This is a genomic window from Streptomyces sp. NPDC098789, assembly GCF_044759975.1.
Taxonomy (GTDB): domain Bacteria; phylum Actinomycetota; class Actinomycetes; order Streptomycetales; family Streptomycetaceae; genus Streptomyces.
In genome coordinates, this window is sequence record NZ_JBIWAJ010000002.1 from 439859 (window position 1) to 660351 (window position 220493).

The 220493-nt window shown below is 72.0% G+C and carries 211 protein-coding genes, 4 tRNA genes, 3 pseudogenes and 1 riboswitch (2 of these 219 running past the window's edge); of the genes and pseudogenes, 100 read left to right on the forward strand and 118 right to left on the reverse strand.

Translation table 11 applies throughout. The annotated features are described in order from the left end of the window. Window positions 1-529: pseudogene (locus tag ACIQWR_RS06225) on the forward strand (ComEC/Rec2 family competence protein); its annotated part reaches 1856 nt to the left of the window's first position; the annotation flags it as partial. Window positions 530-677: 148 nt separating this feature from the next. Beyond that, window positions 678-1562 carry a YceI family protein gene (locus tag ACIQWR_RS06230; protein ID WP_404005459.1) on the forward strand — a complete coding sequence of 295 codons (885 nt, stop codon included), beginning with the start codon at window positions 678-680 and terminating at the stop codon, window positions 1560-1562. 53 nt (window positions 1563-1615) lie between these two features. Here ACIQWR_RS06230 and ACIQWR_RS06235 read toward each other — a convergent pair whose 3' ends face one another. Continuing rightward, window positions 1616-1876 (reverse strand): hypothetical protein, encoded by a 261-nt coding sequence (locus tag ACIQWR_RS06235; RefSeq protein ID WP_354380212.1) that lies wholly within the window; start codon window positions 1874-1876, stop codon window positions 1616-1618. Between the two features lie 43 nt (window positions 1877-1919). On the opposite strand from ACIQWR_RS06235, the gene holA reads away from it, so the two are divergent. Continuing rightward, on the forward strand, window positions 1920-2918 hold the full coding sequence (holA, locus tag ACIQWR_RS06240) for a DNA polymerase III subunit delta (protein ID WP_404005461.1): 999 nt from the start codon (window positions 1920-1922) through the stop codon (window positions 2916-2918). A 27-nt stretch (window positions 2919-2945) separates the two neighbouring features. Here the strand turns inward: holA and ACIQWR_RS06245 are convergent, their stop codons facing one another. The 5 genes from ACIQWR_RS06245 to rpsT form a co-directional block, all read right to left on the reverse strand. Then, entirely contained in the window at window positions 2946-3248 is a 303-nt protein-coding gene (locus ACIQWR_RS06245; RefSeq protein ID WP_404005463.1) for a hypothetical protein, read from the reverse strand. Further along, window positions 3245-3649, reverse strand: a complete 405-nt coding sequence (locus tag ACIQWR_RS06250; protein ID WP_404005464.1) for a hypothetical protein — start codon at window positions 3647-3649, stop codon at window positions 3245-3247. The genes ACIQWR_RS06245 and ACIQWR_RS06250 overlap by 4 nt, the downstream gene beginning before the upstream one ends. Window positions 3650-3735: 86 nt before the next feature. Continuing rightward, window positions 3736-4578 carry a helix-turn-helix domain-containing protein gene (locus tag ACIQWR_RS06255; RefSeq protein WP_404005465.1) on the reverse strand — a complete coding sequence of 281 codons (843 nt, stop codon included), beginning with the start codon at window positions 4576-4578 and terminating at the stop codon, window positions 3736-3738. After that, window positions 4575-5102 carry a DUF6879 family protein gene (locus ACIQWR_RS06260; protein WP_404005466.1) on the reverse strand — a complete coding sequence of 176 codons (528 nt, stop codon included), beginning with the start codon at window positions 5100-5102 and terminating at the stop codon, window positions 4575-4577. Before ACIQWR_RS06260 ends, ACIQWR_RS06255 begins: the two co-directional genes overlap by 4 nt. A 263-nt stretch (window positions 5103-5365) precedes the next feature. Further along, window positions 5366-5632, reverse strand: coding sequence for a 30S ribosomal protein S20 (gene rpsT / locus ACIQWR_RS06265; RefSeq protein WP_399267134.1), 267 nt, complete (start codon window positions 5630-5632; stop codon window positions 5366-5368). 243 nt (window positions 5633-5875) lie between these two features. On the opposite strand from rpsT, the gene lepA reads away from it, so the two are divergent. The 3 genes from lepA (at window position 5876) to hemW (ending at window position 11187) form a co-directional block, all read left to right on the forward strand. After that, window positions 5876-7741: a translation elongation factor 4 gene (lepA, locus tag ACIQWR_RS06270; protein ID WP_404005467.1), complete on the forward strand. Its 1866-nt coding sequence runs from the start codon at window positions 5876-5878 to the stop codon at window positions 7739-7741. Between the two features lie 233 nt (window positions 7742-7974). Continuing rightward, window positions 7975-9864, forward strand: a complete 1890-nt coding sequence (locus ACIQWR_RS06275; protein WP_404005468.1) for an AMP-dependent synthetase/ligase — start codon at window positions 7975-7977, stop codon at window positions 9862-9864. Window positions 9865-9954: 90 nt separating this feature from the next. Then, the gene (gene hemW / locus ACIQWR_RS06280) at window positions 9955-11187 is read left to right on the forward strand and encodes a radical SAM family heme chaperone HemW (protein WP_404005469.1); all 1233 of its coding nucleotides are present in this window, start codon (window positions 9955-9957) and stop codon (window positions 11185-11187) included. A 379-nt stretch (window positions 11188-11566) separates the two neighbouring features. On the opposite strand, the gene ACIQWR_RS06285 is transcribed toward hemW, so the two are convergent. Both ACIQWR_RS06285 and ACIQWR_RS06290 read right to left on the reverse strand, forming a co-directional pair. Then, window positions 11567-12367 (reverse strand): DUF3097 domain-containing protein, encoded by an 801-nt coding sequence (locus ACIQWR_RS06285; protein ID WP_404005470.1) that lies wholly within the window; start codon window positions 12365-12367, stop codon window positions 11567-11569. A gap of 28 nt (window positions 12368-12395) precedes the next feature. Continuing rightward, window positions 12396-13121 (reverse strand): MBL fold metallo-hydrolase, encoded by a 726-nt coding sequence (locus tag ACIQWR_RS06290; RefSeq protein ID WP_404005471.1) that lies wholly within the window; start codon window positions 13119-13121, stop codon window positions 12396-12398. A gap of 193 nt (window positions 13122-13314) precedes the next feature. Here ACIQWR_RS06290 and hrcA point away from each other — a divergent pair, with 193 nt between their 5' ends. From hrcA to ACIQWR_RS06320, 6 genes are all read left to right on the forward strand, one after another. After that, a complete protein-coding gene (hrcA, locus tag ACIQWR_RS06295) occupies window positions 13315-14331 on the forward strand; it encodes a heat-inducible transcriptional repressor HrcA (RefSeq protein ID WP_404005473.1) in 1017 nt (338 codons plus the stop codon). Next, on the forward strand, window positions 14332-15468 hold the full coding sequence (gene dnaJ / locus ACIQWR_RS06300) for a molecular chaperone DnaJ (RefSeq protein WP_399267141.1): 1137 nt from the start codon (window positions 14332-14334) through the stop codon (window positions 15466-15468). It begins immediately after the preceding gene. Between the two features lie 112 nt (window positions 15469-15580). Continuing rightward, window positions 15581-16672 carry a nitronate monooxygenase gene (locus tag ACIQWR_RS06305; protein ID WP_404005474.1) on the forward strand — a complete coding sequence of 364 codons (1092 nt, stop codon included), beginning with the start codon at window positions 15581-15583 and terminating at the stop codon, window positions 16670-16672. Beyond that, window positions 16669-17412 (forward strand): 16S rRNA (uracil(1498)-N(3))-methyltransferase, encoded by a 744-nt coding sequence (locus tag ACIQWR_RS06310; protein ID WP_404005476.1) that lies wholly within the window; start codon window positions 16669-16671, stop codon window positions 17410-17412. The genes ACIQWR_RS06305 and ACIQWR_RS06310 overlap by 4 nt, the downstream gene beginning before the upstream one ends. 108 nt (window positions 17413-17520) lie before the next feature. Then, a complete protein-coding gene (locus tag ACIQWR_RS06315) occupies window positions 17521-17880 on the forward strand; it encodes a histidine triad nucleotide-binding protein (protein WP_404005477.1) in 360 nt (119 codons plus the stop codon). 2 nt (window positions 17881-17882) lie between these two features. Next, window positions 17883-18788, forward strand: a complete 906-nt coding sequence (locus ACIQWR_RS06320) for a ribonuclease Z (RefSeq protein WP_404005479.1) — start codon at window positions 17883-17885, stop codon at window positions 18786-18788. Here ACIQWR_RS06320 and ACIQWR_RS06325 read toward each other — a convergent pair. Further along, on the reverse strand, window positions 18680-20134 hold the full coding sequence (locus ACIQWR_RS06325; RefSeq protein WP_404005480.1) for an MFS transporter: 1455 nt from the start codon (window positions 20132-20134) through the stop codon (window positions 18680-18682). The two genes, ACIQWR_RS06320 and ACIQWR_RS06325, sit on opposite strands and share 109 nt — an antisense overlap. A gap of 197 nt (window positions 20135-20331) precedes the next feature. Here ACIQWR_RS06325 and ACIQWR_RS06330 point away from each other — a divergent pair, with 197 nt between their 5' ends. The 7 genes from ACIQWR_RS06330 (at window position 20332) to ACIQWR_RS06360 (ending at window position 27256) form a co-directional block, all read left to right on the forward strand. Then, window positions 20332-21480 (forward strand): PfkB family carbohydrate kinase, encoded by a 1149-nt coding sequence (locus ACIQWR_RS06330; RefSeq protein WP_404005482.1) that lies wholly within the window; start codon window positions 20332-20334, stop codon window positions 21478-21480. Window positions 21481-21622: 142 nt separating this feature from the next. Continuing rightward, entirely contained in the window at window positions 21623-23722 is a 2100-nt protein-coding gene (locus tag ACIQWR_RS06335) for a PhoH family protein (RefSeq protein ID WP_404005483.1), read from the forward strand. A gap of 12 nt (window positions 23723-23734) precedes the next feature. Continuing rightward, entirely contained in the window at window positions 23735-24232 is a 498-nt protein-coding gene (gene ybeY / locus ACIQWR_RS06340) for an rRNA maturation RNase YbeY (protein ID WP_354380195.1), read from the forward strand. Beyond that, a complete protein-coding gene (locus tag ACIQWR_RS06345) occupies window positions 24229-25533 on the forward strand; it encodes a hemolysin family protein (RefSeq protein WP_404005485.1) in 1305 nt (434 codons plus the stop codon). Before ybeY ends, ACIQWR_RS06345 begins: the two co-directional genes overlap by 4 nt. Next, window positions 25530-25883: an MmcQ/YjbR family DNA-binding protein gene (locus ACIQWR_RS06350; RefSeq protein ID WP_404005487.1), complete on the forward strand. Its 354-nt coding sequence runs from the start codon at window positions 25530-25532 to the stop codon at window positions 25881-25883. Before ACIQWR_RS06345 ends, ACIQWR_RS06350 begins: the two co-directional genes overlap by 4 nt. A 157-nt stretch (window positions 25884-26040) precedes the next feature. Beyond that, window positions 26041-26775 (forward strand): hypothetical protein, encoded by a 735-nt coding sequence (locus ACIQWR_RS06355; protein ID WP_404005488.1) that lies wholly within the window; start codon window positions 26041-26043, stop codon window positions 26773-26775. 109 nt (window positions 26776-26884) lie between these two features. Beyond that, window positions 26885-27256: a cytidine deaminase gene (locus ACIQWR_RS06360; RefSeq protein WP_404005489.1), complete on the forward strand. Its 372-nt coding sequence runs from the start codon at window positions 26885-26887 to the stop codon at window positions 27254-27256. A gap of 18 nt (window positions 27257-27274) precedes the next feature. Here ACIQWR_RS06360 and ACIQWR_RS06365 read toward each other — a convergent pair whose 3' ends face one another. Beyond that, the gene (locus ACIQWR_RS06365) at window positions 27275-28534 is read right to left on the reverse strand and encodes an MFS transporter (protein WP_404005775.1); all 1260 of its coding nucleotides are present in this window, start codon (window positions 28532-28534) and stop codon (window positions 27275-27277) included. Window positions 28535-28679: 145 nt separating this feature from the next. Here ACIQWR_RS06365 and ACIQWR_RS06370 point away from each other — a divergent pair, with 145 nt between their 5' ends. The 4 genes and pseudogenes from ACIQWR_RS06370 (at window position 28680) to era (ending at window position 33078) form a co-directional block, all read left to right on the forward strand. Next, entirely contained in the window at window positions 28680-29690 is a 1011-nt protein-coding gene (locus tag ACIQWR_RS06370) for a GlxA family transcriptional regulator (protein ID WP_404005490.1), read from the forward strand. A gap of 173 nt (window positions 29691-29863) precedes the next feature. Continuing rightward, a complete protein-coding gene (locus ACIQWR_RS06375) occupies window positions 29864-31177 on the forward strand; it encodes a beta-xylosidase (protein ID WP_404005777.1) in 1314 nt (437 codons plus the stop codon). Further along, window positions 31174-31614 (forward strand): annotated as a pseudogene (locus tag ACIQWR_RS06380) (WxL protein peptidoglycan domain-containing protein); the annotation flags it as partial. The gene ACIQWR_RS06375 and the pseudogene ACIQWR_RS06380, both read left to right, overlap by 4 nt. Before the next feature lie 513 nt (window positions 31615-32127). Next, window positions 32128-33078: a GTPase Era gene (era, locus tag ACIQWR_RS06385; protein ID WP_404005778.1), complete on the forward strand. Its 951-nt coding sequence runs from the start codon at window positions 32128-32130 to the stop codon at window positions 33076-33078. Window positions 33079-33106: 28 nt separating this feature from the next. Here era and ACIQWR_RS06390 read toward each other — a convergent pair whose 3' ends face one another. The 4 genes from ACIQWR_RS06390 to ACIQWR_RS06405 form a co-directional block, all read right to left on the reverse strand. Next, window positions 33107-33817 carry an SAM-dependent methyltransferase gene (locus ACIQWR_RS06390; protein WP_404005491.1) on the reverse strand — a complete coding sequence of 237 codons (711 nt, stop codon included), beginning with the start codon at window positions 33815-33817 and terminating at the stop codon, window positions 33107-33109. 134 nt (window positions 33818-33951) lie between these two features. Then, on the reverse strand, window positions 33952-34794 hold the full coding sequence (locus tag ACIQWR_RS06395) for a GNAT family N-acetyltransferase (protein ID WP_404005492.1): 843 nt from the start codon (window positions 34792-34794) through the stop codon (window positions 33952-33954). A 27-nt stretch (window positions 34795-34821) separates the two neighbouring features. After that, window positions 34822-35091: a protealysin inhibitor emfourin gene (locus ACIQWR_RS06400; protein ID WP_404005493.1), complete on the reverse strand. Its 270-nt coding sequence runs from the start codon at window positions 35089-35091 to the stop codon at window positions 34822-34824. Between the two features lie 18 nt (window positions 35092-35109). Next, entirely contained in the window at window positions 35110-36174 is a 1065-nt protein-coding gene (locus tag ACIQWR_RS06405; protein ID WP_404005495.1) for a M4 family metallopeptidase, read from the reverse strand. Between the two features lie 364 nt (window positions 36175-36538). On the opposite strand from ACIQWR_RS06405, the gene leuA reads away from it, so the two are divergent. The 6 genes from leuA to ACIQWR_RS06435 all read left to right on the forward strand — a co-directional run bounded on the left by leuA (window position 36539) and on the right by ACIQWR_RS06435 (window position 44677). After that, complete coding sequence (leuA, locus tag ACIQWR_RS06410) at window positions 36539-38311, forward strand: 2-isopropylmalate synthase (RefSeq protein WP_404005496.1); 1773 nt, start codon at window positions 36539-36541, stop codon at window positions 38309-38311. 253 nt (window positions 38312-38564) lie between these two features. Beyond that, entirely contained in the window at window positions 38565-39269 is a 705-nt protein-coding gene (locus ACIQWR_RS06415) for a TerB family tellurite resistance protein (protein ID WP_404005498.1), read from the forward strand. Window positions 39270-40953: 1684 nt separating this feature from the next. After that, on the forward strand, window positions 40954-42399 hold the full coding sequence (locus ACIQWR_RS06420) for a nucleobase:cation symporter-2 family protein (protein WP_404005499.1): 1446 nt from the start codon (window positions 40954-40956) through the stop codon (window positions 42397-42399). 95 nt (window positions 42400-42494) lie between these two features. Then, window positions 42495-43241: a DNA repair protein RecO gene (gene recO / locus ACIQWR_RS06425; RefSeq protein ID WP_399265894.1), complete on the forward strand. Its 747-nt coding sequence runs from the start codon at window positions 42495-42497 to the stop codon at window positions 43239-43241. An 11-nt stretch (window positions 43242-43252) separates the two neighbouring features. Further along, window positions 43253-44080, forward strand: coding sequence for an isoprenyl transferase (locus ACIQWR_RS06430; protein ID WP_399265896.1), 828 nt, complete (start codon window positions 43253-43255; stop codon window positions 44078-44080). Window positions 44081-44101: 21 nt separating this feature from the next. Further along, a complete protein-coding gene (locus tag ACIQWR_RS06435) occupies window positions 44102-44677 on the forward strand; it encodes a YcxB family protein (protein ID WP_404005500.1) in 576 nt (191 codons plus the stop codon). Between the two features lie 19 nt (window positions 44678-44696). Here ACIQWR_RS06435 and ACIQWR_RS06440 read toward each other — a convergent pair whose 3' ends face one another. The 4 genes from ACIQWR_RS06440 to ACIQWR_RS06455 all read right to left on the reverse strand — a co-directional run bounded on the left by ACIQWR_RS06440 (window position 44697) and on the right by ACIQWR_RS06455 (window position 47849). Next, window positions 44697-45125: a transcriptional repressor gene (locus ACIQWR_RS06440; RefSeq protein WP_354380179.1), complete on the reverse strand. Its 429-nt coding sequence runs from the start codon at window positions 45123-45125 to the stop codon at window positions 44697-44699. A gap of 71 nt (window positions 45126-45196) precedes the next feature. Next, window positions 45197-46066, reverse strand: coding sequence for a metal ABC transporter permease (locus tag ACIQWR_RS06445; protein WP_404005501.1), 870 nt, complete (start codon window positions 46064-46066; stop codon window positions 45197-45199). Beyond that, the gene (locus tag ACIQWR_RS06450) at window positions 46066-46860 is read right to left on the reverse strand and encodes a metal ABC transporter ATP-binding protein (RefSeq protein WP_399265905.1); all 795 of its coding nucleotides are present in this window, start codon (window positions 46858-46860) and stop codon (window positions 46066-46068) included. Before ACIQWR_RS06450 ends, ACIQWR_RS06445 begins: the two co-directional genes overlap by 1 nt. A gap of 32 nt (window positions 46861-46892) precedes the next feature. Then, window positions 46893-47849 carry a metal ABC transporter substrate-binding protein gene (locus ACIQWR_RS06455; RefSeq protein WP_404005502.1) on the reverse strand — a complete coding sequence of 319 codons (957 nt, stop codon included), beginning with the start codon at window positions 47847-47849 and terminating at the stop codon, window positions 46893-46895. Window positions 47850-48002: 153 nt separating this feature from the next. Here ACIQWR_RS06455 and ACIQWR_RS06460 point away from each other — a divergent pair, with 153 nt between their 5' ends. After that, window positions 48003-49385, forward strand: a complete 1383-nt coding sequence (locus ACIQWR_RS06460; RefSeq protein ID WP_404005504.1) for a glycine--tRNA ligase — start codon at window positions 48003-48005, stop codon at window positions 49383-49385. A gap of 70 nt (window positions 49386-49455) precedes the next feature. On the opposite strand, the gene ACIQWR_RS06465 is transcribed toward ACIQWR_RS06460, so the two are convergent. From ACIQWR_RS06465 to ACIQWR_RS06480, 4 genes are all read right to left on the reverse strand, one after another. Next, window positions 49456-50175: a VC0807 family protein gene (locus ACIQWR_RS06465; protein ID WP_404005505.1), complete on the reverse strand. Its 720-nt coding sequence runs from the start codon at window positions 50173-50175 to the stop codon at window positions 49456-49458. Between the two features lie 172 nt (window positions 50176-50347). After that, on the reverse strand, window positions 50348-50941 hold the full coding sequence (locus tag ACIQWR_RS06470; RefSeq protein WP_399265913.1) for a TetR family transcriptional regulator: 594 nt from the start codon (window positions 50939-50941) through the stop codon (window positions 50348-50350). A 21-nt stretch (window positions 50942-50962) separates the two neighbouring features. Continuing rightward, complete coding sequence (locus tag ACIQWR_RS06475) at window positions 50963-52018, reverse strand: aldo/keto reductase (RefSeq protein WP_404005506.1); 1056 nt, start codon at window positions 52016-52018, stop codon at window positions 50963-50965. An 87-nt stretch (window positions 52019-52105) separates the two neighbouring features. Continuing rightward, complete coding sequence (locus ACIQWR_RS06480; protein ID WP_404005507.1) at window positions 52106-52453, reverse strand: DoxX family protein; 348 nt, start codon at window positions 52451-52453, stop codon at window positions 52106-52108. Window positions 52454-52543: 90 nt separating this feature from the next. On the opposite strand from ACIQWR_RS06480, the gene ACIQWR_RS06485 reads away from it, so the two are divergent. Then, window positions 52544-53050 (forward strand): MarR family winged helix-turn-helix transcriptional regulator, encoded by a 507-nt coding sequence (locus tag ACIQWR_RS06485; protein WP_404005508.1) that lies wholly within the window; start codon window positions 52544-52546, stop codon window positions 53048-53050. Between the two features lie 87 nt (window positions 53051-53137). Here the strand turns inward: ACIQWR_RS06485 and ACIQWR_RS06490 are convergent, their stop codons facing one another. Next, window positions 53138-54571, reverse strand: a complete 1434-nt coding sequence (locus ACIQWR_RS06490; protein ID WP_404005510.1) for an MFS transporter — start codon at window positions 54569-54571, stop codon at window positions 53138-53140. 64 nt (window positions 54572-54635) lie between these two features. Between ACIQWR_RS06490 and dusB the strand changes: the two genes are divergently transcribed. The 5 genes from dusB (at window position 54636) to ACIQWR_RS06515 (ending at window position 61541) form a co-directional block, all read left to right on the forward strand. Further along, the gene (dusB, locus tag ACIQWR_RS06495; protein WP_404005511.1) at window positions 54636-55778 is read left to right on the forward strand and encodes a tRNA dihydrouridine synthase DusB; all 1143 of its coding nucleotides are present in this window, start codon (window positions 54636-54638) and stop codon (window positions 55776-55778) included. Window positions 55779-56155: 377 nt separating this feature from the next. Beyond that, window positions 56156-58867 (forward strand): pyruvate, phosphate dikinase, encoded by a 2712-nt coding sequence (gene ppdK, locus ACIQWR_RS06500; RefSeq protein WP_404005512.1) that lies wholly within the window; start codon window positions 56156-56158, stop codon window positions 58865-58867. Window positions 58868-59331: 464 nt separating this feature from the next. Next, the gene (locus tag ACIQWR_RS06505) at window positions 59332-60330 is read left to right on the forward strand and encodes a helix-turn-helix domain-containing protein (RefSeq protein WP_404005513.1); all 999 of its coding nucleotides are present in this window, start codon (window positions 59332-59334) and stop codon (window positions 60328-60330) included. 118 nt (window positions 60331-60448) lie between these two features. Then, window positions 60449-60961 (forward strand): group III truncated hemoglobin, encoded by a 513-nt coding sequence (locus tag ACIQWR_RS06510; protein WP_404005514.1) that lies wholly within the window; start codon window positions 60449-60451, stop codon window positions 60959-60961. Window positions 60962-61112: 151 nt separating this feature from the next. Further along, window positions 61113-61541, forward strand: coding sequence for a VOC family protein (locus ACIQWR_RS06515; RefSeq protein WP_404005515.1), 429 nt, complete (start codon window positions 61113-61115; stop codon window positions 61539-61541). 29 nt (window positions 61542-61570) lie between these two features. Here ACIQWR_RS06515 and nirD read toward each other — a convergent pair whose 3' ends face one another. From nirD to ACIQWR_RS06530, 3 genes are read right to left on the reverse strand one after another with little or no spacing between them, the layout of a single operon-like run. Beyond that, a complete protein-coding gene (gene nirD / locus ACIQWR_RS06520) occupies window positions 61571-61915 on the reverse strand; it encodes a nitrite reductase small subunit NirD (RefSeq protein WP_404005516.1) in 345 nt (114 codons plus the stop codon). Then, a complete protein-coding gene (nirB, locus tag ACIQWR_RS06525) occupies window positions 61912-64452 on the reverse strand; it encodes a nitrite reductase large subunit NirB (RefSeq protein WP_404005518.1) in 2541 nt (846 codons plus the stop codon). Before nirB ends, nirD begins: the two co-directional genes overlap by 4 nt. A gap of 2 nt (window positions 64453-64454) precedes the next feature. Next, window positions 64455-65708, reverse strand: a complete 1254-nt coding sequence (locus ACIQWR_RS06530) for an NAD(P)/FAD-dependent oxidoreductase (RefSeq protein WP_404005519.1) — start codon at window positions 65706-65708, stop codon at window positions 64455-64457. A gap of 157 nt (window positions 65709-65865) precedes the next feature. On the opposite strand from ACIQWR_RS06530, the gene ACIQWR_RS06535 reads away from it, so the two are divergent. The 3 genes from ACIQWR_RS06535 to ACIQWR_RS06545 are packed head-to-tail and all read left to right on the forward strand — an operon-like array spanning window position 65866 to window position 68414. Next, on the forward strand, window positions 65866-67266 hold the full coding sequence (locus tag ACIQWR_RS06535) for a ferric reductase-like transmembrane domain-containing protein (RefSeq protein ID WP_404005520.1): 1401 nt from the start codon (window positions 65866-65868) through the stop codon (window positions 67264-67266). Between the two features lie 23 nt (window positions 67267-67289). Beyond that, window positions 67290-67598, forward strand: a complete 309-nt coding sequence (locus ACIQWR_RS06540; RefSeq protein WP_404005521.1) for a hypothetical protein — start codon at window positions 67290-67292, stop codon at window positions 67596-67598. A 36-nt stretch (window positions 67599-67634) separates the two neighbouring features. Then, on the forward strand, window positions 67635-68414 hold the full coding sequence (locus ACIQWR_RS06545) for a sulfite exporter TauE/SafE family protein (RefSeq protein ID WP_404005522.1): 780 nt from the start codon (window positions 67635-67637) through the stop codon (window positions 68412-68414). Between the two features lie 160 nt (window positions 68415-68574). Here ACIQWR_RS06545 and ACIQWR_RS06550 read toward each other — a convergent pair whose 3' ends face one another. The 4 genes from ACIQWR_RS06550 to ACIQWR_RS06565 all read right to left on the reverse strand — a co-directional run bounded on the left by ACIQWR_RS06550 (window position 68575) and on the right by ACIQWR_RS06565 (window position 72410). Next, complete coding sequence (locus tag ACIQWR_RS06550) at window positions 68575-69375, reverse strand: class F sortase (RefSeq protein WP_404005523.1); 801 nt, start codon at window positions 69373-69375, stop codon at window positions 68575-68577. A 192-nt stretch (window positions 69376-69567) separates the two neighbouring features. Continuing rightward, a complete protein-coding gene (locus ACIQWR_RS06555; protein ID WP_404005525.1) occupies window positions 69568-70110 on the reverse strand; it encodes a hypothetical protein in 543 nt (180 codons plus the stop codon). Window positions 70111-70296: 186 nt separating this feature from the next. After that, window positions 70297-71709, reverse strand: coding sequence for an ATP-binding protein (locus ACIQWR_RS06560; protein WP_404005527.1), 1413 nt, complete (start codon window positions 71707-71709; stop codon window positions 70297-70299). Continuing rightward, window positions 71706-72410, reverse strand: coding sequence for a hypothetical protein (locus ACIQWR_RS06565; protein WP_404005529.1), 705 nt, complete (start codon window positions 72408-72410; stop codon window positions 71706-71708). Before ACIQWR_RS06565 ends, ACIQWR_RS06560 begins: the two co-directional genes overlap by 4 nt. Window positions 72411-72580: 170 nt before the next feature. Here ACIQWR_RS06565 and ACIQWR_RS06570 point away from each other — a divergent pair, with 170 nt between their 5' ends. Then, on the forward strand, window positions 72581-73063 hold the full coding sequence (locus tag ACIQWR_RS06570) for a gamma-glutamylcyclotransferase family protein (RefSeq protein WP_404005530.1): 483 nt from the start codon (window positions 72581-72583) through the stop codon (window positions 73061-73063). A gap of 16 nt (window positions 73064-73079) precedes the next feature. Here the strand turns inward: ACIQWR_RS06570 and dnaG are convergent, their stop codons facing one another. The 4 genes from dnaG to ACIQWR_RS06590 form a co-directional block, all read right to left on the reverse strand. Next, the gene (gene dnaG, locus ACIQWR_RS06575; RefSeq protein WP_404005531.1) at window positions 73080-75023 is read right to left on the reverse strand and encodes a DNA primase; all 1944 of its coding nucleotides are present in this window, start codon (window positions 75021-75023) and stop codon (window positions 73080-73082) included. A 93-nt stretch (window positions 75024-75116) separates the two neighbouring features. Continuing rightward, window positions 75117-76397, reverse strand: a complete 1281-nt coding sequence (locus ACIQWR_RS06580; RefSeq protein WP_404005532.1) for an NAD(P)/FAD-dependent oxidoreductase — start codon at window positions 76395-76397, stop codon at window positions 75117-75119. A 93-nt stretch (window positions 76398-76490) separates the two neighbouring features. Then, window positions 76491-77816, reverse strand: coding sequence for a deoxyguanosinetriphosphate triphosphohydrolase (locus ACIQWR_RS06585; protein WP_404005533.1), 1326 nt, complete (start codon window positions 77814-77816; stop codon window positions 76491-76493). A gap of 77 nt (window positions 77817-77893) precedes the next feature. Then, window positions 77894-78667 carry a sirohydrochlorin chelatase gene (locus ACIQWR_RS06590; protein ID WP_404005534.1) on the reverse strand — a complete coding sequence of 258 codons (774 nt, stop codon included), beginning with the start codon at window positions 78665-78667 and terminating at the stop codon, window positions 77894-77896. 553 nt (window positions 78668-79220) lie between these two features. Here ACIQWR_RS06590 and ACIQWR_RS06595 point away from each other — a divergent pair. The 3 genes and pseudogenes from ACIQWR_RS06595 to ACIQWR_RS06605 all read left to right on the forward strand — a co-directional run bounded on the left by ACIQWR_RS06595 (window position 79221) and on the right by ACIQWR_RS06605 (window position 82986). After that, window positions 79221-79834: pseudogene (locus tag ACIQWR_RS06595) on the forward strand (vancomycin high temperature exclusion protein). A 16-nt stretch (window positions 79835-79850) separates the two neighbouring features. Continuing rightward, window positions 79851-80663 (forward strand): glucose 1-dehydrogenase, encoded by an 813-nt coding sequence (locus ACIQWR_RS06600; protein WP_404005535.1) that lies wholly within the window; start codon window positions 79851-79853, stop codon window positions 80661-80663. 214 nt (window positions 80664-80877) lie between these two features. Next, entirely contained in the window at window positions 80878-82986 is a 2109-nt protein-coding gene (locus ACIQWR_RS06605; protein WP_404005779.1) for a molybdopterin oxidoreductase family protein, read from the forward strand. 16 nt (window positions 82987-83002) lie between these two features. Here the strand turns inward: ACIQWR_RS06605 and ACIQWR_RS06610 are convergent, their stop codons facing one another. Beyond that, window positions 83003-84037: a nucleotidyl transferase AbiEii/AbiGii toxin family protein gene (locus tag ACIQWR_RS06610; RefSeq protein WP_404005536.1), complete on the reverse strand. Its 1035-nt coding sequence runs from the start codon at window positions 84035-84037 to the stop codon at window positions 83003-83005. Then, entirely contained in the window at window positions 84034-84684 is a 651-nt protein-coding gene (locus tag ACIQWR_RS06615) for a hypothetical protein (RefSeq protein WP_404005538.1), read from the reverse strand. Before ACIQWR_RS06615 ends, ACIQWR_RS06610 begins: the two co-directional genes overlap by 4 nt. Window positions 84685-84822: 138 nt before the next feature. Between ACIQWR_RS06615 and ACIQWR_RS06620 the strand changes: the two genes are divergently transcribed. Beyond that, a complete protein-coding gene (locus ACIQWR_RS06620) occupies window positions 84823-85920 on the forward strand; it encodes an RNA polymerase sigma factor (RefSeq protein WP_404005780.1) in 1098 nt (365 codons plus the stop codon). Window positions 85921-86051: 131 nt separating this feature from the next. On the opposite strand, the gene ACIQWR_RS06625 is transcribed toward ACIQWR_RS06620, so the two are convergent. From ACIQWR_RS06625 to ACIQWR_RS06640, 4 genes are all read right to left on the reverse strand, one after another. After that, window positions 86052-87983, reverse strand: a complete 1932-nt coding sequence (locus ACIQWR_RS06625) for an ABC transporter ATP-binding protein (protein WP_404005539.1) — start codon at window positions 87981-87983, stop codon at window positions 86052-86054. Continuing rightward, on the reverse strand, window positions 87980-89713 hold the full coding sequence (locus ACIQWR_RS06630; RefSeq protein ID WP_404005540.1) for an ABC transporter ATP-binding protein: 1734 nt from the start codon (window positions 89711-89713) through the stop codon (window positions 87980-87982). Before ACIQWR_RS06630 ends, ACIQWR_RS06625 begins: the two co-directional genes overlap by 4 nt. Window positions 89714-90055: 342 nt before the next feature. Beyond that, window positions 90056-91528, reverse strand: a complete 1473-nt coding sequence (locus ACIQWR_RS06635; protein ID WP_404005541.1) for an FGGY family carbohydrate kinase — start codon at window positions 91526-91528, stop codon at window positions 90056-90058. Window positions 91529-91645: 117 nt separating this feature from the next. Continuing rightward, the gene (locus ACIQWR_RS06640) at window positions 91646-91945 is read right to left on the reverse strand and encodes a YtxH domain-containing protein (protein ID WP_404005542.1); all 300 of its coding nucleotides are present in this window, start codon (window positions 91943-91945) and stop codon (window positions 91646-91648) included. Window positions 91946-92098: 153 nt separating this feature from the next. Here ACIQWR_RS06640 and ACIQWR_RS06645 point away from each other — a divergent pair. The 3 genes from ACIQWR_RS06645 (at window position 92099) to ACIQWR_RS06655 (ending at window position 92505) form a co-directional block, all read left to right on the forward strand. Further along, a tRNA-Asn gene (locus tag ACIQWR_RS06645) sits at window positions 92099-92171 on the forward strand. A gap of 5 nt (window positions 92172-92176) precedes the next feature. Then, window positions 92177-92249: transfer RNA gene (locus ACIQWR_RS06650), tRNA-Asn, on the forward strand. Between the two features lie 182 nt (window positions 92250-92431). After that, a tRNA-Ile gene (locus tag ACIQWR_RS06655) sits at window positions 92432-92505 on the forward strand. Between the two features lie 85 nt (window positions 92506-92590). Here ACIQWR_RS06655 and ACIQWR_RS06660 read toward each other — a convergent pair. Both ACIQWR_RS06660 and ACIQWR_RS06665 read right to left on the reverse strand, forming a co-directional pair. After that, entirely contained in the window at window positions 92591-93037 is a 447-nt protein-coding gene (locus ACIQWR_RS06660; protein WP_404005544.1) for a CBS domain-containing protein, read from the reverse strand. Between the two features lie 100 nt (window positions 93038-93137). After that, window positions 93138-94304: a glutamate--cysteine ligase gene (locus ACIQWR_RS06665; RefSeq protein ID WP_404005545.1), complete on the reverse strand. Its 1167-nt coding sequence runs from the start codon at window positions 94302-94304 to the stop codon at window positions 93138-93140. A 257-nt stretch (window positions 94305-94561) separates the two neighbouring features. Here ACIQWR_RS06665 and ACIQWR_RS06670 point away from each other — a divergent pair, with 257 nt between their 5' ends. Then, complete coding sequence (locus tag ACIQWR_RS06670; RefSeq protein WP_404005547.1) at window positions 94562-95872, forward strand: MFS transporter; 1311 nt, start codon at window positions 94562-94564, stop codon at window positions 95870-95872. A 13-nt stretch (window positions 95873-95885) separates the two neighbouring features. On the opposite strand, the gene ACIQWR_RS06675 is transcribed toward ACIQWR_RS06670, so the two are convergent. Then, complete coding sequence (locus ACIQWR_RS06675) at window positions 95886-96332, reverse strand: cupin domain-containing protein (protein WP_404005548.1); 447 nt, start codon at window positions 96330-96332, stop codon at window positions 95886-95888. Between ACIQWR_RS06675 and ACIQWR_RS06680 the strand changes: the two genes are divergently transcribed. Next, window positions 96331-97218 carry a helix-turn-helix domain-containing protein gene (locus tag ACIQWR_RS06680; protein ID WP_404005550.1) on the forward strand — a complete coding sequence of 296 codons (888 nt, stop codon included), beginning with the start codon at window positions 96331-96333 and terminating at the stop codon, window positions 97216-97218. The genes ACIQWR_RS06675 and ACIQWR_RS06680 overlap by 2 nt on opposite strands. Before the next feature lie 19 nt (window positions 97219-97237). Here the strand turns inward: ACIQWR_RS06680 and ACIQWR_RS06685 are convergent, their stop codons facing one another. The 3 genes from ACIQWR_RS06685 to ACIQWR_RS06695 form a co-directional block, all read right to left on the reverse strand. Next, a complete protein-coding gene (locus ACIQWR_RS06685) occupies window positions 97238-97594 on the reverse strand; it encodes a hypothetical protein (RefSeq protein ID WP_404005551.1) in 357 nt (118 codons plus the stop codon). 78 nt (window positions 97595-97672) lie between these two features. Continuing rightward, window positions 97673-99013, reverse strand: a complete 1341-nt coding sequence (locus ACIQWR_RS06690) for a carboxyl transferase domain-containing protein (RefSeq protein ID WP_404005553.1) — start codon at window positions 99011-99013, stop codon at window positions 97673-97675. A gap of 38 nt (window positions 99014-99051) precedes the next feature. After that, window positions 99052-99726 carry a LysE family transporter gene (locus ACIQWR_RS06695; RefSeq protein WP_404005555.1) on the reverse strand — a complete coding sequence of 225 codons (675 nt, stop codon included), beginning with the start codon at window positions 99724-99726 and terminating at the stop codon, window positions 99052-99054. 69 nt (window positions 99727-99795) lie between these two features. Between ACIQWR_RS06695 and ACIQWR_RS06700 the strand changes: the two genes are divergently transcribed. Next, a complete protein-coding gene (locus tag ACIQWR_RS06700) occupies window positions 99796-100233 on the forward strand; it encodes an Lrp/AsnC family transcriptional regulator (RefSeq protein WP_404005556.1) in 438 nt (145 codons plus the stop codon). A gap of 44 nt (window positions 100234-100277) precedes the next feature. On the opposite strand, the gene ACIQWR_RS06705 is transcribed toward ACIQWR_RS06700, so the two are convergent. Next, window positions 100278-101948, reverse strand: a complete 1671-nt coding sequence (locus ACIQWR_RS06705; protein WP_404005558.1) for a GAF domain-containing protein — start codon at window positions 101946-101948, stop codon at window positions 100278-100280. 5 nt (window positions 101949-101953) lie between these two features. Next, window positions 101954-102991 (reverse strand): rod shape-determining protein, encoded by a 1038-nt coding sequence (locus ACIQWR_RS06710; protein WP_354381889.1) that lies wholly within the window; start codon window positions 102989-102991, stop codon window positions 101954-101956. Window positions 102992-103221: 230 nt separating this feature from the next. Here ACIQWR_RS06710 and ACIQWR_RS06715 point away from each other — a divergent pair, with 230 nt between their 5' ends. Beyond that, on the forward strand, window positions 103222-103944 hold the full coding sequence (locus ACIQWR_RS06715) for an esterase/lipase family protein (protein WP_404005560.1): 723 nt from the start codon (window positions 103222-103224) through the stop codon (window positions 103942-103944). Window positions 103945-104016: 72 nt separating this feature from the next. Here the strand turns inward: ACIQWR_RS06715 and ACIQWR_RS06720 are convergent, their stop codons facing one another. After that, complete coding sequence (locus ACIQWR_RS06720; protein ID WP_404005561.1) at window positions 104017-104634, reverse strand: hypothetical protein; 618 nt, start codon at window positions 104632-104634, stop codon at window positions 104017-104019. Window positions 104635-104712: 78 nt separating this feature from the next. Here ACIQWR_RS06720 and ACIQWR_RS06725 point away from each other — a divergent pair, with 78 nt between their 5' ends. Continuing rightward, window positions 104713-105477 carry a hypothetical protein gene (locus ACIQWR_RS06725; protein WP_404005562.1) on the forward strand — a complete coding sequence of 255 codons (765 nt, stop codon included), beginning with the start codon at window positions 104713-104715 and terminating at the stop codon, window positions 105475-105477. A 191-nt stretch (window positions 105478-105668) separates the two neighbouring features. Here ACIQWR_RS06725 and ACIQWR_RS06730 read toward each other — a convergent pair whose 3' ends face one another. Next, on the reverse strand, window positions 105669-106091 hold the full coding sequence (locus ACIQWR_RS06730) for a MarR family winged helix-turn-helix transcriptional regulator (protein ID WP_404005564.1): 423 nt from the start codon (window positions 106089-106091) through the stop codon (window positions 105669-105671). Window positions 106092-106182: 91 nt separating this feature from the next. Between ACIQWR_RS06730 and ACIQWR_RS06735 the strand changes: the two genes are divergently transcribed. The 3 genes from ACIQWR_RS06735 (at window position 106183) to ACIQWR_RS06745 (ending at window position 108736) form a co-directional block, all read left to right on the forward strand. Further along, on the forward strand, window positions 106183-107205 hold the full coding sequence (locus ACIQWR_RS06735; protein ID WP_404005565.1) for an NADP-dependent oxidoreductase: 1023 nt from the start codon (window positions 106183-106185) through the stop codon (window positions 107203-107205). Window positions 107206-107270: 65 nt separating this feature from the next. Further along, a complete protein-coding gene (locus ACIQWR_RS06740; protein WP_351044105.1) occupies window positions 107271-107693 on the forward strand; it encodes an organic hydroperoxide resistance protein in 423 nt (140 codons plus the stop codon). A gap of 125 nt (window positions 107694-107818) precedes the next feature. Then, on the forward strand, window positions 107819-108736 hold the full coding sequence (locus ACIQWR_RS06745; protein WP_404005567.1) for an EI24 domain-containing protein: 918 nt from the start codon (window positions 107819-107821) through the stop codon (window positions 108734-108736). On the opposite strand, the gene ACIQWR_RS06750 is transcribed toward ACIQWR_RS06745, so the two are convergent. Then, window positions 108726-109622, reverse strand: a complete 897-nt coding sequence (locus ACIQWR_RS06750; RefSeq protein WP_404005568.1) for an NAD(P)-dependent oxidoreductase — start codon at window positions 109620-109622, stop codon at window positions 108726-108728. The genes ACIQWR_RS06745 and ACIQWR_RS06750 overlap by 11 nt on opposite strands. 117 nt (window positions 109623-109739) lie before the next feature. On the opposite strand from ACIQWR_RS06750, the gene ACIQWR_RS06755 reads away from it, so the two are divergent. Continuing rightward, the gene (locus ACIQWR_RS06755) at window positions 109740-110144 is read left to right on the forward strand and encodes a winged helix-turn-helix transcriptional regulator (protein ID WP_404005569.1); all 405 of its coding nucleotides are present in this window, start codon (window positions 109740-109742) and stop codon (window positions 110142-110144) included. Here ACIQWR_RS06755 and ACIQWR_RS06760 read toward each other — a convergent pair. Next, on the reverse strand, window positions 110141-110728 hold the full coding sequence (locus ACIQWR_RS06760) for a TetR/AcrR family transcriptional regulator (RefSeq protein ID WP_404005571.1): 588 nt from the start codon (window positions 110726-110728) through the stop codon (window positions 110141-110143). The genes ACIQWR_RS06755 and ACIQWR_RS06760 overlap by 4 nt on opposite strands. Before the next feature lie 151 nt (window positions 110729-110879). On the opposite strand from ACIQWR_RS06760, the gene ACIQWR_RS06765 reads away from it, so the two are divergent. Beyond that, window positions 110880-113357 carry a beta-glucosidase gene (locus ACIQWR_RS06765; protein WP_404005572.1) on the forward strand — a complete coding sequence of 826 codons (2478 nt, stop codon included), beginning with the start codon at window positions 110880-110882 and terminating at the stop codon, window positions 113355-113357. 117 nt (window positions 113358-113474) lie between these two features. Here the strand turns inward: ACIQWR_RS06765 and ACIQWR_RS06770 are convergent, their stop codons facing one another. Further along, entirely contained in the window at window positions 113475-114374 is a 900-nt protein-coding gene (locus tag ACIQWR_RS06770) for an SGNH/GDSL hydrolase family protein (protein ID WP_404005574.1), read from the reverse strand. Between the two features lie 250 nt (window positions 114375-114624). Here ACIQWR_RS06770 and ACIQWR_RS06775 point away from each other — a divergent pair, with 250 nt between their 5' ends. Then, window positions 114625-115119, forward strand: coding sequence for a DUF3145 domain-containing protein (locus tag ACIQWR_RS06775; protein WP_385776115.1), 495 nt, complete (start codon window positions 114625-114627; stop codon window positions 115117-115119). Between the two features lie 152 nt (window positions 115120-115271). Here ACIQWR_RS06775 and ACIQWR_RS06780 read toward each other — a convergent pair whose 3' ends face one another. The 5 genes from ACIQWR_RS06780 to ACIQWR_RS06800 all read right to left on the reverse strand — a co-directional run bounded on the left by ACIQWR_RS06780 (window position 115272) and on the right by ACIQWR_RS06800 (window position 120186). Continuing rightward, window positions 115272-116537, reverse strand: coding sequence for a beta-ketoacyl-[acyl-carrier-protein] synthase family protein (locus ACIQWR_RS06780; protein WP_404005575.1), 1266 nt, complete (start codon window positions 116535-116537; stop codon window positions 115272-115274). A 79-nt stretch (window positions 116538-116616) separates the two neighbouring features. Then, window positions 116617-116868 (reverse strand): acyl carrier protein, encoded by a 252-nt coding sequence (locus ACIQWR_RS06785; RefSeq protein ID WP_404005577.1) that lies wholly within the window; start codon window positions 116866-116868, stop codon window positions 116617-116619. Between the two features lie 60 nt (window positions 116869-116928). Next, complete coding sequence (locus ACIQWR_RS06790) at window positions 116929-117933, reverse strand: ketoacyl-ACP synthase III (protein WP_399266018.1); 1005 nt, start codon at window positions 117931-117933, stop codon at window positions 116929-116931. Window positions 117934-117952: 19 nt separating this feature from the next. Then, the gene (locus ACIQWR_RS06795) at window positions 117953-118870 is read right to left on the reverse strand and encodes an ACP S-malonyltransferase (RefSeq protein WP_404005579.1); all 918 of its coding nucleotides are present in this window, start codon (window positions 118868-118870) and stop codon (window positions 117953-117955) included. 89 nt (window positions 118871-118959) lie between these two features. Continuing rightward, window positions 118960-120186, reverse strand: a complete 1227-nt coding sequence (locus tag ACIQWR_RS06800; RefSeq protein WP_404005580.1) for a PucR family transcriptional regulator — start codon at window positions 120184-120186, stop codon at window positions 118960-118962. Between the two features lie 95 nt (window positions 120187-120281). Here ACIQWR_RS06800 and ACIQWR_RS06805 point away from each other — a divergent pair, with 95 nt between their 5' ends. After that, complete coding sequence (locus ACIQWR_RS06805; protein WP_404005582.1) at window positions 120282-121001, forward strand: pirin family protein; 720 nt, start codon at window positions 120282-120284, stop codon at window positions 120999-121001. Between the two features lie 10 nt (window positions 121002-121011). On the opposite strand, the gene ACIQWR_RS06810 is transcribed toward ACIQWR_RS06805, so the two are convergent. Both ACIQWR_RS06810 and ACIQWR_RS06815 read right to left on the reverse strand, forming a co-directional pair. Beyond that, the gene (locus tag ACIQWR_RS06810) at window positions 121012-122172 is read right to left on the reverse strand and encodes a peptidoglycan recognition protein (RefSeq protein WP_404005583.1); all 1161 of its coding nucleotides are present in this window, start codon (window positions 122170-122172) and stop codon (window positions 121012-121014) included. A gap of 149 nt (window positions 122173-122321) precedes the next feature. Beyond that, entirely contained in the window at window positions 122322-123143 is an 822-nt protein-coding gene (locus tag ACIQWR_RS06815; RefSeq protein ID WP_399266319.1) for a serine hydrolase domain-containing protein, read from the reverse strand. A 70-nt stretch (window positions 123144-123213) separates the two neighbouring features. On the opposite strand from ACIQWR_RS06815, the gene ACIQWR_RS06820 reads away from it, so the two are divergent. Together ACIQWR_RS06820 and ACIQWR_RS06825 are read left to right on the forward strand one after the other, a co-directional pair. After that, a complete protein-coding gene (locus tag ACIQWR_RS06820; RefSeq protein WP_404005584.1) occupies window positions 123214-123654 on the forward strand; it encodes a MerR family transcriptional regulator in 441 nt (146 codons plus the stop codon). Continuing rightward, on the forward strand, window positions 123651-124715 hold the full coding sequence (locus ACIQWR_RS06825) for an aldo/keto reductase (RefSeq protein WP_404005586.1): 1065 nt from the start codon (window positions 123651-123653) through the stop codon (window positions 124713-124715). Before ACIQWR_RS06820 ends, ACIQWR_RS06825 begins: the two co-directional genes overlap by 4 nt. Before the next feature lie 38 nt (window positions 124716-124753). On the opposite strand, the gene ACIQWR_RS06830 is transcribed toward ACIQWR_RS06825, so the two are convergent. The 3 genes from ACIQWR_RS06830 to ACIQWR_RS06840 form a co-directional block, all read right to left on the reverse strand. Then, complete coding sequence (locus ACIQWR_RS06830; protein ID WP_404005587.1) at window positions 124754-125614, reverse strand: DUF4429 domain-containing protein; 861 nt, start codon at window positions 125612-125614, stop codon at window positions 124754-124756. Between the two features lie 74 nt (window positions 125615-125688). After that, entirely contained in the window at window positions 125689-126828 is a 1140-nt protein-coding gene (locus ACIQWR_RS06835) for an alpha/beta hydrolase (protein WP_404005782.1), read from the reverse strand. A gap of 199 nt (window positions 126829-127027) precedes the next feature. Beyond that, window positions 127028-127726, reverse strand: a complete 699-nt coding sequence (locus ACIQWR_RS06840; RefSeq protein WP_404005589.1) for a TetR/AcrR family transcriptional regulator — start codon at window positions 127724-127726, stop codon at window positions 127028-127030. Window positions 127727-127867: 141 nt separating this feature from the next. Here ACIQWR_RS06840 and ACIQWR_RS06845 point away from each other — a divergent pair, with 141 nt between their 5' ends. Together ACIQWR_RS06845 and ACIQWR_RS06850 are read left to right on the forward strand one after the other, a co-directional pair. Further along, a complete protein-coding gene (locus ACIQWR_RS06845) occupies window positions 127868-129472 on the forward strand; it encodes an MFS transporter (RefSeq protein WP_404005590.1) in 1605 nt (534 codons plus the stop codon). 209 nt (window positions 129473-129681) lie between these two features. Then, on the forward strand, window positions 129682-130062 hold the full coding sequence (locus ACIQWR_RS06850; RefSeq protein ID WP_404005592.1) for a peptidase inhibitor family I36 protein: 381 nt from the start codon (window positions 129682-129684) through the stop codon (window positions 130060-130062). Here ACIQWR_RS06850 and ACIQWR_RS06855 read toward each other — a convergent pair. Next, window positions 130043-130837, reverse strand: a complete 795-nt coding sequence (locus tag ACIQWR_RS06855; RefSeq protein ID WP_404005594.1) for a potassium channel family protein — start codon at window positions 130835-130837, stop codon at window positions 130043-130045. The genes ACIQWR_RS06850 and ACIQWR_RS06855 overlap by 20 nt on opposite strands. A 90-nt stretch (window positions 130838-130927) precedes the next feature. Further along, complete coding sequence (gene aceE / locus ACIQWR_RS06860; protein WP_404005595.1) at window positions 130928-133660, reverse strand: pyruvate dehydrogenase (acetyl-transferring), homodimeric type; 2733 nt, start codon at window positions 133658-133660, stop codon at window positions 130928-130930. A gap of 435 nt (window positions 133661-134095) precedes the next feature. Here aceE and ACIQWR_RS06865 point away from each other — a divergent pair, with 435 nt between their 5' ends. The 6 genes from ACIQWR_RS06865 (at window position 134096) to ACIQWR_RS06890 (ending at window position 138615) form a co-directional block, all read left to right on the forward strand. After that, window positions 134096-134527: a DUF3052 domain-containing protein gene (locus tag ACIQWR_RS06865; protein ID WP_351044148.1), complete on the forward strand. Its 432-nt coding sequence runs from the start codon at window positions 134096-134098 to the stop codon at window positions 134525-134527. 207 nt (window positions 134528-134734) lie between these two features. Then, window positions 134735-135193, forward strand: coding sequence for a peroxiredoxin (locus ACIQWR_RS06870; protein ID WP_404005597.1), 459 nt, complete (start codon window positions 134735-134737; stop codon window positions 135191-135193). Between the two features lie 125 nt (window positions 135194-135318). Further along, complete coding sequence (locus ACIQWR_RS06875) at window positions 135319-135894, forward strand: TerD family protein (protein ID WP_330330217.1); 576 nt, start codon at window positions 135319-135321, stop codon at window positions 135892-135894. Between the two features lie 154 nt (window positions 135895-136048). After that, on the forward strand, window positions 136049-136624 hold the full coding sequence (locus ACIQWR_RS06880) for a TerD family protein (protein ID WP_404005598.1): 576 nt from the start codon (window positions 136049-136051) through the stop codon (window positions 136622-136624). A gap of 25 nt (window positions 136625-136649) precedes the next feature. After that, window positions 136650-137765, forward strand: coding sequence for a DUF475 domain-containing protein (locus tag ACIQWR_RS06885; RefSeq protein ID WP_404005599.1), 1116 nt, complete (start codon window positions 136650-136652; stop codon window positions 137763-137765). A 100-nt stretch (window positions 137766-137865) separates the two neighbouring features. Next, window positions 137866-138615: a Tellurium resistance gene (locus ACIQWR_RS06890; RefSeq protein ID WP_404005600.1), complete on the forward strand. Its 750-nt coding sequence runs from the start codon at window positions 137866-137868 to the stop codon at window positions 138613-138615. Window positions 138616-138750: 135 nt separating this feature from the next. Here ACIQWR_RS06890 and ACIQWR_RS06895 read toward each other — a convergent pair whose 3' ends face one another. Next, complete coding sequence (locus tag ACIQWR_RS06895) at window positions 138751-139518, reverse strand: TerD family protein (protein ID WP_404005783.1); 768 nt, start codon at window positions 139516-139518, stop codon at window positions 138751-138753. Window positions 139519-139724: 206 nt separating this feature from the next. On the opposite strand from ACIQWR_RS06895, the gene ACIQWR_RS06900 reads away from it, so the two are divergent. From ACIQWR_RS06900 to ACIQWR_RS06915, 4 genes are all read left to right on the forward strand, one after another. Then, window positions 139725-140888: an HpcH/HpaI aldolase/citrate lyase family protein gene (locus ACIQWR_RS06900; RefSeq protein ID WP_399266052.1), complete on the forward strand. Its 1164-nt coding sequence runs from the start codon at window positions 139725-139727 to the stop codon at window positions 140886-140888. A 69-nt stretch (window positions 140889-140957) separates the two neighbouring features. Continuing rightward, a complete protein-coding gene (locus ACIQWR_RS06905; protein ID WP_404005784.1) occupies window positions 140958-143537 on the forward strand; it encodes a phosphoribosyltransferase in 2580 nt (859 codons plus the stop codon). Further along, complete coding sequence (locus tag ACIQWR_RS06910) at window positions 143534-144355, forward strand: HAD family hydrolase (protein ID WP_399266054.1); 822 nt, start codon at window positions 143534-143536, stop codon at window positions 144353-144355. Before ACIQWR_RS06905 ends, ACIQWR_RS06910 begins: the two co-directional genes overlap by 4 nt. Next, window positions 144352-145014 (forward strand): O-methyltransferase, encoded by a 663-nt coding sequence (locus tag ACIQWR_RS06915; protein ID WP_404005601.1) that lies wholly within the window; start codon window positions 144352-144354, stop codon window positions 145012-145014. Before ACIQWR_RS06910 ends, ACIQWR_RS06915 begins: the two co-directional genes overlap by 4 nt. A 78-nt stretch (window positions 145015-145092) precedes the next feature. Here ACIQWR_RS06915 and ACIQWR_RS06920 read toward each other — a convergent pair whose 3' ends face one another. The 3 genes from ACIQWR_RS06920 to ACIQWR_RS06930 form a co-directional block, all read right to left on the reverse strand. After that, a complete protein-coding gene (locus tag ACIQWR_RS06920; RefSeq protein ID WP_354381856.1) occupies window positions 145093-145314 on the reverse strand; it encodes a zinc ribbon domain-containing protein in 222 nt (73 codons plus the stop codon). A gap of 9 nt (window positions 145315-145323) precedes the next feature. Then, complete coding sequence (locus ACIQWR_RS06925; RefSeq protein ID WP_404005785.1) at window positions 145324-145881, reverse strand: DUF4383 domain-containing protein; 558 nt, start codon at window positions 145879-145881, stop codon at window positions 145324-145326. 320 nt (window positions 145882-146201) lie between these two features. Continuing rightward, on the reverse strand, window positions 146202-147446 hold the full coding sequence (locus ACIQWR_RS06930; protein WP_404005602.1) for a hypothetical protein: 1245 nt from the start codon (window positions 147444-147446) through the stop codon (window positions 146202-146204). A gap of 105 nt (window positions 147447-147551) precedes the next feature. On the opposite strand from ACIQWR_RS06930, the gene ACIQWR_RS06935 reads away from it, so the two are divergent. Continuing rightward, a tRNA-Val gene (locus ACIQWR_RS06935) sits at window positions 147552-147626 on the forward strand. Window positions 147627-147685: 59 nt separating this feature from the next. On the opposite strand, the gene ACIQWR_RS06940 is transcribed toward ACIQWR_RS06935, so the two are convergent. The 15 genes from ACIQWR_RS06940 to ACIQWR_RS07010 all read right to left on the reverse strand — a co-directional run bounded on the left by ACIQWR_RS06940 (window position 147686) and on the right by ACIQWR_RS07010 (window position 158385). Continuing rightward, window positions 147686-148831, reverse strand: coding sequence for a tyrosine-type recombinase/integrase (locus ACIQWR_RS06940; RefSeq protein WP_404005603.1), 1146 nt, complete (start codon window positions 148829-148831; stop codon window positions 147686-147688). Then, window positions 148831-149028, reverse strand: a complete 198-nt coding sequence (locus ACIQWR_RS06945) for a helix-turn-helix domain-containing protein (protein ID WP_362123495.1) — start codon at window positions 149026-149028, stop codon at window positions 148831-148833. The genes ACIQWR_RS06940 and ACIQWR_RS06945 overlap by 1 nt, the downstream gene beginning before the upstream one ends. A 172-nt stretch (window positions 149029-149200) precedes the next feature. Next, on the reverse strand, window positions 149201-150454 hold the full coding sequence (locus tag ACIQWR_RS06950; protein ID WP_404005604.1) for a DUF3631 domain-containing protein: 1254 nt from the start codon (window positions 150452-150454) through the stop codon (window positions 149201-149203). Further along, window positions 150454-150807 carry a hypothetical protein gene (locus ACIQWR_RS06955; RefSeq protein WP_404005605.1) on the reverse strand — a complete coding sequence of 118 codons (354 nt, stop codon included), beginning with the start codon at window positions 150805-150807 and terminating at the stop codon, window positions 150454-150456. Before ACIQWR_RS06955 ends, ACIQWR_RS06950 begins: the two co-directional genes overlap by 1 nt. Further along, a complete protein-coding gene (locus ACIQWR_RS06960) occupies window positions 150804-151706 on the reverse strand; it encodes a bifunctional DNA primase/polymerase (protein WP_404005606.1) in 903 nt (300 codons plus the stop codon). Before ACIQWR_RS06960 ends, ACIQWR_RS06955 begins: the two co-directional genes overlap by 4 nt. Before the next feature lie 93 nt (window positions 151707-151799). Then, window positions 151800-152210: a DUF6292 family protein gene (locus ACIQWR_RS06965; RefSeq protein ID WP_404005607.1), complete on the reverse strand. Its 411-nt coding sequence runs from the start codon at window positions 152208-152210 to the stop codon at window positions 151800-151802. A gap of 12 nt (window positions 152211-152222) precedes the next feature. Continuing rightward, window positions 152223-152405 carry a hypothetical protein gene (locus ACIQWR_RS06970; RefSeq protein ID WP_404005608.1) on the reverse strand — a complete coding sequence of 61 codons (183 nt, stop codon included), beginning with the start codon at window positions 152403-152405 and terminating at the stop codon, window positions 152223-152225. A gap of 11 nt (window positions 152406-152416) precedes the next feature. Further along, window positions 152417-152872, reverse strand: coding sequence for a hypothetical protein (locus ACIQWR_RS06975; RefSeq protein ID WP_404005787.1), 456 nt, complete (start codon window positions 152870-152872; stop codon window positions 152417-152419). A 210-nt stretch (window positions 152873-153082) separates the two neighbouring features. Beyond that, window positions 153083-155167, reverse strand: coding sequence for a plasmid transfer protein TraB (traB, locus tag ACIQWR_RS06980; protein ID WP_404005610.1), 2085 nt, complete (start codon window positions 155165-155167; stop codon window positions 153083-153085). A gap of 31 nt (window positions 155168-155198) precedes the next feature. Then, window positions 155199-155858 (reverse strand): plasmid transfer protein TraA, encoded by a 660-nt coding sequence (gene traA, locus ACIQWR_RS06985; RefSeq protein ID WP_404005611.1) that lies wholly within the window; start codon window positions 155856-155858, stop codon window positions 155199-155201. Next, window positions 155858-156394 carry a hypothetical protein gene (locus ACIQWR_RS06990; protein ID WP_404005612.1) on the reverse strand — a complete coding sequence of 179 codons (537 nt, stop codon included), beginning with the start codon at window positions 156392-156394 and terminating at the stop codon, window positions 155858-155860. Before ACIQWR_RS06990 ends, traA begins: the two co-directional genes overlap by 1 nt. 29 nt (window positions 156395-156423) lie before the next feature. Beyond that, the gene (locus tag ACIQWR_RS06995) at window positions 156424-156756 is read right to left on the reverse strand and encodes an RRQRL motif-containing zinc-binding protein (RefSeq protein WP_404005614.1); all 333 of its coding nucleotides are present in this window, start codon (window positions 156754-156756) and stop codon (window positions 156424-156426) included. Next, window positions 156753-157850 carry a hypothetical protein gene (locus tag ACIQWR_RS07000; RefSeq protein ID WP_404005615.1) on the reverse strand — a complete coding sequence of 366 codons (1098 nt, stop codon included), beginning with the start codon at window positions 157848-157850 and terminating at the stop codon, window positions 156753-156755. The genes ACIQWR_RS06995 and ACIQWR_RS07000 overlap by 4 nt, the downstream gene beginning before the upstream one ends. Continuing rightward, on the reverse strand, window positions 157847-158119 hold the full coding sequence (locus ACIQWR_RS07005) for a hypothetical protein (RefSeq protein WP_404005616.1): 273 nt from the start codon (window positions 158117-158119) through the stop codon (window positions 157847-157849). The genes ACIQWR_RS07000 and ACIQWR_RS07005 overlap by 4 nt, the downstream gene beginning before the upstream one ends. Then, the gene (locus tag ACIQWR_RS07010; protein ID WP_404005617.1) at window positions 158116-158385 is read right to left on the reverse strand and encodes a DUF6284 family protein; all 270 of its coding nucleotides are present in this window, start codon (window positions 158383-158385) and stop codon (window positions 158116-158118) included. Before ACIQWR_RS07010 ends, ACIQWR_RS07005 begins: the two co-directional genes overlap by 4 nt. A gap of 454 nt (window positions 158386-158839) precedes the next feature. On the opposite strand from ACIQWR_RS07010, the gene ACIQWR_RS07015 reads away from it, so the two are divergent. Further along, window positions 158840-159631: a GntR family transcriptional regulator gene (locus tag ACIQWR_RS07015; protein WP_404005618.1), complete on the forward strand. Its 792-nt coding sequence runs from the start codon at window positions 158840-158842 to the stop codon at window positions 159629-159631. After that, window positions 159631-160290, forward strand: coding sequence for a YdcF family protein (locus tag ACIQWR_RS07020; protein ID WP_404005620.1), 660 nt, complete (start codon window positions 159631-159633; stop codon window positions 160288-160290). Before ACIQWR_RS07015 ends, ACIQWR_RS07020 begins: the two co-directional genes overlap by 1 nt. 24 nt (window positions 160291-160314) lie before the next feature. Here the strand turns inward: ACIQWR_RS07020 and ACIQWR_RS07025 are convergent, their stop codons facing one another. The 4 genes from ACIQWR_RS07025 to ACIQWR_RS07040 form a co-directional block, all read right to left on the reverse strand. After that, window positions 160315-161355 carry an LPO_1073/Vpar_1526 family protein gene (locus ACIQWR_RS07025; RefSeq protein ID WP_404005621.1) on the reverse strand — a complete coding sequence of 347 codons (1041 nt, stop codon included), beginning with the start codon at window positions 161353-161355 and terminating at the stop codon, window positions 160315-160317. Beyond that, the gene (locus ACIQWR_RS07030) at window positions 161352-161639 is read right to left on the reverse strand and encodes a hypothetical protein (protein WP_404005623.1); all 288 of its coding nucleotides are present in this window, start codon (window positions 161637-161639) and stop codon (window positions 161352-161354) included. Before ACIQWR_RS07030 ends, ACIQWR_RS07025 begins: the two co-directional genes overlap by 4 nt. Window positions 161640-162456: 817 nt before the next feature. Continuing rightward, window positions 162457-162807: a hypothetical protein gene (locus ACIQWR_RS07035; protein WP_404005624.1), complete on the reverse strand. Its 351-nt coding sequence runs from the start codon at window positions 162805-162807 to the stop codon at window positions 162457-162459. Between the two features lie 235 nt (window positions 162808-163042). Further along, a complete protein-coding gene (locus ACIQWR_RS07040) occupies window positions 163043-163765 on the reverse strand; it encodes a hypothetical protein (protein ID WP_404005625.1) in 723 nt (240 codons plus the stop codon). Window positions 163766-163923: 158 nt separating this feature from the next. On the opposite strand from ACIQWR_RS07040, the gene ACIQWR_RS07045 reads away from it, so the two are divergent. From ACIQWR_RS07045 to ACIQWR_RS07070, 6 genes are all read left to right on the forward strand, one after another. Further along, entirely contained in the window at window positions 163924-164082 is a 159-nt protein-coding gene (locus tag ACIQWR_RS07045) for a hypothetical protein (protein WP_404005626.1), read from the forward strand. Window positions 164083-164723: 641 nt separating this feature from the next. After that, entirely contained in the window at window positions 164724-165722 is a 999-nt protein-coding gene (locus ACIQWR_RS07050; protein ID WP_404005627.1) for a hypothetical protein, read from the forward strand. A gap of 159 nt (window positions 165723-165881) precedes the next feature. Further along, entirely contained in the window at window positions 165882-166241 is a 360-nt protein-coding gene (locus tag ACIQWR_RS07055; RefSeq protein ID WP_404005628.1) for a VOC family protein, read from the forward strand. 5 nt (window positions 166242-166246) lie between these two features. Then, window positions 166247-166897: a nucleotidyltransferase domain-containing protein gene (locus ACIQWR_RS07060; protein ID WP_404005630.1), complete on the forward strand. Its 651-nt coding sequence runs from the start codon at window positions 166247-166249 to the stop codon at window positions 166895-166897. Between the two features lie 61 nt (window positions 166898-166958). Beyond that, window positions 166959-167672, forward strand: coding sequence for a hypothetical protein (locus ACIQWR_RS07065; protein WP_404005632.1), 714 nt, complete (start codon window positions 166959-166961; stop codon window positions 167670-167672). 56 nt (window positions 167673-167728) lie between these two features. Then, the gene (locus ACIQWR_RS07070) at window positions 167729-167980 is read left to right on the forward strand and encodes a DUF2277 domain-containing protein (RefSeq protein WP_399266270.1); all 252 of its coding nucleotides are present in this window, start codon (window positions 167729-167731) and stop codon (window positions 167978-167980) included. Here the strand turns inward: ACIQWR_RS07070 and ACIQWR_RS07075 are convergent. The 5 genes from ACIQWR_RS07075 to ACIQWR_RS07095 all read right to left on the reverse strand — a co-directional run bounded on the left by ACIQWR_RS07075 (window position 167970) and on the right by ACIQWR_RS07095 (window position 173277). Beyond that, window positions 167970-168872 carry a universal stress protein gene (locus ACIQWR_RS07075; protein WP_404005634.1) on the reverse strand — a complete coding sequence of 301 codons (903 nt, stop codon included), beginning with the start codon at window positions 168870-168872 and terminating at the stop codon, window positions 167970-167972. The genes ACIQWR_RS07070 and ACIQWR_RS07075 overlap by 11 nt on opposite strands. Window positions 168873-169064: 192 nt before the next feature. Further along, window positions 169065-169583, reverse strand: coding sequence for a hypothetical protein (locus ACIQWR_RS07080; RefSeq protein WP_404005635.1), 519 nt, complete (start codon window positions 169581-169583; stop codon window positions 169065-169067). Window positions 169584-169809: 226 nt separating this feature from the next. After that, complete coding sequence (locus ACIQWR_RS07085) at window positions 169810-170436, reverse strand: DedA family protein (protein WP_404005637.1); 627 nt, start codon at window positions 170434-170436, stop codon at window positions 169810-169812. A gap of 258 nt (window positions 170437-170694) precedes the next feature. After that, window positions 170695-172377: an alkaline phosphatase D family protein gene (locus ACIQWR_RS07090; RefSeq protein WP_404005638.1), complete on the reverse strand. Its 1683-nt coding sequence runs from the start codon at window positions 172375-172377 to the stop codon at window positions 170695-170697. Window positions 172378-172632: 255 nt separating this feature from the next. Then, window positions 172633-173277, reverse strand: coding sequence for an HNH endonuclease family protein (locus ACIQWR_RS07095; RefSeq protein WP_404005640.1), 645 nt, complete (start codon window positions 173275-173277; stop codon window positions 172633-172635). A gap of 501 nt (window positions 173278-173778) precedes the next feature. On the opposite strand from ACIQWR_RS07095, the gene ACIQWR_RS07100 reads away from it, so the two are divergent. Beyond that, window positions 173779-174360 (forward strand): TMEM165/GDT1 family protein, encoded by a 582-nt coding sequence (locus tag ACIQWR_RS07100; protein WP_399266282.1) that lies wholly within the window; start codon window positions 173779-173781, stop codon window positions 174358-174360. A gap of 869 nt (window positions 174361-175229) precedes the next feature. Next, complete coding sequence (locus ACIQWR_RS07105) at window positions 175230-176060, forward strand: alpha/beta fold hydrolase (RefSeq protein ID WP_404005642.1); 831 nt, start codon at window positions 175230-175232, stop codon at window positions 176058-176060. A 72-nt stretch (window positions 176061-176132) separates the two neighbouring features. Here the strand turns inward: ACIQWR_RS07105 and ACIQWR_RS07110 are convergent, their stop codons facing one another. After that, a complete protein-coding gene (locus ACIQWR_RS07110) occupies window positions 176133-176837 on the reverse strand; it encodes an HAD-IA family hydrolase (RefSeq protein WP_404005644.1) in 705 nt (234 codons plus the stop codon). Between the two features lie 218 nt (window positions 176838-177055). Between ACIQWR_RS07110 and ACIQWR_RS07115 the strand changes: the two genes are divergently transcribed. Further along, window positions 177056-179107: a DHA2 family efflux MFS transporter permease subunit gene (locus ACIQWR_RS07115; RefSeq protein ID WP_404005788.1), complete on the forward strand. Its 2052-nt coding sequence runs from the start codon at window positions 177056-177058 to the stop codon at window positions 179105-179107. 31 nt (window positions 179108-179138) lie between these two features. Here the strand turns inward: ACIQWR_RS07115 and ACIQWR_RS07120 are convergent, their stop codons facing one another. After that, window positions 179139-179663, reverse strand: coding sequence for a GNAT family N-acetyltransferase (locus ACIQWR_RS07120; RefSeq protein ID WP_404005645.1), 525 nt, complete (start codon window positions 179661-179663; stop codon window positions 179139-179141). 114 nt (window positions 179664-179777) lie between these two features. On the opposite strand from ACIQWR_RS07120, the gene ACIQWR_RS07125 reads away from it, so the two are divergent. Next, window positions 179778-180173, forward strand: coding sequence for a nuclear transport factor 2 family protein (locus ACIQWR_RS07125; RefSeq protein ID WP_404005647.1), 396 nt, complete (start codon window positions 179778-179780; stop codon window positions 180171-180173). 97 nt (window positions 180174-180270) lie between these two features. Here ACIQWR_RS07125 and ACIQWR_RS07130 read toward each other — a convergent pair whose 3' ends face one another. Next, window positions 180271-180618, reverse strand: coding sequence for an antibiotic biosynthesis monooxygenase family protein (locus ACIQWR_RS07130; RefSeq protein WP_404005648.1), 348 nt, complete (start codon window positions 180616-180618; stop codon window positions 180271-180273). Window positions 180619-180727: 109 nt separating this feature from the next. Between ACIQWR_RS07130 and ACIQWR_RS07135 the strand changes: the two genes are divergently transcribed. Next, entirely contained in the window at window positions 180728-182788 is a 2061-nt protein-coding gene (locus ACIQWR_RS07135) for a bifunctional glycosyltransferase 87/phosphatase PAP2 family protein (protein ID WP_404005649.1), read from the forward strand. A 340-nt stretch (window positions 182789-183128) separates the two neighbouring features. Here ACIQWR_RS07135 and ACIQWR_RS07140 read toward each other — a convergent pair whose 3' ends face one another. Next, window positions 183129-184382 (reverse strand): cytochrome P450, encoded by a 1254-nt coding sequence (locus ACIQWR_RS07140; protein WP_404005650.1) that lies wholly within the window; start codon window positions 184380-184382, stop codon window positions 183129-183131. 230 nt (window positions 184383-184612) lie between these two features. Between ACIQWR_RS07140 and ACIQWR_RS07145 the strand changes: the two genes are divergently transcribed. Next, the gene (locus ACIQWR_RS07145) at window positions 184613-185782 is read left to right on the forward strand and encodes a steroid 3-ketoacyl-CoA thiolase (RefSeq protein WP_351044217.1); all 1170 of its coding nucleotides are present in this window, start codon (window positions 184613-184615) and stop codon (window positions 185780-185782) included. A 128-nt stretch (window positions 185783-185910) separates the two neighbouring features. Here the strand turns inward: ACIQWR_RS07145 and ACIQWR_RS07150 are convergent, their stop codons facing one another. The 7 genes from ACIQWR_RS07150 to ACIQWR_RS07180 form a co-directional block, all read right to left on the reverse strand. Further along, window positions 185911-186315 carry a transglycosylase SLT domain-containing protein gene (locus ACIQWR_RS07150; protein WP_404005651.1) on the reverse strand — a complete coding sequence of 135 codons (405 nt, stop codon included), beginning with the start codon at window positions 186313-186315 and terminating at the stop codon, window positions 185911-185913. A gap of 335 nt (window positions 186316-186650) precedes the next feature. Next, window positions 186651-187505, reverse strand: coding sequence for an ECF transporter S component (locus tag ACIQWR_RS07155; RefSeq protein WP_404005653.1), 855 nt, complete (start codon window positions 187503-187505; stop codon window positions 186651-186653). Continuing rightward, window positions 187502-189406: an ABC transporter ATP-binding protein gene (locus tag ACIQWR_RS07160; RefSeq protein ID WP_404005655.1), complete on the reverse strand. Its 1905-nt coding sequence runs from the start codon at window positions 189404-189406 to the stop codon at window positions 187502-187504. Before ACIQWR_RS07160 ends, ACIQWR_RS07155 begins: the two co-directional genes overlap by 4 nt. A 4-nt stretch (window positions 189407-189410) precedes the next feature. Further along, window positions 189411-190655, reverse strand: coding sequence for an energy-coupling factor transporter transmembrane component T (locus ACIQWR_RS07165; RefSeq protein ID WP_404005656.1), 1245 nt, complete (start codon window positions 190653-190655; stop codon window positions 189411-189413). Beyond that, window positions 190625-191398, reverse strand: coding sequence for an SCO2322 family protein (locus ACIQWR_RS07170; protein ID WP_404005657.1), 774 nt, complete (start codon window positions 191396-191398; stop codon window positions 190625-190627). Before ACIQWR_RS07170 ends, ACIQWR_RS07165 begins: the two co-directional genes overlap by 31 nt. Further along, the gene (locus ACIQWR_RS07175; RefSeq protein ID WP_404005658.1) at window positions 191395-192645 is read right to left on the reverse strand and encodes a prenyltransferase/squalene oxidase repeat-containing protein; all 1251 of its coding nucleotides are present in this window, start codon (window positions 192643-192645) and stop codon (window positions 191395-191397) included. The genes ACIQWR_RS07170 and ACIQWR_RS07175 overlap by 4 nt, the downstream gene beginning before the upstream one ends. A 130-nt stretch (window positions 192646-192775) precedes the next feature. Continuing rightward, window positions 192776-192855, reverse strand: a riboswitch (cobalamin riboswitch). Between the two features lie 181 nt (window positions 192856-193036). Further along, a complete protein-coding gene (locus tag ACIQWR_RS07180) occupies window positions 193037-194131 on the reverse strand; it encodes an MBL fold metallo-hydrolase (protein ID WP_404005660.1) in 1095 nt (364 codons plus the stop codon). Window positions 194132-194378: 247 nt separating this feature from the next. Here ACIQWR_RS07180 and ACIQWR_RS07185 point away from each other — a divergent pair, with 247 nt between their 5' ends. Both ACIQWR_RS07185 and ACIQWR_RS07190 read left to right on the forward strand, forming a co-directional pair. Then, window positions 194379-195896 (forward strand): aldehyde dehydrogenase, encoded by a 1518-nt coding sequence (locus ACIQWR_RS07185; protein ID WP_404005662.1) that lies wholly within the window; start codon window positions 194379-194381, stop codon window positions 195894-195896. Next, window positions 195896-196129, forward strand: a complete 234-nt coding sequence (locus ACIQWR_RS07190; RefSeq protein WP_404005663.1) for a ferredoxin — start codon at window positions 195896-195898, stop codon at window positions 196127-196129. The genes ACIQWR_RS07185 and ACIQWR_RS07190 overlap by 1 nt, the downstream gene beginning before the upstream one ends. Window positions 196130-197351: 1222 nt before the next feature. On the opposite strand, the gene ACIQWR_RS07195 is transcribed toward ACIQWR_RS07190, so the two are convergent. Next, a complete protein-coding gene (locus ACIQWR_RS07195; protein ID WP_404005665.1) occupies window positions 197352-197972 on the reverse strand; it encodes a TetR family transcriptional regulator in 621 nt (206 codons plus the stop codon). Window positions 197973-198200: 228 nt separating this feature from the next. On the opposite strand from ACIQWR_RS07195, the gene ACIQWR_RS07200 reads away from it, so the two are divergent. The 3 genes from ACIQWR_RS07200 to ACIQWR_RS07210 all read left to right on the forward strand — a co-directional run bounded on the left by ACIQWR_RS07200 (window position 198201) and on the right by ACIQWR_RS07210 (window position 201440). Then, window positions 198201-199523, forward strand: coding sequence for a glycosyltransferase family 4 protein (locus ACIQWR_RS07200; RefSeq protein ID WP_404005667.1), 1323 nt, complete (start codon window positions 198201-198203; stop codon window positions 199521-199523). 106 nt (window positions 199524-199629) lie between these two features. After that, window positions 199630-200364 carry a class I SAM-dependent methyltransferase gene (locus ACIQWR_RS07205; RefSeq protein WP_330330181.1) on the forward strand — a complete coding sequence of 245 codons (735 nt, stop codon included), beginning with the start codon at window positions 199630-199632 and terminating at the stop codon, window positions 200362-200364. Next, window positions 200361-201440, forward strand: coding sequence for a prenyltransferase (locus ACIQWR_RS07210; RefSeq protein ID WP_404005668.1), 1080 nt, complete (start codon window positions 200361-200363; stop codon window positions 201438-201440). The genes ACIQWR_RS07205 and ACIQWR_RS07210 overlap by 4 nt, the downstream gene beginning before the upstream one ends. Before the next feature lie 65 nt (window positions 201441-201505). Here the strand turns inward: ACIQWR_RS07210 and ACIQWR_RS07215 are convergent, their stop codons facing one another. After that, window positions 201506-201796, reverse strand: a complete 291-nt coding sequence (locus ACIQWR_RS07215) for a hypothetical protein (RefSeq protein ID WP_385776017.1) — start codon at window positions 201794-201796, stop codon at window positions 201506-201508. 142 nt (window positions 201797-201938) lie between these two features. On the opposite strand from ACIQWR_RS07215, the gene ACIQWR_RS07220 reads away from it, so the two are divergent. Next, entirely contained in the window at window positions 201939-202571 is a 633-nt protein-coding gene (locus ACIQWR_RS07220) for a hypothetical protein (protein WP_404005790.1), read from the forward strand. 80 nt (window positions 202572-202651) lie between these two features. Here ACIQWR_RS07220 and ACIQWR_RS07225 read toward each other — a convergent pair whose 3' ends face one another. From ACIQWR_RS07225 to ACIQWR_RS07245, 5 genes are all read right to left on the reverse strand, one after another. Next, window positions 202652-203428: an ABC transporter permease gene (locus ACIQWR_RS07225; RefSeq protein WP_404005670.1), complete on the reverse strand. Its 777-nt coding sequence runs from the start codon at window positions 203426-203428 to the stop codon at window positions 202652-202654. Then, window positions 203425-204402, reverse strand: coding sequence for an ATP-binding cassette domain-containing protein (locus ACIQWR_RS07230; RefSeq protein ID WP_404005672.1), 978 nt, complete (start codon window positions 204400-204402; stop codon window positions 203425-203427). Before ACIQWR_RS07230 ends, ACIQWR_RS07225 begins: the two co-directional genes overlap by 4 nt. Window positions 204403-204534: 132 nt before the next feature. Then, window positions 204535-205398 carry a DUF4097 family beta strand repeat-containing protein gene (locus ACIQWR_RS07235; RefSeq protein ID WP_404005673.1) on the reverse strand — a complete coding sequence of 288 codons (864 nt, stop codon included), beginning with the start codon at window positions 205396-205398 and terminating at the stop codon, window positions 204535-204537. A gap of 81 nt (window positions 205399-205479) precedes the next feature. Continuing rightward, complete coding sequence (locus ACIQWR_RS07240) at window positions 205480-206031, reverse strand: hypothetical protein (RefSeq protein ID WP_404005675.1); 552 nt, start codon at window positions 206029-206031, stop codon at window positions 205480-205482. 214 nt (window positions 206032-206245) lie between these two features. After that, a complete protein-coding gene (locus ACIQWR_RS07245; protein ID WP_404005676.1) occupies window positions 206246-207190 on the reverse strand; it encodes a LysR family transcriptional regulator in 945 nt (314 codons plus the stop codon). 111 nt (window positions 207191-207301) lie between these two features. On the opposite strand from ACIQWR_RS07245, the gene ACIQWR_RS07250 reads away from it, so the two are divergent. After that, window positions 207302-208531, forward strand: a complete 1230-nt coding sequence (locus ACIQWR_RS07250; protein WP_404005678.1) for an MFS transporter — start codon at window positions 207302-207304, stop codon at window positions 208529-208531. A 232-nt stretch (window positions 208532-208763) separates the two neighbouring features. Here the strand turns inward: ACIQWR_RS07250 and ACIQWR_RS07255 are convergent, their stop codons facing one another. The 5 genes from ACIQWR_RS07255 to ACIQWR_RS07275 form a co-directional block, all read right to left on the reverse strand. Beyond that, window positions 208764-209774, reverse strand: coding sequence for an LLM class F420-dependent oxidoreductase (locus tag ACIQWR_RS07255; protein WP_404005679.1), 1011 nt, complete (start codon window positions 209772-209774; stop codon window positions 208764-208766). 113 nt (window positions 209775-209887) lie between these two features. After that, complete coding sequence (locus ACIQWR_RS07260) at window positions 209888-210736, reverse strand: hypothetical protein (RefSeq protein WP_404005680.1); 849 nt, start codon at window positions 210734-210736, stop codon at window positions 209888-209890. 149 nt (window positions 210737-210885) lie between these two features. Further along, the gene (locus ACIQWR_RS07265) at window positions 210886-211893 is read right to left on the reverse strand and encodes an N-acetylmuramoyl-L-alanine amidase (protein ID WP_404005681.1); all 1008 of its coding nucleotides are present in this window, start codon (window positions 211891-211893) and stop codon (window positions 210886-210888) included. Between the two features lie 144 nt (window positions 211894-212037). Beyond that, window positions 212038-212679, reverse strand: a complete 642-nt coding sequence (locus tag ACIQWR_RS07270) for a class I SAM-dependent methyltransferase (protein ID WP_404005683.1) — start codon at window positions 212677-212679, stop codon at window positions 212038-212040. Between the two features lie 83 nt (window positions 212680-212762). Then, complete coding sequence (locus tag ACIQWR_RS07275; RefSeq protein ID WP_404005792.1) at window positions 212763-213158, reverse strand: ATP-binding protein; 396 nt, start codon at window positions 213156-213158, stop codon at window positions 212763-212765. A 134-nt stretch (window positions 213159-213292) separates the two neighbouring features. Here ACIQWR_RS07275 and ACIQWR_RS07280 point away from each other — a divergent pair, with 134 nt between their 5' ends. Both ACIQWR_RS07280 and ACIQWR_RS07285 read left to right on the forward strand, forming a co-directional pair. Then, a complete protein-coding gene (locus ACIQWR_RS07280) occupies window positions 213293-214141 on the forward strand; it encodes a helix-turn-helix domain-containing protein (RefSeq protein WP_404005684.1) in 849 nt (282 codons plus the stop codon). Beyond that, complete coding sequence (locus tag ACIQWR_RS07285; protein WP_404005685.1) at window positions 214101-214361, forward strand: DUF397 domain-containing protein; 261 nt, start codon at window positions 214101-214103, stop codon at window positions 214359-214361. The genes ACIQWR_RS07280 and ACIQWR_RS07285 overlap by 41 nt, the downstream gene beginning before the upstream one ends. A gap of 29 nt (window positions 214362-214390) precedes the next feature. Here the strand turns inward: ACIQWR_RS07285 and ACIQWR_RS07290 are convergent, their stop codons facing one another. Next, window positions 214391-214738: a hypothetical protein gene (locus ACIQWR_RS07290; protein WP_404005686.1), complete on the reverse strand. Its 348-nt coding sequence runs from the start codon at window positions 214736-214738 to the stop codon at window positions 214391-214393. Window positions 214739-214867: 129 nt separating this feature from the next. Between ACIQWR_RS07290 and ACIQWR_RS07295 the strand changes: the two genes are divergently transcribed. From ACIQWR_RS07295 to ACIQWR_RS07305, 3 genes are all read left to right on the forward strand, one after another. Continuing rightward, on the forward strand, window positions 214868-216778 hold the full coding sequence (locus ACIQWR_RS07295) for a serine/threonine-protein kinase (RefSeq protein ID WP_404005687.1): 1911 nt from the start codon (window positions 214868-214870) through the stop codon (window positions 216776-216778). 88 nt (window positions 216779-216866) lie between these two features. Further along, window positions 216867-218999 (forward strand): acyl-CoA dehydrogenase, encoded by a 2133-nt coding sequence (locus ACIQWR_RS07300; protein ID WP_404005688.1) that lies wholly within the window; start codon window positions 216867-216869, stop codon window positions 218997-218999. 14 nt (window positions 219000-219013) lie between these two features. Next, on the forward strand, window positions 219014-220201 hold the full coding sequence (locus ACIQWR_RS07305; RefSeq protein WP_404005689.1) for a lipid-transfer protein: 1188 nt from the start codon (window positions 219014-219016) through the stop codon (window positions 220199-220201). Between the two features lie 102 nt (window positions 220202-220303). Here the strand turns inward: ACIQWR_RS07305 and ACIQWR_RS07310 are convergent, their stop codons facing one another. After that, window positions 220304-220493 carry the end of an SMI1/KNR4 family protein gene (locus ACIQWR_RS07310; protein WP_404005690.1) on the reverse strand. The gene runs 344 nt beyond the window's last position, so only the last 190 of its 534 coding nucleotides appear in the window; its start codon lies off the right edge, out of view; it ends in the stop codon at window positions 220304-220306.

Below are 220493 nucleotides of genomic sequence, written 5' to 3' on the forward strand. Positions count from 1 at the left end.
AGTGATCCAGGCCACCACGCTGGCCGAACCGCCGGGCCAGGTCGAGTTCGTCCGGCGGACCGCGGCGGCCGCGGGCATCGCGGTGGAGGCGGCCCGGGCGGGGGAGCGGCGCCGGATCGGCCCGTTGTCCTGGGAGGTGCTGTGGCCGCCCGCCGGGCCGGGGGCGGGGCCACCGCCCGACGGCCCCAACGACGCCAGCGTGACCCTCCTGGTCGAAAGCGCCGGGCTGCGGCTGCTCCTGCTCGGAGACCTCGAACCGGCCGCCCAACGGCAATTGCTGAGGGAGCGTCCGCTGCTGGGGCCCGTGGACGTGCTCAAGGTCGCCCACCACGGCTCCGCGCACCAGGACCCCGCGCTACAGGCGAGGATCGCCGCACGCATCGCGATCGTTCCGGTCGGAGCCGGGAACCGCTACGGTCACCCGGCGGCGGACACGCTCGCGCGCCTGCGGGCGGCGGGTGCGGTCGTACTGCGCACCGATACCGACGGTTCGGTGGCGATCACCGGAGCGGGCCCGGGGCTACGGGCATTTCCGGCCGGTCGACGGCGCGGGCGGCGCGGGCATACCGGGTGTGACCGTTCTGTTTGCCCCCAACCCAGCAGCATGATCGAATGCGTTTTCGCCAGAACGATTCAAGACCACTCAAGTCCACACAGCGCACGGGGGTGCATCGACCATGTTCAGTCGCCGACGGGGTATGGAGACGGGCGCGGGTTCCGGCCCACCCGGATCCGCGACGCTGACGCTGCCGCCGATGGCGGGTCTGCTCAGCTGCCGGGTCCTCGACACCGTTCACCAGCCGGTCCGGCAGGCCCGGTTCGAGGTCACCGATCCGATCGGCCGACGGATCGTCAGCGGGGAGACCGACCCCTACGGCGGGTTCATCGCAGCGGTCCCGGAGGGGGAGTACCGGCTGGCCGTCACGGCCGAGGGGTACGCGCCGTACCACGGGGCGACGATCGTCGAGGAAGGCGCTCCGCAGCAGGGCCCCGCGGAGATCGTGCTCGACTCCATCGAGCCGCCGTTGCTGCCGCAGCCCGGGCACTGGGAGTTGGACCCCGCGCACTCCTCCATCGGCTTCACGGCCCGCCACATCGGCCTGGCCCGTATCCACGGCCGGTTCAACACCTTCGCCGGTGCGGTGCGGATAGCCGACCGCATGGAGGACTCCTCCATGCACGTGATCATGGACACGGCGAGCATCGACACCGGGGTCCGGCTGCGCGACGACCACCTGCGCTCGGCGGACTTCCTGGACGCGCAGCGCCACCCGACGGTGGAGTTCTACAGCGAGCGCTTCATCCACCGCAGCGGCACCCGCTGGGCCGTGGCCGGAGCCCTCACCCTGCACGGCGTCAGCCGCTCCGTCACCCTGGACGCCCAGTACCTGGGGGTGGGCACCGGCCTGGAGGGGGAGACCCGGGCCGCGTGCCGGGCCACGGTCGAGCTGCACCGCGAGGACTTCACCCTGAACTGGCAGTCGATGCTGGCACACGGCATCGCGGCGATCGGCATGAGCGTCGAGGTCAAACTCGACGTCCAGATCGTCCACAAGGCCTAGCCACAGGTCCGGACGGCCGCCGTGCCTGGGGCTCCGGGGCGTGCGGCGCGGGGTTACGGGGCTTCGAGCCAGCCGTCGTGGTCGGCGGCCAGGTCGTCCAGGGCCGTGGTGTCGAGGAGTTCCTTCGGGTCCTCGACGACCACGAGCCACTGGGCGTCCTCGGCGTCGTCCTCGCCGGCCAGTGCCTCACGGACCAGCTGAGGCTCCTCGGGCAGGCCGAAGCGGTCGACCAGCTCCCGGGCCACCTCGTCGGCGGCGTCGCGGTCGGGCAGGACCAGTACATGTCGCAGGTTCACCGGAACATTCTCCGGCATGCGGGGCGGGGCGCTGTCAGTGCGGCGTGGGATGCTGGAGCCGATGGCCACCAGGAAGAACTCAACCGACGATCCGCTCGCCCCGCTCACCCTCGCGGTGGGCCAGGAGGACCTGCTCCTCGACCGCGTGGTGCGGGAGGTGGTGGCGGCCGCCCGGGCCGCCGACGCCGACACCGACGTGCGCGACCTCGCGTCCGAGCAGCTCCAGCCCGGCACGCTGGCCGAGCTGACGAGCCCTTCGCTCTTCTCCGAGAGCAAGGTCCTGATCGTGCGCAATGCGCAGGACCTGTCCGCGGACACGGTCAAGGAGGTCAAGGCGTACCTCGGTGCGCCCTACGAGGAGATCGTCCTCGTCCTCCTCCACGCGGGAGGCGTCAAGGGCAAGGGCCTGCTGGACGCGGCCCGCAAGGCGGGTGCCCGGGAGGTCGCCTGCCCGAAGATGACGAAGGCGGCGGACCGGCTCTCGTTCGTACGGGGCGAGTTCCGGACCCTGGGCCGGTCGGCGACCCCGGAGGCGTGCCAGACCCTGGTCGACGCCATCGGCAGCGATCTGCGGGAGCTGGCGAGCGCGGCGGCCCAACTGTGCGCGGACGTCGACGGAGTCATCGACGAGGCCGTGGTCGGCCGCTACTACACGGGCCGGGCGGAAGCCTCCAGCTTCACCGTCGCGGACCGCGCGGTCGAGGGCCGCGCGGCCGAGGCCCTGGAGGCCCTGCGCTGGTCCTTGTCCACCGGGGTGGCGCCGGTCCTGATCACCAGCGCACTGGCCCAGGCGGTCCGGGCGATCGGCAAGCTGGCCTCGGCCCCCCGCGGGGCCCGCCCCGGCGACCTCGCGCGCGACCTCGGCATGCCGCCCTGGAAGATCGACCGGGTCCGGCAGCAGATGCGCGGCTGGTCGGCGGACGGAGTCTCGGAGGCCCTGCGGGCCGTCGCGCAGGCCGACGCGGGCGTCAAGGGCGGCGGTGACGACGCGGCGTACGCGCTGGAGAAGGCGGTCGTCGCAGTGGCCCGCGCCGCCCGCCCCCACCAGCCCAACCACTGACCCCGAAGGCCCCAGGCTCGGGCAGGTCTACACGGGAGGCCGACCAGGGGTGGGGGTCGGCGGCGGCGACGGGAGCGCCGGGCCGGGGTCGGGCGGCAGCTGTGGCGGCCCGCCCGCGTGTTTGCCCATGGTCACCTTCGCCGCGGTGAGCCCGTACACGCCCAGTGGCGGGAACAGCTCGACCCGAACGGGACAGCCCGCCTCCGCGCAGGGCACGCAGAGCAGATCACGAACGCACCGCCCGATGCGAGCGGCCCCGACCGGCGCGCGCCAGCAGGCCTCGCAGGTCACCACATCGGTGCGAGTGACCTCGAAGTCAACAACGATCATGAAACCTCCTCGGCGGCCCGGGCCTGCGGGCGTGCCGGAGGGCAGCACCACAGGTCGAAGTCGAGGCCGTACCCGTCCTGCTGAACGACGACCGCCCCGCGATACGCGCGATCGGTGCTCAGTGGCGCCCCGCAGGCCGCGCACGCCCGACCCTGGAGCTGCTCGGTGGCGAGGTGGCCCACGGGAGGGAGGGGCGCCTCCTTGCAGGGGGTCGGCACCTGGGGGGCGGGTCCTCGCCGTTCGCGGCACGGCGCGCACGCGTACAGGGGTTTCGGGGGTCCGGAGTTCGATTCCCCCCACTGGACCACCAATGAGGTGTCCGAGGGCCCGTCGTGCCAGTCGCACCGGCCGCCGGTGAGCACGGGGAACTCCACCGCGCCGGCCTGCTCTTCCATTGCCATGACCGCACGTTAGGAACGGGCAGGGGGTCGCGTCCGGCCGGTTGCGCGGGGTTGCTCGGGCGATTCCGTAGGTACAGCCGGATTGTTCACGCCATGTCGAGGGCGCCCCGTACACGGCTGAGGAGACGCTGGGCCGAAGGCCCGTAGGCGGCCGATTCGGCGAACCAGGACCAGGCCCGTTCGTAGAGCTGGATCGACTCCTCATCGTCGAGCCACATCTCCGTGCTGATGGTCTCCACGACGACCACGCGCCGGTCGTAGATCCAGAAGCCGTGCGACGGCATCCGGCGTAGGTCCGCGGTGAAGGGGACGACACCGAGTTCCACCGTGTCCAGGCCCACGAGGCTGATGAGCCGGTCCATCTGCGCGGCGTGCACGGCGGGCGGGGTCGTGCGCGCGTACAGGGCGCCCTCCCACAGCAGGAACTTGAAGTTCTTGCCCGGGGCGTAGAGCGCCTCCTGCCGCCGGATGCGTGCACGAACGGCGTCTTCGACGTCGCGCGGTGTCCGGTGGAACTCCGCGTTGGCGGCGAAGGTGTGTCTGGCGTAGTCGGGTGTCTGGAACAACCCTGGGATCCGCACCATTTCCACGCCGCGGATCACCCTCGTCGACACCGTCTCGGCGATGGCCCGCTCTTGCCGAGCGCGGTGACCAGAGGCCAGCTGGCGCCGCCACGACCGATAGTGCAGCTCGACTCCCGTCAGACGCCCCTTCAGCTCACCCGCGACGCTCGGTCGGCCTGTGGCCGCGGCCCAGGCCTCCAGGTCCGCGAGCGTGGGGGTCTGCTTCCCGCTCTGTACCCGACTCACTTTGCTGCGGTGCCAGCCGAGGCGCTCTGCGAGGCCCTTGCCGTCGAGGCCGGCCTCGACGCGCAGCTCCTGGAGCCGGGCGCCGAGGGCCTCGCGGCCACGCTGGAAGTCGGTCGTCACGCAGTAGAACGTACCCGCTGCGCGAATTCGGTCGTGGGGATCGCGTGGTGCCAGGCAGCGTCCCGGGCCTGGCAGGCGACGGCGATGTCGACCGGGTCCTCGCTGAGGACCACACCCAGCGTGCTGTCGTCCTCGCCGAACACGAACCGGGCCAGGACGCGGGAGTCGAACAGCCAGAAGTCCCAATCGGGCAGCCCGAGCCGCTCGGCTTCGGAACGGGGAAGGTTGCGAATGTCCTCACCGGCGGCCACGTTTCCCAGACCGGACGCCAGGAGGTACGACTGTCCCTCGGTCAGCGGCTCGTCGACGAGCCGGACCCGTTCGAACCGGCGCCCCTCGGCAGCGGCCGCCGCCACGTTCTCCCGCCAAGGGTCGAGCGGCTCCGCGGCGATGTCGGCGCCCGCCTTCCATCGGTTCCACTTCGGGCTGCGGCGGTCGGTGGCGTAGCCCCGGCGGGTCTCCAGCCGCCACGCGGTGTGCTTGAACTCGGTGAACATGTGGCTGATCTCGGAGAACGGGATCATCTCGCGGGGCTCGGCGCGCGGTGCGAACCGGGCGGGTTGCGCGCAATGTGGCGAAGGGCTCGGCTCCCGGCCCGCCCCCCCCGGGCCGGGACGTGCGAAGGCCCCGGTGGCTCCCCTGGGGAAGGGGGGCCGCCGGGGCCTTCGACTACTGCTTTTGTGCGCCGCACCCGCGTGGCGAACGCAGGCCGTGTGCGGCGCGGGGTGCCGGTCAGGAGCGGGAGAGAGGGCCCGCTGGGTCCTTTCCGGCGTTCACATCAGAAAGCTCAGCCCTGCAGGGCGGCAACCTTGGTGGCCAGCGCCGACTTCTTGTTGGCGGCGGCGTTCTTGTGGATGACGCCCTTCGAGACAGCCTTGTCGAGCGCACGCGAAGCGTCGCGAGAAGCCACGGTGGCCTTCTCGACGTCACCGGCGGCGGCGGCCTCGCGGGCCTTGCGGATCGCGGTCTTGAGCGACGACTTGACGGCCTTGTTACGCAGGCGCGCCTTCTCGTTGGTCTTGTTCCGCTTGATCTGGGACTTGATGTTCGCCACGAAAGAGCCTTTTCAGGTTCAGAGTTTGATCTTCGGATTGCGTGCCGTCTGCTGAGAGGGCATACGACACACAGCTGCCCAGGCTACCAGCCGTGCTCCGACCGGCCCAAACCGGCTGCACTGCGTCGGCCGTGGGACCATGGGAGTCTGCGTATAGATCCGACATCGCGCCGATGAGGGCGACGAGATCAGACTTCCGCGCTGACAACGCTTCCGACTGCGACCCGAGAATCAGGACACTGCGTGCCCGCGATCCCTAGCCACGTGCCCGAGCCGAGCCGTACCGACCCGGCGCTGATCCGCAACTTCTGCATCATCGCGCACATCGACCATGGCAAGTCGACCCTCGCCGACCGGATGCTCCAGCTCACCGGCGTCGTCGACTCTCGGCAGATGCGCGCCCAGTACCTCGACCGCATGGACATCGAGCGTGAGCGCGGCATCACGATCAAGTCGCAGGCGGTCCGTCTGCCCTGGGCCCCCACCGGCGGCCCCGACCAGGGCAGCACGCACATCCTGAACATGATCGACACCCCCGGTCACGTCGACTTCACCTACGAGGTCTCCCGCTCCCTCGCCGCGTGCGAGGGCACGGTCCTCCTCGTGGACGCCGCCCAGGGCATCGAGGCGCAGACCCTCGCCAACCTGTACCTGGCGATGGAGAAGGACCTCGCGATCGTCCCGGTGCTGAACAAGATCGACCTGCCGGCCGCCCAGCCGGAGAAGTTCGCCGAGGAGCTCGCGAACCTGGTCGGCTGCCAGCCCGAGGACGTGCTGCGCGTCTCCGCGAAGACCGGTGTCGGCGTGGACGTCCTGCTCGACAAGATCGTCGCGACCGTTCCGGCTCCGGTGGGCGTCAAGGAAGCCCCCGCCCGCGCGATGATCTTCGACTCGGTCTACGACTCGTACCGCGGCGTCGTGACGTACGTCCGTGTGGTCGACGGCCAGCTCAACAAGCGCGAGCGCATCCGGATGATGTCCACGGGCGCCACGCACGAGCTGCTGGAGATCGGTGTCTCGTCCCCGGAGATGACCCCGTCCGACGGCATCGGCGTCGGCGAGGTGGGCTACATCATCACCGGCGTGAAGGACGTCCGTCAGTCCAAGGTCGGTGACACCATCACCAGCCTGCACAACGGCGCGACCGAGGCCCTCGGCGGCTACAAGGACCCGCGTCCGATGGTCTTCTCGGGCCTGTACCCGCTCGACGGCTCCGAGTACCCGGACCTGCGCGAGGCCCTGGACAAGCTCCAGCTCAACGACGCCGCGCTCGTCTACGAGCCGGAGACCTCGGCCGCGCTCGGCTTCGGCTTCCGCGTCGGCTTCCTCGGCCTGCTCCACCTGGACGTGGTGCGCGAGCGCCTGGAGCGCGAGTTCGGCCTCGACCTGATCGCCACCGCGCCGAACGTGGTCTACCGGGTCGTCATGGAAGACGGCAAGGAAGTCGACGTCACCAACCCGAGCGAGTTCCCCGAGGGCAAGATCTCGGACGTGTTCGAGCCGGTCGTGCGGGCCACCCTGCTCGCGCCCTCCGAGTTCATCGGCGCCATCATGGAGCTCTGCCAGCAGCGCCGCGGCACCCTCCTCGGGATGGACTACCTCTCCGAGGACCGCGTCGAGATCCGCTACACGCTCCCCCTCGCCGAGATCGTCTTCGACTTCTTCGACCAGCTGAAGTCCAAGACGCGCGGCTACGCCTCCCTCGACTACGAGCCCACCGGCGAGCAGTCCGGCAGCCTGGTCAAGGTCGACATCCTGCTGCACGGCGACAAGGTCGACGCCTTCTCCGCCGTCTGCCACAAGGACGCCGCCTACGCCTACGGCGTGCGCCTCGTCGCCAAGCTGCGCGAGCTCATCCCGCGGCAGGCCTTCGAGATCCCGATCCAGGCTGCCGTCGGCTCGCGCGTCATCGCCCGCGAGACCATCCGCGCCATCCGCAAGGACGTCCTCGCCAAGTGCTACGGCGGTGACATCTCCCGTAAGCGGAAGCTGCTGGAGAAGCAGAAGGAAGGCAAGAAGCGGATGAAGATGGTCGGCTCCGTGGAGGTCCCCCAGGAGGCCTTCATCGCGGTGCTGTCCAGCGACGACTCCGGCGGCAAGAAGAAGTAGTACGCAGCAGCGGCGCGAGGGGCGGCAACAGCCTCGCCCCTGTCGACGGAACGGGTCCCCGCGCACGCGCGCGGGGGCCCGTTTCGTTATGAACCGGCCGCCCGCCGACCCTTACGCACCGGTGGGGCGGCCATCTACTCTGATCACTGCTCGTTGGTTACTCGCCAGTCACAAGAAACCCGCCAGTCCCCACGTCTTCACGCCCTGCCGCGTGGACCGGTACGGAGGATGTCGTGAGCGACACACAGACCATGATCGAGAACCGCCCGCCCACCGTGGCGGCCCTCTTCCTTGAGCGCGTCGCCGCGACTCCGAACGGCGAGGCCTACCGCTATCCGGTCATCGCGGCCCCGGGCCGGGGACCGGACGAGTGGAAGTCGCTCAGCTGGGGGCAGGCGGCCGAACGGGTCTTCGCCATCGCCGCCGGCCTGGTCACCCTCGGCGTACGGTCCGAGGAGCGCGTCGCCCTCGCCTCCAGCACCCGCGTCGAGTGGATCCTCGCCGACCTCGGCGTGATGTGCGCGGGAGCCGCGACCACCACCATCTACCCGAGCACCAACGGCGAGGAGTCGGCGTTCATCCTCGCCGACTCCGACAGCCGCGTACTGATCGCCGAGGACGCCGCCCAGCTCGCGAAGGCCCGCGCGCACCGCGCCGACCTCCCCGGCCTGGCCCACGTCATCGTGCTGGAGGCGGCCGACGCGCTCGCGGTCGAGGGGGACCCGCAGGACTGGGTGCTCTCCCTCGCCGACCTCGAAGCGCGCGGCGCAGAGCACCTCGCCAAGCACCCCGAAGCCGTCCGGGAGCGGATCGAGGCGATCACCGCCGACCAACTCGCCACGCTCATCTACACCTCCGGCACCACGGGCCGCCCCAAGGGCGTGCGGCTGCCGCACGACAACTGGTCGTACATGGCCAAGGCCACCGTGGCCACCGGCATGATCTCCGCGGACGACGTCCAGTACCTGTGGCTGCCGCTGGCGCACGTCTTCGGCAAGGTGCTCACCTCCGGCCAGATCGAGGTCGGACACGTCACCGCCGTCGACGGCCGGATCGACAAGATCATCGAGAACCTGCCGATCGTCCAGCCGACCTACATGGCGGCCGTCCCGCGCATCTTCGAGAAGGTCTACAACGGGGTCGCGGCCAAGGCGCGGGCCGCCGGCGGCGCCAAGTACAAGATCTTCAAGTGGGCCGTCGCCGTCGCCCGCGAGTACGCCAAGGTCACCCAGGACAACTTCCGCCGCACCGGTCAGGCCAAGGCCCCTCTCGCCCTCACCGCCAAGCACCGCGTGGCCGACGCGCTCGTCTACTCCAAGCTCCGCGACGCCTTCGGCGGCCAGCTCCGCGCCGCCATCTCCGGCTCCGCCGCCCTCGCCCCCGACATCGGCTACTTCTTCGCCGGCGCCGGCATCAACATCCTGGAGGGCTACGGCCTGACGGAGTCCAGCGCGGCCAGCTTCGTCAACCCCGGCGAGGCCTACCGCACCGGCACCGTCGGCAAGCCGCTCCCCGGCACCGAGGTCCGCATCGCCGACGACGGCGAGATCCTGCTCCGCGGCCCCGGGATCATGGAGGGCTACCACAACCAGCCCGACAAGACCGCCGAGGTGCTCGAAGCGGACGGCTGGCTGCACACCGGAGACATCGGCGAGCTGTCCCCCGACGGCTACCTGCGCATCACCGACCGCAAGAAGGACCTGATCAAGACCTCGGGCGGGAAGTACGTCGCCCCCGCCGAGGTCGAAGGCCGCTTCAAGGCGATCTGCCCCTACGTCTCCAACATCGTCGTCCACGGCGCCGACCGGAACTTCTGCTCCGCGCTCATCGCCCTCGACGGCCCCGCCATCCTCGGCTGGGCCGCCGAGAACGGGCTGGAGGGCAAGACGTACGGCGAGGTCGTGGCCGCGGCCGAGACCAAGCGCCTGGTCGAGACGTACGTACAGACCCTGAACGAGGGCCTCCAGCGCTGGCAGACGGTCAAGACCTTCCGGCTGCTCCCGCGCGACCTCGACGTCGAGCACGGCGACCTCACGCCCAGCCTCAAGCTGAAGCGGCCGGTCGTCGAGCGCGAGTTCAAGGCGCTCATCGACGAGATGTACGCGGGCTCGAACGAGGCCTGACACCGACCGGGAACCCACCGCCGCCGGCCCCGGGGCCGGGGCGCCCGCACGCCGCGCCCGTCAGGGGTCGGCGTGCGGGACAATGGGGGCATGCCTTCCGCCCTCCCCGACGGGGAACCCATGCCCGAAGACGGCTCGCTGCCGTCGCACGCCCTGGCGGGTGCGGCGGACCGGCCGCTCGGGTTCTACCTGCACGTCCCGTACTGCGCCACCCGCTGCGGCTACTGCGACTTCAACACCTACACCGCCACCGAGCTGCGCGGCACCGGCGGCGTCCTGGCCTCCCGCGAGAACTACGCCGACACCCTCATCGACGAGGTCCGCCTCGCCCGCAAGGTGCTCGGCGACGACCCGCGGTCCGTCCGCACGGTCTTCGTCGGCGGCGGTACGCCCACGCTGCTGCCCGCCGCGGACCTGGTCCGGATGCTCGCGGCGATCCGGGACGAGTTCGGCCTGGCCGAGGACGCCGAGATCACCACCGAGGCGAACCCGGAATCGGTCGACCCGGCGTACCTCGCCGAGCTGCGGGCCGGCGGCTTCAACCGCGTCTCCTTCGGCATGCAGAGCGCCAAGCAGCACGTCCTGAAGGTCCTGGACCGCACGCACACCCCCGGCCGCCCCGAGGCGTGCGTCGCGGAGGCGCGGGCGGCCGGCTTCGAGCACGTCAACCTCGACCTGATCTACGGCACCCCCGGGGAATCGGACGACGACTGGCGGGCCACGCTGGACGCCGCGCTGGGCGCCGGGCCGGACCACATCAGCGCCTACGCGCTGATCGTCGAGGAGGGCACGCAGCTGGCACGGCGGATCCGCCGGGGCGAGGTCCCGATGACCGACGACGACGTGCACGCCGACCGCTACCTGATCGCGGACTCCGTCATGGCGGAGGCCGGCTACCACTGGTACGAGGTCTCCAACTGGGCCACGACCGAGGCCGGGCGCTGCCTGCACAACGAGCTGTACTGGCGCGGGGCGGACTGGTGGGGCGCGGGACCGGGCGCGCACTCGCACGTCGGCGGGGTGCGGTGGTGGAACGTGAAGCACCCCGGTGCCTACGCGGGCGCGCTGGCGGCGGGGCGGTCGCCCGGGGCCGGGCGCGAGCTGCTGGCCGCGGAGGACCGGCGGGTCGAGCGGATCCTGCTGGAGCTGCGGCTGCGGGAGGGGTGCCCGTTGTCCCTGCTGGCTCCGGCCGGGCTCGCGGCGGCCGGGCGGGCGCTGTCCGACGGGCTGTTGGAGGCCGGGCCGTACGGGGCGGGGCGTGCGGTCCTGACCCTGCGGGGACGGCTGCTGGCCGACGCGGTGGTCCGCGACCTGGTCGACTGACCCCGCGCGGGGGTCCCCCCCTCAGCTCCCGCCGGCCCCGAGGCCATGTCAGCTCCGCCGGCTCCGGATGCCGGCATCCCGGCTCTGCCGGCTGCGGGTGCCGCCATCCCAGCCTCGCCGGCGTTTGAGGCGCCCCCGGAGGGTCGACGGAGCCGCACCGGAGCGCGTAGGCGGGGGCCGGCGGGCTGCTGCCGCCCGGTGGACCCTCCGGGGGCGCCTCAAACGCCGGCGGGGCTGGATTTGGCGCGCCTGAGCCATTTCAGCCTGCCCGGCGTTTGAGGGCCCGCCGGAGGCAGCGGCGGCCCGCGCGGCGATCGAGGGCGGTTTCGGGCTCGGTCACGGCCCGCGCGGCGGTCGGGGTCGGGTCGGGCCGGCGGCGTCAGGGGGCCGTGACGAAGTCGATGAGTTCTTCTACGCGGCCCAGGAGTTCCGGCTCCAGGTCCTGGTAGGAGTGGACGCGGGACAGGATGTGCTGCCAGGCGGCGCCCGTGTTCTCCGGCCAGCCCAGGGCGCGGCAGACGCCCGTCTTCCAGTCCTGGCCCCGGGGGACCACCGGCCAGGCCGGGATGCCGAGGGCGGACGGCTTCACCGCCTGCCAGACGTCGATGTACGGGTGGCCCGCGACCAGGACGTCCGGCGAGGTCACCGCGGCGGCGATGCGGGACTCCTTCGAGCCGGCGACCAGGTGGTCGACCAGCACGCCCAGGCGCGCGTCCGGCCCCGGGGCGAAGTCCGCCACGATCGCCGCGAGGTCGTCGATGCCCTCCAGGTACTCCACCACCACGCCCTCGATGCGCAGGTCGTCGCCCCAGACCCGCTCGACCAGTTCGGCGTCGTGGCGGCCCTCCACGTAGATCCGGCCCGCCCGCGCCACCCGCGCCCGCGCGCCCGGGACCGCGATCGAGCCCGAGGCCGTGCGCGCGGGGGCCGCCGGGGCCCTGGAGGGCCGCACCAGGGTCACCACGGCCCCGTCCAGCAGGAAGCCGCGCGCTTCCATCGGGAACACCCGCCGCTTGCCGAAGCGGTCCTCCAGGGTCACCGTGCCCGCCTCGCAGCCGACGACGGCCCCGCAGAAGCCCGTACCGGCCTCCTCGACCACCACGTCGAGGTCCGCGGGGACCTCGGGGACGGGGCGGGGGCGCTTCCACGCGGGGGTCAGGTCGGGCGAGTACTCACGCATCCGGCCGACGCTAGGAGGCTCCACCGCCTCACGCACGCGACACGCCGTACCGCAGGGCCAGTGTGTCGCGTTGCGCACGCACGAAGGCCGCGTCGACCACCGCACCGTGACCGGGCACGTACAGCGCGTCGTCACCGCCCAGCGACAGCAGCCGGTCCACGGCGGCGGGCCACCGCGCGGGCACCGCGTCCGGGCCCGCCTGCGGCTCCCCGGACTCCTCGACCAGGTCCCCGCAGAAGACCACCTCCCGGCCGCCCGGCACGAACACCGCGAGGTCGTGTCCGGTGTGCCCGGGCCCCACATTGGCCAGCAGCACCTGCACGCCGCCCAGCTCCAGGGTCCACTCGCCCGACACCAGGTGCCCCGGGACGACCAGCGACTCGGTCGCCGAGGCCGCCTCCGCCCGCGCCAGCCCGTGCCGCACGGCGTCCTCGCGCAGCTCGTCACGGCCGGTGTCCAACAGCGCGTCGAGGCCCACCGCGCCGTACACCTGGGCCTGCGGGAAGGCCGCCGCACCCAGAACGTGATCGAAATGGCCGTGCGTGAATGCGATATGCGTCACCCGGCGGCCCGTCATCCGCTCGGCCGCGGCCCGCAGCCCCGCCCCCTCCGCGAGGGAGGATCCGGGGTCGACGAGCAGGACCGCGTCATCGCCCACCACCAGCCCCGCGGTGCAGTCCCACACCGGCAGTCGCAGCCGGCCGGACCGCTCGGTCAGCCGTTCCCAACCCGCGTCTTCCCAACTCACGTCCATGCGGCGACGCTAGTCGAGCGGTCGCTCCCCGCGCGGTACCTTGACGGGCCGCCCTTGCTAACGCCGTACGTACCCGCCGTACACTGACCGGGGGATCTCTGGCACTCACCGACCGCGAGTGCCAGTGGCACCCGCCATGACGGCCGGTGGACAGGCTCCACACGAACAGGCATCACAGACGGAGGTGTGCGCGATGCTCAGCGAACGCAGACTCGAAGTGCTCCGCGCCATCGTCCAGGACTACGTCGGGACGGAGGAGCCGGTCGGCTCCAAGGCGCTCACCGAGCGGCACCGGCTCGGCGTCTCGCCCGCCACCGTGCGCAACGACATGGCCGTGCTGGAGGAAGAGGGCTACATCGCCCAACCCCACACCAGCGCGGGGCGCATCCCCACGGACAAGGGCTACCGCCTCTTCGTCGACAAACTGGCGGGCGTCAAACCGCTGTCGTCGCCCGAGCGCAGGGCCATCCAGAACTTCCTCGACGGCGCCGTGGACCTCGACGACGTCGTCGGTCGCACGGTGCGGCTGCTGGCGCAGCTCACCCGGCAGGTCGCCGTCGTCCAGTACCCCAGCCTGACCCGCTCCACCGTCCGTCACGTCGAGCTGCTCTCGCTGGCCCCGGCCCGCCTGATGCTCGTACTGATCACGGACACGGGCCGGGTCGAGCAGCGGCTCGTCGACTGCCAGACGCCCTTCGGGGAGACCTCCCTGGCCGATCTGCGGGCGCGGCTCAACAGCCGGGTCGTCGGCCGCCGGTTCACTGACGTGCCGCCGCTGGTGCAGGACCTCCCGGAGTCCTTCGAGACCGAGGACCGGGCGACGGTCTCCACCGTCCTCGCGACCCTCCTCGAATGCCTCGTGGAGGAAGCCGAAGAACGGCTGATGATCGGCGGCACCGCCAATCTCACCCGCTTCGGACACGATTTTCCCCTGACGATCAGGCCGGTGCTCGAAGCGCTGGAGGAGCAGGTCGTGCTCCTCAAGCTGCTGGGCGAGGCCAGTGAGTCGGGAATGGCCGTACGGATCGGGCACGAGAACGCCTACGAGGGACTGAACTCCACGTCGGTCGTCTCGGTCGGTTACGGTTCGGGCGGCGAAGCAGTCGCCAAACTCGGCGTGGTCGGACCGACCCGCATGGACTACCCCGGAACGATGGGAGCGGTACGCGCAGTGGCACGTTACGTCGGACAGATCCTGGCGGAGTCGTAAGTGGCCACGGACTACTACGCCGTACTCGGCGTGCGCCGCGACGCTTCCCAGGACGAGATCAAGAAGGCCTTCCGGCGCCTCGCGCGTGAACTCCACCCGGATGTGAATCCGGACCCGAAGACGCAGGAGCGCTTCAAGGAGATCAACGCGGCCTACGAGGTGCTGTCGGACCCGCAGAAGAAGCAGGTCTACGACCTCGGCGGCGACCCGCTGTCCTCCTCGGGCGGCGGCGGAGCGGGCGGGTTCGGAGCCGGTGGCTTCGGCAACTTCTCGGACATCATGGACGCCTTCTTCGGGCAGGCCTCGCAGCGCGGACCGCGCTCGCGGACCCGCCGGGGCCAGGACGCCATGATCCGCCTCGACCTGGAACTCGACGAGGCGGCCTTCGGGACGACCAAGGACATCCAGGTCGACACGGCCGTCGTCTGCACCACCTGCTCCGGTGAGGGCGCCGCACCCGGCACCTCGGCGCAGACGTGTGACATGTGCCGCGGCCGCGGCGAGGTCTCGCAGGTCACCCGGTCCTTCCTGGGCCAGGTCATGACCTCGCGGCCCTGCCCGCAGTGCCAGGGCTTCGGCACCGTGGTCCCGACCCCGTGCCCCGAGTGCGCGGGCGACGGCCGGGTCCGTTCCCGCCGCACCCTGACGGTCAAGATCCCGGCCGGTGTCGAGAACGGCACCCGCATCCAGCTCGCGGGCGAGGGCGAGGTCGGCCCCGGCGGCGGCCCCGCCGGCGACCTCTACGTCGAGATCCACGAGCTGCCGCACTCGACCTTCCAGCGCCGCGGGGACGACCTGCACTGCACGGTCACGATCCCGATGACGGCGGCCTCCCTCGGCACGAAGTGCCCGCTGGAGACCCTGGACGGCCTCGAAGAGGTGGACGTCCGCCCCGGCACCCAGTCGGGCCAGTCCATCCCGCTGCACGGCCGCGGCGTCACGCACCTGCGCGGCGGCGGCCGGGGCGACCTGATCGTCCACGTCGAGGTCATGACCCCGAACAAGCTGGACGCGCAGCAGGAGGAGTTGCTGCGCCAGCTGGCGAAGCTGCGCGGCGAGGAGCGGCCCACCGGGCAGTTCCAGCCCGGGCAGCAGGGCCTCTTCAGTCGGCTGAAGGACGCCTTCAACGGCCGCTGATCGCGCTGGCACCGGACGCCCCGGGCGGGCGTCCGGTACACCGGGGAACCGGACTATGCCAGGCGAATTGCACGATTCGGTCGGGGGCGGGGGACATGGCACGATGCTCGGCATGTCCTCCGCACCGAACGGTCTTCACCAGTACCCGATCGTGCAGGCCCCGATGGCGGGCGGCGGTTCCTGCCCGCCGCTGGCCGCCGCCGTGTGCGAGGCGGGCGGGCTGGGCTACCTGGCCGGCGGCTACAAGACCGCCGACGGCATGTACCAGGAGATCAAGCGGCTGCGCGGACTGACCCGCCGCCCTTTCGGCGTCAACCTCTTCGTCCCGCAGGCCACTTCGGTCGACCCCGCCGCCGTCGAGGCCTACCGCGGGCAGCTCGCCGGTGAGGCCAGCTGGTACGAGGTCTCCCTCGCGCCCGAGGACACCGTCGGCACCTGCGACGACGGCTACGACGCCAAACTCGCCATCCTCCTCGAAGACCCCGTTCCGGTGGTCTCCTTCACCTTCGGCTGTCCCCCGGCCGAGGTGCTCGCGGCGCTGCGCCAGGCCGGCACCCGCACCGTGGTCACCGTGACCTCCGTCGAGGAGGCCAAGGCCGCGCAGGACGCGGGCGCCGACTGCGTCTGCGTCCAGGGCATCGAGGCGGGCGGCCACCAGGGCACCCATCGCGACGACCCGCACCTCGACGGGACGGCGGGCATCGGCCTGCTGGCCCTGGTCGGGCTGGTGCGGGAAGCCGTCGCGCTCCCGATCGTCGCCGCGGGCGGCATCATGCGGGGCTCGCAGATCGCCGCCGTGCTGGCCGCGGGCGCGGAGGCCGCGCAGCTCGGCACCGCCTTCCTGGCCTGTCCCGAGTCGGGCGCCGACCCGGCGCACAAGAAGGCCCTGACCGACCCGCTGTTCACGCACACGGAACTCACCCGGGCCTTCTCCGGTCGGCCGGCGCGCGGGCTGGTCAACCGCTTCATGCGGGAGCACGGGCCGTACGCGCCTGCCGCCTATCCCCAGGTCCACCACATCACCTCCGGCCTGCGCAAGGCCGCGGCGGCGGCCGGAGACCCGCAGGGCATGGCGCTGTGGGCGGGTCAGGGGCACCGGTTGGCCAGGCCGTTGCCCGCCGGGCAGCTGGTGGAGGTACTGGCGGCCGAACTGGCCGAAGCGCAGAGCGTGTTGCAGATGTTGAAGATGAGGAGTGCGTCATGACCGCCCCGGTGTTCGTGGTCGAAGAGGTCCCCGCGGGGCCGGAGTTCGTCCTGGACGGTCCCGAAGGCCGCCACGCGGTGTCCGTGAAGCGGCTGAACCCCGGCGAGGCGGTGGTCCTCGCGGACGGCCGCGGGCGGTGGGCCGAAGCCGTGGTCAAGGCGGCGGAGGGCAAGGACCGGCTGGTGGTGGCGGTCGAATCGGTCCACGAGGAGCCGGAGCCGACGGTACGGATCACCGTGGTCCAGGCGCTGCCGAAGGGGGACCGGGGCGAGCTGGCCGTCGAGACGATGACCGAGACCGGGGTCGACGCGGTGGTGCCGTGGCAGGCCTCGCGGTGCATCACGCAGTGGCGCGGGGAGCGGGGGGCGAAGGCGCTGGGCAAGTGGCGGGCGACCGCGCGGGAGGCCGGCAAGCAGTCCCGCCGGGTCCGGTTCCCCGAGGTCGCCGAAGCGATGTCCACGAAGCAGGTCGCCGCGCTGCTGGCCGGGGCGGACCTGGCGGTGGTCCTGCACGAGGACCGGGACGCGGGGTCGCTGGCGCTGGCCACGGCGGAGCTTCCGGTGGCGGGGGCGATCGTGGTCGTCGTCGGGCCCGAGGGCGGGGTCTCGCCGGAGGAGTTGGCCGTGTTCGCGGAGGCGGGGGCGAAGCCGTACCGGTTGGGGCGGTCCGTCCTGCGGACCTCCACCGCCGGCACCGCCGCCGCGGCCGTCCTGCTGGCCCGCACGGGCCGCTGGTCGTAGCCGTAGCCGGTCGGCGCCGCCGGGCGAGTTCAGCCTCGCCGGCGTTTGAGGCGCCGCCGGAGGCGTTTACGATGCGGGGAGTCGATCACTGCTACGGAGGCGCCGCACATGGCCGGGGAACCTCAGGCTGACTGCCTGTTCTGCAAGATCGTCAAGGGTGAGATCCCCTCGACCGTCGTCCACGAGACCGAGACGACCCTCGCCTTCCGGGACATAAGCCCCAAGGCGCCGACGCACGTCCTCGTCATCCCCAAGGTCCACTACCCGGACGCCGCCTCCCTCGCCGCCGCCGAACCCGCCGTCGCGGGCGACGTGCTGCGCGCCGCGGGCGAGATCGCGACGCAGGAGAAGATCGACGGCTCCGGCTACCGGATCGTCTTCAACACCGGCGCGGGCGCCGGCCAGACCGTCTTCCACGCGCACGCCCACGTGCTCGGCGGCCGCGGCCTGGAATGGCCCCCGGGATAGCCGTGTCCGTACGCGAGTTCGTGGTGCTGGGCACCGCCAGCCAGGTGCCCACGCGCCACCGCAACCACAACGGCTACCTCCTGCGCTGGGACGGCGAGGGCATCCTCTTCGACCCGGGCGAGGGCACGCAGCGCCAGATGCTGCGGGCCGGAGTCGCCGCGCACGACATCAACCGGATCTGCGTCACCCACTTCCACGGTGACCACAGCCTCGGCCTCGCCGGGGTGATCCAGCGGATCAACCTCGACCAGGTCCCGCACCCCGTCACCGCGCACTACCCCGCCTCCGGCCAGAAGTTCTTCGACCGGCTGCGCTACGCCACCGCCTACCGGGAGACGGTCGCGCTCGCCGAAGCCCCCGTCGCCGCCGACGGGGTGCTGGCGAGCGGGGCGACGTACACCCTGGAGGCCCGGCTGCTCTCGCACCCCGTGGAGTCCTTCGGGTACCGGATCACCGAGCCCGACGGCCGCCGCATGGTGCCCGAACTGCTCGCCCGGCACGGGATCGAGGGCCCCGACGTCGGTCGGCTCCGGCGCGACGGCGAGCTGAACGGCGTCACCCTCGACGACGTCAGCGAGCACAAGCCGGGCCAGCGCTTCGCGTTCGTCATGGACACCCGGCTCTGCCCCGGCGTCGACGCCCTCGCCGAGGGCTGCGACATGCTGGTCATCGAGTCCACGTTCCTCGACGCGGACGAGCGCCTCGCCACCGACCACGGACACCTGACGGCCGCCCAGGCCGCCCGGGTCGCCCGCGCGGCCGGGGTCCGCCACCTCGTGCTGACCCACTTCTCGCAGCGCTACACGGACCCGGCCGACTTCGAACGCGAGGCCCGCGCCGCCGGGTTCGAGGGCGAGCTGACCATCGCCGCCGACCTCGCCCGGGTCCCGCTGCCCAAGCGCGGGTAGCGGGCCGCCGGGGACCGCAGCAGCACCCGCAGCGGCGTGCGCCCCGGCAACGGCCGCACGCTCACGTCGACGACCGTCAACTCCGGCGCGCCCACCCGCGGCAGCCGCCCGGAGAGCGCCGCCCCGGCCCCCGCCGCCAGGACCGCGGCCGGGGCCCCGCCCCGGCGCCGCACCGACCCCGGCACCAGCGGGCGGCCCCCCGCGTGCAGGGCGACCGCGGTCAACGGCGCGGCCACCGCGAGCAGCAGCCCGCCCAGCACCAGCCCCATCGCCGGGAACCCCGCCCGCTCGGCCAGCAGACTGCCCGTGACCGGGCCGCACGCCACCCCGAGGGAGGACGCGGAGCCCGCCAGCACCGCCCAGCGGCCGCGCGGATCCAGCGCCGCGGCGAGACCGATGGCGTACGAGAGGACCACCGGGTAGAGCGCGTTCCACAGGATCTCCCCCGCGGCGAAGGAGCCCAGGTCCCGCGCGGCGGAGGACGCGGCCACGCAGAGCGCGATCAGGGCCGTACCCGCCCCGATCGGCGCCGCCCGGCCGAGCCGCGCGCCCAGCGCGGACGCGGCGGTGACCCCGAGCAGCCCGGCGCCGAGCGCGGCCGCGAAGACCATGCCCAGCGTCACCTCGGACAGGCCCGCCTGCTGGGACCCGATCCGGCCGCTGACCCCCCACAGCGCGTTCTGGGCCAGCGACCACAGCATCAGCGCCCCGGCCAGCACCACCCCGGCCCGCGGGTTCGGCAGCCGCGAGGCGGAGCCCCGTACGACGCCCCGCCCCCCGGCGGTCCGTCCGCCGTCGCCCGGCGGCCCGGCGAGGCGCCCGGTGGCGGGCCAGGCCAGGGCCGCGACCAGCGCGATCGCGGCGAAGGGCAGCCCGTGGCCGCCGCCGAGCCGGGGCAGGGTCAGGTACAGCGCCCCCGCGGTCGCCGACACCGACAGCAGCCCCACGGCCGACGTGCGGTGCGGATCCCGCTGGGCGGCGATCCCGGAGGCGGCGACGGCGGTGGCCGTACCGGAACCGAAGCCGCCGACCACCGCCCCCACCACGACCAGCGGCAGCAGGGAGGTGGCGGCGGCCGCGGCGTAGCCCGCGACGGCGAGCAGCAGCCCGAGCCGGGCGAGCGGGCGCGGCCCGTGACGCGGGATGCGGGAGGCGAGGGCGAAACCGGCGGCGGCGGAGCCGAGCAGCAGCACCGAGCCGATGAGCCCGGCCTGGGCGGAGCTGAGCGGGAGGTGCGCGTCGAGCCGTCCGACCACCGTGGGCAGCAGGTACGGGGCGACGTAGCCGGCGGTGAAGAGGGCGACGAGGGGCCAGGAGGCGGGGTGCTCCGGAGCATGGTCGGACACGGTGGATCCAGGTGGCGCGCGGGTGGTTCGAGGCACCGCGTGAGAAGCGGGGGCCAATATCTATCAAGCGACCGGAGTTGGGGAGAAGAGCGATCCGGTGGTGATCTGGGACACACTGGGGTTTGCGCCGGTCCGGGCAGGGCAGGGCTGGCAGCCTTCCGGACCCTCCACGCCGCGTACGAAACGGGGAACACGCCGTGACCAGTCGCAACAGCCGCCAGAACGGGAACAGAGCCGCCGGCGAGCAGGTGGACCCGCTCGGTCCGATCCGCTCGCCCCGCGATCCGGACTGCGACGTCTTCCTGACCGGCACGGTCTTCCTCGACATCATCTTCACCGGCCTCGACTCGGCCCCGGTGCGCGGCACCGAGTCCTGGGCCCGCGGCATGGGTTCCAGCCCCGGCGGAGTCGCCAACATGGCGACCGCGCTGGCCCGGCTCGGGCTGCACACCTCGCTCGCCGCGGCCTTCGGCGACGACCACTACGGCGAGTACTGCTGGGACGCCCTGGAGCAGGGCGAGGGCATCGACTTGGCGATGTCGCGCCGGATTCCCGGCTGGCATTCGCCCGTCACCGTCTCGATGGCCTACGAGGGCGAGCGCACGATGGTCTCCCACGGCCACGAGGCGCCCCCCGGAGCCGCTTCGGACCCCATCCCGGACTGTCCGCCCCGGGCCAGGGCCGCGGTCGCCTCACTGGCCCCCGGGCGCCGCGAGGAGTGGGTCGCCGCGGCAGCGCGCCGCGGGGCCCGGGTCTTCGCGGACGTCGGCTGGGACGAGAGCGGGCGCTGGGACCTGGACGCGCTGGGCGACCTGGACCACTGCGAGGCCTTCCTGCCGAATGCCGCGGAGGCGGTGCGCTACACGGGGACGGACTGCCCGCGCGCGGCGGCCCGGGCCCTGGCCGAGCGGGTGCCGATCGCGGTGGTCACGATGGGCGCGCAGGGCTCGTACGCGGTGGACGGCCGGACCGGGGAGAGCGCCGAGGTCCCGGCGATCGAGGTGGAGGCCCTGGACCCCACGGGCGCGGGCGACGTGTACGTGGCGGGCTTCGTCACCGGCACCCTCGCGGGCTGGCCGCTCGCGGACCGGCTCGCCTTCGCCGGCCTGACCGCGGCCCTGTCCGTGCAGGAGTTCGGCGGCTCGCTGTCCGCCCCCGGCTGGCCGGAGGTGGCCCACTGGTGGCACGCCCTGCGGGCCCGGCCCGGCGGGGTCCCCGAGGGGCTCCGGCACTACGGGTTCCTGGAGGACCTGGTGCCCGGGGACGCCGCCGCGGCCGCCGAGGAGGCGCGCCGGGCCGTGCGGCGCCGTGCGGTGCCCACGATCGGCTTCCGCCACTCCGCGTAGGGGAGCGGCTCGTGACCTGCCGGGGGAGCTCGGGAAATCCCTTCGGGCATCCGGGTGCGGAGTCGTACGCTTGGTAATCCAGAGGGTCGTCGATCGGCGAGACCCCTCGACGGGAGGTATGTGCAGGCCTCAGAGCCGGCCCATGACTCAGACACCGACAGCCCGCACCCCCGCAGTACCGGGGCAGGCACGAGCCCACTTCACCGTCCCGGCCAAGCACCCGATGGTGACGGTGCTCGGATCGGGAGACGCCCTCTTGCGCGTGATCGAGCGGGCGTTCCCCGCCACCGACATCCACGTGCGGGGCAACCAGGTAAGCGCGGTCGGGGAAGCGGCGGAAGTCGCCCTCGTCCAGCGCCTCTTCGACGAGATGATGCTGGTGCTCCGCACCGGACAGCCGATGACGGAGGACGCAGTGGAACGGTCGATCGCGATGCTCCGCGCCAATGGCACGGGCGACGGCAGCCGGGGCGGCGAGGAGACCCCGGCCGAGGTGCTCACCCAGAACATCCTCTCCAGCCGCGGCCGCACCATCCGCCCCAAGACCCTCAACCAGAAGCGGTACGTCGACGCGATCGACAAGAACACGATCGTCTTCGGCATCGGCCCCGCCGGTACCGGCAAGACCTACCTGGCGATGGCCAAGGCGGTCCAGGCCCTCCAGTCCAAGCAGGTCAACCGGATCATCCTGACCCGCCCCGCGGTCGAGGCGGGCGAGCGCCTCGGCTTCCTGCCGGGCAGCCTCTTCGACAAGATCGACCCGTACCTGCGCCCGCTCTACGACGCGCTGCACGACATGATCGACCCCGACTCGATCCCGCGCCTGATGGCGGCGGGCACCATCGAGGTGGCGCCGCTGGCCTATATGCGGGGTAGGGCGCAGCCGGTGTTCACGAAGGTGTTGACGCCGGACGGCTGGCGTCCCATGGGCGACCTCCGGGTGGGTGACCTCGTCGTCGGGTCCAACGGTGAGCCAACGCCGGTCCTCGGGGTATACCCGCAGGGCGAGAAGGACATCTACCGCGTGACCGCACAGGACGGGTCCTGGACCTTGTGCTGCGGCGAGCACCTCTGGACGGTCCGCACGGCGTCCGACAGGCGGCGCGACAAGCCGTGGCGCGTCCTGGAGACGAAGGAGATGATCGGTAACCTCCGCGCGGCGCACGCCCGCCGCTACGAGTTGCCGACGCTGACCGCTCCCGTCGCGTTCCCTGCGCGGACGATTCCCATGGACCCGTACGCCCTGGGACTCTTGCTCGGGGACGGATGCGTCACCGGCTCCACCACCCCGTCGTTCTCCACCGAGGACGAAGAGCTCGTCCGCGCGCTGGAAGACGCGCTCCCGGGTGTCGTGGCCCGGCACAAGCGCGGCCCCGACTACGTCCTGAACAGGGTGAAGTCGCCCGGCGACGTGGTCACCCTGGCGAATCCCGTCACTCAGGTGATGCGGGAATTGGATCTCTTGGGCAGTCGTTCCCACTCCAAGTTCGTGCCGGACGACTACCTCTTCAACACGGCCGAGGTCCGACTCGCGGTGCTCCAAGGGCTGCTCGACTCCGACGGGGGTCCGGTTACCCAACGGGACCGGACCTGCCGGATCCAGTACTCCACTTCGTCGATCGTCCTGCGCGACGACGTGATCGCCCTCGTCCAGTCCCTCGGCGGTGTGGCGTACACACGGCGCCGCAGGGCCGAGGGTAGGGCACAGGGCAGTGCGCTGGGCATCCACCGCTTCGACTCGCACGTCGTCGAGATCCGTCTCCCCGACGAAATCGAGCCCTTCCGTCTCGCCCGCAAGCGGGACACCTACCGCGCGGCCGGTGGTGGTGGGCGCCCGATGCGCTTCATCGACTCCATCGAGCCGGCGGGCCGCGAGGAGGCGGTGTGCATCCAGGTGGCCGCCGAGGACTCGCTGTACGTCACCCAGGACTACCTGCTGACGCACAACACCCTCAATGAGGCGTTCGTCGTGCTCGACGAGGCGCAGAACACCACGCCCGAGCAGATGAAGATGTTCCTCACCCGGCTCGGCTTCGACTCGAAGATCGTCGTCACCGGTGACGTGACCCAGGTCGACCTCCCGGGCGGTACCAAGAGCGGTCTGCGCCAGGTCCAGGAGATCCTCGAAGGGGTCCCGGACATCCACTTCTCGCGGCTCACCTCCGAGGATGTCGTCCGGCACAAGCTCGTCGGCCGTATCGTCGACGCGTACGAGCAGTACGACAGCCACAACGGGAAGTAGTCCAGAAGCACCATGTCGATCGACGTCAACAACGAGTCCGGAACCGATGTCGACGAGCAGGCGATCCTCGACATCGCCCGCTACGCGCTCACCCGGATGAGGATCCACCCGCTGTCCGAGCTGTCCGTCATCGTGGTCGACGAGGCCGCGATGGAGCAGCTGCACATCCAGTGGATGGACCTGCCCGGACCCACCGACGTCATGTCCTTCCCGATGGACGAACTGCGTCCGCCGTCGAAGGACGACGAGGAGCCCCCGCAGGGGCTCCTCGGTGACATCGTGCTCTGCCCCGAGGTCGCCAAGAAGCAGGGCGAGGACGCCCCGACGCAGCACTCCATGGACGAGGAGCTCCAGCTCCTCACCGTCCACGGGGTGCTGCACCTGCTCGGCTACGACCACGAGGAGCCCGACGAGAAGGTCGAGATGTTCGGCCTGCAGGCGGCCATCGTGGACGGCTGGCGCGGTGAGCGCGGGATGACCGGGGCCTCTCCCGCCCCCACCGTCTCGTGACCGCCCCCCAGCTGATCACCGGGGCGGTCCTGCTGGTCGTGGTGGCCTGGTTCGCGGCCTGCGCCGAGTCCGGGATCGCCCGCATGTCCAGCTTCCGTGCCGAGCAGGCCGTGCGCGAGGGGCGGCGCGGCAGCGCCAAGCTCGCCCAGGTCGTCGCCGACCCGACCCGCTACCTCAACGTGGCCCTGCTGGTCCGGGTGACCTGCGAGATGGCGGCGGGCGTCCTCGTCACCTACGTGTGCCTCGACGCCCTCGGCGACAACTGGCGGGCGCTGCTCACGGCCATCGCCGTGATGGTGCTGGTCTCCTTCGTCGCGGTGGGCGTCTCCCCCCGTACGATCGGCCGCCAGCACCCGCTGAACACGGCGACCGCGGCGGCGTACGTCCTGGTCCCGCTGGCCCGGGTGATGGGCCCGATCCCGCAGCTGCTGATCCTCATCGGCAACGCGCTGACCCCCGGGAAGGGCTTCCGCAAGGGGCCGTTCGCCTCCGAGGCCGAGCTGCGCGCGATGGTCGACCTGGCGGAGAAGGAATCGCTGATCGAGGACGACGAGCGCCGCATGGTGCACCAGGTCTTCGAGCTCGGCGACACGCTCGTGCGCGAGGTGATGGTGCCGCGCACCGACCTGATCTGCATCGAGCGGTACAAGACGATCCGTCAGGCGACCACGCTCGCGCTGCGATCGGGCTTCTCGCGCATCCCGGTCACCGGGGAGAACGAGGACGACATCGTCGGGATCGTCTACCTCAAGGACCTGGTCCGCAAGACGCACGTCAGCCGCGAGGCGGAGTCCGAACTCGTCACCACCGCCATACGCCCGGCGGTCTTCGTGCCCGACACGAAGAACGCGGGGGACCTGCTGCGCGAGATGCAGCAGGTCCGCAACCACGTCGCCGTCGTCATCGACGAGTACGGCGGCACGGCCGGGATCGTCACCATCGAGGACATCCTGGAGGAGATCGTCGGCGAGATCACCGACGAGTACGACCGCGAACTGCCGCCCGTCGAGGAGCTCGGCGACGACCGCTACCGGGTGACGGCCCGTCTCGACATCACCGACCTCGGCGAGCTGTTCGGGGTGGAGGACTTCGACGACGAGGACGTGGAGACGGTCGGCGGACTGCTCGCCAAGGCGCTCGGCCGGGTGCCGATCGCGGGGGCTTCCGCGCTCCAGGACCTGCCCGGCGGCCGCTCGTTGCGGCTGACCGCCGAATCGACGGCGGGACGTCGGAACAAGATCGTCACCGTGCTGGTCGAGCCGGTCGAACCGGCGCCGGCCGTCGAGGGGGAGAGCGCATGACGCCCGCCGAGCTGCGCGCCTTCTGCCTCGGATTCAACGCCGTGGTCGAGGAGTTCCCGTTCAATCCGGAGACCTCGGTCTTCAAGGTGCTGGGGAAGATGTTCGCGCTCTCGGCGCTCGACGGGACCCCGCTCACGATCAATCTCAAGTGCGAACCGGAAGCCGCGGTGCGGTTGCGCGCCGAGCACGAGGCGGTCGCCCCGGGCTGGCACATGAACAAGCGGCACTGGAACACGGTGACCGTGGGCGGGCTCCCGGACGCGATGGTCGAGGAGCTGATCGAGGACTCGTACGACCTGGTGGTGGCGGGGCTGCCGAGGGCGGAGCGGCTGCGGCTCGACCGACCCTGAGGCGGTGGCGGTGGCGGTGGCGGGGGAGGGGCGCGGGCCGCTGGGCGGAACGGACTGGGAGCAAGGTCACAATTTTGCGTGACCTTCGGATCATCGGAATTGCTTACTTTACGCTTAGGTTTGCTTCCGCCAAGCAAGATCCGTTCCTGGAGTCCTCGTGCAGCGCCGTACCCGTTTCGCCGCGACCGCCCTCGCGGCCGCCTCCCTGCTCTTCGTCGCCGCGTGCCAGGGCGGCGAGAAGGCCGGCGACAAGGCCGGCGACAAGGCCGGCTCGGCCGCGTCCGCCAAGGGATCCGGGGCGCTGACGGCCGACCAGGCCCAGCGCGTGCTGCTGACGGTGGCGGACCTCTCCAGCGGGTGGAAGCTCGACGAGAACACCGTCATCGACAACGGCGACGCCAAGAGCCGCGAGTTCGGCGCCGCCAAGCCGGAGAGCTGCAAGGCCGTCGTCGACCTGGTCAACACCGGCCGACTGCTGACCGACTACAAGATGAGCCGCCAGGCCGTCTTCAGCGACGCCTCCGGCAGCAGCCTGATGCTCCAGGACGTCAGCGGCTACGAGAACGCGGCCGACGCCGAGCGCGCCGTGACCGCACTGGCCGCGACGGTCAAGGCCTGCGGGTCCTTCGAGGCCACCTACGAGGGCAAGGCCGCCCTCGCCAAGGCCGAGGTCTTCGACATCCCGGCCCTCGGCGAGCAGTCCACCGGCCTGCGCGTGCAGTTCAAGAACGAGGAGCACGTCGTGGACCAGGACATCGCGGTGATCCGGGTCGGCGCGGTGATCAGCACCGTCCACAACAACTGGGGCGAGGGGCAGCGCGGGGAGAAGGACTTCGACCGCGCCATCCACAAGGTGGAGACCTCGCTGAAGGCCACCAAGCCGACTGCCTGACGCGACACCAGGCGACCCTGAGCCGGGGGGCCAGGGGGGGGTATGGAGGGGAGAGCGCCTCGGCGGGGCCGTTGTACGGCCGCGCCGAGGCGCTCCTATGCTTTCCGGCATGACGGACAGCGATCACGACAACGCCGGCGCCGCGCTCGGCCCCGAGGACAGCAAGATCATCACGCTGGCGCGCAGCGCCCGGGCCCGCAACGCGGTGCCCGAGGGGGCGGCGGTGCGGGACGAGACGGGCCGTACGTACGTCGCCGGGACCGTGGAGCTGGAATCGCTCAAGCTCAGTGCGCTGCGCACGGCCGTCGCCATGGCCGTGGCCAGCGGCGCCCAGTCCCTGGAGGCCGCGGCCGTGGTCAGCGCGGCCGACGACGTGGCCGAGGCCGACCGGGCCGCCGTCCGCGACCTCGGCGGCGCGGCCACCCCCGTCCTGCTGGCGGCCCCGGACGGCACCCTGAAGTCCACGATCACGGCCGGCTGACCGAGGTACGGACCCCGCTCAGGCGCCGGCCGCGACGGAGGCCGGTGCCTGAGCGAGCGGGTCGCGGCGGCGCCGGATCACCATCGCCATCAGCGCGGCCACCGCGCACAGCGCCCCCGAGGCGTACCAGACCAGGTCGTACGAGCCGAAGGCGTCCCGCGCCAGGCCGCCCAGGAAGGCCACCAGCGCCGCACCCACCTGGTGCGAGGCCAGCACCCAGCCGAAGACGATCGCGCTGTCCTCGCCGTACTGCTCCCGGCACAGGGCGATCGTGGGCGGGACGGTCGCGACCCAGTCCAGGCCGTAGAAGACGATGAAGAAGACCATCGGCGGGTGCACCGAGGGCGCCAGCAGCATCGGCAGGAAGAGCAGCGAGACCCCGCGCAGCGCGTAGTAGACCGCCAACAGTCGGCGCGGCTCGAAGCGGTCGGTGAACCAGCCGGAGGCCACCGTGCCGATCACGTCGAAGACGCCGATCACCGCCAGCAGTCCGGCCGCCGCCGTCACCGGCATCCCGTGGTCGTGCGCGGCGGGCACGAAGTGCGTCTTGACCAGGCCGTTGGTGGAGGCGCCGCAGATCGCGAAGGTCCCGGCGAGCAGCCAGAAGGGACCGGTGCGGGCCGCCTTGAAGAGCACGGTGAGGGTGCGCCGGGCGGCGCCCGGGACCGGAGCGGGCTTGGGGGCGTACTCCCCGCCGTACGGGGCGAGCCCCACGTCCGCCGGGTGGTCGCGCAGCAGCAGCCAGACGAACGGTACGACGGCCAGCGCGGCGAGTGCGACGGTGACCGCCGCCGGGCGCCAGCCGTGGTGCTCCACCAGCCAGGCCAGCAGCGGCAGGAAGACCAGCTGGCCGGAGGCGCCGGCCGCGGTCAGGATGCCGGTGACCAGGCCGCGCCGGGCGGTGAACCAGCGGTTGGTCACCGTCGCCGCGAAGGCGAGCGCCATCGAGCCGCTGCCCAACCCCACGAGCACGCCCCAGAAGAGCACCAGCTGCCAGGACGCGGTCATCCACACGGTGGCCGCCGTGCCGCCGGATATCACCAGCAGCGCGACGACCACGATCCGGCGGATGCCGTAGCGGTCCATCAGGGCCGCGGCGAAGGGCGCGGTCAGCCCGTACAGGGCGAGGTTGACCGAGACGGCGAAGCCGATCGTCCCGCGCGACCAGTCGAACTCCTTGTGCAGCGGGTCGAGCAGCAGACCGGGCAGGGAGGCGAAGGCCGCGGCCCCGATGATCGTCACGAAGGTGACGGCGGCGACGGACCAGGCGCGGTGGATCCGCCCGGCGGGGCGCGGTGCCGGGGCGGTGGAGTCGGGCGGGGTGCTGCCGGGGAGGGGCGCTGTCTGGGTCACAGGAACAGCTTCCGGCCCCCGGGAGCCGTGATCCAGTGGCCTGACCGACAGGGTTCGCTACGATCGGGCCATGACCGATCGGGCCACGAACCCTGCCGCGCGCCGGGGCCGACCGCACCGCGTGGTCGTCCTCGCCCTCACCGGACTGCTGCCCTTCGAGCTGGGCATCCCGCACCGGATCTTCGGCCGCGCCCACGATCCGGCGGGCCGGCCGCTGTACGAGATCCTCACCTGCGGGCTCGCGCCCGGCCCGGTCCGCACCGACGCCGACTTCGCGATCGAGGTCGCCCACGGTCCGGAGCTCCTGGCCGCCGCCGACACGGTGGTCGTGCCCGCCTCCTACGAGCTGGGCCCGGTCTACGACGAGGGGCGGCTCACCCCCGAACTCGCCGCCGCCCTCGCGCACGTGCGCCCCGGCACCCGGCTCGTCTCCATCTGCACGGGCGGGTTCGTGCTGGCCGCGGCGGGGTACCTCGACGGCCGCCGCGCCACCACCCACTGGGCCTCCGCCGCGCACTTCCAGCGGCTCTTCCCGGCCGTCCTGGTCGATCCCGACGTGCTGTACACGGACGACGGGGACGTGCTCACCTCGGCCGGAGTGGCCGCCGGGATCGACCTGTGCCTGCACATCGTGCGCCGCGACCACGGCGCGGCCGTGGCCAACGACGTGGCCCGGCGCACGGTCGTGCCGCCCCACCGGGAGGGCGGCCAGGCCCAGTTCATCGAGCGGCCGGTGCCGCGGCCGGAGCTCGCCAGCACCACGGCGGCCCGCGCCTGGGTCCTGGACCGGCTGCACGAGCCGGTCCGGCTGACCGACCTGGCCCGCCAGGAGGCCATGTCGGTACGGACGTTCACCCGCCGCTTCCGGGAGGAGTCCGGGGTCAGCCCCGGCCAGTGGATCGTCATGCAGCGGGTGGAGCGGGCCCGACAGCTGCTGGAGCGCACCGAACTGCCGATGGAAGAGGTCGCCCGGCAGGCGGGGTTCGGCCACGCCCAGTCGCTGCGCAAGCACGTGCAGGCGGCGCTGGGGGTGAGCCCGACGGCGTACCGGCGGACCTTCCGGCGGCGCGAGGGGGAGTGAGCGGGCCGAAGGTGGTGAACCTGCCGCTATCTGATGGGCCATCAGCTGACGTCGGGCCGCTCCCTTGACATCTGCCGCCGCCCGCTCGTGAATGGCCCCCTGCCGAGGTGGACAGCGGGGGTGTCGCGGTGCGCAGAGGGACGCGGAGCAGGGGCTGGTCGGCGGCCGTCGGCATGGCCGTCCTCGCCGCCGCCGCGGGTGGCGGGCTGAGCGCGCCCGCCTCCGCCGAGGTCGGGGAGCCGGCCCCGGCGGGCCAGGTCGACTTCCCCACGCACTGCGTGCCGCCGCAGCAGGCCGGGCTGCCGCCCGCCGACGGCCCCACCACCGCGGTGCTCACCGTGGACGACCCCGCGCCCCGGGTCGGCGACACGGTCACCATCACCTACCGGGTGGCCGCCACCCCGGCCGTGAACCCGCTGACCACCGACCTGCCGACCGACGTGCTGACCCCCACCGCCGTGATCGTGCTGGGCGGGGCGCAGCAGGGGGAGGTGACCGTGGTCGGGGCCAAGAGCAACGACCCGGTGCCGGCGGGCGCGGTCCTCCCCGCCGTCACCATGACCGGCACCTTCACGGTCACCGCCCCCGGCGAGACCACCTTCGCCCCCGGCGCCTACACCCTGCACACCAGCCACCTGCTCGACCTCGACACCACCTGCACGCCCGCCGCGGCCGGGGAGCGGTCGCCGGTCGCCGGTCGGCTCACCGCGGGGGCGCTGCCGGCCGCGAACCTGCGCGCCGTCGCCCTCGACGGCGCGTCCGGCCGGCCCGGCGCCGCCGTCAAGGTCACCGGCAGCGGATTCACCCCGGGCGCGGCCGTGACCGTCACCGGGCGCGCGGGCGCCGCGCCCACCGCCGACCGGGTCACCGCGACCGCGGACCGGCTCGGCGCGGTCCTGGCCGACCTGCCGGTCACCGACCGGACGACCACGGCCGTCGTCGCCTACGAGGGCCCGGCCTGGACGGCGGAACGCGGCTCGGGCCCGGGCGCGTACACGGTCCTCGCGGACCCGCCCCGAGCCCAGGAGCAGCGGACCGGGACGCAGCGGGTGACGGCGATGGTCGAACCGGGGGCGCTGACGATGACCCAGGCCGGGGAGTCCGTCACGCTCGCCGCGATCGCGTACGGCGACGGGGGCGCGGCCCCCGGCCGGATCGGCACGGTCACCGTCAAGGACGCGCGGGGCGGCCCCGCCGGCTGGTCCCTGATCGGCAAGGTCACGGACTTCACCGGCCCCGGCGGGGTGAAGGTCCCCGGCGCCGAGCTGAGCTGGACCCCGGTCTGCGTGACGACGGCCGGGAGCCGGAGCACCTGCGCGGCGGGCAGCGCCGGGGCGGTCGGGGAGGGCGGGGCGGTCCTGGCGTCGACCCCGGACGCATCGGCGGTGGGCGGGACCTTCACCGTGGACGCGATCGTCACCCTCCGGCTGCCGCGCTACACCCCGCCGGGGGCCTACACGGCCGTCCTGACGCTGACCCTGTCGTGACCGGGGGCCCCGCGAGGGCGGCGGGTGGACGGGGGACCAGGCTGGGCCGCGCGATCCTGTGCGCGCTGCTGCTCGCGCTCGGGCCCGCCGGGGCCGCCGCGGCCGCCGACAACGGACAGTGGTCCGTCCTCCCCGCCGCCAACACGATCGCCCAGCGCCCGTACTTCTACCTCGCGGCCGCCCCCGGAACCACCGTCTCCGACGCCGTCACCCTCACGAACCGCACCCCCGGCCCGCTCACCTTCCGCCTCTACGCCGCCGACGCCTACAACACCGCCCGCGACGGCGGCTTCGCCCCGCGCGGGCCCGAGGAGCCGCGGGAGGCCACCGGAGCCTGGACCCGGCTCGCGCGGGACCGGGTCACCGTGCCGGCCCGGGGGTCGGTCAGCGTGCCCTTCACCCTGACCGTGCCCGAGCGGGCCGAGCCCGGGGACCATCCCGGGGCCGTCGTCGCGCTGGAGGACCGGCCGGGCGGCGCCCCGGGCGGCGGCGCGGGGAGCACGGGGATCGACGTCCAGCGGGCCGTCGCCGCCCGGGTCTACCTCCGGGTCGCCGGGCCGACCGCGCCCGCCCTGGCCGTCGAGGGGCTCGCGGTCACCCGCCGCGGCTCCGGCGCCGAGGTCTCGTACACGCTCCACAACCTCGGGAACGTCACCCTGCGCCCCCGGACCGCCCTCGCCGCCGGCGGAGCCTTCGGCCGCTCCCTGCTGAACCGGGCGGCGACCGCCCGCGCCGAGCTGCTGCCCGGCCAGCGGGTCCGGTTCACCGAGCACTGGGCGGACCCGCCCGCCCTCGAACGGATCACCGTGACCGTCCGCGCCACGGCCCCCGGAGCCACCGCCCGGGCGGGCGTCGGGTACGCCGTTCACCCCTGGTCGGGGGTCCTGCTGGCGGGTGCGACCGTCCTGCTCGCCATGGCCTGGTCGGCGCTGGGAGCCGCATCGGGGAGAATGGCCCGTATGAGCGATCGTTCCCCCGAGCCCACCGCCCCGCACCGCGCGGGCTTCGCATGCTTCGTCGGCCGTCCCAACGCGGGCAAGTCGACCCTGACCAACGCACTCGTGGGTACCAAGGTCGCGATCACCTCCAATCGGCCGCAGACCACCCGCCACACGGTCCGGGGCATCGTGCACCGCCCGGACGCCCAGCTCGTCCTGGTCGACACCCCCGGCCTGCACAAGCCCCGCACCCTCCTGGGCGAGCGGCTGAACGACGTCGTACGGGCCACCTGGACCGAGGTCGACGTCATCGGCTTCTGCCTCCCGGCCGACCAGAAGCTCGGCCCCGGCGACAAGTTCATCGCCAAGGAACTCGCGGGGATCAAGAAGACCCCCAAGATCGCCATCGTGACCAAGACCGACCTGGTCGAATCCAAGGCGCTGGCCGAGCAGCTGCTCGCCATCAGCCAGCTCGGCGCGGAGCTGGGCTTCGAGTGGGCCGAGATCGTCCCGGTCTCGGCGGTCGGCGACAGCCAGGTCCAGCTGCTGGCGGACCTGATCGCCCCGCTGCTCCCGGAGAGCCCGCCGCTCTACCCGGAGGGCGACCTCACCGACGAGCCCGAGATGGTGATGGTGGCCGAGCTGATCCGCGAGGCCGCGCTGGAGGGCGTGCGCGACGAGCTCCCGCACTCCATCGCCGTGGTCGTCGAGGAGATGATCCCGCGCGAGAACCGCCCGGCCGACCGCCCGCTGCTGGACATCCACGCGAACGTCTACATCGAGCGGCCGAGCCAGAAGGGCATCATCATCGGCCCGAAGGGTTCGCGCCTGAAGGAGGTCGGGATGAAGTCGCGCAAGCACATCGAAGCGCTGCTCGGCACCCCGGTCTTCCTCGACCTGCACGTGAAGGTCGCGAAGGACTGGCAGCGCGACCCCAAGCAGCTCCGCAAGCTCGGCTTCTGACCGCCACGGGCATCCGTTCAGACACCCCTTAGCGCAGGCGCCGCACCTTCACCGCATTGTCCGTCCGGGTCCCGGGCCGGCCGTCAGGCCGGTCCTGGGCCCGTTCGTGTTCCTCGGCCAGGAGCACCTCCCAGGCGCCGTCCGGCAGCTCCAGCTCCGCCACGACCTGCTCCGGCGTCGGGAAGCGGACCTCGGGGTGGGTGTTCTCCTGCCAGGTGGCCCAGCCCGCGTGGCCCACGATCAGCAGGACGCCGCCGGGGGCCACCGACGCGGCGGCGGTGCGCAGGATCCGCTCGCGCGGGAAGTCGCCGTAGGAGTGCAGGAAGCTCGCCGAGACCAGATCGAACTCGCCGGCCGGGAAGGACTCGGCCAGGTCGTGGCGCTGCCACTCGATCCGGTCGCCGACCCCCGCCTCGGCCGCGTGCGCGGCGCCGCGCTCCAGGGCGACGCCGGAGATGTCCGTGGCGGTGACCCGCCAGCCCCGGCGGGCCAGCCAGACCGCGTCGCCGCCCTCGCCGCTGCCGAGGTCCAGGGCGCGGCCCGGGGCGACGCCGTCGATCTCGCGGACCAGGACCGCGTTCGCGTTCCCGCTCCAGATGCGCTCGCTCTCCCGGTAGCGGGCGTCCCAGAACTCCGCGCCGGTGGCGGCGGTGTCGCCGGGTGCGCCGGGGGGCTGGTGGGCGTGCGCGTCGGGCTGCGTCTGCTCGGGCGTCTCGGGCGCTTCGGCCGTCTCGTGCATGGGGGCCTCTTCCTGCTGTTTCCTGCTGTGCGGGCGCCGGGGTGGCTGCCCGCACCGCCGATGCTGCGCCCCTGGCCGTGCCGGCGACAACGTTTGTTGCCACTTCGGCAAACGCGCCGCGCGGGCGGGCGGGCCTACGCCGCCGGCTCCTCCTGCGGCGGCTCCGCGATCAGGGCGGTGCCCACGCGGCGGAAGCCGATCCGCCCGTACAACCGGGCCACGTCCTCGTCGCCGGCCGAGAGGAACACGGTCCGCACGCCGCGGGCCAGGGCGTCCGCGACCAGCGCCGCCGTGACGCCCTGCGCCAGCCCCTGGCGGCGGGCCGCCGGGAGGGTGCCGACGCCGACGACCTCCGCTGTGGTGCCCACCGGGATGTACTGGCCCGAGCACAGGACCACGTCGCCCCGCACCGCCGCCGCCACGCCGCTCAGACCCGATCCGATCCGCCGCGCCACCTGCGCCCGCCGGGCCCCGCTCGCCGGATCCGCCACGGCGGCCGCCAGTTCGGCCGGGCCCGCCTCGCCCGGGGCGGTGCCGGGCGCCGCGAAGGCCAGCATCGGGACGGTCACCGCCGCCCGCAGCAGGGGGTCTTCGGCGTCGAGCATCCGGACCTCCGGATGCGGGGGCACGCGTACCTCGGCCAGGTCCAGAACCATCAGGGGGTGTGCATGGACATGCAGTCCGGCACCTTCCACGGCGGCGCGTAGCGAGGGGGTGTTTTCGGCCACCCATTCGAAGGCTTCGGGCACGCCCAGCTCGCGCTGGCGGGCGCGGACCCGGGCGACGTCGGCGACGCTCGCCGCGGGCGCGGACCCGTGGCCGAGGGACGGGCGCGCGTAGTAGGGCCAGCCGTCGCCCTCCTGCACGAACAGGGTGAGCGGGCCGAAGTCCTCGGCCCGCGCACCCCCGGTCCGCGGCACGGTGTCGTAGTAGCGCTCCAGGCCATCGAGGCCGGCAAGGTCATCGCGAGAGGTCATCCGGGCATCCAAACAGAAAGGACCTGGTCAGGCACCTTCTTTGAGGACCCGGGTGATCAGTTGGCGCTGGGCGTCGGAGAGGTTCGGGTCATGGCACGACACCGTCCGGCCGTCGACCGTGATCCGGTACGAGAACCCGTCCCGGATCCGGTCGGCGGCGGTCCCCGGCGGTCCCGGGCGCAGCGCGAGCTGTGCCAGGGCCTGCCACTGCGCCTCGTCGGGCAGGCCCGACGTGTCGATCTCGACCCGGCGCTCGATGCCCGCGAAGCCGCCGGTCCGCACCACAAGAATCCGCATGGGACCTGTCTACCGGCTCTACGCGGTCGGCACACCCACCTGGGACCAGGCCTTCAGGAGCGCCTCGTGCTCGGCGCCGCCCGACCCGAAGCGGGTGGCGGCCGCGGCCACCGACAGGCGCGCGAAGGAGGCGAAATCGGCGTCCGTGGCCAGCTCGCCGCCCGTGAGGGTGTCGTACCAGATCTGCCCGGCCCGCTCCCAGGCCTTGCCGCCGAGTTCGGTGGCGGCCAGGTAGAAGGCGTGGTTCGGGATGCCGGAGTTGATGTGCACCCCGCCGTTGTCCCCGCTGGTCCTGACGTAGCCGTCCATGCTCGCGGGCTGCGGGTCCCGGCCCAGCTCGTCGTCGTCGTAGGCGGTGCCGGGCGCCTTCATGGAGCGCAGGGCGACCCCGCTGACGTTGGGCCCGAGCAGCCCGGCCCCGATCAGCCAGTCCGCTTCCTGCGCGCTCTGGTCCAGGGAGTACTGCTTGATGAGCGAGCCGAAGACGTCCGACATCGACTCGTTGAGGGCGCCGGACTGGCCGTAGTACTCCAGGTTGGCCGTGTACTGGGTGACGCCGTGGGTCAGCTCGTGCCCGATGACGTCCACCGAGACCGTGAAGTCGACGAAGAGGTCGCCGTCACCGTCGCCGAACACCATCTGGGTGCCGTCCCAGAACGCGTTGTTGTAGTGCTCGCCGTAGTGGACGCTGGCGTTCAGGGGCAGGCCCGAACCGTCGATGGAGTGGCGCCCGTACGCCTTCAGGTACAGGTCGAAGGTGGAGCCGAGGCCGGCGTAGGCCCGGTTGACGGAGGCGTCCTTGTGCAGCGGCCCGCCTTCGGCGCGGACCTTCTTGCCGGGCAGTCGGGTGTGGTGCTGGGCGTCGTAGATGGTCCGGGCCGGGGTGTCGGACGGCGGGGTGCCGAGGGCCGGGGCGATGCCGCGGACGGTGTTGATGCGGCGCCGGGTGCGCTGGAGCGAGTCGTGTTCCAGGGTGCGCTGTGCGAGGTCGGCGCGCCGGGTGTCGTCGGAGCGTGCGATGCGGTCGAGGACGTGCGGCGGCACGATCGTGCAGAAGACGGGGTGCTGAGGTGTGGCATCCATGCCGGGAAATGTGGCACTGGGTCATGCCGGTGTCACTAGCTGCAACCATGATTCATTCGACTGTCTGAAACCGAGTGGACCCGGGTTGACGGATCGCCCGGACCTGGGCGCAGCGAAAGAGTCATAGCTCACAAGTGGTGCAAAACGGACTGCATGGTCTTGCATACTGAAACAGGTCCCCGCACAGCCGCGCGGCTGGGCTAGGGTGCGGTCATCATGCGTTTTGGGCTGCTTCTCCTTAGCTGCCGCGGCGAGGGCCCGTAGTCGTAGGCCGACCCCCTCCCCGCGGAGTCCGGTGTTGCGGTTTTACTGCCTGTCGGCCGTCCCAGCGAACATCACGTGGACACGCGAGGAGCCCTACGCCATGACTCAGCACACCTTTGCGGGACGACCCACCCCGATCACCAACGCCACGCACACGCAGCGCCCCTCCGGCATGCCGATCCACAAGTACGGCGCGTACGAGCAGGTGGACATCCCCGACCGCACGTGGCCGAACGCCCGCATCACCAAGGCTCCCCGCTGGCTGTCGACCGACCTGCGCGACGGCAACCAGGCCCTGATCGACCCGATGAGCCCCGCCCGCAAACGCGAGATGTTCGACCTGCTGGTGCGCATGGGCTTCAAGGAGATCGAGGTCGGCTTCCCCTCCTCCGGCGATACCGACTTCAACTTCGTGCGCTCCATCATCGAAGAGGGCGCCATCCCGGACGACGTCACCATCTCCGTACTGACCCAGGCCCGCGAGGACCTGATCGAGCGGACCGTCGAATCGCTGGTCGGCGCCAAGCGCGCGACCGTGCACCTGTACAACGCCACCGCGCCGACCTTCCGCCGGGTCGTCTTCCGCGGCTCCAAGGAACAGATCAAGCAGATCGCCGTCGACGGCACCCGCCTGGTCATGGACTACGCCGACAAGATCCTGGGCGACGAGACCGTCTTCGGCTACCAGTACAGCCCGGAGATCTTCACCGACACCGAGCTGGACTTCGCCCTGGAGGTCTGCGAGGCCGTCTGTGACGTCTGGCAGCCGGGCGAGGGCCGCGAGATCATCCTGAACCTGCCCGCCACCATCGAGCGCTCCACGCCCTCGACCCACGCGGACCGCTTCGAGTGGATGGCCCGCAACCTGACCCGCCGCCCGTTCGTCTGCATCTCCGTCCACCCCCACAACGACCGCGGCACCGCGGTGGCCGCCGCCGAGCTGGCCGTCATGGCCGGCGCCGACCGCGTCGAGGGCTGCCTGTTCGGCCAGGGCGAGCGCACCGGCAACGTCGACCTGGTCACGCTGGGCATGAACCTGTTCTCCCAGGGCGTCGACCCGGAACTGGACTTCTCCGAGATCGACGAGGTCCGTCGCACCTCCGAGTACTGCAACCAGATGGAGGTCCACCCGCGCCACCCCTACGCGGGCGACCTGGTCTACACGTCCTTCTCCGGCTCCCACCAGGACGCCATCAAGAAGGGCTTCGACGCCATGGAGGCCGACGCGGCTGCCCAGGGCAAGACGGTCGACGACATCGAGTGGGCGGTGCCCTACCTGCCGATCGACCCGAAGGACGTCGGCCGCTCCTACGAGGCGGTCATCCGGGTCAACTCGCAGTCCGGCAAGGGCGGGATCGCGTACGTCCTGAAGAACGAGCACAAGCTGGACCTGCCGCGCCGCATGCAGATCGAGTTCTCGCGGATCATCCAGGCCAAGACCGACGCCGAGGGCGGCGAGGTCACGCCGAAGGCGATCTGGTCCATCTTCGCGGACGAGTACCTGCCCAACAGCGCCGACGCGGAGGCCCGTTGGGGCCGCATCCAGCTGCGCTCCGGCCAGACGACCACGGACAAGGACGGCACCGACACGCTGACCGTCGAAGCGGTCGTCGACGGCGCGGACACCGTGCTGGAGGGTACCGGCAACGGTCCGATCTCGGCCTTCTTCGCCGCACTGGCCGCCATCGGCATCGACGCCCGCCTGCTGGACTACACCGAGCACACGATGAGCGAGGGCGCCTCCGCGCAGGCCGCCTCGTACATCGAGTGCGCCATCGACGGTCGGGTCCTGTGGGGCATCGGCATCGACGCGAACACCACCCGCGCCTCGCTGAAGGCCGTCATCTCGGCGGTCAACCGCGCTGGTCGCTGAGGCTGAGCCGGACCGCGGCCCCGCCCCCTCGTGCGCGAGGGGGCGGGGCCGCGGTGCGTGGCGGGGGTCCCTCGAACGAGGGAGGGTTCGGGTGGAAATCGAGGGGTATTCCGGGGGTACCGCCGAGGGCGCACTTCGGCCAACTCGCGGACTCGACCGATGTTGTCTTGTCACACGACTGACGCATGCTCACCGATGTGGCTAACATCACGCCAACCCGGCGATGTTGCCGGACCGTTACGGAGGTGCGAACGTGCTGCCAGTTCGGGGCGGGACCGGCCGGAAGCTGTTGGCGTGGGGCATCCGTACCACCTGGAACACCGTGGGCGACGGAGAATTCTTCTGCCCGAGCTGTGGCGGTGACCGCAACTACCGGCGCCGCACGGGCCGTCGACGGCTGACCGTGCTGGGCGTGCCGCTGCTGCCGCGCGGCACCGTCGGCCCCGTGGTCGAGTGCGCGGCCTGCCGCGACCGCTACGACACCGAGGTGCTCGACCACCCCACCACCACCCGCTTCTCGGCGATGCTGCGGGACGCCGTCCACACGGTCACCCTCGCGGTCCTGGCGGCGGGCGGCACGTCCTCGCGCAGCGCCCTGGAGGCGGCCGTGGGCGTCGTGCGGGCCGCGGGCTTCCAGGACTGCACGGAGGAGCAGCTGGAGTCCCTGGTCGAGGCACTGGCCACCGACGAGGGTCGGCTGGGGCTGTACGAGGGTCCGGAGTGCTGCGGGGCCGCCCTCTCGATCGAACTCCACGAGGTACTGGAGCCCCTGGCCCCGCACCTGGCGGGCCCGGGCCGCGAGTCGCTGCTGCTCCAGGGCGCCCGCATCGCCCTGGCCGACGGCCCGTACATCCCGGCCGAGCGGGAGGTCCTGACCACGGTCGGCGCCGCGCTCCGCCTGGACACGGACGAGGTGTCGACGCTGCTGGCGGGGGTCCGGGCGACGGGGTCCTGGTGAGGTGACCCGGCGGTGTGCGCGGCGTTGCCGCGTGTGCCGGCGGCTTTGGCGGGGCGGGGCGGGGTCGGGGTGTGCGGCTTTGTCGCGTTGGGCGGGTGCTTCGGGTGGGGCGGGGTCGGTGGGGTTCCGGGGGCTGACCGTCAGTTCCACTGTCTCTCCGGGGTGGGCCGGGCCCTCAAGGGCGCTCCCTGCGGTCGCGTCGCTGCGCGATGGCCTGCGGCCACCCTTGACCGCCCGTCCCACCCCGGAAAGCCAAGAACTGTCGGGCCGCCCCCGGGGGAAGGCATGGGGGACCTGATCCTCCGCGACTGGATTCCGGGCAGTGAGGGATGGGCTCCGAGTGCGGCCCCGCCGCGCCCTCCGGGCGAACAGCAACAGACGACAAGCGACAAGCCACAAGCGACAAGCACGCCCTCAGATCGCTACGCGCTTCTCCGAGAGAAGCGTCTGCGAGTTGATTTGGGCTGGTGGGGGCATGTTGGTCTCTGTTGGGGGCTGTTCGGGGTGGGAGCTCGGCGAGGCCGAGTATGGGGCAGGTCTGAGGCCGTCCGCCCCATGGATACGGGCTCCAAATGCTCACAAAAGGGGCATCTGGGAGGGGTGTTGAGTCCCACCCATCGCCTGACCCGACTCCTGCTCGGTGGAGCCGAGCTTCCACCCCTCCTGCACCACTCACCAGCCCAAATCAGCCCGCTGACGCTTCTCTCGGAGAAGCGCGTAGCGATCTGAGCGCGCTCTTGTGGCCTGTCGCTTGTGGCTTGTCGCTGTTGCTGTTCGCCCGGAGGGCGCGGCGAGGCCGTACAGGGCCGCTGCCTCATTGCTCGGAATCTAGTCGCACAGGATCAGGTCCCCCCTGCCTTCCCCCGGGGGCCGCCCGACAGTTCTTGGCTTTCCGTGACGGGGTGGCCTGTCAAGGGTGGAGCGCAGCGACATCGCGTAGCGACGCGACGAAGGAGCGCCCTTGATAGGTCGCCCCGGCACGGAGAGACAGTTGAACTGACGGGCAGCCCCCGGAACCTCCCCGACCCCGCCCCACCCGAAGCCCCCGCCCCCGCGGCGAAGCCGCGCCCCCCGCCCTCGCCCGCGCCCCCCACCCCCCACCCCCCGATGCATATGATCCGGCCTTCGCCGCGGAGTCGCGTCGCCCGGGGGGCGGGGGCAAAGCGGGGCGTACGGGGTCTGGGATCGGTAACGATCCGGCCTCGTGGGTGGCTGAGAGGTGTCGTCAGATGGGTGGAGGAGATCGCTCCGGGGTTGGCGTATCCACCAATTGGACTGGCGTTCGGGTCGGTTCTGGTTTGCGGGGTGGAAGTGGTGGGCTCGGTGTTCTTGCACGTCAGGCGGTTGGTTGGGGTGGTGCTTCGCTGGCGCGACACGGGAAGGCCGGCTTGGGGGGTGGGTTTCGCATACGCCGCCCTGGCTGCGGCCGCTATTGGAGAAACCTCCACAGATGGGTTCACGAAACCTCAACAATTTGTGGAAGTCGACGATATCTGTGAAGCCCCCCACAGGCGTTCAATTCCGGTCACACGGCGAGCTGCTGCCCGTAACACGGCGCGGCTTCGATTCGCGTGAACGCACTGACAACCCTGACGGATCAACGGGTTCGCGACCCACTCCGGCCCAGGGATAACCAGACCCCCGATTCCTCTCGCTTACCTACCTCTTGAAGGGCAAGGCAGAGATGGCACGTGTCGCCGCCCGGCTTTCCGGCAACGAAGAGCAGAGCACGCACCCGGTCGACGAGGTGCTCCCCCTCCCCAAGCTCGCGCTGTACGGCTTCCAGCACGTACTCGCGTTCTACGCCGGTGCGGTGATCGTTCCGATCCTCGTCGGCAGCGCGCTCAAGCTCACTCCCGAGCAGTTGGTCTACCTGATCAACGCGGACCTCTTCACCTGCGGCATCGCCTCGATCATCCAGGCCTGGGGCATCGGCCGGATCGGTGCGCGGCTGCCGATCATCCAGGGCGTCACCTTCACCGCCGTGTCCCCGATGATCGCCATCGGACTGGGCGCGGGCGGCGGGACGGCCGCCCTGTTGGTGATCTACGGGGCCGTCATCACCGCGGGCATCGCGACCTTCGCCTTCGCCTGGATGCCCGCCCGGGTGTTCAAGATCGTGATGTCGCTGTTCCCGCCCGTCGTCACGGGCACGGTGATCACGATCCTCGGCATCGTCCTGCTGCCGGTCGCCCTCAAGGACGTCGTCGGCGGTGCGCCGCTGGTCGGCGACGGCGGTGACCCCACGCAGCTGGCCTACGCCGCCGGCACGATGCTCTTCGTCCTGGTCGTGATGCGGCTGGGCAAGCCCTTCCTGTCCAGCATCGCGGTCCTGCTCGGCCTGGTGGGCGGCACCCTCGTCGCCTTCGCCCTCGGTGACGCGAAGTTCGCCGCCGTCGGCGCCTCCGACTGGGTCGGGGTCACCACGCCCTTCCACTTCGGCGCCCCGAAGTTCGAGTGGTTCCCGATCCTCCTCATGCTGATCGTCATGCTGATCACCATGGTCGAGACGACCGGTGACACCTACGCCGTCGGCGAGATCGTCGGCAAGGACATCGACAGCGAGACCGTGGCCCGCGCCCTGCGCGCCGACGGCGCGGCCACCGCGATCGGCGGTCTGCTGAACTCCTTCCCCTACGTCGCCTTCGCCGAGAACGTCGGGCTGGTCCGGGTCACCAAGGTCAAGAGCCGGTTCGTGGTGGTCTCCGCGGGCGTGATCATGATCATCCTGGGGCTGCTGCCCAAGGCCGCGGCCATCGTCGCGGCGATCCCGCCGGGCGTCCTCGGCGGCGCGGCCACCGTGATGTTCGGCATGGTCGCCCTGGCGGGCATCCAGACCTTGGGCAAGGTGGACCTCAAGGAGGAGAAGAACGCGCTGATCGTCGGCGTCTCCCTCGCCTTCGCGCTCTTCCCGGCCACCGTCCCGGCCTTCTTCGAGAAGCACATGAGCGTGGACACGGCCTCGCTGCTCAACAGCGGCGTCACCCTCGGTGCCACGGCCGCGATCGTGCTCAACCTGCTCTTCAACGGCCTGTCGAAGGGCGACCCGCACGCGGTGGCGCCCGTACCCGAGGCGGTCGTGCCGGCGCAGGCGACGGAGGGCGAGAGCGCCCCGGCGCCGACCGTCTGATCCGTCGGTGAGACACGTCCCCGGACCGGCCCCCTCCGCCGGTCCGGGGACGCCGGCGTCCGTGGTCTGTCGGTGCCGTACGGGACAATGGGGCCATGAGTCTGTTCCGCGACGACGGCATCGTGCTGCGCACCCAGAAGCTGGGTGAGGCGGACCGCATCATCACGCTCCTGACCCGTGGCCACGGCCGGGTCCGGGCCGTGGCCCGCGGCGTGCGGCGGACCAAGTCGAAGTTCGGCGCCGGGCTGGAACCTTTCTCCCACGCCGACGTGCAGTTCTTCGCCCGGGGCAGCGATCTGGTCGGCCGCAGCCTGCCGCTGTGCACCCAGACCGAGATCATCCACCCCTACGGCAACGGCATCGTCGTGGACTACGCCCGCTACACCGCCGGCACCGCGATGCTGGAGACGGCCGAGCGGTTCACCGAGCAGGAGGGCGAGCCCGCCGTACAGCAGTACCTGTTGCTCGTCGGCGCCCTGCGCACCCTCTCGCGCGGCGAGCACGCGCCCAACCTCATCCTCGACGCCTTCCTGCTGCGCTCCCTCGCGGTCAACGGCTACGCCCCCAGCTTCACGGACTGCGCGAAGTGCGGGATCCACGGGCCCAACCGGCACTTCTCCGTCGCCGCGGGCGGGGTCGTCTGCGGGGACTGCCGGGTGCCCGGCAGCGTCGTACCCTCGTCGGAGGCCGTAGGACTGCTCAGCGCCCTGCTCACCGGGGACTGGGCGCACGCGGACGCCTGCGAGGCGCGCCACGTCCGGGAGGGGAGCGGCTTGGTCTCCGCCTACTTGCACTGGCATCTGGAGCGCGGGCTACGCTCCCTGCGATACGTCGAGAAATAGGAGCTGGACACATGGCACGACGCGGGATCCTGGGACGCAGCCGCCGGGACTACACGCTTCCGGAGCCGCACCCGTCCGGTGCGCGCCCGCCGAAGATTCCCGGCGAACTGGTTCCGAACCACGTCGCGGTCGTCATGGACGGCAACGGCCGTTGGGCCAAGGAGCGCGGACTGCCGCGCACCGAGGGGCACAAGGTCGGCGAGGGCGTGGTCCTCGACGTGCTCAAGGGCTGCCTGGAGATGGGCGTCAAGAACCTCTCCCTGTACGCCTTCTCGACGGAGAACTGGAAGCGCTCGCCCGACGAGGTGCGCTTCCTGATGAACTTCAACCGGGACGTCATCCGGCGCCGTCGCGACGAGATGAACGAGCTGGGCATCCGCATCCGTTGGGTCGGCCGCATGCCGAAGATGTGGAAGTCGGTCGTCCAGGAACTCCAGGTCGCGCAGGAGCAGACCGTCGACAACGACGCGATGACGCTGTACTTCTGTGTGAACTACGGGGGCCGGGCGGAGATCGCGGACGCGGCGCAGGCGATCGCCCGCGACGTGGCGGCGGGTCGCCTCGACCCGTCGAAGGTCAACGAGAAGACCTTCGCGAAGTACATGTACTACCCGGACATGCCGGACGTGGACCTCTTCCTGCGGCCCAGCGGCGAGCAGCGGACCTCCAACTACCTCCTCTGGCAGAGTGCTTACGCCGAGATGGTCTTCCAGGACGTGCTGTGGCCGGACTTCGACCGGCGCAACCTCTGGGCGGCCTGCCTGGAGTACGCGCAGCGCGACCGCCGGTTCGGCGGGGCGCTGCCGAACACGCCGGAAATCCCCGGACAGCCGGGCTGATCGCGCCCTATCCTCACCGCCATGGACACGGGTGGGGATCAGGCACATGACATGAGCGCGGGGGCCGGTGACGGCGGGGCGGAGCGATCCGTGGAACTCGTCTACCGGCCCACCACGCAGGACCTGGCCGAAGCGCTGCGCGCCCGGGCCCGGCACACGGGCTCCGGGCGGTTCCAGCGGTGGCTGCTGCTGACCGCCGGGCTGCTGATCACCTTGGTCAGCGGCCTGTCGCTGTTCGCGAAGGGTCCGTTCGACGCCTCGCGGCTGCTGTTCCCGTGCGCCGGGCTGCTGATGCTGGCCCTGGCGTTCTACGGGCCGCAGCTCACGGCGCGCACCATGGGGGGCCTGCTGGCCAAGATGGGGGAGGCCCGGGCCGTGGTCGGTGACGCCGGGGTACGGGTGACCACGGCGGGCAGCGAGACGCGGATCGCCTGGGCGCTGCAACCGACCTACGTGGAAACGCCCGCGACGTTCGTCATGTTGAGCGACGACAAGCGCTCCGTGGCCATGACGGTGCTCCCCAAGCGCGGGGTCGCGGACCCCGCCGACCTGGAGCGGCTGCGGGCCATCCTGGACCGGAACCTGCGGCGGCGCTGAGCCCGCCGCCGGCGCCGGATCAGCCCGCCGCGGCGCAGTCCGCGCAGGTGCCGAAGATCTCCACGGTGTGGGCGACGTTCACATAGCCGTGCTCGGCGGCGATCGTCTCGGCCCACTTCTCCACGGCCGGGCCCTCCACCTCGACGGCCTTGCCGCACTTGCGGCAGACCAGGTGGTGGTGGTGCTCGCCGGTGGAGCAGCGCCGGTAGACGGATTCGCCGTCGCTGGTGCGCAGCACGTCGACCTCGCCCGCGTCGGCCAGGGACTGCAGGGTGCGGTAGACCGTGGTGAGGCCCACGGAGTCGCCGCGGTGACGGAGCATGTCGTGCAGCTCCTGGGCGCTGCGGAACTCGTCCACCTCGTCCAGCGCGGCCGCGACGGCGGCCCGCTGCCGGGTCGAGCGCCCTCGTACTGGCGCGGTGTTCATCTCGCCAGGGGCAGTCGCCACCGGGTCCTCCTCGTCTAGGGCCGTCGTGCCATTGTGCCAGTCCGGCGGTCCCGGGCGCCCCGTCCGGAGCGCTACTGGACCTTCACGTCGTCCCGGGTGCAGACCTGTTCGGCGGCGCGCGCGGCCCGGGCCCGCCGCCGGGCGAGCGGGGTGGAGACGAGCGAGAGCACCAGGAAGACGGCGATGGCCAGGAGGACGATCATCGCGCCCGAGGGGACGTCGATGTAGTACGTCGCGGCGGTGCCGGTCAGCGAGATCGCGAGGCTGAGCGCCGTGGCCAGGCCCAGGGTGGCGGCGAAGCCGCGGGTGAGCCGCTGGGCGGCCGCGACCGGGATCACCATCATGGCGCTGACCAGCAGCAGGCCGACGATGCGCATGGCGACGGTGACGGTGACGGCCGCGGTGATCGCGATCATCAGGTTCAGGAAGCGCACCGGCAGGCCGGTGACCCGCGCGAACTCCTCGTCCTGGCAGACCGCGAAGAGCTGGCGGCGCAGGCCGATGGTGACGGCCAGGACGAAGGCGGACAGGATCGCCATCGCGGTGACGTCCTCGGGCGCGACCGCGGCGATCGAGCCGAACATCGGGCCCAGCAGCTTGGCGGTGGAGCCGCCCGGGGCCAGGTTGATGATCATCACGCCGCCCGCCAGGCCGCCGTAGAAGAGCATCGCGAGGGCGACGTCGCCGCTGGTCTTGCCGCGCGCGCGGATCAGCTCCATGCCGACGGCGCCGACGACGGCGACCAGCGTTGCCATCCAGACCGGGCTGGTCTGGAACAGGAAGCCGAGCGCGACACCGGTCATGGCGACGTGGCCGAGGCCGTCGCCCATGACCGCCTGGCGGCGCTGGACGAGGTACGTGCCGATGGCGGGGGCCGTGACGGCGACGAGGGCCGCGGCGATCAGCGCCCGCTGCATGAAGGGGTAGGCGAGGATGTCCATCAGCTCAGCAGTCCCGTCCGGATCGGTTCGGCGTCGTGGGCCGCGTGGGGGTGTACGTGGTCGTGGCCGGGCAGCGCGTGCTGGCCCAGGGCCTCGGGGGGCGGTCCGTCGTGCGTGACGCAGCCGTCGCGCAGGACGACGGCCCGGTCGATGAGGGGTTCCAGCGGGCCCAGCTCGTGCAGGACGAGCAGGACGGTGGTCCCGGCCTCCACCTGGCTGCGCAGGGCGTTCGCGAGGACCTCCTGGTTGGCGAGGTCGACCCCCGCCATCGGCTCGTCCATGATCAGGAGCTCGGGCTCCACGGCGAGGGCCCGGGCTATGAGCACGCGCTGGTGCTGGCCGCCGGAGAGGGCGTTCACCGAGGAGTCGGCGAACCCGTCCATGTCCACCAGGGCGAGGGCGCGCTGCACGGCCGCCTTGTCGGCGGCGCGCAGCCGGCCGAAGCGGGTGCGGGCCAGGCGGCCGGCGGAGACGACCTCGCGGACGGTGGCCGGGACGCCGCTGGCGGCGGTGGTGCGCTGGGGCACGTACCCGATGCGCGACCATTGCCGGAAGCGCTTGAACTCCGTACCGAAGAGGGAGAGGGCCCCGGCGGTCAGCGGGACCTGGCCGACGACGGCGCGCACGGCCGTGGACTTGCCGGAGCCGTTGGCGCCGAGCAGGGCGACGACCTCACCGCGCCGCACGGTGAGGTCGATCCCGCGCAGCACGGGGCGCGAGCCGAGCGTGGCCGTGGCCCCGCGCAGGGATATGACGGGCTGCTCCGCCGCTGTCGCGGCTGCCGTGGATTCCATGGCTCGCGCCTCCGTTGCTGCTACTGCTGCCATTACTTGTTGCCGAGCGCCTTCTGCAGGTTCTTGAGGTTGGACCGCATGATCGCGAAGTAGTCAGCGCCCTGGGACGTGTCGGTGATTCCCTCGAGCGGGTCGAGGACGTCGGTCTTCAGTCCCGTGTCGCGGGCGAGCGTCTTGGCCGTCTTGTCGCTGGCCAGCGCTTCGAAGAACACGGTCGTCACATTGTCCTTCTTCGCGACGTCCTGGAGCTGCTTCATCCGGGCGGGGGTCGGCTCGGACTCGGGGTCGACGCCGGAGATGCCCTCCTGGTCGAGGCCGTAGCGCGCGGCGAGGTAGCCGAAGGCGGAGTGGGTGGTGATGAAGGTCTTGGAGGCCGTGTTCTTCAGGCCGTCCTTGAACTCGGTGTCCAGCGCGCCCAGTTTGGCCACGAGGTCGTCGGTGTTCTTCTTGTAGTCCGCCGCGTGGTCCGGGTCGGCCTTCTCCATCGCGGCGCCGACGCCCTTGGCGATCTCCGCGTACTTGACCGGGTCGAGCCAGACGTGCGGGTCCGTGCCGCCGTGGTCGTGGTCGTGGTCCGCTTCGCCCTCGGCGTGGTCGTGGCCGGAGTCGCCGTGCACCTCCAGCTTGGTGAGCGTGGCGGCGTCGACGATGTTCTTGGCGGGGGTCTGCGCGACGGCCTTGTCGACGGCGGGCTGCAGGCTCTTGAGGTAGACGACGAGGCCGGCCTCGCCGAGGCGGGCGGTCTGCTGGGGGGTGATCTCCAGGTCGTGCGGTTCGACGCCCGGCTTGGTCAGGGAGTCGACCTTCACGTGGTCCTTGCCGATCTGCTCGGCGAGGAACTGCATCGGGTAGAACGACGCCATCACGCTGAGTCTGCCGTCCTTGGTGGTGCCCGCGGAGGCGGTGCCGGAGCAGCCGGTGAGGGCTGCGGCACCGAGGGCCGCGGCGGTGGCGAGGGCGGCGGTGGGTATGAGGCGTCGTACGTTCATGACATCCATTTTCATCAAAGATGGAAACGATTGTCAACAAGCTGGGTGGTGGGGCCCCGGCGGCCGCTCTAAGGGGATCCGATTTGAAGGAGGGGGTGGGCGCGCCGGTAACCTAAAGGCTTCGCCGTTCGTCCTCGTAATGAAGAGAGCACCGTGGCCGCCGACAAGATCGAAACCATCGTCAGCCTGAGCAAGCGCCGTGGCTTCGTTTTCCCGTGCAGTGAGATCTACGGCGGCTCCAGGGCTGCCTGGGACTACGGCCCGCTCGGAGTCGAGCTGAAGGAGAACATCAAGCGCCAGTGGTGGCGTTCGATGGTCACCGGTCGTGAGGACATCGTCGGCCTCGACTCCTCCGTGATCCTGGCCCGCGAGGTCTGGGAGGCCTCGGGCCACGTCGCGACCTTCTCGGACCCGCTGACCGAGTGCACCTCCTGTCACAAGCGCTACCGCGCCGACCACCTGGAGGAGGCGTACGAGGCGAAGCACAACCGCCTGCCCGAGAACGGCCTGGCGGACATCAACTGCCCGCACTGCGGCAACAAGGGCCAGTTCACCGAGCCCAAGCAGTTCTCCGGCATGCTCCAGACCCACCTCGGTCCGACCCAGGACGCCGGCGCCGTCGCGTACCTGCGCCCGGAGACCGCCCAGGGCATCTTCACCAACTTCGCCCAGGTGCAGGTGACTTCCCGCAAGAAGCCCCCGTTCGGCATCGCCCAGATGGGCAAGTCCTTCCGCAACGAGATCACGCCGGGCAACTTCATCTTCCGCACGCGCGAGTTCGAGCAGATGGAGATGGAGTTCTTCGTCAAGCCGGGCGAGGACGAGCAGTGGCAGGAGTACTGGATGCAGGAGCGGTGGAACTGGTACCGCGACCTCGGCATCCGCGAGGAGAACATCCGCTGGTACGACCACCCGAAGGACAAGCTCTCCCACTACTCGAAGCGCACCGCTGACATCGAGTACCGCTTCAACTTCGGTGGCAACGAGTTCTCCGAGCTGGAGGGCGTGGCCAACCGCACCGACTTCGACCTCAAGGCGCACTCCGCGGCCTCGGGTCAGGACCTCACCTACTTCGACCAGGAGTCGGGCGAGCGCTACACCCCGTACGTCATCGAGCCGGCCGCCGGTGTGAACCGCGCGATGCTCGCCTTCATGCTCGACGCGTACAACGAGGACGAGGCCCCGAACGCCAAGGGCGTCATGGAGAAGCGCACCGTGATGCGCTTCGACCCGCGCCTGGCGCCGGTCAAGGTCGCGGTGCTGCCGCTCTCGCGCAACGAGAAGCTCTCGCCGAAGGCCAAGGGCCTCGCCGCAGACCTGCGCAAGAACTGGAACATCGAGTTCGACGACGCGGGCGCCATCGGCCGCCGCTACCGCCGCCAGGACGAGATCGGTACGCCGTTCTGCGTCACCGTCGACTTCGACACCCTGGACGACAACGCGGTGACCGTGCGCGAGCGCGACACCATGAAGCAGGAGCGCGTCTCCCTGGACCAGATCCAGAGCTACCTCGGCAGCCGTCTGATCGGCTGCTAGTAGGTGCACGAAAGGGGTGGCCCGGTGCGCACCGCGCACCGGGCCACCCCTTTCTTCATGTCGCTCCGGATCAGGCGGTGGTGCCGACGGCCCGCTCGGCCGCCTCGCGCGCGGCGGCCCTGGCCTCGCCCTCGGCCTGCATGCGCTTGGAGTAGCGGACGGTCCAGAAGATCAGCGACACGAGGAAGCCGTAGATCAGGACGGGGCTGAGGACCACCATGGTGTCGGTGGTCAGCGTGTACGCCAGCACCACGCGCAGCGCGGCCTCGACCAGGTAGGCCACGCCCCAGACGGTGGTCATCCAGCGCATCGCCCGGCGGAAGTCCGGGTACTGCCACAGCCCGTTGAAGTGGGCCACGCCCGCGGCGGTGCCGTCGGTGCCGAACTTGCGGCCGAAGTAGAACATCAGCGGCCGCGGCGCCAACAGCGTGGCGACGCACAGCGTGCCGAACAGGCCGGTCACGGCCGAGTCCTTGACGAGCAGGGCGCGGGCCGAGTGGGTGCCGACCAGGGTGACCAGGGCGGTGATCACCAGGAACACCAGGGTGACGATGGCGAATTCGTCGATGTGGCGGCGCCAGGCGAGCGAGACGACGGTGTCGACCACCGGCCAGGCGCTGCTCAGCAGCAGCGCGGTGAACTCCGTCCACCCCCGCCCGGTGAGGATGTTGTAGGTGACGATCGGCGCGACCACGTTGAAGACGATGGTCACGATCCAGCCGATCGCCGTGGCCGAGCCCGAACGGGCCGGTGGCGCGGCCTGTGCTGTCGGTGCTTCTTGAGCGGACAACGTTCCCCCTGAGGCATGCCTGATGAAGTGCGGTAAGGGGAACGTAAAGAGGATGCCCCGTCAGGGCAACGGCCTCTCGCACAAAATGATCACCAAGCTGTCCGGACCGCTCGGTTCCGGCCGCTCTGGGCCGTCCGCGGTCCGTGGCCCGCGGTGCCCGGGGTGAGGGGCGTCAGGCGCGCAGGCCCCGGACGATGAGTGCGGAGACGGCCTCGAACTCCGTGATGATCGTCGGCGAGAGCCAGTCCGCCGCGTACTGCGGGTCGTGGAAGCGGCCGGTGGCGTCGAAGACGGCGCGGGCGGCCGCCGGCACGTCCGGCGCGGCCAGGGATCCGGCGGCCACACCCTCGGCGATGATCCGGGTCAGCTGGGCGATCAGCTGGGTGAGGTGGTCGTCCACCACCCCGCTGTTCTCGGCGAGCAGCACGGTGTAGGTGGCGAACAGCTCCGGGTCGGCGCCCGCCTTGTGCCGCTTGGTCTCGAACAGCGCCTCCAGCCACGCCTCCAGCTTGGAGGGGGCGGTCCCGGTGGGAGCCGAGACGATCTCCTCCAGCATGATCACGTTGCGCGAGAGCCAGCGGTCGGTGACCGCCTCGCGCAGTGCGGCCTTCGACGGGAAGTGTCGGTAGACGCTGCCGTGGCTGACTCCGAGGGCGCGCGCCACGTCCACCACGGTCGCCTTCGTGGGGCCGAAGCGGCGCAGCACCTCCTCGGTGGTTTCGAGGATGCGCTCGGGGGTCAGGGGTTCGGCAGCTGCGGGAGGCATGTCTGCGACCGTACCGGCAGCTCAGTGCTCACTGTCGAGGTGGGCCATCTGCGCCGCCGGATACCGCTCGCCCGCCGCAGCGCCGGCGGGCACGGCCGCCTCGATCGCGGCCAGATCGGCAGGGGTGAGGACGGTGTCGAGGGCGCCCAGGGCCTCCATCAGCCGGGCCCTGCGGCGCGCGCCCACCAGCGGGACGATGTCCTCGCCACGCGAGAGCACCCAGGCGATGGCGGTCTGCGCCACGCTGACGCCCTTGTCGTCGGCCACCTTGCGCAGGGCGTCGACCAGGTCGAGATTGCGGCCCAGGTTGTCCCCCTGGAAGCGGGGGCTCATCCCGCGGAAGTCGCCGGGGGCGAGGGCGCGGTCGCGGGTGAAGTGGCCGCTGATCAGGCCGCGCGAGAGCACCCCGTACGCCGTGATGCCTATGCCCAGCTCGCGGGCGGTGGGCAGGATCTCCTCCTCGATGCCGCGGGAGATGAGGGAGTACTCGATCTGGAGGTCGGAGATCGGTGCGACCGCGGCGGCCCGGCGCAGGGTGTCCGCGCCGACCTCGGACATCCCGATGTGCCGGACGTGGCCCGCCTGTACGGCCTCGGCGATCGCGCCGACGGTCTCCTCGATCGGGACGTCCGGGTCCACGCGGGCGATCCGGTAGATGTCGATGTGGTCCCGGCCGAGCCGCTGGAGCGAGTAGGCCAGGAAGTTCTTCACGGCCGCGGGGCGCCCGTCGTATCCGGTGAAGCCGCCCTCGACGGTGCGCAGCGCGCCGAACTTGACGCTGGTGAGGGCCTGGTCCCGGGCCGCGGCCGGAGCGGTCCGCAGGGCTTCGTTGATCAGGAGTTCGTTGTGCCCCATGCCGTAGAAGTCGCCGGTGTCCAGCAGGGTGACCCCCGCGTCCAGGGCGGCGTGGATCGTGGCGATGGACTCGGACCGGTCCGCCTCGCCGTACAGGGCGGACATGCCCATGCAGCCGAGGCCGAGCGGATGGACGGTGGGGCCGGTCGTGCCGAGGGTGCGGTGGTGGGCGGTCCGGGCGTGTTGGGTGCGCTGAGTGTTCTCGTTCGTGTTCGTCGTCATGCCAGAAGAATGACATGACGGGTGACAGATTTCAATATCTGTCACCCGTTCCTCTTCTTCTTCATTCGAACGGGTGCTCGGGCGTGCTCACGCCGAGGCGATGCGCAGGGTCAGGGCCGCGGCCGAGATCAGGGTCAGGACGGCCGCCGGGGCGAGTTCGTAGTGCTTGACCCGCAGGTGGGTGATGACGGCGCCGATGAAGTAGAGGGTCACGCCGGTCGCGGCGGCTATGCCCAGGGGGGTGGACCAGAGCCCGCCGACGAGGCCGACGGCGCCGGCCGCCTTGAGCGCCGCCAGTCGGGGCAGCCAGGAATCGGGCACGCCCACCGCCCGCATGTTCGAGGCCACGGGCTCGGCGCGACGCGCGGTGAGCGTGGCGGACGCGGCGAGGGCGAGGGCGAGGAGGGTGGCCGTGGCGAGGTACGCGATGAACATGAAGGACTCCAACGATCGGGGTTATTCAATCATTGAACAGCATCAACGATCGATCGATGGAAATCATTTCCTGACTGTTACGGTAAGGAGATGACCGCTCAGGACGCCCCGGACGTACCGAAGGCACACCACGGCCAGGAAGCCCCGCCCTGTCGAGGCGGGCAGGAGCCGGCGGAGCGCCTGAGCGTGCTGTTGGCCCGGCACGGTTCGGCCGCCGAGACGCGGATGCGGCGGGCGCTCAATGCCGCCGGGCTCACCCCGCGCCACGCCATGACCCTGATGAGCCTGGAAGCGGGACCCGTGAGCCAGCGGGCCCTCGCCGAGCTGCTGGAGGTCGACCCGAGCGTCCTCGTCGGCCTCCTCAACGACCTGGAGGGCGCGGCCCTGGTGGAACGCCGCCGTGACCCGTCCGACCGGCGCCGGCACAACGTGGCCATCACTCAGGCCGGTTCCGCCGCGCTCCGTACGACGGACGAGGCGCTCGACGCCGTGGAGCAGGCGCTCTTCGCGGGGCTCTCGGAGCGGGAGCGCGCCGTGCTGGGCGACCTGCTGGGCCGGATCGACACGCGGGCCGAAGACTTCAGCTGCGGCGAGTAGCCCGGCCGGACCGCGGGTCGGTTCGCGGGTCGGTTCGCGGGCCGGACCGCGGGTTGGTTCGCGGGCCGGGCCGCGCGCCCCGGCGGGTCAGGCGGCCGGGACCTTCTCCAGCGTCCGGGAGGTCCGTACGGCCGTGGACCGGGCCCAGCTGCCGCTGGTCAGCAGGCCCACGACCAGGACGGCCAGCCCGCAGGCCGTGATGATCCACCAGGCGGGCCGGGCCGCGTCCCCGAAGGCCGTCGCCGTGTAGGCGTGCCCGCCGAGCCCGGCCGCCAGCACCGCGCCGATGACCGCGACCCCCAGGGTGCCGCCGGTCTGCCTGCTGGTGGAGGCCACCGCGGCCGCCACGCCCGCCTGGGCGCGGGGCATCCCGGAGACGGCGGTGTTGGTGATGGGCGCGTTGACCATGCCGAAGCCGAGCCCGAAGAGCACGTACCCGGTGAAGAGCAGCGGGGTCGAGGACGCGGCGTCGAAGGCGGCGAACAGCAGGCCGCTCGCACCCATCGACACCCCCGCGACCAGCAGCGGCAGCCGCGGCCCGCGCGAGCCCACCAGCCGCCCCGACAGCGGGGCCATGAGGAAGGTGAGCGTGGCCATGGGCAGCATGTAGAGCCCGGCGTGCAGCGCGCTCAGCCCGCGCACCTCCTGGAGGTACAGGGTGTTGAGGAAGAGGAACCCGGACAGAGCGGCGAAGGCGCTGACCGCGATCACGGTGGCCCCGCTGAAGGGTGCGCTCCGGAAGAACCGGGGGTCGATCAGGGGTTCGGCCCGCCGGGGCTCGTAGACGAGCAGCCCGACCAGCGAGGCGACGGCCAGCGCCGCGCAGCCGAGGGTCAGCGGGGAGGTCCAGCCCGCGGCCGGCGCCTCGATGATCCCGTAGGTCATGGAGCCCAGCAGCGCCATGACGAGCAGCTGGCCCACCGGGTCCGGGCGGCGCGGCCGCTCCGCGCGGGACTCGGGGACGTAGCGCAGGGTCAGGAGCAGGGCGAGGAGGCCGACGGGGAGGTTGATCCAGAAGATCGACCGCCACCCGACGGAGTCGACGAGCAGCCCGCCGATCAGCGGGCCCGCGGCCATGGAGATGCCGACGACCCCGCCCCAGACGCCGATGGCGCGGGCGCGTTCCTTCGGGTCGGTGAAGGTGTTGGTGATGATCGACATGGCGACCGGGTTGAGCATCGAGCCGCCGACGGCCTGGATCATCCGGAAGACGATCAGCCACTCCAGGCTGGGGGCCAGCGAGCACAGCAGCGAACCGGCGGTGAAGAGCACGAGTCCGGCGGTGAAGACCTTGCGGCGGCCGATCCGGTCGCCCGTGGAGCCGGCGAGCATCAAGAGCGAGGCCAGGACCAGCGTGTACGCGTCGATCGTCCACTGCATCCCGGAGACCGAGGCGTCCAGTTCGCGGCGCATGGCGGGCAGGGCGACGTTCAGCACGGTGCTGTCGAGGCTGACGATCAGCAGGCTCATGCAGCAGATGGCCAGGATCAGGAAGCGGCGCCCGGGGCTCATGTCGTGCATGATGCCGATAGTACGCCTAACTAAACAAATGCGGGGCGCGGCACGGCTGGGCGACAATGGGGGCATGACCACGCTCCCCCCGCCCCTCGCGATCGGCCCGCACACCGTGCAGCCGCCGGTGGTGCTCGCGCCGATGGCCGGCATCACCAACGCCCCGTTCCGCACCCTCTGCCGCGAGTTCTCGGGCGGCAAGGGGCTCTTCGTGAGCGAGATGATCACGACGCGTGCGCTGGTCGAGCGCAACGAGAAGACCATGCAGCTGATCCACTTCGACGAGAGCGAGAAGCCCCGCTCGATACAGCTGTACGGCGTCGACCCGGTCACGGTCGGCAAGGCGGTCCGCATGATCGTGGAAGAGGACCGGGCCGACCACATCGACCTGAACTTCGGCTGCCCGGTCCCCAAGGTGACCCGCAAGGGCGGCGGCTCGGCCCTGCCCTACAAGCGGAACCTGCTGCGCGCGATCCTGCGCGAGGCGGTCGCGGGCGCCGGTGAGCTGCCGGTGACGATGAAGATGCGCAAGGGCATCAACGACGACCACCTCACCTACCTCGACGCGGGCCGGATCGCCGTCGAGGAGGGCGTCACCGCCATCGCGCTGCACGGGCGCACCACCGCCCAGCACTACGGCGGCACCGCCGACTGGGAGGCCATCGCGCGCCTCAAGGAGCACGTGCCGGAGATCCCCGTGCTCGGCAACGGCGACATCTGGTGCGCCGAGGACGCGCTGCGCATGGTCCGCGAGACGGGCTGTGACGGCGTGGTGGTCGGACGCGGCTGCCTGGGGCGGCCGTGGCTGTTCAACGACCTCGTGGCGGCCTTCGAGGGTCGCCCCGAGGACTTCCACAAGCCGACGCTGCGCGAGGTCGCGGCGACCATGCACCGCCACGCGCAGCTGCTGGGGGAGTGGATCGGTGACGAGGCGCGCGGGGTGATCGACTTCCGTAAGCACGTGGCGTGGTACACCAAGGGCTTCTCGGTGGGTTCCGAGATGCGGCAGAAGCTCGCCGTCACCTCGTCCCTGGCCGAACTGGACGCTCATCTGAGCGAGCTCGACCTGGACCAGCCGTGGCCGGACAGCGCGGACGGTCCGCGCGGCCGGACGTCCGGAAACAACCGAGTTGTCCTCCCCGAAGGCTGGCTCAAGGATCCCTACGACTGCGCCGGGGTCAGTGAGGACGCCGAGCTGGACACGTCCGGCGGCTGAGGAAAGGCCCTCCGGGACCCCCTCGGGCGGCGTGAGATACGCCACGCATGGGTGGGGTTGCGCTCAGATGAGCGCTCGTTTCGCGGCTATGACTTCCAAAGGGTGGCACTGGGTGCCACCCTTTGTGCGTTCAAGGCTTGAACGCAAATGTATCGATGATCGCTCATCCGAGCGCAGGCAAGCCGAACCGGGCACTTCTCACTTCGGGATGTGAAGGCTCTGGGGGTGCTCCAGCTACCCGCGAGTTACTTTCGATCTCCTGGCGCACGGGTGGTTACAGCCATGTGACCGCCAAGTGGACGTACCCATAAGCCTTCGATCTGGGTATGTTCCTGGCCGTCAGGGCAGCCACCCGAGTCCTCGAGGAGTCGAGACCCGTGTCGGAAAACAAAGATCAGAAGTTCGTTTACGACTTCACCGAGGGCAACCGGGACCTCAAGGACCTTCTCGGCGGCAAGGGGGCCAACCTCGCCGAGATGACGAACCTGGGCCTCCCCGTCCCGCCCGGCTTCACCATCACCACCGAGGCGTGCAAGGTCTACCTGGAGAGCGGCGACGCCCCGGTGGAGCTGCGCGACGAGGTGGGCGCCCACCTGGTCGCCCTCGAGGCGAAGATGGGCAAGAAGCTCGGTCAGTCGGACGACCCGCTGCTGGTCTCCGTCCGGTCCGGAGCGAAGTTCTCCATGCCCGGCATGATGGACACGGTCCTCAACATCGGCCTGTCCGACGAGTCGGTCAAGGGCCTCGCCGCGCAGGCGGGCAACGACCGCTTCGCCTGGGACTCGTACCGCCGTCTGATCCAGATGTTCGGCAAGACGGTCCTCGGTGTCGAGGGCGAGCTCTTCGAGGACGCCCTCGACGAGGCCAAGGCCGCCAAGAAGGTCACCGTCGACACCGACCTGGACGCCGCCGACCTGCAGAAGGTCGTCGCGCGCTTCAAGGAGATCGTCGCCGAGGAGGCGGGCCGGGAGTTCCCGCAGGACGCCCGCGAGCAGATGGACCTCGCCGTCGAGGCGGTCTTCAACTCCTGGAACACCGACCGCGCCAAGCTCTACCGTCGCCAGGAGCGCATCCCGAGCGACCTGGGCACCGCGGTCAACATCTGCTCCATGGTCTTCGGCAACCTCGGCCCCGACTCGGGCACCGGCGTCGCCTTCACCCGTGACCCCGCCAGCGGCCACCAGGGCGTCTACGGCGACTACCTGCAGAACGCGCAGGGCGAGGACGTCGTCGCGGGCATCCGCAACACGGTCCCGCTCGCCGACCTGGAGTCGATCGACAAGGCGTCGTACGACCAGCTCATGCAGATCATGGAGACCCTCGAAACGCACTACAAGGACCTGTGCGACATCGAGTTCACCATCGAGCGCGGCCAGCTGTGGATGCTCCAGACCCGCGTCGGCAAGCGGACCGCGGGCGCGGCCTTCCGCATCGCGACCCAGCTCGTCGACCAGGGCCTGATCGACGAGGCCGAGGCCCTCCAGCGGGTCAACGGCGCCCAGCTCGCGCAGCTGATGTTCCCGCGCTTCGACGAGGCGGCCGCCTCGCGGCTGATCGGGCGCGGCATCGCCGCCTCCCCGGGCGCGGCCGTCGGCAAGGCCGTCTTCGACTCCTACACGGCCGTCAAGTGGTCCCGCTCCGGCGAGAAGGTCATCCTGATCCGCCGCGAGACCAACCCGGACGACCTGGACGGCATGATCGCCGCCGAGGGCATCCTCACCTCGCGCGGCGGCAAGACCTCGCACGCGGCCGTCGTCGCCCGCGGCATGGGCAAGACCTGTGTCTGCGGGGCCGAGGAGCTGGAGGTCGACACCAAGCGCCGCCGGATGACCACCGCCTCCGGCGTGGTCGTCGAGGAGGGCGACGTCGTCTCCGTCGACGGCTCCACCGGCAAGGTGTACCTGGGCGAGGTACCCGTCGTACCGTCGCCGGTCGTCGAGTACTTCGAGGGCCGGATGCACGCGGGCGCCGACGACGCCGACGAGCTCGTCTCCGCCGTGCACCGGATCATGGCCTACGCGGACCGCGTCCGCCGGCTGCGGGTCCGGGCGAACGCCGACAACGCCGAGGACGCGCTGCGCGCCCGCCGCTTCGGCGCCCAGGGCATCGGCCTGTGCCGCACCGAGCACATGTTCCTCGGTGAGCGCCGCGAGCTGGTCGAGCACCTGATCCTGGCGGACACCGACAAGGAGCGGGAGGCGGCACTGAGTGCCCTCCTGCCGCTCCAGAAGAAGGACTTCGTCGAGCTGTTGGAGGCGATGGACGGACTCCCCGTCACCGTCCGCCTGCTCGACCCGCCGCTGCACGAGTTCCTGCCCGACATCACCGAGCTGTCGGTGCGCGTCGCCCTCGCCGAGTCCCGCAAGGACCACAACGAGAACGACCTGCGCCTGCTCCAGGCCGTGCACAAGCTGCACGAGCAGAACCCGATGCTGGGTCTGCGCGGTGTCCGCCTCGGCCTGGTCATCCCCGGCCTGTTCGCCATGCAGGTCCGGGCGATCGCCGAGGCCGCGGCCGAGCGCAAGAACGCCAAGGGCGACCCGCGCGCCGAGATCATGGTCCCGCTGGTGGGCACGGTCCAGGAGCTGGAGATCGTCCGCGAGGAGGCCGACCAGGTCATCGCCGAGGTCGAGGCCGCCACCGGCACCAGCCTCAAGCTGACCATCGGCACGATGATCGAGCTGCCGCGCGCCGCGCTGACCGCCGGTCAGATCGCCGAGGCCGCGCAGTTCTTCTCCTTCGGCACGAACGACCTGACCCAGACGGTGTGGGGCTTCTCCCGCGACGACGTCGAGGCCAGCTTCTTCACCGCGTACCTGGAGAAGGGCATCTTCGGGGTCTCCCCCTTCGAGACCATCGACAAGGAAGGCGTCGGCGCGCTGGTGCGCAGCGCCGTGCAGGCGGGCCGGGCGACCCGTCCCGACCTCAAGCTCGGCGTCTGCGGCGAGCACGGCGGCGACCCCGAGTCGGTGCACTTCTTCCACGAGGTCGGCCTCGACTACGTCTCCTGCTCGCCCTTCCGGATCCCGGTGGCGCGCCTGGAGGCGGGCCGTGCCGCCGCCGAGGCGAAGGGCAGCGACAGCCGCTGACCCCGCACGGCGTGGCCGCCGCTCCGCACGCTCCGCGCGTGCGGTGTCCGCCGCCCGCGCCCCTCAGACCGCGCCTGCCCCGGGTTCCCTGACACCCTGGGGTGGGCGCGCCTGCGTTGTGCACAAGTGCGGCGTGAAGAGTGCGGTGTGAAGAAGCACATTGTTCAACAACTCTTTACGTCAGCAGGCGGTGGACGGATCCCCACCCGTCCACCGCCTGCTGACAATCTGCCGGGCACGTCGGCGCTTCCCGGTGCGACCGACCGCCAGGCCCCGCAAAGCCCCCCACGGCCTTCGCGGAGCGTTTCGGTCGCGCCGGAGTGTGCCCGGCGGAGTACAGGATTTCGGTTGTCACACCCCCGCCGAAAGGGGTTTCAACTGTGGCCGAAAGGCTGTGGTGACGTGGTGTGACGGCATGCATACTCATGAGGCGGGGGGATTGCGGTTGCACAGGTGGGGGTTCGGTGCTTCGTATCCATTTCACTGGAGTGGACCTGGCACGCGTACGGATGGCAGGGCGTCCCGATGCGTTGTGGGAAACGATTCTCAGTTTTCACCGTTTAAGGGACCGGCGTGATGTCCGGTTGTTCGGTGAATGGCGTACTACAACGCGGAGCAGGTTGAATAGTGAAACACGTTTGCTCGGCGCGCTCATACCGAGTCGCGGCTATTTCCCCGATTTCCTGACTCCTGTCGAAGGACAGTACGGATGGGACACGGGGCTCGACGCGCTGCGCGGGATCAGGCCCGAGCGGATGCGTCGGGAGCTGCTCGTGCTGGGGCGGGGCGCGCCGCCTTCGCCGCGGTTACGGGACTTCGTCGACGACGGTCCCCGGTACCTGCCGCGGCTCATGGACGAGCTGCGCGGGTACCACCGGGCGGCCGTGGAGCCGCACTGGACGCACATCCAGGCGCAGATCGAGGCCGAGCGGGCCGCCAGGGGCCGCGCGCTGCTGGACGGCGGCGCGGACGAGCTGCTGGCCTCGCTGCCGCCGATGCTGCGGTGGCGGGCGCCGGTGCTGGAGTGCGACTACCCGGTGGACCGGGACGTCCGGCTGCGCGGGCGCGGACTGCTGCTCCAGCCGTCCTTCTTCTGCCGGCGCACGGCGGTGACCCTCCACGACCCGGAGCTGCCGCCCGTACTGGTCTACCCGGCCGCGGCGCAGCTCGCCTCGGCCCAGACCGGCGGCGAGGCGACCCGGCCCGCGGAGGAGCAGCGCCAGCGGACCCTGGGCAAGCTGGTGGGGCACACCCGCTCGGTGGTCCTGCGGGCCATCGGGGACGGCGCGACGACCAGCGAGCTGGCCCGCCGGGCCGGGGTCTCCCTGGCCTCGGCCAGCCAGCACGCCTGCGTGATGCGCGAGGCGGGCCTGGTGACGACCCTGCGCCGGGGCAGCGCGGTGCTGCACACCGTGACCCCGCTGGGCGCGGCCCTGCTGAAGGGCGGCGCGGTGGCCTCCTGACGGCGCCCGGGGGCCCTGCGGGGCTCCCGGGGCCCGGGAGCCCTCCGGGGGCCGCTCACCGGCGACCGCGGGACCTTGGCCCCTGGGGCGCCGGGGAGCGGCGGAGGATGGTGGAAGCATGGACTCCTCCCGTGTCGCATCCCGTGTCGCATCCCGTCTCGAAGGCACCGTCGTGGAAGGCGCCGTCGTCGAAGCCGACATCCAGGGGCGTGCGGACCTCGACGTCGTGCTGCGCCGCTTCTACCGGGCGGCCTTCGCCGATCCGGCCATCGGGCCGTTCTTCACCGAGGTCGCGGGCACCGACCTGGACACGCACCTGCCCCGGATCACCGACTTCTGGGAGCGCGCCCTCTTCCGCAGCGCCGACTACCGCCGCAACGCCTTCGCCCCGCACGCCGCGCTGCACTCGGCGCGGGCGATGACCGCCGGTGACTTCGGGCGCTGGGTGCAGCTGTGGCGCGCCACCATCGACGGACTGCACCGCGGGCCGAACGCCGAGCGGGCCAAGGCGCAGGGCGAACGGATCGCGCTCACCCTGCACAAGCGGCTGGCCGGGGCGGACGGGACGCGCGACGGCGACGGCACGGGCTTCATCCCGCTGGCCGCCCTGGAGCTGCGCGCCGGAGCGTGAACGCCGGTGGAAAAAAGCTTTCCCGGGAGCGATGAGTTTCCGAAGCGGCCGCGGTCTACCCCTCGTAAGCACCGGACGCCACCGGAAGCCACCGGCGCTCCGGGCGGCGCCGGAACACCGGACCGCACCGCGCGAGAGAAGCGAGCCCCAGATGTCAACGATGATTTTCGTCAATCTGCCGGTCAAGGACCTGGACGCGAGCAAGGCGTTCTGGACGAAGCTCGGCTACGCCTTCAACGCCCAGTTCAGCGACGAGAACGCCGCCTCCATGGTCATCAGCGACACCATCGTCGCGATGCTCCTGACCGAGGCCCGCTTCAAGGACTTCACGCACAAGGCCATCGCGGACACGGCCACCACCACCGAGGTGCTGCTGTGTCTGAGCGCCGAGAGCCGGGGCGCCGTGGACGAGCTGGTCGACGGGGCCGTCGGGGCGGGTGCCACCGAGCCCCGCGCGGCCCAGGACCACGGCTTCATGTACGGCCGGGCCTTCGAGGACCTCGACGGCCACACCTGGGAGATCATGTGGATGGACCCGGCGGCCCTCCAGGGCGACGGCGTCACCCACGGCGTGTCCTAGGAGACCGCGGGCGCCGCCCGAGACGCGGCTCAGGCCGAAGCCCGCGAGGTCGCGGCGGTCCGTACGGGGTACGTCCGGACCGCCACCTCCGCGTCGTCCAGGCACTGCCCGGTCGCGAGGTCGAACCGCTGCTTGAGCAGCGGCGACGCCACGAACGGCCGGCCCTCCACACAGCCCACGAGCCCGCGCGAGAGCACCTGCGCCCCGGTGAAGGGGTCCTGGTTGCCGATCGCGTACGTACGCCCCGCGCGGTCGACGAACACCGCGGCCTGGGTCCCGTCCGGCAGCAGGGCCGCGACCCCGCGCCCCGGAGTGAGCTCCGTGTACTCGCACACCGTCAGCCAGCCTTGCGGAACCTGCAGTTCTACGGTCATCGGGTCCCTCCCAGGGGTTCCAGGGTCAAGAAGGTCAGGTCGGGCTTGACCTGGTCGCGTTCCGCGACGAACTTCACGGTCGGGTCGGGGGCGCCGGGCGCGTTGACGAAGGAGACGAACCGGCGCAGCCGCTCGGGGTCCTCCAGCGTCTCGGCCCACTCGTCCCGGTAGTGCGCCACGTGGTCGGCCATCAGGGACTCCAGCTCCCCGCACAGCCCGAGCGAGTCGTGGACGACCACGTCCCGCAGGTGCTCCAGGCCGCCCTCCAGCCGCTCCAGCCAGGCCGAGGTGCGCTCCAGCCGGTCGGCGGTGCGGATGTAGAACATCAGGAACCGGTCGATCAGCCGGACCAGTTCGGCGTCCGACAGGTCCTGGGCCAGCAGGTCGGCGTGGCGCGGGGTGGCCCCGCCGTTGCCGCCGACGTACAGGTTCCAACCGCTCGCGGTGGCGATCACCCCGAAGTCCTTGCTCTGCGCCTCCGCGCACTCGCGGGCGCAGCCGGACACCGCCGACTTGAGCTTGTGCGGGGCGCGCAGGCCGCGGTAGCGCAGCTCCAGGTCGATGGCCATGCGCACGCTGTCCTGGACGCCGTAGCGGCACCAGGTCTGCCCCACGCAGGACTTCACGGTGCGCAGCGCCTTGCCGTAGGCGTGCCCGGACTCGAAGCCGGCCGCGACCAGGCGGGCCCAGATGTGCGGGAGCTGGTCGACCCGGGCGCCGAAGAGGTCGATGCGCTGCCCCCCGGTGATCTTCGTGTAGAGGCCGAAGTCGCGGGCGACCTCGCCGATCACGATCAGCTTGTCGGGGGTGACCTCGCCGCCGGGGATGCGCGGGACGACCGAGTACGAGCCGTTGCGCTGGAGGTTCGCGAGGAAGTGGTCGTTGGTGTCCTGCAGCGCGGCCTGTTCCCCGGCCAGTACGTAGCCGGGCGCGCCCACGGTCGGGGCGAGCGAGGCGATGATCGATCCGACGGTCGGCTTGCAGACCTCGCAGCCGTTGCCACCGCGCGCCGCCTCCCGGCCGTGGCTGTCGAGGAGGCTGTCGTACGAGGTCACGCGCAGGGTGCGGACGATCTCGTACAGCTCGGCGCGGGTGTAGGGGAAGCAGGCGCAGAGCCCCTTCTCGGCGGCGGGCGGCAGCAGCTGGCCGATCACCTTGACGCAGCTGCCGCAGCCGGTGCCCGCCTTGGTGCACTTCTTGACCTCGGGCAGGGTGGCGCAGGCGGTGATGGCCTTCTTGGTGACGTTGTGGCAGGAGCAGATGACCGCGTGGTCGGGCAGCGAGGCGGGCCCGAGCTGCACGGCGGCGCCGATCCCGGCGGGCAGGACGAGCTGTTCGGGCGCGGCGGGCGGCACGCTGCCGGTGAGCGGCCGCAGCAGCCCGTAGGAGTCGGCGTCGCCGACGAGGACCCCGCCGAGCAGCACGCCGTCGGGGGAGACGACGAGCTTCTTGTAGATCCCGGAGCGGGAGTCGGAGTACACGACGTCGAGGCAGTCGGGGGTGGCGCCGTGGGCGTCGCCGAAGGAGGCCACGTCCACGCCGAGCAGCTTGAGCTTGGTGGAGAGGTCGGCCCCGGTGAACCGCTTGTCGCGGCCCAGCAGGTCCTCCGCGGCCGTCTCCGCCATCTCGTAGCCGGGTGCGACCAGGCCGTAGACCCGACCGTCGGTGGCCAGGGCGCACTCGCCGATCGCGTAGACGTGGGGGTCGGAGGTGCGGCAGTGGGCGTCGACGGCGATGCCGCCGCGTTCGCCGACGTCCAGGCCGGCGTCGCGGGCGAGCTGGTCGCGGGGGCGGACCCCGGCGGAGAAGACGACGAGTTCGGTCTCGACCGAGGAGCCGTCGGAGAGCGCCATGCCGCTGACGGAGCCGTCCGCTCCCGTGAGCACCTCCTGGGTGCCGACGCCGGTGTGCACGGTCAGGCCCATCGACTCGATGGTCCGCAGCAGGGCCGCGCCGCCGCCGTCGTCGATCTGCGCGGGCATCAGCCGGGGCGCGAACTCGACGATCCGGGTGGTCAGGCCGAGTCCCTGGAGCGCGCCGGCCGCCTCCAGGCCCAGCAGGCCGCCGCCTATGACCGCGCCGCTGGTCCGCCCCTTCGCGTACGCCTCGATCGCGAGGAGGTCCTCGATGGTGCGGTAGACGAAGCAGCCGGGGGCGTCCTTGCCGGGGACGGGCGGTACGAAGGGGTAGCTGCCGGTCGCCAGGACCAGCACGTCGTAGCGGAAGACCTGCCCGGAGCGGGAGGTGACGGTGCGCGCCGCCCGGTCGATGTGCTCCGCGGGGTCGTCGAGGTGCAGCTCGATCCCGTGGGAGGCCATGAACCCCTCGGGGGTCAGCGACAGGTCCTCGGCGGAGCTGCCGGAGAAGTACGAGGTGAGGTGGACGCGGTCGTAGGCGGGGCGCGGCTCCTCGCAGAGCACGGTGATCCGGTGGGTGGCGGTGGCGCCGCGCTCGGCGAGCGCTTCGAGGTAGCGCTGGCCGACCATCCCGTGCCCGATGAGCACGACCTGGGGGGTGGGCGTCGTGGATGCGGCCATGTTCAGGAGCCTCCGTCGTCGGTGAGCAGGTGGGAGAGGTCGTCGTGCGCGCGCAGGGGCTCGTCGCCCTCCCAGCTGCGGGCGAGGGCGCCCACGGTGGAGAGTTCGCCGAGCAGGACCCCGCCGACCAGCCGGTCGCCGCGGACGACGACCTTGCGGTAGGTGCGCCGGGTGGCGTCCGAGAGTCGGAGCACGTCGTCCCCGGGCCGCGCGGTGGTCTCGCCGAAGGCGGCGAGGTCCAGGGGGCGCGGGCCGGAGGAGAGGGTGAGCCGGGTGAGGGCGCGGGTGCCGCTGTACCGCGGCGGCCCGGATCCGGCCGGGACCGCGCCGGTGAGGTGGGCGGCGAGGGCGTCGGCCTGCTCCAGCGCGGGGCCGGCCAGGCCGTACACGCGGCCCGCGTGCTCGGCGCAGTCGCCGATGGCGTGGATCCGCGGATCGCTCGTGCGCAGCGCGTCGTCGACCACGATGCCCTTGCGCACGTCGAGCCCCGCGGCCTGGGCCAGGCCGGTGCGGGGGCGCACCCCGCAGGCCAGGACGACGAGGTCGGCGTCGAGGTGGAGGCCGACCGCGAGCTCGACGCCCGTGACCCGCCGGCCGGCGCCGTCCGCGCGGGTGGTCAGGCCGCGCACCCGGCACTCGGTGTGGATCTCGACGCCGAGTTCGCCGAGGTGGGTGTGGAGCAGGGCCGAGGCGTCCTCGTCGAGCTGGCGCTCCATCAGCCGGGTGCCCTGCTGGGCCAGCACCACCCGTACCCCGCGTTCGGCGAGCGCGCGGGCGGCGGAGACCCCGAGCAGGCCGCCGCCGATGACCACGGCGTTCAGGTCGGGGCGGGCGGCGACGGCGCGGTCCAGGGCCAGGCAGTCGTCCATGGTGCGGAAGGCGTGCACCCCGTCCGGGAGGTCCTTGCCGTCGGGCTCGAACAGCCCGCGCAGGGGCGGCAGCACCGGGTTGGATCCGGTGGCCAGGACCAGGGCGTCGTACGGGTGGGTGCTGCCGTCGTCGCAGTGCACCCGCCGCTCCGCCCGGTCGACGCGTACCGCCCGTACGCCCCGGCGCAGCGCCGGGCCGGGGGCGGGGAGGGCGGTCACCTCCGGCGCGTAGCGGCCCGCGAGGACCTCGGCGAGCAGGACCCGGTTGTAGGGGACGTGCGCCTCCTCGCCGAGGACGGTCACCGCCGCGTCCGCGCCGAGCCGGCCCGCGAGCCGCAGGCCCGCGAGGCCGCCACCGATCACCACCACGTGCTGTTGCGAGGTCATGGCGTCAGCCTGCGCGCCCGCTGTTTCCCGGCCGCATCGCCTTTGTTACCCGTACGGAACACGCATCTCAGCACCCGGGTTAAGGGGCCGTGAGGCGTTCCTCAAGGCCGCCTTAAGGATCATCCGGAGGGGTCCGCGGCCACCTAGCGTGGGCCGCATGCGAGATGTGGCGGGGCGGGGCGCGGCGGTGGACGCGCGGGTGCGCGGCGGGTGGGGGGCGGTCCTCGGGGCGGTCGCGGTGCCGGGTGCGGGTGCGGGTGCGGGTGCGGCGACGGCGGTGCGGGTCCGGGGCGCGATGGGCGTCGGGGCCGCGCTGGTCGTCCTGCTCTGGGCGGTGCAGGTGCACCCCTCCGCCCGGCTCGACGCGCTCTTCGCCACCGCCGCGCACCTCACCGGGCTGCTCGCCGGGTACGGGATCCTCGTCATGCTCTTCCTGATGGCCCGGGTGCCCGCGGTCGAGCACGGGGTGGGCGCCGACCGGCTGGCCCGCTGGCACGCCCTCGGCGGCCGCCACGTCCTGCTGCTCTGCTTCGGCCACGCCCTCTTCGCCCTCCTCGGGTACGCCGTCCACGGCGGCCTCGACGTCCTGACCGCGGCCCGGGAGCTGCTGGGCTACCCGGCGCTCGCCGCCGCCACCGCCGGGACCGGGCTGCTGGTCTGCGTGGGGGTGACCTCCGCCCGGGCGGTACGCCGCCGGGTCTCGCACGAAACCTGGCGCGGGGTGCACCTGCTGGTCCACCTCGCCGCCGCGCTCGCCTTCGTCCACCAGCTCGCGGGCCCGGACCTGCGTCCCGTCGCCTGGTTCTGGGCCCTCGCGCACACCGTGGTCGCGGTCCTGCTGCTCTGGTACCGGGGCGTGGTGCCCGTGCGCCAGGCCCTGCGGCACGCGCTGCGGGTCCTGGAGGTGCGCAGCGAGGGGCCCGGGGTGGTGTCCGTGGTCATGTACGGCGCCCACCTCGACGAACTGCGGGCCGAGCCGGGGCAGTTCCTGCGCTGGCGGTTCCTCCAGCGGCGGCTCTGGTACACCGCCCTGCCGTTCTCCCTCTCCGCCCCCGTCCGGGGCAACACCCTCCGGATCACGGTGAAGGCGCTGGGCGGGCACAGCCGCCGGATCCGCAGGCTGCGCCCCGGCACCCGGGTGCTCGCCACCGGCCCCTTCGGCGCGCTCACCGCGGCCCGCCGGACCCGGCCGCAGGTGCTGCTCATCGCGGGCGGGGTCGGGATCACCCCGATGCGGGCGCTGTTCGAGACGCTGCCCGGCGGGCCGGGGGACATCACCCTGCTCTACCGGGCGCGGGCCGAGGAGCACCTCGTCCTGCGGTCGGAGCTGGAGTCCATCGCCGCCGGGCGCGGGGCCCGGCTGCACTACCTGCTCGGGCCCTCGGACGCGGCCTACGATCCGCTGGCCCCGCGGGCGCTGACCGACCTGGTGCCCGATCTGGTCGAGCACGACGTCTACCTCTGCGGGCCGCCGGGGATGGCCGGGGCGACGCGGGCCGCGCTGCTGCGGGCCGGGGTGCCGGGCGGACGTATCCATTCCGAATGCTTCAGCTCCTGATGCCCCCGAGAGGCGACCGCTCCATGCGTCACCCGCTGCACGTTGCCCTGTCCGTCGGCGCGGCGGAGGCGGTCGCCTCGGTGTCCGCCGCGCCGCCCGTCCGGCCGGTCCCCGCGGCCCGGGCCCGGCACCGCAAGCCGCCGGTGCGCCTCGCGCTGCTGGGTGCGCTGGCCTCCGTACCGGCCGGGCACCGGGTCGCCGCGGGGCTCGGGCTGGCCAGCGTGCTGGCGGCGACGATGCTGACCGCAACGGTGGAACCGTCCGCTCCGGTGGCCCCGGACCGGATTCCCGCAGGTGCAAGCTCAAACCTTGCGCAAGTTTCCCGGGATTGATGGCCCTTGCACCCACAAGATCCATAGGGTCGGGCCGTGCCTGACATATCAACGACCATGATCATCGTGCTCTGCGTCGCAGCGGCCGCCGCGGGCTGGATCGACGCGGTGGTGGGTGGCGGCGGACTGCTGCTCCTGCCCGCCCTGATGCTCGGCCTGCCGGCCGACGTGCCGCTGACGCACGCCCTCGGCACCAACAAGGCGGTGGCCATCGTCGGCACCACGGGCGCGGCGGTGACCTACGCCCGCAAGGCCCCGGTCGACGTGCGCATCGCGACCCGGATCGGGCTGGCCGCGATGGCCGGCGCCGCGGGCGGGGCCGTGCTGGCGGGGGTGTTCAGCAAGGACACGATGCGCCCCGTGATCATGGTGGTGCTGCTGTTGGTCGCCGCGTTCGTGATCTTCCGCCCCGGCTTCGGCTCCGCCCCGGCCGCCGGCCCCGTCAGCCGGCGCCGCGTCGTCGCCGCGATCGGCCTGGCCGGGCTCGGCATCGGCTTCTACGACGGCCTGATCGGCCCCGGCACCGGCACCTTCCTCGTCCTCGCCCTGACCGCCCTGCTCCACCTCGACCTGGTCACGGCCTCCGCGACCGCGAAGATCGTGAACGTCGGTACCAATGCCGGCGCGCTCGCCGTCTTCGCCTCCAAGGGCGAGGTGATGTGGCAGCTGGCCGCGCTGATGGCCGTCTTCAACCTGATCGGCGGGATGGCGGGCGCCCGGATGGCGCTGAAGAAGGGCAGTGGCTTCGTGCGGGTCGTCCTGCTGACGGTGGTGTCCGCGCTGGTCGTCAAGCTCGGCCTGGAGCAGTGGGGCTAGGGGGTGTCTGACGGATGTCCGTGGCGTCGCGGCGCCCGGCACGCACTCTCGCCGCACCGACCGAAAGCCCGAGTACGTCCAGTACGCGGACTTCCGGTCGCCGCGCCGAGAGCACGCACCGGACACCGCTCCTTCCCCACGCACATCCGTCAGACACCCCCTAATCCCGGTCTCCGGGGGCCGCGTCATCGCCGGAGGAGGTCGGGTCCCGGTCCTGGCCTTCCGGCGCGGGCGGTTCGGGGCGCGGCTGCTCGCGGACGCCCGTGAGGTGGGCGAACACCACCACGTTGCCCTGGTAGCCGGTGCGCGGCGAGAAGCTGCCGCCGCAGGTGATCACGCGCAGTTCGGCGCGCGGCGCGGGCCCGTAGACGAGCCGGTCCGGGAAGGCCCCGGCGTCGTACACCTCCACGGCGTGGACGGTGAACACGGCCGTACGCCCGTCCTCGCGGGTCACCTCGATCAGGGCCCCGCGGCGTAGCGCGCCCAGCCGGTAGAAGACCGCCGGGCCGGTGGCGGTGTCGACGTGCCCGGCGATGACCGCGGTGCCGACGGCGCCGGGGGTGGTGCCGTCCCGGTACCACCCGGCCAGGTCGCGGCGCGCGGGCGGTGGGGCCGCCAGGCTGCCGTCGGCCTCCAGGCCGAGGCCCGTCAGCGGGGCGTCCACCCGGATGGCGGGAATCCGGATCCGCCGGGGCGGGGAGCCGGGGAGCGGGGCGGCGGCCCGTACGTCGACGGGTTCGGCGGCGAGGGCGTCCGCCGGGGACGGCCGGGGCGGATGGACCGGCTCCGCGGAGCCGCTGGTGACCAACCAGATGCCGACGCAGGCGGTGAGCGCGACGAGCCCGGCGCGACCGGCGCCCGTACCGGTGCCGCGGGCCGCCAGGCGGCGGTGGTGGTGGTGCGGGTGGTGTGGATGGTGCGGGCCATGGCGGTGGTGGCGGTCGTGGCCGGAGGTGCGCATGCGTGCCCCCTTGGTGCGGGTGCTTGCCGGTGGCGCGGGTGGTGCGGGTGCTACGGCTGCTTACGGGTTCTCGCGGATGCCTACGGGTAGAAGGGGCCGTCGCCCGGCCCCGCGAACGGGGGGGACCTCGCGGGGCGGGCGACGGCGGGGTGGTACCGGTCGGACCGCGGCCTGGGCCGCGGTGGGCGTCCGTCAGTTCCGCGTGCCGCTCGCCCGGCGACGCAGGAACCAGGTACCACCGACGGCGGTCACGGCCAGTACGGCCGCTCCCGCCGCGATCTTGGTGGGGTCGGCGGTCGTCGTCGTACCACCGCCCACCCCCGTCCGGACGTGCCCCTGCGGGCCGTGCTCGGTGACGACCAGGTCACCCGTGGCGAACTTGCCGTCCGCGCAGGTGGCGCCGATCTCGTAGGTGCCGGGCGAGGTGTCCCGGGAGACCTGGAACTGCCCGACGACCATCTCCGCGCGGGTGCCGGGGGCCAGCTTGAACCGGCCGCCGCCCACCGTGGACGCGTCCCCCTCGGCGTGGCTGCCGCGCCCGCAGGCGGAGGTGTTCACGGTGACGGTGGTGCCGGCGACGGCCGACTTGGGCCAGACCTCCAGCGGGGCGAAGTCCCCGGGTGCGAAGCTCCCCACGCCGAAGTCCGCGGCGGCCACCGCTCCCGCGACCGGACCGGCGAAGGCGACGGTGGTCAGTGCGGTGGCGGTGAGCACGTGGGCGGTGCGTCGGCGCACGGGTCCTCCTGGGAAACGGGGTCGTGTTCCGAGGTAAGCCCGGGTGCGCGCCGGCCGCCTCCTGATGGCATGTCAGATTCCGGTGAGGTTCGGGCGTGTCCCGCCATCACGGCACGTCAGGACCGCTCAGCGGCCATCCGGGTGCCCCCGCCCCGTCCGGGTGACGGGGCGGGGCGGGGCGGCGTCTCAGCGGGGAGCCGGACCCGGCGGGAGCGTGAGCAGGGCGTACGCGCCCCCGTCGGCCGGATTGGACAGTTCCACCCGGGCTCCGATCACCTGGGCCTGCCCGAAGGCGATGGTCAGGCCGAGGCCGGTGCCCTGCCCCCGCTCGACCGTGCCGGTCAGGAACCGCTGGGGCCCCTCGCGCAGCAGCTGCTCCGGGTAGCCCTTGCCGTGGTCCCGCACCGCGACCGTGGTCCCGCGGACGGTGACCTCGACCGCGCCGCCGCCGTGCTTGCGTGCGTTGACGAGGAGGTTGCCGAGGATCCGCTCCAGCCGCCGCACGTCCGTCCGTACGTACGCGCTCGTGCCCGCCCCCACCACCGTGTCCGCCCGCACCACCGCGCCCGCCCGGGCCCCCGTCCAGGTGACCGGTTCCGGGCGCGGTGGCGGCTCCGCGGGCGGATCCGGGAGTTCCGCCGTGAACCGGATGTCCGCGGCGACCCCCGACCGCTCCGTGATCGCGGCGACCAGCGGGCCCAACCGGTGCACGTCCAGGGCCGCCTCCTCCCGGTTCGAGTCCAGCCGCGCCACCTCCAGCAGGTCCTCCGTGAGGCTGCGCAGCGCGGCCACCCGGTCGCGCACCAGCTCGGTCGGCCGGCCCTCCGGCAGCAGCTCGGCCGCCGTGTGCAGCCCGGTCAGCGGCGTGCGCAGCTCGTGCGCGACATCGGCCGTGAAGCGCTGCTCGGCCTCCAGCCGGGACTGGAGGCTGGCCGCCATCATGTCCACGGCCGAGGACAGGTCGGCCACCTCGTCGCGGGTTCCGGGCACGCCCGGGGATCCGATCCGGGCGTCCAGATCGCCCTCGGTGATCCGGCGGGCGGTCTCGGCCGCCGTCCGCAGCCCCTTGCTGAGCCTGCTGGCCAGCAGGGCGCCGGCAACGGCCGCCAGCGTGACGACCGCCAGCCCGTACGCCACGAGCTGCTGGTCCAGATCGGCCAGTTCGCTCTGCTCCGCCGCCAGCGACTGGTGCACCGACAGGGTGTGCTTGCCGTCGATCGGACGCGCGGCCCACACCGTGGGGTGGTCACCGGACATGTCGATGTAGGTGCTGCGCCGCCCGGTGAGGGCCAGGTCGCGCAGCGAGGGCGGCAGGCCCGGGGCGTCGACCTCGCCGGCGGCCGCGCCCGTCTTGCCGGCATCGAGCCGGCCGGTCAGCTCGTAGAACTGGCGGACCCGGAAGAGCTCCACGGTCGCGCCCGCGCGGGCTGCGTCCGACACCTGGTGGACGCGGGCCCGGTGGATGAAGACGCCGATCGTGACCGCTACCAGCGAGCAGCCGACGGCGAGCAGGACAGCGATCTTCCAGCGCAGGCCGAGGGAGCGCAGCCGGTGGCGACGGCCGAGCGGGAGGCGGCCGCGGGGCGGGAGGGGCGTCAACGGCCCGCCGCCCAGTCACTGCCCGGGCCGGCGCTGGGCCCGGTATCGGGATCCTTGCCGGACCCGGGCTTGTGGTAGCGCTTCTCCTCGCTGGCGACCGTCATCCGCGTGCCGTCCCAGCGGAACCGGGCGGCCTGCTCGATGCCCTCGTCGGGGGTCGTCCGTACGAGCAGGTCGGCGCCCATCGCCTCGACCTCCATGCGCAGGCCGGTGGTGTAGAGGACGGGTACGACCCGACCGTTGACCACCGTGTACACCCGGAGCACCGAGCGGCCGCTCTCCGTGTCGGCGGCGGCGATCAGTTCGAGGCCGCCGCTCCCGGTCAGGTCCTTGTAGACGGGCGGGCGGACCCCGGCCCGGCCGGGCGCGCTGATCGCCCCCTGGCGGGCGTACGGCCGCATCATCGGGTCGGCACGCAGGATCTCCAGGTACGACATGGCCCCGAGCCCGCCCACGGGCACCGGGGGAGCGTCCTTGAGCGGCGGCGGTGGCGGCACCCGGGTGCCGACCTCGACGCCGGGGGCCTCGTCCGTGTGTTCGGTCCAGGCGGGCCACAGCGGATCCGGCCGGGGCTGGGGAGACATGGGAGGCGCGGGTTCCCCCGGGGACAGCCCGCCGGGCGCGGCGCAGCCGCCGGCGGCGAGCGCGCAGGCGCACAGCAGGGCGGCGGTGAGGCGGCGGGACAACCGGGGTCGGCTCATGGGGGAGGGAGGGTGCCGTCGGGGTGGGGGGCGTGCGTACGGTGGACCGGGCGCGCGGCGCGGGGCCACCCGTCCGGGGTGTCCGTCCGGGATGGTCGGTCGGACGGTCCGGCCGGGCGCAACGGTCCGCTGTGCCCGGTCCGTACCGTTCTATCCGAGGGGTGTGACGCATGGCATCGGTCAATCGGCCAGAAGAGCAGCCGCCGGTCGAGGAGGAGCTGCCCTTCTTCGTCTACGGCACGCTGCGCCCCGGCGAGGTCAACCACGACGCCTTCCTGCGCGGACGCACCCGTTCCGAGGAGCCGGCCCGGCTCCCGGACGCGCTGCTCTACGACGGTCCCGGCTATCCCTACGCCGTCCGGTGCGCGGGCGCGCAGACGCTCGGGGAGCTGGTCGCCGCGGCGCCGGGGCAGTACGCGCGACTGCTGGCGGAGTTGGACCGGCTGGAGGAGTACCACGGGCCCGCCAGCCCGCTGAACCTCTACGAGCGGGTCCGGCGCACCACCCTGCGCCCCGACGGCACCACGGCCGCCGCCTGGGTCTACCTGGCCGCTCCGGAGCTGGCGGACGCACTGGCCCGGGCCGGCACCCCGATCCCGGGCGGCGACTGGCTGCGCCGGAAGGGGCCGCTCCAAGAACCGGCGGCACCCTAGGGGGGCGTCCGGTGCCTCAGAGGCCCTCGGCGCCGCGGTTGCGCAGGCGCTGGCCGTACTGCTGGAGCACCCACAGCTCTTCCTGGACGGCCGCGAGCTGCTCCGCCGGGGCGTTCGGGCCCAGCCGGGACATGGTGCCCTGGATGTCGTGGACCCGGCGGTCGACCGCGCGCAGCCGGACCTGGACCAGCTGGACCCCGGCATAGATCTCGTCCACGTTCTTGGCGTGGATGGCCTCCACGGCCAGCTCGGTTACCATCGCGCGGACGGTGTCGTTGGGGGCGGCGTCGCGGACCCGGGTGAGGTAGTCGTCGGTGCCCAGGGAGGCGCCGCCCGCGTCCTGGATGGCCTGGCGGACCGTCGCGTACGGCAGCGCGGTGAACTCGTCGGGGCCGTAGGCGTCGAAGGCGGGGGAGACCAGGGCCGGGCGCTGCAGGGCCAGCTTGAGCAGCTCCCGCTCGGTGCGGTGGGCCGGGCTGCGCAGGTTCAGCGCGGGACCCGGGGTGTGCGCGGCCGCTTCCGGGGCGCCCTGGTCGTGCGCGGACCGGGTACGGGCGCCCTGCTGATGGCCGGAGCCCTGCTGCTGACCGGGGCCCTGGCCCTGCCCGGGGCGGCCGCCGCGTTCGCGGGCCCAGCGGGCGACCTGGGAGACCCGCTTGACGACGAACTGCTCGTCGCGGATGCCCAGCATGCCGGCGAGCTGGACCGCCGACTCGTGCTGGATCGCGATGTTCTTGATCGCCGCGACCACCGGGGCCGCCTCGTCGAGCGCGGCCGCGCGGCCGGCCGGGTTCTCCAGGTTGTGCCGGGCCACCATCTGGCGCAGCGCGAACTCGAAGAGGGGGGTGCGGGAGGAGACGAGCGTGGCCACGGCGGCGTCGCCCTCGGCGAGCCGCAGGTCGCAGGGGTCCATGCCGCCGGGCGTGATCGCGATGGAGGTCTCGGCGGCGAACTTCTGGTCGTCCTCGAAGGCCCGCAGCGCCGCCTTCTGCCCGGCCGCGTCACCGTCGAAGGTGAAGATCACCTCGGCGGTGGCGTTGTCCATCAGCAGCCGGCGCAGGATCTTGATGTGGTCCCCGCCGAAGGCCGTGCCACAGGTCGCGATCGCGGTGGTGACGCCGGCCAGGTGGCAGGCCATGACGTCGGTGTAGCCCTCGACGACGACCGCGCTGGAGGTCTTCGCGATCTCCTTCTTGGCCAGGTCGATGCCGTAGAGGACCTGGGACTTCTTGTAGATGGGGGTCTCGGGCGTGTTGAGGTACTTGGGCCCGTTGTCGTCGTCGCGCAGCTTGCGCGCGCCGAAGCCGACCACCTCGCCGGTGATGTCGCGGATGGGCCACATGAGGCGGCCGCGGAAGCGGTCGATGGGCTTCCCGCTGCGGCTGTCCTGGGACAGGCCGGAGAGGATCAGTTCCTTGTCGGTGAAGCCCTTGCCGCGCAGGAACCGGGTGAGGTGGTCCCACCCGGCCGGGCTGTAGCCCACGCCGAAGTGCGCGGCCGCGGCCTGGTCGAAGCCGCGGGAGGCCAGGAACTTCCGGCCGATCTCGGCTTCGGCGCCGTCCAGCTGGTCGACGTAGAACTGGGCGGCGGCCTTGTTCGCCTCGACCAGCCGGATGCGCTCGCCGCGCCCGCTCTGACCGGGGGTGTAGCCGCCCTCCTCGTACCGCAGGGTGATTCCGGCGGTGCCCGCCAGCCGCTCGACCGCCTCCGAGAAGGAGAGGTGGTCGATCTTCATGATGAAGTCGAGGGTGTCCCCGCCCGCCTGGCAGCCGAAGCAGTGGTAGAGCCCCTTGCTCGGGCTGACCTGGAAGGAGGGGGACTTCTCGTCGTGGAAGGGGCAGAGGCCCTTGAGGTTGCCGCCGCCCGCATTGCGGAGCTGGAGGTACTCGGACACGACGGCGTCGATCGGGACCGCGTCCCGGACCGCCTTCACATCGTCGTCGTTGATCCTGCCTGCCACGCGTGAAGTCTACGGCCGGGCTCGGACAATCCCACCAGCCGCCCCTCCCCTCCCTTCCCTTCCCGCCGCCGCGGCGGCGGGAAGGCCGGCGGGCTACCCGGCCCGCTCCGCGGACGGGACCAGCGAGGACAGCGCGACGGTCGGGTCCGCGAGCGCGTCGCGGTCCACCTCCACCCCGGCGCGGATCAGTGCCTGGATGGGCTCGGTGACATCCCACACGTTCACGTTCATGCCGGCCAGCACCCGGCCCTCGGACAACCAGAAGGCGATGAACTCCCGCTTGGCCACGTCCCCGCGGATCACCACCTGGTCGTAGGCGCCGGGCGGGGCGTACCCCGAGTACTCCAGACCCACGTCGTACTGGTCGGAGAAGAAGTACGGGACCCGGTCGTACGAGACCTCCTGGCCCAGCATGGCCCGGGCCGCGGCCGGTCCGCCGTTGAGCGCGTTCGCCCAGTGCTCGACCCGCAGCCGGGTCCCCATCAGCGGGTGGTGGGCGGCGGCCACGTCGCCGGCGGCGAAGACGTCCGGGTCCGAGGTCCGCAGCGAGGCGTCCACCGCGATGCCGCCCCCGTGCTCCCGGTCGACCAGGGCGAGCCCGGAGGTCTCGGCGAGCGCCGTGCGCGGTGCGGCGCCGATCGCGGCGAGCACCGCGTGCGCCGGGTGCTCCTCGCCGTCGTCGGTGTGGGCGGCGAGGACCATGCCGTCGCGGCCGCTGATCTCGGTGAGGCGGCCGCCGAAGTGGAAGCGGACGCCGTGCTCGGCGTGCAGGTCGGCGAAGACCCGGCCCAGCTCCGGTCCGAGCACCCCGTGCAGGGGGGTCGCCTCCGGCTCCACGATGGTGACCTCGGCGCCGTAGCCGCGGGCGGCGGCCGCCACCTCCAGGCCGATCCAGCCCGCTCCGGCGATCAGGAGGTGGCCGTTCTCCCGGCCCAGGGTGGCCAGCACCCCGCGCAGCCGCTCCGCGTGGGCGAGGCGGCGCAGGTGGTAGACCCCGGCCAGATCGGTGCCCGGGATGTCGAGGCGGCGCGGCTCGGAGCCGGTGGCCAGTAGCAGCCGGTCGTAGTGCACCACGGTGCCGTCGCCGAGGACGACCTTCTTGGCGTCCCGGTCCAGCTGGACGGCGGGCTGGCCGAGATGGAGTTCGACGTCCGCACGGGCGTACCAGGCCGCCTCGTGCACGAAGACGCTCTCGCGCTCCTCCTTGCCCGCGAGGTACCCCTTCGAGAGGGGCGGCCGTTCGTAGGGGTGGTCGCGCTCGTCACCGATCAGGATGACCCTGCCGGTGAACCCTTCTGACCTCAGCGTCTCAGCCGCTTTCGCTCCGGCCAGCCCTCCGCCGACGATGACAAACGTCCGGTGTGCGTCGACCACCTGATGCCTCCTCATAACCTCTCCGCCACATGCGACCACATGCGAGCGTCCCGCACTGAGCCTGCCGCGTGAAGGGGGAGTGGCGCGATCGGCTCACCTCCCGGCGCGTCGCGGGCGCAGCGCGATGCGGGAGTGCAAGGAGCGGGCCGCGGCGTCCGTGAGGCAGGCGATCTGGTCGATGACCGCGCGTTTGCGGGCCTTGTCGTCCGGCGCGGTGTCGAAGATCGCTCGGAACTGGGGGTCCAGCCCTTCGGGGGCGCGGGCGCTGAGCGCCTCGGCGAGTTCGGCCAGGACGATGCGCTGGTCCGCCCGCAGGCGCTCCTGTTCGTCGCGCTGCATGACGTACAGGTCGGCGACCGCCTTCAGGACGGCGCACTCGTTGCGCGCCTCGCGGGGGACCACCAGTTCGGCGGAGTACCGGGTGAGCCGGCCGGTGCCGTAGGCGGCGCGGGTGGCGCCTTCCGCGGCCAGGCAGAAGCGGCCGATCAGCTGGCTGGTGGCGTCCTTGAGGCGGGCCTGGGCGACCGCCGAGCCGTCGTAGCCGTGCGGCCACCACTCCTGTTCCATCAAACGGTCGAGGGCCGCGCGCAGTTCCTCGGGATCGGTGTCCGCCGGCACGTAGCGCCCGATGGCGACCCGCCAGATCTCGGCCCGCTCGGGCTCGGCGAAGAGCAGGTTGGGGTCGAGGTGGCCCGCGTGCAGGCCGTCCTCGAAGTCGTGGACCGAGTACGCCACGTCGTCGGCCCAGTCCATGACCTGGGCCTCGAAGCACTTGCGGTCGGCCGGCGCGCCGCGGCGCAGCCACTCGAAGACCGGCAGGTCGTCCTCGTAGGCGCCGAACTTCACCGAGTCGGGGTCGGTGGGGTGGTCGCCGCGGACCCACGGGTACTTGGTGGCGGCGTCGAGGCAGGCCCGGGTGAGGTTCAGGCCGACGCTGACCAGCTCGCCCGTGTCCGGATGCGGGGCGAACCGCTTGGGCTCCAGCCGGGTCAGCAGGCGCAGGGACTGCGCGTTGCCCTCGAAGCCGCCGCAGTCCTTGGCGAACTCGTTGAGCGCTTCCTCGCCGTTGTGCCCGAAGGGCGGGTGGCCCATGTCGTGCGAGAGGCAGGCGGCTTCGACGAGGTCGGGGTCGCAGCCCAGCGCCCAGCCGAGCTCCCGGCCGACCTGGGCGCACTCCAGGGAGTGCGTGAGCCGGGTACGGGGGCTGGCGTCCCAGTCGTAGGAACGGGTGCCGGGGGTGACCACCTGGGTCTTCCCGGCGAGGCGGCGCAGCGCGGCGGAGTGCAGCACGCGGGCCCGGTCGCGCTGGAAGGCCGTACGGCCCGGGCGTTTGTCGGGCTCGGTGGCCCAGCGCTCGATCGCGGCCGGATCGTAGGAGCCGGGTGAGGGGACGGGGGTGGTGCCTTCCATGCCTTCCATGCTCAGACGTTAACCGGAGACACCGACAATCGGAGCAATCCGAACGAAGGCGGTCCTCCGGCGGTCCCACTGCAGCCCTACGCGGCAGCCCTGCGCGTGGCCAGTTCCCGCGGGTCCGGGTGGCCGGAGCGGCGGTCCGCGGCGGTCCGCGCGCGGTCCGCGAGCCACCCGGCCAGTGCGTCGTCGTAGCGCCGCAGGACGAGCCGGGCGAGCGCCGGGTGGGCGCCCAGCGGGTCGGCGGCCGGGCCGGGGGCGACCGCCGAGCACTGGGCGGCGAAGCGGCCCGGCGCGGTGAAGTACGAGGCCACGGCGGCCCGGTGGTGGCCGCGGGCGGCGAGGGAGCGCAGTGCCTGGGGCACGCTCGGCGCGGCGGCGGAGGCGTGGGCGGCGATGACGGGGACCCCGCCGAGGCGTTCGGAGAGCAGCGCGGCGGTGCGGCGGGTGTCGGTGGCCGAGTCCGGGTCGCGGGATCCGGCGGCGGCCAGGACGGCGGCGGTGCCCGGGGTCCAGCCCGCTTCGAGCAGCCGGTCGCGCAGCACCTCGACGAGCAGCGGGTGCGGGCCGAGCGGGGCGGCGACGCGCACGTGCAGGTGGGGGGCGCGGGCGGCGGCCGCCGGCAGGTCGTGCTTGACGTGATGGCCGCGGCCGAGGAGCAGCGGTACGAGCACCGCCGCGCCGGGGTCGAGGGCGTCGAGCACGGTGTCCAACAGGGGTTCGTTCAGCTCGATGTGGCCGAGCCGGACCCGTAGTCGCGGGCGGAGGTCGCGGACGCGGTCGAGCAGGGCCGAGACGGTGTGCAGGGCGCGGGGGTCGCGGCTGCCGTGTGCCACGGCGACGAGGGTGGGCTGCATGTGTGGGCTCCGTGGGGCCGGGCCCGCGGCGGTCGCACGCCGCGGAGCTGGGTGCCGAGCTGGGCCGTGATCCGGGTCAGCAGATCCGTGGTGGAGGCGGGGGGAAACGATTCGGGAGGGTGCGCGGGCTCCGTCATGGACCGATCCTGACGGGTGCAGGTTGCCGGGTCGTTGCGTCGGGGTGACGGACGTTTTCCAGGTGCTCACCCGCTCATTCGTACGAGTGAAAGGCGCGGCGGGTGGAACTGGGGCGCCGGTCCGGTTCGTCAACTTGTGCGAATGGTGTGGATCGCGGCGAGCGGACCGCAGGGAGTGGGAGTGGACCGCAGGGAGCGGGCCGCGAGGAGAGGGCACGGGGGGATCGGTCATGGGGTTCAGGTCGAGGTTCAGGTCGAGGCTCGGTTCGGGTTCGGGTTCGGGTTCGGGTTCGGGTTCCGGCTCCGGCTCGGGTTCGGGTTCGGGTTCGGGTTCGGGGGTGAGTGTCGGGTCGGGTTCCGGTGCCCGGTCGGGATGGGGCACGGTGCGGACGCGGCGCAGGGTGGTCCAGGGGGTGATGCTCGGGTGCGTGCTGGCGCTGCTGCCTTCGGCGTGGACGCACGCCGTGGCGGGGGACCGGCTGCGCACGACGGCGGATGCGCCCGCCGCCGAGGTGGCGGTGGTCTTCGGGGCGGGCCTGTGGGACGGGCAGCCGACCCCGTACCTGGCGAACCGGCTGGACGCGGCGGCCGCGCTGTACCGGGCGGGCCGGGTCAAGGTGGTGCTGGTGACGGGGGACAACAGCCGCAGCGACTACGACGAGCCGGACGCGATGCGCGCCTACCTCAGCGGCACGGGGTGCCGGACGGGCGGATCGTCAGCGATTTCGCCGGCTTCGACACCTGGGACTCCTGTGTGCGGACCCGGGAGATCTTCGGGGTGCGCCGGGCCGTGTTGATCAGTCAGGGCTTCCACATACGCCGGGCGGTGGCGCTCTGCGAGTCGGCGGGCGTCGAGTCCTACGGGGTGGGGGTCGACCAGGCGCACGACGCGACCTGGTACTACGGCGGCGTCCGCGAGGTGTTCGCCTCGGGCAAGGCGGTGGTGGACGCCGTGTTCGAGCCGCAGCCGCACTTCCTGGGACCCAAGGAGGAGGGGGTGTCGCGGGCCCTGGCCGCTCTGGCAGACTGACGCCGCTTCGGCAGCTATGCCGATTAGTCATATCCCTATCTGTAAGAGGTGTGCAACCGTGGCTGTTGTGGATCTGAGCGGCAAGGTCGTCGTCATCACCGGTGGGGCCCGCGGGCTGGGCGCCGCGGCGGCGCAGGCCGTCGTCGACGGCGGCGGCCGGGTGGTGATCACCGATGTGCTGGAGGCCGAGGGAGCCGCCACGGCCGAGAAGCTGGGCGACGCGGCGCGCTTCCTGCGGCACGACGTGACCAGTGAGAGCGACTGGCGGGCCGCGCTGGACCACGCGCTCACCGAGTTCGGCCGGATCGACGGGCTCGTCAACAACGCGGGGATATCCACCGGCCAGTTCCTGGAGCACGAGAGCGTCGAACACTTCCGCCAGGTCGTCGAGATCAACCTGGTCGGCGTCTTCATCGGCATCAAGACCGCGATCCCGCTGCTCCGGGCCCAGGGTGGCGGCTCCATCGTCAACATCTCCTCGGCCGCGGGCCTCACCGGCCTCGCGCTCACCGCCGGGTACGGCGCTTCCAAGTGGGGGGTGCGCGGCCTGTCGAAGATCGGCGCGGTCGAGCTGGCCGAAGCGAAGATCCGGGTGAATTCCGTCCACCCCGGCATGACGCTCACCCCCATGACCGCCCCCGTCGGCATCGAAGCGGGCGAGGGCAACTACCCCGGCACCCCGATGGGCCGGGTCGGCGCCCCCGAGGAGATAGCCGCGGCCATCGCCTTCCTGCTCTCCGACGCCGCGGGCTACATGACCGGAGCCGAGCTGGCCGTGGACGGCGGATGGACGGCCGGGCTCACCGTCCGCTACCTCACCGGGCAGTGATCGGGCCGCCTCACCGGGCGGTGGGGCGGGCGCTGAGGTCGACGTACCCGACGCGTAACGGGGAGCGGCGGCCCGCGTAACAGCCCGCCCGCAAGGTGGCTCCATGCACCCTCGGGACCCCGCCACCGCCACCATCGGCAGCACCCCGGCCCCGGCCGGGGCCGCGGCCGGTGTCACCGCCACGCACTGTCCGTACTGCGCCCTGCAGTGCGGCATGAACCTCCGCCCCGGGCCGGGCGCGGAGGGCGAGGGCGTCACCGTGACGGTGGAGGAGCGGGCGGACTTCCCCGTCAACCGGGGCGCGCTGTGCGGCAAGGGCCGCACCGCCCCCGCCGTGCTCTCCTCCCGGGTGCGCCTGACCCAGCCGCTCATCCGCACCCATGCCGGGCAGCTGGAACCGGCCACCTGGGAGGAGGCCCTCGACGCCGTCGCCGAGGGCCTGGCCCGCACGAGCCGTACGCACGGGCCGGACGCGGTCGGCGTGTTCGGCGGCGGTGGGCTCACCAACGAAAAGGCCTACGCGCTCGGCAAGTTCGCCCGGGTCGCCCTGGGCACCTCGCAGATCGACTACAACGGCCGCTTCTGCATGTCCTCGGCCGCCGCGGCCCACCAGCGCGCCTTCGGTCTCGACCGGGGTCTCCCCTTCCCCCTGGAGGACATCCCGCGCACCGGCTGCGTGATCCTGGTCGGGTCCAACCTCGCCGAGACCATGCCGCCCGCCCTGCGCTACCTCACCGAGCTGAAGGAGAACGGCGGCACGCTGATCGTCATCGACCCGCGCCGCACCCGCACCGCCGAACAGGCCGACCTGCACCTCGCCCCGCGCCCCGGCACCGACCTCGCGCTCGCCCTCGGCCTGCTGCACCTGGTCGTCGCGGAAGGGCGCACCGACGACGCCTTCATCGCCGCCCGCACCACCGGCTGGTCCGAAGCCCGGGCCGGCGCCATGGCCCACTGGCCCGAGCTGGTCGAGCGCCTGACCGGGGTGCCGGTGCCCCGGCTGCGCGAGGCGGTCCGGATGTTCTGCGCACCGGAAACCGCCATGGTGCTCACCGCGCGCGGCCCCGAGCAGCAGTCCAAGGGCACCGACACCGTCGGCGCGTGGATCAACCTGTGCCTGGCGACGGGCCGCGCGGGGCGCCCGTACTCCGGCTACGGCTGCCTCACCGGCCAGGGCAACGGCCAGGGCGGCCGGGAGCACGGCCAGAAGGCCGACCAACTCCCCGGCTACCGCAAGCTCACCGATCCGGCCGCCCGCGCACACGTCGCCGGGGTCTGGGGCGTGGACCCGGACAGCCTGCCCGGGCCCGGGCGCAGCGCGTACGAGCTCCTCGACGCGCTCGGCACCGACGTCCGGGCCCTGCTCCTCATGGGCTCGAACCCGGTGGTCTCCGCGCCGCGCGCCGCCCACATCGAGGAACGCGTGCGCGCCCTGGACTTCCTGGCCGTCGCCGACGTGGTGCTGTCGGAGACGGCGGCCCTGGCGGACGTGGTCCTGCCGGTCACCCAGTGGGCCGAGGAGAGCGGCACCACCACCAACCTGGAGGGCCGCGTCCTGCTGCGCCGCCAGGCCCTCACCCCGCCGCCGGGGGTCCGCAGCGACCTCCACGTCCTGCACGGACTCGCCGGCCGGCTCGGGGTGGAGAAGGGGTTCCCCACGGACCCCGAGGAGGTCTTCGAGGAGCTCCGCCGTGCCTCCTCCGGCGGCCCGGCGGACTACGCGGGCATCTCCTACGCCCGCATCGAGGCGGAACAGGGCGTCTTCTGGCCCTGCCCCGCCGCCCCGGAACCGGACGCCGACACCCCCGAATCCGCCCCCGCCGCCCCCACCGCACCGCATCCCGGGACGCCGCGGCTCTTCCTCGACCGCTTCGCCACCGACGACGGGCGGGCGCGGTTCGTCGCCGTCTCGCACCGGGACGCCGCCGAGGTGCCGGACGAGGAGTACCCGGTCCTGCTCACCACCGGGCGGGTGGTGGCCCAGTACCAGTCGGGCGCCCAGACCCGGCGGGTCGCCGAGCTGAACGCGGCCGCCCCCGGGCCCTTCGTCGAACTCCACCCGCGGCTCGCGGCCCGCGTCGGCGCGCAGGAGGGCGCTCCGCTGGCCGTGGTCTCCCGCCGCGGCCGGGTGGTCGCCCCGGCCCGCATCACCGACGCCATCCGTGCGGACACCGTCTTCATGCCCTTCCACTGGCCGGGCGAGGGGCGGGCCAACACCCTCACCAACGCCGCCCTGGACCCCGTCTCCCGGATGCCGGAGTTCAAGGTCTGCGCGGTCCGCGTCGAAGCCCTCACCGACCCGCCGGCCCCGCGGACGGGGTGAGCCTCCCCAGGCCGCCCTAGGCCGCGCCCTCCGCGAACACCGGCGCCAGGAGGGCGAGCAGGCGCCGGGCGTGCCCCTCCGCGGTGGCGTCGGGTCCGGCGGTGAGCGCGGGGTACTCCTTGCGGAACTCGGCCCAGTCCGCCTCGGCGAGGCCCGCGAAGGCCTCCGGGTCGACGGGCAGCAGGACGCCCCCGGCCCCCTCCCACTCCCCGGACCGGCGGAAGACGTCCTCCAGCAGCGCGTGCGGCAGCGAGCAGTGCTCGGCCAGCAGCGTCGCGTCGTAGAGGTCCTTGCCCTGCGGGTACAAGTCGCAGGCCAGCCACATCAGCTTCCAGGCCAGCGAGAGTTCCTTCGTGGCCCCGAGCAGCCGCACCCCGGCGACCCGTACCGGTTCGGGCACGACCGGCAGCGCCTCGTTGAAGACGAAGTCCAACTGGACCTGCCCGCCGGGCAGGCCGGGTGCGGACCAGGGCAGCACCAGACGGCGGCCCGGGACGCGTTCGTAGGTCCAGATGTACTCCGAGACGGCGTCGCGCGCCGCGAACACCAGCGCGCCGCCCGCTTCCCGCGCCAACTCCTCGGCCGCCGCCGCGACGGCGTCGAGCATCCGGTCCGTCCGCTCCTCCTCGATCCGCCAGTCCGCCGGTACGACGACGAAGTCGAGGTCGTGCGGCTCCCGCGCGGCCGGGCCGAACCACTGCTTCATCAGCATGCTGCCGCGCAGGACGAGCGAGTCCGACCAGCCGCTGGCGCCGACGGCCCGCAGCGCGATGTCCATCGCGCCGCGCCGGGCCCGCTGCCAGGCCTCGTGCACCGCGGGGTCGGAGATCTCCGGGTCGAGCGGGCGGAAGGCGCTCGCGAAGTGCTTGAGGGCCGGGTCGAAGCCCAGGCCGCTCCCGCCGGCGGGAGCGTCGGCGTCGGCGTCGGTGTCGGAGCGGCCCGTCGCCAGGGTCCGGGGGTAGCTGTCCGCCCGGCGCCGCCCCTCCGACTCCGGCTCCGCCGGGTCGTCCGGCCCGCTGCGGATCGACGGCTTCCACTCGGTACCGCTCATCGTGCGTCCCCCTCCTCGTGCCCCGGGGCCTCCGGGCTCGCCGGCCTCTCCGGGATCTCCTCGATCCAACCGTCGTCCACCGACAGGTCGCTGTCGTACAGCACGAACTCCCGCTCCTGCGCGCGGATCTCGTACCCCGCCCCGCCCAGTTCCGCGGCCAGCGCGGCGCAGGCCGCCGCGGCCGCCCGCCGCGATCCGCGCCACCGCTGGGTCACGAACCGCTCGTGGTGCTCCCCGCCGGTCAGCAACTGCCGTGCGTTCCACGACAGGTGGGCCCCGTGCGGGGCGACCAGCGCCTCCAGGGCCGGCCGGTCGAAGCCGGTCGGCAGGCGCAGCTTGAGGTGGTGCTCGAAGTACCCGCCCCCCGGACCCGGGAGGTCCGTGGTCCAGGGCACCGTCTCCACCTTCACCCGCACCGGGTCGAAGCCGGCCGCCCGCAGCTCGGGCAGCAGGCTCCGGTGGCCCGTGCGGTCGGGCAGGGTCAGCATCGGCTGCGACACCATCCGGCCCCGTGCCAGGACGATGTGGGTCACCTTCAACCGCCGCTCGCCGGACCACGCTTCGAGGCGGGCCAGGGTCGTCGGATCCGGGCAGCGCACCGTCACGTGGGTCTCGTACGAGGACATGGTGTCGATCATCTCGGACATGCGTCCGATCCGCATCGGGGTTCTCGTCGGGGGGTAACCATCCGGTCACGCACCGGACTCAGAAAGTGTCCGCACGCCCCTCGTGGCAGCGATGTGTCGTACCCCACACTGAGTTGCGGTGCCTGAGTCCTCGGAGCCCTGGAGGTCGCCCCCGTGCAGACCCAGACCCTGTCCGTGACCGAACCCGCAGCGGCGCCGGAAGCCGCAGGCGCCGCGGAAGAGCCCGAGCCCGAGGTCGAGGCCGTGGACGAAGAGCCCGAGGCGCCGGAGCTGATCGAGCTGGTGCCGACGCAGCGCAGGCGCAACGACAGCAGCGCTGGGAGCGGGCCGTCCGCCGACCTGTTCCGGCAGTACCTGCGCGAGATAGGCAGGATCCAACTGCTCACGGCGGAGGAGGAGGTCGAACTCGCCCGGGCCGTGGAGGCGGGGCTGTTCGCCGAGGAGAAGCTGGGCACCGCGACCGGCCTGGACACCCGCCTCGTCCTGGACCTCGACAAGCTGGTCGTCATGGGCCGGATGGCCAAGCGCCGCCTGATCGAGGCCAACCTGCGGCTGGTCGTCTCCGTCGCGAAGCGGTACGTGGGCCGCGGGCTCACCATGCTCGACCTCGTGCAGGAGGGGAACCTCGGGCTCATCCGGGCCGTTGAGAAGTTCGACTACGCCCGCGGGTACAAGTTCTCCACCTACGCTACCTGGTGGATCCGGCAGGCCATGTCCCGCGCACTGGCCGACCAGGCCCGCACCATCCGCGTGCCCGTCCATGTGGTGGAGCTGATCAACCGGGTCGTCCGCGTGCAGCGCCGCATGCTGCAGGAGCGCGGGTACGAGCCCACGGCCGAAGAGGTCGCCGCCCACCTGGAGCTGACGCCCGAGCGGGTCCTGGAGGTGCTGCGGCTCGCCCAGGAGCCGGTCTCGCTGCACGCCCCCGTGGGCGAGGAGGACGACGTCGCCCTCGGCGACCTGATCGAGGACGGGGACGCCGCCTCGCCCGTGGAGTCCGCCGCGTTCTTCCTGCTGCGCGAGCACCTGGAGGCCGTGCTCTCCACCCTCGGCGAGCGCGAGCGGAAGGTGGTGCAGCTGCGGTACGGGCTCGCCGACGGCCGCCCCCGGACCCTGGAGGAGATCGGGCGGATCTTCGGCGTGACCCGCGAGCGGATCCGCCAGATCGAGTCCAAGACCCTCAACAAGCTGCGCGACCACGCCTTCGCCGACCAACTGCGCGGCTACCTGGACTGACGCGGCGACGCCCGGGGCGGCCGCGGCGTCGCCCGGGACGGCGCCGAAGAGGGCGCCCGGGACGGCCGAAGGGGGCGTCCCGAAGGACGCCCCCTGGCCCACCACACCCCGCGCCGGACCGGCGCGCCGGGTCAGTCGACCTCGGCCACCGCCTGCGCGAACTGCGCCGCGTACAGGCGCGCGTACGCACCCTCCGCCGCCAGCAGTTCCTCGTGGGTGCCCTGCTCCACGATCGTGCCGTTCTCCATCACGAGGATCACGTCCGCGTCGCGGATCGTCGACAGCCGGTGCGCGATCACGAAGGACGTACGACCGGCGGCCAGCCGGGCCATCGCCTTCTGGATCAGCACCTCCGTACGCGTGTCGACCGAGCTGGTCGCCTCGTCCAGCACCAGGATCACCGGATCGGACAGGAACGCCCGCGCGATCGTGATCAGCTGCTTCTCGCCCGCGCTGACGCCCGCGCCCTCGTCGTCCAGCACGGTGTCGTAGCCGTCCGGCAGGGTGCGGATGAAGCGGTCCGCGTGCGCGGCGCGCGCGGCCTCCTCGATCTCCGCGCGCGTCACCGTGCGCTCCGAGGAGGCGCCGTACGCGATGTTCTCGGCGATGGTGCCGCCGAAGAGCCAGGTGTCCTGGAGCACCATGCCGATGCCCGAGCGCAGCTGCTCGCGGCTCATCTTCGCGATGTCCACCCCGTCGAGGGCGATCCGGCCGCCCGTGACCTCGTAGAACCGCATCAGCAGGTTGACCAGCGTGGTCTTGCCCGCGCCCGTGGGGCCGACGATCGCGACCGTGTGGCCGGGCTCGACGGACAGCGACAGGTTCTCGATGAGCGGCTTGTCCGGGTCGTAGCGGAAGGAGACCTTCTCCAGCGAGACCGCCCCGCGGACCTCCTCCGGAAGGTCCTGGACCACCGAGTCGGCCTCCTGCTCCTCGGCGTCGAGCAGCTCGTAGACCCGCTCCGCCGAGGCCACGCCCGACTGCACCAGGTTCGCCATCGACGCGAGCTGCGTCAGCGGCATCGAGAACTGGCGCGAGTACTGGATGAAGGCCTGCACGTCACCGATCGACAGGGTGCCCGAAGCGACCCGGAGCCCGCCGACGACCGCGACCAGCACGTAGTTGATGTTCGAGACGAAGAACATCACGGGCTGCATGATCCCGCTGACGAACTGCGCCTTGAAGGAGGCCCGGTACAGCGCCTCGTTCTGCTCGGCGAAGGTGGCCGCGGACTCCTGCTGGCGCCCGAAGACCTTCACCAGCGTGTGCCCCGAGTACATCTCCTCGATGTGCGCGTTGAGCGTGCCGGTGACCTTCCACTGCGCCACGAACTGCGGCTGCGACTTCTTGCCGATCTTCGCCGCGATGAAGATCGCCATCGGCACCGTCACCAGCGCGACCAGCGCCAGCAGCGGCGATATCCAGAACATCATCGCCAGCACGCCGACGATCGTCAGCAGCGAGTTCAGCAGCTGCCCCATCGTCTGCTGGAGCGTCTGACCGATGTTGTCGATGTCGTTCGTGGCCCGGCTGAGCACCTCGCCGCGCTTCTGCTGGTCGAAGTAGGCCAGCGGCAGCCGCGAGAGCTTGCCCTGGAGCTCCTCGCGCATCCGGAACAAGGTGCCGTTCATCACGTGGTTCGCCAGCCGGGTCGCGACCAGCATCAGCAGGCCGGCCGCCGTGAAGGCGGCCAGCGCCCAGAGCGCGACCGTGCCGACGCCGCCGAAGTCGATGCCCTGACCCGGCGTGAAGTCGGTCCCGGACAGCATGTCGGCCATGCCGCCCTCACCCTTGGCGCGCAGCCCCTCCAGGGCCTGCTCCTTGGTGATGCCGCGCGGCATGTTCCGGCCCACGAGCCCGGCGAACACCAGGTCGGTGGCCTTGCCGAGGATCTTCGGGCCGACCACCGAGCAGGCGACGCTGCCGATGACCGCGACGACCATGCCCCACAGCGGGGCCCGGTCCTTCGTCAGCTGCGCCAGCAGCCGCTTGCCGGAATTCTTGAAGTCCAGGGACCGCGTCGTCGGCGGTCCCATCATCATCCGTCCACCGGGCCCGCTCATGCGGCCTCCGCCTCCGTCAGCTGGGAGAGCACGATCTCCCGGTAGGTCTCATTGCCGGCCATCAGTTCGTGGTGGCGCCCCTCGCCCACCACCCGGCCCTCGTCCAGCACGATGATCCGGTCCGCGTCGCGGATCGTGGACACGCGCTGGGCGACGATGACGACGGTCGCGTCCTCGGTCTCGCGGGCGAGCGCCGCGCGCAGCGCCGCGTCCGTCGCGTAGTCCAGGGCCGAGAAGGAGTCGTCGAAGAGGTAGATCTCGGGGCGCTGCACCAGCGTGCGGGCGATCGCCAACCGCTGGCGCTGACCGCCGGAGACGTTCGTTCCGCCCTGGGTGATGGGAGCCTCCAGGCCGCCCTCCAGCTCGGACACGAACCCCTTGGCCTGGGCCACTTCCAGGGCCTGCCACAGCTCCTCGTCGCTCGCCCCGGGGCGCCCGTAGCGCAGGTTGGAGGCGACGGTTCCGGAGAAGAGGTACGGCTTCTGCGGCACCATGCCGACCGTCTTGGCCAGCAGCGCCGGATCGAGGCGCCGGACGTCCTCGCCGTCGACCAGCACCTCGCCGCCCGTCACGTCGAAGAGCCGCGGTACGAGCCCCAGCAGCGTGGACTTGCCGCTGCCCGTGGACCCGATGACCGCGGTCGTCTCGCCGGGCCGCGCCACGAGGTCCACCCCGCGCAGCACGGACGCCTCGGCGCCCGGGTAGCGGAAGTCGGCCCCGCGCAGCTCCAGCTGCCCGTGCCGGGCCAGTTCGCGCACCGGATCGGTGGGCGGCGTCACGCTGGTCTCGGTGTCCAGGACCTCCTGGACGCGCTCCGCGCAGACCTCGGCGCGCGGCACCATCATGAACATGAAGGTGGCCATCATCACGGACATGACGATCTGCATCAGGTAGGCGAGGAAGGCGGTCAGCTGACCGATCTCCATCCCGCCGCTGTCGATGCGCATCGCACCGAACCAGATCACGGCGACGCTGGAGATGTTCACGACGAGGATGACCGTCGGGAACATCAGCGCGAGCAGCTTGCCGGACGCCAGGGAGACCGCGGTCAGGTCGGCGTTGGCCTGCCGGAAGCGGTCCTTCTCGTAGTCGTCGCGGACGAAGGCGCGGATCACGCGGTTGCCGGTGATCTGCTCGCGCAGCACCCGGTTCACGGTGTCCAGCCGCGTCTGCATGAGGCGGAAGAGCGGACGCGTCTTCCAGACGATCGCGCCCACCGCGATGCCGAGTACCGGCACGACCGCAGCCAGCACGCTCGACAGCTTCAGGTCCAGGGACAGGGCCATCCCGATGCCGCCGACGCACATGATCGGCGCCGAGACCATCAGGGTGAAGGACATCAGGACCAGCATCTGGATCTGCTGGACGTCATTGGTCGTACGGGTGATCAGCGAGGGCGCACCGAAGTGGCCCAGCTCCCGTGCGGAGAAGCTCTGTACCCGGTCGAAGACCGCGCCGCGGATGTCACGGCCGACGGCGGCCGCGGTGCGGGCACCGAAGTACACCGCGCCGACGTTGCACACCAGCTGCACGAGCGACACACCGAGCATCAGTGCGCCGAAGGACAGGATGTAGCCGGTGTCACCGTTGACGACACCGTTGTCGATGATGTCCGCGTTGAGCGTGGGGAGGTACAGGCTGGCGCTGGTCTGCAGCAGCTGGAGCAGGACCAACAAGGCGATGGGTTTCCGGTACGGACCCAAATAGGTCCGCAGAAGTCGTATGAGCACGCGCAGGCTCCGGTCGGCAAGATCGAGGGGGTTCACTCCATCTTCGGCCAACCGGGGACGTGATCCCCACCCTTTTTCGCAAAGCCGGGTCAAAAGGAGTACGCCGGGACCGCCGGTCCTAGGGCGTGTTTCGAAAGTCCCGCCTGGCTCGCGACGCCTGGTACCGCACCTCGCGGCGTTGTCGGAACGCCCGATTACGTCCAGTAGCCGGGCATTCCTCCGCCTTGCGATGCACGGCACCAGACGCCGCGAGCCGCGCCCTTCGGGCGCCCGGCGCCACTTTCGAAACACGCCCTAGGGCCTGTCTCCCGCCCTACGAGCCCCACGCGGCCCGCGCCGCCCTCAGGCCTTGAAGGCTCCGGGGTGGATCTGCTCGCGCGTCGCGACGTACTGCTGGCGCACGGCCTGCCACACCGCGAGGTCCTCGCCCGGTTCGAAGACCTGCCCCGCGGGGGCGGGCCACACCGGCGGGGTGTGCGGGGCCAGCGTGCCCTGCGCCACACCGAGCGCCCACGCCGCCTGGCGCGCCGCACCCAGCGCCGCGTAGTCCGCGGGCTGCGGTACGACGATCTGCGTGCCGAACAGTCCCGGCGCGGCCGCCTGCACCGCGGGCAGCTCGGCCGCGGCGCCCAGCAGGAAGACCCGACGGATCTCCACGCCCCGGGTGCGCAGCACGTCGAGGGCGTCCACCAGCCCGCACAGCATGCCCTCGAAGGCCGCCCGCGCCAGGTGTTCCGGCTTCATCGAGTCGCGCCGCAGCCCCGACAGGGTCCCGGCGGCGTGCGGCAGGTTCGGGGTCCGCTCGCCCTCCAGGTACGGCAGGAGCACGAGGCCGTGCGCGCCCGGCGTCGACTTCAGGGCCAGCTCGGACAGCTCTTCCAGGTCGGTGCCCAGCATCTCGGCGGTGCCGCGCAGGGCCCGTACCGCGTTGGAGGTGTTCACCACCGGCAGGTGCATTCCGGCGGCGTCGGCGAGCGAGGTGATCAGGCCGTTCGGCTCCGACAGCGCCTCGTGGTGCACGGCCATCACGGAACCGGACGCGCCCAGGGAGACCACCGCGTCGCCCGGGCCGAGCCCGAGGCCGAGGGCCGCGGCCATGGTCTCGCCCGTACCGGCGGAGATCAGCAGGCCCTCCGGGGTGGTGCCCGCGGCGTCGGACGGACCGAGCACCTCGGGCAGCATCGCCCGGTGACCGAGCGCCAGCTCGACGAGGTCGGGGCGGTAGGAACCGGTGGCCGTCGACCACCAGCCGGTGCCGGAGGCGCCGCCGCGGTCGGTGGTGCGCCGCGCCGGGCGGCCCAGCAGCTGCCAGACGAGCCAGTCGTGCGGGGACATCAGGAGCGCCACGCGCCGCGCCGCCTCGGGCTCGGCGCGTGCCAGCCAGGCCAGTTTGGCGATCGGCTGCGCGGAGTGCGGGACGGATCCGACGGCTTCCGCCCAGACCCGACGCCCGCCGTGGCCCTCGGTGGCGAGTGCCTCGATGAGGTCGGCGGCGGCGACCTGGCCGCGCTTGTCGTTGCCGACGAGGGCCGGACGTACGAGCGCCCCCTGGTTGTCCAGCGCGAGCAGCCCGTGCTGCTGCGCGGAGACGCCGATGGCCTGCACCCCTTCGAGCAGCCCGCCGCCCGCGGCTTCGCCGAGCGAGAGCAGCCAGGCCTGGGGGTCGGTCTCGTGGGGATTCGCGCCGTCGGGTTCGGACCCGCCGTGCTGCGGATGGGGTGCGTACCCCTGGCGCAGCACGGCGCCCGTGTCCGTGTCGCAGACGACGATGCGAGTGAAGGTGGAAGAGCTGTCCAGCCCGGCGACTATCCCCATGGGGTGAATTCTGCCGCACCGCCGGACGGTCGTGTCCGCCGCGGTCCGGTGGGCCCCACTCCGCTTCGGCCGCGGCCGCCAGCTGTCGCCGTGAGGTGTCGCTGTCAGGTGGGGCCGTCAGGTGTTGCTGGTGCCCCACTCGTCGTCGGCGCCGGAGCCCCGGCCGCGCAGCCCCCGCACCCGGCCGACCAGCGCGTCGGGCACGGCGTCCCCTACCTTGTCGCTCACCGCGGCGAACGCCTTGCCCGCGAACTGCCGCCCGCTCTGCCCGGCGGTCTCGGCCGCGTTGCGCACGGCGGGGTTCTGGGCGAGCTCCCGCGCCGACTTCTTGAGCTGTTCGTAGCGCTCGCGCCCGGCCCGGGTGCCCAGCACGTAGCCGAGGGCCAGCCCCGCGACGAACGTGACCTTGTACCGCATGTCTGCCGCCCTTCGAAGTGTCGGTGCCCGGCCCGCCCGGCCCTGCGCGATACCGATTGGCGGAGCACCCCCCTGCTTGCGCTAATCTATGTCTCGCAACGAACGAGCGCCCCTCGGCACCACCGATGGTCGGCTGTTTGGCGCACGCAGCAATCCCCTGTAGCTCAATTGGCAGAGCAGCCGACTGTTAATCGGCAGGTTACTGGTTCGAGTCCAGTCGGGGGAGCGCGATCCCCTGTAGCTCAATTGGCAGAGCAGCCGACTGTTAATCGGCAGGTTACTGGTTCGAGTCCAGTCGGGGGAGCGGTGAAGAGGAGGACCCCGATGGGGTCCTCTTCTTTTTTGTCCCGCTCGGGAACCGGGCAGCCCTCGGTACGGTCTCTCTGAGCAGGCGAAGCCGATCATGCGAGGCATCCGAGGCAGGAGATCGTATGAGCGGCTATGCTGCGGCAGACGGCGCGTACAAATGTGCGCGACGCGCCGTGAGGGGCGGTAGCTCAGCCGGTTAGAGCAGCGGACTCATAATCCGTCGGCCGTGGGTTCGAGTCCCACCCGCCCCACTGCGAGCCGCAGGTGAAGAAACGATCTCACCTGCGGCTTTGTCGTTTCTGGTGTTCTCCTGCGGTCGTCCTTCGGCGGGCTGTGTCAGGTCGGTTCTGCGGGGGTGGGCCATGGGCTTGGCTGGGCTGCTGAGATGGAGGCGAGGGGGGAGCCCGGGTCGCGTTCGATCTCCAGGTCGCCCAGGGCGACGATGCCGACTAGGTCGCCGGACGGGGTTCGCACCGGTAGGCGTCGCAGGGCGTGGCGGCGCATGAGGTCGAGGGCCTGGTCCACGCCGTCGTCGGGGGCCACGGTGACCGGGTCGGTGGTGCAGACGGCCCGGACCGTCGTTTCCGTGGGGTCCCGGCCCTCCGCCAGGGCGCGGACCACGATGTCGCGGTCCGTGAGGATGCCGTGCAGCCGTCCTTCCGCGACGACGAGCACGTCCCCGATGCCCGCGTCCCGCATCACGCGCGCGGCCTCGGCCAAGGAGGTCAGCTGCTCGACGGTCACCGGATTCCCGGTCATCACCTCGTGCACTCGGCGGATCATGGGTCCTCCCGCTGGCCGGAAGCCGCACCTGTACGCGGCGCCTACCCGCCCTCGCACCGGGTAAGCGTCACGGCCGCCGCGGCCCCCGATCGGCTGCTGGTCAGAAGTCCTCCGTCTCGTCGGCCAGCTGGCGCAGTACGTCGTCCAGGTTCTCACGGCGGGCGAAGGCGACGCGCTGGCGCTGGGCGCCCGAGCCGTCGCGCAGGAGTCCGGCCAGGGCCTTGGCCGCGTGGTCGAGGTCTCCCGCGGCCGCCAGTTCCGGGGCGATCAGGTCGAGCATCGCCTCCGCCAGGTCGGCCGCCGGCACCTCCGCCCCGCTGTAGGGGTCCAGGCCGAAGCCCTCCAGCCCGTCGTGGGCCGCGCGCCAGCGCGCGAGGCGCAGTACGTCCTCCCGCACGACCGGGTCGGGACGGCCCTCGGCCAGCTCGCGCAGGGCGGTGGCGACCAGGGCGCGGGCCAGCTCGGCCTGGAGGACGGCGCCGTCGACGTCCGGGGACATGTCGGGGGCCCGGATCTCCAACGTCGGCCAGTTCCCCGAGGGGCGCAGGTCCCAATAGACCATCTTGGTGTCGAGGGCCGCCCCGGAGCCGAGCAGCGACTGGACCGAGCGCCGGTAGTGCGCGGTCGAGCTGAAGTGCGGGGGCAGTCCGGCCGAGGGCCAGGTGGACCAGGCCATCGCGCGCCAGCTGGCGTGCCCGGTGTCCCGGCCGTCCCAGAAGGGCGAGTTGGCCGCCAGCGCGATCAGCGTGGGCAGCCAGGGCCGGACCCGGTTGGCCACCGCCACCGCCGTGTCCACGTCCAGCGTGCCGACGTGGATGTGGCGACCGCAGCTGACCAGGGTCTGGGTGAGCGAGCCGTAGCGACGGGCCTGTTCGCGCTGGCGCGGCTCGTCGTCGCTCAGGTGCAGCGGCCCCGACGCGGCCATGACGGGCGAGGGGCTGGCCAGCAACCGGCAGCCGTTCGCGCGGGCGGCCTTCGCGAGGCTGCGCCGCAGCGCGGTGAGGTCCTCGCGCAGCCCGGTGGCCGAGTCGGCGATCGGCGAGGAGATCTCCACCTGGTAGCGGGTGCCCTCGGCGTGCAGGTGGGTCGGATCACCGGCAGCCGTCGCGAGGACCAGAGGGGCGGTCGGGGCCAGTCGGAACGTGCGGGCGTCCACGAGGAGGAACTCCTCCTCGACGCCGACCGTCAGGGGGACCGTCGCGGTGCGCCCCAGCACCCCGGGGCCGCGGACGATGTTGCTCGGTGTGCTCTTGCCAGGTTCGATCACTGCGCCTCCCTGGACATTCGAGTCGTTTCATCATGAGCTGAACGACAGGGGGTGAGCGCACGTCGATTCGGTCAAATGTCCGGTGATAGTGGCGAGTTAGCGGCCGGAGGGCGGGTCCTACGGGGGCCCGGAGCCCGCTGGTGACGAAGGGGAGGGAGGGGCACCCCGCAGGGCGCCCCGGCGGGGCGGGAGCGCGGGCCGCGTCCACGGGCCGGAATTCGATCGAGCGCCACGGGGGCGGGCGGTTAGCATCCGATGTGACCCGTACGACCCCACGGACCCAGTCCGAAGACGCGGCCCCCGACGGCCCTGGCCCCGCCCCCGCCGCGGGCCCGAAGCGGCGCATATTCGCCGACCTCACGCCCCTGCGGACCTCCCCCGACTACCGGCGGCTGTGGGCCGGCAACACCGTTTCCTGGATGGGCCAGGCGATGACCGCCCTGGCGATCTCGCTCCAGGTCTACGACATCACCCGCTCCAGCTTCTACGTCGGGCTCGTCGGGCTCTTCTCGCTGGTCCCGCTCGTGGTCTTCGGCCTCTACGGCGGCGCCGTCGCGGACACCGTCGACCGGCGCAAGCTGGGCCTCTACAGCTCCTCGGGCGCCGCCGTCCTGTCGGTGGCGCTGGCCACCGCGGCGCTGCTCGACTACCACCGGGTCTGGTTCCTCTACCTGGTGGTCGCGCTCCAGGCGGTCTGCGGGGCGCTCACCTCGCCCGCCCGATCCGCGATGATCCCCAAGCTGGTGCCGCCGGAGCAACTGCCCGCCGCGAACGCGCTGACCTCCCTGACCACCACCTTCGGCTTCACTGCGGGCCCCATGCTCGGCGGCCTGATCGTCGGCTGGTGGGGGTACCAGGCGGCGTACCTGATCGACGCCGTCGCCTTCTCCGCCGCGCTCTACGCGATGTGGCGGCTGCCCGCCATGCGCCCCGAGCGGACGGACGACGGCCGGGGGCGCGCCTCCGTCATGGACGGGCTGCGCTTCCTCGGTACCCGCCCCAACATCCGGATGACCTTCTTCTCCGACCTGTGCGCGATGGTGCTGGCCCAGCCCAAGGCGCTCTTCCCGGCCATCGCCCTGCTCTGGTACGGCGGCGACGCCAAGACCGTCGGCCTGCTGGTCGCCGCGCCCGCGATCGGCTCGCTGCTCGGCGGGCTCCTCTCCGGCTGGCAGGGCCGGATCCGGCGGCACGGTCTGGCCATCCTGCTCTCCGTGGGCGCCTGGGGCCTGGCCATCGCCGTCTTCGGGCTCACCCGGAACCTCTGGCTGGGCCTGCTCTTCCTCGGCCTCGCGGGCTGGGCCGACACCATCTCGATGGTGTTCCGCACGACGATGCTCCAGGCCGCCACCCCCGACGACATGCGCGGCCGCCTCCAGGGCGTCTTCATCGTCGTCGTCGCGGGCGGCCCGCGTCTCGGCGACTTCCTGGCCGGCTCCGTCGCCCAGCTCACCTCGCCGGGGGTCGCGATCACCGCCGGCGGGCTCGCGTGCGTGCTCGGGCTCGTCCTGCTGGGGCTGCGCTGGCGCGGCTTCGCCCGTTACGACGCCCGCTCGCCGCAGCCCTGAGCGGGACGGCCCGTCAGGCCGGGACCGGTTCGCGGGTGCGGTCGCCGCCCGCGCCACCGGTGTTGACCGTGGCCGTCGGCTCGAAGAGCAGGACCGAGACCTCTTCCTCGGCCACCGGGCAGTGCTCCGTCCCGCGCGGTACGACGAAGAGCTCGCCGGGACCGAGCACGACCGAGCTCTCGCCCGTGCCCGCCCCGTCCGCGTCCCGCAGCAGGATGGTCAGGGTCCCGCTCACCACGAGGAACAGCTCGTCGGTGTCCTCGTGGGAGTGCCAGACGAACGAACCGAGCAGCTTGGCCGCCCGGACGTCGTAGTCGTTGACGCGGGCGATCCGCCGGGGCGCCCAGTGGTCGTCGAACCCGGCCAGCTTCGCCGCCACATCGACCTTCGAGACCATCGAGACCTCCGCCACCTCCGCCACCTGCGAGACCGTCTGCTCCGAACTGCCGTGTGTCGTCATGGGGGAAGCCTGCCCGGGCCCCGCGGGAGCCGTCTTGTACGTTGTTGACGTGAGCGTCCACGCGTGGCATCCACCGGTCCCCGGCATCGCCGAGGTGTTCCACGCCCGGTTCACCGCACACGCGTACCCCGCCCACGTCCACGACACATGGACACTGATGGTCCTCGACGGCGGGCGGGTCGACTTCGCCCTGGAACGCGAACGGCACGGGGTCGGGGTGCCCCGGGCCGGGGCGTCGGACATGGTGATCCTGCTTCCGCCCGGGGTCGCGCACGACGGGCGGACCGTCACCGAGGCGGGCTTCCGCAAGCGGGTGCTCTACCTCGACGCCGACGTCCTGGCCCCCGCGCTGACCGGAGCCGCCGTCGGGTCCCCGCTGCTGCGGGACGCGGTGCTGCGGGAGCGGGTGCACGGGCTGCACCTGCTGCTGGGGGAGGCGGCCGCCGCGCCCGAGGGCCCCACGGCCGAGCGGCTGGAGGCGGAGTCCCGGCTCGCCTTCATCGCCCAGCGGCTGCGGGAGCGGCTGACCGGGCGGCAGCAGGCGCCGTACGGGCCCCCGGGCGCGGGGCTCGGCGTGCGGTTGCGCGAGCTCCTGGACGCGCGCCTGGTCGAGGGGATCACCCTGGCGGAGGCGACCGCGGTGCTGGGGCACGTACACCCCACGCACCTGATCCGGGTCTTCCGGCAGGCGTACGGGCTGCCCCCGCACGCCTACCTGACCGGGCGGCGGATCGAGGCCGCGCGGCGGCTGCTGCTCGCGGGGATGGCGCCGGCCGAGGTGGCGGGGGCGGCGGGCTTCTACGATCAGGCCCACCTGACCCGCCACTTCCGGCGGCACGTGGGGACCACCCCGGCGCGCTTCGCCCGTTCCGGCCGCGCCGGCTGACCCGGCGCCGCCGCGCGGGTCAGGCGAGCCGGAGGGCGCCGCGGCGGTGTCGGGCCGGCTGGACGTCCGGGTCGCCCGCCCCGGCCGTGCGCACCGCGGCGCGCAGGGCCGTACGCAGCCGGGCGCGGGCGCGCCGTTCGTCCTGGGCGGCCCAACGGGCCACCGAGGGGTCGCGCAGCAGCCGCGGCAGTCGGCGGGTGGCGGACCGGTGGCGGCCGTGCGCGGGCCGGACGCGGCGGCCCGCCCGCTCGGCCTCGGCGCGCAGCCGGGCGCTGAAGCGCAGGTCGTAGAGGGTGACGGTGAAGGTGAGGGGGGCCGGGCCGTCCTGGCAGAGGGCGGCGCCGAGGGACCTGCGGTGGTGTGCGGTGCGTGCCATGGGGGCTCCCGGGTCAGCGCCGCCGGGCGGTTCTCGGCGGTACCTACCGGAAGCCGCGCGGTCCGCGGCCGGGGCGCGTCACGGCTTCGGGGTGACGATGCCGCGCGCCACCCCCAGGTCCACCAGGTCCTGCGGGCGCAGGCGCAGCTGGTCCGCGGTGGCCGGGGCCCGCTCCGCGGGCCGCTTGAGGATGGCCGCCGCCAGCTCCGGCGCGATGACGGAGAAGTAACTGTCCGGGGTGACCCAGGTGTTGCCGGGCGCGGCCAGCGCCAGTGCCCCGCCCGAACCGCCCTCGCCGATCAGCAGGGTGGTCACCGGCACCGTGGCCGCCGCCAGCGCGGCGAAGGCGTCGGCGATGGCCGCGCCCGCCCCGGCGTGTTCGGCCGCCGCGTCGTTGGCGGCGCCCGGGGTGTCGATCAGGGTCAGCACCGGCACTCCGAGCCGGTCCGCGAGGCGGATGACGCGGGCGGCCGTCCGGTACCCGGCCGGGCGGGTCGCGGTGCCGCACTGGGCGGCGTACGCGACGGCCCGGCCGGCGCGCAGCCCGAAACCGCACAGCATCCCCGGGTCGGTGCCGCCCGCCCGGTCCCCGGAGAGGGGCAGCCGCAGGTCGAAGTGGGCGTCCAGGTAGGCGGGGGCGTGCGGCCGCCGCGGATGACGGGCCTGGCGCACGGCTTCCCAGCCGGTCGCCGGAGGCGGTACGTCCGCCAGCGCGGCCGGCGGATCGACGGGCCCGGGGTGCGGCGAGCCGAGCAGGCGCAGCCAGTCGCCGACGGTCCGGGCGAGTTCCCCGGCCGGCACGACGGCGTCCACGTGCCCGGCGGCGTACTGGGCCTCGGCGGTGTAGGCCGCCGGATCCGCGTCCGCCGGGCGCACCCGGGACCCGGCGAACCCGACCTGCGCTCCGGGCAGGGCCAGCACGACGTCCGCGCCGGCGCCGAGGGTGGCCCAGCCGCCGCCGGTCGTCGGGTCGCGCAGCACGGCGATCTGCGCCAGCCCGGCGGCCCGGTTGAGGACGGACTGGCGCGCCACGCGCTGGAGTTGGGTCAGTGCCAGCATGCCCTCCTGCATCCGGGAGCCGCCGGTGGCGATCAGGGAGAGGAGGGGGAGGCGGTGGGCCCGGGCGTGGGCGTAGGCGGCTTCGAGGCGGTCGCCGGTGCGCTCGCCGAGGGAGCCGCCGAGGAAGCCGAACTCGAAGGAGATCAGGGCGGTTTCGCGCCCGCCGACGCGGGCGGTACCGGTGACGACGGACTCCCGCTCGCCGGTGCGGGCGGCCGCGCGGGCCCGGGAGTCGTCGTAACCGTCCCAGCCGAGCGGTCCGTCCGGGCGGGACTCCCGCTCGGGGACCGGGAGTTCGGTGAAGCTGCCGGGGTCGGCGACGGAGTCGATGGCGGCGCGGGCCGAGAGGCGGGTCGTCACGGCGCCAGCGTACTGGGTGGTCGGACGGTCGGGCGGGGTCAGGGGAGGGGCAGGGCGATCTTGACCGCGTAGAGGACGATCAGGCCGTAGCCGAGCCGGAAGGTCCAGGTGCGGGCGGCGTCGGAGATCCTGCTCCCGGCGAAGGAGCCCACGGCGGCGAGCAGTTGCTGCCACAGGAGGGAGGCGAGGAGCACGCCCCCGACGAAGGCGGCTCCGGCGGGGCCGGTGCCGATGCGGGCGCCCTGGGCGGTGGTGAGGGCGGCGAAGTAGAGGGCGGTGGTGGGGTTCACGGCGGTGAGGCCGACGTACCGGGTGAAGGCCCTGCGCGCGGTGGTGGTGGCCGTTGCGGTGGCCGTGGCCACGGGGGTGGCCGCGGCGCCGGGAGCGGGTGCTCCGGTTCCGGCGGGGCCGGGGGGAGCGGGGGAGCGGTGGTGGCGCCGGAGGCCGTGGGCGGCGATCGTCAGGAGGATCGCGGCGGACAGCAGGCGGACCCAGGCCTCGACGGGGGCCAGGGACGCCGCGACCCAGGGGCCGACCGCCGTGGCCAGGGCGGCGTACGCGAAGTCGACCACGGCGATTCCCGCGGCCCCGGCGACCGCCGCGCGGCGGGAGCGCATCGCCTCCTGGAGCAGGAGCACGCTCATGGCGCCCATCGGCATCGCGACGCCCAGTCCGGCGGCCGCGCCGGCGAGGGCGGGGTTCATCAGGTCCATGGGCCGAGCGTCGGGCGGCCGGGGTGCGGGACGGCGGTGGATATCGGCCGCGGCTGCGACAATCGCGGTATGGACCGCCTCGACAGGGAGATCCTCGGCATCCTGCAACAGGATGCGCGGATCTCGTACCGCGACCTCGGCGTCCGCGTCGGGCTCAGCGCCAACGCCGCCGCCGACCGGGTGCGCCGGATGCGCCGTGACGGGGTGATCCTCGCCTTCACCACCGTCGTGGACCCGGCCGCCGACACCCGCGGCGGTCTCGTCGTCTTCATCGACGTCACGCTGCGGCCCGACACCACCAACGAGGAGTTCGAGCAGCGGGTGACCCGACTGCCCGGGATCACCGAGGTGGTGCACGTGACGGGCGAGCACGACTACCTCGTCCGCGCCAGGGCCGCCGACCCGGCAGCCCTGGACACCCTGCTGCGCCGGCTCAAACGGGAGGCCGGGGTGGCCCAGTCCAGCACCCGCATCGCCCTGCGCGCCGCCAGCCGGCCACAGGGCTAGGGGGTGTCTGGCGGATCAGGGCCGGTCACAGCACCAGGAACGCGCTACAGCGCCGACCGCCAGGTCACTTCCGTGCCGCGGGCGCCCGGGTCCGTGATGCCGTCGTCCGAGACCGTGAGGGTGACCCGGCCGGGGCCGGCGGCGGACTCCGCCTCCGCCGTCACGGCGACCTCGATCGAGGTGACCTCGCTGCGCCGGTGCGCCGCCGCCAGCGCTCCGCGCAGGGCCGCCAGCAGGGAGCCCGCCACCGGATCCGGGAGCAGCGCGTCCACCGCCCCGGTGAAGTGCACCGACGGTTGGAAGCCGAAGAGGACCGCCGCGCCCCCGGTCTCGCGCAGCACCCGGCCCCGGAAGGTGGTCGGTGCGTCGGTGGGCGGCTGCTGGAGGGCGAAGATGGCGGTCCGCACCTCCTGGATGGTGGAGTCCAGCTCGTCCACCGCCCGGCCCAGCTCCTCGCCGACCGTGTCCCCGGAGGGCGCGGTGGAGGAGCGGCGCCGCGTGCTCTCCAGCATCATCTCCGTCGCGAACAGCCGCTGGACCACCAGGTCGTGCAGGTCCCGGGCGATCCGGTCGCGGTCCTCGTAGACGGCCAGCTGCTCGCGGTCGTACTGGGCGTCCGCGAGGACGAGCGCCAGCGCGGCCTGGGAGGCGAACTGCGAGGCCAGCAGCCGGTCCACGGCGTCGTACGGCTTCCCGCCCCGGTGCCGGGGGAGCGCCAGCGTGCCGATCAGCTGCCCGCCGCTCTGCAGCGGGAGCATCATGCTCGGTCCGAACCGCACCCGGACGTGCGTGGTCATCCGGGGGTCGGTCGCCGAATCGTCTATGAAGACGGGCTCGCCGCCGAGCAGCTGTTCCAGGACGGCCGAACCGGGCGCGATCGCCGTGCCGACCAGGTCCCCGGGATCGCCCTCGGTGGAGGCGGCCACGATCTCCATGCCGCCCACCGCGGTGGGTTGGAGCACCACACCGGCCGCCGCGTCCGCGAGGATCCGGGCCCGCTCGGCCACGCACATGAGCGCGTCGGCGGCCGGGCGCCCCGCGAGCAGGGTGGTGGTCACGGCGGCCGCGCCCTCGATCCAGCGCTCCCGGCGGCGCGCGGTCTCGTACAGCCGGGCGTTGCCGATCGCTATGCCCGCCTGCGCGGCCAGGACCCGGACGAGCGCGAGGTCCGCCTCCGTGAAGGGTCCGCCGCCGCGCTTCTCGGTGAGGTAGAGGTTGCCGAAGACCTCGGTGTGCACCCGGATGGGCACGCCGAGGAAGGTGCGCATCGGCGGGTGGCCGGGCGGGAAGCCGGCCGCGCGCGGATCCTTGCCGAGGTCGGTGACCAGCAGCGGGCGCGGATCGCTGATGAGGGTGCCGAGCAGGCCCGAGCGGCCGTCCGGCAGCCGGGGGATCGCGTCCCGCTCCGCCTCGGTCATCCCCGCCGTGAACAGCTCGGTGAGCCGGACGTGCTCGGGGTCGACGACCCCGAGCGCTCCGTAGCGCGCCGTGCACAGCTCGGCCGCCGAGTCGACGATGTGCTGGAGGGTGGCGTGCAGCTCCAGGTCGGAGCCGACGCTGAGCACCGCCTCCAGCAGGACCGGGAGTCCCGCTTCCGGATCGCCCGGACCGCCTGGCCCGCCCTGATCGCCCGGACCGCCTTGATCGCCCGGCCCGCCCTGATCGACCGGACCACCCGGATCGCCCGACCGGTCCGCCCGGCTCGTCCGGCTCATTCGGCTCATTCGGCCAGGGGGTTGAGAACCATGGGGGTGATCTTCCCTTCGAGCATCGCGCCGAGACCGAGTACGGCGCACACGTCCGGCCGTTCCGCGATGTGCACGGGCATCCCGGTGGCGTCGCGCAGCATCTGGTCCAGGCCGGGCAGCAGGGCGCTGCCACCCACCATCATGATCCCCCGGTCCGTCAGGTCGGCGACCAGGTCGGGCGGGCAGTCCCGCAGCACCTTGCCGATGCCGTCCATGACGGCGGTCAGCGGGGTGTGGATGGCGTCGCGCACCGCGGCCGTGTCCACCTGCACGGAGCGCGCCAGCCCGGTCGCGACGTCGCGACCGTGGATCAGGGTGGAGGCGGGGCCGTCCTGGGTGATGCCGTTGCCGTGCAGGGCAAGCTGGAGCGGCCGGACCGCCTGGCTCGGCAGCATCAGCTCGTGCGCGTGGCGCAGGTGCTGGACGACGGCGTGGTCGATGGCGTCGCCGCCCACCGGAACCCGCTCGGCGGTGACGATCGAGCCGAGCGAGAGCACCGCGACCTGGGTGGCCGCGGCCCCGCACACCATGATCATCGTCGCGGTCGGCTGCTCCACGGGCAGGCCGCAGCCGACGGCCGCCGCGATCAGGGTGTCCACCAGCTCGACCCGTCGGGCGCCGAGTCCGACCAGGGTCTCCACGGTCGCCCGCTGGGCCAGCGGGTCCGCGTCGTGCGGGGTGCAGGCGGCGGCGCGCAGCCGGGGCTTGCGGCGCAGGGCGCGCCGCAGCTTCTCGCCGAGGAGGTGGCGCAGCATCCGCTGGGCCATCTCGATGTCGACGACGGTTCCGCCGGAGACGGGGCGGACCACCCGGATGTAGTCCGGTGTGCGCCCGGTCATCCGTTCGGCGAAGGTTCCCACGGCGATGAGGGCGCCGGTCCGCGTGTTCACGGCGGCGACACTGGGCTCGTCGACGACCAGGCCGGCGCCCTTGACGTAGACGCGGGTCCTGGCGGCCCCGAGGTCGACGGCGACGTGGCAGCGGCGCAGCTGCTCAAGACTGACGGTCACGACAGGTCCTCCCGAGAGCGCTGATGCAAGGGCCGATGAGTACCGGCCGTAATCAGTATCTTCTGGGGTAATTCGGACATATTGCCCGTTGTGCTGCTCCGGTCGGGGTGCGGTCAGGGGCGTTCCGGGGTGCGGGAGGGTGCTGCACGGGGGTGGTTTTCTGTACCGACAGGCGACACGATGCCCCCACATTCCGTGCTACCCGTGCGTAACAAGGTAAGGGGGACCCGATGCTGACGGCCCGCCAGAAGTTCCTGACCCTTCTGACGCTCTGCCTGACCTGCTGCCTCGCGCTCGTGGCGCCGCTCCCGGCGCTGGCCGCGCAGCGGGCCGAGCACCGGGCCGCCGCCACGGTGCAGCAGCACGTGCCGGTGATCTTCGTCCACGGCTACAACGCGGACCCCGGGGTGTGGGGCGCGCTGCGCGAGGACCTGCGCGCCGCCGGGTACGCGGACTCGGAGCTCTTCTCGTGGGGTTACGACACCCACCAGTCGGTCAACGAGGTGCTCTCGGACCGCTTCGCCGGCTACGTCGACCAGGTCCGCCGCCAGACCGGGGCCGCCCGGGTCGACGTGGTCGCGCACTCCTTCGGCTCGCTCGTCACCCGCTGGTACGTGAAGTTCGGCGGCGGCGCCCCCGTCGTCGACCACTGGATCTCGCTCGCCGGACCCAACCACGGCACCTACATCAGCTGGGGCTGCGTCATCTGGGACCAGGCCTGCCGTGACATGAGCCCCGGCTCCTACGTGCAGAAGAAGCTCGCGGAGGGCGACGAGACGCCCGGCGCGGTCGAGTACGCGACCTTCTGGTCCTCCTGTGACGAGGTCATCAACCCCGACAGCAGTGTGGCCCTCGCCGGAGCCCTCAACACCTACGCGGGCTGCCTCAAGCACAACGACTTCCTCGGCGACGACGGGGTCTCGGCCGGGGTCCGCGCCTTCCTCGCCACGTGAGACCCGGGCCACGTGAGACCCGGGCCGCCTGAGGCCCGGGCCGCCTGAGGTCCGGGCTGTGTGCGGCCCGGGCTACGCGCTGCCCCGGTCGGCCGGCGGCTCGTACGCGATGCGCTGGAGCAGGCCGTAGGTGAACTCCGCCACGCAGGGGCGCGGCGCCCCGGCGGCGTCGGGCCCGGTGAAGGCCAGCCGCCACCGGGTCGGCGCGGTGCCCTCCATCGGGCGGGCGGGCGCGAAGGCCCGCGCCACCTCGTCCACCGTCGCCGACCACGGCAGCAGGTCGTCCAGGGTCGCCAGCGCGGGCCCGGCCGCGCCCGGCGCCCGTACGAGCCACTCGTTCCACACCGCTCCGTCCGGCGCGGCCAGCACCTCGAAGCGGAGGTCCGGCCAGAGCGGTACGGGCCACAGCAGCGCCTCGCACTCCAGGTCCCCGATGCGGCGCCGGGCCACCGACTCGGCCGGGCCCAACACCGAGCGGTAGCGGGTCAGCGCCCCGCGCGCCCGGGGCGAGCGGACCATCGCCTGCCACCGCTTGTTCGCCTCCCGCTGCTCGGCGAGGGAGGCGCCGAGCCGGATCCGGGCCCGGTCGGCGAGCTCGGGCTGGAAGTCGGACATCCGGCGCAACAGCACCAACTGGAAGTCCTCCGGGCCGAAGCGGGACGTCGGGCGGGAGGCGGGGGCGGCGGCCATGCGCCCCAGAATTGCACACAGGATCCTTACACCCCCGCGATACGGATGTTGCGGATGACCACGTAGCCTGCGGGCGCCATGGACTATTGCCACGCCTGCCGGAGGCACCTCAACGGCGCACTGGCGTGCGCCGGGTGCGGAACTCCGATCGAGTACCTGACCGACACGCCCGCGCCCGCCGCCCCGCCCGGGTACGCCGGCCGGCCCACCCACCCCGGCGGCCCCGCCGACGGCCCCACCGCGCAGTTCGCCGCCGCGCCCGGCGCCGTTTCGTACGGCGCGCTTCCCTACGGCGCGGCTCCGGCCGACGTCGCGGGAGGGGGCGCGGGAGGGGACGCGCAGGCGAGCCGCCGCGCCGGAGCCCGCCGTCGGGTGCACCGGCGTCGCCGCCGGACCGCGCTGACCATGGGGCTGGGCCTGGTGCTCGCGGTCGGGGTCACCTTCGCGCTGGCCCGGCTCACGACCGACGGGCGGCAGGGCTCGTCCGACGTCATGCTCAAGGACGGCGCGGGCGCGCAGCAGCCGCTCTCGACCCGGGACCCGTCGGACGCGGGCGCGGCCCCGTCCTCCGGGAGCGCCTCCGCGAAGCCCAGCGGCTCGGCCTCGGCCAGTCCGTCGGCCAGTGCCTCCCGCTCCGCGAGCGCCTCGGCGTCGGCGAGCGCCTCGGCCTCCGTCCGGCCGTCCGCCAGCGAATCGGGGCCGGAGGGGCCGGTGGGCCCGAGCGCGTCGACGCGGCCCCCGCAGAGCCCGTCGGCCTCCACGAAGCCCTCCAAGAAGCCCAAGCCCTCGCCGAGCCCGTCGCCGAGCCCGTCGGACGAGTGCTGGCCCTGGTGGTGGTGCTGAGCCGATGCGCCGGGCCGGCCGCCAGGCCGTCTCTTTCGGATCCTGCCGGGCCCGCGGCGTCCGGCACCGCGCCTGGCCGCACTGCCGGGGCGACCGAGTACGTCCAGTACGCGGACGCCCCGGCAGCACGGCCATGCACGGCACCAGACGCCGCGGGCTCGACCGACAAGATCCGAAAGAGACGGCCCAGGTCAGCCCAGCATCAGCTTGAGCAGGTCCCGCAGGACCGCCCGCTCGGCCGTGGAGAGTCCGGCCAGCGGCTCCCGCGCGAAGTCGAGCGACTCGCGCAGCCGGTCGGCGGTCTGTAGTCCCGCGTCGGTGGCGGCGGCCAGCTTCACCCGCCGGTCGGCCGGGTCGGGGCGGCGCTCGACCAGGCCCCGGCCCTCCAGCCGGTCGATGATGCCGGTCACGTTGGACGGCTCGCACTTGAGCTTCTGGGCGATCCTGCGCATGGGCATCGGCTCCAGGGAGAGCAGCCCCAGGACACGCGCCTGGGCGCCGGTCAGCTGGTGGCTGGCGGCCGCGTGCTCGTACTCCTCGTGGTAGCGGGCCACGACGGTGCCGATGAGTTCGACGACCTCGACGGTCAGGGGGTCCGTGCGACGACTGGGCATGGAACCAGCGTACCCATTTACTTGACAACATGAAATATCCAGGAGCATGGTTGTTTCAGGTCGTTAAGTAATTTCTCTCCGGGAGCGCTTCATGTCTGAGATTCCTGCCGTCAGCCGCGAGTGGCATCTGGTCGCCCGTCCGCAGGGCTGGCCCGTCGCCACCGACTTCGCGCTGCGAGAGGTGCCGCTCTCGGCGACCCCCGGGGCCGGCCGCATCCTCGTCCGCAACCTCCACATGTCGGTGGACCCGTACATGCGCGGTCGGATGAACGACGTGAAGTCCTACATCCCGCCGTTCCAGCTCGATGCCCCGATGGACGGCGGCGCGGTCGGCGAGGTCGTTGCCTCCGCCGCCGAGGGCTTCGAGGTCGGGGACCACGTCCTGCACGGGCTGGGCTGGCGCGAGTACGCGGAGTTCGACGCGAAGCACGCCGTCAAGGTGGACGCCTCGCTCGCCCCGCTCTCCGCCTACCTGGGCGTGCTCGGCATGCCGGGCATGACCGCCTACGCGGGCCTCTTCGAGGTCGCCTCCTTCAAGGAGGGGGACTCCGTCTTCGTCTCCGGCGCGGCGGGCGCGGTCGGCAGCCTCGTCGGCCAGTTCGCGAAGATCAAGGGCGCGTCCCGGGTGATCGGCTCGGCCGGTTCGGACGAGAAGGTGACCACGCTCACGGAGAAGTACGGCTTCGACGCCGCCTTCAACTACAAGAACGGCCCCGTCGCCGAGCAGCTGAAGGAGGCCGCCCCCGAGGGCATCGACGTCTACTTCGACAACGTCGGCGGCGACCACCTGGAAGCGGCCATCAGCTCCCTCAAGGTGCACGGCCGGGCCACCCTGTGCGGCGCGATCGCGCAGTACAACGCCACCGAGCCGACCCCCGGCCCGCGCAACCTCGCGCTGGTCATCGGCAAGCGGCTGCGGCTCCAGGGCATCCTCGTCGGCGACCACGCCGGCCTCCAGCAGCAGTTCGTCCAGGACGTGGCCGGATGGCTGCGTTCCGGTGAGCTGACCTACGACGAGACGGTCGTCGAAGGCGTGGAGAACGCGGCCGAGGCGTTCCTCGGACTGCTGCGCGGCGACAACACCGGAAAGATGATCGTTTCCTTCACCGGTTAGGCTCACTCCAGACCGTCGCGATCGTGGGCGCGAGTCGCGGCGACTTACCAGGAGGATTTCCTTACATGTCGATCCAGCAGTCCGACGTCGTCTACACCGCTGTCGCCACCGCCGAGAACGGCCGTGACGGCCGCGTCGCCACCAGCGACGGTCAGCTCGACGTCGTCGTGAACCCGCCGAAGGAGATGGGCGGCAGCGGCGCCGGCACCAACCCGGAGGCGCTCTTCGCCGCCGGTTACAGCGCCTGCTTCCAGGGTGCGCTCGGCGTCGTCGCCCGCAACGAGAAGGCCGACATCTCGGGCTCCACCGTCACCGCCGAGGTCGGCATCGGCAAGAACGACGAGGGCTTCGGCATCATCGTCAAGATCTCGGCCTCCATCCCGAACGTGGACGCCGCCACCGCCAAGGACCTCATCGAGAAGGCCCACCAGGTCTGCCCGTACTCCAAGGCGACCCGCGGCAACATCACCGTCGAGCTGGCGGTCTGATCCCACCGCGGTGAAGCGTGCGGCGCGCGACACGATGCGCGCGGCACGCACGCGGTGACCACGCAGTACGCAGCACGGGCCGCACCCCCGCCCAGGGGGTGCGGCCCGCGCCGTAAGCTGGCCGGATGAGTGATCTTGCGGGGGGATTCCGCTACCTACTGGCCGGACAGCGCTGGGTGCTGGGACACGGGCGTTGGCTCGGCTTCGGCCTGCTGCCGGGACTGGTGTCCCTGGTCCTGTACGCGGGCGCGCTGATCGGGCTCGGCTTCGGCGCCGACGACTTCGTCGCCTGGGTGACCCCCTTCGCCGACGACTGGTCCTCGCCCTGGCTCGCGGTCTTCCGCGGCTTCCTGACCGCCCTGGTCTTCGGGCTCGGCCTCTTCCTCGCGGTGATCACCTTCACCGCGGTGACCCTGCTGATCGGCCAGCCGTTCTACGAGTCCCTCTCCGAGGAGGTCGACCGCGGCGAGGGCGGCGAGGTGCCCGAGTCCGGCCTCTCCCTGTGGCGGGAGCTGTGGATCTCGGCCCGCGACAGCCTGCGGCTGCTCGGGCGGGTGCTCCTCTACGGGGTCCTGCTCTTCGCCCTCGGCTTCATCCCGGTGATCGGGCAGACCGTCGTCCCCGCCATCGGCTTCTGCGTCTCCGGCTACTTCCTCACCCAGGAGCTGACCAGCGTCGCCCTCATGCGCCGCCGGGTGGAGCTCCCCGGGCAGCTCGCCCTGCTGCGGTCGCGGCGGATGCTGGCCCTCGGCTTCGGCGTACCGCTGGTGCTGGCCTTCATCGTGCCGCTCGTGGCGGTGTTCCTGATGCCCGGCGCGGTCGCGGGCGCCACCCTGATGGTCCGGGACCTCACCGCGGACCCGGAGCCCGATTCCGGTGCCACCCCCGGCACCGATGCGGGCGAAGGCGGCCGCGCGCAGGGCTTCGGCCCGCCGCCCGAGGGCTACGGTCCGCCGGCCACGGCGTACGGCGCCCAGGCCGCGGGATACGGCCGCCCGGCCGGTGGGACCACCGGCGGGGTCGACAGCGGCTTCAAAGGCTGAGCAGCCCGATCGCGCCGGCCGTGTCCTCGGCCCCGTACGCGGGGTCCGCGGCCAGCCGGCGCGCCATCAGCTCCAGGTAGGGCGCGATCAGCTCCGCGCTGACCCCCTGCTCCTCGGCCGTGCGCAGCAGCGTCGGGGCGCCCGCCACCTGCATGGCCAGGTTGGAGACCACCCCCGAGGTGAAGTCGCCCGACTCCAGCCGCTCGGCCGCCCCCGGCACGAAGTGCCCCATCGCGCCCAGCCACTCCGACAGCAGCGGCGCCAGCGACGAGGGCGCGATCCCCTCGCTCCGGACCAGCGCGTAGGCGTGCGAGACCCCGGCGAACAGCCCGTACATCGCGCTCAGCAGCGCCACGTCGTGCAGGGCCGCGTGACCGGGGTCCGTACCGACGAACCGGGCCCCGGCCGGGACCTCCAGGGCCGCGCGGTGCTCCTCGTACAGCTCCTGCGAGCCGCTGTAGAAGACGTAGCCGCCGGCCGCGGGGACACCGATCATCGGCGGCACCGCCATGATCCCGCCGTCCAGGAACCGGGCCCCGCGGGCCGCGGCCCGGGCGGCCTGCGCCCGCGCCGCCGACGGGGTGCCGGTGGTCAGGTCCACCAGGTCCTTGCCCGTCAGGTCGACCCCGTCGAGGGCCTCCCGCACCGACGCGTCGTCCAGCAGGCACAGGACCACCAGCGTGCCCGCGGCCACCGCGTCGGCGGCGCTGGCGGCGACCGTGGCGCCCTCGGCGGCGAGCGCCGCGGTGCGGGCGGGCGTGCGGTTCCAGACGGTCAGGGGGTGCCCGGCGGCGAGCCAGGCGCGGGCCAGGGCGGAGCCCATGGCCCCGGTGCCGAGCAGGGTGACGGGGGTGGGTGCGGACGGTGTGGTGTGTGTCGTGGTCATGCCCCTTAGCCTTGGGGCGGGCCGAAAGATGATCAAGTACGCACTTCGGAGTGGGTGCTTACCCCGAGGTGGGTGCCCACCTGCGGGTACGTGCGCGGACGAGGGGGAGGGCGCGGGATGGCGGCGACGAACAGGCCGGGATCGAGCCACTGCGGGATCGACGCGGCGATGGACGTCATCGGCGGCAAGTGGAAGGTGCTCATCCTGTGGGCCCTGGGCGAGGCGCCGCAGCGCTTCGGCGCGCTGCGCAGGCTGATCCCCGGAGTCACCGAGAAGGTGCTCGCCGCGCAGCTGCGCGAGCTGGAGGCCGACGGCGTCGTGCACCGCGAGGCCCACGACGAGGTGCCGCCCCGGGTCGAGTACTCCCTGACCCCGCTGGGCGTCGAGCTGAACGGGGCGCTGGCCCCGCTGGGCGCCTGGGGCCGCAAGCACCTCGTACCCGGCGCCCCGGGCCCGGCCGAAACGGGCCCGGCCGAAACGGACCCGGCCGAAACGGGCTCGGCCGGAGCGGGCCCGGCCTAGGCGGGGTCCGCTGCGGCCGGACCCCGCAGCAGGGTCAGGAAGGAGCGGAAGGCCGCCGGCATGTCCACCGATTCCGGGGCCAGCAGCCACTGGTACTGGAGGCCGTCCATGACCGCGGTGAGCAGCGGGGCCGCCTCCTCGGGGGTGAGCCCCGACGGCAGCCGGTCGCCGAACTCGGCGCGCAGCGCCGCGCCCATCTCCCCGCGCACCTGCGCGTAGCGCGCGGTGAAGAACTCCCGCGCCGGGTGCTCGTCCGTCACGCTCTCGCCCAGCAGTGCCGAGAAGGTCTGCACGATCCCGGGGCGCATCGCGTTGTACTCCACCAGCGAGGCCAGCAGGTCCAGGCGCCAGTGCTCGGCCGAGGTCCGCGAGCCGCCGCCGGTGTCCCAGCGGTCGCGCTCCTCCAGGACCGCGACCAGGAGGGACTCCTTGGTGGGGAAGTAGTGCAGCAGGCCCTGCTGGGTGAGCCCCACGCGCTCGGCCACGGAGGCCAGGGACGCGCCCCGGTAGCCGCGTTCCGCGATGACCTCGACCGCGGCGCGCAGGATGTCCCCGCGCCGCTCCTCGCTCCTGGCCCTGGCCATCCGCCCCGCCTTCCTCCGTGTCGATCGCGCCAGCAGGACCGTACGCCATGCCGATAAAATAACGAACACATCACGAACCCTACCGTTCAACAGGGAACGGGTCCACGATGGGGTCACCCGCACCCAGCAGCACCCGACGAGGAGGCAGGCCGTGGCAGGCGACGCCCTCACCACCACCCCCCAGGCACCCCGAGCCGACCGGATCCGCGAAGACGCGGTGGACGCCGCGCTCGGCAAGCTCGATCTCGACACCAAGGCCCGGCTGCTCGCCGGCCAGGACATGTGGACGCTGCCCGCCCTCCCCGAGATCGGGCTGGGCTCCCTGGTCTTCTCCGACGGGCCGATCGGCGTCCGCGGCGTCCGCTGGACCGCGGACGACCCGTCCGTCGCCCTGCCCTCGCCGACCGCGCTCGCCGCCGCCTGGGACCCGGCGCTGGCCCGCCGGGCCGGCCGACTGCTCGCCCAGGAGGCCCGCCGCAAGGGCGTGCACGTCCTGCTGGCGCCCACCGTCAACCTGCACCGCTCCCCGCTGGGCGGGCGCCACTTCGAGTGCTACTCCGAGGACCCGTACCTGACCGGCGCCATCGGCACCGGCTACGTCCAGGGCGTCCAGGACGGCGGGGTCGGCACCACCGTCAAGCACTTCGTCGGCAACGACGCCGAGACGGACCGCTTCACCGTCGACAGCGTGATCGCCCCGCGCCCGCTGCGCGAGCTGTACCTGGCGCCCTTCGAGGCCATCGTCACCAACGCCCACCCGTGGGGCATCATGACGGCCTACAACAAGGTCAACGGCAGCTTCATGTCCGAGCACCGCTACCTCGTCAACGAGGTGCTGCGCGGCGAGTGGGGCTTCGACGGCGCCAACGTCTCCGACTGGATGGCCGCCCGCTCCACCACCGGCGACATCCTCGGCGGCCTCGACGTCGCCATGCCCGGACCGCAGACCGTCTACGGGCCCCCGCTCGCCGAAGCCGTACGGGCCGGGGAGGTCCCCGAGTCCGCGGTCGACGACGCCGTGCGCAACGTCCTGCGCCTCGCCGCCCGGGTCGGCCTGCTCGAAGGCGCCCCGGCCGTCGTCACCACCGCCCCGGCCGCCGTCGACGGCCACGCCCTCGCCCGCGAACTGGCCGCCCGCGGCATCGTCCTCGTGCGCAACGAGAACGGCGCGCTGCCGCTGGCGACCGGGCAGCGCGCCAGGATCGCCCTGTCCGGAGCCGCCGCCCGCGACGCCCGGATCCTCGGCGGCGGCAGCGCCACCGTCTTCCCCGAGCGGATCGTCTCCCCGCTCGTCGGTCTGACCGCGGCCCTCCCGCAGGGCGCGCTGACCTTCAGCGTCGGCGCCGACCCCAGCGAGGAGCCCACCCCCGCCGACGCCGGCTTCGAGCTGCGCGCGGTCTGCCGGGACGCCTCCGGCGCCGTCATCGGCGAGGGCAGCCTGCCGTCCGGCCAGGTCCAGTGGATCGGCGACGACCTGCCCGCCGGGGTGACGTACGCGACGATGGCCTCCATCGAGGTCACCGGCACCTTCGTCCCCCGCGAGAGCGGCGAGCACGCCTTCGGCACCCGGGGCCTCGGCGCCTTCGCCCTGGCGGTGGGCGGCGCGGCGGTCTGGGAGGGCGCCCAGCTCCCGGGCAGCGAGGCCGACCCCTTCGAGGCGTTCTTCGGCGCGCCCACCGTGCGGGCCCGCGCCGTCCTCGCGGCGGGCGAGCCGGTCGAGGTCTCGCTGACCTATCAGGTCCCGGACATGAGCGCGCTGCCGCTGCGCGCGATCATGTTCTCGCTGCTCCACCTCGGGCCGCGGCGCGACGCGGACGAGCTGATCGCCGAGGCCGTGGCCGCGGCGCGGGAGGCGGACACCGCCGTCGTGGTCGTCGCCACCACCGAGCGCGTCGAATCCGAGGGCTTCGACCGCACGGACCTGGAGCTGCCCGGGCGCCAGAACGACCTCGTGCGCGCCGTCGCCGCCGCCAACCCGAACACCGTGGTCGTCATCAACACCGGCTCCCCGGTCGAACTGCCCTGGCGGGACGAGGTGGCGGCGATCCTGCTGACCTGGTTCCCCGGGCAGGAGGGCGGGGCCGCGCTGGCCGACGTGCTCCTGGGCGAGCGCGAGCCCGGCGGGCGCCTGCCCACCACCTGGCCCGCCGTGTTCGCGGACGCGCCGGTCACCGAAGTCGTCCCGGGGGAGGGGCGGCTGGAGTACCGCGAAGGGCTCCACATCGGCTACCGGGCCTACGAGAAGGCCGGGGTGAGCCCCGCCTTCTGCTTCGGGCACGGCCTCGGCTACACCGACTGGGCCTACGAGTCCCTGGAGGTGACCGCCGACGCGGCCCGGGTACGGATCCGCAACACCGGTGCCCGCCGCGGCCGCGAGGTCGTCCAGGTCTACCTGGCGCCCGTGGGCGACCCGGTGGAACGCCCGGCGAGCTGGCTCGCGGGCTTCGCGAGCCTGGAAGCGGAAGCCGGCGAGAGCGTCGAGGTCGAGATCGCGCTGCCCGCGCGGGCCTTCGAGATCTGGGACGAGGAGGCCGGTGCCTGGCGGCGCGTGGGCGGGACGTACGAGGTGCGCGCGAGCCGTTCCCACGTCGACGCGCGGCTGACCGCGACCCTTGAGGTCGGCGCCTGATCTCCGCCGACGGCCGCCTGGCCGGAAATCACCCATGAACCGGACCGGGGGCGGGCCCTGACACCCACCCCCGGTCCCTTTGTACGACCACGGGCCGGTCGAGGGGGCCGGGTGGGATCAGATGGGCGGCTTGGCCGAGGTCACCTGGCGGTGCGCCAGTTCCGCCAGGCGGGCCTGACCGTCCTTGCCCGGGTGGAACCAGTCCCAGTGGCTCAACTGCTCGGTCGTGAAGGGGTACTGGAAGACGGCGCCGCCGTCGTAGCGGCACAGCTCGTCCTTCGCGCAGACCTGCCGCAGCGCCTCGTTGTACTCCACCACGCGCGCCCGCACCTTCTCGCGCCGGGCCGTCGCCGCGGGAGCCACCGACTCGGCGTCCGCCAGCATCGACTGACAGATCCCCAGCTTCCAGATCTGCCGGCCCATCGCGCTGCCCTTGCCCTGCTCCCACAGCCGTTGCAGGTCCGGCACGCTCGACACGTACACCTGGGTCTCGGGCGCGGCCGCGCGCAGCCCCGCCAGGGCCTTCTCGAAGCCCTCCCGGAAATCGGCGACCGAGGTCATCGAAGAAGCCGTGGGCCGGCAGGCGTCGTTCGACCCCACCATCACCGTGACCAGGTCGGGACGGTGCGCGGCCGCGGCCGTCAGCTGCCCGCCCAGGTCCGCCATCCGGGCCCCGGTGACCGCGTAGTTCCAACTGCGTTCGGGGGTCAGGGCCTCGCCGAGCAGTCGGGTCGCCAGCGAGTGCACCTCGGGATCGTTGCCGGTGGCCCACGAGACCTCGGGGCAGTCCGCCAGCACCGAACAGGCGTCGAACCCGCGGGTGATGGAGTCCCCGACGGCGGCGATCGACGCGGGAGCGGTGTTCCAGCGCGGCGCGGCCTGCGCCCCGCGCTCGCCGCCCGCGGCGTCCCCGCCGTCCTGGCAGCCCGCGGCGCCCAGCGTCAGCACGGCCGCCGCCGCGCCCGCGCGCAGAACGGACTTCCGACTGCGGCGCCGCGCGGAGGTGGTGGTGCGCATGGGTGAGGTCCCTCCCTCGTCGCCCGGCGTACCCGGGGGCGTCCTGCTGAGTGAAAAGCTGTGTGTTTACGGGGCTCGGAGCGACCGTACGTCACACCACGACCCCCGGCGCACGGTAGCTTTTTCCCGTGGCGTTTCGGCCGCACGTCCCTTGCCGCAATGTCAGATCATTTCCGGTAAATTACATCACGTCACAATCTGTCCGTTTTCTGGAGTTTATTCCCGACCTCGTCCCACACTGGAGGTCCCGGTGACGACACGTGGAGTTCTGTACGTGCATTCCGCACCGCGCGCGCTCTGCCCGCATGTGGAATGGGCGGTCGCGGGCGTACTCGGGGTGCGGGTGAACCTCGACTGGATCAGGCAGCCCGCCTCTCCGGGCACATGGAGATCCGAGTTCTCCTGGCAGGCCGAACCGGGCACCGCCTCGAAGCTCGCCTCCGCACTGCGCGGCTGGCACCTGCTGCGCTTCGAGGTGACCGCCGAACCCTGTCCCACCGCCGAGGGCGAGCGCTACAGCTCCACCCCCGAACTCGGCATCTTCCACGCCGTCACCGGCATGCACGGGGACATCCTCATCCCGGAGGACCGGCTGCGCGCCGCCCTCGCCCGGTCCGTCCTCGGCGAGAGCGACCTGGAGGCGGAGGTCGCCGCCCTGCTCGGGAAGGCCTGGGACGACGAACTGGAACCCTTCCGCTACGCGGGCGAGGGCGCTCCGGTGCGCTGGCTCCACCAGGTGGTCTGAGCCTCCCCCGCGTATACAGGTGAAGGCCCGCCCGGATCACCGGGCGGGCCTTCACCTGCGTGTACTACTCGACGACGAACACCTCAGCCATCAATTGAGGAACTCCGACGGCGAGCAACCAGCTCCGCGAGAGCGGCGCCGGTTTAGGCGCACTAGACAGTGCGGAAGGCGAGCGACACGTTGTGGCCGCCGAAGCCGAACGAGTTGTTGATCGCGGAGATCGGACCGTCCACGGGCAGCTTGCGCGGCTCGCCGCGGACGATGTCCGCCGTGATGTCGTCGTCCAGGTCGTCGAGGTTGATCGTCGGCGGGGCGATCCGGTGGTACAGCGCCAGTACCGTCGCGACGGTCTCGACACCGCCCGCGCCGCCCAGCAGGTGACCCGTCATCGACTTGGTCGCGGAGATCGCGATGTGGTCGAGGTCGTCGCCCAGGACCTTGCGCAGGGCCTTCAGCTCGGCCGTGTCACCCTGCGGGGTCGACGTGGCGTGCGCGTTCAGGTGGACCAGCTCGGCCGGGTCCAGACCGGTGTTGTCCAGCAGGTTGCGCAGCGCGGCCGCGACACCGCGGCCGGTGGGCTCGGGCTGCGCGATGTGGTGGCTGTCCGCGGACAGACCCTGGCCCAGCACCTCGCAGTAGACCCGGGCACCGCGCGCGGCGGCGTGCTCGGCGGACTCCAGGACCACCACGCCCGCGCCCTCGCCGAGGACGAAGCCGTCGCGGGCCTTGTCGTACGGGCGGGAGGCCGTGGTGGGGTTGTCGTTGTTCTTGGACATCGCCATCATGTTGGCGAACGCGGCGATCGGCAGCGGGTGGATCGCCGCCTCGGTGCCGCCCGCGATGACCACGTCGGCGCGGCCGGTGCGGATCATCTCGACGGCGTAGCCGATGGCCTCGGCGCCGGAGGCGCACGCGCTGACCGGGGTGTGCACGCCGGCCTGGGCGTTGACCTCCAGGCCGACGTTGGCCGCCGGGCCGTTCGGCATGAGCATGGGGACCGTGTGCGGGGAAACCCGCCGCACGCCCTTCTCCTTCAGTACGTCGTACTGGTCGAGCAGGGTGGTGACGCCGCCGATGCCGGAGGCGATCACGGTGCCGAGACGTACGGGATCGACCGCGGGGTCCTCACCGGCCGGGCCGGTGTAGCCCGCGTCGGCCCAGGCCTCGCGGCCCGCGATCAGCGCGAACTGCGCCGAGCGGTCGAGCTTGCGGGCGAGCGGGCGGGGCAGTACCTCGCCCGGGTCCACGGCGGCCAGAGCCGCGATGCGGACCGGGAGTTCGGCGAAGCGCTCGCCTTCGAGGGGCTTGACCCCGGAACGACCGGAAAGCAGACCTTCCCAGGTCGAAGCGCTGTCGCCACCCAGCGGAGTGGTTGCGCCGATACCGGTGACGACCACGGTGCGATTGGTCGGGCTCACAGGAATTCTTTCTCCACGTGTAAGAGGGTGCTGAATTGTCACGGCGCCACCGCCGGGTGGCGACAAACGCTCGTCAGGCTCAGGCAGCCTGGTGCTTCAGGATGTAGTCCGCGGCGTCGCCGACCGTCTTGAGGTTCTTGACGTCCTCGTCCGGGATCTTGACGTCGAAGCGCTCTTCGGCGGCGACGACGACCTCGACCATGGACAGGGAGTCGACGTCCAGGTCGTCCGTGAAGGACTTCTCGATCGCGACGTCTTCGGTCGGGATACCGGCGATCTCGTTGACGATCTCCGCGAGACCCTCGACGATCTCGGACTGCGTGGCGGCCATGTGGCGCTCCTTCTTAGATAGCTAACTCTGGTGGTACAGGTCGGGAAAGGATCCCGGGCCCTAGGGGAGGGTAACGACCGTGGCTGCGTAGACGAGGCCCGCCCCGAAGCCGATGACGAGCGCGGTGTCGCCGCTCTTCGCCGCCCCGGTCGCCAGGAGCCGCTCCATCGCGAGCGGGATCGAGGCGGCCGAGGTGTTGCCGGTGGTCTCGACATCGCGGGCGACCGTGACGTGTTCCGGTAGCTTCAGAGTCTTCACCATCGAGTCGATGATCCGCATGTTCGCCTGGTGCGGGATGAAGACGTCCAGGTCGTCGACGGTGATCCCGGCCGCGTCGAGCGCCTGCTGGGCCACCTTGGCCATCTCGAAGACGGCCCAGCGGAAGACCGCCTGACCCTCCTGCGTGATGGCCGGGAACTTCTCGCCGCCGTCCTTGCCGAGCCACTCGTCCCACGGCACGGTCTGCTTGATGGTGTCGGACTTGTCGCCCTCCGAACCCCACACGGTGGGGCCGATGGCCGGCTCGTCCGAGGGGCCGATGACCACGGCGCCCGCTCCGTCACCGAAGAGGAAGGCCGTCGCGCGGTCCTCCAGGTCGGTCAGATCGGAGAGCCGCTCGACACCGATGACCAGGACGTACTGCGCCGAGCCCTCGACGACCAGGCTCTTGGCCAGGGTCAGTCCGTAGCCGAAACCGGCGCAGCCGGCGGAGATGTCGAACGCGGCGGGCTTGCCCGCGCCGATCCGGTGCGCGATCTCGGTCGCGACGGCCGGGGTCTGCTTGAAGTGCGAGACCGTCGAGACGATCACGGCGCCGATTTGCTCCGGCGAGACCCCGGAGTCGGCCAGCGCCTTGCCGGAGGCCTCGACCGACATCGCGGCGACGGTCTCCTGCGGCGAGGCCCAGTGCCGGGTCGCGATGCCGGAGCGCGAACGGATCCACTCGTCGGACGAGTCGATCGTCTCCAGGATCACCTCGTTGGGGACGACCCGCGTGGGGCGGTAGCCGCCGACACCGAGGATGCGCGCGTACGGGGAACCCTTTGCAGGCTTGATCTTCGACATGCTGTGTGGGCTCCTTCTCTCAGACCGCGTGCTCGGCGATGAGCGCAGCGGCCTTCTCGAGATCGTCGGGCGTCTTCAGCGCCACGGTCGGCACACCCTTGAGGGCGCGCTTGGCCAGCCCCGTCAGGGTGCCGCCCGGGCACAGCTCGATGATCCCGGTGACGCCTTGCGCGGCGAACGTCTCCATGCACAGGTCCCAGCGGACCGGGTTGGCGACCTGGCCGACGAGGCGGGCGACGACGTCGGCGCCCGTGCTGACGATCTGCCCGTCCTTGTTGGACACGTACTTCAGCACCGGGTCGGCCGGAGTGAGGGCCTGGGCGGCCTTCTCCAGCGTGGTGACCGCGGGTGCCATGTGGTGCGTGTGGAAGGCGCCCGCGACCTTGAGGGCGACGACCTTCATGGTGCCTTCGGGCTTGTCGGCCACCAGGGCCGCGATCTGCTCCACGGTGCCCGCGGCCACGATCTGGCCCGCGCCGTTGACGTTGGCCGGGGTGAGGCCCATCGCGGTCAGGTGTGCGACGACCACGTCCGGGTCACCGCCGAGCACGGCGGCCATGCCGGTCTCGGTGACCGCGGCGGCCTCCGCCATGCCCAGCCCGCGGGTGCGGACGAAGGACAGCGCGTCCGCCTCGCTCAGCACACCGGCGTACGCGGCGGCGGTGATCTCGCCGACGCTGTGACCGGCGACCGCGCCGAAGGCGGCCGGGGAGCCCAGCGCGGAAGCGGACAGCAGACCCGCCGCCACCAGGAGCGGCTGGGCCACGGCGGTGTCGCGGATCTCGTCCGCGTCGGCCTTCGTGCCGTAGTGGGCAAGGTCGAGCTCGATGGCGTCCGACCAGGCGGCGACGCGGTCAGCGGCACCGGGGAGGTCGAGCCAGGAAGTCAGGAAGCCGGGCGTCTGAGCGCCTTGGCCGGGAGCGACGAGTACGAGCACCCTCACACTCTCTCTTGAGTTCGGCCTGCGCCGCCCGTGGGGACAGGGACGAAGAACCGTCGGGGTAATTGTTGATGTCCGACAAAAGTCTAGGACGGCTGTTCGCCGTCGGCCAGACGCCCCAGGATCAGGGCGATCCTCAGAGTGAACGCCGAGCGGACATCTGACGGCGACCAACCGGTGACGTCGGTCACACGTCGGAGCCGGTACCGCACCGTATTCGGGTGCACGAAGAGCATCCGGGCCGCCCCTTCGAGGCTGCTCGCCTGCTCCAGGTAGACGCTCAGCGTCTCCAGCAGGGCGGATCCGGCCTCTTCGAGCGGTCTGTAGATCTCCTCCACCAACTGCTCCCGCGCAGAAGGGTCGGAGGCGATCGCGCGCTCCGGAAGGAGATCATCCGCGAGGACCGGCCGCGGGGCATCCTGCCACGCCGTGCACGCCTTCAGTCCGGCCGCGGCGGCCTGCGCCGACTTCGTCGCGTTGAGCAGGTCGGAGACCACCGGACCGGCCACCACCGCCCCCGCCGCGAACGGCCCGATCAGGGACTTCGCGACCTGCATCGGGTTGTCGCTGCCGCCCGCGATCACGACCAGCCGGTCGCCGAGGACCCCGGTCAGCACCTGGAGCTTGTGGTGCCGCGCGGCCCGCCGGATCGCCTCCACCGTCAGCTCGCTGTCCCCCTCGGGGGCGGTTCCCAGCACCACGCACACGTGGTCGGGGGAGCTCCAGCCGAGCGCCGCGGCACGCGACAGCGCGCCTTCGTCCGCCTCGCCGGACAGCACCGCGTTGACCACGAGGGACTCCAGCCGGGCGTCCCAGGCGCCGCGCGCCTCGGCCGCCTGCGCGTACACCTGGGCGGTCGCGAAGGCGATCTCCCGGGCGTAGACCAGCAGCGCCTCGCGCAGGATCGACTCGTCGCCCGGGGCCGCCACCTCGTCGATGGCGGACTCCATGACCTCGATCGTCGTACGGACCATCTCGACGGTCTGGCGCAGGGTGATCGCCCGGGTCAGCTCGCGGGGGGCCGTCCCGAAGACGTCGGTGGAGATCGCCTGGGGGGTCTCCGGGTGCCGGAACCACTCGGTGAAGGCGGCGATGCCCGCCTGCGCGACCAGGCCGATCCACGAGCGGTTCTCCGGGGGCATGGCCCGGTACCACGACAGCGTTTCGTCCATGCGGGCGATCGCGTTCGCGGCGAGGCGCCCGGAGGACTTCTCCAGCCGCCGCAGGGTCGCCGCATGGGGATGGGCGGGATGCACCTGGTGGGCGGGGTGCGTGGGATGCGCGGGGGGCTGCTCACGTTCGGGTTGGGGCACGGGACAAGACTGCCCTATCCGGACCCCGCCGCGGAGTGCCGGGTCGGCGGCCCGGCCCCGGGGCCGGGAGCGACCGGGCCGCTACGGTGGCCCCCATGATGGAAGTACGTCGTGCCGCGGACCGGTACCCGGGCGGGGACCAGGAGGCCGGGATCAGCACCCGGCACGCCTTCTCCTTCGGCAGTTTCTACGATCCGGACAACCTCGGCTTCGGCCCGGTCCGGGCCTGCAACGAGGAGTTCCTCGCCCCCGGCGCGGGCTTCGAGGAGCACGCCCACCGGCACACCGAGATCGTCACCTGGGTCGCCGAGGGCGAGCTCACCCACCGGGACAGCACCGGGCACGCCACCGTGGTGCGGGCCGGTGACGTGCAGCGGCTCAGCGCGGGCGACGGCGTCCGGCACGTCGAACGCAACGACGCGCAGGTGCCGCTCCGTTTCGTCCAGATGTGGCTGACCCCGACGAACGCCTTCGACCCGGACGGCGCGGGCGACGGCGGGGCCGGCGGGCCGGACGGGCAGGGGCCCGCGTACGAGATCGTCCGCGAGGTCCCGGACGACGCGCCCTACGCGGTGCCCGCCGCCGGTGCGGCGCTCCGGGTGCGCAGGCCCGGTGCGGGCGAGCGGATCGCCGTACCGGCCGCGCCCCGGGTCTACCTGCACGTGGTCCGCGGGGACCTGCGGCTCGACGGCGCGGTCGACGGCGCGCCCGGCGTGGAGCTGGGGCCCGGTGACTCGGTGCGGATCACCGGGGAGAGCGGTCTGGAGGTCGTCGCGGGCTCCCCGGGGGAACTGCTCCTGTGGGAACTTCCCTAGGGCCCGCCGCTCAGCCGTGGTGACCGGCGAGGGAACCGATCAGCCCGTCCAGTGAACCGCCCAGCGGGTCCCCGGCCGGATCGGCGGCGCGGGAGCGGATCGTCGGGAGCCGGCGGTAGAGGGCGGTGCCCGGACACTCGGTGGCGAACGCGTCGCGGTGGCCGGAGATCCGCTCGAAGCGCGCCTGGACGCCGGTGCGGAACGTGCCGTTGTCGAGCCCGGACGTCAGCGTGACGCTGCCCTGCGGGTCGTACCCGTACCGGCCCAGCTTCCAGGCGGCGAGCCGGGCCACCGCGGTCATCGCGGCGTCGGAGGGTTCCTGCGTGGAGTACTCGCCGATGACCGCGACGCCCATGGTGTCGGTGTTGAAGCCGAGGGTGTGCGCGCCGGTCACCGGCCGGTCGACGCCCCCGCGACGGCCCTCGAAGACGGTGCCGCACTTGTCGACGACGAAGTTGTAGCCGAGGTCCTTCCAGCCGTTCGTGCGCACGTGCAGGGTCTGCAGGCCGCGCATCAGGGCCGCCGAGTCGATGCAGTCGTAGGCGTTGGTCTGCGCGGTGTGGTGCACGAAGACCGCCTTGACCTCCTTGCCGTACACGGGGTCGTTGCCCGGTTGTTCCCGCGCGCCCCAACCGGAACGGGACACCACATCGGGGCGGGCGGCGCCGTCGCGCCGGGCGGCGGGGGCGCCCGCCGGGTACGCGGCGGGCACGGCGTCCCCCGCGGCCCCCGTGTCCGTGTCCGGTGCCGCCGGGTCGGCTCCGGGGTCGACCAGGTCCAGTCGCAGTCCGGCGGGCAGCGCGGCGCCGTGGCCCGCGACCTGGACCTCGACCCCGGTGGAGGGCCCGGCCCACAGCGGCTCGGACACCCCGCGCACGCCCTCGCCCCGCTCGGTGCCCAGCACGGTCCAGGGCGACCAGTCCCCGGTCCGCGCGGACTTCGTCCGGACCCGGATCTCTCCGTCGAGGGCCCGGTCGGGCTCGTCCCAGGAGACGGCGAGCATGCTGAAACCGGCGGTGTCCCCGTCCTCGAAGGAGGCGCCGGACCCGTTCGCCCGCAGGGGTTCGGTGCGCAGGGCGGCGCCCGGCACCCCCCGTACGGCGAGCAGTCCGACGATGCCGGTGGTGAGGGCGGCGGTGGCGGCCGTCACCACGATGCTGCGGGTGCGCACCCGGTTCTCCCCGAAGATCAACGGTGGATGGGAACCGGAATCTATCGATGCGGCGGGGCCGGAACCGGGACGCGGGTCCCGGCAATCGGGTCGGATGGGGTCATAGCCCCGGCGGCATCACCCGTTCGACACCGCCGTCGAACGTCCTTTCAGCGGCGCCCGGTCAGCGCGGCGAGCACCCCGTCGGTGAACGGCGGCCAGGCCTGGACCGCCCACGGCCCGAAGGGCCGGTCGGTCAGCGCCACGCAGGCGGCGCGGGCGTCCGGGTCCACCCAGAGGAAGGTGCCGGCCTGCCCGAAGTGGCCGAAGGTGCGCGGGGAGGAGCCGGCGCCGGTCCAGTGCGGGGACTTCCCGTCGCGGATCTCCAGGCCGAGGCCCCAGTCGTTGGGGGACTGGTGGCCGTAGCCGGGCAGGACGCCCTTGAGGCCCGGGTGCACCACGGCGGTGGCCTCGGCGACCGTGCGGACGTCCAGCAGCCGGGGGGCCTGGAGCTCGGCGGCGAAGCGGACGAGGTCGGCGACCGTGGAGACGCCGTCCTTGGCGGGGGAGCCCTCCAGGGTGGTCGAGGCCATGCCCAGCGGCTCCAGCACCGCCTGGTGCAGGTACTCGGCGAAGGCGATGCCGGTGGCCTTGGTGATGTGGTCGCCGAGCACCTCGAAGCCGGCGTTGGAGTACAGCCGCCGCTCCCCGGCCGGGGCCATCGCGCGGTGCTCGTCGAAGGCGAGGCCGCTGGTGTGCGCGAGGAGGTGGCGCACGGTCGAGCCCTCGGGGCCGGCCGGTTCGTCCAGCTCGATCGCCCCCTCCTCGTACGCGACGAGCGCGGCGTAGGCGGCGAGCGGCTTGGTGACGGAGGCCAGCGCGAAGCGGTGGTCGACCGGGCCGTGGGCGCCGGCGAGGGTTCCGTCGGCGCGTACGACGGCCGCCGCGGCGGTCGGTACCGGCCAGGTGTCGACGATCCGCAGGCTCTCCATGATCTCCGTGCTCTCCATGGGGCCGAGCCTACTTGCTTGGAGTGCACTCAAGGGTTTTAGCGTGGTGGTCATGAGCCTGACGCAGATGCAGTCGCAGTCGCAGACGCGGTACACGATCAGCGAGGTCGAGGCCCGGACCGGACTGACCCAGCACACCTTGCGCTGGTACGAGCGGATCGGGCTGATGCCGCACGTGGACCGCTCGCACTCGGGCCAGCGCCGGTTCAGCGACAAGGACCTCGACTGGCTCGCCTTCGTGGGCAAGCTGCGTGCCACCGGGATGTCGGTGGCGGACATGGTCCGCTACGCGGAACTGGTCCGCGAGGGGCAGCACACCTTCCGGGAGCGGCGGGAACTGCTGGAGCGGACGCGGCGGGAGGTGCGGGCGCGGATCGACGAGCTGACGGACGCGCTGGCCGTACTGGACTACAAGATCGGCTTCTACGCGGACACCGCGGACATCGCGGACACCGGGCAGGCGAACACCGGACAGGGGAAGGCACAGTCATGACGAACAGCTTCGAAGGCACAGGGAACACCCCGAGCACCTCGAACACTCCGGCCGACCGGATCGCCCGGGTCGAACTGGGCAAGGGCGGCCCGCTGGTCGGCGTGCAGGGGCTCGGCTGCATGGGCATCAGCGAGTTCTACGGCGACACCGACGAGGCGGCGGCCCGCGACACCCTGGGCGCCGCCCTGGAGGCCGGGATCACCCTCTTCGACACCGCCGACGTCTACGGGCGGGGGCGCAACGAGGAGTTCCTCGCGCCGTTCGTCGCCGCGCACCGGGACGAGATCACCCTGGCCACGAAGTTCGCGATCGAGCGGACCGACGACCCGCAGTACCGGGGCCTGCGCAACGACGCGGCGTACGTCCGCCAGGCCGTCGAGGCCAGCCTGCGGCGGCTCGGCGTGGACGTCATCGACCTCTACTACATGCACCGGCGCGACCCGCGGGTGCCGTTCGCGGAGTCCGTCGGCGCGATGGCGGAGCTCGTGGCCCAGGGCAAGGTCCGCCACCTGGGCCTGAGCGAGGTCACCGGCGCCGAGCTGCGCGAAGCGCACGCGGTGCACCCGATCGCCGCGCTCCAGTCGGAGTGGTCCCTGTTCAGCCGGGACGTGGAGCGCAGCGCGGTGGCCGCGGCGGCGGAGCTGGGCGTGGCCTTCGTGCCCTACTCCCCGCTCGGGCGCGGCTTCCTGACCGGGGCGTTCGCGGACGCCGGTGCGGAGCTGTCGGAGGGCGACTTCCGGCGCTACCAGCCGCGGTTCACGGGGGACAACGCCCGGGCCAACGCCGCGCTGCTGGAGCCGGTGCGCCAGGTCGCGGCGGCGCACGGTGCCACTTCGGCGCAGGTCGCGCTGGCCTGGGTGCACCAGCGGGCGTCGGTCCATGGCCTGACGGTCGTGCCGATCCCGGGCACCCGCAAGCGGGGCCGCCTCGCGGAGAACGCGGCGGCGACCCGGATCCTCTTGACGGAAGCCGAGCTGGCCCTGCTGGAGCCGATCGCCTCCCGCGTCGCGGGCGACCGCTACCCGGACATGACCTCGACCTCGGCGGCCCGCGAGTCCTGAAGGGCCGGGGCCGGGGCCCGACCCGACGCAGCGGTGGCCTACGCCTCCGCCGCGTACCGGTCCCGCAGGGCCGCGTACTCGGCGTCCGTCAGCAGCCCCGCCCCGTGCAGTTCGCCGAGGTGGCGCATCCGGTCCGGCTCCGGCGGGGACGGGGCCGAGAGCGGGCCGGCCGCCACCGGCGTCCGGCTGCGCACGGCCGCCAGCACCGCCGCCGCGAACGGCAGCGATTCGTGCACGGCCCCGTACCCCAGGGAGAACAGCACCGTCGCCGGGTCGTGCTCCGGTGCCCGCTCCTCCGCGTCGTCCTCGCGCGATCTGAGCCGCAGGTATCCGCCGGGATTCTCCGGCGTGCGCCACTCGACCCCGGTCAGCGCGGCCAGCGGGTAGTGCCGGTCGCCCGACTTCCACTTGGTGCTGGAGGCGCCGGTGCGCGACCAGCGCAGGCCCACCCCGCTCTCGTCGAGGGTCGCCCGGGCGTCGTACGCCTTGAGGTGGAGCGGCGGCTTCGGTGCCTCGACCAGGAAGCGCGGGGCCGGCTCGGCGGGGTCCGGCCCAAGCCGGGCGCGCAGCCCGTCGGCCAGCGCGGTGGCCAGCGGCGCCCGGTCGGCGGGCAGCACCAGCCGGTAGGGGTCGCAGAGGTCCTTCAGCTGTCCCGCCGCGGCGTCCATCAGCGGATCGGCCCCGGGCCGCGGGACGGCACGCAGGACCACCGTGTCCCGCTTGCCCGCGGTCACGGTCACGCTCACCTCGGACAACGCCTCGTGGGGAATGCGGCGCTGGCCCAGCGCATGCCAGAGCCGCGGCATCCGCAGTGCGGACATCCCCCGTTCGAAGCGGATGAGCACCGAGTCCGAGTCGAACTCCCAGACGGCATGGTTTCCGGCCAGTACGTCACCCATGCGGCTCATCGTAAAGGGCGGCGGGCCTGTGCGTCCCCTGACTGTGGGGGTCGTTTTCCAGCCGTCTACGTGCTTCAGCCCGCTTCTGTGCTGGAAATTCCCCGTCGGCAGGAGTCGTCCCCGCTCGCGCATACCGCGGAAGCGTACGAACCGGTTCCGATTCGCGCGAAGTTCTCCAATGAGCCGGTACCCGGCTCGAAATAGCCGGTGTGGCTCTTGGCCCCGGCCGCCGAGAGCCGCCGCGCGCCGAAGGCGGCCGAGACCGGATCGGCCCCGTGCCCCACCCCGCCGAGCTCCAGGTGCGGCACGTCCGCGATCCAGTCCCCGGAGTCCCGCATCGCCCACACGCGCGCCGAGGTGTGCAGCTCGGCCGCGTTCTGCACGCGCATGCCCGGGCTGCCCGAGACCACCACGTCGGTCACCCGGCGCGGCAGGTCGGGGGCGGCGACCCCGCAGACCACCGATCCGTAGCTGTGGCAGAACAGCGTCACCGGCGCCGCGCCGGGCAGTGCCGAGGCCAGTGATTCCAGTCGTACGGCGCCCTGCGCGGCCAGCCGGCCGGTGGCCGCGTCCACGCCGAGCCCGTCGGGGCTGACGTAACCGGCCCAGGCGATGACCGCGGTCCGGGTGTCCGGAGCGGTCGCGCGCTCGGCCTCGTAGAGCGATTCGGCCATGCCGACCGGAGCGCTGTAGCGGCGCTGGGACCGCTCGAAGGTGATCAGGTCGGTGTCGACGCCCGGCACGACGACCGAGACGCGCTGCGCCCGGTCCAGGTCGCCGAAGACCTCGGCCACCAGGCCCTCGCCGGTCGGGTCGAAGACGAGGATCTGCCGCGAGGGGTCGGCCAGGGACTCCAGGCGGTGCAGCCGCCGGGTCGCCTCGTCCCGGTCGGCCGGGGTCAGCGCCACGTCCTGGGAGCGGACCTCCTCGGTCCGGCCCGCCTGGACGAGGGAGCGCCGGTTGGCCCGGAAGCGGGTCTGGGCGGGTACCCCGTCGAGGTTGCCGACGACCAGCGGATAGGTGTCGGCGAGCCGGCCCCGCTCCGCGCCGTCGAGTTCGGAGAAGAAGCGCGCGACGGTCCGTACGGGGGCGTCGGCGGGCGGAACCGGGCGGCCGCCGATCCGGGCGCCGGCCCAGGCGGCCAGGGCCGTTCTGCGGACGGAGACGCTCTCCTCGGGCCGGTGCACGGCCGTCCAGCCGGTCGTCGCCAGCATGACGAAGACCACCGCGAGCGCGAGCAGGGCGTGCACCGCGCCGGGGCTGGGCGAGGTGGCGGGGGAGGCGGGGCCGTGCAGGCCGGAGAGGTTCACTGGGAGACAGCCTAGGAGACCATTCCGGCCTGCGGGACGCCGGGTGACAGGGGTCACGGGTCCTCGGGCGCGGCCGTCACCGAGGGGTTGCGGACCGTCTCGTTCAGGTACGAATCGGGCGCCAGTCGGCGGCCAGGGCGGGGCCGATCTGGTCGAGGTAGTCCTCCGTCATCCGGCGGATCGCGGCGACGCTCGTGTCCTCGCCCTGGCCCCAGAGCCGCCCGGTCACCCGCATCACCCCGGAGAACGCCGCCACCACGACCCGGGGTCGCGGGTCGGCGTCCACGTCGAGGCCCTCGCGCGCGGCGATCAGCCGGGCGGTGCGCTCCTCCAGCTCGGTGGAGCGGCGCAGGTGGACGGCGAGCAGCGCGGGCGTGGACTCGATGAGCTGGTAGGCCCGCATGTGCAGGTCGACCGGGACCACCTCGCCGACGGCCTCCTCGATGGTGTCCCAGGCGGTGAGCACCGCGGCCCGCAGGGCCACCAGCGGTCCCTCGGCGGCCGGCCGGGCCGCGAGCGCGGCCACGAAGTGGGACTCCACCAGGTCCTGGACGGCGAAGGCGACCTCCTCCTTGCTGGCGAAGTACCGGAAGAAGGTGCGCTGGGAGACCTCGACGGCGTCGGTGATCTCGTCGACGGTCGTCTCCTCGTAGCCCTGCGTGGTGAAGAGCACGAGGGAGGCGCGCAGCAGGGCGTCGCGGGTGCGGCGCTTCTTGCGTTCGCGCAGGCCGGCGGGGGCGGGCGGCGGCGGGGTGGGGGGCGCGGGGGGCGCCGTCGGTGCGCCGGTCCGCTGGTCGGTCATCACCGCGGGGGTCCTCTTCTTCGGGCCGCTTCTTCGGGCTGCGGGGCGGGGTGGGCGGTCAGGCTACCTGTGACCGACGTGACAGTGACTGTCTTGTTGGGCCGTCTGTGAAGTGTCAGTCGCTGTCACTACCCTGTTCTCATGACTCGTCAGATCAGTCTCGACAAGCAGGTGCCCGACCAGGACACCGCGGCGGGAAGGGTTTCAGGTCTGCGCGGCCACCCCTGGCTGACCCTCTTCGCCGTCGCGATCGGCGTCGTGATGGTCACCCTCGACGGCACGATCGTCGCGGTCGCCAACCCCGCCATCACCGATGACCTCCACGCCACCCTCGCCGAGGTGCAGTGGATCACCAACGGCTACCTATTGGCCCTCGCGGTCTCCCTGATCACCGCGGGCAAGCTCGGCGACCGCTTCGGCCACCGCCAGACCTTCCTCATAGGCATCGCCGGATTCGCCGCGTCCTCCGCCGCGATCGGCCTCTCCTCCAGCGTCGAGCTGGTCATCGGCTTCCGCGTCGTGCAAGGCGTCTTCGGCGCCCTGCTGATGCCCGCCGCGCTCGGCCTGCTGCGCGCCACCTTCCCCGCCGAGAAGCTCAACATGGCCATCGGCATCTGGAGCATGGTCATCGGCGCCTCGACCGCCGCCGGTCCCATAGTCGGCGGGCTGCTCGTCGAGCACGTCAACTGGCAGTCCGTCTTCTTCATCAACGTGCCCGTCGGCATCGTCGCCCTCGGGTTCGGCCTGTTCATCCTGCTCGACCACCGCGCCGAGAACGCCCCCCGGTCCTTCGACATCGTGGGCATCCTGCTGCTGTCCGCGGCGATGTTCTCGTTGATCTGGTCCCTGATCAAGGCCTCCGGGTGGGGCTGGGGCGACAGCAGGACCCTGCTCTTCCTCGCCGGGTCCGTCATCTGCTTCGCGCTCTTCGCCCTCTGGGAGAACAGGGTCGCCGAGCCGCTGGTCCCGCTCGGCATGTTCCGCTCGCTGCCGCTCTCCGCGGGCACCGTGCTCATGGTCCTGATGGCCTTCGCCTTCATGGGCGGGCTCTTCTTCGTCACCTTCTACCTGCAGAACGTGCACGGCATGAGCCCCGTCGACAGCGGCCTGCACCTGCTGCCGCTCACCGGCATGATGATCGTCGGCTCGCCGCTCGCGGGCCTCGTGATCACCAAGATCGGCCCGCGCCTCCCGCTGGTCGCGGGCATGGTCGTCACCGCCGTGGCCTGCTTCGGAATGTCCCGGCTCACCCCGGACACCGGCACCGTCACGATGTCCGTCTGGTTCGGCCTCATGGGCCTGGGCCTCGCCCCCGTCATGGTCGGCGCCACCGAGGTCATCGTCGGCAACGCCCCGCTCGAGATCTCCGGTGTCGCCGGCGGGCTCCAGCAGGCCGCCATGCAGGTCGGCGGCAGCCTCGGCACCGCCGTGCTCGGAGCGGTCATGGCCAACGAGGTCTCCTCCTCCTTCGCCGGGAACTGGACCGCGGCGCACCTGCCGCCGCTCACCCCCGAACAGTCCGAGCAGGCCGCGAGCGCCGTCACCGTGGGCGTGGCGCCGGTCCCCGAAGGGGCCCCCGAGGCCCTCGCGCGGGCCATCACCTCGGTGGCCCATGACACCTTCGTGTCAGGCATGAGCACCGCCTTCGTCGTCGCCGGCTGCGTCGCCGTGGTCGCCGCCGTGGTCGCGGGCTTCACCCGGCGCGGGGAGAACGCGGCCGCGGGCGCGGGCGCGGCGCACGTCTGACCCGCTACGGAGGCGTCAACTCCGCGGCCCGCGCAGCCCCGCCGGACCCGTCCGGCGGGGCTGTCGCCTATCCGGGTGGACCGGCCCGATGGGTCTTCCGCCCGACCGTCGTCGCAGGTCAGCGTGGTGTCAGCAGCACTCGCAACGGACCTCTCGGCCCACCGGGCCACCCGTAGGAGTGCCTTGTGACCACAAGGAGTTGACCCGTCATGCGTACGAGTTCCACCGTGCTCGCCACCGTCTTCCTGGCCGCCACCATCCTGCTCCCCGGCGCGGCCTCCGCCGCCCACGCCGCCGGGCCGCCGCCGCTCGGGGCCTGCGCCACCGGGCAGCTCTGCTTCTGGGCCAAGCCGGACTTCAAGGGCACCAAGCAGATCCACGAACTGACCGACCTGACGACCAACGACTGCGTCTCGCTGCCGCCGGGCAAGAGCGCGCAGGCCCTCGCCAACCGCACCGGACGGCCGGTGACCACCTACCAGTCGGCCGAGTGCATCGAGACCGGCGAGTTCCAGACCTACCCCGGCGACGGCACCTGGCTGCCCCAGTCCCCCTACCAGGTGAGGGCGTTCAAGGTGTGGGAGCGATAGCCGCCGCGGGCTCCGGGTGCGGAGCCGGTACGTCGGCCCCCGCGCCCGGGGTCGCCCCGCCCAGCCGGGCGACCTCGGCGCGCAGGGCCCGTACCTCCGCGGTCAGTTCGAAGAGGGCGGCCGCCTGCAGCCGCTCCGCCTGGTCGTCGCGCTCGAACCGGGAGATGAACCAGGCCGCGATGTTCGCGGTCACCACACCCAGCAGCGCGATCCCCGACAGCATCAGGCCCACCGCGACCAGCCGCCCCAGACCCGTCGTGGGGGAGTGGTCCCCGTAGCCCACGGTGGTCATCGTGGTGAAGGACCACCACACCGCGTCCTGGAGGTTGCGGATGTTGCCGCGCGGGGCGTCGCGCTCCACGCTCAGCACGGCCAGCGAGCCGAACATCAGCAGCCCCACCACCGCCCCCGCCACATAGGTGGTCAGCCGCACCTGCGGGGCCATCCGGGCCCGCCGCCCCACCAGCAGCAGCGTCGACACCAACCGCAACAGCCGCAGCGGCTGGATCATCGGCAGCAGCACCGCCGCCAGGTCCAGCCAGTGCGTGCGGACGAACAACCGGCGGTCCGCCGCCAGACCCAGCCGCACCGCGTAGTCCCCCGCGAACACGCTCCACACCACCCACTCCGTCAGCAGGCACGCCTCGTGCACGGAGCGCTCCGCGTCGGGAACGATGATCGGAACGGCGTACGCGACGCCGAAGGCCACCGCGCACACGAGCAGGGGGAGCTGGGTGCGGCGCTCCCAGCGGAGCTGCGCGGGCTGTTCCTTCATGCGGGGCATCGTAGGGAACGACGGCGGGGCGCCGGGGACCAGCCACCTGTTGGGTCCTCGGCGCCCCGCCGGGCAACGCACTCGTGACGGCTAGGCGTCCCCGCCCGCCGCGCCCGGGTCGGCCGCCGTGACGTCCAGCAGCTGGTAGCGGTCGATGGCCTGCTTGAGCACCGAGCGGTCGACCTGCCCGGCCTTGGCCAGCTCGGTCAGCGTCGCCAGCACCACCGACTGGGCGTCGATGTGGAAGAAGCGACGGGCCGCGCCGCGCGTGTCCGCGAAGCCGAAGCCGTCCGCGCCCAGCGAGGTGTACGCACCGGGCATCCAGCGCGCGATCTGGTCCGGGACCGCCCGCATCCAGTCCGAGACGGCCACGAACGGCCCCTCGGCGCCGGCCAGCTTGCGCGTCACGTACGGGACGCGCTGGTCCTCCTCCGGGTGGAGCAGGTTGTGCGTCTCCACCTCGACCGCGTCGCGGCGCAGCTCGTTCCAGGAGGTCGCCGACCAGACGTCCGCCCGGACGTTCCACTCGGCGGCCAGGATCCGCTGCGCCTCCAGCGCCCACGGCACCGCCACGCCCGAGGCCATGAGCTGCGCCGGGACGCTGCCCTGGGTGCCGCGGGAGATCCGGTGGATGCCCTTGAGGATGCCGTCCACGTCGACGTCCGCCGGCTCGGCCGGGTGCTGGATCGGCTCGTTGTAGACGGTCATGTAGTAGAAGACGTCCTCGGCGGCCGGGCCGTACATCCGGCGCAGGCCGTCCTTGACGATGTGCGCGATCTCGTACCCGTAGGCCGGGTCGTAGGCGACGCAGCCCGGGTTGGTCGAGGCCAGCAGCTGGGAGTGACCGTCGGCGTGCTGGAGGCCCTCACCCGTCAGGGTGGTCCGGCCGGCGGTCGCGCCGAGCACGAAACCGCGCGCGAGCTGGTCGGCCATCTGCCAGAACTGGTCACCCGTGCGCTGGAAACCGAACATCGAGTAGAAGACGTAGACCGGGATCAGCGGCTCGCCGTGCGTCGCGTACGCCGAACCCGCGGCGATCAGCGAGGCCGTGCAGCCGGCCTCCGAGATGCCGTCGTGCAGCATCTGGCCGGTCGGGGACTCCTTGTAGGCGAGCAGCAGGTCGCGGTCGACCGCCTCGTACTGCTGGCCCAACGGGTTGTAGATCTTGGCGCTCGGGAAGAACGCGTCCATGCCGAAGGTGCGGTACTCGTCGGGCGCGATCAGCACGAACCGCTTGCCGATCTCCTTGTCCCGCATCAGGTCCTTCAGGATGCGGACGAAGGCCATGGTGGTGGCGATCGACTGCTGTCCCGAGCCCTTCTTGGCGGCCGCGTACGTCTTGTCGTCCGGCAGCTGGAGCGGCTTGGCCCGCACCACGCGGGTCGGTACGTAGCCGCCGAGCGCGCTGCGCCGGTCGTGCATGTACTGGATCTCGGGGGAGTTGCGGCCCGGGTGGTAGTACGGCGGGGCGCCGCCTTCGAGCTGCTGGTCCGTGATCGGGATGTGCAGCCGGTCGCGGAAGCGCTTGAGGTCGTCGACCGTCAGCTTCTTCATCTGGTGGGTCGCGTTGCGGCCCTCGAAGTTCGGGCCCAGCGTCCAGCCCTTGACCGTCTGGGCCAGGATCACGGTCGGCTGGCCCTTGTGCGCCTTGGCCGCCGCGTAGGCCGCGTAGACCTTCTTGTGGTCGTGTCCGCCGCGGCCCAGGTGCTGGATCTGCTGGTCGGACATGTTCTCGACCATCGCGCGCAGCCGGTGGTCGCCGCCGAAGAAGTGATCACGGATGTACGCGCCCGACTCGGTGGCGTACGTCTGGAACTGCCCGTCGGGGGTGGTGTTCATCTTGTTGACCAGGATGCCGTCGCGGTCCTGGGCCAGCAGCGGGTCCCAGGAGCGGTCCCAGATCAGCTTGATGACGTTCCAGCCGGCGCCGCGGAACTGCGACTCCAGCTCCTGCATGATCTTGCCGTTGCCGCGGACCGGGCCGTCGAGGCGCTGGAGGTTGCAGTTGACGACGAAGGTCAGGTTGTCGAGGTTCTCGCGGGCGGCGATGGACAGCTGGCCGAGCGACTCCGGCTCGTCCATCTCGCCGTCACCGAGATACGCCCAAACGTGGGACTTGGAGGTGTCCGCGATCCCGCGCGCCTCCATGTACCGGTTCATCCGGGCCTGGTAGATCGCGCCGAGCGGGCCGAGGCCCATCGAGACGGTGGGGAACTCCCAGAAGTCCGGCATCAGCCGCGGGTGCGGGTAGCTGGAAAGGCCGTACGGCGCCTTCGACTTCTCCTGGCGGAACGCGTCGAGCTGCTGCTCGGAGAGCCGGTCCAGGAGGTAGGCGCGGGCGTAGATGCCGGGGGAGGCGTGGCCCTGGAAGAAGATCTGGTCGCCGCCGTCGCCCTCGTCCTTGCCCCGGAAGAAGTGGTTGAAGCCCACGTCGTAGAGGGAGGCGGAGGAGGCGAAGGTCGCGATGTGGCCGCCGACCCCGATGCCCGGGCGCTGCGCGCGCGAGACCATCACGGCCGCGTTCCAGCGGGTCGCGTTCAGGACCTTGCGCTCGATCTCCTCGTTGCCGGGGAAGAAGGGCTCGTCCTTGGTCGCGATGGTGTTCACGTAGTCCGTGCTGCGCATCTCGGGCACGGCCACGCGCTTCTCGCGGGCCCGCTCGATCAGCCGCAGCATCAGGTAGCGGGCACGCTCACGGCCCCGCTCGTCGACCGCTGAGTCGAGGGAGTCGAGCCACTCCTGAGTCTCCTCCGGATCGAAGTCCGGGACCTGACTCGGCAGGCCGCCAATGATGATCGGGTTGCGATCGGATGCGGAAGCCACGCTGTTCCTTCGCTGTCGGGGGAGTCGTGCCTTGGGGCGCCGGCTCCCATCGTCTACCGCTCGGCCGAAATCGTCATCTGTACCGCTGGGTAACAGCTGGAATATCAGGCCACACTCAAGGGGTGGGGAGCGGGTCCGGCCAAATCGCAACCTTACGCCCAAGTCGTTCGGCGCCTTCGTAAGGCCGTTCGTCCTTCAAACAAGTGCCAAAGTCCCCATCGCGTGCCGAATGCGTCCCAATGGTGTGGGATGAATCACGAGGGGTTCGCGCGGGCAGGCTTAAAGTTGCGGCGAGACCGCCGCAATCGTCACCGTTTCGACGGTCTCGGCTGCCGGGTACTTGCGCGATCCGCCGCGTCCGTGTGGACTACGCCCAATGCTGCGCGTACGCGCGCCGCCGAAGACATTCACCGATACATGAGCAGGAGGCACCCCGTGAGCGCGACCGCGGACCACGCGGAGACCAGTCTGGTTTCCAGGCTGGGTTTCGAGTCCGAACAGGTGGTCCAGGAGATCGGCTACGACGACGACGTCGATCAGGAATTCCGTGAGGCCATCGAGGACCACATCGGGGGTGATCTCGTCGACGAGGAGTACGACGACGTCGCCGATGCGGTGCTGCTCTGGTTCCGGGACGAAGACGGCGATCTGACGGACACGCTGGTCGACTCCATCAACTTGGTGGAGGACGGCGCACTGATCCTGCTGCTGACCCCCAAGACCGGTCGTCCCGGTTACGTCGAGGCCAGCGACATCAGCGAGGCCGCCCAGACGGCGGGCCTGGCGCAGACCAAGAGCGTCAGCGTCGGCAAGGAGTGGGCCGCCAGCAAGCTGGTCACCCCCAAGGCCGCCAAGTCCAAGCGCTAGCCACGCGCCCAGACGAAGTGGAGGAACCCCGTCGGCCCCGGCCGGCGGGGTTTCTGCTGTTCCTACCCCCGGGCGCATACGGTCCTGTCGGGGCCTCGCCCAGGGCCTGTCGTCGAAGTCGGGTCGTCGCCCGCGAGGCAGACATGACTTCGACGACAGGCCCTAGGCTGGGCCTCACCCGAACGGCTCAATGAAGGGATATGAGAGATGGCGATCGAGGTCGGCACCAAGGCCCCGGACTTCGCACTGAAGGACAATCACGGCGCCACCGTGCGGCTCGCGGATTTCCGCGGCGAGAAGGCCGTGGTCCTGCTCTTCTACCCCTTCGCCTTCACCGGCGTCTGCACGGGTGAGCTGTGCGAGCTGCGCGACCAGCTGCCGCGGTTCCAGAACGACGACGTACAGCTGCTGGCGGTCTCCAACGACTCCGCGCCGACCCTGCGCGTCTTCGGCGAGCAGGAGGGCCTGGAGTACCCGCTGCTGTCGGACTTCTGGCCGCACGGCGAGACCTCCCGCGCCTACGGCGTCTTCGACGAGGAGAAGGGCTGCGCGGTCCGCGGCACCTTCATCATCGACAAGGACGGCATCGTGCGCTGGACCGTCGTCAACGGGCTGCCCGACGCGCGTGACCTGAACGAGTACATCAAGGCGCTCGACAGCATCTGAGCCGCTATCGCACGTTTCCGTACGAAAACCCCGTACGGGCGGGAACCCGTCACTAGGATCGAAGCGTTGATCCGGTAGCAACCGCACGACGGGGCCCCGCCCCACACGAAACCAATGGAGGACCCGTGGGAGTCAGCCTCAGCAAGGGCGGCAACGTCTCGCTGACCAAGGCCGCGCCGAACCTGACGGCGGTCATCGTCGGTCTGGGCTGGGACGCTCGCACCACCACCGGTGTCGACTTCGACCTCGACGCCAGCGCGATCCTGACCAACGACCAGGGCAAGGTCGCCAGCGACGCCAACTTCGTGTTCTTCAACAACCTGAAGAGCCCCGACGGTTCGGTCGAGCACACCGGTGACAACACCACCGGTGAGGGCGAGGGCGACGACGAGGCCATCAAGGTCAACCTCGCCGGCGTCCCGGCCGACGTGAACAAGATCGTCTTCCCGGTCTCGATCTACGAGGCCGAGGCCCGCCAGCAGAGCTTCGGCCAGGTCCGCAACGCGTACATCCGCGTCGTGAACCAGGCCGACAACACCGAGCTCGCCCGCTACGACCTCTCCGAGGACGCCTCGACCGAGACCGCCATGGTCTTCGGCGAGCTGTACCGCAACGGCGCGGAGTGGAAGTTCCGCGCCATCGGCCAGGGCTACGCCTCGGGCCTGCGCGGCATCGCGCAGGACTTCGGCGTCAACGTCTGAGACGTCCGAGGCCGAGCGTGAGCCCGGGCCCGAGGGGGTCCGGGTCCGAGGGGCAAGAACAGATCACCGTCCGGCGCCGTGCACAGTCGTGTACGGCGCCGGATGTTCTTCATCGGCGTACCGTCGCCGGCACATCTCCGGGGAGGACCACATCATGGGCGTCACACTCGCCAAGGGGGGCAATGTCTCCCTCTCCAAGGCCGCACCGAACCTGACCCGGCTGCTGGTCGGCCTCGGCTGGGACGCGCGCTCGACCACGGGCGCGGACTTCGACCTCGACGCCAGCGCCCTGCTGTGCGCGGGCGGCCGGGTGCTCGGTGACGAGTACTTCGTCTTCTACAACAACCTGAAGAGCCCCGAGGGCTCCGTCGAACACACGGGGGACAACCTCACCGGTGAGGGTGAGGGCGACGACGAGTCGGTGCTGATCGACCTCACCAAGGTGCCGGCGACCTGCGACAAGATCGTCTTCCCGGTCTCGATCCATGACGCCGATGCCCGCGGGCAGTCGTTCGGCCAGGTCACCAATGCCTTCATCCGCGTCGTGAACCAGGCGGACGGACAGGAGTTGGCGCGCTACGACCTTTCGGAAGACGCGTCCAGCGAGACCGCGATGATCTTCGGAGAGGTCTACCGCTACGGCGCCGAATGGAAGTTCAGGGCGGTGGGGCAGGGGTACGCGTCGGGCCTGCGGGGCATCGCTCTAGACTTCGGGGTCAACGTTTCGTAAAGCCGTACAAGACGATGGGGTGCCCGTGGTTCTGAAAACCTTCGGCTGGTCGTTCGCGATTACCGCGCTCGGCCTGGCCGCGGCGGTTCTCTACGGGGGGTGGAAAGGGTTCGGGATCGTGGCGATCCTGTCCATCCTGGAGATCTCGCTGTCCTTCGACAACGCGGTGGTCAACGCCGGCATCCTGAAGAAGATGAATGCCTTCTGGCAGAAGATCTTCCTCACCATCGGCGTCCTCATCGCCGTGTTCGGCATGCGCCTGGTCTTCCCCGTCGTGATCGTGGCGCTCACCGCCAGCATCGGTCCCTTCGAGGCCGTCGATCTCGCGATGACCGACAAGGATCGCTACCAGCAGCTCGTGACGGACGCCCACCCGTCCATCGCGGCCTTCGGCGGCATGTTCCTGCTGATGATCTTCCTCGACTTCATCTTCGAGGACCGGGACATCAAGTGGCTCGCCTGGCTCGAGCGTCCGCTCGCCAAGCTCGGCAAGATCGACATGCTGTCCGCCTGCATCGCGCTGATCGCCCTGCTGATCACGTCGTTCACCTTCGCCGCCCACGCCCACCAGCACGGTGGCCTGGAGGTCGACAAGGCGCAGACCGTACTGGTCTCCGGCATCGCCGGTCTGATCACCTACATGATCGTCGGTGGTCTCTCCGGCTACTTCGAGAACAAGCTCGAAGAGGAGGAGGAAGCCGAGCACGAGGCCGAGGAAGAGGCCAAGCGGACCGGCAAGAGCGTCTCGGCGGTCGCCATGGCCGGCAAGGCCGCGTTCTTCATGTTCCTCTACCTGGAGGTCCTGGACGCGTCGTTCTCCTTCGACGGGGTCATCGGCGCCTTCGCGATCACCAACGACATCGTGCTGATGGCCCTCGGCCTCGGCATCGGTGCCATGTACGTCCGTTCGCTGACGGTCTACCTGGTCCGCCAGGGCACCCTCGACGACTACGTCTACCTGGAGCACGGCGCGCACTACGCCATCGGCGCGCTCGCCGTCATCCTGCTCGTCACCATCCAGCACGAGATCCCCGAGATCGTCACCGGAAGCGTCGGCGTGCTGCTGATCGCCTGGTCCTTCTGGTCCTCGGTGCGCCGCAACAAGCGCCTGGAGCTGGAGGAGTCCGCCGCCGAGGCATGATCACGGCGGTAATGCGGAACGCTCAACTGCGGGGCGGCTCACGGGTCCACGGATCCCACGGGCCGCCCCGTCCCGTACCGGGCCGACCAGGGGGATGGACATGGGCTTCACCGATTTCTTCGACGGTCTCAGGGGCGCTCGCGCGTCGCAGTTCCAGTCGGGCAGCGCCTCGTCGAACGCGATAGAGCTGACGAAACGCCACCCGACGATCTCGCTCACCAAGCAGGGGGCGGTGCACGGGAACCTGCGCGTCAACCTGTCCTGGCGGATGCGCACCTCGGACTTCGGAGGGTCGTCCGGCGCCGGCGGACAGCGCCTGCGCCATCCGTTCAAACTCTTCAAACCGGACATGGTGCAGGCGCACACCCAGGGCGTGGTCAACGTCGACCTGGACCTCGGCTGCCTGTACGAACTGACCGACGGCACCCGGGGGGTCGTACAGCCGCTCGGCAAGCTGCTCGGCGACATCAACGACCCGCCGTACGTCAAGCTCAGCGGCGACGACCGGTTCGGTTCGGCCTCGGGGGAGACCCTCTACGTCAACCTCGACCACGCGGACGAGATCAAGCGGCTCCTGGTCTTCGTCTACATCTACGACCAGACCCCGGCCTTCGACCGGACGCACGCCCTGGTCACCCTCTACCCGATCGCCGGGCCCCGGATCGAGATCTCCCTCGACGAGCGACAGCCGCAGGCACGTTCCTGCGCGGTGGTCTCGCTGGAGAAGGTCAAGGGGGAGCTCGTCGTGCGGCGCGAGGTCAAGTTCGTCTACGGCTTCCAGGCCGAGCTGGACCGGCTGTACGGCTGGGGGCTCCAGTGGGGGCGGGGATACAAGACCACCAAGGCGTGAGGGCGGCGGCCCTGGCGGCCGCGAGGCCCGCGGCGCCCGCGACGCCCGCGGCCGCCGCGGGGCCTCCGGTCGGAACGGGGTCGCCGGTCGGAATGGGGCCTCCGGTCGGAACGGGGCCTGCGGCCGGTGCGGGGCTCAGCGGCGGAGGAACTGCGGTCCCTGGACGGGCATCCGGAAGGACGGGTCGCCGACCGGCGCCGGCGACACGTGCTGCGGGTAGCCGTAGGCGGGCTGCGCGGCGGGCGGGGCCTGCGTGGGCCCCACCGGGGGCGCCGTCGGCGCCGTGGCGGGCGTCTGCGGCCGCATCGCGGCGGTCCGGTCGGCCTGCCCCGTCGGCGCGGCCTCCGGCTCCCCCGCGCCGTCGTCCACCGAGATCCCGTGATCGGTGGCCAGTCCGACGAGGCCGTTGGAATACCCCTCGCCCAGGGCGCGGAACTTCCACCCCTCGCCCCGGCGGTAGACCTCCCCGCACATCAGGGCCGTCTCCGCACCCGTCTCGGGCCGTACGTCGAAGTAGGCGAGCGGCTCGGCGCCCCCGCTGACCGTGGCGTCGTAGAGCAGGATCCGCAGGTCCCCGACGCGCTGGAAGGGCACGTCCTCGGCCGAGACGACGACCAGCACCCGGTCCACCCAGGCGGGCACTGAGACCAGGTCCATCTGGACGGCGTCGGTGATCGCGTCGCCGACCCGCTTCTTGCCCAGCCGCCAGACGGCGCCGGAGGGGTGCCGGGGCTGGTTGTAGAAGACGAAGTCCTCATCGGAACGCACACGGCCGTCCGCCCCCACGAGCAGCGCCGAGGCGTCCACGTCCGGCACCTCGGGTCCACCGGTCCAGCGCAGCACCGCCCGGACCGCAGCGGCGGTCACCGGGACGTTGGAGCCCTTCTGCATCGCGTGCGTCATGCCGGTCATCCTGCCCTCCCGGGGCGGGCCTGGACAATGCGGGCCCCCTGGAGTGTCGTGCCCGGCCCTTGTGAGTGGTCGCCGAGCTGTGCATGGTGCAAGAGGGTTACCCGAACTTCATGTGCTTGAGGAACTCTTGGAACTCATTCGTACGTACTATTACCGGCCATGCCACTGGGGCCGCCGAGGCAGTACGGGGGAAGCACATGCGTCATTTCGGGCACATATCGCCCACTGTCCGTGAGGGCCTCTTCCATCAGGAGCCGGTCGAGTTCACCGCCGACTCGCCCGCCCGTACCCTCGCGGCGGCGCTGGGAGCCACCCTCTACAGCCCCGCCACCCGACCCCACCTCGCGGCCGACGTGGCCAAGCAGGCGGACCGCGGAGTCGTCTCCATGGTCCTCTGCCTGGAGGATTCCATCAGCGACGCCGATGTGACGGGGGCCGAGGAGAACCTGATCCGGCAGTTCGCCGAGATCGACGCGAGCGCGGAGGAGCCCCCGCTGCTCTTCATCCGGATCCGCGAACCCGAACAGATATCCGATCTCGTGCGGCGCCTCGGCCGGTCGGCGCGCCGATTGGCCGGATTCGTACTGCCGAAATTCACGGAGAGTCGCGGAACCGCCTTCCTCGACGCCGTGCGGCAGGCGCAGGAGGAAGGCGGGCGCCACCTCTACGCCATGCCCGTCCTGGAGACCCCCGACCTGCTCCACCTGGAAACCCGGGTGGAGGCCCTCGCGGGCATCTCGCGCACGGTCAACGCCTACCGCGACCAGGTGCTCGCCCTGCGGCTGGGCGTGACCGACTTCTGCTCGGCGTACGGGCTGCGCCGCACCCCCGACATGACGGCCTACGACGTCCAGATCGTCGCGGGCGTGATCGCCGACGTGGTCAACGTCCTGAGCCGGGCCGACGGCACCGGTTTCACCGTCACCGGCCCGGTCTGGGAGTACTTCCGCAGCCAGCAGCGCCTCTTCAAGCCCCAGCTGCGCCGCAGCCCCTTCCTGGAGGAGGGCGTCGAGGAGCTGCGCACCGCGCTCATCGAGCACGACCTGGACGGCCTGCTCCGCGAGATCGAACTCGACCGGGCGAACGGCCTGCTCGGCAAGACCTGCATCCATCCCGCGCACGTCACGCCCGTGCACGCGCTGTCGGTGGTCTCCCACGAGGAGTTCAGCGACGCCCAGGACATCCTGCGCCCCGAGCGCGGTGGTGGTGGAGTGATGCGGTCGGCCTATACGAACAAGATGAACGAAGTGAAGCCCCACCGGGCCTGGGCCGAGCGCACCATGCTGCGCGCGGAGGTCTTCGGTGTGGCCAAGGAGGAGGTCGGCTTCGTCGATCTCCTCACCGCCGGACTCAAGGTCTGAACCGGGGTCCGGCCGGTGTCGTCGACGAGGAAGGGCAAGAAGATCGAAGCGGTGTGGTCGGGAGCAGGGGTGCCGTCGGGCGCCGAGGGGCGGCCGGGAGCCGAGGTGTGGTCCGGGACCTGGGTCGCGGACCGGCTGGGCGTCGCCCTGGAAGAGGCGCAGGCCCCGGCCGGTCCCGGCACCCCGGACGCCCCGGCTCCGGGGCCCCGGCTCGACGAGCTGCTCGGGCTGGCGCTGCGCCGCAACCCCAAGCGGGCGCACCTGCTCGTGTCCCAGGTGCTCGGCAAGCACGTCCCGCAGTCCCCGGCGCTCGTCCACGGCGCCGGCTACGGGCTGGGGCTGCGGGTGCGCGAGCTGCTGGGTGACGCGGCCGCCTCCGCCGTGGTGCTCGGGTACGCCGAGACCGCGACCGGGCTCGGCCACAGCGTCGCCGACGGCCTCGGGGCGGCCCCCTACCTGCACTCCACCCGCCGCCCGGTGCCCGGCGTCGCGCCCGCCGGGGGCTTCGAGGAGGCCCACTCGCACGCCACCTCGCACCTGCTGCTGCCGCAGGACCCGCGGCTGCTGGCGGGCACCGGCCCGCTGGTGCTGGTCGACGACGAGTTCTCCACCGGCAACACCGTCCTGAACACCATCCGTGACCTGCACGAACGCCACCCCCGCGGCCACTACGTCGTGGTCGCCCTGGTGGACATGCGCTCGGCGGCCGACCGCGCCCGGCTCACCGCCTTCGCGGACGGACTCGGCGCCCGGGTGGACCTGATCGCCCTGGCGAGCGGCACCGTACGGCTCCCGGAAGGGGTTCTGGACCGGGGCACGCGGCTGGTCGAGGAGTACGAGTCCCGCACCGCCGACGCGGCCCCGGCGGCCCCCGCGCCCCCCGTCGCCCCCGCGGACCGGATCCGCCTCGACTGGCCCGCCGGGCTCCCCGACGGGGGGCGGCACGGTTTCACGCCCGCCCACCGGGCCCGCCTGGAGGCGGCCCTGCCCGCCCTCGGGGCCCAGCTCGCCCGCGCCCTGGGCGAGCGCCCCGGTCGGGGCCCGGGCCGCGTTCTCGTACTGGGCAACGAGGAGCTGATGTACGCCCCGCTGCGGCTCGCCCTGGCCCTGGAGGAGACCGGCGCCGCCGCCGAGGTGCGCTTCTCCACCACCACCCGCTCGCCCGTCCTGGCCGTCGACGACCCCGGCTACGCGATCCGCACCCGACTGGTCTTCCCCGCCCACGACGACCCGGCCGACGGGCCCGGCGAGCGCTACGCCTACAACGTCGCCGCCGGCACCGCCGGAGCGCGCTTCGACACCGTGGTCGTGGTCGTGGACTCGGTCGGCGACACCCCGGCCCTGCACGCCCCGGACGGCCTCCTGGCCCGCCTCGCCCCGCACACCGACCGGGTCGCGCTGGCCGTCGTACCGTCCTACGCGCCCGTACCGGCGCACGCGCCCGCCCCCGTACCCGCCCCCGTACCCGACGACCGGCGGGAGCCGATCATGCTGCCCGAGCCCCTGCGCGGACCCGCGTTCTCCTCCTACCCGGCCGAGGACGTCGGCTGGCTGCTCCAGGACCTCTCGGACCTGGAGCTGGAGGCGCCCACCGAGGAGCGCGAGGAAGCCATCCAGGCGGGCGGCGCGCACTACGCCGAGTCCCTGCCCGTCGAGTACCAGCCCAGCCCGCAGTACCAGGAGATGTACCGGAGCGCGCTGAGCGCCTCCGCCGCCCGCATCGCGCGCGCGGTCGCCGTGGTCACCGAGACGGTCCTCGCCGAGCGGTCCCCGAGCCCCGTGCTGGTCTCGCTGGCCCGCGCGGGCACCCCGGTCGGGGTCCTCATGCGCCGCTGGGCGCAGCACCGGCACGGCCTGGACCTGCCGCACTACGCCGTCTCCATCGTGCGCGGCCGGGGCATCGACGCCAACGCCCTGCGCTGGCTGGCCGCCCACCACGACCCGGCCGACGTCGTCTTCGTCGACGGCTGGACCGGCAAGGGCGCCATCACCCGCGAACTCAAGGCGGCCCTCGACGCCCACCGCGAGGAGACGGGCGGCCCCGGCTTCGACCCGGAGATCGTCGTCCTCGCCGACCCCGGCGGCTGCGTGTCGACGTACGGCACCCGCGAGGACTTCCTGATCCCCTCCGCCTGCCTCAACTCGACCGTCTCCGGGCTCATATCCCGGACCGTGCTGCGCTCCGACCTGGTCGGCCCGGACGACTTCCACGGCGCGAAGTTCTACCGCGAGCTCGCCGGGGCCGACGTCTCCGTCGACTTCGTCGACACCGTCGCCGCCCGCTTCGACGAGGTCGCCGACGCGGTCGACGCCGAGGTCAAGGAGCTGCTGGCCGCGGACCGTTCGCCGACCTGGGAGGGTTGGGCGGCGGTGGAACGGATCAGCGAGGAGTACGGCATCCACGACGTGAACCTGGTCAAGCCGGGCGTCGGCGAGACCACCCGGGTGCTGCTGCGCCGCGTGCCGTGGAAGATCCTGGCCCGGCGCGGCGCCGGAGCCGACCTCGACCACGTGCGCCTGCTGGCCGAGCAGCGCGGGGTACCGGTCGAAGAGGCCGACGGGCTGCCCTACACCTGCGTAGGACTCATCCATCCCCGCTTCACACGTGGCGCCACGGGCGCCGACGGAAAGGCCGTGTCCTCCAAGTGACCGTTCTGGTAGCCAGTGATCTCGACCGTACGCTCATCTACTCGGCGGCCGCCCTCGGGCTGACCATGCCGGACCCGGTGGCCCCCCGGCTGCTGTGCGTGGAGGTGCACGAGAGCCGTCCGCTGTCCTTCATGACGGAGACGGCGGCCGCGCTGCTCGCCGAACTCACCGCCGACTCCCGCGTGGTGTTCGTCCCGACCACCACGCGCACGCGCAAGCAGTACCAGCGCATCCGCTTCCCCGGACGGCCCGCGCCCTACGCGATCTGCGCCAACGGCGGGCAACTGCTGGTCGACGGCGCGCCCGACCGGGACTGGCGGCGCCAGGTCGGCAAGCGGCTCGCGCAGGAGTGCGCGCCGCTGGAAGAGGTGCACGGACACCTGCTGGACACCGCCGATCCGCTGTGGCTGCGCAAGGCCCGGGTCGCGGAGGACCTCTTCGCCTACCTGGTGGTGGAGCGGGACCTGGTGCCCGAGGAGTGGCTGAAGGCGCTGACCGAGTGGGCGGGGACGCGCGGATGGACCGTCTCGCTCCAGGGCCGCAAGATCTACGCCGTCCCGCGCCCGCTGACCAAGAGCGCGGCGATGCGGGAGGTGGCCCGGCGCACCGGCGCCACGCACACGCTCGCCGCCGGGGACTCGCTGCTGGACGCGGACCTGCTGGAAGCGGCGGACGAGGGGTGGCGCCCGGGCCACGGCGAGCTGGCCGACGCGCGGTGGCACGCCCCGCACGTGCGCGCACTGACCACCGAGGGAGTCGTGGCGGGTGAGGAGATTGTCCGTCAGTTCGGCCGCGCGGTGGGCAGACTGAGCGCATGAGCAAAGGCAACAGCACCAAGATCACCGATGAGTTGTACGCGTACGTGCTCGCCCACAACCCGCCGCTGGACGAGGTCCAGCGCGGGCTGGTCGTCACCACGGCCGAGAAGTTCCCGGACGACGCCGGAATGCAGTCGGCCGAGGAGCAGGGGCCGCTGCTGGCCTTCCTCGTCCGGCTGACGGGTGCCCGTCACATCGTGGAGGTCGGCACCTTCACCGGTTTCTCGTCCCTGTCGATGGCCCAGGCGCTGCCCGCGGACGGCCGGCTGATCGCCTGCGACGTCTCCGAGGAGTGGACGGCGTACGGGCGCGAGGCCTGGGCGGCCGCCGGGGTCGCGGACCGCGTCGACCTGCGGATCGGGCCCGCCCTGGACACGCTGCGGGCGATGCCGTTCGAGGAGCACATCGACCTCGCGTACCTCGACGCCGACAAGCAGAGCCAGATCTCCTACTGGGAGGAGCTGGTCCCGAGGCTGCGTCCGGGCGGCCTGATCGTCACCGACAACACCCTCTTCCACGGCACGGTGCTGGACGAACACGCGACGGGCTCGGCGGCCGGGGTGCGCGCCTTCAACGAGCGCGTGGTGGCGGACAAGCGGATGGAGTCCGTGATGCTCGGCATCTCGGACGGCCTGACGCTGTCGCGCAAGCGGGCCTGAGGGCTCTCCGAGGGCTCTCCGAGGGTGGAGCGGCCGGCGGGGTGGTCGGCTCGGTGATCGCCCCGCCGGACGCGTCGCTCAGCCGCAGCCTCCGCCGCCGCAGCAACCGCCTCCGCCCCCGCCGCCCGCGCGTACGGGCGCGGGGGCGGAGCTGGTGCCGCCCACGGCGACGGCCGACAGCAGCTTGACGGTGTCGCCGTGTCCGGCGGGGCAGCTCGCGGGCGCGGCGGACTCGGCCATGGGCCGGCTGACCTCGAAGACGTCCTCGCAGGTCCGGCAGCGGTACTCGTAACGGGGCATGCGCACAGGCTAAGCGCTCCGGGGCGCCCTCGGGGAAACCGGGACGAAGGCCCGCGCCCGGTCCTCCCTGGCCGCCTGCTCGGGGTGGCGGGCGCGCCAGTACGGATTGTCGTGCGGCAGGGCGCTGCCCACCCGCCCGTACATCCCGAACCACATCAGCATCACGCCGACGACGAAGCTGAAGAGCACGTTCTGGATCCGGAAGGCCAGGAAGTTCAGGCCGGTGTCCAGCAGCGCGAGATTGACGAACCCGCTCGCGATGAACAGCAGGCCCAGCGTGATGTTGAGGGTGGAGGCGAAGCTGCCGCCGATCACCATCCCGAGCACGAGCAGCGCGCCGATGCAGATCGACAGGATGCTCAGCGTGCCGTTGGTGTTCAGGGCGAGCACCGTGTCCCCGCGGGTGTCGAAGAACCCGATCTGGTTGATGAGCCCGAGGATCCCGAAGACGATCAGCAGCAGCCCGGTCAGCCCGGCGCCGACGCGGTAGACCTTGCTGAGCTTGTGATCGGCGGGCAGGTGCTCGTCCAGCTGGGCGTTGACGGGATTGAGCAGCCGGCGCGCCAGCCCGGGGGAGCCCTGTGGGCCGTGGGACGCGTAGGGCTCGTGGGCCACGTAGGGCGCGTAGTGCTCGTGGGCCTCGTGGCACCCGTAGAGCGCGTGGGGCGCGTAGGACCCATCAGGACCGGGGGGCGCGGGGGATGCGGTGGGGGACACGGGGGACACGGGGGATGTAGGGGACACGGGGTCCACCTGCGACTTGCGGGGCCTGTGGAAACTGTGGGCGGCCATGACGCCCTCCTCTGCTCCGTTGCGGCTGCTCCGTTGCGGCACCTCCAGCATCCGCCGATGCCCACAGCCGGACAACCGGGGCCGGGGGCGGGGCCTCAGGCGGTGCCGCGCCGCCCCCGCATCTCGTGGACGACCCCGGCCACGGCCGCCCGTACGCCCTCCATCTCCTGGAGGAAGTGCCAGTAGTCGGGATGCCGCCCTTCCAGCCCGGCCAGCGCCCGCTCCACCCGCGCCACCGCCTCGTCCAGCGGCCGCGCGTGCCGCGGATCGGGCACGCTGCGCCCCTCCATCGCCAGCCGCTGCGCGTCCCGGATCGCGAACCGGGTCCGCTGGACCTCGCCCTCCGGATCCTTGGCCACCGCCTCCAGCCGGGTCAGCCGGTCCTGGGCGGTCGACACGGCCTCGTCCACCGCGTCGAACAGCTCGCGGACGGTGGTGATCAGCTCGCTGGCGTCCTCCCACCGCTGCTCCTGCCGGGCCTGTCCCGCCTCCGTCAGCCGCTGCTCCGCCTGTCGTACGGAGGCCAGCGCCTGCTCCGGCACGTGCTGCAGGTCCTGCCAGCAGTCGGCACTGAACCGGCGCCGCAGCTCGCTCAGCACCGGATCCACCCGGTCCGCACGGTTGCGCAACGCCTGCGCCCGGGTCCGCAGGCTCACCAGCCGGCGGTCCATCTCGGCAGCCCGCTCCGGCAGCCGCGCCGCCTCCGCCCGCACCGCCTCCGCGTCCCGCAGGATCCGGTCGGCGCGCTGCACCGTGGCGGGCACCCCGTGCTGCGCGGCGCCCTGGTTCAGCATGGTCAACTCCGGGCCGAGCGCCGCGAGCCGCGCGGCCAGATCGTCGGCGCGCAGGCCACCGGCCCGTACGGCGTCCAGCGCGTTGGCCGCCGCGAGCAGCGCGGCCTTGGCCCGCTCCCGGGCGGGCGCGACCCGCGCCAGCTGCGACTCGGCGTTGTCCAACAGCGGCCGCAGCCCCTGGTCGAACCGCTCCAGCTCGCCCTTGACCCGCACCAGCTCGTCCCGGGCCCGCTCCAGCTCCCGCTTGGCGCGCGCGGCCACGGCGCCGTCGAGGTCGTCCCGGTCGAGGTCGTGCGCGTCGACGGCCTCGATGTAGACCTGACTGACCTCGTCGATCCGCCGGCCCAGCTCCGCGAACCCCTCGACGGCCCGCCGCCCGGCGGGAGACCCGTCCGCGGCCGTGATCGTCTCTATCGAGATCCGCAGATCCCGCTGAGCGGTGTCCAGCTCGTAGAACGCGGCGGCGGCCGCGTCCTTGGCGGCCTGTGCCTCCGCCCGCCGGCCCTCGTCCCGCCCACCGAACCACCGCCGGGAAGCCGTCGTCACAATCCCTCTCCCGTACCGCGTCCACCATGCCCTGGCCCATTCTCCCCCACGGGATCGCGTTTGCGTCCGGGGTCCGCCCGCCATGTAGGCTGTCCACTCATCCACGGGTGCGTAGCTCAGGGGTAGAGCGCTGCTCTTACAAAGCAGATGTCGGCGGTTCGAAACCGCCCGCGCCCACCAGTACAAAGGCCCCCTGCCGATCATGGCGGGGGGCCTTTGACGGTAGTTCTTGACGGCAATCAGCCCTTCGGGCCCCGTCGCCGCAGCATCCGGTCCATGTGCCCGATCGCCTCCCGCCGCGTCTCCTCCGACACGTGCGTGTAGATGTTCATCGTGACGGCGATCTGCGAGTGCCCCAGGATCTCCATGACCACCCGCGCGGGCACCCCCGCCGCGAAGAGCAGGGTGGCGCACCCGTGCCGGGCGTCGTGCAGCCGGATCCGGGGGAGACCCGCCCCGTCCCCGATCCGCTCGAAGGACCGGCTGATGTTCCGCGGCTCGACCGGGCGGCCGGACCGCGTCGTGAACACGTAGTCGTTCTCCTGCCAGTCCTCGCCGGCGGCTTCCCGCTGCGCGGCCTGGCGGAGCCGCTGCCACCGGAGCGGGGCCACGGTCATGAGCGGGATCGGGATGACCCGGCTCCGCCGGTTCTTCGTGGAGTCCGCGTACAGCTCCTTCTGCACCCGCTGGATCTGGTTCCGCACGGTCAGGGTCCGGCGCTCCAGATCGATGTCCTGCCAGCGCAGCCCCAAGACCTCCCCGCGCCGGAGCCCCATCGTCACGGCCACGACGAAGGCGGCGTACAGCGGGTCCCGCCGCGAGGCCTCAAGGAAGGCGACCGTCTGATCGAGGTTCCAGGGCTGGAGTTCCCGCGGCTGCACCCGGGGCGCCGGTACGAGCTGGACCACGTTCCGGCTGATGAGTTCCTCCCTGCAAGCCGCGGAGATCGCACTGCGCAGCACGCGGTGTGACTCCTTCGCGGTGGCGGCCGACGCCTGGGTCGTCACGGCGGCGAGCATGCGCCGGACGTCCGTGACGGCGAGGCTCTCGAGCCGCTTCGACCCGAGGTTCGGGATCAAGTACCGCCGGACGTGCGTCTCGTACTTGGCGTACGTCGTTTTCTTCCGCTCGCTCCGCACGAACTCCTCCAGCCAGTGCGGCAGCCACTCGGAGAGTCGGGCGGACTTGGTGGGCGTCGGCACGCCCTGGCGGTCCCGGAGGACCAACTCCTGCCGCTTGGTGTCGCACTCTTCCCAGGTCTTGCCGTACACGGTCTTCCGCGCTCGGGTCCCGTCGGGCTGCGGCACGTAGACCCGGGCCTCGTAACGGCCGTCCGAGCGCTGCCAGATGCTGCCAGCGCCGTTCGGATTCCTCTTGCGTGCCATCAGGCTGCTTCCTCCAACTTGTGCTGCATGAAGGTGCGAAGGGAGTCGGCGGGCACGCGACGGGCCCGACCGATGGTGATGCTCGGGAGCTGCTTCGAGCGGATGAGGTTGTAGACCATGAAGCGGCTGAGGCTGAGGGCCTCCATGACTTCCGGGACGGTCAGCGCGATGTGGGTTGTGGGCAAGGGCGAACTCACGACTGCCTCCATGGCGGTGGTGCCGATGGCTTCCTTCGCTCTGGGGGATCCGCAACAGCCGCCACGCCGCAACACCGCAGGTCAGCGGCTCGGATCTGTGGCGGATCGGGATTCTGTGGCGGATCGGTGCCGCCACACGCGGGGATGTGGCGGCACCGGGCGGTCGCGGGGGCTATCCGGCGACGGAGAAGAGCGGTGTGGCGGTTTCCGCGTGCGTGTGGCGGATGGGTGTGGCGGTATCCGCCACGGATTCACCCCCGCTGACCTGCGGTGTGGCGGACGTTGCGGCTGTTGCGGATGTCAGAAGGGGCGGGGGGCAGTACCGCTTCCAGGCGTCGGCGAGGTCCTCGGCGTAATACCCCTTGGGGGTCCCTGACCCGGTACGGATTCCCCGCGGCTGGATGGGCTTGTTGCCGGGGGTGACGTACTGCTTGAGGAGCTTGGCGAGGGTGCGGGAGGTGAGCTGCTTGTCGTCGAGGTCGCCCCAGGGGGCTTCGTCCATGCGGAGGAGGCATTCGAGGATGACCGCGGTGGGGAGGCGGTCGGCTCCGCAGAACACGTGGTCGCGCAGGTCGGTCAGGAGGCGGACGCCGATCGAGGACTCGTCGTTGTCCCGCTCTGCTGCTGCGACGAGTTCGAGGCAGGCGGCGCGGGCTCGGCCGGGCCAGTCGCCCCCGGCCGCGTCGGCGACGGCGAGCAGTGGCTCCCACACGTCAGCGGGCCGGTCCGTGACCCCTTCGGGCATGGTGGGCCAGGCGTCGGAGATCTGTTCGCGGACGCGGTCGGCCCAGGTGGCGAGCCGGTCGCGCAGGGCGTGGCCCTGCTTCTCGTGGGTCCGCTGACGGTAGGACTCGACGGTCTCGTTCGGGGCGCGCTTGCGCATCCGGATGATGACCGACCGGGTCAGGACGGTGTCGGGCAGCGAGCCGAGGCCCGCCATGGCCACGGCGCAGTAGGAGGGGAAGATCTGCGCGGTCTGGTTGGAGCCGTCCCCGACGCAGCGCAGCGCGCCGCCGTTGCGCCGGTAGCCGGCGTTGAGGAAGCCGCGCAGGGCTTCGTCGGGCCCGGCTTTGGGTCCGAAGATGGTGTCGACCTCGTCGAAGAGGACGGTGGGCAGCCCCTCGGGCGCGCCGACGAGCCGGTAGAGCCCGTTGGCAGAGGCGGACACCGTGGTGACCGGCCGCGGGGTGAGGAGTTCGATGATCTCCAGCGCCCGCGACTTCCCCGACCCGGGTTCGGGGGAGAGGAACGCGATCCGGGGCGTGGTCTCGAAGCAGTCGATCAGGTGCGCGTGGGCGTCCCACAGGGCCACGGCGACGTAGGCGGCTTCCCTGGGGAAGATGTTGAACCGGCGGTGGAATGCCTCGACTTCGTCGAGCAGAGCGGCCCCGTCGATGGGGACGACCGTGGGCTTGTGGTCGCTCATCAGGCGGCCTTCCCTTCCTGGAGTGCGCGCAGCTTGCAGTCGGCGCGGTGCTGGTCGTGATCGGCGATCAGGGCGAGGGCGCGTGCCTGTCCGGCGGCGAAGAGGTCGCGTCCGCAGGAGCACCAGGACCGGGCGGTCGGGGTGGTGCCGCGGCCGGGGGCGACGATGTGGAGCCAGGCGACGGGCCGACGCCCGTCGTCGCCGCTCAGGTCAGACCGAAGGGATGAAAGGACGCCTTCGGCGACGACCTTCGGCGCGCTATTGCAGTCCAGGGCGCGCGTCGGTTCGGCGGGGCCGGGGCCGGTGGGGGCCGGGGTGAGGCTCTTCAAGGAGGAGCGGGGGAGGTGGCTCATGCCGCTCGCCTCATCGCGTTGTGGGCGATGGACCAGTTCAGACCGGAGCGGATCGTGCTGCGGCACTCGGCAGCCGGCAGTCCGGTCGACTCCCCCGCCCATTGAAGAGCCTCCTCCACCACGTCCCGGGGAAGGTCGCCCGCGGCGATGAAGCGCCCCAGAGCGCGGGCGGCCCGCAGCAGAGTCCCGTTGCGCTCCCCGGCCGGGGCCGATTCGACCGACGTGGTTTCGGCCCTCAGCGCGGCGCCGGCGTACTTACCAGCACGGTGGATCGCGGGGCGGCCGCTGGGCTCGCGCGGGGCTTGGCGGAGGACGAGCAGGGAGAATAGCCACGCGGGAAGCGGGGCGGGGGCGAGCGGGGTGGTGACTTCGTATGCTCCGGCAGGGGAGACGCTGCCCGGGGCGACGACGTACCCGCCCCACGCCCGGGTGTCGATCAGCCTGCCCAGACGACCGGCCGTGTTCGCCAGCCGGAGCCCTTCCGGGGCGGTGAAGTACAGGTGGGATCCACCGGTGGGCGTCCGCACCGTGAGGGTCGCCGGGACGGTCTGTCCGGCGCGCTCGTAGAGCACTTTGAAGGTGTCCGCGCCGCATGGCGTGTCCGAACTTCCTTTGCTCTTCGGCATGTCGAGGTCGACGACGAGCAGGGCTGAGGGGCCGGTGGCGATGCCGACGTTGAAGGGGAGGCGGTCCCACGCGCGGCGGATCCGGTCCGGGTCGTTGGTGGCCCGGTCCTCCCACTTGCGGTGGCCGCCAGCGCAGTCGCCGAGGGCGGGGCAGTGCTCCTCGCGATGGAGCGCGGGCCGCTTCTGCCCGGGCCGCAGCGGGAACACGCGCCATCCGCGTGCGGCAGCATCAAGCGCGGCAGTCAGCAGCGCGGATGCGGGGTGATGGGTCATGCTGGGTTCCTCCAGTGGTTGCTGGAAGAGAGCGGCCCCAGTTCATTGGCGTGAGTGGGGCCGCTCTCGGCTGTGCGGGCCCCCGCTGTGTGGCTAGCGGGTGTAGGCGCGCAGGAGGTCTTCGAAGCCGTCGTCGTCGGTGTTGGGGTCGCGGTAGTAGCCGCTGAACGTGACGTCGCCGCGGAGAGGGGCCGTGAGTCCTTCGCGGACGGCGGTGGTGATCTCGGCGGGGCTGGGCAGGACGTTGGAGGCCAGGGCGTGGGAGAAGTCGTAGCCGCTGGTGTGTCCGTCGGGTCCCCAGACCAGGCTCCATCCGCGTGCCTCGTCCCAGACCAGGGCCACGTCGTCGCCCGGATAGACGGGGGTGCTTGCGGGGTCGAGGGCGAGGATTCCGGTGCGCGGGTCGTCGGGCTCGGCGGTCCAGTCGCTGACGGTGATGCCCGCGAGGGCGAGGGCGGCAACTACGGCAGCGAGGTAGGGGGAGTGCGCATCGTGGTAGTCCACAGGGCTCATTCCTTAGTGGCGGGTGTGGTCGGTGGCGTAGTCGATGAGGTTCATGGCCTCGCCGGGGGCCACGTGCCGGTAGCGGACGGACACCCGGCATGCGGGGTAGGGGCAGCGGACGGTGCGCTTCCCGGTGAGGAGCGCGACCGCGTCGGAGAGCAGCTCCGACAGCGGCGGGGGCTGGATCGGGTCCATGAGCAGTCCTTTCAGTGGTGGTTGGCGGTGCCGGTGGCGCGGCCGAAGAGGCCGGTGGCGGTGATGTGCTGGGTGATGTGGGTGGCCGGGCGACCGCGGCGGGGCCGGGCGAAGGCAAGGACGGCCCCGGCGGCAATGAGCGCGACGACGGCCCAGAGAGCTTCGGTGAGGGCGATCAGGCCGGGGGCGGCGTAGGCGATCCCGAACCCGGCGGCCGCGATGCCTCCGCCGATGGTCGGGGCGAGGAGCGCGGTGGTCTTCGCCCATGCCGGGATCGGCTGCACGGCCGGGGTGGGCACGGGCGTGGTGGGGTGGGTGTAGGCGAGGGTGCGGTTGCCGTCGGGCAGGGTGACGTACTGGATGCCGGGCGGTATCTCGGCGGGCAGGAACTGGGGGTCGGGGACGGCGGGCGGGTAGAGGATCGCGTCGCCGTACCGGACCGGGGCGGGGACGGCCGGAGGGGTCATGTAGTCGGGCATGAAGGCTCCCGGGGGAAGACCGACAGGACCCCGCCGCGGGTGGCCGGTCCTTGTCGGGGCGGGGTGTCAGGGGTGTCAGGCCGGGTGTCTGGTGGGGGTGTCAGACGCGTCAGACACCCGTCTGACACCCCTCGCGCACGCGTATGACCTGTGTTTGGGGCTCTGTCGCTGTCCGGGGTGTCAGACGCGTCTGACGCGTCAGGCCGCGATCGAGTCGGGGACGATCCGGTACCGGCCGACCTCGTTCGTCTCGGCGAGGCGACCGGCCATGACGAAGGTGGCGACCTGTCCGGAGACCCAGGAACGGCCCCGTCCGTGGCGGTCGCAGTGCTCCATGAAGTCGGCCGGGCCGACGATGTCGCGGCCCTCGTCCTCGAACTCCTCCAGCAGCTCCTCCATCGCCGCCCGCGCCTGGGCGGTGGTGAGCTTCACCGCGGGTGCGTCCGGCGGGCGGGTCGCGAACTGCACGACGTGCTCGACCTCCGGCAGCTCCTCGCTCGCGTCGATGAACTCGCCCTCGTCGTCCTCGTCCTGGACGTCGTGGCGGAACTGCGGGCGCCGCTCGTAGTCCTCGTACTCGCCCTCGGCGTCCTCGTAGTCGTCCTCGTCGTACGTGGCGGGCGCGTGTGCGTGGCGCACGGTGGTCTCCGGCTCGTTGGTGGTGCCGGGCATCGGGTAGCGGGTGCGGGCGGTGAACGCCCGGTCCACTGCGCGGGCTGCTGCTCCGGCGGTGACCGGGTCGATTCGGGCGCGGATGCTGGCGAAGGTGAGGACGACCCAGTGGAGGTAGTCGACGCCGGTCAGGTAGTCGCGGAGCGGGGTGGCCCACCGGTCGTCGGGGATGCCGTTGGCGACGAGGTAGGAGTAGCCGGGCTTCTTGTCCTTCCACACGTGCGGCGCCGCGCCCGCGTCGAGGACCTCGTCGTCGAGGGCGAAGCGGGCGTCCTGCTCGCTGCGGACGCCGTGGACCCAGGAGGATCCGAAGGAGGCGCGGGTGTCGGTGGAGACCTGGTTCCCGGATGCACGCTGCATGGAGATGACGAGGGATACGCCGGCGGAGCGGGCTTCCTGGGCGATGCCGGTGAAGACGTCGTCGTCGGTCTCGCGGATGGTCTTGGCCGCTTCCTCGAACCAGGCCAGGAGGTAGGGCATGCCCGGGGATCCGTCGGCCTGGACTTCGGCGCAGGCCGGGACCCACTGCTTGTACCCGTACTTCGCCATCCACGCGGTGCGGGCCGGGATCACGGCCTTGAGGGCTTCGATCATGGCCTTGGTGGAGGGCATGTCGAGGGCGGCCCAGTCGATCGCCGGGAGCAGCGGGCCCAGGGTCTGTTCGGCCTTGGACGGGTCGGATGCCCAGACGATGACGTCCTTGCGGGTCAGGACTTCGGCGAGGGCGGTCAGGCCGCCTTCGGATTTGCCTGAGCCGGTCATGCCCATGAGGAGGAGCATCATCGCGTTGCGGGCGGCGTCCGGGTCGCCGGGGAACCACAGGGTGACCGGGGTGCCGTCCTCGTAGATCCCGACGACCACGGGGAAGCTGATCGACTCACCCGGGGCGCTGGGGCCGGGGCAGGGGACGGTGTTCTTGAGGAGGTCGAGCGGGACCACGGTGAGCATGACCCGTGACGCCGAGTCGGGGTTCTCCTGGATCCGGATCGCTGTTTTGGGGACGTCGAGGGCGCCCGCGATGCGGGTGATGTTCTTGCTGACGTCGTCTGGGGTCAGCTCCCCACGCGGCAACTGGAGATCGAAGCTGGCCTTGTTCGGGCCGACCTCCGAGCGCAGTACCTGAGTCTTGGCCAAGCCGACTTTTTCCAGGAATCCGCCGTCGGCGTTGGCGGCGGGGCCGTCGACGTTCTTGCGGAGGATCTGGCGGATGTTCCACGACAGGGCGAGTGCGGGGGCGCCGATGAAGTACAGCTCCCCCAGCGGGCCCGCGGCCGGTCCCGCAATCGCCGCGGCGGTGAACCACGTCGAAGCCGCGGCGACCGTAACCGCGGAGTGGAGGCGGCGCTGCTGGGTGGTGGAGCGGCCGGCCCACCACGTCAGCCCGGTCAGGGCGACCGAGGCGAGGGTGAGGCCGGCGGTGACGCCGGGCTGACCGGACCAGAAGTAGTGGGCGGGCAGGGAGGCCAGACCCGTCCCCGCTCCGGCGAGCCACGGCGGAAGGTGCGGCTTGGCGCGGTGCAGCAGGTACTCGCCGATCCCGCCGCCCTCCCCGTGCGCCTCGAACTCCTGGCGCTGCTGGCGGGGGTCGTGGGTGGATGTGGTGTGGGGCATGCTCTGACCTCCCTACGATCAGTGCTGGTGGTTAGGCGTTGAAGTCGAACGAACGCGTCGGGCGGCGTCGGGCCTGCGGGGCGAGCTGGGGGTCGAACTCCCTCTGGAACGACGCGTAGGTGGCAGCGAGGTTCTTCGCGGTGCTGACGGCGTCCTCGGCGGCCTTCTTCATCCGCCGCGATACCCGCCGGGCCCGCGCCCTCGACCCGAACGGACGCCCGTCGGGGTCGGGGACCTCCTTCAAGACGGCGTTGAGCATCTCGGCGGCGTTGGCCAGCTCGAACGACATCTGCAGGAACAGGCCCCGGCCCTGCTCGCAGTAGTTCCGGATGTCCACGTTGTTGAAGAACTCCGGGTCCCCCAGCGGGGAGTGCATCCGGCGCCCGCCGCCGGCCTGCCCACGCCCACCACCCTGCTGCTGGCCACGGCCACCCTGCGGGCCATAGCCCCCGCCGTTCTGCGCGCCGGCGTCGTTGATGTGGAAGTGGTACTCCCGGGACCGGCTCGAGGTCCGGGAGCGGCTCGTCCCGCCGGACGCCGGGCCGGGGCCGAACGGGCCGTACTGCTGCCCGCCCTGGTCCTCCTGCCACCGGCCGCCCTGCGGGGTACTCCTCTGCGTTCCCGCACCCGGGGCGGCGCCGGTCCGCCAGTCGGTGCCGCCGCTGCCCCGTACCCAGGTGTTGTCCGACATCAGCAGGTCTCCTCAGTAGCAGTGACGGTCTTGACGGTGCGAGTGGTACGGCGGCCGATCAGCCACATGACCTGCGCGGCAAGGGCCGTCAGCGTCCACAGACCCATCAGGGCCGCACTGGCCGGGCTGAACCACACGGCCAGGCAGAACCAGGCCAGCGCGGCCAGAGCGAGGACACCCGTGGCGGTCCGCCAGGCGGAGACGCTGCGGGACGGGGCCGGGCTGGTCTTGGCCTTCCACCCCCAGACGCCCAGCGGGGCAAGGCCGGCCGGGGCGGCAAGCAGTGCCGCCCACGGGGCGAACCAGTGGACAATGCCGGTGATGGCCAGGAGCAGCACGGCCAGGCCGGTGGGCGCCCAGGTCCGGCGGTGCTTCCACACCCACCGGCCGGACGCCGCGGTGGCGCGGGCGGTCAAGGTCGGCTGCTCGGAGACGACCACGATCACCTGCGGGCCCTGCTTCCCGCGCTGGCGCGGGACGTGAACGGTGCGGGGCGCGGCCGACTGCACGGCCGACGTACGGATACGGCGGGACACGGCGAACTCCTTCAAGCAGACGGGGAGGTTCAGGCGGCGCACTGGTCTTCGGGGTAAGCGCAGGTCACGCACATGCCGAGCGAGGCCGGTATGACGTATCCGGCGTCACGCGAGCAGGCGGGGCAGGTGCGCCGGGCCGTGTTCGCCTTGGCGAGGGCGGCCCACCGGCCGGGGGTCATCGGCCGAACCGGCCGCGCCAGGTCGACGCGGTAGAGGTAGGCGACGAGCGGCCCGCGCCGGTAGCGGGGCCGCTCAACCTGGGCCACGACGTCCTGTCCGCCGGGCCGCAGGCCAAGGGCCCGCAGCTGCCGGCGGGTGGCGAGGCCGTCCGGGGCGAGCCGCCAGCAGTAGACGGCGGTCACCGGGGGCTCTCCTCCTGTGCCATGAGGGTGGCCCAGGCGTTCCGGATGCGGGCTTCGCCGCCGGTGAATCCGCTCTCGCGGAACGCTGCGGCGGTCTGCCGGTAGGACAGGGGCGGGTCGGTGGAGTAGCGCAGATAGCGGAGCACGACCACGATCTGCTCATCGGTCAGAGGCTCATCGGTCAGGGGTGTCGGCACCCCGGCGATGGCGGCGACTTCGTCGAGCGTCACGGGGGTGACGGCAGGCGTGACGGAGGGCGTGACGGGCGTGACGGCGGGCGTGACGCCCGCTTCCTCGACACCGGTCAGCGGGTCGTTGACCTGCGTGTCTTCCCCGTCACGCCCACCCGTGACGGCCCCCTGCTCAGGGGCCGGTTCGGGCGCGGGCGGAAGGGCGGGAGTCACGGTCGCCGTGACGGCGTCACGGGCACCTGTGACGGGCTCGCTCGGGGGTGTGACGGTGATCGCGAACATGTCGCCGAGGGCGACGTCCGCACCGGTGGTGATCCGTTCCCGCTGGACCTCCAGCAGCCGGGCGCCGAGCGTGGTGTCCGCGGTACCGACCTTGCGGGCCAGGCGCCACGACGCCCGGTCCGAACGCTGGCGGATCTTCTTGTCCGGGTGGTTCTGGGCGCGGGCCCGGTGGTAGGCCAGAGCCTGGACCACGGCGGCCGCCCTGGCTTCCGTTTCGGCGTCGCGGCCATCGACGTGGACCACGATCCGGCGGGCGAGGAAGGCCATGCCCTCGGCCGACACCGACATGCCCAGCGGCGTGATCGCGTAGATCACGGTGCGGGGCCCGTCCGGCGCGGCGACGGCGGACATGGCCGACGCGGCGGCGGGTAGGGCCCATAGGCCGGCGCGGACCACGGCCGGGGAGGGCTGGCCCAGCATGGTCAGCCCCAGCAGCACCAACGCCAGGACCGCGGTCGCGCCCTCGCCCGCGGCGACCGCGCCGAGCGCGGTACCGGAGTTGTAGGCGCCCTTGATGTTGGAGAAGGTCCCGTACCCGCCCGCGCCGCCGGTGGCGAGCATCGGGACGAACGCGAGCCCGAGTACGAGCTTTTGGGCGGGGGTCAGCGGGCGGCCGCTCACCGCTCGTCCTCGCTCTTCTTGCTCTCCCACGGGGTGTAGGTGACGGGCTCTTCGGCGGTCCGGCGGCGGATCGCGTCCGCCGCCCACTGCGGGTCCCGGCTCACTGCGCGGTTCGCCTCGATGGCAATCCGCACCGCGAGGGCCCGGCGCTCCAGCAGCCGGCAGTACAGGTGCTCGTCCGCATCCGCGATCGACGGAAGCGGCAAGTTCAACGCCTCCGCGATCACGTTCAGCAGGTCGACGTGGGCCGCGTCGGTGCGCTCGTTCATGCCGCGTCCCCCGAGACCTGCGTGCCGACCGTGCGGTTGGCCGCGTCCTTGCGGGCGGTCAGCACCCGGTGGTGGGCCCGGCGGATCCGGCGGGCGTCGAACTCCGACGCCGGTCGGTCCAGCAGCACGATCAACGCGTCCAGCAACTCGACCTCGGCGACGATCAGCGGCATCTCGGCCTCGATCGCGTCCAGCTCCGCGTCCGACGGCTCCAAACCGTCCGGCCACGGGGTAACGATGCTCTGAAGTGCAACGATTGACTTCATGGGCCTTGCTCCTTCTACGGAGGAACGGGACTCAGCAGCCTTCGGCGTTGCCGCGCCGGGGGCTGCACTGCGTTTGGTGAAGCGGAAGATTCCGGCTCCCCTCGACCGCGCCCGTACAACGCCGATGGCGCCGTACGGGCGGAGGAGGCAACCGGCCGCCTCACGAAAGAGGCGGAAGATTGATCACTTGCTTTGTGTCTCTTTCCGGGAACACGGGCTCCCGCTGGTAGGCAGAGACTCGCCGTCCGGTTGACCAGGGGTCCGGCTCCCTCGGCCCGCTCTGTCCCGGGCCCCTTGACGTGCTCCTCTGAGCAGCCCAAAGAAGGCCACCAGAGGAGTCAGCCCCGCTGTCCTAGGACTGCGTTGCCGTCTGGGAAGACCATGCACCTTCAGTCCTAGGACTGTCAATGTCCTAGGACTGTGTGAAACTGGCGTATGTCGAGAGGAGCCCCGCATGGCAGCGAAGTGGCGAGAGCTGGCAGACAAACTGGCCGAGCAGATCAGGGATGGTGTCGACTACCCGCCGGGCGCGCACCTGCCGCAGATCCGAGAGCTGGTGGAGGCAGGGGAAGGGTCGAAAGCCACAGTTCACAAGGCGTACACGGCTCTTGAGGCAGAGGGGCTGGTCACGTCGTTGCGTGGAGTCGGGACCATCGTCCGGGCGCAGACGCCGCTGAAGCGGCTAGGGGTCGATCGGTACGACAAGGCGAAGTGGCGGGATGGGGACGAGGTCGCGTTCATCGCCGACCGCGTCGCATCCGGCCGTCCGTACAAGCGGGGTGAGCAGACTCAGTCGGTCAGCCTTACCGAGGCAACTGAGGCGATCGCGGCGGCTCACGGGCTTTCGGTGGGGGCACCCGTGTATGCCCGTGCACGGCTCGTGAAGGAGGGGGAGCAGCCCACTCACACCCTGACGAGCTACTACCGTCCCGAGCATGTCGAAGGAACCCGACTGGTCGACCCGACGCCTGGCCCCGCTGGGCGGGGTGGTGGATTTCGTGTGCTTTACGACGCAGGGTACGAGATCGATCACATGAAGGAGCATCTCTTTGCCCGAGTCCCAACCAGCGATGAAGTGAAATTGCTGAAACTTCCGACTGGTGAGCCTGTGGTGGAACTGCACCGCACCACGTATACCGCAGACGGGACCGTCGTCGAGTTCGCCGTCGGGGTGCATGCTGCATCGCGATTTGCCTGGGAATATGACTTTCAGGTTCCCGACTCGGCGCGCAGTGAGGATCAGTAATGGTCTCTGCGCGAGCGTGGGCGGATGCGAAGCGTCTCTGGGACTTCCTTCAGATGCACCATGAGCCCCGGCCGTGCTCTGTTGCCGTGGGGCTCGGTAGTCACGATCTTGGCGTTGCGGACACCACCGTTGATCTCTATCGGCGCGGCATGGCTCCCCTGATCGTCTTCACGGGAGCCACCAGCCGCACGACACGGGCCCGAATGCCGCGCGGCGAGGCCGTCCACTACCGGGAACGCGCTCTCGAGCTTGGCGTCCCCCCGGCCGCCGTTCTTGCGGAGCCACGAGCGACGAACACAGGGGAGAACATTCTCTTCACCAGATCACTCCTACAGGAGAAGGGGGTTGAGGTCGAGGACGTTCTCTTGGTGAGCAAGCCGTATGAGGAGCGTCGCGCGTATGCCACGGCCCGAAAGTTGTGGCCACTCGTTGAAATCGTCAGTGCGTCGAGCCCGATTCAATTTGAGCAATACGTCGACTCCATTGGCGAACCAAATTTGGTCTTCGAAATGCTGGTTGGCGCCCTTCAGCGCCTACTGCTATATCCTGCAATGGGTTTCATGATCGCGCTCCCCGTGCCCGATGAAGTCGTGGCTGCATATGAGCGCCTACGTACCGGTGGGTTCATCGGGCGCATTGTGCGTTCCGTGGACTCCTAAGTCAATCTCGACTTATTTCGCCCGTCAGGAAATCCAAACCTCAATCTCTGTAGAAAATAGCCCATTGGTGACTCGGCGCAAGTTTGCATGCCCAATGGCTGTGCCAATTGCTGTATTTCGGCAGTGCATCAGAGATTTTTCTGCAAATGCTTCGATCGCGTCACTCAGGTCGGGTCTGGCCGCTCCGAACTCGGCTGAAACCACAGCTTCTTGGACCATTGTATTGGTTGTCGCTTCAGTAAGGCCCGTTTCGTGCCCCAGGAGATTATTTTCTGCGAGCAGTTGATGTAGCGCAGCAAAATTTACGGCAGCAATCTGCCACTTGCTTGAGTCTCTTAATGCTGGAACGAGTGCAGATGTACCAGTTAGGGCACGGAAAGGTGATGCTTCATCTACAGTGAATCCAGTGGTAAAGAATCCCGGGTAGGTCTTCGAGAGTGCATCTCCGAAGGTGGTTCTTCCTACGGACATTGTCGTGCATCCCAAGCCGACCAGATACTGGATGTCTGCTGGCGTTAGGCGGGTGATTTCTACGCTTAGCGGCTCGTATAGCTTGGCAATTCTCTCGTACAGTTCCTCGAGCCTGGTAACTCCTACTTCCCTCGTCTCCTTTACCGCAAAGATGAAGCTCAATGCTGCAAGTTGGCTAGTCGTCAGTTTTGGGGCAACGGAAATTGCTGCGCTGAGGGCGAGTGTGGATAGGTTCCTGTCGGTCCGCATGCAGCGATCGACCAGAAGGTCACATAGGACCTCTCCCAGGTCTCGGTCGCCACTCTTGGCGTACCCGGACTGGGCCTCTAGGAGATCGGATTGGACTCCAGGGTCCTGAATGTTCTGGATGGCTTGTGGTGCTCGATCCTTCATTTCTGTAACTAGGTTATCGATAAAATCCTCGGCGCGAGCGAAGGCGATGGAATGGGCTTGCGCTGATAGCTTTGCGAAGTTCTCCCTAAAGACGTCCATTGCGATCTCGCGCACATCGGCATAATTTAGGCCGATATTGAGAGATTGCGTCTGGATGTTAGTTGACGAATCGCCGCCTACTTGACGCTGTAGCCATTTCATTGATTTTCGCCAAACTTGTTATTGTTGCCGATAGTGATATCTCCCCCGCTCTGGATATTTGTTGAATTATCTCCCGCGCGTTGCACCTGATGAGGTACAGGTTGGCGGCTGCGGTTAGGTTGCAGCTGATGGATGCCGATGCCTATGCCGATCAACCCCGCCAGGCCACTGAAAATGCTGAACACCTTGTCCGCCCGATCTAGCCCCAGGAACGCCGCCAGGCCGAGGAGCGCAAGGCCCAGTGCTACAACGGAACCCCACAGCACTTGCTGTCTGCGTGTCATGCTGAGAGGTCTACCGCAGAGTGTGTTGCCTGTGCCGCGTTTTTGGCGTTTCAGTCCTGCCGAGCGAGGTGGGAAGGGGGTCCACTGGGCATCCCTTCGGGAACGCCCAGTAGATAGATCCAACTTGTGACGGCAGGAGTTGACGGCAACGCGGCCGTACCTTGACTGCTCTGAACGGCTCTGGCGGCCCAGGCCAACCCCAAGCGGAACTGCCGTGACCGGACAGCCTGCGAACCTCGGGGGAACTTACAAAGCAGATGTCGGCGGTTCGAAACCGTCCGCGCCCACCAGTACGAAGGCCCCCCGCCGATCATGGCGGGGGGCCTTCTGCATCCACAAGTGACGTCGGCCGTCACCCGAGACGGTGGCCCGTAGGGCCTGGCAGGATCGGCCCCTCGGCTTTACCGGGCCCCTGGGCCTGGCATTCGGAGCGAGCGCGCCTCGCCGGGTGACGCACCACCCGCCCTGGTCCTGAGGGGCGCCGGATCGGTGGTGACCTGGGGGAGGGCGGGCTTCGACTCGCTGTATCCGAAGTACTCCGGCGGCATGATCCGCCGTTCCATCATCTGGCGAAACCGTCACGCCGACGACCGGTTGCCCGACGCGGCACTAGTCACGGTCATCGGGTCCATGGTCCCTACTGCCGCGCCACGCAACCAAGGCGGAGACAGCTGCGGTTCCGACGCCAAGTACGGACGCCACGGCATCTGCGCTGGCCAAGCCGGAGGACAAAAGAACCGAAACCAGTGCACCAACTACAGCCAGCATGGCCGCGCCAACGGCGAGCACCAACGAAGGCGGCTTGCGATCCGGATTCCTAGCCATAGACCTTCACCCCGGCCGCTACTGGAGAGAGCAAAATGACCAACCCGGCAGCATTTGCGCAGACAATGTGGCTCCATCCCCTGAGGTCCCCTGCGCTGTCGTAGCAGAACTCCTGGACGACCTTGGGCATTACCGCCAGCCCAAGCACTAGAACTGCGAGGGTTACCCCCACCTGAAACGAATCAACAGGCTTGCCCTGCATGCTCGCGGTGACCAGCGAGACGCCCAGGGCCAGGGCTGCCGTCACGAGCCAATCGATCCACAAGAGCGCGTCATCACGCCGCAGCGCATGCCTTCGGCCCGTCGGCGCCTTCCGGGAGGCGTACTTGATCCACGTCTGCATGAGTGCGACTGGCGTAGCCAAGGCCAACGTGATGAGCGTCGCTTGCAATCATTCCCCCCGAAGGCGCATGGCGGTGCGACGTGCCCGTAATTCTAGAACCACATCGCATCCAGCACCGCACAACAGGCGCTCTTCTAGGCCCTGTTGAGCTACTTGGGGTCGCAACTTGCCGCAGCCTCATTGCCCAGTTCTTCCACAGCTCAGGCTTTGCGAACCGGCCGGCGCGTGCTTTCCCCTAGAGCTCCGCATCCCAGCGTGCTCGCAGTGACGCGCCGCCGACAAGGCTGTCGTCGAGGAACACCGACAACTCCTGCAGAGCATCCAAGGCGCGCTGAAGGCTGGGGCGACGTTCGCCGTTGGCTATGGCGAGGTGGAACCAGACGAGGGAGTCCGCCCACACCCTACGATCGGGTTGCGAAAGAAGTTCGCAAAATTCTCTGTAGCTCCTGAGTCGACCTTCGGGTTCCACGGCGACGTCGTTTCCGATGCTGGACTGTGTTGCGTAGTAGACGTCACACGCGGCGAAAGCCACATGAACCTTCAATATCAGGGCAGCCAGTCTTGTGTCGTCCTTACCCGGCAAGCGCAGAAACGGTATGTCGCGACGGGTGCGATTCATCTGGGCGAACAGGCAGGAAGTCATCCAGATGCTGGAAACCAGTGCGACGCCCATTCCGGCGAACCAAGCGGCGTCTTTCGAATCGAGCTCCTGCGGTTCATTGAGGACCTGAGCCGGGCGATAAGAGCCATGCTGGTCGACAGACGTGGCGTAGAGGGAAAGGCGGTGGTGTGCTTCAGCCGTGTGCCACCTGAGGGGGTTGAGATAGGACAAGTTGTGAGTCTCGCGCTGAGTTCTCTTGCCATCTCGCCATTGTTGCCGACTCGTCAGCCACATGAGCCCCATCGAGATGGCTCCTGACGTTAACGCCGAAACCAGCGTTACCGAGAGGGTGTTCACGCAACCGTCTCCCCGCAGTTGAACGGCGTCACCCCGCGCCGTGTGGACAGCCCCCTACCCATGGAGCCCACCGTCGTACACCGCGAGAGATGGGTGACGGCGCTAGCGTGGCGGCTTGCACCCGGCCTCGGGCAACAGTGCGGTACATGGGGGGATTCATGACTGATCCAGATCCGATTCGGTATGCAGTCACCGATGTTGGGATGATCTTTGTGAAGATGCTCGGGGTCGTCCTTCTGCTCATCCTCGTGGCGGGTGCGCTGGTGGCCATCATGGGCGTGTGGCTTTTCATCCACGGCGGCACGATGAGTCGCTGACCCGACTTGTGGATCGGTGGTTCGCCGGCTCAGGGCTACTCGCCTTCGAGTGTGGCCAGGTGTGCGCCCCTGAGCTTCCATCGGCCCTCCGTGCGCCCTCTTCGTGTCCGACTGGCCGCGCCACCGTGGTGGTGCTCACGGGACCTGGATGAGAGGGGCGGGATGACGCAGCCGCGGTGCGGGGCGGCGACGCAGGACGGCGGGCGTTGCCGGAACAAGGCAATCATCGGGAGCGGGCAGTGCGTGAAGCATCAGGGGGCCTGGACCGCCTACGGAGTGGCGCAGCGGAAGAAGAAGGAAGCCGAGGCGAAGATGCGGAAGCTTCGGAAGAAGTGAGCCCGGTCGCAGACATCCGTTGACATCCATAGCTGACATCAACGGGGATGGGCACCGGTGGATCTGGGCGGCCGGGGAGGGGCGTCGCGTCCGTGGTCGACCGGCCGCTTGATGGGGCTTGGGTGAGCTGGGGCGAGCTTGCACAGCAGATTTCGGAGGTTCGAAACCGTCGGCGCCCACCAGTACACAGGGCCCCCGCCGATCATGGCGGGGGCCTCTGGTGGCTACAGGTCGCGCTGCTCCCGTTTGCTTGGTCCTGCAAATGCGTTGCTGGGATGTCGGTACCGATGCTTATGGTCGTGGCCATGACGACGTTTGAGCTTGTGCCCGGAGTGATCACGACGCGTGACGAGGTCGTGGCAGCGTTCGGTGGTGGGAAGTTCCAGGGCATCGAGCCGGCCAACGAGGCGAAAAAGGTGTTCGTCTACTCCGACCCGTCCGCGGGTGAGGAGTACGGGTACACCTTCGACGGCCGCGCCGAGGATGATGAGTACGGTCCGCTGTACCTGTACACGGGCTACGGTGCCAACGGTGACCAGCAGCTGAAGAGCCGCAACAAGTCCCTGCGCTACCACGTCGAAGACGGCCGTGAGCTCCACCTGTTCGTCGCGCAGGGCAAGGTGCCTGGGGGGAGCAGCGCCATGCGCCAGCGCTACATCGGGCAGATGGTGGTGGACCCCATCAACCCCGTCGAGATCCGCCGCGGACCGGGCCAGGACCACAAGATGCGCAACGCCCTAGTGTTTCGGCTGCGGCCGGTTCCGGGGTCGGCGCCGGCCTGGAAGGACGAAGACTGGCTCAAGCCAGCAGCGGGCAACGACGTCGAGGACGTCGACACCGTCCCGGTGATCCCGGCGCAGACCAGTGTGAAGGACAAGAAGTCCGAGCAACACACGACCTCGGAGACGATCGCTGACGTTCCCGGTGGGCCGCGTACCGTTCTGCGCCGCGAAGGCCTACTGATGGAGGCGTTCAAGAAGGACCTTGAAGCTGCCGGCCACGTGCACAAGTCGTTCCAGATCACCATCGCCGGTGAGGTGGGTGCACTCACCCCTGACCTGTACGACTCCACGGACCACGTGTTGTACGAGGCCAAGGGGCTGACCACCCGCACCAACATCCGCATGGCGATCGGTCAGCTGGCCGACTACCGCAGACACCTCCCCAATCCGGAGGGCCTGCGGGCGGCTGTGCTGCTGCCCAGTGAGCCGAGCAAGGACGTGAAGGACCTGCTGGCATCGCAGAACGTGCACCTCGTCTACCAGGTTGAGGAAGGCTTTGCCGGCTTCCCCTTGGCGACCTGAGGTCCGACGTCAGACACCCCTTAGAGGCCGCTGCCGTGGCGACCATGGTCGGCTTGGCGCAGGATCGTCCAGTCCCCGGAAGCGCCGCGGTCGTGCTCAGGGTGTCGTCGAAGTCCATCGATCGGATCGATTGGATCGGTCCGGAGAGGTCATGCCCGTATGAAGTTGGTTGCCGTAACGCTCGATTGTGCCGATCCGCTTGTCCTGGCGGCGTTCTATCAGCAGGCCACCGGACTGGAACCGGATCCCAAGTCCGACGCCGATTTCTCGGGCCTCAAGGGTGAGCACGGGCTCTTCATCGGCTTCCAGCGGGTCGACGACTACCGGGCCCCGAGCTGGCCCGGCCAGGTCGTTCCGCAGCAGCTCCACCTCTGCTTCGCGGTCGAGGAGGACTTGGACGCGGCCGAGGCCAGGCTGCTGGGGTTGGGCGCCGGCAAGCCGGAACACCAGCCCGTGGGGGACAGGTGGCGGGTCCTCACGGATCCGGCCGGGCACCCCTTCTGCATTACGGCGAGTTGAGGCAGATGGCGCGAGGGATTCCGGATGGTGGCGTGCCGATCTCCGAGGACGAGGCCGCGCAGCGCTGGGCGGGTGCGTGGACGCCCGCCGAAGTGGCGGCGCGGCTGGCGGGTGTTTCGGCGCCCTGGTACGTGGCCGGGGGCTGGGCCGTCGACCTGTTCGTGGGCGAGCGCACCCGTGAGCACGCGGACCTGGAGATCGCCGTTCCGGCCGCTCGGTTCCCCGAGGTCCGGGACCGGTTCGTCGGGTGCGAGTTCGGGTTCGAGTTCGACGTCGTCGCGCACGAGCGGATCTGGCCGTACGCGCCGCAGGTGTCGGACCTGACCCACCAGACCTGGCTGCGCGATCCGTCGAGCGGGAACTACCTCGTGGACGTCTTCCGCGAACCGCACGACGGTTCGACCTGGGTCTGCAGGCGCGATCCGTCGATCCGTCTGCCGTACGCCGAGGTCGTCCGTCGCACGACGGACGGGATCCCCTACCTCGCACCCGAGTTGGTGCTGCTCTTCAAGGCCAAGGCGGTCCGTCCCAAGGACCAGCAGGACTTCAGCAGTGCCCTCCCCCTGATGGATGTGGTCCAGCGGCAGACCTTGGCCGAACTCCTCACCCGGGTGCACCCCGGGCACGGGTGGCTGACGTACCTCCGCAGTCCGTAGGGGCGGCGCGAGCTCCGGTCGTGGGATTCCCTGCGCGGGTACGGCGTGGGATCGTCGGGGGATGGCGGGGAGCTTCGGATGGGCCGACGCGGGGCTGAGTGCCGCGTTGGTGGTGGGTGTCGGGGTGGGCGGGCTCGTGCTGGCCCTGCGCGACGGGGTGCGCTTCGACCGCAAGCGGGACGAGGAGCGGGAGCGGCTGCTCGGTCAGGTCCACCAGGTCGGTCAGGTCGGCCAGCTGGGTGGGGACGAGGGCGAGGACGAGGACGAGGCCGGGGACGAGCGGCCCAAGTACACGGATGTCGGTGGGAGCCGGCCGGTCGTGCGCCGACCGGCCGGGCGACTCGGGGACCGGCGGGACGACTTCACCCCGCTCCTCGTCGAGTACTACGCCTACGGGCTGACCCAGGCGCGCAGCAGCTTCGCCATCAGTCAGCGGTTCGCCGGGTTCGGGGCGACGATCCTGCTGCTCGGGGTGGGGCTGGCGGTGTGGAAGGCCGAGAGCACCGGGGACCTGTACCTGGGGATCGTGACGAGTTCGGTCGGGGCGGTGGTCACGTTGATCGGCCAGCTGTTCCACCGGCGGGCCGACCTCGCGCTGCGGCACATGTCCGAGCAGACCGCCTCGCTCCGGGACGACCGGCGGGCCGCCGAGACCACGCAGCAGGCCATCGGGCTGCTGGCGGAGGTGGCGGATCCGGCGCTCAGGGCGCGGCTGCAGGCCGGCCTGATCATGAAGTTGTCCGGCGCCGAGCTGCCGCCGTCGGAAGGCGGGTGAAGGACCTGAAAACAGGGGGCTGGGGCTGGGGGCTGGGGCAGGGGGATAGTGGAGGCATGTGCCGGAGTATCAAGACGTTGCGACCGCCAGCCATCCCCGAGAAGGCCACCGAGGAGGAGGTCCGGGCCGCCGCATTGCAGTACGTGCGCAAGGTGTCCGGCTTCCGGGTCCCCGCCGCGCACAACCGGGAGGTCTTCGACGCGGCCGTGGCCGCCATCGCCGAGGCGACCCAGGCCCTGCTCGACGGGGTCCACGTACGCGGCCGGCCGCCCCAGCAGCAACAGGAGGCAGCCGCCGTCACGCCGTGACCGGCACCGCGTCCTCCTCCAGGGGGACCACGGCCGCCGGGCAGGCCGTGTGCAGCAGTACCGCATTGGTCACCGACCCCAGGTGCGGTGAGAGCAGCCGCTTGCGGTGGCGGCCGATGACGATCAGGTCCGCGGCCCGGGAGGCCGCGACCAGGTGACCTGCGGCATCGCCCGGCGCCGTGACCACTTCCACGACCACGTCGGGATACCGCGCCCGGTGCGGGCGCAGGTGCGCCTCGGCGAGCGCGGTCACCTCGGAACCGGCCGTCGTCTCGTCCTGCACCGCGGCGGCGGTGGTGAGGGTGCCGCCCGGGGCGAAGACGGGACCCGGCCACGTGTGCGCCACGACCACCCGGAGGCGGGCCCCGCGCCGGGACGCCTCGCGGAAGGCGAAGTGGCTGGTGCTGTCGTCGGGGGCGGCACTGTTCAGACCGAGCACGACCTGGTCGTACGGGTCCCGCAGCGCGGGCTCGCCGCTCGGCACCACCACGACCGGGCAGGCGGCACGGCTCGCGCACGCCAGACCGTTCGAGCCGAGTAGCAGGCTGGCGAAGCCGCCGCGTCCGCGTGAACCCAACACCATCATCTGCGCGCCCCCGCCCAGCTCCGGCAGCACGTTGTCGGGGGTGCCGGGGTGCGACGCGTACTCGATCACCGGCAGCCCGACGCGGCCCGCCAGGGCGGCCCGGACCCGGATCAGCACCGGGTCGTCGTCCTGGCCCGGCTGCTCGAAGGCGCTGGCCATGACCGAGCCGATCGAGGACGCGTAGAGGCGGGCGTGGACGATGCGCAGGGGCGCCCCGGACATGAGGGCCTGCGTGATGGCCCATTCCAGTGCCCGGTTGCCGTTCTCCGAACCGTCTACGGCGGCGATCACTGGGCGCTGGTCCATGGCGGGCTCCTTGCGAATAGTGCGTGGCCTCAGCCTTGCGGAGCGCGGTGCGCAGCGGGAGGGGGGAAGGTCCCGAAGCGACGGGACCATCGGCCATGCCTTGCCCCGTGGTCCTTTGCCCCTGTGGCCCCGTGGTCCCGTGGTCCCGTGTCCCCTTGGCCTTCGGGCCGGGGTGCTCGTCCGCCGCGGGGCTCAGGCGTCCGCTTCGGAGCGGCGCCGCATCACGTGGAACCCCGCGCCGAGCGCGCCCGCGACCAGTGCGCCGCCGACCGCGATCTGGCCGGTGCTCGTCGAGCCGATGCTGCCGCCCGATCCGCCGCGCGCCGCGCCGGCGATGACGGTCAGCGGGACGGTGACGCGGGTGCCGCCCGGGCCTCCGCACTCGAAGGTCACCGGGTGGGAGCCGACGGCCGCGGTGCGCAGGATGTCGGCGCTGCCGAAGAGGTTGCCGGCCTCTAGGTTGCCCGGGGTGAGCCGGACCTCGCCGAACGCCCGTGACGAGGCCCGGCCGGTCTTGGTGCCGCAGCCGCTGATGTTGAGGGCGATCCGCTGGCCCGGGGCCGGGGAGTCGGGGGACACGATGGCGGAGGGGGAGGCGTGCGCGGGGGTGGGCGCGGCGGCGAACACGGCGAACAGGGCGAGAACGCAGACGGAGGCGGCGGGGAGGGCGGCCGCGGCGGTCGGCGGCAGACGGCGGTGCGTGGCGGGCATGTAGGGGGACTCCTCGGCTCCTGGCACGGCGCAGCCGGTTGCGCACCGTGCTGTGGACGCTAGGAGCCGGGCCCCGGGGCGGCGATCGGGACCGGGTGAACGGGTGAGCGCACTGGTCCGCCCGAGGGAGCCGGGGCACGCGGAGCACCCGAAGCGCCTGGGGGTGCTTCGGGTGCGCCGGGTGTTCCGGGCTCTCCGGGTGCTCCCGGTGTGCCTGGTACCTCGGTCAGGAGGCCGGGGCGTGTACCGGGGTGGGGCGGCGGACCATGTACGCGGCCAGGGCGCCCGCGCCGAAGAGGGCGATCACCGAGACCGCCGTGCCGAGCCAGGTGGCGCCGAGCCACTGGGTGCCGTAGTAGCCGAGCGAGACGCTGTAGCCGGCCCAGGCCATGCCAGCCAGCAGCGACCAGGGCAGGAATTCCCGCACCTCGCGGTTGCGCTTGCCCGCGCCCAGCGACACCACCGAGCGGCCGGCCGGGGCGAAGCGGGCGATCACTACGAGGGCGCCGCCGCCGCGGGCCAGCGCCACGCCGAGTCGCTCTTGGGCACGGCTGAGCCGGCGCGAGCGGGAGATGGCCCGGTCGAGCCAGTCCCCGCCACGGCGGCCCGCCCGGTACGCGGCCAGGTCGCCCAGTACCGATGCACTGGTGGCCACGGCCAGTAGCGGCAGGATGTCGGGCACCTGGCCCGGCATCGCCACGGGCGCGCCGCCTCCGGTCGCCGCCGCGGCGGCCGCGGCGATCACCAGGACACCGCTCGGCAGTACAGGCAGGAAGACGTCGAGCAGCACGGATAGTGCCACTACGGCGTAGATCCACGGGCTCGTGGTCAGCGACCCCACAGTCTCAAACAAAACGGGACTCCCCAGTCCAGTGACGTGCTTCAGCGTTGAAGCGCCGCGACGTCGCGGGGGAGCGGCAGGGGCGGCTGACAGCCATACAGCGTACGCCGCACGCTGGCACCATGTGTCCCCGGGGCACCTCCTATGTCATGTTTGCTGTCACACCCGTACGTGCCCTGCTGCCACAGAGGGCGTCGGATCCGCGTCAGAACGGTGCCGGAACCGGGCCGCCACGCCCTCAGTCCCTGGTCGGGCACGGGCCAGCACGGCTCAACCCGGGTCGGCAGCGGTCAGCTCGCGGTCCAGGACGGTCACCAGCGTGGGCTCGCCCGCTCGTGGCCAGCGCTCCTTGTGCGCCTGGTCCAGCCGCAGCCGCGCGGTACGCCCCTCCAGGGCCAGGGTCATCAGCTGGTTGCCGAACCAGGGCCCGCCCGTACGTCGCCAGCTCAGCGGCGGTCGGCCCGTTCGCCCGTGCCGCGACAGCCCGCGCCCCAGCCACCGCCCCGTGCGGGACCAGCCGAGCCGGAAGCCGAGCTTCACCGCGGTGTGGATGGAGTTGTGCACCGGGGAGCAGGTCAGCTGGTAGACCCGGGACGTGGTGGGTATTCGGGGCTCGGCCACATACGCGTGGTGTACGTCTCCCGACAGGACGCAGACCGTCGCCGGAGCCCGTGGCCCCGTCCCCACCTGCTCGATCAGATCGCTCAGCGCCTCGAAGGAGGCCGGGAAGGCCGCCCAGTGCTCCAGATCGGCGCGCCGGCGCAGGTCCTCCGCGATACGCGCCCAGCGAGGCCCGCGCTCGCCCCGGCACAGCGTTGCGTTCCACACCTCGGCGTCATGGATCAGCGGTGGCATCAGCCAGGGCAGCGAGGAGCCGATCAGGAGGTGGTCGTAGCCTCCGTGCCCCTCCATCGCGTTGTCCCGGACCCACTGCTGTTCGGCCGGGTCGAGCATCGCCCGCCCGTCCTCCGCCAACACCCGCGCGGCCCGTGTGTCCACCATCAGCAGGCGCGTCCGTCCGAAGTCCCGGCGGTAGCTCCAGCGGACGGTGGACGGGTCGGCATCGGCCGCGGCGGCGAAGGCGCGCAGCGCCTCCGTCCCGTCGGGGGTCTGTCGAACGGCCTCGTAGAGCGGGTCGGCCTCCAGGTCGGCGGGGGAGAGGTTCCCCAGGTGCTGGTGCACCCAGTACGACATGAGCGCGCTCAGGATCCGTTCCCGCCACCACGGGGTGGCCCGCATCTGGGCCAGCCAGGCGGCGCTGGTGTTCCAGTCGTCGCAGACGTCGTGGTCGTCGAATATCTGGAGGCTGGGCACGGTCGACAGCAGCCAGCGGATCTCCGGGTCCAACCAGGATTCGTAGTAGAGCTGCGTGTACTCCTCGTAATCGGCGACCTGTGCTCCGGGCGCCTCGCGCAGGTCCCGGCGGGCTGCGAGCCACTGTCTGGTCGGCCGGGACAGCTGGTCGGCATAGACCTGGTCGCCCAGCAGGAGCAGGAGGTCGGGCCGCTCCGCCGCGGGATCGGCGGCGAGCCGCGCGGCGAGGGTGTCGAGGGCGTCCGCGCCGTGTGGGCCGCGGCGGCCGGCGGGCGGGGCGGCCTGACGGCAGGACCCGAAGGTGACCCTCAACCCGGGACCCGGGCCGGGGCGACCGCGGCCGGCAACGGCCGGGGTGCTGATGGTGCTCGGTGGGAAGCCGCTGTCGGGCTGCGGCCACACCCGGACGCCGTCCAGCACCACTTCGTACGTGGTGGTGCTGCCCGGGGTCAGGCCGGTCACCGGAACCAGCGCGTAGTGGTGGCCGGCTATCTGGAAGGTGCGCGCGCTCCCGCCCGCGCCGTCGGCGCAGCGCACCTCGGCCGTGGTCGGCCGGTCGGCCTCGACCCAGATCGTCGCCGAACCGCCCGTGTCCCAGTCGACGTACCTCAGCAATGGCCCCAGACGCAGTCCTGCCATCGAACTCCCCCTCCTCCATGTCCCCTTGGATCACAAGGTACGGCGTGGAGGAGGGAGAGCGGTTCCCCCTGGCGGGGGAGATCGATTCCCCGCACGGGGGAGGTGGGCGGTGGCGGCGATGGGCGAATGTTGAGGGGACAAGGACGAGAGGTGCCAGGGAAGAAGGGAGGCGTTGGGCGTGAGGTGCGAAGGGCGAGGTGCGAAGCGCGAACGTGAGGCGCGAAGGGTGCGGGAAGAAGGCGGTGGGGCGAGGGCTCAGCAGCCGTTGAGGACGTTCGTGAGGGCGGTCTTCTCGGCGGAGTCGATGCTCAGACCCCAGTACTGCTTCACGTTCACCCACATACGGACGTAGGTGCACCGGTAGGCGGTCCGGGACGGCAGCCAAGCCGCCGGATCCTTGTCTCCCTTGGCCTGGTTGACGTTGTCGGTCACGGCTATGAGCTGGGGGCGGGTCAGGTCATTGGCGAACTGCTGGCGCTTGGCGGTCGTCCAGGAGCTGGCCCCGGAGCGCCAGGCTTCGGCGAGCGGCACCATGTGGTCGATGTCCAGGTCGGAGGCGGCCGTCCAGGTGGCGCCGTCGTATTCGGAGTACCAACTCCCGCTGACGGCCGCGCAGGAGGAGTCCTGGACCACGTTCACGCCGTCGCGCTTGAGCACGACCTCGCGGGTGTTACAGGTGCCTGACTGGGTGATCCAGTGCGGGAAGAGGTCACGGCTGTAGCCGCTGGAGGAGCCTTCCGCCTTGGGGGTCACCGTGGCCAGGTACGAGCGGGCGGCAGCGGCGCTGATCGGCGCGGGCGGGGCGGCCTGGGCGGCCGGCGCGTTCACGAGGGCGGCGAGGGACGTGAGGGCAGCGGCTGAGGCGAGCATGCCAATGCGACGCGCGTAGATGGCGGGCATGAAGGACTCCCTTGGTGTGGGGGGACTGGCCGTACGGCCCCGGCGGGGCCCGGCCATGGTTGCGGCGCCGGGTTTCGCGGGGATGGGCGCCAGGTGACAGCGTGGCGACATGGGCACGTCACATCAAGGTGTGCAACGGCCTTGGCACAAAAGGAGGTTGTGATTCCGGATGGGGCGGGAGGTGATGCGGTGGCGAGAGAGGTGGTGGTGCGCGCGAGATGGCGGGGTCCGGAGGGGACCAAGGGCCTATTTCGGGCGGCGCCGGGGGTCGCGTAGGGTGTGTCGAGCAGAAGGGGAGTAGCTCTTCGCCGGACCGTCGACATACTGCTGGGTCATCCCAGCCGGCGCCCGGAGGCAGGCCGCGTCAGCGGTCGGCCAGCGAGACCTTCGGCCGCAGTGTCCTGTTTGCACACAGGGCGCCGCTGTGCCGAAGCGACCCCGGAAACACCCAGGTCTCTCGGTTCCGATGGCGTCCTGCCCGACCGATTGAGGTTTCACCCCGTGATCAGCTTCAGCATTTTGGCGATCGCATTCGGCGTCGTCTTCCTCGCCGAACTCCCCGACAAAACGGCCCTCGCCGGACTGATGCTCGGCACCCGCTACCGGGCGTCCTACGTCTTCGTGGGCGTGGCTGCGGCCTTCGCGGTGCACGTGGCGCTCGCCATCGCCGCGGCCAGCGTGTTGACCCTGCTGCCGCACCGTCTTGTCCAGGCGGTCGTGGGCGTCCTGTTCCTGGCGGGCGCGGCGATGCTGCTCTTGAAGAAGAACGAGGAGGACGAGGAGGTCAAGGAGCCTGCTGACCAATCCTTCTGGAAGGTGTCGGGGGCGGGCTTCATGTTGATCCTTGTCGCCGAGTTCGGTGACCTGACGCAGATCATGACGGCCAACCTCGCGGCCCGCTATGACGACCCCGTCTCGGTCGGCATCGGAGCGGTCCTGGCGCTGTGGGCGGTCGCGGGGATCGGCATCCTGGGCGGGCGCACGCTGATGAAGTACATCCCGCTGCGCCTGATCACGAAGGTCGCGGCGTGCGTGATGGCCGCGCTGGCCGTGTTCTCGCTGTACGAGGCGATCGCGGGCTGAACCGGGGGTTCCCGTGGGGGCGGGTAGCTCGGGCGGGCCCGGCTGCGCGCCGGGACCTATGCACCGCTGCGTCCGGGGTCCGGGCCGGGGTCGCCGGGCCCGGGTTCGGCTCGCTGAATGTGGACCCGGTTCGTCGGCCTCGGCCCCGGCTGGCTGGGGCTGGACCCGGTTCGTCGGCCCCGGACCCGGCTCGCTTGGTCTGGCTTCGGGGGCGGTGGCGGTGGCGGTGGTGGCGGCGGTGGCGGTCTCCCGGGTTCGGGCCCGGGGCGGCGAGCCGGGTCCGGCGTGCTCTGCCCGGTCTCGGTGTCCTGGGCCGCTCGGGCCTTGCTCCGGGTTCCGGGCTCGGCCTTGGCGCGCTGGCTTCGGTGCTCCGAGCCTGGCGGTGCTCTGCTGGCCTTCGCTTGCTGGGTGCGCGGGCTCCGGCTCCTCCGGCTCCGGTGCCTTGCTCCGGTGCCCTGGCCTCGGCTCCCCGGCCCCTGCCCGGGTTCCCCGGCACCGGCCCCCGGCCTCGGCTCCCCGGCCTCGGCCCCGGCTCCGGCTCCGGCCTCGGCTCCCCGGCCTCGGCTCCGGCTCCGGCTCCGGCCTCGGCTCCCCGGCCTCGGCTCCGGCTCCGGCTCCGGCCTCGGCTCCGGCTCCGGCTCCGGCCTCGGCCCTGGCTTCGGCTTCGGCTTCGGCTCCGGCCCCAGCTCTGGTGTTCCGGGCCTGCCCTCGCGCGCCCGGTCTCGGCGTGCTGGGGTCGGTGGTGGTCACCGTTGGACCCGCCCGGAGTGGATGACTCCTGAGGTAATCGACCGGCTCGGGGGCGCGGGGGCAGGATGGCCGTCGTACCGGGCCGCCGCTGACAGTCACTCCCCGAAGGGACCTTCGCCATGCCGTACTTCGAGTCCGCCTCCGACCGCACCCGCCTCCACTTCGTGGACTACGGGCCCTCGGACGGCCCGGTCATCGTCTTCGTCAACAGCTCGTACTTCGGTACCGAGATGTGGGAGTACCAGATGCTGCCGCTGGCGGCCGAGGGCTTCCGCTGCGTGGGCTTCGACCGCAGGGGGCACGGCAGGTCCGAGGACGTCTGGGGCGGCTTCGACCTCGACACCCTCGCCGGGGATCTGGCCGCGCTGCTCGATCACCTGGACCTGCGCGAGGTCACTCTGGTCGGGCATTCGATGGGCACGGTCGAGGTGGTCCGGTACCTGACCCTCCGCGGTACCGGCCGGGTGGCGCGGGTCGCCCTCGTCGGCGGGATCGCGCCGGGGCCGGCACGTTCCGCGGACCACCCGGAGGGGCTGGACCCGGAGCTGATCCGCGGATTCAACGAGACCTTCCGGCAGGACCGGGCGAAGTTCTTCGCCGACGGGGCCGACGCGTTCTTCGCCCGCCACCTGCCCGGGCCGCGGGTGTCGGACGCGTACGTGGCGTACATGGTGGACCGCTGCCTCGGGGCGACGGCGCGCGCCGGCAATGCCCTGGGGGACCTCGTCCCCGCCCTGAACCTCGTCCCGGAGCTGGTGAAGATCGACTGCCCGGTCCTGGTCATCCACGGGTCGGACGACGCCTCCGCGCCCCTGGCCCTCACGGGCCGCCGCGCGGCCGAACTGATCCCGGGGGCGGAGCTGCACGTGTACGAGTACGCGGGCCACGGGCTGTTCGCGACCCATGCGGACCGCCTCAATGACGACCTGCGCGCCTTCGCCCGCGCATGACGGTCCCGCGCATGACGGTCCCGTGCATGACGGTGGAGCCCGCGCCCGCCGGCGGGTGCCCGGGCTTCCGCCCTACGGGGCGATGGTGAGGGTGAGGGTGAGGGTGCCCGTGGGGGTGGTGGTGAGGGTGAGGGCGGTGAGGTCGGGGACGTGGGCCGTGGGGGCGTGGGCGGCGGCGCGGGGGCCGACGCCGATGACGCGCATGCCGGCCGCGAGGCCCGCCGCGATGCCCGCCTCGGAGTCTTCGAAGACGATGCAGTCGGCCGGGTCGATGCCGAGCTCGGCGGCGCCCTTGAGGAAGCCCTCCGGGTCGGGCTTGCTGGCCGACACCGACTCGGCCGTCACCCGGATCCGCGGCATCGGGAGGCCGGCCGCGGTCATCCGGGCCGTGGCCAGTGCCAGGTCCGCGGACGTGACCAGGGCGTGCGGGAGTTCCGCGAGGGCCGCCATGAACTCCGCGGCGCCACCGACCGGGACCACGCCGTCGGTGTCGGCGGTCTCGCGGGCCAGCATCACGGTGTTCTCGGCGTAGTTCTCCGCCATGGGGCGCTGCGGGAGGAGGATCGCCATGGTGGCGTAGCCCTGGCGGCCGTGGACCACCTTGATGACCTCGTGCGGATCCAAGCCGTGCGCCACCGCCCACTCGCGCCAGCAGCGTTCGACCACCGCGTCGGAATTGACGATGGTGCCGTCCATGTCCAGGAGGAGCGCCTTCGCGCTCAGGACGACGGGGGCGGCGGCGGTGGTGGCAGCGGCGGTGGTGGTGCTGGCCGGCATCAGGGGTCTCCAGAGGGGGCGCGGCAGTGGGGAAACAAAAACAAGTGGCTCCGCCTACCGGTCAGGGTATGCAGGCGGAGCCACTTTGTTCCATCAGGGTACAAAACAATTCCCCGATTCGGCCAATCCAGTGACCTAGGTCTCCCAGCAGGCCGTAACGGGACGTACCGCTCAGGATGGAGATGTCCTACCGCCGCCCGGTCCCCGAGGAGGAGCCGATGGCCCAGGAAGTGAGCCCCTCGGTCGCGGATCCCGCGCGCGGCCCGGGCGACGAACACGCCTCCCGCGAGGTCCTCGTCTCCATCGGTGCGCTGCTGCTCGGTCTGCTGATCGCCTCACTCGACCAGACCATCGTCTCCACCGCCCTACCGACGATCGTCAGCGACCTCGGCGGGATGGAGCACCTGTCCTGGGTCGTCACCGCCTACATGCTCGCCTCGACCGCCGCCACGCCCCTGTGGGGCAAGCTCGGTGACCAGTACGGGCGCAAGAAGCTCTTCCAGGCGGCCATCGTCCTGTTCCTGATCGGCTCCGCGCTCTGCGGCCTGGCCCAGAACATGCCCCAGCTCATCGGCTTCCGGGCGATCCAAGGGCTGGGTGGCGGCGGACTGATGGTGCTGTCGATGGCGATCGTCGGCGACATCGTCCCGCCCCGGGAGCGCGGCAAGTACCAAGGGCTCTTCGGCGCCGTCTTCGGCGCGACCAGCGTGCTGGGCCCGCTGCTGGGCGGCCTGTTCGTGGACAACCTGTCCTGGCGGTGGGTCTTCTACATCAACCTCCCCATCGGCCTCGTCGCCCTGGCCGTGATCGCCGCGGTGCTGCACATCCCCAAGCGCTCCTCCCGGCACACGATCGACTACCTCGGCACCTTCCTGATCGCTTCCGTCGCCACCTGCCTGGTGCTGGTCGCCTCCTTCGGCGGCACCTGGGGCTGGGGTTCGACGCGGATCATCGGGCTGGCCGTGCTCGGCCTGGTGCTGCTCGTCGTGTTCCTCATGGTGGAGCGCCGCGCGGCCGAACCCGTGCTGCCGCTGAAGCTCTTCCGGATCCGGACCTTCACGCTCTGCTCGCTGATCAGCTTCATCGTCGGCTTCGCGATGTTCGGCGCGATGGTCTACCTGCCGACCTTCCTCCAGGTCGTCCAGGGCGTCTCGCCCACCATGTCCGGCGTCCACATGCTGCCCATGGTGCTCGGCCTGCTGATCTCCTCCACGGCCTCGGGCCAGATCGTCAGCCGCACCGGACGGTGGAAGGTCTTCCCCATCGTCGGCACCGCCATCACCGCCGTCGGGCTGCTCCTGCTGCACCAGTTGCAGCGCACCAGCTCCACCTGGGAGATGAGCGCCTACTTCTTCGTCTTCGGCTTCGGCCTCGGCCTGGTCATGCAGGTGCTGGTCCTGGCGGTGCAGAACGCGGTCACCTACGCCGACCTCGGCGTCGCCACCTCCGGCGCGACCTTCTTCCGCTCCATCGGGGCTTCCTTCGGTGTGGCGATCTTCGGCACGATCTTCACCAACCGGCTCGACGAGAAGCTCGTCTCCGCCCTCGCCGGCGTTCCGCTGCCGCCCGGCACGGCGGCCCGGCTGAAGGCCGACCCCCGGGCCATCGGCGCCCTGCCCCCGGCCCTGCGCCCCCGGGTCCTGGACGCCTACGCGACCTCCATCACCGACGTCTTCCTCTACGCCGTCCCCGTCGTCCTGCTGGCCTTCCTGGTCGCCTGGTTCCTGAAGGAGGACAAGCTGCGCGGCTCGGTGACCGCCCCGGACGTGACCGAGACCCTCGCCTCCAACCCCGTCGAGCGCTCCTCGCACGACGAGGTCGCCCGGGCGCTGTCGGTCCTCGGCACCCGCGAGGGCCGTCGGCACGTCTACGAGGACATCACCGCAAAGGCGGGCTTCGACCTGCTCCCCGCCGCGAGCTGGCTGCTGCTGCGGATGAAGAAGTACGGCTCGGTCGAGCCCGCGATGCTGGCCGAACGCACCAACGTGCCGCTGAAGGCGATCACCGAGGCCGCCCGCCAGGTCGAAGAGCGCGGTCTCGCCGTCCGTGACGGGCTCCCGTTGGTCCTGACCGAGCCCGGGCGCTCGGCGGCCGTACGGCTGGCGGACGCGCGGCAGGAGTCCCTCGCGGAGCTGCTCGGCGACTGGTGGGGGCCCGACCGCCCCACCGACCTGATCAAACTGGTCGGCGAGATCAACGCCGAGCTGTGCGGTTCGGACGCGGAGGAGCCCTACGACACCCTGCCGCGCCGCGACCACGAGGCCCGCTGAGACCGGGACCGGGGCTGCTGGGGGCCCGTGCCTACAGGCGCTTGCCGAACCAGTGCTGGGCGTACTCGCTGTCGTTGTACGCCGGTATCTCGTCGTACCCGTGCTTCGTGTACAGGCTGCGGGCCTCCACCAGGTCGGAGCGGGTGTCCAGGATGACCCGCTGTGCGCCGAGGGACCGCGCCACGCCCTCCAGCGCCGCGAGGACCGCCGCGCCGCCGCCCGTGCCCCGGGTGCGGGGATCGACGTACACCCGGGTCAGCTCGGCGGTCTCCGGGTCCAGCAGCCGGAAGCCCCCGCACGCCAGCGGGCGGCCGGCCAGCCGGCCGACCACGAACTCTCCCGTGGGCGGGACGAGGTCGTCGTCCGGGAAGTCCACGATCAGGGCCTCGTCGATCTCGGCCTCCGTCATCGTGCGGTCGTAGTACCGCCCGGCGATCTCCGCGTAGTACGCGCGGCGCAGGACCACCGAGTCCGGGTCCGTGTACGGCTCCGGAGCGACCGACCAGCCTGCCCCGCCGACGCCCCCCGTGTTCGTGCTCGTGTCCGTGCTGTTCATGGCGTCATTCTGGAGGCTGCGGCCGCGCCGCCGCATGGAATATCCACAGCCCCGGGCCGATGATAGGAAAAAGGGCAATTCCCCCGTTCCTCATCACCGAAGGGTGTGAACGTCATGTCGGAGCACCCCGACTGCGCCCTGGTCCGTCGCGGCTACGCGGCCTTCAGCACGGGCGACATGGAGACGATGGCCACACTGCTGACGGCCGACGTCGTCCACCACGTTCCCGGCAGCAGCCCGCTGTCCGGGCACCACAAGGGCCGGGAGGCCGTGCTCGACCTCTACCGTCGCCTCGGCGCGGAGACGAACGGCACCTTGCGGGTGGACCTGGAGACGCTGCTGGCCGACGGCCGGGGGCACGTGATCTCGGTCCACCGCTCACGCGGTGACCGCGGCGACCGCGGGATCGAGATGCACGCCGGACTCTTCTTCACCCTCGTCGGCAACAAGATCACCGACATCGACGAGTGCGTCGCGGACATCGAAGAGTCCGACGCCTTCTGGAGCTAGGCAGCGAGGAGCCAGGGAGCCAGGGAGCCAGGGAGCCAGGGAGTCAGGGAGCCAGGGGCAGGGAGCACGGGGCCAGTAGGGCCGCGGCCCCGCCGCCCTACTGCTTCGGAGCCGCCTGCTGCACGACCTCGAAGGACCACACCTGGGACGCAGAAGCCGCCGGCTTCGGCCGCTCCCCGCCGCCCTGCGCGCCCTGCCCGCCGCCCTGTCCGCCGCCCTGGTGCGCCGCCTTCATGGGCCCTGCCATCCACGCCTGGAAGTCGGCCTCCGAGCGCCACCGGGTGTACACGAGGTACTGATCGGTGCCCTCGACGGGGCGCAGCAGCTCGAACCACTCGAACCCGTCCGAGTTCTCCACGGAGCCCGCCCGCGAGGCGAACCGCTGCTCCAGTACCTCCCGCTGTTCCGCCGGTACGGACAGTGCGTTGATCTTCACGATGCTCATGCCCGCCATCCTAGGTATCCCATGCGGGATATCGTCGTCCCGGGTAATTCATCGCGGCAGCCAGGCGAAGTCACGGTTGCAGTCAACAAGGGCGGGAGGCCGGCGGGGCGTGGCCAACGCGGCGGAGCACAGCGGTGTCAACGGACATGCCGGAGTCATAGGCGGTGGTGGTAGCGGCAGCAGGCTTGGCGCCGCGCGCCTCGTCCTATGGGCGCTGGCGGGCCTCCTGGCCGTCAGACAGGCGTCCGCCGTGCTGCGCGTGCCGCCCGGCGAGTGGCTCACCGGCTTCTACCTGCCGGGCCTTCCGGGCTCGCTCTACGACGCCGGACAGTTCACCGGGACCCCCTTCGCGGGCCTCGTCCTCAAGCCGCTGGTCGGGCTGGCCGACCAGTCGCTGGAGGTCGCCTGGACCTGCGTGACCCTGCTGTTCGTCGCCGCCATCGGGCTGGTGGCCGCGCGGGGGCTGCCGGATCCGGTGCCCCGGCGCACCGCGCTGCTGGCCGCGCCCGTGCTGGTCGCCCTGATGATGGTCTCGCTGCCCGTGCGCGAGGCGGCCTCCCCGGGCCAGACCGCGGTGCTGCCGGTGCTGCTGGTGCTGCTCGCCTTCTTCCGGGTGCCGGGGGAGCGTCCGGCGGGGTTCCTGATGGGACTCGCCGCCGCGCTCCAGCCCGCCCTGCTGCTCTTCGCGCCACTGCTGTGGCTCACCGAACGCCGCCCCACCGCGCGCACCGCCCTCACCACCTTCGCCGCCTGCACGCTGCTGTCCTGGGCCGCGCTGCCGCACGACTCCTGGACGTACTGGATCCACCACCTGGCCGGGACCGGCCTCGGCGGCAGCCCCAGCGGCCTCGCCAACCAGTCCGTCCACGGCGCGCTGCTGCGGTTCGGACTCTCCGGCCCCGCCGAGATCCTTCTGTACGTCGCCCTCGCGGCCGGGATCGCCTGGCTCGGCCTGCGCCGCGCGGCGCGCTACGCCCGCGACGGCCAGCTGCTGCTCGCGGTCGCGATCACCGGTTGCGTGGCCGTCGCGGTGTCGCCGACCGGCTGGCGCCACCAGCTGCTGTGGGTGCTGCTCGCGGTGGCGGGCAAGGTCGGCAAGCGGGCCGCCGACCGGCCGGTGTGGCCGGTGGCGGTGATCCTCGCCATGACGCTGCCCAGCGCGATGCTGCTGCCGAACATGGCCGCGCTGGCGCCCGTACGGGACAACGTGCTGCTGCTGGCGGCCCTCGCCGCGGCCTGCGCGGTGCCGTTCCTGCCGCGCAGCTCGCCGTACTGGCGCGAGCCCGTCCCGACCGCCTACGCGCGCCCCGCGGCCGCCCGCTGGTCGCGGATCCCGCTGCTGCCGTTCTGGCGGCGCGTGCTGGCCCGCCCCAACCTGCTGCTGGAGCTGCTGCTGATACGGGTCGGGTACTCCCTGTACTCGCACATCCGCGCCGCCGCGCCCACCAGCCGCTCGCTCGCCGAGGGCAACGGGACCCAGATCCTCTCGATCGAGCGGGCCCTGGGCATCGACATCGAGCACGCCGTGAACCACGCCGTGGTCAGCGTCCGCTGGCTGGAGGCGTTCTTCAACTTCTACTACACGTCCTTCCACTTCGTGGTCCCGCTGACCATCCTGGCCGTCCTGTACTGGCGCCGCCCCGCCGACTACCGCTGGGCCCGCGCCTCGTTGGGGCTGGCGACCGTCCTCGCGCTGGTCGGCTTCTGGCTCTATCCGCTGGCGCCGCCGCGGCTCATGCCGGGGCTCGGGTTCATCGACACCGTGCACGGCGTGCAGGACCTGGCCAACCCGCAGTACGGGGCCATGACCGCGATCTCCAACCAGTACGCGGCGATGCCCTCGCTGCACTTCGGCTGGTCGCTGTGGTGCGGCATCGTGATCGTCACCCTGGCGCCCAAGGGGTGGCAGAAGGTGCTGGGGGCGATGCACCCGCTGATCACGGTGTGCGCGATCATCGCGACCGCCAACCACTGGGTGCTCGACGCGGTGGGCGGTGCGGTGGTCGTGAGTGCGGGATTCGGGCTCGTGTACGTGCTCTCCGGGCCCCGGGGGGCGGCCGTGTCGGCCGGGGTGGCGGTGCCTGGGCCGCGGGTGCCGGTCGCCTCGGGCGGCGGTGGGGGTGCCGGTGGTGGTGGTGACCGGAAGGCGGGGGAGCGGAGTCGGGCGTGACGTGACGCGTGGCGTGGCCAAGGGGCGTCGGAGCGGTGGTTGGTACCCGCTCCGGCGCCCCTTTTGTGGATCGCCGCGTCCTGTCAGGATCCGCCCGGCGGGGGCGGGCCGCCAGTCGGCCGGACGTGGGGGTGGCCCTCAAGCGCCGGGCGGGCTGGATTTGGGCGGGGTGCCGCCGGCGGCACATCCGAGGGGTGCGTCTGGTGGTCGTGCCTCCGGCGGGCCCTCAAATGCCGGGCGGGCTGGATTTGGCCGGGCCCGGTTGGGTGGGGCGGGCTGGATTTGGCCGGGCCCGGTTGGGTGGGGCGGGCTGGATTTGGCCGGGCCCGGTTGGGTGGGGTCAGCCGTGGCTCACTCGGAGTTCTTTGATGCCGTTCAGCCAGGCTGCGCGGAGGCGGCGGGGTGGGGGGCCGGTCAGGCGGAGGTTCGGGAGGGCGTCGGCCAGGGCGTTGAAGATCAGGTCGATCTCCATGATCGCCAGGGACTTGCCGAGGCAGAAGTGCGGGCCGCCGCCGCCGAAGCCGAGGTGGGGGTTCGGGTCGCGGGTGATGTCGAAGACGTCCGGGTTCTCGAAGACCTCGGGGTCGTGGTTGGCGGAGGAGTAGAACATCCCCACCCGGTCGCCCGCCTTGATCTTCTGGCCGCCCAGTTCGGTGTCCTGGGTGGCGGTGCGCTGGAAGGACACCACGGGGGTGGCCCAGCGCACGATCTCCTCGGCCGCCGTCGAGGGGCGGGTCGCCTTGTAGAGCTCCCACTGCTCGGGGTGGGTGAGGAAGGCGTGCATGCCGTGGCTGATCGCGTTGCGCGTGGTCTCGTTGCCCGCGACCGCGAGCAGCAGTACGAAGAAGCCGAACTCGTCCGAGCCCAGGTTGCCCTGACCCTCGGCCGCGACGAGCTGCGTCACGATGTCCTTGGCCGGGCACTCCTTGCGCGCGGCCGAGAGGTTCATGGCGTAGCCGATGAGTTCCATCGCCGCCGTGGAGCCGACCTCCTCGGTGATCGCGTACTCCGGGTCGTCGTAGGCGATCATCTTGTTCGACCAGTCGAAGATCCGCGCGCGGTCCTCCTGCGGTACGCCGATCAGCTCGGCGATGGCCTGGAGGGGCAGCTCGCAGGCGACTTGGGTGACGAAGTCGAAGCTCCCGTCGGCCGCGGCGTCGGCCGCGGCGGCCGCCTCTTCGGCGATCTTCGAGGCGCGGGCGCGCAGGGCGGCCTCCAGGCCGCGGATGGCGCGGGGGGTGAAGCCGCGCTGCACGATCTGGCGGACCCGGGTGTGTTCCGGCGGATCCATGTTCAACATGATCAGGCGCTGGGCATCGATCTGTTCACGCTGGATGTGCTCGTTGAAGCGGATGATCGCGGTGTTGGTGGTGGAGGAGAACAACTCCGGGTGCGTGGAGACGTACTTGACGTCCGCGTGCCGGGTGACGACCCAGTAGCCCTCGTCGTCGAAGCCGGTGATGCCCCGGGACTGCGGGCACCACCACACCGGAGCGGTCTGCCGAAGCTGCGCGAACTCCGGGAAGGGGACGCGGGCTTGGAGCAGGTCGGGGTCGGTGGCGTCGAAGCCGTCGGGCAGTGCGGGGCAGGACATTCGGCAACTCCAAAGTCTGACGGCCCATCAGAAGTTGGCTCGAAGGTAGTAACGAGTTCTAGAAGTGACAAGGGTAGGCGCGGCAACTGTTGCGTGTGGAATCCGTGCAAGCCGTGTGCAAGACCCTTGCGTGCGGGGCCCGCAGGTCATAAAACTGCCAGAGAACTAGAACGCGTACTAGTTCAGGCGCGCCGCCGGGACGGCCGCCGCAGTGGAGGAGAGGACGGCTCATGGCCGCGGAACCCGTCATCGTCGAAGCCGTACGCACGCCCATCGGCAAGCGGGGTGGCGCGCTCGCCAACCTCCACCCCGCCTACTTGCTCGGTGAGACCTACCGCGAGCTGCTCGCCCGTACGGGGATCCAGCCCGACTGCGTCGAGCAGATCGTCGGCGGCACCGTCACCCACGCGGGCGAACAGTCGATGAACCCGGCCCGCAACGCCTGGCTCGCGATGGGTCTGCCCTACGAGACCGCCGCGACCACGGTGGACTGCCAGTGCGGCAGCTCCCAGCAGGCCAACCACATGGTCGCCAACATGATCTCCGGCGGGGTCATGGACATCGGCATCGCCTGCGGGGTCGAGGCCATGAGCCGGGTGCCGCTCGGCTCCGGTTCCAAGCACGGCCCGGGGAAGCCCTTCCCGGACGAGTGGAACGTCGACCTCCCCAACCAGTTCGAGGCCGCCGAGCGGATCGCCCGGCACCGCGGACTGACCCGCGAGGACGTCGACCGCCTCGGCGTCCTCTCCCAGCAGCGGGCCGCCACCGCCTGGGCCGAGGAGCGCTTCAAGCGCGAGACCTTCGCCGTCCAGGTGCCGACCACCGAGGCCGAGCAGGCCGCGGGGCAGGGCATGTGGCGCCTGGTCGACCGGGACGAGGGCCTGCGCGACACCAGCATGGAGGCGCTGGCCCGGCTCAAGCCCGTCATGCCGACCGCCGTGCACACCGCGGGGAACTCCTCACAGATATCCGACGGCGCCTGCGCAGTGATGTGGGCCTCGCGCAAGATGGCCCGCGCGCTCAAGCTCAAGCCGCGCGCCCGGATCGTCGCCCAGACCCTGGTCGGCGCGGACCCGCACTACCACCTCGACGGACCGATCGACGCGACCCGCGCGGTCCTCGGCAAGGCCGGGATGTCCCTCAAGGACATCGACCTCGTCGAGATCAACGAGGCCTTCGCCTCCGTGGTGCTCAGCTGGGGGCGGGTCTTCGAGCAGGACATGGAGAAGGTCAACGTCAACGGCGGGGCGATCGCGCTGGGCCACCCGGTCGGGGCCACCGGCGCCCGTCTGATCACCACGGCGCTGCACGAGCTGGAGCGTCGAGACAAGGAATTCGCGCTGATCACGATGTGTGCCGGCGGCGCCCTCGCCACCGGCACGATCATCCAGCGCCTCTGAGCCCCGTGGGCTCCCGAGCCCCCGTGGGATGGGAAACAGAAGGCCCCGGCGGCCGGACCTGGGGAGGTCGGCCGTCGGGGCCTTCGCACGCGCGGTCGCCCGCCGTGACGTCTGCTGCTCGGGGTGGCTTAGTACCAGTGGTGCGAGGACCAGAAGTTCCACGCGCCGACGGGGCTGCCGTAGCGGGAGTTCATGTAGTCCAGGCCCCACTTGATCTGGGTGGCCGGGTTGGTCTTCCAGTCCGAGCCCGCCGAGGCCATCTTGGTGGCCGGCAGGGCCTGGACCAGGCCGTACGCACCGGAGGAGGAGTTCGTGGCCGTGTGGTCCCAGCCGCTCTCGCGGGAGACGATCTTGGCGAACGCCGCGTACTGGGCCGGGTTCTTGATCATCTGCTGCGCGATGGACTTCGCGTCCATCGGGGCCGCCTGGGCGGGAACCGCGGCGAGCATGGAACCGGCCACACCCAGGGCGAGCACGGTACCGGCGAAGGTCTTCTTGGAGGCGGCGATGCGGCGGATGACGGCGTTGGACACGGAAAACCTTCCGTAGGGAACAGGGACGGTCGCTCGCACGTCGAGGACGTACGTGAGCCACTCACGCAGTGGAGAGGGGTTCGTCGGGCGGGGGCGAGTGCCCCTGCCGCCGTGGCGACAACACCAGTTAGCCAGGCTGCCGAGGGCCTGGCAATGCCCCCCTCTTACTAGTGGAGGTCGCAGCCGGGGCTGAACGACCCCTCCCCGGGTGGAAGGGGATCGGTGCAGGTGGGAGCCGGTTTGAGCGGGTGGATATGGAACATTTAAGGACTACTATTCCGGGCCGTATGTGACCAAGGTCCTGTGGGGCGGGTCACCGCTCAGGGCCCCGGATCTCACGTTCCGTGGCCGCTCGTACCCCTTTGGGGCGTGTGTCCGGGGCCACTATCGGCCCCAGAATCGAAGGAAACCGGGGCGTCGAAGGCAGCTTTCCTCGTCGCCCGGCGCAGCGCCTTCAGCAGCGTGGCGCCCAGCGTCATGGTCAGTACGACGGTCAGCACGGCCCGGCCCAGGTCCCAGCCCAGCGAGGTGGCCAGGCAGTACGCCAGGAACCGCGCGAGGTTCGCGCCGACCGGGTCGCCGGGGTGGAAGGAGATCCCCTGGCCCATGCCCTGCAGGATCACCCACCCCTGGAGGTTCATGACCGTGCCGTAGGCGAAGGACCCGGCGAAGCCGTACGTCGACAGCATCACCAGCTCCGCCCGCCCCCGGATCCGGTCCGGGCCCGGCAGCAGCCCGGCGCCCAGCGAGAACCAGCCCAGCGCCAGCATCTGGAACGGCATCCACGGCCCCACACCGCCCGTGAGCAGCGCGGACGCGAACATCGTCACGGACCCCAGGACGAAGCCGAAGCCCGGCCCGAGCACCCGGCCGCTCAGCACCATCAGGAAGAACATGGGCTCCAGGCCCGCCGTGCCGGCCCCCAGCGGCCGCAGCGCGGCGCCCACCGCGGCCAGCACGCCGAGCATCGCCACCGCCTTCGCGTCTATGCCGTTGTCGGCGATCGTCGCGACCACGACGGCGACGAGGAGCGGGAGCAGCGCGGCGAACAGCCACGGGGCGTCCTGCGAGTGCGCGAGCCCCGACTGGCGGTCCGCGAGCAGCGGCCAGCCGAAGGCGGCGATCCCGACGAGGGTGACGAGGACCAGGGCGGCGGCGCCGCGCGGGCCGATCCGGACGGGGCGGCTCACGGGGCGGTCCCGGGGTCGGACTCGGACTTGGACTCGGGTTCGGGTTCGGCCTGCTCGCGGGCGGCCAGGGCGGCGGCCACCTGGGAGACGGTGAGCCAATGGCCGGGGGCCAGCACCTTCGCGACCTGCGGGGCGAAGGCGGGGGAGGAGACGACCACCTCGGCGGTCGGCCCGTCCGCGACGATCTCGCCGCCGGCCAGGATCACGACCCGGTGGGCCAGCTCGGCGGCCAGTTCCACGTCGTGGGTGGCCAGGACGATCGCGTGGCCGCGTGCGGCGAGGTCCCGCAGGATCTCGATCAGGCGGGCCTTGGCGGCGTAGTCCAGACCGCGGGTCGGCTCGTCCAGGAGCAGCAGGGCGGGCCTGCCGGTGAGGACGAGGGCCAGGGCGAGGGCGAGGCGCTGGCCCTCCGAGAGGTCGCGGGGGTGCGTGTCGTCGGGGACGTCGGGGAGGAGGGACGACACCAGTGCGCGGCAGGTGCCGGGCGCGGCGGCGGCGTCCGCGTCGGCCGCCGCGCACTCGGCGCCGACCGTGTCGGCGTACAGCAGGTCCCGGGGCTCCTGCGGTACGAGGCCCACGCGGCGGACCATCTCCGCGGGCGGGGTGCGGTGCGGGGGCCTGCCGCCGACGCGGAGGTGGCCGGAGGCGGGCTCGATCATGCCGACGAGGGTGGCGAGGAGGGTGGACTTGCCGGCGCCGTTGCGGCCCATGAGGGCGAGGGTTTCGCCGGGGGCGAGGGTGAGGGTGATGTCGTGCAGGACCTCTGCGCGGGCGCGGCGGACGGAGAGGTGGGTGGCGGTGACGGGGCTGGCCGGGGGCGCGGGGTGTGCCGGGTCTGCCGGGGGCTCGGGGTTTGCCGGGGGCGCGGGGGTGCGGCGCAGCAGGTGGCGCAGGGTGCGGGTGCGCGCGGCCCGAGGTGTGTTCGCCTCAAACGCCGGCGGGGCTGGATTGGGCTGGGCCGCAGCCGCAGCCGAAGGCGCAGCCGCAGCCGAAGTCGCGGTCGGGGTGGCCTCCGGCGGCGCCTCAAACGCCGGCGGGGCTGGGTTGGGCCCGTCGGAGGCTGCGGAGGTCGTTGCGGGAGCCGGGGTGGAGAGGAGGGTGTGGAGGGGGGTGGCTCGGCGGCGGGCGTCGCGGACGGAGAGGGGGAGGGGGGTCCAGTGGGCCAGGCGGCCCAGGGCCACCACCGGGGGGTGGACGGGGGAGACGGCCATCATGTCGGCCGGGGGGCCCAGGACGGGGGCCGCGCCCGGGGCGGGGATCAGGAGGACCTGGTCGGCGTACTGCACCACCCGCTCCAGCCGGTGCTCCGCCATCAGGACCGTCGTACCGAGGTCGTGCACCAGGCGCTGGAGGACCGCCAGGACCTCCTCGGCCGCCGCCGGGTCGAGCGCGGACGTCGGCTCGTCCAGGACGAGGACCTGGGGGTGCGGGGTCAGGACGGAGCCGATCGCGACCCGCTGCTGCTGGCCCCCGGAGAGCGTGGCGATGGGGCGGTCGCGGAGCTCGTTCAGGCCCAGCAGGTCCAGGGTCTCCTCCACCCGGCGCCGCATCACCGCAGGTGCGAGCCCCAGGGACTCCATCCCGTAGGCCAGCTCGTCCTCGACCACGTCCGTGACGAAGTGGGCGAGCGGGTCCTGGCCCACCGTGCCGACGACATCGGCCAGCTCGCGCGGCCGGTGGGTGCGGGTGTCGCGCCCGGCGACCGTGACCCGGCCGCGCAGGGTGCCCCCGGTGAAGTGCGGGACCAGCCCGGACACCGCGCCGAGCAGGGTCGACTTGCCGACGCCGGACGGGCCGACCAGGAGCGTCAGCTCGCCCTCGGGGACGGTGAAGTCCGCGTGGTGGAGCGTCGGCCCGGGCCTGCCGTCGTAGGTGATGGACACCTGGTCGAAGCGGATCACGTGACTAGCCCTCCTTCGGGGGGACGGGGGCCACCACGGCGGGCAGCAGACCGATCAGCACCGCCGCCGCGGGCCACAGCGGCAGTCCGGGCGCGACCAGCGGCACCACACCGGGCCGCAGCCCCTCCGGGTCGACGGACCCGGCGTAGATCATCAGCGCGGCGACGGCCGCGCCGGAAGCGGACACCAGCCAGGCGCGCACGCCCCACCGGTCGGGGCGGTAGCGGGTGCGGACGCTGCGCCGCCCGCCCAGGCGGAGGCCGCCGAGGGCGAACGCGAGGCCGATCAGGAGGACGGGGAGCCCGTACCCGGCGCCTTCGGCGGCGAGCAGCCCGTACGTTCCGGCGCACACGCCGAGGAGCCCGCCGAGGGTGAGGACGTTGGTGGTGTGCCGGACGAGGGCCGGGACGTGGGCGCTGCGCCCGTACCCGCGCGCGTCCATCGACGCGGCCACGGCCACCGAGCGCTCCAGGGCGCCTTCGAGGACGGGCAGGCCGATCTGCAGGATCGCCCGCACCCCGCCGGTGGGGCGCCCGCGCAGGCGGCGGGCGGTCCGCAGGCGGACCACGTCGGCGACCATGTTCGGCGCGAACGTCATGGCGACGACGACGGCCACGCCCGCCTCGTACAGGGCGGCGGGCAGGGACTTCAGCAGCCGGGCCGGATTGGCGAGGGCGTTCGCGGCGCCGACGCAGATGAGGAGGGCGGCGAGCTTGGCGCCGTCGTAGAAGGCGAAGACCAACTGCTCGGCGGTGACCCTCCCGCCGAACCGGATGCCCTGCGCCCAGGCCGGCAGCGGGAGCTCGGGCAGGGTGAACAGGACGTGCGCCCCGGGGATCGGGGAGCCGAGCAGCATGGAGAAGAGCAGCCGCAGGCCGATCACGACGAGGCCGAGCTTGACGAAGGCGCCGTAGGACCGGGCCCAGGGGGCGGCGGTCCGCCGGGCCGCGACCACGTAACCGGCGACGCCGACGATCAGGCCGAGCAGCAGCGGATTGGTGGTCCGGGACGCCGCCGTGGCCAGCCCCAGCGCCCAGAGCCACCACGCACCGGCGTGCAGCGCGTTGCGCCGCGCGGCGGCCGGCGCCTCCCAGCGGTCCCGCCGCCGGGGCCGGACGTACGACGAGGCGGCGGGCGACCGGCCGGGCGGCTCCGGCCGGGCGCCGGTCGCGGCGGGGCCGGCCGGTTCGGTCGGGCCGGTCCGGTCGGCCGGGTGGGTCACCGGGCGCGGCGGCGGCGGGACTGCCACACGGCCGCCCCGGCCAGGGCGATCACGGCCGCGATCCCCGCCAGGAGCCCCACGGAGGGACCGCCCCCGTCGTCGGACGCGGCGGCGGAAGGCGACGCCGAGGCATCGGCCGGCGCCGCCGCCGAGCCGGACGGCTTCGGTTCGCTCGCGCCGACCTGCTCGCCGCAGCCCTGCTTCGGGTACCCGGAGATCGCGCACATCAGCGCCGCGCTGTTGTACCGCAGCGGCTTCGCCACCTCGGCCAGCGCGTCGGCGGCCGTCGCGTCGGGAGCCACCACCGCGCAGGCCGTGCGCGGCGCCTCCTGCGGCGGGGTCTCGCCGGCCGGAGCGTCCGCGGGGAGGCCGAAGTCGACGACCAGGGCCACCCGCTTGCGGCCCTCGACCGGAGCGGTGCCCGAGCAGATCGCCCCGAAGTCGGCGGCTGCGCGCGGTGTGGCCGCCTGGTCGGCCGCGTCCTTGCTGACGGCGAAGCGGAAGCCCTGGACGGCGCCGTCCTTGGGCCTGACCAGGGAGGATCCCTGGGTGGCGTACGTCCACGAGCCGCTCGTACCGTCCCAGAACGACCAGTACCGGTAACCGGCCGCGAGCGCGGGGCCGGCGCCCAGCAGGGTCAGCGCCGCGCCCAGCGCCAGCGCCAGGGACAGGGCCGCCGACAACGACCGGGAGCCGGTGCGGGACGAGCGGGTGCGGGACGAGCGGGTGCGGGACGAGCGGGTCCGGTCCGGACGGGGCCGGCGGATCACGGCTGCTGCTTGCGGCGGCTCATCACGAAGCCGATGCCGATGCCGGCCACGGCGCCCAGACCGATGACCCACCAGATGCCGACGCTGGAGGAGCCGGAGGACTTCGAGGAGTCCGCCCCCGCGTCGGCGGCGGCCGACTGCCCGGGCGTGGCCGCGGCGGTGTCGGTCGGGCCGGTCGCGTTCAGCGCGGACACCAGGTCGGTGGCGCCGAAGGCCTTCGGGTCCGTGCCGGTCGCGTGCGCGGTCAGGACCAGGGTGGCGAGGGCGGCCGGGTTGCCCTTGGACCACTCGGCCGAGTTGGCCTTGAGCCACTCCAGCGCGCCCGTGGCGGACTGCTTGTGGCCGGCGGCGGCCAGCGCGATCACGGCGTCGGCGGTGTTGCCGACGTCCGCGGTGACCGTCTCGGCGCCCGGGGTCTTCACGACCAGGTGGCCGTCCTTCTTGAGGGCCTCCGCCAGGTAGCCGGCCGAGGCCTGGGCGGCGGCCGCCGGGTCCTTCGCTCCGGCCGGGCATTCCAGCGCCGCGGCGGGGGTGTCCGCGGCGGCCGGGGCGACGACCGGGCCGGCGCCGAGCCCGGCGAGCACCGAGGCGGCCGAGGCGCCGGCGTTCGCCGGGAGCTTGCCGTCCTGGAGCTGGTAGCCGAAGGCGCCGCGGTCGGCGGCGGGCTCGGCGGCGCAGCCGAGCTGGAAGGAGAGGAGGGCGTCGTACGCCGACTTGCCCGCCTTCGACTTCACCTCGGCCGGCTTCTCACCGGCCGCGGTCAGCGCGCTGATCACGAGCGGGGTGGAGCTGCCCTCGCTCGGGGCGCCCGGGTTGTAGGACCAGCCGCCGTCCTCGTTCTGTACGGACTTCAGCCAGTCGGCGCCCTTCTTGACGGCCGCGTCGTGGCCGCCCAGCGCCCCCAGTGCCTGGACCGCCACGGCGGTGGCGTTCGTGTCGAGCACCGTCTTCGCGTCGCACGCCGCGCCGGAGTCCGCGCGGAACGCGGCGAAGGCGCCGTTCGCGCACTGCTGGCCGGTCAGCCACCCGACGGCCTGAGGCGCGGGCCGCACGCCGGCCGCCTGCTGGGCGAGCAGGGCGAAGGACTGGCGCCAGACACCGTCGAAGGTCGGGTCGCCCTTGCCGAACAGCCCGGAGGGGATCACGGGGGCCGGTGAGGGCGAGGGGGCGGCGAGGGCGGCGGGAGCGGCGCCCAGACAGAGCACGGCGGAGGCGGCGAGCGCGGCGGCGCTGCGGCGGACGTTCATGGTGGGGCGGGTGCCTCTCCTGCTGGGGAGCGGGAGGCAGGCACATGGAGTACCGGGCTCCGGCTCCGTTTACCTCGACGGTGCCGGCCACCGGAGGATCCGGCGGCGCGAGCCGCGCACCTCCGCCACGGGGCAATCCGGCTCCCCGCCCGGCGGCGCCGGAGGCGGGACACGGTTGCGGGTCAGCGCCGGATTCGCACCGGCTTCCCCCCGTACGGAAGTGTTGACGACCCGGTCACTCTACCGGCCCGTAACCCGCGCCCCCTTTGACGGCGGGCCGGTCCACCCGCGTGCGGGGCCGCCGCCGTGCCCTCGCCGTGCCCTCGTCACGCCCTCGTCGCTGCCTCGCCGTAGCTCCGTCGCGGGCGTTCCGCTTGCTGGCGGGTCCCGACTACAGGGCCCGGTACGTCACCGGGTCACTGCCGGGGACGGCCTCGGCGCGGCCCTGCTTCACCAGCCGCCGCAGGTGCGCTTCCGCCTCCGACACGGCGATGTTGCGGGAGCCGTACGGGATCTGCGCCCAGGGGCGGTTCCACTCCATCCGCTCGGCCAGCTGCCAGGCGGTCAGCGGGCGCGCGAGCAGCTCCCACAGGCCGACGAGGCGCTCCTCGTGGTGGGCCAACAGCTCGCGGACCCGGGCCGGGGCGTCGGTGAAGGCGTGCTGGTGGGCCGGGAGCACCTCGGCGGGGTCCAGGCGGCCGATGCGTTCGAGGGAGTCGAGGTAGTCGCCGAGGGGGTCGGTGGCCATCAGGTCCTCGGGGGCCTCGTACAGCCCGATGTGGGGGGAGATGCCGGGCAGCAGGTGGTCACCGGAGAAGAGGCGGCCGTTGCCGGGGAGGTGCGCGGGGTGCTCCTCCTCCAGGTGCAGGCACACGTGGCCCGGGGTGTGGCCCGGGGTCCAGATCGCCCGGAGCCGGCGCCCGGCCAGCGGCAGCAGCTCGCCGGGGACGATCTCGCGGTCCGGGACGGCCGCGTGCATCCCGGGCAGCGTGCGCATGCGGCCGCTCTCGCGGGCGGCGCGCAGCGGGGCGATGTGTTCGTCGGGGGCGCCCGCGGCGAGGAGCTTCTCGCTCATGTAGTCCAGCCAGACGCCGGGGTCGGAGCCGCGGGTGCGCGTGACGACCTCGGTGTCGGCGGCGTGCATCGCGATCCAGGCCCCGGACGCCTCCCGCACCCGGCCGGACAGGCCGTGGTGGTCGGGGTGGTGGTGGGTGATGACCACGCCGTGGACGTCGGCGACGGGGATCCCGAGTGCGCCGAGGCCGGCGACGAGGGTGTCCCAGGAGGTGGGGTCGTCCCAGCCGGTGTCGATGAGGACCGGCCCGCGGTCGGTCTCGACGACGTGGACGAGGGTGTGGCCGAGCGGGTTGTCGGGGATGGGGACCTTGATCCCCCAGACGCCGCCGCCGTGGTCGATGGTGCCGGGGTCGCCGACACCGTGGTCGCCGACACCGGGCGGTTCGGGTGCGGCTGCGGCTGCTGACATGTGGTGGCCCCCAGACGGAGTGGTGCGGCAGGTCGCAGGTGAACGCGACGAGTGCTGTGACGGCTGACGAGAACTCGTTCCAGTAGTAGCCCAAGTCGACCATCTGCACGGCTTCCTGACCAGTCGTCTGTTGCGTTGCCGATCTCTCCGCACTCTTGGGGCGGTCTTCTGTCTGCGCCGTGGACTCCTGGAACTAGAACTGGTATCAGTTCTGGCATCCGGTTCTGAACCGCAGGAGGCATCAGCCATGACCGAGCTCGTGGAACACGGAAAGCTGTTCATCGGCGGGGAGTGGACCGATCCGCTGGGCAGCGACACCATCGACATCGTCTCGCCCCACACCGAGCAGGTCATCGGCCGCGTACCGCACGCTTCCCGGGCGGACGTCGACCGCGCCGTCGCCGTCGCCCGCAAGGCCTTCGACGAAGGCCCCTGGCCCCGCGCGTCCCTGGACGAGCGGATCGCGGTCATCGCCCGGATCAAGGACGCGATCGCCGTCCGGCACGAGGAGATCGCCCGCTCGATCAGCTCGCAGAACGGATCGCCGTACTCCTGGAGCGTCCTCGCCCAGGCGCTCGGCCCGATGATGGTCTACGACGCCGCCATCACGGTCGCCCGCTCCTTCCCGTACGAGGAGCACCGGCAGGGAGCGCTCAGCCCGATCATGGTCCGGCGCGAGCCGGTGGGCGTGGTCGCGGCCGTCATCCCCTGGAACGTCCCGCAGTTCGTGGCCGCGGCGAAGCTCGCGCCCGCGCTGCTCAGCGGCTGCACCGTCATCCTCAAGCCCTCGCCCGAAGCGCCGCTCGACTCCTACATCCTCGCCGACATCGCGCGCGAGGCCGGGCTGCCGGAGGGCGTGCTGTCGATCCTGCCGGCCGACCGCGAGGTCAGCGAGTACCTGGTCGGGCACCCGGGGATCGACAAGGTCTCCTTCACCGGCTCCGTCGCGGCGGGCAAGCGCGTCATGGAGGTCGCCGCCCGCAACCTCACCCGGGTCACCCTGGAACTCGGCGGCAAGTCCGCGGCCGTGATCCTGCCGGACGCGGACCTGGAGAGCACCATCGCCGGGATCGTCCCGGCCGCCTGGATGAACAACGGGCAGGCGTGCGTGGCCCAGACCCGCGTACTGGCCCCCCGCAGCCGCTACGAGGAGATCGCCGAGGCGCTCGCGGCGGCGGCCGGAGCCCTGGTGGTCGGCGACCCGTTGGACCCGGCGACCCAACTCGGCCCGCTGGTGGCCAAGCGGCAGCAACAGCGCTCCTTCGACTACATCAAGATCGGTCAGGAGGAGGGCGCCAAGATCCTCACCGGTGGCGGGCGCCCGGCGGGCTTTGACCAGGGCTGGTACGTCGAGCCGACGCTCTTCGGGGACGTCGACAACTCCATGCGGATCGCGCGCGAGGAGATCTTCGGGCCGGTCGTCTGCCTGATCCCGTACGGGGACGAGGCCGATGCCGTGCGGATAGCCAATGACTCGGACTTCGGGCTGAGCGGCAGCGTGTGGACCGGCGACGTCGAGCACGGCATCGACTTCGGTCGTCGGATCCGCACCGGCGTCTTCAACGTGAACACCTTCAGTCTCGACATGCTCGGACCGTTCGGCGGCTACAAGAACAGCGGCCTCGGCCGCGAGTTCGGCCCGGAGGGCCTGAGCGAGTACCTGGAGGCGAAGATGATCTGCCTCCCGGGCGGCTACCAGCCGCCGGCCGCCGGTGCCGATGCTGCTGGTGCTTCTGGTGACGGTGCTTCCGCCGGTGGTGAGTGATGGGTGACCGCTGGCACGTCGAGGTGGACAGAGGTGTCTGCATCGGCTCGGGCATGTGCGTGAACCACGCCCCCACGGGCTTCGCCCTCGACTCGGCCCGCCAGTCCCACCCGAGCTCACCGGACACGGACGCGAACGAACCGGTCCTCACGGCAGCCGAGGGCTGCCCGGTCGAGGCCATCACGATCACCTTGGCCACGAGCGGCGAGGTGGTCTTCCCACCGGAGGAGTGAGGGACGGCGAGGGGTTGGGCGGTGGTGGGCGCGGCTTCGCCGCGGGTTGGCGGGTGCTTCGGCGGGGCGGGGTCGGGGTGTGCGGCTTTGCTGTGGTTGGCGGGTGCTTCGGGTGGGGCGGGGTCGGTGGGGTTCCGGGGGCTGCCCGTCAGTTCCACTGTCTCTCCGCGCCGGGGCGACCTGTCAAGGGCGCTCCCTGCGGTCGCGTCGCTGCGCGATGGCCTGCGGCCACCCTTGACAGGCCACCCCGTCACGGAAAGCCAAGAACTGTCGGGCGGCCCCCGGGGGAAGGCATGGGGGACCTGACCCTGTGCGACTGGATTCCGAGCAGTGAGGCAGCCGCTCCGAGTGCGGCCTTGCCGCGCCCTCCGGGCGAACAGCGACAGACGACAAGCCACAAGCCACAAGCGACAGGCCACAAGAGCGCTGTCAGATCGCTACGTGCTTCTCCGAGAGAAGCGTCTGCGGGCTGATTTGGGCTGGTGGGGGGGGTGGTGAGTGGTGCGGGAGGGTGGATGCTCGGCCCCACCGAGCAAGAGTCGGGTCAGGAGGCGGTGGGGACTCCACACCCCTCCAAGATGCCCCTTTTGTAGGTATTTGGAGCCCTCGTGTGAGGGGCGGACGGCTTCAGACCCGCCCATTGCTCGGCCTCGCCGAGTTCCCACCCCGAGCAGCCCCCGGCAGGCACCCAACAGCCCTCATCGCCCCCCACCAGCCCCTATGCAGCCCCCACCAACCTCCACCCCAACTTCCACCCCAACCTCCACCAGCCCCGAACAACTCGCTGACGCTTCTCTCGGAGAAGCGCGTAGCGATCTGACAGCGTTCTTGTCGCTTGTCGCTTGTGGTCGTTGTCTTGTCGCCCGGAGGGCGCGGCAGGGGCGCACTCAGGGCCGCTGCCTCATTGCCCGGAATCTAGTCGCACAGGGTCAGGTCCCCCCTGCCTTCCCCCGGGGGCCGCCCGACAGTTCTTGGCTTTCCGTGGGGACGGGGGCTGTCAAGGGTGGCCGCAGGCCATCGCGCAGCGACGCGACCGCAGGGAGCGCCCTTGACAGGTCACGGCCCCACGGAGAGACAGTTGAACTGACGGGCAGCCCCCGGAACCCCTCCGACCCCGCCCCACCCGAAGCCCCGCCCACCGCGGCGAAGCCGCGCCCGCCCCCGGATACCGCCCTGTTTCGGCCGATCCTTGAGCGTCTGTGCCCGATGGCTTCGGCGCCGGTTACTTCGGTGGGGCCGTGAGGTCGATCAGGCGGCAGACCGTTTCGATGTCGATCTTCACCTGGGCGATCGAGGCGCGGCCCGAGAGCCAGGTGATCAGGGCCGAGTGCCAGGTGTGCTCGATGACGCGGACCGCCGAGAGCTGTTCCGCCGTGGGCGGGGCGTCCAGGCCCATCGCGTCCAGGATGATCGCCGTGGTCAGCCGGGAGACGGTGTCCACCTCGGGGCTCACGCTGCGGTCCGCGAAGGTCAGGGCGCGCACCATGGCGTCGGCCAGGTGCGGTTCGCGCTGGAGGGCGCGGAAGGCGCGCATGAGCGTTTCCGCGACGGCTTCGGCGGGGCTGTCGGCGGCCGGGGGGCGTTTGCGCAGCGTCGTGTGCATGTGCTGGAGCTGGTCCTGCATGGTCGCCACCAGGAGGTGGACCTTGGAGGGGAAGTAGCGGTAGAGCGTGCCCAGCGCGACGCTGGACGACTCGGCGACCTCCCGCATCTGGACCGCGTCGAACCCGCCCCGGCTCGCCAACTGCGCGCTGGCGTGCAGGATCCTGCGACGGCGGGCTTCCTGCCGCTCCGTCAGGGGCGGGGACGCCGGCGTGGCGAGGGCCTTGGCTTCCGCTGTCATGTGTCCCGTTCCGTGGCGTTCCGAGGTATCCATTCGCACCGCTCCGAGGCTGTTGCGTGGTCAGCATGGCAGGCGGGCCTGCCGTGGCGCGAATCACCTGCTCCGGCTCTTACGGTGTGGTTTCCGGCCGGTAGATTCAATGGTCTTCAACGGATCAAGTCTGAAACTTGTTCTACATTATCCGAGCGGTTACGCTCCGGCGAAAGTGCAGCGAGAAGGGGGCCGGGAGTGACCGCTGAGGCCATGGTGACGAGCCCTTTCCAGGGTTCCGCCACTGACGGCGACCGCCCGTTGCGCATCGCACTCCTCACCTACAAGGGGAACCCGTTCTGCGGTGGCCAGGGCGTCTACGTCCGCCACCTCGCGAGGGAACTGGTGGCCCTGGGGCACTCCGTCGAGGTCATCGGTGCGCAGCCCTATCCGGTGCTCGACACCGGCGCCACGCTCACCGAGCTGCCCAGCCTGGACCTCTACCGCCACCCCGATCCCTTCCGCACCCCCAAGCGCGGTGAGTACCGGGACTGGATCGACGCCCTTGAGGTCGCCACCATGTGGACCGGCGGCTTCCCCGAGCCGCTGACCTTCTCGCTGCGGGCCCGCCGCCACCTGGCGGCCCGGCGCGGCGAGTTCGACGTCATCCACGACAACCAGACCCTCGGCTACGGCCTGTTGGCCGACCTGGGCGCGCCCCTCGTCACCACCGTCCACCACCCGATCACGGTGGACCGCAAGCTCGACCTCGCCGCTGCCAAGGACCGCAAGAAGCGTGCCTCGGTGCGCCGTTGGTACGGCTTCACCCGCATGCAGGGGCGCGTCGCCCGCAGGCTGCCCACGGTCCTGACCGTCTCCGGTTCCTCGCAGCAGGAGATCGCCGACCACCTGGGCGTCCGCGACGACCGCATCCACGTCGTGCACATCGGCGCGGACACCGACCTGTGGTCGCCGGACGCGTCCGTCGCCGAGGTCCCGGGCCGGATCGTGACCACCTCCAGTGCGGACGTACCGCTCAAGGGCCTGGTGCACCTCGTGGAGGCGCTGGCCAAGCTGCGCACCGAGCAGCCCGCTGCCCACCTCGTGGTGGTCGGCAAGCGCGCCGAGCGCGGGCCGGTCGCCCGGGCGATCGAGCAGTACGGGCTCCAGGACGCGGTGCAGTTCGTCAAGGGCATCACCGACGCCGAGCTCGTCGACCTGGTGCGCAGCGCCCAGGTCGCCTGCGTGCCCTCCCTCTACGAAGGCTTCTCGCTCCCCGCGGCCGAGGCCATGGCCACCGGCACCCCGCTGGTGGCCACCACCGGCGGGGCGATCCCCGAGGTGACGGGCGCCGACGGCGAGACCTGCCTCGCCGTGCCGCCCGGTGACGCGGGGGCCCTGGCCGCCGCGCTGGGCCGGCTGCTCGGTGATTCCGAGCTGCGGGCCCGTCTGGGCAGTGCCGGGCGCGCGCGGGTGCTGGACCGTTTCACCTGGGCCAGAGCCGCCCAGGGCACGGTGGCGCACTACCGGGCCGCGATCGAACGGGCCGCCATCGAACGGGCCGCACGCGCCGGTCGTTGACGGCCGCAGGGGCGCCGCACCCCGTGAAGTACCTCGTGAAGTACCTCGTCACATACCTCGTCTCCACCCACCATCACCCCCACCTCGACCGCGAAGGCAGGACCGCGTGCTGACCGTCGATTTCTCCAGGTTCCCGCTGGCCGCAGGCGATCGCGTGCTCGATCTGGGCTGCGGCGCGGGCCGGCACGCCTTCGAGTGCTACCGGCGCGGCGCCCACGTGGTCGCCGTGGACCGCAACGGCGAGGAGATCCGCGAGGTCGCCAAGTGGTTCGCCGCCATGAAGGAGGCCGGTGAGGCCCCCGCCGGTGCCACGGCCACCGCCATGGAGGGCGACGCGCTCGCGCTGCCCTTCCCCGACGACTCCTTCGACGTCGTCATCATCTCCGAGGTGATGGAGCACATCCCCGACGACAAGGGCGTGCTCGCCGAGATGGTCCGGGTCCTCAAGCCGGGCGGCCGCATCGCCATCACCGTCCCGCGCTACGGCCCCGAGAAGATCTGCTGGGCGCTCAGCGACGCCTACCACGAGGTCGAGGGCGGCCACATCCGCATCTACAAGGCCGACGAGCTGCTCGGGAAGATGGAGCAGGCCGGCCTCAAGCCGTACGGCACGCACCACGCCCACGGCCTGCACTCGCCCTACTGGTGGCTCAAGTGCGCCTTCGGCGTGGACAACGACAAGGCGCTGCCGGTGAAGGCGTACCACAAGCTCCTGGTCTGGGACATCATGAAGAAGCCGCTCGCGACCCGGCTCGCCGAGCAGGCCCTCAACCCGGTCATCGGCAAGAGCTTCGTGGCCTACGCGACCAAGCCCCACCTGCCCGTCGGCGCCGCCAAGTGACCTCGCCCGGGCGCACCGAGCACCTCGTCCTGGACGGTGTACTGACGGCCGAGGAGGCCGCACAGACCGTCGCCGGGATCCTGGCCGCGCAGCGCGCGGACGGGGCGATCCCGTGGTTCCGCGGTCACCACCTCGATCCGTGGGACCACACCGAGGCCGCGATGGCCCTGGACGTGGCGGGCGAGCACGAGGCCGCGGCGCGGGCGTACGCCTGGCTGGCGGCCCACCAGAACGAGGACGGTTCCTGGTACGCCGCCTACGCGGACCGGCCCGAGGGGGTGGACACCGAGGACCCGCAGGACGCGGGCAAGGAGTCCAACTTCACCGCCTACATAGCGGTCGGGGTCTGGCACCACTACCTGGCGACCGGGGACGACCGCTTCCTCGACCGGATGTGGCCCGTCGTCTTCGCCGCCGTCGAATTCATCCTCGGGCTCCAGCAGCCCGGCGGACAGATCGGTTGGAAGCGCGAGGCGGACGGGACGGTGGTCGCCGACGGCCTGCTGACCGGTTCCTCCTCGATCCACCAGGCGCTGCGCTGCGCACTGGCGATCGCCGAGTGCCGCGAGGAGCCGCAGCCCGACTGGGAGGTGGCCGTGGGCGCGCTCGCCCACGCCGTGCGCCGTCATCCCGAGCGCTTCCTCGACAAGAACCACTACTCGATGGACTGGTACTACCCGGTCCTGGGCGGGGCCCTGACCGGTTCCGAGGCGAAGGCGCGGATCGAGGAGCGCTGGGACGACTTCGTCGTGCCGGGCCTCGGCGTGCGCTGCGTGCTGCCCAACCCGTGGGTGACGGGCGGCGAGAGCTGTGAACTCGCCCTCGCGCTCTGGGCGATGGGGGAGTCCGACCGGGCGCTGGAGATCCTGCGCTCGATCACCCACCTGCGGGCCGAGAACGGCATGTACTGGACCGGGTACGTCTTCGAGGACGAGAAGGTCTGGCCGGTGGAGCAGACGACCTGGACGGCGGCGTCCCTGCTGCTGGCCGTGGCCGCGCTGGGCGGGGACGAGCCGACCACGGCCGTCTTCGGAGGCACGACCCTGCCGGACGGACTCGACCCGGACTGCTGCTAGTCAGTCCGGGCCGACCAGGCCGACTGGGCAGTCCGGGCCGTCCGTGCCGGCTTTCGCGGGGTGGCTCAGCGGCGGGCCAGCCAGCCCGCGAGGGCGTGGCCGATGAAGAGGTAGGCGACGGCGGCGATGCCGTAGCCGACGACGACCTGGACCCAGTCGCGGTCGAAGGTGAAGAGGTCGTAGGACCAGGTCGCGAGCCAGGTGGCGGCGTCGTGCACCAGGTCGACCAGGCTGTTGTTCTGGTTGGCGTCCAGCAGGTACAGCAGGATCCACGCGACGATCACGAAGGCCAGTACGTCCGCCACGATCGCGACGATCCGTCCGGCGGAGCTGCTTCCCCGGGTTCTCGCTCGCATGTGTGCTCGACTGTTTGTGGGCATGGCCCGCGTCTTGCCGCTGCGGCGCGGGCCAAACCCGAACGGCTTCCCCAAGTGGCGCAGTGGGTGGGCCGGGGTGAGGCTGCCTGGGACACCTCAGTCCCCGGAGGAAACCGTGTCCATACCCAGAACCGCCCGATTCCGTCGTGGCTGCACGGCCCTGATCCTGTCCACCGCGCTGCTCGCCGGAGGCGCCACCGCCTGCGGTAAGGGCGGCGACCGGAGCGACCGGAGTACGGACGTCTCGGTCCAAGGGGCGCCGGCGGCCGTCCAGGTCGACGCGGCCGAGGAGGCCCTGCGCGTCGCGGACGCCGCGCCGTCGCCCAGCCCGTCCACCGAGGCGCAGAAACAGAAGTTCGCCAAGACGCGCTTCGTCGCCAACGCGGGTCTCGCGGCCGGTGCCACCTACCAGTGGATCATCAAGCCGTACCGCGCGGGCAAGTTCAAGAAGGGCGCGAGCGGGCGCAAGTTCGCCCTCGTGAAGGCGGGCCTGGCGGGCGCGTTCGCCTACAACCGGTTGAAGGCGGCGGCCGACAACGCCAAGGGCGACCCGCTGCTGTCCAAGGCGGTGGGCCCGCTCACCGCGGGGATCGACTCCCTCAAGGGACTCGGCAGCAAGCTCCGCAAGGGCGACGCGAACGACGCGGACATCGGCGCCTTCGAGAAGATGATCAACGGGGTCAAGGACGCGGGCAAGAGCGCGGGCGCCCCGGTCACCGACCAGGTCCCGAGCCTTTCGCAGTTGGGCCGCTGAACCCGGGACACCGGACGCGCGACATGGTGAGGACCCGCCGGGCGACCGGCGGGTCCTCACCACGTGGTGCGTACGGCGCATCAGCGGGTCGTGTCCCGGTTGAAGACGGACCGCGCCCACAGGTAGCCGACGAGGGCCAGGGCCGCGCACCAGGCGAAGGCCAGCAGCCCGTCGTTCCCGATCGGCGTGCCCATCAGCAGGCCGCGCAGGGTCTCGATGATCGGGGTGAAGGGCTGGTACTCGGCGAACCAGCGCAGCCCGGTCGGCATCGAGTCCGTCGGGACGACCGCGCTGCCGAGGAGCGGCAGGAACTGCAGCGGCATCGGCAGGTTGCTCGCGGTCTCGGGGGTCTTGGCGACCAGCCCCATCGCGGCGGCCAGCCAGGTGAGGCCCAGCACGAGCCCGGTCAGCAGCCCGCCGACGGCCAGCCACTCGACGGGGGTGGCGGTGGGCCGGAAGCCCATGAGCAGGGCTATGCCGGTCACCAGGGCGACGCTGATCAGGGTCTGGATCACACCGCCCACGACGTGCCCGGTCAGGAACGAGGCCCGGGATATCGGCATCGTGCGGAAGCGGTTGACGATGCCTTCGGTCATGTCGACGCAGACCCCGACGGCCGTGGCGACCGCCCCGGCGGTCGCCGACATCAAGATGATGCCGGGGGCGATGTAGTCGATGTAGTGCTCCGAGCCGGTGCCGGTGCCGAGGGCGCCGCCGAAGACGTAGGTGAACAGGAGCAGCATCAGTACGGGCATCACGGCGACGGAGATGGTCATCGACGGGTAGCGCAGGGCGTGCCTGAGGTTGCGCCGCAGCATCGTCGCCGAGTCGGTGACGGAATGGGCCAGGGTGGTCATCGCGCGTTCTCCCGCTTCGGTCCGGTGAGGGTGAGGAACACGTCGTCGAGGTCGGGGGTGTGCACGGAGAGCTCCTCGGCGCGGACCCCGCCGTGCTCCAGGACGTCCAGGACGGCCCGCAGGGTGTCCGGGCTGCCGTCGCCGGGGAGGTCCAGGGTGAGTGCCTCGCGGTCGAGGTCGAGGGCGGCGAACAGGGCGTCGGCGGCGTCCAGTTCGGCCGCCGTGGCGAACCGCAGCCGGATGTGGCTGCCGGGTATGCGCCGCTTGAGCTCCTCGGCGGTGCCCTCGGCGACCAGCTTGCCGTGGTCGAGGACGGCGATCCGGTCGGCGAGCTGATCGGCCTCGTCCAGGTACTGGGTGGTGAGGAAGATCGTGACGCCCTGCTCGGTGACCAGATTTCGGATGATCTCCCACATCGTGCGGCGACTGCGCGGGTCGAGCCCGGTGGTCGGCTCGTCGAGGAAGATGACGCGCGGGTCGCCGACCAGGGTCATCGCCAGGTCGAGCTTGCGCCGCATGCCTCCGGAGAAGGTGGAGACGGGCCCCCGGGCGGCCTCGGTCAGGTCGAAGCGGTCCAGCAGCTCGGCGGCGCGGCGCCTGCCTTCCCGGCGGCCGAGGTGGAGCAGGTCTGCCATGAGGATCAGGTTCTCCTCGGCGGTCAACAGATTGTCCACCGCCGAGAACTGGCCGGTCACGCCGATGACGCCACGGATGGAGGCGGCCTCGCGGGCCAGGTCGTGGCCGCCGACGCGGACCTGACCGGTGTCCGCGGGTATGAGGGTGGTGAGGATCTGCACGGTGGTGGTCTTGCCCGCGCCGTTCGGCCCGAGGAGGGCGAAGACGGTGCCGGGGGCGACGTGCAGGTCGATGCCGTCCAGCACCTTCTTGTCGCCGTAGGACTTGGTCAGACCGGTGACGCTGATCGCGGGCGACGTGCGGGAGGTGGCGGTCGCTGTCGCGACGGCTGTGGGCATGGCGGGGTCACTCCTCCGGGGCTGGGGCTGGGGCTGGGACTCGGACTCGGACTCGGACTGGGGCTCGGACTGGGGCGGGTGTTGGGACTGGGGCTGGGGATGGGGATGGGGATGGGCCGGTGGGCCGGTGGGTCAGGCGCGGTGGACCTCGATGTTGCCCGCGCCGCTGCGGGCGCGGACCTCGACGGTCTCGTCGGTGTCGGCGGGTCCGTCGGTGGTGGTGAGGCCGTTGCGCACGCTGCCGACGCGGGTGTTCACGTCGAGCCAGGCGGCGGTGGAGCGGGCGATGCCGACCGAGATGTTCCCGGCGGCGGTCTGGAGCGCGACCTGGCCGCGGGCCACCTCGCCGATCTTGATGTGCCCGTTCGCGGACTTGGCCTCGACCCCGGCGTGTGCGGAGCCCACGGAGACGGAGCCGTTGGACGTGGTGGCCTTCAGGTGGCCGTGGACCTCGCCGAGGGCGATGTCGCCGTTGGAGTTCTTGACGATCGCGGCGCCGCCGATGACGTCGGCGCTGATCCGCCCGGACCCGGACAGCTCGGCGTTGCCGGTGACGGTGTCGACGTGCGTGTTGCCGTGGCCCGTGGTGAGGTGCGCGGCGGCCGCCTCCTCGACGCGCAGGTCGCCGAGCGAGGTCTTCAGCCGGACCTGCCCGAACGGTCCCGAGCACAGGAAGTCCGCCATGGGGCAGTCGCCGCGCAGCTCCGAGCCGGCGGGCAGGGCGATGACGATGTCGAGCGAGCCGCTGCGGCCGAACAGCGAGCGCTTGCGCGGCCCCTTCACGAAGAGCTGCCCCGCCGAGTAGTTGATCTTGGTCTGCTGGGCCGTCCACACGTCGATGTCCGCGCCCGGGTTGCTCGGCCGGACCTCGACGACGGTGTCGGAGCGCTTGGTGGCGGTGACGCGGATGGTGCCGAGCTCGAACTCGACGGAGGCGGAGATCGGCTCGGGGGTCTGGAAGGTCTCGGTGAGGTGGGAGATCTGGAATGCAGACATGGTGGTGCCGTCCTCTTGGCTCGGTGGAGCGGAAGTGGTGAGAGGTGCGCTGCTACGGCGGTGCGGTCGTGCCGCGGTCGTCTAGCGGACCCAGCCCGTGAAGCCCTGCTGGCCGCGCGAGCGGCCCGGGGAGAGGGGGGCGGCCGGGGCGGCCGGTCCGGCCGGTTCCAGGGCCGCGGCGACGGCCCGGACCAGCCAGGCGTTGACCGACAGGCCCTCCTGGCCGGCGGCGTCCTCGACGCGGTTCTTGAGGTGGGCGGGGAGGCGGAAGTTGATGCGGGCCGTGCCGCCCTCGTCGCCCTCGCCGGCCGGCGCCGCGACGGGGACCGGAGCCGCCGCGGGAGCGGAGTGCTCCGGCAGGGTGCCCCCGTACACGAAGGGCTCCTGGGCCGGGGGGGCGGTCACCACGAACTCGGGGTCGAGCCCGCGCAGCCGTACGTCGACCGAGCCCGGGGCGAGGTCCTGGGTGACCTCGCCCATGGCGGCGGACAGGGCGTTCAGCAGGGTCAGCCGGGCGGCCGACTCCAGGGGAGCGGTGAGCCGCTCGGCCAGGGCGCGGGATTCGGCGCCGCCCGCTTCCGCGGCTACCGCGAGTTCGTTCCGGAGGTGATCGACGTAGGGCGTGAGGTCCATGGCGAAAGCATGGCACACGAATGGCGCCACAGCCAGCTTTTGTGGCGCCATTTTGGCGCCGCATGGCGCCACGGGAGGTCGCTCTGGGGTTCTGTTGATCAAATCAGCGCATGAAAGTGCAGCTCAGGGGCCTATAGGCCGATAGGGAAGGTGGCCCCAGGTGGCGCCACCCGGGCAAACAATGGCGCCACCGTGGCGCCACCTCACCTCCACCTCACCTCCGCCGCGCCCACGCGGGCGTCCACGTCCGGCGGTCGGGGCCCTCCGGGCCACCGGTACGCGCCGCCGCGAGGTGTTCGCGCAGCGCCGCGAGCGCCGGCTGGGGGTTGTCGCGGCGCCAGATCAGGGAGTGCGGGTAGACCGGCGTCGGGTCGATCACCGGGATGCGGCGCAGGCCGTGTCCGTCGGGCCAGACGAGTCGGGTGTGCTCGCCCATGAAGGTGGCCAGGGCCGGGGTGTCCGCGATGGTGTCGAGGAGGGCGTCGGAGCCGAAGTTGGGGCCCGTCGCCTCGATGGTGAGGCCGAACTCGGCGACGAGGTCGTCGTAGTAGGCGGCCCACTCGGTGCCGGGGACGAGGCCGGGCATCCAGATCCGGTGCCCGGCGAGCTGCGCGAGGGTCACCGACCGGGCGCCCGCCAGCGCGTGGGCGGGGCCGGTCAGGAGCTGGAGCGGTTCGTCGAGCACGCGCACGGACGCGACGTCCCCGGGCAGCGGCCGGCCGGGCGCGGACACGGCGCGGAAGGACGCGTCGATCTCCCCGGACCGCACGGCGGCCACCGCCGCCTCGATGTCGAAGAGCATCAGCACGTCGAGCTCGAACTCGGGGTGCGCGCGGTGGAACTCGCGCATCAGGCCCGACGCCGCCACGCGCGAGGCGATCACGTCGACCCGCAGCGCCCGGCGGCCGGGCCGTACGGACGCGACCGCGCGCTCGGCGACGCGCAGCAGCTCGCGCGCGTGCGGCAGGAAGGCCCGCCCGTCGATGGTGAGCTCGGCGCCGCGCGCCGTGCGGGCGAAGAGCTGCGCGCCGAGGCCCTTCTCCAGCGCGGCGATGCGTTTGGAGACGGCCTGCTGGGTGACTCCCAGGTCGGCGGCGGCCGCCTGGAAGCGGCCGGCGTCCACGATGGTGACGAAGGTGCGTACGGCTTCGAGGTCCACGTCGGGGAGGCTACTCCACAACGCACGGTTGTGTACGGATCGCGGATCGGTTGTTTGACCGGCCGCCCTCCCGCTCGCTTAGCTCTGGGGGAGGCGGAGCGGAACGGGGTGATGGGCGTGGGTCGGAGGTTCGGGTGGCTCTGGGCGGCGTACGGGATCAGCACCCTCGGCACCTGGCTCGCCTTCGACGCGTTCGCGCTGATCGCGATCCTCGCGCTGCACGCCGGGCCGTCCCAGGTGTCGGTGCTGGCGGCCGTCGGTCTCGCGGTGGGGGCCGTCGTGGCGGTGCCGCTCGGGCCGTGGGTGGAGTTCCGCCGCAAGCGGCCGGTGATGGTCGCGATGGACCTGGTCCGCTGCGCGGCGCTGCTGAGCGTCCCCGCCGCCTACGCGCTGGGCCTGCTCGGCTTCGCACAACTCCTGGTCGTGTCCGTCGTCGTCGGCGCGGCCGACATCGCCTTCGGCGCGGCCAGCGGCGCCTATCTGAAGGGGCTCGTGCGGCCCGCGGACCTGCTCGTCGCCAACGGCCGCTTCGAAACCACGAACTGGACCGCCTCCGTCCTCGGGCCGCCGCTGGGCACGGCCGCGATCGGGCTCTTCGGACCGGTGCTCACCGTGGTGGCCAACGCGGTCAGCTTCCTGCTCTCCGCCGCCGGGATCGCCGCGATCTGCGGCAGCGAGCCCCGACCCGTGCGCACCGCAGGCCACAGAATGAGCCCCCGCGACCTCTTCGAGGGCTGGCGGTACGTCCTGACCCACTCCACCCTGCGCCCCCTGTTCTTCAACACGGTCCTCGTCGGCGGCCTGATCATGGCTACCCTGCCGCTGCTCGCCGTGCTCATGCTCGGCGACCTCGGCTTCGCCCCCTGGCAGTACGGCCTCGCCTTCGGCCTGCCCTGTGTCGGCGGCATCATCGGCGCCCGGCTGGCCCGCCCGCTCGTCGCCCGCTTCGGGCGGCGCCGGGTCCTGCTCACCACCGGGACGCTGCGCGCCTGCTGGTCCCTCGGGCTGGCCTTCGTCCGCCCCGGCGCGGCGGGGCTCGCGCTCGTCGTCGTGGTCGAGTTCGGGCTGATCGCCTGCATGGGCGTCTTCAACCCGGTCTTCGCCACCTACCGGCTCGAACGGCTCCCGGCGGACCGCATCGCCCGCACCCTGTCGGCGTGGTCGGTCACCAGCAAGCTGACCATCGCGGCCATGACCGGGCTGTGGGGCCTGCTGGCGGGCCTCACCGGCCCCCGCACCGCGATCGCCGTGGCCGGCCTGCTGATGCTGGGTACGCCGTTGCTGCTGCCGCGGCGGGACGAACGCGTGCCGGTGTCGCCCGGCGGGGATCCGGCCGTCTAGGTCCCTCCGGGGGCGCCTCAAACGCCGGCGGGGCTGGATTTGGCGGCCCTATCGGTGAGTTCCTCATTCGCCGGCGGGCTGGATTTGAGGGCACTGTCGGTGGGCGCCTCAAACGCCGGCGAGGCTGGATTCGGCGGCCCTGTCGGTGAGTGCCTCAAACGTCGGCGGGGCTGGATTTGTCGGTCCTGGGCGATTCAGCCTCGCCGGCGATTGAGGCGCCCCCAGAGGGGGGTCATGCGTTGAGTTCCGCCAGTACCCGCAGGGTGTGCGGGTCCGGGGCGGTCAGGAGGAGGTCGGTCACCGGGCCCTTGCGCCACAGTTCCAGCCGCTCCGCGATCCGCTCGCGCGGCCCGATCAGCGAGATCTCGTCCGCGAAGGCGTCCGGTACGGCGAGCACCGCCTCCTGCTTGCGGCCCGCGAGGAAGAGCTCCTGGATCCGGTGGGCCTCCTCCTCGTACCCCATGCGCGCCATCAGATCGGCGTGGAAGTTGCGGGCCGCGTGGCCCATGCCGCCGATGTAGAAGCCGAGCATGGCCTTGACCGGGAGCAGCCCCTCGGCGACGTCGTCGCAGACGTGGGCCCGCGCCATCGGCGCGATCATGAAGCCTTCGGGCAGCTCGGCGAGGGAGGCCTGGTAGACGTCGGTGCGGGTCGGGGACCAGTACAGCGGGAGCCAGCCGTCCGCGATCCGGGTGGTCTGGGCGATGTTCTTGGGGCCCTCGGCCCCGAGCAGCAGCGGCAGGTCCGCGCGCAGCGGGTGGGTGATGGGCCGCAGCGGCTTGCCGATGCCGGTGCCGTCGGCGCCGCGGTACGGGTGGGTGTGGAAGCGGCCGTCGAGCGCTACGGGCGCCTCGCGGCGCAGCACCTGGCGGATGACGTCGACGTACTCGCGGGTGGCGGTCAGCGGGCTCGCGGGGAAGGGGCGGCCGTACCAGCCCTCGACCACCTGCGGGCCGGACAGTCCGAGGCCGAGCATCATCCGGCCGCCCGAGAGGTGGTCCAGGGTGAGGGCGTGCATGGCGGTGGCGGTCGGGGTGCGGGCGGCCATCTGCGCGATGGCGGTGCCGAGCCGGATCCGGGTGGTGTGCGCGGCGATCCAGGTGAGCGGGGTGAAGGCGTCCGATCCCCAGGCCTCGGCGGTCCAGACGGAGTCGTAGCCGAGCCGTTCGGCCTCGGTGGCGAGGTCGAGGTGGGCCGGGTTGGGGCCGCGGCCCCAGTAGCCGAGTGCGAGTCCGAGGCGCATGTACGGTCCCTCCGCGAGCCTTATCTGACGGGGCGTCAGGAGACTGTAGGCCAACGGCCCCCCGCCCGGAAGGGCGGGGGGCCGTCGGTCCAGCGGTACGGGCGGGCGCGGGCTCAGCCGCGCTGGATGCCCGAGGTGTCGTTCAGCACGCCGCGCCGGTTGTCCGGCGTCTGGGCCACCAGCGCGGCCGGACCGCGCTGGTCCACCGCCAGGTACCAGGTGCCCGGCACCAGTTCGGCGATCGGGGTCGGCGAGCCGTCCTCGGCGAAGAGGGGGCGCGCCACCGGCACCGCGAACCAGAACGGGGCGAAGTCGCCGCCCGGAGCGCCCGCGGCCGGCTGCGAGTCCTGCGGGGCCACCGGGCCCGGGGTGGGCGCCGGGGCGCCGTGGCCGGAGTACGGCGGTGCGGGCTGCGGGGTGGTCCCGTACGGCGCGGGCTGCTGACCGCCCGGGTAGCCGTACCCGGCGCCCGGCTGCGGCTGGCCGCCGTAGGGCTGGGCGACCTGCGGCTTCGGCGCGGGCACCAGGGAGCCCGCCAGTGCGGGGATCTTCGACCCGGCGAGGGTGACGACGGCGAGCGCGATGTTCGCCAGGAAGGCGATCACGCTGCCCGCCCCCAGCCCGGCTCCGGGCGGGCTGACGATCAGCGCCCACAGCGAGGACCACGCGGCGGCGACGGCGAGACCGGCGCCCCAGACCTCCAGGCCCTGCCCGGCGACCTTGCGGCCCGCCGGCAGCAGCCGGGTGGAGATGATCAGCGCCGCGGCGGCGATGCCGGTCAGGAAGACCGAGGGGAGGACGATGTTCAGCCGGTCCGTGTCCCACGCGTTCGGGATCCGGGCCTCGCAGGCCGCGAGCCCGGCGCAGTCCACGGAGTAGAAGTTGAGGAACGAGGCGATGAACAGCAGCACCGCTGCTCCGATCACCACGCCGTCGCCTCTAGTGAGGGAGCGGATGTTCACTTGGATGTCCTTCTCGGTCGTCTCGTCGTCTCGTCGTCTCGTGGCGCCGACGGTGCCGCGGTCCACTGCGGAGCGGGGCGGCGGGCGGGCACCATCGTACGGACGTTTCGCGCGCCCGAGGGGTCAGGGGTCGTAGCCGGCCCCCTCTCCTACCCGCCGAGGAAGCCGACGATGCCGTTCGCGATGCCCTGGGCCGCCTTCTCGCGCCAATCCGGACTGGTCAGCAGCGCCGCGTCCTTGGGGTCGCGCATGTTCCCGCACTCGATGAACACCTTCGGACGCGTGGAGAGGTTGAGCCCGCCGAGGTCGTCGCGGACGACCAGGCCGGTGCCGCCGCCCACGTAGTTGGAGGGTGCCGAGCCCGTCGAGCGGGTGAAGTTCCCCGCGATCCGCTCGCCCAGCTCGCGCGAGGGGCCGACGATCTTCGCGGTGTCCGCCGACCCGCCCTTGACCTTCGCCGGCAGGATCACGTGGAAGCCGCGGTTGCCCGCGGCGACGCCGTCGGCGTGGACCGAGACCACCGCGTCGGCGTTCGCCTCGTTGCCGATCCGGGCCCGCTCGTCGATGCACGGGCCGAAGGGGCGGTCGGCGCGGTGCGTGAACACCACCTTGATCCCCTTCTCTTGCAGGATCGTGGCCATCCGCCGGGAGACGTCGAGGGTGAACTCGGCCTCCATGTAACCGGCGTTGGTGGTGGTGCCGGTGGTGTCGCACTCCTTCATGTTCGTGCCGATGTCGACCTGCTTGTCGATCTCGCTCGTGTGCTTGAAGTTGCCCGCGTTGTGCCCCGGGTCGATGACCACGACGCGTCCGGCCAGCGAGCCCTTGCCGGGGACCGCCGCCGTGGACGCGCCCGGGGAGGCGGACGCCGACGGCGACGCGCTCGCCGAGGCGGACGGGCTCGCGGAGGCGGAGGCGCTGCCCTGCGGGCGCGGCTGCGAGGAGGGCGGGGCGAGCGGCGGCTTCGCGGCGGCCGGGGGCCGACCGTCGTCGGCGCCGGCCCCGGAGGTCACCTCCACCAGCACCCACCCGGCGAGGCAGAGGGGCGCGAGGGCGGCGACGGCCACGGCCAGCGTGGAGCGGCGCGTGAACCAGGGCCGGTCGGGGGCGACCGAAGAGGCGGACTCGGGCTGCGGGGCACTGTCGTCGTACGGCACGTCGGCGATGCTAGACCCCGCCCCGGCTCCCCGTCCGGATCCTGACCCGTCCGAGGGCCGGGCGCACGGCCGGATGGAGTCCCGCCGCGGCGCGTCGCCCCAGGTCAGACGGCCGGAAGCCCAGCAGCCCAGCAGGCCGTGAGGTCAGATGCCGGGGCCCGTGCGGCGCAGGACGCGCAGCGAGTCCGTCACGGAGACCTCCTCGAAGGCCCCGGACGCCAGCGCCCGCAGGTAGATCCGGTACGGCGCCTGCCCGCCGTCCGCCGGGTCCGGGAAGACGTCGTGGATGACCAGGGTCCCGCCGGGCGCGAGGTGCGGGGCCCAGCCCTCGTAGTCCCCGGTGGCGTGCTCGTCGGTGTGCCCGCCGTCGATGAAGACCAGGCCCAGCGGGCCCCCCCAGGCCGCCGCTACCTTCGGCGAACGCCCGACGATCGCGATCACGTGCTCCTCCAGGCCCGCCGCGTGCAGGGTCCGGCGGAAGGTGGGGAGGGTGTCCATGAGCCCGACCTCCGGGTCCACGACCGTCGGGTCGTGGTACTCCCAGCCCGGCTGCTGCTCCTCGCTACCGCGGTGGTGGTCCACGGTGATCGCGCTCACGCCCGCCTCGCGGGCCGCGTCGGCGAGCAGGATCGTGGAGCGCCCGCAGTACGTGCCCACCTCCAGCAGCGGCAGCCCGAGCGAGGCGGCCTCCGCGGCCGCCGCGTACAGCGCGAGGCCCTCCCGTACGGGCATGAACCCCTTGGCCGCCTCGAAGGCGGCGAGGGTCTCCGGCTTGGGGCTGGCCATGGTGTTCCTCCTGGTGGGACGGGTGCGGGCGGGTGCGCGCGGGGCGGGTGGCGGCCCATGCTGCCCTACTGCCCGGTAGGGCGCTACGGGCGGGTCCCGCGGGGTGCTCTGCGCGGGCTGGGCCGGTCGCACTCGAACCACACCGTCTTGCCGCCCGCCGTCACGGCCGAGCCCCAGCGGTCCGTGACGGCCTCGACGAGCAGCAGCCCGCGCCCGCCCTCGCCCAAGGGCGCCGGGTCGCGCGAGAGCCGGGGAGGGGAGGGGGACCCGTCCGCCACCTCTACCCGCAGCCCGCGCGGCCGCAGCAGGATCACCACCGCGCAGCCCCGCCCCGGCACGTGCCGCACCACGTTCGCGACCAACTCGGTCAGCGCCAGCTCGGCCCCGTCGGCCAGCGCGGCCAGCTCCCAGCGGGCCAGCAGCATCCGCAGGATCCGCCGCATGTGCCGGGCCGAGTGCGCACCCACGGTGAAGCCCATCCGGTAGGTGCCGTCAACTTGCGTCGCGGAGTAGTCAGTTACGTGATTCACGTCACCAGGGTGGAGCGGTCTCACTACGCTCGGCTACGGACCGAAACGAACGCCTCACGGCGTGTACTTGGGGGTGACCGCTCATGGTCAACATCCGCGACCTGGATCCCAGCGCCTCGCCGCTGGACTACTACGGCTTCGAACTGCGCCGCCTGCGCCAGGAAGCCGCACTCAAACAGCACGCGCTCGGCAGCATCATCTTCTGCACGGGCTCCCTGATCGGGCAGATCGAGACGGCGCGGAAGGTCCCGACCCGGGACTTCTCGGAGCGCGTGGACGCGGCGCTGGGCACGGACGGGATGTTCTCGCGCCTGGTGGGGCTGGTGCTGCGGAGCCAACTCCCGACGTGGTTCCAGGCGTACGCGGAGATGGAGGCGAAGGCCGCGTACATCTCTTCGTTCCAGGCGCAGCTGGTGTACGGGTTGCTCCAGACCCCGGAGTACGCGCGGGCGCTGTTGGGCGTGCGGACCGATGACGGGCTGGACGCGAAGGTCGAGGCTCGGATGGACCGCCAGCGGATCCTCCAGCGCGAGAACCCGCCACTGATGTGGGTCGTGATGAGCGAGGCCGTGCTGCATCAAGAGGTGGGTGGCAGGGAGGTCATGAGGAACCAACTGGCCCACCTGTTGACCCTTGAGCGACGGGAGTGGGTGCAGGTGCAGATCCTGCCGTTCGGCGTGGGCGCCCACGTGGGATTGGACGGCTCGTTCACGGTTCTGCGCTTCGATGACGACCCTGACATCGTCTACACGGAGGACTTCGTCCAGGGTCATATGACGGCCAATCCACAAGCTCTCAGGGAGGGTTCGCTCCGTTACGATCACTTGCAGGCCACTGCCCTATCCGTTGGGGATTCGGCTGCCTTGATCGCCCGTGTAATGGAGGAACGTTATGGACACCATCCAGGACCTGTCGGGCGCACGCTGGCGTAAGTCTTCGTACAGCGGAACGACCGGCGGCGAGTGCGTCGAGTGTGCCCCCCTCGGCGGCGCCACCTGGCAGAAGTCCTCGTACAGCGGCGACACCGGCGGCGGGTGCGTCGAGGTCGCCGCGCAGCCCCACCGGATCGCCGTCCGGGATTCCAAGAACCCCCAGCTGCCCGCCTTCACCGTGAGCCCCGCTGCCTTCGCGGAGTTCGTGCGCGGGCTCTGAGGACACGCGTACCGCCCGCCCCGGCCGCCTCAGCGGTCCGGGTCGGGCGGCGGGATCCGGCGCGGGTTGCTGGTGCCGCAGCTCAGGCAGACCATCCAGTCCCGCCACTCGCCGTCTTCCTCCCGTTGCCAGGGTTCGCCGACCCAGGTGGTGTCGTCGTCGCCGCAGAAGAAGCAGCCGCCCGGCCACAGCCGCATCGTGTGCAGCGGCCCGGGCCCCCTGTTCGGGTTCTGCCAGCCCAGCCAGTCGCCCGCCGGGCAGCTCCACCACAGCTCCGACCTGGGGCGTGGTGGTGCGCCGCGCCAGCGGTTGCGCATGTAGTAGACGGGCAGCGGTTCCAGCTCCCGGCCGCAGCGGGGGCACGGCGGTGCGCTCACGGTGATCGGTGATCCTTCCTGACGTGGGCCTGCCTTCATCCTGCACGGAACTCCCTCTACCCTGGGGCGTGTTCGAACGCACGGGGAGTCGGTTCGGGCGACCACAGGGGATCACCGGGGGCGGGCAGCATGGGCATCGCGTTAAACAGTGACGACAATGTCGACGGGGGCATCAAACCGCTCACCGCCACGGATCCGCCCCGGATCGGGCCGTACCTGCTGCTCGGGCGGCTCGGCGCCGGGGGGATGGGGCGGGTGTACCTGGCCCGGTCCGAGAGCGGGCGCACGGTCGCCGTGAAGGTGGTGCACGAGGAGCACGTCTCGAACGCGCAGTTCCGGGCCCGCTTCCGCCGCGAGATCGACGCCGCGCGCAAGGTCGGCGAGGCGTACACCGCACCCGTCCTGGAGGCGGACCCGGAGGCGGAACGGCCCTGGGTGGCCACGGGGTACGTGCCCGGGCTCTCGCTGGAGCAGATCGTACGGCGGCACGGCCCGCTGCCCGTGGACTCCGTGCACGCGCTGGCCGACGGGCTGTTGCGGGCGCTCAAGGACATCCACGCGGCCGGGATCGTGCACCGCGACCTCAAGCCGTCGAACGTGATGCTGACCGTCGAGGGCGTCCGTGTCATCGACTTCGGGATCTCGCGCGCCCTGGAGACCTCCGTCGAGTCGCTGCTCACCAGCACCGGCATGGCCATCGGTTCGCCCGGTTTCATGTCGCCCGAGCAGGTCCGCGGGCAGCGGGCCGGGGCGAAGAGCGACGTCTTCACCCTGGGCTGCGTGCTGGTGTACGCGGCCACGGGCAAGCTGCCGTTCGGGGACGGGGCCAGCAACCAGCACGCCGTGATGTTCCAGATCGTGGAGGGCGAGCCCGCCCTGGAGGCGGTCGAGGACGAGGCGCTGCGCGCGTTCATCGCCCGGTGCCTGGTCAAGGACGTCGACGAGCGGCCCGGGGTGGAGGAGCTGCTGGCGGATCCGGAGCGGGTGCGTCCGAAGAAGTCCGGCGGGGCGTGGCTGCCGCCCAAGGTGGTGGCGCGGCTCGCCCAGCAGGCGGCGCAGCTGCTCGACGCGGAGGCGGCGCCGCCCGTACGCGAGGAGGCCCCGGCCACCGACCGGGCGACGGTCGACCTGCGGAAGAAGGGCGCGGCGGACGGGCCCCCGGCTGGCCCGGTGGTCGTTCCCGTGGATCCCGGCAGGGCACCGGGGGGCGAGCGCAAGGCGCGGCGGCGGTGGACGATCGCCGTCCCCGCCGTGCTCGTCTTCACGGTCGGCGGTGGCACGGTGGCGCTGATCCAGCCCTTCGGGAACGCCAGGGACGCGGACAAGGCGTCGCCGCCGGCCGCGAGCGCTCCGGTGACGCCGGGTGCCGGGAGCGGCTCGCCTTCGGGGTCGGCGGCCGGGTCGCCGCCCCCGGGTGCCTCCGCTTCCCCGGGGGCATCGGTCCCGGGGCAGCCCCCGGGCCAGGTCGGCGGGGCGGCGGGCGGTGTCCCGGGCGGCGCCGCTCAAGGGGGCGCGCAGGGCGGGCCCGCCGCGGGCGGCGCGGCCGTGGGCGGCGGTGCGGCGCCCGGGGGCGCGGGCAGCCCCGGCGGGGCCGGTGGCAAGGACCCCGCCCCGACCAAGGGCTCCGGTGCGGCGGCCGGCGGGGCCGCGGCGGGGGGCTCGACCCCCGGCGGCTCCGGTTCGCCGAGCGGCGGCGGCTCCTCCGACGGCGGCCTCGTCCCCTCGTACTTCGTCGGCTCCTGGAACTACGCGGGCCAGTTCAACATCGGCCAGCCGGACACCGTGGTCATCACCAAGTCCGGGTCCGTCCGACTGATCGCCGAGACCCAGATGGGCCACTGCGAGTACACGGCGCGGGTGACGTCGGCGAGCAACGGCGGGGCCCGGATCAACCTCAGCGCCGGGGCGGAGGACCAGGGTCGGTCGAACGGCCAGTTCTGCGGGACGCTGGACGCCTCGTTCTTCACCAGGAGCGATCCGTCCGGCATCCAGCACAACGTGGGGGCCGCGCACGGGGACGGGTACTACTACTCGCGCTGATCCGGCGGCCCGGGCCGCGCACGCCAGTGGAGAACACGTTTCATTTCTGACCTTCCGTCAGAATGGAACGTGTTCTACTCTGCCGCGCATGGGCATCGGAATCACACAGGAACAGCGGGAGTTGGCCGACGCGATGCGCGGCTGGGTGGCGCGCGCCGTGCCGCCCGAGGAAGTGCGCAAGCTCCTCGACACCGCGCCGCGGGCCGGGGAGCGGCCCGCCTACTGGGACGCGCTCGTCGAATCAGGGCTGCTCGCGCCGCACCTGGAGGGCGGCACCCTGCTCGACCTCGCCGTCGTGGTCGAGGAGGCCGCGCGCGGGGCGCTGCCCGGGCCGTTCCTGCCGAGCGCGCTGGCCTCCGTACTCCTCCAGCGGGCCGGGGCCGAGCCGCTGGACGGGCGGGTCGGGGCCGTGGCGCTGGGGCCCGGGACGCTGACCGCCGTGGCCGTCGAGGGCGGCGGGCACCTGCTCGACGGGACCGCGCCCCCGGTGCTCGGCGCGGGCGAGGCCGATCTGGTCGTGCTGGCCGCCGAGGCCGCGCACGGCACCCTGTGGTTCGCGGTGGACGCCGCCGCGCTGGACATCCGCACCCACGAGAGCGCCGACCCGACCCGGCCCACCGCCGAGGTGCGGGCGCGCGGGGTCGCCGTACCGCCCGGGCGGCTGCTGCCGCTGGAGGCGACCCTCGTGCGGGACGCGGCCTGCGCTCTCTTCGCCGCCGACGCCTGCGGCACCGCCGCCTGGGCGCTGCACACCGCCGCCGAATACGCCAAGGTGCGCGAGCAGTTCGGCCGGCCCATCGGGCAGTTCCAGGGGATCAAGCACCTGTGCGCCGACATGCTGGTGCGCCTCGAACAGGCCCGCGCGCTGGCCTGGGACGCGGCGCAGGCGCTGGACGAGGAGCCCGACGTGCGCTCGCTCGCCGCGGCGCTGGCCGCCGGGACCGCCCTGGACGCGGCCTACTCCTGCGCCAAGGACTGCATCCAGGTCCTCGGCGGGATCGGCTTCACCTGGGAGCACGACGCCCACGTCTACCTGCGCCGCGCGCTGGTCGCCCGCCAGCTCCTCGGCTCCGGCGACGGCCACCGGGTGCGGGCCGTGCGGCTCGCCGCCGGTGGCGCGCGGCGCGAGCTGCGCCTGGAACTCCCGGCGACGGCCGAAGCCCACCGGGAGCGGGCCCGTAGCGCCATCGCGGACGCGCGCGGCCTCGACCCGGCCGCCGCCCGCCGGCTGCTGGCCCCCACCGGTTACGCCGCCCCCTACCTGCCCCCGCCCTACGGGCTCGGGGCGGGCCCGGTCGAGCAGCTCGTCGTCCAGCAGGAGCTGAAGGAGGCCGGGGTCAAGCTCGCCGACCTCGGCATCGCCACCTGGGTGGTGCCCTCGCTGCTCGCCTACGGGACGCCCGAACAGCGCGAGCGGTACCTGCTGCCCACCCTGCGCGGGGACGTCACCTGGTGCCAGCTCTTCTCCGAGCCGGGCGCGGGCTCCGACCTCGCCTCGCTGCGCACGAAGGCGGAGCGCACGGAGCGGGGCAGCTGGTTGGTCAACGGACAGAAGGTGTGGACGAGTTCCGCGCACAGCGCCGACTTCGGGATCCTGCTGGCCCGGACAGACCCGGCGGCGCCCAAGCACAAGGGGCTCGGGTACTTCGTCGTCGACATGAAGGCGGCCCGGGGGATCGACGTGCGCCCCCTGAAGGAGATCACCGGCGAGGCCCTCTTCAACGAGGTGTACTTCGACGACGTCGAGCTGCCCGCCGACGCGCTGGTCGGCGCGGCCGACGGCGGCTGGAAGGTCGCCCGCAACACCCTCGGCAACGAACGCGTCCACATGGCCGACCAGATGACCTTCGACACCGGCCTCGAAGCGCTGATCGCCCGCTGCGCCGACCTCGACGGCGCGGGCCGGGCCCGGATCGGCGCACTCGCCGCCGAAGCGCACGCCCTGGCCTGCATCGGGCTGCGCACCACCCTCCAGCAGGTGTCCGGGCTGGAGCCGGGCGCGGGCGCGTCCGTGCGCAAGCTCGTCCAGACCCCGCACCAGCAGCGGACCGCCGAGCTCGCGCTCGAACTGCTGGGCCCGGCGGGAGCGGTGCGCGAGGGGGCGGGGGAGCGGGCGGTGCACGGGATGCTCATGTCGCGCTGCCTGACCATCGCCGGCGGCACCACGCAGGTCCAGCTCAACGTCGTGGCCGAGCGCATCCTCGGCCTTCCGAGGGACTGAAGGGGCAACTCCAGATGAAGTCGTACATCGTGGGCGTCGGCATGACGAAGTTCGAGAAGCCGGAGTCGCGGGACTGGCAGTACTGGGACATGGTGAAGGAGGCCGGGACCGCGGCGCTCGCGGACGCGGGCGTGGACTACGGGCTGGTCGAGCAGGTGCCGGTGGGCTACTGCTTCCAGGCCTCCACCGCCGGGCAGCGGGCCGCGTACGAGCTGGGCCTGAGCGGGGTACCCGTCTACAACGTCAACAACAACTGCGCGACGGGATCGACGGCGCTGATGATGGCCCGGCAGTTCGTCGAGGGCGGTCTCAACGACTGCGTGCTCGCGCTCGGCTTCGAGAAGATGAAGAGGGGCGCGCTGGGCGGCGGCGCGGACGGGGGCGACTTCAAGACGTCCCCGGTGGCGCGGCACTACGGGATCATGGCCGCCGGGCACGGCTTCGAGATGACCCCGCCGACGGCGCAGATCTTCGGGAACGCGGCGCGCGAGCACATGGAGCGGTACGGGACCACCGAGGCGCAGCTGGCGGCGGTCGGCGCGAAGAACCACCGGCACTCGGCGAACAACCCGAACGCGCAGTTCCAGGACGTCTACACGGTCGAGGAGATCCTCGCCGCCAAGACCATCCACCGGCCGCTGACCAAGCTCCAGTGCTCGCCGACCTCGGACGGCGCGGCGGCGGCGCTGGTGGTCTCGGAGCGGTTCGTGGAGGCACACGGGCTGGGGGAGCGGGCCGTCGAGATCGTCGCGCAGTCGATGACCACGGACACCGGCGAGTCCTTCGCGTCCGGGTCGTGCATCGACGTGGTGGGCAAGCCGATGACGGCGGCCGCCGCGCGGCAGGTCTACGAGCGCTCCGGGCTCGGGATCGAGGACGTGGACGTCATCGAGCTGCACGACTGCTTCTCGGTCAACGAGCTGCTGACCTACGAGGCGCTGGGCATGTGCGAGGACGGGGCGTCGGGCAAGCTCGTGGAGAGCGGCGCGACGACCTACGGCGGCCGCTGGGTGGTCAACCCGTCGGGCGGCCTGATCTCCAAGGGCCACCCCCTGGGAGCCACCGGCCTGGCCCAGGCCGCGGAGCTGGTGTGGCAACTGCGCGGCCAGGCCGGCCCCCGTCAGGTCCCGGGCGCCTCCGTGGGCCTCGCGCACAACATAGGCCTGGGCGGCGCGGCGGTGGTGACGCTGCTGCGCAAGTAGCGGGCCCTGCGGGGGAGGGGGCGATGCCTTGGCCTTCGCCCGCGAGGCTCCCGGGCAGGCCGAGGGCCTCGCCCTGCCCGGGGGTCGAATGGCGGGGCTACGTCATGCCGTACCGAGCCGGCGGAATTCATGTACGGCGAGGGGGAAGAGGGACGAGAGGATCGTCGACCTGAGCTCGCGGTCAAGGGCCGACGCGAGGAACTGCGTGCAGGACAACGGGAAGTGCTCCCAACGGTCGCCGCGGGCCTCGTTCACCATGACGGTCCATTGGTCCGGCTCAATGCCGGGGCGG

What these genes read in the sequence shown, in the direction of transcription:
- ACIQWR_RS06230 (WP_404005459.1), top strand. Translation starts at nt 678, where the DNA reads ATGTTCAGTCGCCGACGGGGTATGGAGACGGGCGCGGGTTCCGGCCCA.
- ACIQWR_RS06235 (WP_354380212.1), bottom strand. Translation starts at nt 1,876, where the DNA reads ATGCCGGAGAATGTTCCGGTGAACCTGCGACATGTACTGGTCCTGCCC.
- holA (WP_404005461.1), top strand. Translation starts at nt 1,920, where the DNA reads ATGGCCACCAGGAAGAACTCAACCGACGATCCGCTCGCCCCGCTCACC.
- ACIQWR_RS06245 (WP_404005463.1), bottom strand. Translation starts at nt 3,248, where the DNA reads ATGATCGTTGTTGACTTCGAGGTCACTCGCACCGATGTGGTGACCTGC.
- ACIQWR_RS06250 (WP_404005464.1), bottom strand. Translation starts at nt 3,649, where the DNA reads ATGGCAATGGAAGAGCAGGCCGGCGCGGTGGAGTTCCCCGTGCTCACC.
- ACIQWR_RS06260 (WP_404005466.1), bottom strand. Translation starts at nt 5,102, where the DNA reads ATGATCCCGTTCTCCGAGATCAGCCACATGTTCACCGAGTTCAAGCAC.
- hemW (WP_404005469.1), top strand. Translation starts at nt 9,955, where the DNA reads ATGCCTTCCGCCCTCCCCGACGGGGAACCCATGCCCGAAGACGGCTCG.
- ACIQWR_RS06285 (WP_404005470.1), bottom strand. Translation starts at nt 12,367, where the DNA reads ATGCGTGAGTACTCGCCCGACCTGACCCCCGCGTGGAAGCGCCCCCGC.
- ACIQWR_RS06290 (WP_404005471.1), bottom strand. Translation starts at nt 13,121, where the DNA reads ATGGACGTGAGTTGGGAAGACGCGGGTTGGGAACGGCTGACCGAGCGG.
- hrcA (WP_404005473.1), top strand. Translation starts at nt 13,315, where the DNA reads ATGCTCAGCGAACGCAGACTCGAAGTGCTCCGCGCCATCGTCCAGGAC.
- ACIQWR_RS06305 (WP_404005474.1), top strand. Translation starts at nt 15,581, where the DNA reads ATGTCCTCCGCACCGAACGGTCTTCACCAGTACCCGATCGTGCAGGCC.
- ACIQWR_RS06310 (WP_404005476.1), top strand. Translation starts at nt 16,669, where the DNA reads ATGACCGCCCCGGTGTTCGTGGTCGAAGAGGTCCCCGCGGGGCCGGAG.
- ACIQWR_RS06315 (WP_404005477.1), top strand. Translation starts at nt 17,521, where the DNA reads ATGGCCGGGGAACCTCAGGCTGACTGCCTGTTCTGCAAGATCGTCAAG.
- ACIQWR_RS06335 (WP_404005483.1), top strand. Translation starts at nt 21,623, where the DNA reads ATGACTCAGACACCGACAGCCCGCACCCCCGCAGTACCGGGGCAGGCA.
- ybeY (WP_354380195.1), top strand. Translation starts at nt 23,735, where the DNA reads ATGTCGATCGACGTCAACAACGAGTCCGGAACCGATGTCGACGAGCAG.
- ACIQWR_RS06350 (WP_404005487.1), top strand. Translation starts at nt 25,530, where the DNA reads ATGACGCCCGCCGAGCTGCGCGCCTTCTGCCTCGGATTCAACGCCGTG.
- ACIQWR_RS06360 (WP_404005489.1), top strand. Translation starts at nt 26,885, where the DNA reads ATGACGGACAGCGATCACGACAACGCCGGCGCCGCGCTCGGCCCCGAG.
- ACIQWR_RS06370 (WP_404005490.1), top strand. Translation starts at nt 28,680, where the DNA reads ATGACCGATCGGGCCACGAACCCTGCCGCGCGCCGGGGCCGACCGCAC.
- ACIQWR_RS06375 (WP_404005777.1), top strand. Translation starts at nt 29,864, where the DNA reads ATGGCCGTCCTCGCCGCCGCCGCGGGTGGCGGGCTGAGCGCGCCCGCC.
- era (WP_404005778.1), top strand. Translation starts at nt 32,128, where the DNA reads ATGGCCCGTATGAGCGATCGTTCCCCCGAGCCCACCGCCCCGCACCGC.
- ACIQWR_RS06390 (WP_404005491.1), bottom strand. Translation starts at nt 33,817, where the DNA reads ATGCACGAGACGGCCGAAGCGCCCGAGACGCCCGAGCAGACGCAGCCC.
- ACIQWR_RS06395 (WP_404005492.1), bottom strand. Translation starts at nt 34,794, where the DNA reads ATGACCTCTCGCGATGACCTTGCCGGCCTCGATGGCCTGGAGCGCTAC.
- ACIQWR_RS06400 (WP_404005493.1), bottom strand. Translation starts at nt 35,091, where the DNA reads ATGCGGATTCTTGTGGTGCGGACCGGCGGCTTCGCGGGCATCGAGCGC.
- ACIQWR_RS06405 (WP_404005495.1), bottom strand. Translation starts at nt 36,174, where the DNA reads ATGGATGCCACACCTCAGCACCCCGTCTTCTGCACGATCGTGCCGCCG.
- leuA (WP_404005496.1), top strand. Translation starts at nt 36,539, where the DNA reads ATGACTCAGCACACCTTTGCGGGACGACCCACCCCGATCACCAACGCC.
- ACIQWR_RS06420 (WP_404005499.1), top strand. Translation starts at nt 40,954, where the DNA reads ATGGCACGTGTCGCCGCCCGGCTTTCCGGCAACGAAGAGCAGAGCACG.
- recO (WP_399265894.1), top strand. Translation starts at nt 42,495, where the DNA reads ATGAGTCTGTTCCGCGACGACGGCATCGTGCTGCGCACCCAGAAGCTG.
- ACIQWR_RS06430 (WP_399265896.1), top strand. Translation starts at nt 43,253, where the DNA reads ATGGCACGACGCGGGATCCTGGGACGCAGCCGCCGGGACTACACGCTT.
- ACIQWR_RS06435 (WP_404005500.1), top strand. Translation starts at nt 44,102, where the DNA reads ATGGACACGGGTGGGGATCAGGCACATGACATGAGCGCGGGGGCCGGT.
- ACIQWR_RS06445 (WP_404005501.1), bottom strand. Translation starts at nt 46,066, where the DNA reads ATGGACATCCTCGCCTACCCCTTCATGCAGCGGGCGCTGATCGCCGCG.
- ACIQWR_RS06450 (WP_399265905.1), bottom strand. Translation starts at nt 46,860, where the DNA reads ATGGAATCCACGGCAGCCGCGACAGCGGCGGAGCAGCCCGTCATATCC.
- ACIQWR_RS06455 (WP_404005502.1), bottom strand. Translation starts at nt 47,849, where the DNA reads ATGAACGTACGACGCCTCATACCCACCGCCGCCCTCGCCACCGCCGCG.
- ACIQWR_RS06470 (WP_399265913.1), bottom strand. Translation starts at nt 50,941, where the DNA reads ATGCCTCCCGCAGCTGCCGAACCCCTGACCCCCGAGCGCATCCTCGAA.
- ACIQWR_RS06475 (WP_404005506.1), bottom strand. Translation starts at nt 52,018, where the DNA reads ATGACGACGAACACGAACGAGAACACTCAGCGCACCCAACACGCCCGG.
- ACIQWR_RS06480 (WP_404005507.1), bottom strand. Translation starts at nt 52,453, where the DNA reads ATGTTCATCGCGTACCTCGCCACGGCCACCCTCCTCGCCCTCGCCCTC.
- ACIQWR_RS06485 (WP_404005508.1), top strand. Translation starts at nt 52,544, where the DNA reads ATGACCGCTCAGGACGCCCCGGACGTACCGAAGGCACACCACGGCCAG.
- ACIQWR_RS06490 (WP_404005510.1), bottom strand. Translation starts at nt 54,571, where the DNA reads ATGCACGACATGAGCCCCGGGCGCCGCTTCCTGATCCTGGCCATCTGC.
- dusB (WP_404005511.1), top strand. Translation starts at nt 54,636, where the DNA reads ATGACCACGCTCCCCCCGCCCCTCGCGATCGGCCCGCACACCGTGCAG.
- ACIQWR_RS06510 (WP_404005514.1), top strand. Translation starts at nt 60,449, where the DNA reads ATGGACTCCTCCCGTGTCGCATCCCGTGTCGCATCCCGTCTCGAAGGC.
- ACIQWR_RS06515 (WP_404005515.1), top strand. Translation starts at nt 61,113, where the DNA reads ATGTCAACGATGATTTTCGTCAATCTGCCGGTCAAGGACCTGGACGCG.
- nirD (WP_404005516.1), bottom strand. Translation starts at nt 61,915, where the DNA reads ATGACCGTAGAACTGCAGGTTCCGCAAGGCTGGCTGACGGTGTGCGAG.
- nirB (WP_404005518.1), bottom strand. Translation starts at nt 64,452, where the DNA reads ATGGCCGCATCCACGACGCCCACCCCCCAGGTCGTGCTCATCGGGCAC.
- ACIQWR_RS06530 (WP_404005519.1), bottom strand. Translation starts at nt 65,708, where the DNA reads ATGACCTCGCAACAGCACGTGGTGGTGATCGGTGGCGGCCTCGCGGGC.
- ACIQWR_RS06535 (WP_404005520.1), top strand. Translation starts at nt 65,866, where the DNA reads ATGCGAGATGTGGCGGGGCGGGGCGCGGCGGTGGACGCGCGGGTGCGC.
- ACIQWR_RS06540 (WP_404005521.1), top strand. Translation starts at nt 67,290, where the DNA reads ATGCGTCACCCGCTGCACGTTGCCCTGTCCGTCGGCGCGGCGGAGGCG.
- ACIQWR_RS06550 (WP_404005523.1), bottom strand. Translation starts at nt 69,375, where the DNA reads ATGCGCACCTCCGGCCACGACCGCCACCACCGCCATGGCCCGCACCAT.
- ACIQWR_RS06565 (WP_404005529.1), bottom strand. Translation starts at nt 72,410, where the DNA reads ATGAGCCGACCCCGGTTGTCCCGCCGCCTCACCGCCGCCCTGCTGTGC.
- ACIQWR_RS06570 (WP_404005530.1), top strand. Translation starts at nt 72,581, where the DNA reads ATGGCATCGGTCAATCGGCCAGAAGAGCAGCCGCCGGTCGAGGAGGAG.
- ACIQWR_RS06585 (WP_404005533.1), bottom strand. Translation starts at nt 77,816, where the DNA reads ATGGAAGGCATGGAAGGCACCACCCCCGTCCCCTCACCCGGCTCCTAC.
- ACIQWR_RS06590 (WP_404005534.1), bottom strand. Translation starts at nt 78,667, where the DNA reads ATGCAGCCCACCCTCGTCGCCGTGGCACACGGCAGCCGCGACCCCCGC.
- ACIQWR_RS06600 (WP_404005535.1), top strand. Translation starts at nt 79,851, where the DNA reads ATGCCGATTAGTCATATCCCTATCTGTAAGAGGTGTGCAACCGTGGCT.
- ACIQWR_RS06605 (WP_404005779.1), top strand. Translation starts at nt 80,878, where the DNA reads ATGAACCTCCGCCCCGGGCCGGGCGCGGAGGGCGAGGGCGTCACCGTG.
- ACIQWR_RS06610 (WP_404005536.1), bottom strand. Translation starts at nt 84,037, where the DNA reads ATGAGCGGTACCGAGTGGAAGCCGTCGATCCGCAGCGGGCCGGACGAC.
- ACIQWR_RS06615 (WP_404005538.1), bottom strand. Translation starts at nt 84,684, where the DNA reads ATGTCCGAGATGATCGACACCATGTCCTCGTACGAGACCCACGTGACG.
- ACIQWR_RS06625 (WP_404005539.1), bottom strand. Translation starts at nt 87,983, where the DNA reads ATGAGCGGGCCCGGTGGACGGATGATGATGGGACCGCCGACGACGCGG.
- ACIQWR_RS06635 (WP_404005541.1), bottom strand. Translation starts at nt 91,528, where the DNA reads ATGGGGATAGTCGCCGGGCTGGACAGCTCTTCCACCTTCACTCGCATC.
- ACIQWR_RS06640 (WP_404005542.1), bottom strand. Translation starts at nt 91,945, where the DNA reads ATGCGGTACAAGGTCACGTTCGTCGCGGGGCTGGCCCTCGGCTACGTG.
- ACIQWR_RS06660 (WP_404005544.1), bottom strand. Translation starts at nt 93,037, where the DNA reads ATGATCCGCCGAGTGCACGAGGTGATGACCGGGAATCCGGTGACCGTC.
- ACIQWR_RS06680 (WP_404005550.1), top strand. Translation starts at nt 96,331, where the DNA reads ATGGGGGAAGCCTGCCCGGGCCCCGCGGGAGCCGTCTTGTACGTTGTT.
- ACIQWR_RS06675 (WP_404005548.1), bottom strand. Translation starts at nt 96,332, where the DNA reads ATGACGACACACGGCAGTTCGGAGCAGACGGTCTCGCAGGTGGCGGAG.
- ACIQWR_RS06685 (WP_404005551.1), bottom strand. Translation starts at nt 97,594, where the DNA reads ATGGCACGCACCGCACACCACCGCAGGTCCCTCGGCGCCGCCCTCTGC.
- ACIQWR_RS06695 (WP_404005555.1), bottom strand. Translation starts at nt 99,726, where the DNA reads ATGGACCTGATGAACCCCGCCCTCGCCGGCGCGGCCGCCGGACTGGGC.
- ACIQWR_RS06700 (WP_404005556.1), top strand. Translation starts at nt 99,796, where the DNA reads ATGGACCGCCTCGACAGGGAGATCCTCGGCATCCTGCAACAGGATGCG.
- ACIQWR_RS06705 (WP_404005558.1), bottom strand. Translation starts at nt 101,948, where the DNA reads ATGAGCCGGACGAGCCGGGCGGACCGGTCGGGCGATCCGGGTGGTCCG.
- ACIQWR_RS06715 (WP_404005560.1), top strand. Translation starts at nt 103,222, where the DNA reads ATGCTGACGGCCCGCCAGAAGTTCCTGACCCTTCTGACGCTCTGCCTG.
- ACIQWR_RS06720 (WP_404005561.1), bottom strand. Translation starts at nt 104,634, where the DNA reads ATGGCCGCCGCCCCCGCCTCCCGCCCGACGTCCCGCTTCGGCCCGGAG.
- ACIQWR_RS06725 (WP_404005562.1), top strand. Translation starts at nt 104,713, where the DNA reads ATGGACTATTGCCACGCCTGCCGGAGGCACCTCAACGGCGCACTGGCG.
- ACIQWR_RS06730 (WP_404005564.1), bottom strand. Translation starts at nt 106,091, where the DNA reads ATGCCCAGTCGTCGCACGGACCCCCTGACCGTCGAGGTCGTCGAACTC.
- ACIQWR_RS06735 (WP_404005565.1), top strand. Translation starts at nt 106,183, where the DNA reads ATGTCTGAGATTCCTGCCGTCAGCCGCGAGTGGCATCTGGTCGCCCGT.
- ACIQWR_RS06740 (WP_351044105.1), top strand. Translation starts at nt 107,271, where the DNA reads ATGTCGATCCAGCAGTCCGACGTCGTCTACACCGCTGTCGCCACCGCC.
- ACIQWR_RS06745 (WP_404005567.1), top strand. Translation starts at nt 107,819, where the DNA reads ATGAGTGATCTTGCGGGGGGATTCCGCTACCTACTGGCCGGACAGCGC.
- ACIQWR_RS06750 (WP_404005568.1), bottom strand. Translation starts at nt 109,622, where the DNA reads ATGACCACGACACACACCACACCGTCCGCACCCACCCCCGTCACCCTG.
- ACIQWR_RS06755 (WP_404005569.1), top strand. Translation starts at nt 109,740, where the DNA reads ATGGCGGCGACGAACAGGCCGGGATCGAGCCACTGCGGGATCGACGCG.
- ACIQWR_RS06760 (WP_404005571.1), bottom strand. Translation starts at nt 110,728, where the DNA reads ATGGCCAGGGCCAGGAGCGAGGAGCGGCGCGGGGACATCCTGCGCGCC.
- ACIQWR_RS06770 (WP_404005574.1), bottom strand. Translation starts at nt 114,374, where the DNA reads ATGCGCACCACCACCTCCGCGCGGCGCCGCAGTCGGAAGTCCGTTCTG.
- ACIQWR_RS06785 (WP_404005577.1), bottom strand. Translation starts at nt 116,868, where the DNA reads ATGGCCGCCACGCAGTCCGAGATCGTCGAGGGTCTCGCGGAGATCGTC.
- ACIQWR_RS06790 (WP_399266018.1), bottom strand. Translation starts at nt 117,933, where the DNA reads ATGTCGAAGATCAAGCCTGCAAAGGGTTCCCCGTACGCGCGCATCCTC.
- ACIQWR_RS06805 (WP_404005582.1), top strand. Translation starts at nt 120,282, where the DNA reads ATGATGGAAGTACGTCGTGCCGCGGACCGGTACCCGGGCGGGGACCAG.
- ACIQWR_RS06815 (WP_399266319.1), bottom strand. Translation starts at nt 123,143, where the DNA reads ATGGAGAGCCTGCGGATCGTCGACACCTGGCCGGTACCGACCGCCGCG.
- ACIQWR_RS06820 (WP_404005584.1), top strand. Translation starts at nt 123,214, where the DNA reads ATGAGCCTGACGCAGATGCAGTCGCAGTCGCAGACGCGGTACACGATC.
- ACIQWR_RS06825 (WP_404005586.1), top strand. Translation starts at nt 123,651, where the DNA reads ATGACGAACAGCTTCGAAGGCACAGGGAACACCCCGAGCACCTCGAAC.
- ACIQWR_RS06830 (WP_404005587.1), bottom strand. Translation starts at nt 125,614, where the DNA reads ATGGGTGACGTACTGGCCGGAAACCATGCCGTCTGGGAGTTCGACTCG.
- ACIQWR_RS06835 (WP_404005782.1), bottom strand. Translation starts at nt 126,828, where the DNA reads ATGCTGGCGACGACCGGCTGGACGGCCGTGCACCGGCCCGAGGAGAGC.
- ACIQWR_RS06840 (WP_404005589.1), bottom strand. Translation starts at nt 127,726, where the DNA reads ATGACCGACCAGCGGACCGGCGCACCGACGGCGCCCCCCGCGCCCCCC.
- ACIQWR_RS06845 (WP_404005590.1), top strand. Translation starts at nt 127,868, where the DNA reads ATGACTCGTCAGATCAGTCTCGACAAGCAGGTGCCCGACCAGGACACC.
- ACIQWR_RS06850 (WP_404005592.1), top strand. Translation starts at nt 129,682, where the DNA reads ATGCGTACGAGTTCCACCGTGCTCGCCACCGTCTTCCTGGCCGCCACC.
- ACIQWR_RS06855 (WP_404005594.1), bottom strand. Translation starts at nt 130,837, where the DNA reads ATGAAGGAACAGCCCGCGCAGCTCCGCTGGGAGCGCCGCACCCAGCTC.
- ACIQWR_RS06870 (WP_404005597.1), top strand. Translation starts at nt 134,735, where the DNA reads ATGGCGATCGAGGTCGGCACCAAGGCCCCGGACTTCGCACTGAAGGAC.
- ACIQWR_RS06880 (WP_404005598.1), top strand. Translation starts at nt 136,049, where the DNA reads ATGGGCGTCACACTCGCCAAGGGGGGCAATGTCTCCCTCTCCAAGGCC.
- ACIQWR_RS06890 (WP_404005600.1), top strand. Translation starts at nt 137,866, where the DNA reads ATGGGCTTCACCGATTTCTTCGACGGTCTCAGGGGCGCTCGCGCGTCG.
- ACIQWR_RS06895 (WP_404005783.1), bottom strand. Translation starts at nt 139,518, where the DNA reads ATGACGCACGCGATGCAGAAGGGCTCCAACGTCCCGGTGACCGCCGCT.
- ACIQWR_RS06900 (WP_399266052.1), top strand. Translation starts at nt 139,725, where the DNA reads ATGCGTCATTTCGGGCACATATCGCCCACTGTCCGTGAGGGCCTCTTC.
- ACIQWR_RS06915 (WP_404005601.1), top strand. Translation starts at nt 144,352, where the DNA reads ATGAGCAAAGGCAACAGCACCAAGATCACCGATGAGTTGTACGCGTAC.
- ACIQWR_RS06920 (WP_354381856.1), bottom strand. Translation starts at nt 145,314, where the DNA reads ATGCCCCGTTACGAGTACCGCTGCCGGACCTGCGAGGACGTCTTCGAG.
- ACIQWR_RS06940 (WP_404005603.1), bottom strand. Translation starts at nt 148,831, where the DNA reads ATGGCACGCAAGAGGAATCCGAACGGCGCTGGCAGCATCTGGCAGCGC.
- ACIQWR_RS06950 (WP_404005604.1), bottom strand. Translation starts at nt 150,454, where the DNA reads ATGAGCGACCACAAGCCCACGGTCGTCCCCATCGACGGGGCCGCTCTG.
- ACIQWR_RS06955 (WP_404005605.1), bottom strand. Translation starts at nt 150,807, where the DNA reads ATGAGCCACCTCCCCCGCTCCTCCTTGAAGAGCCTCACCCCGGCCCCC.
- ACIQWR_RS06960 (WP_404005606.1), bottom strand. Translation starts at nt 151,706, where the DNA reads ATGACCCATCACCCCGCATCCGCGCTGCTGACTGCCGCGCTTGATGCT.
- ACIQWR_RS06970 (WP_404005608.1), bottom strand. Translation starts at nt 152,405, where the DNA reads ATGGACCCGATCCAGCCCCCGCCGCTGTCGGAGCTGCTCTCCGACGCG.
- ACIQWR_RS06975 (WP_404005787.1), bottom strand. Translation starts at nt 152,872, where the DNA reads ATGACCCCTCCGGCCGTCCCCGCCCCGGTCCGGTACGGCGACGCGATC.
- traB (WP_404005610.1), bottom strand. Translation starts at nt 155,167, where the DNA reads ATGCCCCACACCACATCCACCCACGACCCCCGCCAGCAGCGCCAGGAG.
- traA (WP_404005611.1), bottom strand. Translation starts at nt 155,858, where the DNA reads ATGTCGGACAACACCTGGGTACGGGGCAGCGGCGGCACCGACTGGCGG.
- ACIQWR_RS07005 (WP_404005616.1), bottom strand. Translation starts at nt 158,119, where the DNA reads ATGAACGAGCGCACCGACGCGGCCCACGTCGACCTGCTGAACGTGATC.
- ACIQWR_RS07010 (WP_404005617.1), bottom strand. Translation starts at nt 158,385, where the DNA reads ATGAAGTCAATCGTTGCACTTCAGAGCATCGTTACCCCGTGGCCGGAC.
- ACIQWR_RS07015 (WP_404005618.1), top strand. Translation starts at nt 158,840, where the DNA reads ATGGCAGCGAAGTGGCGAGAGCTGGCAGACAAACTGGCCGAGCAGATC.
- ACIQWR_RS07020 (WP_404005620.1), top strand. Translation starts at nt 159,631, where the DNA reads ATGGTCTCTGCGCGAGCGTGGGCGGATGCGAAGCGTCTCTGGGACTTC.
- ACIQWR_RS07025 (WP_404005621.1), bottom strand. Translation starts at nt 161,355, where the DNA reads ATGAAATGGCTACAGCGTCAAGTAGGCGGCGATTCGTCAACTAACATC.
- ACIQWR_RS07030 (WP_404005623.1), bottom strand. Translation starts at nt 161,639, where the DNA reads ATGACACGCAGACAGCAAGTGCTGTGGGGTTCCGTTGTAGCACTGGGC.
- ACIQWR_RS07035 (WP_404005624.1), bottom strand. Translation starts at nt 162,807, where the DNA reads ATGCAGACGTGGATCAAGTACGCCTCCCGGAAGGCGCCGACGGGCCGA.
- ACIQWR_RS07045 (WP_404005626.1), top strand. Translation starts at nt 163,924, where the DNA reads ATGACTGATCCAGATCCGATTCGGTATGCAGTCACCGATGTTGGGATG.
- ACIQWR_RS07050 (WP_404005627.1), top strand. Translation starts at nt 164,724, where the DNA reads ATGACGACGTTTGAGCTTGTGCCCGGAGTGATCACGACGCGTGACGAG.
- ACIQWR_RS07055 (WP_404005628.1), top strand. Translation starts at nt 165,882, where the DNA reads ATGAAGTTGGTTGCCGTAACGCTCGATTGTGCCGATCCGCTTGTCCTG.
- ACIQWR_RS07060 (WP_404005630.1), top strand. Translation starts at nt 166,247, where the DNA reads ATGGCGCGAGGGATTCCGGATGGTGGCGTGCCGATCTCCGAGGACGAG.
- ACIQWR_RS07065 (WP_404005632.1), top strand. Translation starts at nt 166,959, where the DNA reads ATGGCGGGGAGCTTCGGATGGGCCGACGCGGGGCTGAGTGCCGCGTTG.
- ACIQWR_RS07070 (WP_399266270.1), top strand. Translation starts at nt 167,729, where the DNA reads ATGTGCCGGAGTATCAAGACGTTGCGACCGCCAGCCATCCCCGAGAAG.
- ACIQWR_RS07075 (WP_404005634.1), bottom strand. Translation starts at nt 168,872, where the DNA reads ATGGACCAGCGCCCAGTGATCGCCGCCGTAGACGGTTCGGAGAACGGC.
- ACIQWR_RS07080 (WP_404005635.1), bottom strand. Translation starts at nt 169,583, where the DNA reads ATGCCCGCCACGCACCGCCGTCTGCCGCCGACCGCCGCGGCCGCCCTC.
- ACIQWR_RS07090 (WP_404005638.1), bottom strand. Translation starts at nt 172,377, where the DNA reads ATGGCAGGACTGCGTCTGGGGCCATTGCTGAGGTACGTCGACTGGGAC.
- ACIQWR_RS07095 (WP_404005640.1), bottom strand. Translation starts at nt 173,277, where the DNA reads ATGCCCGCCATCTACGCGCGTCGCATTGGCATGCTCGCCTCAGCCGCT.
- ACIQWR_RS07105 (WP_404005642.1), top strand. Translation starts at nt 175,230, where the DNA reads ATGCCGTACTTCGAGTCCGCCTCCGACCGCACCCGCCTCCACTTCGTG.
- ACIQWR_RS07110 (WP_404005644.1), bottom strand. Translation starts at nt 176,837, where the DNA reads ATGCCGGCCAGCACCACCACCGCCGCTGCCACCACCGCCGCCGCCCCC.
- ACIQWR_RS07115 (WP_404005788.1), top strand. Translation starts at nt 177,056, where the DNA reads ATGGCCCAGGAAGTGAGCCCCTCGGTCGCGGATCCCGCGCGCGGCCCG.
- ACIQWR_RS07120 (WP_404005645.1), bottom strand. Translation starts at nt 179,663, where the DNA reads ATGAACAGCACGGACACGAGCACGAACACGGGGGGCGTCGGCGGGGCA.
- ACIQWR_RS07125 (WP_404005647.1), top strand. Translation starts at nt 179,778, where the DNA reads ATGTCGGAGCACCCCGACTGCGCCCTGGTCCGTCGCGGCTACGCGGCC.
- ACIQWR_RS07130 (WP_404005648.1), bottom strand. Translation starts at nt 180,618, where the DNA reads ATGAGCATCGTGAAGATCAACGCACTGTCCGTACCGGCGGAACAGCGG.
- ACIQWR_RS07140 (WP_404005650.1), bottom strand. Translation starts at nt 184,382, where the DNA reads ATGTCCTGCCCCGCACTGCCCGACGGCTTCGACGCCACCGACCCCGAC.
- ACIQWR_RS07145 (WP_351044217.1), top strand. Translation starts at nt 184,613, where the DNA reads ATGGCCGCGGAACCCGTCATCGTCGAAGCCGTACGCACGCCCATCGGC.
- ACIQWR_RS07175 (WP_404005658.1), bottom strand. Translation starts at nt 192,645, where the DNA reads ATGAACGTCCGCCGCAGCGCCGCCGCGCTCGCCGCCTCCGCCGTGCTC.
- ACIQWR_RS07180 (WP_404005660.1), bottom strand. Translation starts at nt 194,131, where the DNA reads ATGTCAGCAGCCGCAGCCGCACCCGAACCGCCCGGTGTCGGCGACCAC.
- ACIQWR_RS07185 (WP_404005662.1), top strand. Translation starts at nt 194,379, where the DNA reads ATGACCGAGCTCGTGGAACACGGAAAGCTGTTCATCGGCGGGGAGTGG.
- ACIQWR_RS07190 (WP_404005663.1), top strand. Translation starts at nt 195,896, where the DNA reads ATGGGTGACCGCTGGCACGTCGAGGTGGACAGAGGTGTCTGCATCGGC.
- ACIQWR_RS07195 (WP_404005665.1), bottom strand. Translation starts at nt 197,972, where the DNA reads ATGACAGCGGAAGCCAAGGCCCTCGCCACGCCGGCGTCCCCGCCCCTG.
- ACIQWR_RS07215 (WP_385776017.1), bottom strand. Translation starts at nt 201,796, where the DNA reads ATGCGAGCGAGAACCCGGGGAAGCAGCTCCGCCGGACGGATCGTCGCG.
- ACIQWR_RS07225 (WP_404005670.1), bottom strand. Translation starts at nt 203,428, where the DNA reads ATGACCACCCTGGCCCATTCCGTCACCGACTCGGCGACGATGCTGCGG.
- ACIQWR_RS07230 (WP_404005672.1), bottom strand. Translation starts at nt 204,402, where the DNA reads ATGCCCACAGCCGTCGCGACAGCGACCGCCACCTCCCGCACGTCGCCC.
- ACIQWR_RS07235 (WP_404005673.1), bottom strand. Translation starts at nt 205,398, where the DNA reads ATGTCTGCATTCCAGATCTCCCACCTCACCGAGACCTTCCAGACCCCC.
- ACIQWR_RS07240 (WP_404005675.1), bottom strand. Translation starts at nt 206,031, where the DNA reads ATGGACCTCACGCCCTACGTCGATCACCTCCGGAACGAACTCGCGGTA.
- ACIQWR_RS07250 (WP_404005678.1), top strand. Translation starts at nt 207,302, where the DNA reads ATGGGCGTGGGTCGGAGGTTCGGGTGGCTCTGGGCGGCGTACGGGATC.
- ACIQWR_RS07255 (WP_404005679.1), bottom strand. Translation starts at nt 209,774, where the DNA reads ATGCGCCTCGGACTCGCACTCGGCTACTGGGGCCGCGGCCCCAACCCG.
- ACIQWR_RS07270 (WP_404005683.1), bottom strand. Translation starts at nt 212,679, where the DNA reads ATGGCCAGCCCCAAGCCGGAGACCCTCGCCGCCTTCGAGGCGGCCAAG.
- ACIQWR_RS07275 (WP_404005792.1), bottom strand. Translation starts at nt 213,158, where the DNA reads ATGGGCTTCACCGTGGGTGCGCACTCGGCCCGGCACATGCGGCGGATC.
- ACIQWR_RS07280 (WP_404005684.1), top strand. Translation starts at nt 213,293, where the DNA reads ATGGTCAACATCCGCGACCTGGATCCCAGCGCCTCGCCGCTGGACTAC.
- ACIQWR_RS07285 (WP_404005685.1), top strand. Translation starts at nt 214,101, where the DNA reads ATGGACACCATCCAGGACCTGTCGGGCGCACGCTGGCGTAAGTCTTCG.
- ACIQWR_RS07295 (WP_404005687.1), top strand. Translation starts at nt 214,868, where the DNA reads ATGGGCATCGCGTTAAACAGTGACGACAATGTCGACGGGGGCATCAAA.
- ACIQWR_RS07300 (WP_404005688.1), top strand. Translation starts at nt 216,867, where the DNA reads ATGGGCATCGGAATCACACAGGAACAGCGGGAGTTGGCCGACGCGATG.
- ACIQWR_RS07305 (WP_404005689.1), top strand. Translation starts at nt 219,014, where the DNA reads ATGAAGTCGTACATCGTGGGCGTCGGCATGACGAAGTTCGAGAAGCCG.